Here is a 201729-nt window from a genome sequence, read left to right on the forward strand (position 1 = left end):
CAGCACAGGACGAAAGTCCGCACCCACTGCGATCAGCCCTTGGCCTGCGCTGCGCGCTGCGCGTTGTAGCGCTCGCCGACGATGGCGATCTCCTGCAGCGTCTGCGCGATGCGTTCCAGTTCGGCGGGCGACAGCTGCAGGTCGGCGGCAGCCAGGTTCTCTTCCAGGCGATGGATCTTGGTCGTACCCGGAATCGGCACGATCCACGGTGCCTGCGCCAGCAGCCAGGCCAGCGCGACCTGTGCCGGGGTGGCGCCCCGCGCCGCCGCGATCGTGGTGATGCGGTCAACCAGCGCTTGATTGGCGCGACGCGCTTCCACTTCGAAGCGTGGCACGGTGTTGCGGAAATCGTTGTCGGCGAAGGTTGTGTCGGCGTTGATCGCGCCAGTCAGGAAGCCGCGACCGAGCGGGCTGAACGGCACGAAGCCGATGCCGAGTTCCTGCAGCGCCGGCAGCAGTTCGCGTTCCGGTTCGCGCCACCACAGCGAGTACTCGCTCTGCACTGCGGCCACCGGTTGCACGGCATGCGCGCGACGCACCGTGGCGGCACTGGCTTCGGACAAGCCGAAGTGGCGCACCTTGCCCTCGGCGATCAGGTCACGCACGGTGCCGGCCACATCCTCGATCGGCACGTTCGGATCCACGCGGTGCTGGTAGAATAGGTCGATGTAGTCGGTGCGCAGGCGCTTGAGGCTGGCTTCGGCCACCGCACGGATGTTCTGCGGACGACTGTCCAGGCCGGTGTCGACCTGTGCGTCCTTGAAGCCGAACTTGGTGGCGATCACCAGTTGGTCGCGGTGCGGTGCCAGCGCCCTGCCGAGCAGGTCTTCGTTGGTATACGGTCCGTAGACTTCGGCGGTGTCGAAGAAGGTCACGCCGCGTTCGACCGCGGCGTGCAGCAGGGCGATGCCCTGGCTCTGCTCGACGGCGGGACCGTAGCCGTGGCTCAGGCCCATGCAGCCCAGGCCCAGGGCGGAGACTTTCAGGCCGCTGCGGCCGAGTTCACGTGTCTGCATCGTCGTGCTCCAGTAGGGGAGCGATGACGATACGCCTGCAGGGGCAGCGGATTGAACGACCTGGATGGCAGTCGGTCATGACTGGATTTCATGAATGCCCTCCTGCCATCCATCGCACTGCCGCCGGCAGCGGCACCTTCGTTACCGTACCTCTGAAATCTCCACGCCATCCAGCCCCTGCGACAGGGTGCGGGCATCGCCGCCCTGGCTGAGCTTGATGCGCAGGCGCACTTCGTTCTGCGAATCGGCGTAGCGCAGTGCGTCCTCGTAGCTGATCTCACCGGCCTGGTACAGCTCGAACAGGCTCTGGTCGAAGGTCTTCATGCCCAGCTGGACCGATTCCTTCATCAGCTCCTTCAGCTTGTGGATCTCACCGTCGCGGATGTAGTCCTGCACCAGCGGCGTGCCCAGCAGGATCTCCATCGCCACCTTGCGCGAGCGGCCATCCGGCGAAGGAATCAACTGCTGCGCGACCACGCCCTTGAGGTTCAGCGACAGATCCATCAACAGCTGGTTGCGGCGATCTTCCGGGAAGAAGTTGACGATGCGGTCCATCGCCTGGTTGGCGTTGTTGGCGTGCAGCGTGCACAGCACCAGGTGACCGGTTTCAGCGAAGGCGATGGCGTGGTCCATGCCCTCGCGGGTACGCACCTCGCCGATCATGATCACATCCGGCGCCTGGCGCAGGGTGTTCTTCAGCGCGGCTTCCCAGCTGTCGGTATCGATGCCGACTTCGCGCTGGGTGATGATGCAGCCCTCGTGCTTGTGCACGAATTCGATCGGATCTTCGATGGTGATGATGTGCCCGGTCGAATTCTGGTTGCGGTAACCGATCATCGCTGCCAGCGAGGTTGATTTACCGGTACCGGTCGCGCCGACGAACAGGATGATGCCGCGCTTGGTCATCGCCAGCGTCTTGATGATCGGCGGCAGGCTCAGCTCTTCCACGGTCGGGATGCGCGTCTCGATGCGACGCAGCACCATACCGACCTGGTTGCGCTGGTAGAAGCAGCTCACGCGGAAGCGGCCGACGCCGGACAGGCCGATGGCGAAGTTGCATTCGTGGGTCTTCTCGAATTCCTCGCGCTGCGCCGGCGTCATCACGTTCAGCACCAGGTCGCGGCTCTGCTGCGGCGTCAGTGGCGTCTGGGTGATCGGCGAGATCTTGCCGTTGACCTTGATCGCCGGCGGCATGCCGGCGGTGATGAACAGGTCCGAGGCGCGCTGGTGCGCCATCAGCTTGAGGAACGAGGTGAAATCGATGGTGGTCGCGGTGGTGTTCACGGCGGGCTCCCAATGGGGCATGTACCAGGAATCGGTCGGTGGAGGAAACAGCACGGGGCCGGCGACGTATTCGCGCGCCCTGCCCCGCCATTGCCTCGCCTTACTCGAACAGACGCTTGTCCTTGGCGTATTCGCGGGCCTGGTTGCGGGTGATCAGGCTGCGCTTGACCAGGTCCTGCAGGTGCTGGTCCAGGGTCATCATGCCGTACTGCTGGCCGGTCTGGATGGCCGAATACATCTGCGCCACCTTGTCCTCGCGGATCAGGTTGCGGATGGCCGGGGTGCCCACCATGATTTCCCACGCAGCGGTACGACCGCCACCGACCTTCTTCAGCAGCGCCTGCGAAATGACCGCGCGCAGTGATTCGGACAGCATCGAGCGCACCATCGGCTTTTCGCCGGCCGGGAACACGTCGATGATGCGGTCGATGGTCTTGGCCGCCGAACTGGTGTGCAGGGTGCCGAACACCAGGTGGCCGGTTTCCGCGGCGGTCAGCGCCAGGCGGATGGTTTCCAGGTCACGCAGCTCGCCGACCAGGATGATGTCCGGGTCCTCACGCAGTGCCGAACGCAGCGCTTCATTGAAGCCATGCGTATCGCGGTGCACTTCGCGCTGGTTGATCAGGCACTTCTGCGAGGTGTGCACGAATTCGATCGGATCCTCGACGGTGAGGATGTGGCCGTACTCGTTCTTGTTGATGTAGTCGATCATCGCCGCCAGCGTGGTCGACTTGCCCGAACCGGTCGGGCCGGTCACCAGGATCAGGCCCTGCGGTTGCTGGATCACCTCGCGGAACAGCGGCGGGCAGGCCAGGTCTTCCAGGGTCAGCACTTCGGACGGAATGGTACGGAACACCGCACCGGCGCCACGGTTCTGGTTGAACGCATTGACACGGAAGCGCGCCAGCGACGGGATCTCGAAGGAGAAATCGACTTCGAGGAATTCCTCGTAATCGCGGCGCTGCTTGTCGGACATGATGTCGTACACCAGCGCGTGGACCTGCTTGTGGTCCAGGGCTGGAATGTTGATCCGGCGAACATCACCGTCCACGCGGATCATCGGCGGCAGGCCTGCGGACAGATGCAGGTCGGACGCTTTGTTCTTTACGGAAAACGCCAACAGCTCGGCGATATCCATGAGCGGCTACTCCCCAATAACGGCTTCGACTGGAAGGATCTTTCCCCGGGCGGCAGTATAGCCTCCTGATTGAACGGAACGCGTTACGTGGCCACTCCCCTGCCCCAGATCCTGAGCAACCTGCACAACGCCGCCGCTGCCGCCGGGCGGCCACCGCCGCGCCTGCTGGCGGTGTCCAAGACCCAGCCGGCCGAGGCCGTGGCTGCGCTTGCCGCGCAGGGCCAGACCGCGTTCGGCGAAAACTACGTGCAGGAAGCGCTGGCCAAGATGCAGGAACTGCAGCCGCTGGGCCTGGAATGGCACCTGATCGGCCACCTGCAGTCGAACAAGGCCGAACCGGTGGCCACGCACTTCGACTGGGTGCAGAGCATGGACCGGCCCAAGCTGGTCGCCGCGCTGGCCCGCTACCGCCCCGCTGAACGCGGCCCGCTGAACGTACTCATCCAGGTCAACATCGATGACGAGTCGAGCAAGCACGGCTGCGCGCCGGACGACGTGGACGCGCTGGCGGCAACCATCGCCGCCGAGCCGAACCTGCGCCTGCGCGGCCTGATGGCGATTCCTGCGCCGTGGCCCGACGCCGAGCGCCGGCGCGACGCGTTCGGGCGCATGCGCACACTTTTCGAGGCGCTGGCTGCCGCTCATGCCCAGGTGGACACCCTGTCGATGGGCATGAGCAGCGACTACGCTGAAGCGATCGCCGAAGGTGCCACCCTGGTGCGCATCGGTACCGCCCTGTTCGGCGCGCGTCCGCGCCCGGCCTGATTCCAAGGAGATTCCCATGGCAGCTGATTCCATCACCTTCATCGGCGGCGGCAACATGGCCCGCAGCCTGATTGCCGGCCTGATCCGGCAGGGCGTGCCGGCCGCGCACATCCACGTGGCCGAACCGGTGGCCGAACTGCGCGAAAAGCTGGCTGCCGATTTTGGCGTGCAGACCCACGACAACGCGGCCGCTGCGGCGGCGCAGGGCAACACGTGGCTGCTGGCGGTGAAACCGCAGGTGCTGCGCGAGGTCTGCCAGTCACTGCAGGTGTTGGCGCAGGCACAGGAGCCGTTGGTGATCTCGATCGCCGCCGGCATCACCAGCCCGCAGCTGCAGCGCTGGTTGGGTGGCACGCTGCCGGTGGTGCGCGCGATGCCCAACACCCCGGCCCTGCTCGGCGCCGGGGTCACCGGCCTGTATGCCACGCCAGCGGTGGATGCGCAGCAGCATGCGCAGGCCGAACGCGTGCTGGCCAGCGCGGGACGCACGGTGTGGATCGACGACGAAGCGCAGATGGATTCGGTCACCGCCGTATCCGGCAGTGGCCCGGCCTATGTGTTCCTGCTGGCCGAAGCAATGGAAGCGGCCGGCATCGCACAAGGCCTGCCTGCAGAAGCGGCGCGCACGCTGGTGGTGCAGACACTGCTGGGCGCCTCGCGCATGCTGGACGAAGCCGGTGAAAGCCCAGCCGAACTGCGGCGCCGGGTGACCTCCCCCAACGGCACCACGCAGGCGGCGATCGAGAACTTCCAGGCCGGCGGGTTTGAAGCGTTGGTGGAAAAGGCACTGCGTGCGGCGCAGGTGCGCGGGCAGGAATTGTCAGCGGCCAATGATTGAAACAGGTGTGCCGACCAACGGTCGGCACCCACCGTCATCCACGCGCGGCGTGGACCTACGTTCCCAGCTTCGCCATGACGAAATCGACGAAACACTGCAGCCGCGGTCGAGGGCGACGGTCGGGCAGATAGATCAGGTGCATCGGCCTTGGCTCGGGCAGAGAGTCGCGCAGCAGTGGCTTCAATCGTCCTGCCGCGATTTCACCGGCAAGCAGTGCAGTCGGCTGCAGCACCAGACCCGCACCCGCCACGGCCGCTTCGCGCAGCGCGTAACCGTCATTGCTGGTCAGCCGCGCTTCCCAGTCCACCTGTTCGCCGTTGGCCAACTGCCAACCGTGACCACCGCGCCAGGCCAGGTGGCTCAGGCAATCATGTCCTTCAAGATCGGCAGGCGTGCGCGGCGTACCGCGGCGGCGCAGGTACGACGGTGATGCGCACAGGCTCATCGCATACGGCGGCAGCGGCCGCGCCACCAGTTCCTGCGACGGCAGCGGACCAACGCGGATCGCTGCATCAAAGCCATCCTCGATCAGATCGATGCGGCGATTGCTCAGGTCCAGTTCGATGTTCAACAGCGGCTGTGCCCGCAGCAATTCGGCCAGCAATGGCGCCAGGACACAGCTGCCCCAGGTGGTCGGCGCACTGACCCGCAACAGTCCGCGTGGCTGCACCTGCAGCCCGGCCACGTCCGCCTCGGCCTGCTGCACCTGTTCCAGCACCTGCCGGCAACCGGCCAGATAGGCATTGCCGGCTTCGGTCAGGCGTTGGCGCCGGGTGTTCCGCTGCAGCAGCGCGGTGCCCAGATGCGCTTCCAGCTGCTGGATGTACTTGCCTACCATCACCGCCGACACCTGCAGGTGGCTGGCGACAGCGGAAAAACTACCGTGCTCGGCCACGGCGACGAAGGCCTGCATGCAGCGCAAGGTATCCATTGCAAATCCATGGTTAGGAATATGCGAATCATAAGCCACTTACCAAACCAACCGGTGACAGCGCAGACTGCATCCATCCCCTCTCGCAAGGAGCTGTCATGAAGATTCTTCTCGTCGGTGCCAGCGGCACCCTCGGCCAGGCGGTCGCCCGCCACCTGGGCCAGCAGCACGACATCCTCGCTGCCGGCCGCCACAGCGGCAGCCTGCGCGTGGACCTCACCGACGACGCAAGCGTGCGCGAACTGTTCGCGCAGACCGGCCCGGTCGATGCGGTGATATCCACCACCGGCAAGCTGCATTTCGGCCCGTTGCAGCAGATGACACCCGAACAGTTCAACGTCGGCCTGCAGGACAAGCTGCTCGGCCAGGTACGCCTTGCACTGGCCGCGCAGCACCATCTCAACGCTGGCGGCTCGATCACCCTGACCAGCGGCATCGTCAGCGCGCAGCCGATCCGCGATGGCGCCAATGCCACCGCCGTCAACCATGCACTGGAAGGTTTCGTGCGGGCGGCGGCGCTGGAACTGCTGCCGCGCGGGCTGCGCATCAACGTGGTCAGCCCGAACGTGCTGGTGGAATCGATGGAAGCCTACGGCCCCTACTTCCCCGGCTTTGAAGCGGTAACCGCACAACGCGCGGCGCTGGCCTTCCAGCGCGCGGTGGAAGGCATCCAGAGCGGCGAAACCATCACCGTCTGGTAACGAGCGTGCCGACCAGGGTCGGCACCCACCAGCACGGTCAGCCCCAGCGCATCGGGCCGTCGCCGCGCTCGCCGAGCACGTCATCCGGGTTGGCCAGGCGGCAGCGCTTCAGTGACAGGCAACCGCAGCCGATGCAGCCGGTCAGCTCGTCGCGCAGCAGTTGCAGCATGTGGATGCGTTCCTCCAGCTCCACCTGCCAGCGTGCCGACAGCTTGGCCCAGTCGGCCTTGGTCGGCGCCCTCCCCTGCGGCAGGCTCTCGAACGCACGTGCCACCGCTTCCAGCGGCATGCCCACGCGTTGCGCCACGCGGATCACCGCCAACCGCCGCAGCACGTCGCGGGCGTAGCGGCGCTGGTTGCCCGACGTGCGCAGGCTGCTGATCAGCCCCTTGCGCTCGTAGAAATGCAGCGCAGAGACCGCCACGCCACTGCGGCGGGCGACATCGCCGACGCTCATGTCCTGTGCCAGCATCGATTGACCTCAACTTTGGTTGAGGTGGCATGCTGCTACCATCGCCGCCAGATGACAAGCGCGGCCCGTCCGCCCCCGCAGGAGCCCGATGCCCTCCCCCGCTGCCACGGCCGATCCGGTCGATTCCTCCATCCTGTCCGCGCGCTACCGCGCCACCACCGTGGGCATGGTCGCCCTGGTCTCCCTGCATGCCTTCGAGGCGCTGGCGGTGGCCGCAGCAATGCCGACCGTGGCCGAGGCCCTGGATGGCCTGCGCCTGTATGCCCTGGCCTTCGGTGGCACGTTGGCCACCAGCGTGATCGGCATGACCCTGGCCGGCCGCTGGGCTGACCGCCACGGACCGGCACGCCCGCTGTGGTGGGGCCTGGCCTGCTTCGTGCTGGGCCTGCTGCTGGCGGGCTTCGCCCTGCGCATGGGCATGCTGGTGGCCGGCCGTCTGCTGCAGGGCCTGGGCGCTGGCGCGATCTCGGTCTCGCTGTACGTGATGGTCGGCCGTACCTATCCCGAGCATCTGCGGCCGAAGGTATTTGCCGCGTTCTCTGCCGGTTGGGTGGTGCCCTCGATGATCGGCCCGGCACTGAGCGGGGTGATCGTGCAGCATCTGGGCTGGCGCTGGGTGTTCCTGGCGGTGCCGCTGCTGGCGATACCGGCCGGCCTGCTGCTGCGGCCGGCGCTGGAACGCATGCAGGTTCCAGCGACCAGTGTTGCCGATCATGGACGCGGCAGCATCGTGCGCTGGGCCACCGGCGCATCCCTGGCTGCCCTGCTGCTGTATCTGGGTGGTCAGCAACAGGGCGTGCCGGCGCTGCTGTGCATCGGCGTGGCGATGGTGGCGCTGCTGTTCTGCGTGCATCGCCTGTTGCCCGCCGGCACCCTGCGCCTGCGCCGCGGCCTGCCCAGCGTGATCGCATTGCGTGGCGTGGCCGCTGGCGCGTTCTTCGCCTGCGAGGCCTACCTGCCCCTGCTGCTGCAGCGCGAGCGTGGGCTGTCACCCAGTTGGGCCGGTGCAGTGCTGAGCCTGGGTGCACTGGGCTGGTTCACCGGCTCGTGGTTGCAGGGTCACCAGCAGCGTGGCTGGTCGCGGCAGCAGCTGCTGCGCGTGGGCACGCCGCTGATGACCGTGGGCATCGCCGCGACGCTGGCGGTGCTGTTCACTGCGGTGCCACTGCCGGTCGCACTGGTCGGCTGGACGCTGACCGGCTTCGGCATGGGCATGATCTACGCCAGCCTGTCGGTGCTGACGTTGTCACTGTCACCACCGCACGAGCAAGGCGCGAACACCTCGGCCCTGCAGTTGAGCGAAGCACTGTCGGTGACCACCGCACTGGCGGTATCCGGCGCGCTGTTCGCACTGTTCGTGGAAAGCGCCCCGCATACCGGTTACATCCTGTGTTTGGCCATCACCCTGGGCCTGGCCGCGTTCGCCACCGTGATTGCACGTCGCGTGTAGACGGAGGCGCAGGTTCCGCCGGGGCGCGCCCGGCGGACGCCGCGATCAGGGCTTCGCCACCGTGCCCACTTCATCGATGTCCTGGTGCAGGATGCGGCGCACTTCCAGCACCGCCTGCGGGGTTTCCTGCACGCTGTGACCGGAGATGATCACCTTCTCCGACAACGCGCCCGGCAGGTGCGAGCTCCAGTACGGCACCAGCCCATCGTCGGATTTCTCCACCGGCAGTTCCGGTTTGCGCTGGGCGATGATGGAGTGGTACTTCGGGCCCGGCGTGATCGGCAGCTGCGCAGCGGCTTTCACGAACGGGTCGCTGGCCTTGAGGTTGTCGATGCTGTTGGGAATCTTCGGCTTGGCCGTGCCATCCGCCTGCTGCTCGGCTTGTGCCAGTGCCAGGAACACATCCTCGAACTTGCCGAGGATGGTCAGCGGCAGGCGCACCAGGCGGCCGATTAGGCGGCCGACCTTGTTGCCGGCGATGTCCGTGCCCTGGTGCGGGGCGGCGATGAAGATCGCACGCTCCACGTTCGGTTCGGCCTTGAAGTGCAGCAACGGACCCAGCTTGGACTGCACCCGCTTCAGGCGTTCGCCCTTCAGGTTGTAGTTGGCGAGCAGATCGTTCCACAGCACGTCGCCCGAGTCGCTGACCAGCAGGCGCGCCAGCACGCCGCCCATGCTGTGGCCGATGTAGACCATGTCCTTCGAGGCGCGCGTGCTGCCGTTGGGGTCGAAGTGCTGCAACGTGTCGTTGAATGCGTTGGCGATCTCGTAGCGGTTCAGCGCGATCGGCGCATTGGTCGGGTAGTACACCTGCCACACCTGGAACTGCTGGCGCAGTTCGGGGTCACCCATGATCTCGTTGGCCAGGTTCACCCACGCTTCCGGGCTGCTGCCCAGGCCATGCAGCATGAAGATGATGCGGCGGTTCGGATCCCACGGCTGCATCAGGTAGATGTGCGGCTCGCCGATGCCCTCGCTCATGCCGAACAGGGTACGCAGCGACTGCGTGGCGAACCCGCTCTGCGCCAGCCACAGACCGTAGGCGGCGGTGAAGTTGCCCGCCAGCGGCACCTCTTCGCCATGCAGGGTGATGCGCTCGGTGGCCTCGGGCGAATAGCCATCCAGCAGCACCTGGCGGGTGCGCATCACGTCTTCCAGCGTGTTGCCTTCAAAACGCAGCAATGCCGTGACGTTGATCGAGGACATCTCGCTGTACTCGGGCACCGAATCATCGTGCTGGTGGCGGCGTCCGCGGCGGACGCCCTCCTCCTGCTCCTCCTTGGTGGCCTGCGCCTGTGCCGTTTCGGCCTTGGCCCCTTCCGCGGCGACGGCAGGCACCACCAGCTTCGGCGGGTCCATCACCATCACCAGCTCGGCGCCGAAACCATCGCGGCGATAGGTGCTGCGCATGCCGACGAAGCTGACGGTACCGGCCGGCACCAGCTGCTTGGGGATGCTCTTCAATGAAAGGCGCTGGAAATCGGAAGCCAGCGTCCAGCTGCCCGCCGACACCGGCTTGGTGTAGTCCTCGCCGGCCAATGCTGCGGCACGGGCACGCGCGAACAACACCACGGCGGCCTTCTCGGCAGCATAGTTGTAGTAATCGCGTACCTGCGTCTGCCGATCCTCGAACGCGCGATCGGAGGGCGAGCGCCCGCTGTAGAACAGATAGGCATAGCCATAGCGCGCCGCCTCCAGCCACGCATCCAGCGCTGCATCGCTCATCGGCGGTTCGTTGGCCGCCTGCTTCTTCGGCGTCAATGCCAGAGCGGCCTTCACCCACAGCTCGGACAGCGTCGACAACCGCTGCTCGACGTTGAGGTCATCGGTCATCAACAGCGTGCTGCGGCAGACCAGGAAGTCCTTCTCGCACTGCGATTCGTCCAGCCCGGCCGCACTCAGCGTCTCGCGCGAGGCGGGGCTGAGCTTGCCGGTGTTGAGCACATCGGCGCGCTTGTTGACCAGGTAATCGCTGGATGCCACCTGCTTGACGGTGACCATCGCGCAGCCGCTGCCACCCAGCAGCAGGAAGACAGCCAACAACGCCGGCAGCGCGCGCTGCCAGCGGAACAGGATCATCGGGGTCATTGCTGCAGGTCCTGCTCGGTGCCAGGGATGCCCTGGCGGATCACGGTGGAGAAATCATCGTCGGGTGCCATCTTCAGCGCGCGCTCGGTGATGCGGCCCTTGGCATGCAGTTCGGCGTACGGCACGCCAGGCGTGAGCGCCCCCACCTCCTGCGCGTACTCGGCCAGGTAGCCCGAGGCCAGCAACCGGTAGTCCAGCGGCAGGCGCGGGGCGATATGCCGCGCCAGGTCGAAGACAATCGTGGTGCAGTTGCTGGTGAGCGTGTTGTAGAAGCCGGGCGTGGCATCAAGCTGGCGCGCCTGGTCGATGTAGGCAGCAAACAGGGTCTTGAGCTGGTTGCGGTCCATGCCGTGCAGGCGGTACAGGTAGACATCCTCGCCGCGCGCGTTGGTGCGGGTGCGGATGATGTCGGTTTCTTCGGACGCGACCAGCGTCATCTCGAACTTGCGGAAGAAGCCGCCCAGTGCCGAGAACGATTCACCACGCTCCTTGCGGATTTCCAGCGAGAACACCACGTGGCGCCCGTCCTCGAATCCGAACGAGACCAGGGTGTGGGCGATCGCCGGGCCCATCCAGTACGACAGCACCAGATCGGCCGAACGCAGCTGGTCCAGGTCGTAGCTGCGGCGCACCCAGCGCGCGTCGTAGTCGGTCTCGGTGCGCCAGGTGAAATCGCGCACGTTGTCCAGCACCACGTGGCGGCCATCGAAGGATTCCACGTGCAGGCGCTGCGCCACGTCATCGGCCCAGTCGCGGTCCTGGCGTGGGGTCAGCAGCAGCCACCACAGCCCCGCCAGCGCCAGAGCGCCGGCAAAAGCCACCCACAGCCGGCGCGTGCCACGGCCGCGCGCCACCTGCCAGGCCGCCCAGGCGGCGGCCAGCAGCCACAGCATCGCCGCGGTCACGCCCAGCCAGCCTGGCCCGGGCATCTGGTAGGTCAGCAGACCGGCCACCCACAGCGCCAGCAGCACCATCACACATCCTGTCATCCATCGTCCTGCGGCTTTCACTGGCATCCTGTCGGGGTCCCGGGGCGGCATAGTTAGCCACAAGCCGCCTCACGGCGACATCTACGACGGTTCAGGCTGGCGCCGGCGGGCGCATACTGGCGTCCACCAAGGGTATACAGGGAGCGAGGATGGGCATTACCACCGTGGCCGGCGTCGCCGTGCAGGCGCAGCATCGGGCCAGCTGTCATTGCGGCACCGTCGAGCTGCTGCTGGACCTGCCCGAGGGCATCGTCGACCCGCGCCGCTGCGACTGTTCGATGTGCCGGCGCCGCGGCGCCATCGCCGCCAGCGTGGCCGAAGACGGGCTGCATATCGTGCGTGGCCAGGCCCATCTGCGCCTGTACCAGTTCAACACGCACGTGGCCGAACACTACTTCTGCGACGTCTGTGGCATCTACACGCACCATCGCCGCCGCTCCAACCCGGACCAGTACGGCTACAACGTGGCCTGCCTGGAAGGCATCGATCCGTTCGCGCTGGGAACCGTTCCGGTCAGCGACGGGGTGAACCACCCGTCTGATCGCACCGGTTATCGCACCGGTTAGTGGCGGCTGCGCCGGGGCGGCGGCGCGATCTTCTGCCAGGGTGCCATGCTGGCCCGGCCGACGCGCAACGGACGCTTCAACGGCGTTCGACGCGCGGGCAGGTCTGCTGCAGGCGGCAGCGTCGCGGCGGGCAGCGCAGGGCGTGAGGGCCAGAGTCGGTCAAGCAACCACATGGCAGGTCTCCGTGGGGGACGGGGACGATCAACCCTACCGACGCCCGGGCCAAGACCGGGTGATGGCCCTGCGGCAGGAAGGTGACAGCCGACGCCCCTGCCCTCAGTGCACCGGCCGCGCCCTGCCCACCCGCCGTACCAGCACGAAGAACAGCGGCACCAGCACCACCGCCAGCACCGTTCCGGAGAGCATGCCGCCGATCACGCTCATGCCGATTTCACGCCGGCTGACCGCGCCGGCGCCGGTGGCCAACGCCAGCGGGATGACGCCTGCCACGAAGGCCAGCGAGGTCATCACGATCGGCCGCAGGCGCAGGCGCGCGCCCTGTAGTGCCGCTTCCACCGCTGAACTGCCGGCGCGGTAGCGTGCTTCGGCGAACTCCACGATCAGGATCGCGTTCTTTGCCGACAATCCAATCGTGGTCAGCAATCCGACTTGGAAGTAGATGTCATTGACGAAGCCCGCAGCCGTGGTCGCCAGCACCGTACCGATCACGCCCAGCGGAATCACCAGCACCACCGCCACCGGCACCGTCCAGCTCTCGTAGAGCGCGGCCAGGCACAGGAAGATGAAGGCAATCGAAGCGGCGTACAGGTAGAGCGTCTGGTTGCTGGCCAGTTGTTCCTGATAGGACAGCCCGCTCCATTGCAGATCGAACCCGGGTTGATCGGCCACCAGCGCCTGCATGCGCTGCATCGCTTCACCCGAGCTGCGCCCCTCGGCCGCGCTGCCCTGGATCTGCATCGCCGGCAGGCCGTTGAAACGCTGCTGCAGCTGCGGCCCACGCGCCCAGTGGCTGCTGGCAAAGCTGGCGAACGAGGCCATCTGGCCGTTGCCGCCACGCACGTACCACTGGCCGATGTCGTCGGGCACGCTGCGGTAAGGCTGGTCGCCCTGCATGTACACACGCTTGACCCGGCCGCGATCCAGGAAATCATTGATGTAGCTGCCACCCCAGGCGGCAGACAGCGTGGAATTGATGTCGGCCTGTGCCAGGCCCAGCGCGCTGGCCTGGGCGTGGTCGATGTCCAGCCGCAGCTCGGCCTTGTCGCCCAGCCCGTTCAATCGCACGGAGGTCAGTCCGTCGTCTTCGCCGGCCGCGCGTACCACCTGCTCCTGCGCGGCCTGCAACGCTACGCGTCCGGCCGCGCTGGTGTCCTGCAGCCACAGTTCGAAACCGCTGGACTGCCCGAGGCCGCGCACTGCCGGCGGCGCCAGCACGTTGACCTTGGCATCGGGCAGTTTGCGGAAATAGGCATTGGCGCGCGCGATGATCGCCGCTGCGGTGTTGTCGCCCTTGCGCTCGTCCCAGGGCTTGAGTGCCAGGAAGCCCTGCCCCGCATTCTGGCCGGTACCGGCGTTGTTGCGACCGACCACCACGAACACCACGTCCAGGTTCTGCTTCTCGTGCTCCATGAAGTAACGGCTGATCTGCTCGCCCAGCGCCTCGGTGCGCGCCATCGGCGTGCCTTCCGGCGTGGAGAACTGGAAGGTCACCTGGCCCTGGTCCTCCACCGGCAGGAAGCCGGTGGGCATGCGTGCGTACAAGGCAATCATGGCGATCACCAGCAGCAGGTAGAACGCCATCCAGCGCCGCGGACGGGACACCACGCCACCGAGCTTGCCCTGGTAGGCCGACTGGCTGCGGTCGACGCCACGGTTGAACGCGGCGAAGAAGCGCCCCGGTGGCTTCTGCGCCGACGAGGGCTTGAGCAGGGTCGCGCACAGTGCTGGTGTCAGGGTCAGCGCGACCAGCGCCGACAACGTCATGGCCGATGCAATCGTGATCGAGAACTGCCGGTAGATGATGCCGGTGGAACCGCCGAACAGCGCCATCGGCAGGAACACCGCACCGAGCACCACGGTGATGCCGATCAGCGCACCGGTGATCTCGCCCATCGACTTCTCGGTTGCCTCGCGTGGCGGCAGATGCTCTTCGTGGATGATGCGTTCCACGTTCTCCACCACCACGATCGCGTCATCGACCAGCAGGCCGATGGCCAGCACCATCGCAAACAGCGTCAGGGTGTTGATGGTGAAACCGGCCACCGCGAGGACGCCGAAGGTACCCAGCAGCACCACCGGCACCGTGATCGCAGGAATCAGGGTGGCGCGCAGGTTCTGCAGGAACAGGAACATCACCACCACGACCAGTACGATCGCCTCGATGAGGGTGTGGATGACCCCTTCGATGGAGACCCGTACGAACGGCGTGCTGTCGCGTGGATAGGCCACCTGCAGCCCGGGCGGGAACGTAGGCCGCAGCCGTTCAAGCTCAGCGCGTACCGCATCGGCAGTGGCCAGCGCGTTGGCGCCGGAGGCCAGGGTCACCGAGAAACCCGCAGCCGGATAGCCGTTGAGGAAGCTGCTGGTCTGGTAATTCTCCGCGCCGATCTCGACTCGCGCAACGTCGCCCAAGTGCACCGCCGCGCCGCTGGGCAGCGTGCGCAGGATGATCGCGCGGAACTGTTCCGGAGTCTGCAGGCGCGACTGCGCGGTGACGGTGGCGTTGAGGCTCTGCGTCGCACTGGACGGCAACGCCCCCAGCTCGCCGGCAGTGACCTGGGTGTTCTGTGCCTGGATCGCGCTGCGTACATCCGACGGCATCAGGTCGTAGGCACGCAGCTTGTGCGGATCCAGCCACACCCGCATCGCATAGGCCGAACCGAACACATTGATCTCGCCGACGCCGGCAATGCGGCTGATCGGGTCCTGCACGTTGCTGACCAGGAAATCGGAAACGTCCACCCGCTCCATGCGCCGGCTGGTGTCGTACAGCGAAACCACCATCAGCGAGTCGCCCTGCGACTTGGCCACGGTCACACCCTGCTGCTGCACTTCCTGCGGCAGGCGGTTGATGGCCTGGTTGACGCTGTTCTGCACCTGTACCTGGGCGATATCGGGGTTGGCGCTCTGGTCGAAGGTGACCGTGATCCGCGCCTGCCCCGAAGACGAACTGGTGGAGGAAAAATAGAGCAGGTGGTCGATGCCCTTGATCTGCTGTTCGATCACCTGGGTGACGCTGTCTTCCACCGTCTGTGCAGACGCGCCGGTGTAGTTGGCGGTGATGTTGACCTGCGGCGGTGCGATGTCCGGGTACTGCTCGACCGGCAGCTGGGTCACCGCAATCGTGCCGAACGCCATGATGCAGATCGCCAGTACCCAGGCGAATACGGGGCGGTGGATGAAGAAGCGCGGCAGCATGCGCTCAGTCCTTTCCGGCCGGCGCAGTCACGGGCGCCGTCTTCATCCGCACCGGCATGCCGTCGGCAAGGCCCTGCGCCCCCGCCACCACCACCTGCTCGCCAGCGCTGATGCCATCAAGCACCAGCCACTGGTTGCCGACCGCGCGGGCGGTGCGGAAGGTACGCAGCCGCGCCTTGCCCTCCTTGTCGACCAGCCACGCCTGCGCCTCGCCCTTGGCACTGCGGTCCACCGCCGACTGCGGTACCAGCAGCGCCTGCTGCTGCGTGCCCTGGCCTACCTGCGCACGCACGTACATGCCCGGCAGCAGTTGCCCATCAGGATTGGGGAACTGCGCGCGCAGGGTGATGCTGCCGGTCTCCTGCTGCACATCGATGTCGGCAAATTCCAGCGTGCCCGGCAGCGGGTAGTCGGTGCCATCGGACAGGCGCAGCCGCACCGGCGCGCTGTTGGCCTGCACGCCCCCCTCGGCAATGGCGCGACGCAGCGCCAGGTACTCGTTGCTGGACTGGGTGATGTCCACGTTCATCGGGTCGACCTGCTGGATCCGCGCCAGCGGATCGGCCTGGGCGGATGTCACCAGCGCCCCCGGGGTGAACAGCGCACGCCCGATGCGACCGGCAATCGGTGCGGTGACCGTGGCAAAACCCAGCCGCGTACTGGCGGTTTCGCGCGCTGCCTGCGCAGCCTGCACGGCCGCAGCCGCCTGCTGGCCACTGGCGATGGCATCGTCCACGTCCTGGCGCGCGGCCAGCTGGTCCTTGCCCAGCGCCTGCATCCGCTGCGCCCGCAGGCGAGCGGTCACGGCGGCCGCTTCGGCGGTCCTGAGGTTGGCCTGCGCCTCGTTCAGGGCGGCCTGGTACAGCGCCGGCTCGATCTGGAACAGGGGCTGCCCGGCCTTCACCAGCTGCCCCTGCTCGAACAGGCGCTTCACCAGCACCCCGTCCACCTGCGGGCGTACATCCGATTCCTGCGAGGCAATGGTGCGTCCCGGCAGTTCCTGCTGCAGCGCCAGCGTCTGGTTCTGCAGCGTCAGCACGGTCACTTCCGGCGTCGCCTTGCCTGGTTTGGGCGCGTCCTTGCCGCAGCCGGCCAGCAGGGTAGCCAGGGCAAGCACCAGCAGCGGCCGGCGCCAGCCCGCGGCAGGCAGGGAGAAGTACGGAAGGGTCATCGGCAGCAGGTTCCACGCGCGGGGGGAGCGTTCGGCGCCGAATATAGAAGACAGCGCGCTGCGATCCAGCGAAAAACGCATGAAACATTTTTCATTTGCAGTGCACGCCTACGGTTGCGAGGATGCGCAGGTCCCAATCTGCAAAGTGGCCCATGCCGCGCGTACTCACCATCGAGGACGACCTTGTCACCGCGGAGGAAATCGCCACCGAGCTGCGCAGCCACGGCTTCGAGGTGGATCTGGCCAGCGACGGCAGCAGTGGCCTGGCGCTGGCACGTTCAGGCGACTACGCGGTGATCACCCTGGACCGCATGCTGCCCGGCATTGACGGGCTGGCCCTGGTCACCACGCTGCGCCATGAAGGCATCGCCACGCCGGTGTTGATGATCAGTGCGCTGTCGGACGTGGATGAACGCGTGCGTGGCCTGCGTGCTGGTGGCGACGACTACCTGACCAAGCCGTTCGCCTCCGATGAAATGGCCGCGCGCGTGGAAGTGCTGATCCGGCGCCAGGGCCAGGCCGCTGCCAGCGACAAGGTGCTGCGCGCCGGCGACCTGGAACTGGACCTGATGAGCCGCTCGGTACGCCGTGGCGGCCAGGAGATCAACCTGCTGCCGACCGAGTTCAAACTGCTGGAATTCCTGGTCCGCAATGCCGGCCAGGTGGTCACCCGCACCATGTTGTTCCAGGAAGTCTGGGGCTACCACTTCGACCCGGGCACCAACCTGATCGACGTGCATATCGGCCGGGTGCGCAAACGCATCGAACAACCCGGCCGGCCGCAGCCGATCTTGACCGTACGTGGAACCGGTTATGTCTTCGACGCGCAATCCTGACCATTGGCGCTCATCCAGCAGCCGCCTGCTGGGCCTGTACTGCATCCTGTTCGTGGCCTGGTCCAGCCTGCTGCTGGGCGTGATGTACTGGCGCATCTCGGACTACCTGAACGACCTGACCGAATCCGGCCTGCAGCAGCGCGCCCATCTGTTCATGAGTTTCGACGGCCCGGCGCTGGATGACGCGCTGCGCGACAGCCAGCGCTTCGACCTGCACCAGGTGTATACGTACGGGCTGTTCGACAAGGCCGGCGTGGCGATGGCGGGCCCGCTGACGGCCATCCCCGAAGGACTGCCGCTGGATGGCAACTCGCATCAGGTAGCGGGTTGGACGCTGGTCGATGGCCGCCACGAGAGCGGTGGCAGCGCGCTCGGCGTGGTGACCCGGGATGGCCGGACACTGGTGTTCGTGCGCCAGAACGGCAAGCTGATGGCGGTCAACAGCATCATCCTCGATGCACTGCTGTGGGGCGTGTCACTGACTGTCATCCCCGGGCTGGTGGGCTGGCATCTGCTGCGCCGGCGCCCATTGAAGCGGATCCAGCAGATCGAAGCGGCCACCAACCGCATCATTGCCGGCGACCTCGGGCAACGCCTGCCGGTATCCAACCGACGCGATGAGATCGATCGGCTGTCGAGCATCGTCAATGCCATGCTGGAACGCATCGAGCAGCTGATGACCGAGGTCAAAGGCGTGTGCGACAGCATCGCGCACGACCTGCGTACACCGCTCACGCGCCTGCGTGCACACCTCTATCGCATGCGCGTGGGCCTGGACGAACACGGCCCGCATGCGGACCCGCTGGACAAGGCGCTGGCGGAGACCGACATGCTGATGGCGCGCTTCGCCGCCCTGCTGCGCGTGTCCGAGCTGGAAAGCCACCAGCGCCGTTCGGCCTTCGACGAGGTCGACATCGCCGACCTGCTGCAGGAGCTGCACCAGTTCTACCTGCCATTGGCCGAAGAGAAACAACAGGATCTGCAACTGCAGGTGGCGCCGCAGATCGGCATGCTGCGCGGCGACCGCGAACTGCTGTTCGAAGCACTGGCCAATCTGCTGTCCAACGCCCTGCAGTTCACGCCTGCGCACGGGCGCATCCTGCTGCGCGCGGTGGACGACCACGGCGCGCCCCGGATCGATGTGATCGACAACGGGCCGGGCATCCCGCCGCAGGACCGCACCTTGATCTACCAGCGCTTCTTCCGCGGCAGCAGCAGTGCCGGGCAAGGGCCCGGCTTTGGCCTGGGGCTGTCGATCGTGGCCGCCATCGCCGGGCTGCACGGCTTCCGTGTCCGCGCCGGCAGCGCCCCCGACGGCGGCACCTGGATGAGCATCCGCGGCGCCGCAGACGGCCTGCCCTGAAGCCAGGCTCATCACCGGCAAGTGCATTTGGGAATCATTTGTATTTGGGGGCGGGCATCCGGATAATCCGCCGTCACCGCCCTTCCCGGATTCCCCACGATGCCCGCCCTGCCGTCGCGCCGCCCGCTGCTGTACACGCTGTTCCTGCCCACCCTGCTGGCGTCGGCCATCGCCCAGGCCCAGGACGGCACTGCGGCCCGGACCCTGGACAAGGTGACCGTGGTGGCCGAGCGCGCCAGCACCGCGACCAAGACCGACACCGCCCTGACCGAGACGCCGCAGGCGATCAACGTGGTCACCCAACAGCTGTTCACCGATCGCGGCGCACACAACCTGCAGGAAGTGCTGCGCTACAGCGCCGGTGTCACCGCCGACGCCTGGGGCCTGGACACCCGCAATGACGCCAGTTCGGTACGCGGCCTGGACCCGGTGCAGTACCAGGATGGCCTGCGCCGCAGCTACGGCTTCAGCCCGCTGGCACGCCCGGAGGTATACGGCCTGGAACGGGTGGAAGTGCTGCGCGGCCCGTCATCGGTGCTGTACGGAGCGGGCGCCACCGGCGGCATCATCAACGCCATGAGCAAGCGCCCGAGCTTCGGCGCCGCCAGCGGTGAGGTCGGCCTGCAGCTGGGCAGCTTCGATCGTCGGCAGCTGCAGGGCGACATCGGTGGTGCGCTGAATGACGACGGCACGGTTGCCGGGCGTTTCGTCGGTCTGGTCCGCGAATCGAACATGCAGACCGATGTCCTCAAGGACGACCGCGTGTATCTGGCACCCTCGATCAGCTGGCGCGGCGAACGCAGTACGTTGACCCTGCTGGCCAGCTACCAGCACGACAAGACTGGCTCCAGCCAGCAGTTCCTGCCGCTGGCCGCGACCCTGCACGCAGCGCCCGGTCGCCGTCTGGATCCGACCACCTTCATCGGCGAGGCCGGTTTCGACCGCATCGATTCGCGCGTGTACAGCCTGACCGCCCTGTTCGATCATCGCTTCAACGATGCGGTCAGCCTGCGCTCGGCGGTGCGCTACATCGACGGCAAGACCACCCTGCAGCAGTTGTATGTGGACAGCTACAGCAACCCGGAAAACCCCTTCATCGATGCCGACCGGCGCATGGTCAACCGCACCGCCTACGGCACGCAGCCCGACATCCAGGTGATCAGCGCCGACAACGCCGTGCAGTTCGACTTCGCCACGGGCGCCTTCCAGCACCTGCTGCTGGCCGGCGTGGACTACAGCCAGTACAAGGAGCAGCTGCAGCGGCTGGATGCCACCGGCACCCCCATCGATGTCTACACGCCGGTATCGATCGCCCCGACCGTTCGTGGCTGGGAGCGCCAGCCGGACCAGGAGTCTTCCCAGCTGGGCATGTATGTGCAGGACCAGATCCGCTGGGCTGATCGCGTGTCGCTGGTGCTGGGTGCGCGTCGCGACCATGCTCGTTCGAAGACCGAAGGCCAGCCCAGCCAGACCGACGATGCCACCACCTACCGCGCCGGCCTGATCGGCGACGTCGGCGGCGGCGTATCGCCGTACCTGAGCTACAGCGAATCGTTCCTGCCGGTGTCCGGCCAGGATCTGTTCGGCAATGCATTCAAGCCGATGCGCGGGCGCCAGGCCGAAGGCGGCATCAAATGGCAGCCGGCCCGCAACATGCTGTTGACCCTGGCCGCCTACCGCATCACCGAGACCAACCGCCAGACCAACGACCCGGACAACGTGCTGAACGTGGTGCAGACCGGCCAGATCCGTTCCAAGGGCGTGGAGCTGGAAGGCCAGTTCCAGTTCGCCAACGAGCTCACCGTCACGGCAGCCTTGGCGCGCAACGAAGCCGAGGTCAGCCGCAGCAACTTCGCACTGGAAGTGGGCGAACGCCTGAACGACACCCCGCAGGACCTGGCCTCGGCCTGGGTGTCCAAGGGCTTCCAGCTGGACGACGACGCACGGATGAAACTCGGCCTGGGTGTTCGCCATGTCGGCAACACGGTGTCGCTGGGCAATGGCGGCCGCGTCATCACCCCCAGCTACACCCTGGCCGATGCGCTGGTGGAAGTGCAGGTGACCAACTGGACCTGGGCCTTGAACATCACCAACCTCACCGACAAGCGTTACTACGCGCCGTGCCGCACCTTCGGCGATTGTTTCGCTGGCTACCCGCGCGTGGTCACCGGCACCATCAGCTATCGGTTCTGAGCACGGCAACGGCCGGCGACCGCCGCAGCAGCACATGCAGCAGCAGGGAGCTGCCGGCGGTCAGCGCCGACAACACGTGCAGCAGCTGCGCCAGCGCTTCGCCGCTGGCGCGCTGCAACTGCAGCGACGTTGACCCAGGCAGCAGCGGCTGGGCCGAATGCAGTGCACCGGTAGCCAGATAAACCGCGGCCTTGCCCACTGCCGGAGCGGATGCGCCCGGCAGGCGTTGACCGATGAGCGTCGCCAGCAGTGCAGTCACCGCAGCAAGTGCGATGCCCTCGCCCGCTACCCGCACCGTGCCGAAGATTCCCGCCGCCATGCCCGCGCGTTGCACCGGCACTACGCTGACCGACAACCCGTCCATCAAGCCCCATGGCAATGCGGTGCCTGTACCGATCAGCACCAGCAGCGGGATCCATTGCGCCGGCAATGGATGTGCCGCCTGCCGCGACAGCAGATACAGCCCCAGCGCGCAGAGCAGCAACCCAGCCACACACAGGCGCGTGCTTCCCAGCCGGACGGCCCAGCGCGCAGCCAGCAGTGGCAGCACCAGCATCGGCGCGGACAGCGCCAGCATCTGCACGCCAACGGTGGCGACGCTCTGGCCATGCACACCCAGCAACTGCAACGGCAGGACCACCAGCAGCACCACGTAGCCGAAGCAGGTTGCCACCGGCAGCAGCTGCACACCGACGAATGCCCGCTGTGCGAACAGCGAAAGATCGAGCAACGGCGCCGGCTGCCTGCGCTCGATCAGCACGAACGATGCCGCCAGCAACACGGTCGCCAGCAATGCCCATCGCACCCGCGCTGCGTACAGGCCGAATTCGCCCAGCCACAACAGCGCCAATGTCAGCATGCTCAGTGTCAGGCTGAAAGCCAGCATGCCCGATACGTCCAGCTGCGCAGCCTGCCCGCGGCTCTCCGGCAGCACGCGGGCTGCCAGCGTGCACGCCAGCAGAGCCAGTACACCTCCGGCGGCAAACACGCTTCGCCAGCCCAGCGCCTCAAGCAGTACGCCTGCAAGTAGTGGCCCCAGCGCCAGGCCGGCACCGAAGGTCGTGCCCAGCAGGGCAAACACGCGCGTGCGGGCCTGGCCGTGCCACGCCTGCGCCAACGCGGCGCTGCCCGACGCCAATGCCGCCGCAGCGCCCACGCCTTGCAACCCGCGCGCCAGGTCCAGCCAGAACAGATCCGGCGCAAGGCAGACGAACATCGTCGCCAACGCGAAGCCGCCGCTGCCGAGCAGGAACAGGCGACGCCGCCCATAGCGGTCCGCCAGCCCACCTGCCGCCAACAGCAGGCTGCCGAATCCGAGCATGAAGGCGTTGGTCACCCAAGCCAGCGAAGCGGGCGAACTGGCCAACTGGATGGCCAACACCGGCACCGCGACAGCGCCGGCCGAGAACGACAATGGCAACGCGAGCGCGGCCAGACACACCGACAACAGGGCCCAGCGCCGTTGCGCGGAGTGGGAATCGGTCAGAAAACGGGCCATCGCGGCCTCCTGCAGAAGGGGCCATTGATGATGAACAGGCCGCGATCCGGGAAAAACAGGCCCGCAGGCGTTTGATTGCAGCCAGATGTTCCGGAATCATTCCGCCATGGACTCCATTTCCGCACTGCTGGCCTTCGTCCGCACCGCCGAGGCCGGCAGCATTGTCGGTGCCGCCCGGGTGCTGGGCCTGTCCGCCTCCGCAGTGGGCAAGCGGATCGCCCGCCTGGAGCAGGACCTGGGTACGCGACTGTTCCACCGCACCACGCGCCGCATGCACCTCACCGACGAAGGCGACCTGCTGCTGCAGCGCTGCCGCCGGGCATTGGATGAACTATCCGAGGCCCAGGCTGATCTTGCGCAACGCCAATTCGCTCCGCGCGGCCTGCTGCGGATTGGCCTGCCCACCATCGGCTACCGCTTTCTGCTGCCGGTGCTGCCCGGCTTCCAGCAGCGCTACCCGCAGGTGCAGTTGGAACTGGATTTCAATGACCGCCTCGTGGATGTAGTCAGCGAAGGGCTGGATGCGGTGATACGCAGCGGTGAACTGGCCGATTCCAGCCTGATGTCGCGTCGCCTCGGCAGCTTCCACTTCGTGCTGTGCGCAGCGCCGGTGTACCTGCGAACACACGGCTGGCCACAGTCGCTGCCGGAACTGCGTTCACTGCAGGCGGTGCGTTTCCGCTTCCCGACCACCGGCACGCTGCAGCCCTGGAGCCTGCCCGGCGTGAATGGCGATGCCGGCGCTGCTCTGGCTACGGCAATGACCTGCAACAACATGGAAGCGCTGCTGGCCGCGGCGATCGGTGCCATGGGCGTGGCCTGGATGCCTGATTTCCTGGCGGCCGAAGCACTGGCCGATGGCCGGCTGCAGCAGGTGCTGCCGATGCTGGAACGGCAGCACGGACAATTCTCACTGCTGTGGCCGGGCAATCGCCACCCCAGCGCGCGCCTGCGGGTGTTCATCGATTACACGGCCGAACATCTGTTCGCCCGTCCCCGCTGAGCAGACAGATGCACCGCCCGCCGCCGCCCGCGCACGACGTGCATTGCCACCCCCGAGGCAAGCGCCATCAGCGCATTCGTGGCTGACCACGAACTGGCGGCGGGCGATGCGGGTTGGCGTACCGGACAACTCTGGGACTGACCGGCGGATCATTGTGATCCCCACACATCGCCCACCACGGACAGCGGGGCACGAGATCCGCAGGCGCCATCCGTGCGCCTGCCGATCACGTGCCAGAGTTGATTGTAGGACGCCAATCCCAGCCGGCCGATGATGGCCGACGGGGACATGCTGGTCGTCGTAGCCGAGGCGGTATGTAGGGATTGCCCGCACCGGTGCATCAGGCTTGCCGCAGGCATGATTCCCGAAGACAGAACTGCAGGCCGAATCACATTCCGGAGGCATGCACGACGCGGATCACCGCCGCACCCGCGCATGCAATACGGATGCCCTGCCGGCAATCACGACACTACCGGTTGTGCTGCCATCGCCAGGAAATTCTGCAGCACCGGCGTGGGTGATTCCGGGCGCATGCAGAACTGCAGTTCGAACGCAGCGTTGCCGCCGTCCAAGGGCCGATAGACGATTTCCTCGGGACGGAACCCGGCCATGCTTGCCGGCACGATCGCCACGCCCGCTTCCACGGCGACCAGCGACAGCACTGCGTGCATGCCCTGTGCTTCCTGCACGACCCGCGGCGTGAAGCCGGCAGCAGTACACAGGCCCAGCACCTGCGCGTGGAAGCCGATGCCTTCGGCCGATGGCCATGAAACGAACGGCTCGTCCACCAGGGCTGGGACATCCAGCCGTTGCCGTGCGGCCAGCCGATGCGCGCGCGGCAGGGCAATGGCCAGTCGATCAAGGTCGAACGCCTGCAGATGCAGCTCTGCGGAAATGATCGGCGGAATCAGGATGCCCAGGTCGATGCGCCCTTCGCGCAGCCACTGTTGCTGCTGCCGCGAGGTGGCTTCGTGCAGATGCAGCTGCACCTGCGCAAACGCATGACGGAACTGGCGGATCAGCGCCGGCAGGCGCCCATAGAGTGCGCTGCCGACATAGCCTACGCGCAGGCTGCCGGTCTGCCCTGCCGCCGCTTCCCGCGTGCGCTGCAGCGCCTGTTCGGCATGCTGCAGGGTTGCACGCGCCTCCACCAGCAGCGTCTGCCCCGCCGCGGTCAGGCCCAGCGTGCGGTTGCCGCGTACGATCAGCCCGGTACCCACCTCGTCTTCCAGGCGCCGCATCGCCGCCGTCAATGGCGGCTGCGACATGTGCAGGCGCGCAGCAGCGCGATGGAAGTGCAGTTCTTCGGCCACCGCCACGAACTGGCGGAGCAGGCGCAGATCGATCATTTCATCGCAGGCAGGTGGAGACCTGCCTAGGGTACGCGTTCAACCGCGCGCATCGACACTCGGCCGCGCAATGACCGGCCACTGCAGGGCCACCGATTCGATGCTGTCCGCTGCGACCGCACGCAGGTCGCGCGGATAGGCCACGTGTTCGGCTTCCTGCAATCGCAATGCATGGAACTGGCCGTTGCTGGCCCGCAGGGTCCAGCCACCCTGCCGGCAACGCGTGGAGGCAAGGAAGGCAACCCCGGGCGCCACCGCCTCTGGATGCAGTTCATCCGGCTCCCCGTCGATGCCCCACATGCGGGTCTTGGCCACCGGCGACACCGCGTTGACGACGATGCCGTGTTCGGCGCCTTCCAAGGCCAGCACATTGACCAGCCCCTGCGCAGCCAGCTTGGCCATTGCATAGCCGCACAGGCCGCGCTGCGCATACTGCGGGTACAGCGCGCGATCGGAGGTGGTCAGCACGATGCGGCCGCCGCCGGCAGCACGCATCGCAGGCCATGCCGCCTGTGCCAGCCACAGCGGTGTCTTCGCCGCCAGGCACAGCATCTGCTCCAGCGCATCGTCTTCCACCACTTCGATACCGGCGTAGGCCACCCAGCCGGCGTTGTGGATGATGAAGTCCAGGCGACCATGCCGCTGCAGGATGTCCTGCACGAGCGCGTGGCAGCCACTGCGCTGGTTGATGGGGCCGCTGGCAGCTTCGACCGGCAGGCCCTGGGCATGCAGTGCTGCCACCGCCTGGACGATGCGCTGCGGATCGGTACCCGTGCCGTCCGTCGCGGCGCCCACGTCATGCATCACCACGTGCGCGCCACGCTGGGCCAGCAGGCGGCTGTAGGCCAGGCCGAGGCCACCGGCGGCACCGGTCACCAGGCCCACCTGGCCTTCGAACGAGATACTGGAATTGGGTTTCATCGGCACAGCTTCAACCAGGCGCGCCGGCCCCGGCCAATACTGTTGGCGGCACGCCACGATACGCCGACGCTATCGCGCGTCATCGGCTGAAGCGGCGGGCGCCGGCCACGCAGATCACCGCTGCCACGGTCACCAGCAACATGCCGGCGCTGACGGTCTCGTGCAGCAGCAGCGCCGCCAGCGCCAGGCCGAAGAACGGCTGCAGCAGCTGCAGCTGGCCGACCGCCGCGATACCGCCCTGGGCCAGGCCGCGATACCAGAACAGGAAACCGACCAGCATGCTGAACACCGCCACGTACCCCAGCGCCCACCAGGCCGACGCGGCGACCGCCGTGAACGAGGACGGGCGCATCGCCACCATCAGCGGCAGCATCACCGGCAATGCCAGCAGCAGTGCCCAACTGATCACCTGCCAGCCACCCAGATGCCGGGCCAGGCGGCCGCCCTCGGCATAGCCGAGTCCGCACACCACGATCGCCGCCAGCATCAGCAGGTCGGCCTGCAGTGAGGCTTCGATGCCGTTGCGCGCGGCGTAGCCGACCACACAGGCGCTGCCCAGCAGCGAGAACACCCAGAACGCCGGGCGCGGCCGGTCGCCGCCGCGCAGGACGCCGAATACCGCCGTGCTCAGCGGCAACAGCCCCAGGAACACGATGGTGTGTGCCGAGGAGGCGTGGCGCAGGGCAAGCGCGGTCAGCAACGGGAAGCCCACCACCACGCCCAGGCTGACCAGCACCAGACCGGGCAGATCGCTTCTGACCGGGCGCGGCTGGCGCAATGCCAGCAGCAGCACCAGCCCCAGCAACGCGGCGATGCTGGCGCGCGCGGCGGTGACGAAGCTGGCGTCCAGCTCCATCACTGCCAGACGGGTGGCCGGCAACGAGCCGGCAAAGATCACCACACCGATGAAGCCATTGATCCACCCGCTTGCCGACCGTTCCACACCCTGCTCCAGAAATGCCGGGCAATGGCCGGCCGTGCCCGTCATTGGGCCACCGGGCACGGGCGATACACAGCTACAATCCAGTACAGTCACAAGTAACTGTACTGCCCACAATCCCCTTACAGTCCCGCGCATGTCCCGACCGCCCAGCCGCATCGACAGCGTCATCCACGCCGTCCGCTCCCGCATCAGCTCGCGCCTGGATGGCCCGGGCAGCCGCCTGCCCTCGGTGCGCGCGCAGGCCACGGCGATGGGCGTTTCCGTGTCCACCGTGGTCGAGGCCTACGAACGTTTGGCCGCTGAAGGCGTGATCGCCGCGCGCGCCGGCTCCGGCTTCTACGTTGCTGGTCCGGCAGCACCACTGGCGCTGGCCGAAATGGAACCGCGGCTGGATCGCGCGGTGGACCCACTGTGGGTATCACGGCAATCGCTGGAAACCCCGCCGGGACACCTCAAGCCCGGCTGCGGCTGGATGCCCAGCGACTGGCTGTACCACGATGGCCTGCGCCGTGGCCTGCGCCGCATGGCCCGCGCCGACTCCGCGCAGCTGGTGGACTATGCAGGACCGCTGGGCCTGCCGGCATTGCGGCAGACGCTGCAGCGACGCGCGGCCACGCTGGGCATCGACGCGTCGATGGAGCAGTTGCTGCTGGCCGAATCGGGGACGCACGCGGTCGACCTGATCTGCCGCTTCCTGCTGAAGCCCGGTGACTGCGTGCTGGTCGACGACCCGAGCTATTTCAATTACCACGCGATGTTGAAGGCCCATCAGGTGCAGGCCATCGGCATACCGTACACACACACCGGGCCGGATCTGCAGGTGTTTGCCAGCGCGCTGCAGGAACACGCGCCACGCCTGTACATCACCAATGCCGGGCTGCACAACCCGACCGGCGCGGTGCTGTCGGCGACCACGGCACACCGCCTGCTGGGCCTGGCCGAACACAGCGAACTGATCATCATCGAAGATGACATCTTCGCCGACTTCGAGCTGCGCCCGGCGCCGCGGCTGGCGGCCCTGGATGGATTGTCGCGGGTGATCCATGTCGGCAGTTTCTCCAAGACCATTTCCGCGGCATCGCGCTGCGGCTACATCGCCGCGCGCCCCGACTGGATCGAAGCACTGACCGATCTGAAGCTGGCCACCAGCTTCGGCGGTGGGCACCTGGCCGCGCACCTGATGCAGATCGCACTGACCGACAGTGGCTACCGCCGCCACATGCAGGCGGTGCGCACGCGCCTGGCCGATGCGCGCAAGCACACGCTGCGGCAGGTGCAGAAGCTGGGCATCACGCCATGGCTGCAACCCGATGCAGGGCTGTTCCTGTGGTGCCAGCTGCCCGATGGCCGCGATGCATCGGCGGTGGCCAGGCAGTGCCTGCGCGAAGGCGTGGTGGTGGCGCCGGGCAATGCCTTCAGCCAGTCGCAACGGGCTGCCGACTACGTGCGCTTCAATGTGTCGCAGTGCCAGGACCCGAAGATCTGGCAGGTGCTTGGGAAGGCGTTGCAGATGCGTACACGATGACTGGCGATTGGCCGGCCTGTATCGCCTGGAAGCAGACGGGATGAAGCCCGCGCTCTGAAAAGCCCCGGCTCAATGGGCGAGGTAGGTCTCTGCCGGGATGTCCAGAAGCTCCGGACCCGAAAGCGCCGCGCCCTGCAGATCGGCGCCGGTATTCAAGGCGTTGTCGATCGCATTGAGCGACGAACTGCGCTGGCAGATCGCCCGGAACGCGGCGCGTGGACCTTCGTGGTACATGACCAGGGCGCGCTGGAGACCGGCGGCGAATACAGGCTCACGGTCGAGCGGCAGTTCATGCAGCTCGCCTTGTGCGTCGGAGGCGGTGAATGTACCGGGCAGCTGCACGCCCAGTTCCATATGACCGATCAGGGCCATGGCGAAGGCTTCAGGCAACCACACCAGCAGGCGGCGCATCTGCCAGTGTTCGCTGCCGAGCGCGAGCAGCGCCCGCTCGGCCTGCTCCTCATCCACGCCCTCCCGTCCCAGCATTGTCAGCGCCAGTTCGAAGGCTTCCGCCGATGGCATCGCGGGGCTGCGAGGGTCCATTCCCGATCTCTTGAATGCATGCAGGCGCAGACCTTAAGCAAAGGCGGGCCACTGTGCAATCGACACTTGCCGAGCACGGTAAAGTGGATGTTCGCCATTGCCGCAGGAATCCTTCCGATGTCCTTCTCCGATCCCAACGCCGTCGCCCGCTACGCCGACGGCCCACTGCGGCAGGTACCGGGTTTCCTCGGACTACAGCAGATGAGCCACCTGCTGCTGGCCGAACACGTACCCGATGATGGCCAGGTGCTGGTGCTCGGCGCAGGCGGCGGCCTGGAGCTCAAGGCCTTCGCGGAAGCGCACCCGCAATGGCGGATGCTCGGCGTCGATCCTGCCGCGCCAATGCTCGCGCTGGCCGAGCAGACCCTGGGGCCGTTGATGACGCGGGTGACGCTGCTGGAAGGCTACATCGACGATGCCCCGCAGACCGTCTTCGACGGCGCCACCTGCCTGCTGACCCTGCACTTCCTCACCATTGAACAGCGCCTGCACACCCTGCGCGAACTGCGGCAACGGCTGCGACCGGGTTCTCCGCTGGTGGTGGCCCACCACAGCGTGCCGCAGGACGCAGACGGCAAGCATCGCTGGCTGCAGCGCTACGCCGCGTTCGCCGAGGCTTCCGGCATTCCACGTGCCGATACACAGCGCGCGGTCGAGGCGATCGCCGAGCGCCTACCGCTGCTCTCACCCGAACAGGAAGTGGCGCTGCTGCAGGAGGCCGGCTTCGAGAACGTGGAACTGTTCTACGCCGGCTTCAGCTTCAAGGGCTGGGTGGCACATGCGCCGGCCACACCGGTATAGCGCCGCGACGCACGCTCATGGCACCACGGTGATGCCGATCCGCTGCATCAGCAGCGCGACCTGCTGCACATCGAGCGTGGCGCCACGCAGGTTGGTGCTGCGCAGGTCCAGTTCGCCCAGTTCGGAGTTGGTCAGGTCGCAATCGGTGAAGTTGGCGGAATTCCAGTCGACGCCATCGAACTGGCCGCCGGACAGGTCCGACCCCGCAAAACTGGCGCCGCTCACGTTGGCGCCGTCCCAGCGGTTTTCCCACAGCTCGCACTTCTCCAGCGTCACCCGCGAGAAGTTGGCATAGCGCAGGTTGCTCTTCTTGATGAAGGCACTGCAGAACCAGCTGCGCGTGGTGATCTGGTTCATGAAACTGGCGTTGCTGAAATCGGCACCCTGTGCGCGGCATTCGCTGATTTCCAGCCCCAGCGCCTTGATGAAGTTGAAGTTGCACATGCTGATGTCGCACTGGCGGAAGCTGGCTTCCTTCAACGTGGCACCACTGAAACGGCACCCGGTGCGCGTGTCGGCATCGTAGAAGCCGCAGTTCACGAACTCGGTGGCGGTGAGGTCCACGCCGGAGAAATCGCATTCGAGGAACTGCTGGTCGACCACCTTCTGGCCGGTGAACTGATCGGCGCCGATGCGCAGCTTGTGGTGAACAGTGGAGGACATGCAGGGTTCCGTGCCGGGTGCCTTGCCATGATGCCGCGCTGGAAAGGCGATGGACAGCACCAACTCGCGCGCGATTCACCAGCGCTGCAGCCGCAGTGTGTACAGGCGTCCCTACGCGCCGCCACCAACGCCAGATACTGCACATTAACGCACAGACAACCTGGTAGAGCGCATCGGCCGGCAGAGGGCGATCGTGACTGGTGCGCTGCTGGCCTGCGCCGGCGTGCTGGTGCTCACCCTGGTCACGCCATGGCAGGTGTCGTTGGTCGGCTATGTGCTGGCCGGCCTGGGCTGCGCCACCATCGCACCGGCGCTGTTCTCGCTGGCTGGCAGCCAGAACAGGATGCCGCGGGCGATCGCCATCACCGCCGTGTCCACCCTCGGCTTTGCCGGCATTCTTGCCGGCCCGGCGCTGATCGGTTTCGCCGCCAATCACTTCGGCCTCATCGCCGCCTTTGTCGGTGTGGCGATGGCGCTGTTGCTGGTGGCGGTGTCGACGCGCTGGCTGCGGGCATGAGGCGCATGGCGGCGCTTGTGCCGGAATGTCATGCGCAACCGCCGGTAGCCAATGACGGTTGCCGTTGCACATAACGCGGTGCCTGCCAGGCTGAGCAGCAGCAGCATGACCAGCCGCGCACTGTGCTGCCGCAGCATTGCCGGCAAGTCCCAGCTGTGCAGGAAGGAGAACAGCCAGCGACCTGCGCGCTCGCGCTTGCCCAGCGCCAACAGCAGATCGCCGGTGGCCAGGTCAACATAGACGCGGGTTGCCTCAGCGTCATCGAAATCAGCCATCGCCACCGGAAAGCGACGTACCGCGGCGCCGTTCATCGCCTCTGCAGCGCGTGGGTAGAAGTAGGCATCGGGCGCCTGCAGAATGGTGAATCCGCGCAGCCCCGCGTCGGACATCGCCGCGACCCTGCCCCGCAACCATTCTGCACCGAACGCAGTGGACACCTGCAGTGCGCCGCCACGCTCACTGACCACGCGCGAATCGGCATTGCCATCCAGCGCCACCGCGAACAGTTCACCGCCGATGCGCCGCCACTGGATCTCGACCGGCACGAACTGCGGTGTATGCACCGCAGCCAGTACTGCAGCCGGTTGCGCGAGGACGCCAGTATCCGCCGGCACCCCACCCTGATAGCGCGCAACGTCAAGCGAAGCGCGTGAGCTGCTGAACACCCCAAGCGGGTTCATCGACATCAACCCACTAAAGATCCAGGTGAACACGAATGCGCTCGCCATCAATCCGATCAGGTGATGCCAGCGCATCCATGGCTCCTGGTACGGCGTCTTCGACCCGGACCGGTACTGCCCGCGAAACCGCCAGCGCCAGATGCCGACCACGATCCCGCTGATTGCGGCCACCGTGCACAGCGCCGACAGCACGATCACCGTCCAGGTCCACACCGGGTCCACCGACTGCATGCGCAGGAAGTACAGCCAGTGCAACCACGCACCCACATAGTTCCAGCGCTGCTGCAGGCGCGGTGCATCCAGCACGACTTCGCCGGTATGCGAGGACACGTAGACATCACCGGGCTGTGCGCCGCCGACGCCGACGCGATACAGCGGTCGATGCGGATCCAGCGCGCGCGAATGCGCCCAGCGGTCTTCGTCCAGCGGCATGGCGCCAACGAAAGAAGGGCCGCCGGCGAACTGCGCGGCGGAAACCTCGGCCAACTGCGCCGATACCGGCGGCAATGCGTGTCCGGCAAGAACCGACCACGCACCCACGTTCGCGCCGGAGCGCACCATGTAGGCGGGCTCGCCACGCAGCGTCGTCAACACGACGCGCTCAGGCTCCTGTCGCACCACTTCCGGCAGCACGGAAAGTGCCTGCCAGCCCCGCGCGTCGACCAATGCGGGCAGCGCGGCCAACCGCTCCGCTGGCGTCAGCTTCGGGTAGCCGACGAACAGCATCACCATGCCGCTGACGAACCACAGCAGCATCAGCAGGCACCCGCCGATGCCCAGCCAGCGATGCGTCAGGTAGGTCCAGCGCCTGGCGGTGGATCGCAACGACATGGCGTGCGTCCTCAGAAGCGATGGTCGAGGCTGAACTCGACGCGCCGGTCCGCGCCCAGCAGCCACTGCGTGCTGGTGTAGTACGCCGTGCCGTAGTACGCCTTGTCGAACACGTTGAACACGCGCGCGGTCAGCCGTGTGCGCGGCGCGGCCTGCCAGGTCAGGGCCAGATCGGTGGTGGCGTAACCCGGAAGCTGCAGCGTGTTGGCGTTGTCGGCATAGCGCTTGCCCACGTAGCGCAAGCCACTGGCCACGCTCCAATCAGGCAGGAACTGCCAGCTCAACCAGACGTTGGCCAAACGTTCGGCCACGTTCGGCGGCACGTTGCCATCACGCGACACGATCGCCGCCGGCGTGCCGGTGGCTTCCAGGAAATCCTCGAACCCGGCCTTGAGCACGGTCGCGTTGGCATCCAGCGACCACTGCGGCGCGAAGCTCCAGTTCAACGAAGCTTCGATTCCCTTTGAGGTCTGTGCCCCCACCTGCACGCGACGGTCGGGCTGCAACGGATCACGGCTGAGCAGGCCAGTCTTGCGGATGCGATAGGCCGCCAGCGTCCACTCGCCTCCGTCGAAGGCCTGCTTCATGCCGATCTCGATCTGCTTGCCCTTGGCCAGATCGAACTCGCCGTTGGCCGGGCTGATCATCAGCAGACCACTGACCGGGTCGGCCGCCTGCGAGTACTGCGCGTAGAGGGTCAACGAAGGCTGCACCGCGAAGACCGTGCCCGCGCGCCAGCCGGTGCTGTTGTAGGTCCTGGAGAACGCACGCTCGCCACTGATCAGGTCGTTGCGGTCGATCGTGGCACGGTCGTGGCGCAAGCCAGCGAGCACCGACCAGCGCTCGCTCAGTTCCAGCCGGTCTTCCACGAACAACGCGACCTGTTCGGCGCTGTTGCGGTAGCGCGGCAGGTTGGGGGCATCGCTGCTGAACCCACCGGGCACCGGGTTGAAAGGATCCACCGGCCCCGAGCTGCCCGCATAGGTGTTGTTGGTGTGCTTGAAATGCGCACGGTTGGCATCGAAGCCGACGGCGAAACTGTTCGGCTGACCACCTGCATTGCCCAGCAGGCGCAGCGTGGACGTCAGTCCGGTCTGGTCCTGGTTGTGGGTGATCTGGGTGTTGCCAGAGCGGTCGATCAGGCCCGTGCGCCCGTTGTAGACATAGGCCTCGGCATTGCGCCAGTCGCGCTGGCTGTCGATCTGGTAGACGCGTGTGCGCCACTCCACGTTCCCGTTCGGCGTCCAGGCCGCATCGAGCTGGGTCCAGCGGTCGCGGAAACGGATTACGCTGTCGGCCACGTTGTAGTTCTCGTGGCGCAGCGCATCCAGCTGCCGCCCATCGATCAACGGCGTACCGAAGTAGCGCATCGGCTGCTGGTAGCCCTGCGCATGGGTCAGCGTGAACTGCATGTCCGACCTTGGCTGCCACAACAGGGCGCCGGAGAACGTCGCATCGTTGTTGCGGCCGCGGTCGACCCACCCGCTGCTGTAGTTGCCGCTCACATCCAGCCGGTAGGCCAACTCGGGCGTAAGTGCGCCACCGCTGCCGAAGCCCAGGCGCGCAGTGTCCTCACTGCCCAGGGTCACGCCGACCTCATTCTCGATGGCACCGCGCGAAGGCTTCTTCGGCACGATGTTGACCACGCCGCCGATGGCGCCATCGCCGTGGATGACCGAGGCCGGCCCGCGCAGCACCTCGATGCGCTCGATAGACCAGGTATCGAACGGAAAGGTGATGCCCACACCACCATACTGGCGCATGCCGTCGTACAGGCGCATCACCGAAGCGCCATCGGTGAAGCCACGGCTGGACAGCGCACTCAGGCCGTTGCCCGGATGGGGCATGGCACTGATCGCGCCAGCGCGGGTGATCGCGTCGTTGAGATTGGAATCACCGCGCTGTTCCAGCTGTTCGCGTGAAATCACCGTGAGGCTGGCCGGCGTCTGCAGCACGCTCAGCCCGAGCGCCGAACCGGTATTGGCGGTGGAGGACAGCGAACCGCTGCGGGTATCGACCACGCGGACGGTATCCAGGGTTGTCGGAGGTACCGCATCGTCGGCAATGGCGGGCACGGTGTGCAGCAGGGACACACACAGCGCAGGCAGCGCGGTCCTGCGCAGGCGCGCGGAGTTGGGGTTTGTTTTCATTTGTTCACGGCATGCAAGGCCACCCCGCAATGCAGGGCAGCTCAAGGAGTTCGGGAAACGCGCACGCGGTAGTGCCAGGCCAGACCTGGCAGCTCGGGATAATCAATCCAAGGGCGTGCGGGCAGGGCTTAGACGGCCATCAAGGCCGGTGGCCCCCGCGCTCCCAATGTACCGCTGATCCGCTGCGGCAATGCCCGCACCGAACCGCGCAGCGCACGGCAGACCGGTGCCATCAGCGCCAACAGCAGCAGCGCCGCCACCAACAGCGTGATCAGCCTGGCGGCGATCAGGCAGTAATCGCAGTCCACACCCATTTCATGGTCGGCATGTGGATCAGCGGGCGGCTTCTGTGCGGCCTCGCCGTGCTCCATCGCCATCGCGTGATGGTCGTGGTGCCCTTCCATCGCGTGCTGGGTATGTGTGGCGTGGTCCATGGCCGCCACCGGTGCGGCAGTCGCAACGACGTGCCCATGCACCAGCCAGCGGCTCACAAGCGGGGCGAACAGCACCAACAGCATGGCAAGCCATGCCAGGGTCTGGAACCGGTGGTGGAGAACAGAGCGGCGCACCCGGCCATTCTACGAGCCCGGGGCCAACTTGGACCATGTTCAGGGTTGCCACCCCGGTCCTGCGACATCGTGTCGCAGGCAGTTCCATGCCGATCCTTGTCAGGTGCCGATATCGCCGGAAAGGGACGGAAGGGCGCCTGGTGTGACCGGCCCCTTCCGTCCCCTGGCGGCAACGCTAGAACCGTGCCGGTTGCTGCACAGCGCGTTCCAGGAACATGACGCCCGCCTGCAGGCTGTTGCGGGCGTTCTCCAACCAGCGCTCCGGATCGGCTACCGCGAATCGCTCCTGTGCATCCACATCCCCGGAGTCAGCCAGGTCGGCCAACTGCAGATGGATGTGGTGCTCCACCAGGCTCATCAATACGGCGAGCTCGGCCGATACCCCGGCGATGCGTTCGGTGAAGCCAGCGTCGTTGCTGTTCAGAGACATGTCCCCTGTTCCTATGCGTTGCGGTGTTGATGGATGGCTTCGAAACGCTCGGCGCAGGCAGGCCCACAGAACAGTCTGGCCGGATCGTTTTCGAAGTCTTCGCTGCAGTCCGGGTTGTGGCACTCCCCAGTAGGTTTGAGAGAGGCAACGTTGCCGGCCCGCACTGCGTGCTGGGCCAAGGCGCGTTGCAGGTGGCGCGCTTCCAGTTCCTGCGCTTCGTCGATGGTGTCCGTCATGCCAGTCGTATTTTATCGGTGGGTGGTCGCACCGATTGAGAACGTCGCGACCGTCGTGCGCGGTATCGGCACGGCATCGGACGTGCGTACTTCATCGGGTTCGTTTTCAAACATGCGGACTCCTTGTGCATGGCGCCCGGGTCGGGCGTTGAGAGAGGGCGAAGGGCCGTATCGAACGGCACCGGCATCATCGGAAAATGCGTTCTCGCCGGCTGCGACGCATCGTCGCGATGAGGACAATCTGCGACCGTCATCGCAGATCCCTCGCTGACAAGGACGCCATGCGAGACCGGGGATGCAAGGTGTCAAAAGGTGTTGCAAAAACAAGCCCGCTCCGACACCATGATGACGTCACCACCTTCCATCACCCACTGACCACGTTGCGTCGCGCAGCCGCCGCATGTCCCGCGAACAGCGGGCAGCACACAGCACGTTGGCCGCAACCGGCCGCTGTGAACCGAACCACGCTTCAAGGGGACCCCTCCGAATGCAGACACCGCACCCAGTGCAGGACATCGTTCCCGCGTTCCTGCAGGCCATGCACACGCACGGCATCGTGCCTGATGCGCGTGGCCGAGATGCACTCAATGCGGACGGCACGCTGGTGCGTTTCCACGTCGAGGGGGATCGCCGCGGCACGCGCAATGGCTGGGCCGTGCTGTTCGGCGACAACGTGCCCGCCGGCGAGTTCGGCAGCTGGCGTACCGGCCTGCGCCAAGGGTGGTGCGCGAAGTCGCCGACCTCCCTGACCGCCGCCGAACAACGCGCGATCCGGCAGCGCCAGGATGCCGCCCGCGCGGAGCGGGAAAGACAGCAGCGCGAACGCGAGGACGCGGCAGCCAAGGCGGCCAATGTCCTGTGGAACCGTGCAGTGCCTGCCGATGCCAGCCACCCGTATCTTGTGCGCAAGGGCATCCAGGCGCACGGGCTGCGCGTAGCGGCGCGGCCGGTGCGCAACAGCGATGGTCTGGTGTTCCGACACATCGACAAAGCACTGCTGGTCCCGGTGACCAATACCGCGGGCCGAATCGTCTCGCTGCAGGCGATCTTTCCACGCATGGACCTGGCGCTCGGTCGCGACAAGGACTTTCTGGCGGGCGGCCGCAAACAAGGCTGCTTCCATGTCATCGGCAAGCCACTGTCCGGCCAGCCCATCGCCATCGCCGAGGGCTACGCCACGGCGGAATCCATCCATCAGGCGACCGGTTGGTGCGTGGTGGTGGCCTGGGACGCAGGCAACCTCGCCTCGGTCGCACGCGCATGGCGCACCGCCATGCCAGACGCAAGCCTGGTGATCTGCGCCGACAACGACCAATGGACCCGGCAACCGCTGGACAACCCCGGCGTCACCCAGGCAACGCATGCCGCTGCGGACATCGACGCACGCGTGGTATGGCCGGAGTTCGCCGTTCTGCATGACGAGGATGACCGCCCCACCGACTTCAACGACCTGCATCTGCGCGAAGGCCTGGAGGCATTGCGTGCGCAGCTGATGCCCGCCCCTGCCGCCACCGCCGATGAAGCGGCCACGGAAGATGAGGCGCCAGCAGTGGCGGCCGCGCGCTATCTGGTGCCCGGCAATCTCTCCGCCTTCGATACCTTCACCCCGTTCCCCGACTGCAGTGCACGTGGCAGGCCGTTGCCGACCGCACGCAATCTGGCCGAACTGTGCCGACGCACCGGTGTGATCGTGCGCTACAACGTCATTCGCAAGGATCTGGAAATCCTCGTCCCCGGCTTGCAGACGACGGTGGACAACGCCAAGGAGGTCGCCGCCGGCGAAGTGATGGACTGCATGCACCGCGCCGGCATGGCCATTGCCAGCTTCGAAACCAACCTGTGCCAGGTGGCCGAAGCCAATCCATACAACCCGGTCGCCAGCTGGATCACCTCGCAGCCGTGGGATGGACAGTCACGCCTGCAGGCGTTCTTCGATACGGTGCAGGAAGCCCAGCCCACACGCCTGGCCGACGGCCGCGTCCTGAAGGAGATCCTGATGCGGCGCTGGTTGATCTCCGGCGTTGCTGCCGCTTTCGAGCCCGATGGTGTGGTCGCCCGCGGTGTACTGACCTTCGTGTCCAAGCAGAACCTGGGCAAGACGCGCTGGGCGCGGCAGCTGGCGCCGGCCGAGCTGCAGCTGATCGCCGATGGCGTGGTGCTCGACCCCGCCAACAAGGACAGCGTCAAGCAGGTCATCTCCAAGTGGATCGTCGAGCTGGGCGAGGTCGATGCTACGTTCCGCCGCACCGATATCGCCGCGTTGAAGTCCTTCATCTCCCGCAGCCATGATGAGATCCGTCGTCCGTATGCGCGCACCGAATCACGCTACGCACGGCGCACGATCCTGTTTGCCAGTGTCAACGACGAGCGCTTCCTGCGCGATGCCACCGGCAATACGCGCTGGTGGACCGTGCACGCGGTGGCGCTGGGCGAACCGGCACGGATCGACATGCAGCAGGTCTGGGCTGAAGCCCATGCGCTCTATTGCAACGGCGAAACCTGGCATCTGGCCAGCGATGAGCTGGACGGACTGAACGCTACCAACAGCGAGCACGAACCGATCTCGCCGATCGCCGAACTGATCGACCGCCACTTCGACTGGTCGTTGCCCGCCGAGCACCGGAGCGCGCCCTATCGCGCCACCGAGATCGCCCTTGCAGTGGGTATCGACAAGCCCAACCGCCGCGACGTGAACGAGGCGGCGGCCTACGTGGTCAAGCGCCATGATGTGCGCACCAAGCTGATCGGCAAGGAACGGGCGAAAGTCTGGCTGATGCCACCGCGCAAGCGCAGCGCCGCCGAGCACGCAGCCGGGCCGTTCTGATGCCGCGAACCCACGACGGACGCGATATCGGCAGCGGCGGCATTGACTGGCGCCTGGAGTGCGAGGCACGGCACTTGCTGGGCCTGGACGGCTACCACTGCATTGATGCGCGCGGGCGCAGGATCAAGATCGGTCCGCGCCGGCACCGCCAGCAGTACCTCCAGCGCGTGCTGGCAGCACGCGGCCCTGCCGAGCGTGATCGACTTGCAGCGGCCGCGCTGCGGATATGGAACACAACAGCCTCGCCCCGAAGTTGAGACGTAAGTAGATGAAAGGTGTTGACTAAAGACATCTACAAAGGCAAGATGCGGGTAACGGCCACGCCACCTTCCAGGAGCCCAGCCATGCCTCGCGCCCGCCTGCACGCCTTTGAAGGCGAACAGTTGACCGTGCAGCAGATCCATCAGCGCGTACCGGTTCTGTCCCAACGGACCATCCGCGACCACCTCGCCGCCGGCCGCCGCACGTCCACGGCCATGCTGTGCTTCGACCCCATCGCCGCCGCCGCACGCGGTGGCCGCATCACCCAGCGCATCCTGCGCGCCCGCAGCAGCACCGGCAGCGATTGCTGACTGCCGCCGCGCCTGCGCATTCCCCCAGGAGTAGATACCGCATGATCCCCGCTTCGCTCGACAGCAGCCAGCGCATGATTGCCGACACACTGGCCGCATTCCGCTGCGGTTCCGCCTTTGGCAGCGCGCCGCTGCGATCCGCCCCGTTGACACGGCAACCGCTGTACATCGGCATCGCCGGCGGCAAGGGCGTGGGCAAGGACACCCTCGCCAATGGGCTGGCCTCTGCACTGGCGCTGCCCTGCGACAGCTTCGCTGCCCGGCTGCGGCAAGGCGCCAGGACCGAAAGCTGCCGCGAGTATGTCCATCCGGAGCTGTGGGTACGCTCGCTGTTCTCGCGCCTGCCCGAAGGCGGTCTGGTTCCCGATGTCCATTCCGCTGACGAGGCCCGCGCCATCCGCCGCCAGGGCGGCGTTGTGATCCGCATCACCCGCCCCGGCCACGACAGCGTGGACCTGCATGCCAGCGGCCAGCCGCTGACCGCCGCGCTGATCGATTTCGAGCTGCACAACGACCGCAGCGCGGCCGATCTGGTGCGCACGGCACTGGACCAGTTGATGTGCCGTGGCGTGATCTGAACGGCCTGCCGGAACCGCCGCCGTGCGACGGGCCAGTCCGTTGCCTTCTTCATCCATAAAGCAGGTTCCGGCCCATCATCGGCGAAAATGATGTAAGGTCGTCCCCCATCAATGACGGCACCTGCCGTCACCCTGCATCCCCAACCGCTTTCGCAAAGAGGAAATGTCATGGAGGTCGAACAGTTCACGTCGACACGCCAGAAGGCCATCGCGTTGTTCAAGTCGCAGCCCAAGGGTGGCAAGGACATCGTGAGTCTGGATGCGATCTTCATTTCGCTGTGCTCGCTGGCCAGCGCCCAGCCCGAGGCTACTGCCGCCAAGCAGGCACGTACCACCGCCCGCCCCGGCAACCAGCAGCCCCCCGCTCCGTGGTTCATCGAGACGCTGGCCGCGCTCAAGGGCAAGGGCGAGTCGATCACCGTGGCGCGCTTCCTGATGTTCGCCAACCGTTTCCCGGTCAAGCGCATGGACCAGGTCAATGCAGCCCGCTGGCTGCGTGATGCCGGCTACATTCCGCGCAAGACCGGCGGCAACCTGGTGTTCGACCTTTGACCCAGCACCACCTGCAGTCCTGAAGCCCCGGCATCGTCCGGGGCTTTTTCGTTTCAGGCACCCAAGCGCCCGGCAAGAGCATCAACACCGTGGCCGTCCTCACCTTGTACCTGCCGTCCCCTATTGCCCTGTCTCCGTTTCCAGCAGGCGAGGACAAGGAGTACGGGAGAACCAGCGAAACCACAGGCAAGGCCGGATGGCATGACAGGGCCGCATCGCAAACCTGCGCATGCAGGTACTCGCCGGTCCTCGCGCACGCATCTGAATGCCTTCAGTCGCAAGAGCCGAAAGTAGACGAAAGGTGTTGACGTGATCGACGGGATGGCAATAGTGGATACCAATCCCACTGACCAACCTTGCCATGAACGCCCTGCCCGACAGCATCCAGACCCTTGCCGAGGTCATCGGCGAATCCGCAGCCCTAACGCTGGTGCGTGCATGGCCGCCGACCACCTCCAGCACCACCGGACGCCACCGCGTCATCGTCTACGTACCCTCCACCCTGCCCGATCAGCATCGACTGATCGACATTCTTGGCCTGGAGATGGCCCAGCGCCTGGTCGCGCACTTCGGCGGTGAGTTGCTGTTCCTGGCGTCCTGCTTCGCCGCCAGTGCACATGAGCGCCGCGAGCAGATCGCCCGGGCGGTAGCCAGCGGCATGCCCCGCGAGCACGTCGCGCAGGAGTTCGGTGTATCGCAGACCACCATCAAGCGCGCCGTGCGCGGTGCCCGCTCCACCCTGGTCCCGACCGTCCATCCTGCACTGCTGAAGGGATACGCACGCGCATGAACGAGAGCGAGCTGCTGGCCGGCGTGCCGGACTGGGCTAAGTACCTGGGCGGCACGTCCGGGGTATTGATTGCAGTCTCATTGTGGCTGCGGCAATGGTTGTCGTCGGCCAAGGTCGACCGTACCGCCGATGAAGCCACCAGCAACACCCTGCGCACCCTGCAGGAACAGCTGGCCGCGGAACGCACGCGCGCAGATGGGCTGATGCACGAGCGCGAAGCCATGGCCCAGGAGATCGGCCAGCTGCGTGGTGAAGTCAGCGCCCTGCGCGCACAGATCGCCCAGCAGAGCGTGCAGATCGATGCGCTGCTGGACCTGGTGCGTAAACGGTCGGGAGCAGCCGCATGACCGCCGCCGCAGCGAGCGCCCTCGGCGGCGCCAACGTGGCCGCGTTCCTGGACATGCTGGCCGTATCCGAAGGCACCGACATTCCCGGCCAGCGCTCCCGCAATCGTGGCTACGACGTGATCGTCGGCGGCCAGCTGTTCAACGACCATCGCGACCATCCACGCGTACTGGTGTCGCTGCCGCGCTACGGCATCAAGTCCAGCGCCGCCGGCCGCTACCAGTTCCTGCGCAGCACCTGGGACGACCTGCGTGCACGCCTGGACCTGCCGGACTTCGGCCCGGTATCGCAGGACCGCGCCGCGGTAGCGCTGCTCAAGCAGTGCGGTGCCTACGATCTGATCCGCCTGGGCCGATTCGATGCTGCTGTCGCCGCCGCCCGGCGCATCTGGGCGTCGCTGCCGGGCGCCGGCTACGGGCAGAAGGAGCATGCGCTGGAAACGCTGCGCGCCTCCTATCGCGCCGCTGGCGGGCTCCTGCAGTGATGCCGATACCGCTGAGGCTGCGCATCGTGCTGTTGGGCCTGGTTGCCAGCCACGCGTGCTGCGCCTGGCTGGGCTGGGAGATCCGCGACCGCAACGCGGATCTCGCCGCCATGCGCTTACAGGCCGCGCAGGAGACCGGTCGTGCCGACACCGCGCTCGTCGCGCGCCAGCAGGACCACACCAACGCACAGGCCGGTGCACAGGCTGAATCACAGCGCCTGGCCATGCAGTCCGGGCGGACCCAGCAGTTCATCACCCTGCAACAGGACATCGAGACCCATGCCAAGACTCCTGGCCGCGACCGCGGCGATGCTGATGCTGAGTTCGTGCGCATCTGGCGCGAAGCCAATGCCGGCCGCCCTCTTCATCCCTGACCTCAGCATTGCACCGGCACAACTGCGCGCGCCGCAGGAACTGCCCGATCTGCAGGCTGCCGACGACGACGCGCTGCTGCGCAACCACGTTGCCGTGGCGCGCCAGTACCACGAACTGGCCGACCAGATGCGCGCCCTGCTGTGCAGCCTCGGCAGCCAGCACGGCTTCACCATCAATGGTGCAGCACCGCTGACGCCTGCCGGTTGCATCCCCGCGGGCAACACCAGACATCGCGGCCCACACGAGCACTGAGCGGGCCAGTCACGGCCACGCGTGCAATGACCCGCGCCTCGGGCAATGGCAACACTGCTTGCAGAACCCGCGTGCCGCGGCCAGCCGCGTATTCCCCTCCATTCATCGCATGAGCTGACATGGCAACCGATACCCCTTCCTCAACCCTCGACGTGTTGCACGCCGCCATCGAAGCGGCGATCCGAGCACGCTTTGCGGACTTCGCCACCGTCGAGTTCTATCGCGACGCCAACAGTGGTGCGCCGCCCACGCCCGCCTGCCTGCTGGCGATGACCCGCTGTGATCGCGGCAAGGACAGCGATGATGGCAGCGGCCAACTGCAGGCCGTGCTGCGCTTTGAAGCACGCATCTCCGTGCAGTCCGCGGCAGCCGATTCTGCCCTGCAGCTGCGCCGGATCGCTGTAAACCTCGCCACCTGGCTGCATCAGCTCGGCCGATTTCCCGGTGCGCCCAGTGGCGCGATCGAGGTGATCGCAGCGCTGCCCGAGGATGCCGCAGCGGCGCAGCCCGACCTGCGCACGTGGATCGTGGAATGGTCAGTGCCCCTCGCGCTGGGCGGCAATGCCTGGGAGGACGGCGATGGCGTGGTACCGCACGCGTCGTACAGCTTCGCACCGGAGATCGGCCGGGCCCATGAGCGGCGCTACCAGCCGCTCGCGGAGGACACGCCATGAGCGCCGAACACGCCCGGCTGATCGGCAACCTGTTGATGATCGGCGTCGTGCGCGAACTTGATGAAGCCGGCGGCCGCGTGCGCGTCGATGCTGACGGCATGCTCACCGATTGGATTCCCTGGCTGGAACGCCGTGCAGGACCAGGCGTGCGCAGCTGGTGCGCACCGGAGCCCGGCGAACAGGTGGTGCTGGCATGCCCGTATGGCGACCCCGGCCAGGCCCTGGTGCTCGGCAGCCTGTACCAGGATCGCTTTCCCGCACCGGCCGACACACGCCAGCTGCAGCGCACGCAGTACGCCGACGGCAGCCTCGTCGAGTACGACCGCGAAACCACCACGCTGACCATCACCGTTGGCAGCGGCAAGGTCATCGTCAACTGCGCAAACGCAGAAGTGCATGCCAGCGAATCGGTGTTGCTCGACACGCCGGCGCTCAAGGCCACCGGCGATCTGGACGTCACCGGTGCGATCACAGCGGGCAAGGACATCAGCACATCGGCCGACGTCAAAGCCGGCGCCATCAGCCTGAAGTCGCACAAACACACCGCCCAGGGCCCGACCGCACCCACCACGCCTGCACAGCCGTGATGGGCCATCGCTGCAATGCCCTGAAAACCCGTACTCCACGACGATAGAGACCATGCGAGGAATCGACGCCAACACCGGCAAATCCCTGGATGGGCTGGCCCATCTGCACCAGTCCGTGCGTGACGTTCTCACCACACCCCTTGGCTCCCGCGTCCTGCGTCGCGAGTACGGCTCGCGCATCTTCGAACTGATCGATGCGCCGACCAACCGCTCCCTGCGCATGGACCTGATCGCGGCCACCGTCGACGCACTCGCGCGATGGGAACCGCGTCTCCACGTCGAGAACGTCGACGTCTCCCTCCCCGCCCCCGGCGTGATGATCCTGGCAGTGACCGGGATTCACCTGCCGGATGGCGAGGCCATCACCATCGAAGGAATCGAGGTTCGCTAACCGTGGCATCCGGCTCGTTCACCAGTGTCAATCTCTCCCAGCTGCCAGCCCCGGCGGTCATCGAAGTGCTCGATTTCGAAGCCATGTTCGATGAGTCGCTGACGGCATTGCAGGCCCTGGACCCCACGTTCGACGCGCTGCTGCCGTCGGACCCCGCCTTCAAGATCCTCGAAGTCTGCACCTACCTGCGCCTGCTCGACCGCCAGCGCGTCAACGATGCCGCGCGCGGTGTCATGCTCGCCTATGCGGTGGGCAGCGATCTGGATCAGCTGGCGGCAATCTTCGGCATCACACGCCTGGTGCTCGATCCGGGCAAGCCACAGGAAGGCATCCTTCCCCGCTACGAGAACGACGAGGACTTCCGTCGCCGCATCCAGCTCGGACCGGAAGGCTTCAGCGTGGCAGGACCGGAAGGTGCCTATGTGTTCCATGCGCTGAGCGCGGATCCGCGCGTGCTGGACGCCAGCGCTACCAGCAGCACGCCTGGTGAAGTAGTGGTATCGGTGCTGTCGCGTGAAGCCGACGGCACCGCCACCCAGGGCTTGCTCGACGTGGTGGAGGCGAAGCTGAGCGCGGATGACGTGCGCCCGTTGACCGATCACGTGCTGGTAAAACCGGCGACAGTCATCAAGTACGCTGTCGCCGCTACGCTGTACACCTTCGCTGGACCCGACTCGCAGGTCGTGCTGGCCGAAGCGCGCACGCGCCTGGACCGCTACGTCGTCGAATCGCATCGGCTCGGCCGGGACGTGACCCGCTCCGGGCTGTTCGCCGCGCTCCACGCTGAGGGCGTGCAACGCGTGGTGATCGACAGCCCCCCCGCGGACGTGGTGGTGGACCGTACCCAGGCCACGTACTGCACCGCCGTCACGCTGGCGCATGGTGGCAACGATGAGTGAGGTCACCACGCGCCTGGTCAATGCGCGTCTGCGTGGCGCGGTTGATGGGAATAACCAGGTATTCCGCCATCCCGGCGGCATGCTGGCAACGGTGCAGGCGGTATATCGCACCGACTGGCAGGGACGCCAACCTCTCTCCAGTCGACCACGCCGTAACCTGCAGCGCAACTCGCAGAACTTCGCCGCCTCCACTTGGTTGGGCTTCTACACCAAACCGGCACATCTGAGCGGCGGCGAGCTTGCGCCTGATGGAAGCCACACAGCGTTCTCGTTCCCGGTGTCTGACGCCAATGGCGGCCCGAACCAGAACTTCACTGGCTTGGCAGACGCCGATGGCGCCGCGTATACGAATGGCGTTACATCGACGATCAGTATCTGGATACGCGCCAGTGAACCCTGTGTGATCGACCTGGGCATGCGCACCATCACAGCGGGTCGTACGCGCGTCACCGTGGGTACCGAATGGAAGCGCTACGCCTTCAGCTACGCCCCCGCGCCCAGCGATCCCGACCGCGGCCTGGGCATCGTGTTCGATCGACTTGCGAACGAAAACACGGGACTCGCGCCGGAAAGCCGCATCCATGTGTGGGGGGCGCAGGCGGAATCCGGCGGGCGTGCAACCAGCTACATCGCCACGGCCGCCGGCACTGCATCGATCACCGATTACGTGTCGTCCGGAGCAATAGCCACACTCGCGGTGGTCCCGACGCCTGGCACCGTGATCGATGGCGACGCACTAGTAAGGGTGCCGACGGCCGCCAACCTGCTTCCCCCCAATGCCACCCAGGCCGAGCGCGCACTGTCGCGGGCGATCGTTGCCCGCCCTCTGCCGGTGGACATCACCGCCCTGTGGGACGCCGATCGCTGCCCGGCCGCGCTGCTGCCTTGGCTGGCATGGGCGCTCTCGGTGGACGAATGGAAGGCGTACTGGCCCGAACCGATCAAACGCGCCCGCGTGCGTGCGGCCATCGCCATCCAGCGCCGCAAGGGTACGGCGGGCAGCGTCCGCGATGTGGTTGCTGCGTTCGGTGGTTCTGTACTGATCCGCGAGTGGTGGCAGCTGCAACCGAAGGGACCACCGCACACCTTCGAAGCGGTGATGACCATCGCCAACCAGGGCGGCACGTCGGCCACCGCCATCTTCGTCGACGACGTCATCGGCGAGATCACCCGCACCAAGCCGGTGCGATCGCACTTCACCTTCACCCAGGGCATGCAGGCCGACGCAGCAATCGGCGCGCTTGCAGCCGCACACGCCACGGCCTTCCGCCGCATCCAACTGATCGGAGAGTAAACCCCGCATGCGATTGAAAATCACCGACGCCGGCTTCGCCAAGCTGGTCAATCCGCCGAACACCGGCACCAATGCCGTTCTGATCACCCAGATCGGCCTGACGTCCACGGCATTCGCACCTTCGGGCGACCTGACCGCGCTGCCAGGCGAGATCAAACGGGTCGCGACCTTCGGCGGCCAGGCCGTGGGCGATGACACGCTGCACGTAACCATCCGCGACGACAGTGCCACCGCCTATTCGCTGCGCGGATTCGGCCTGTACCTGGCTGACGGCACGCTGTTCGCCACTTACGGCCAGACCGATCCGATCATGGAAAAATCGGCTGCGTCGATGCTGCTGCTGGCCACTGATGCGCGTTTCACCGACGTGGACATCACGCAGATCCAGTTCGGCAACGCCGAGTTCATCTACCCGCCGGCCACCACCGAGGTGCTGGGTGTGGTCGAGCTGGCCACCAACACCGAAGCGGAAGACGCGGCTGACACCCAGCGCGCGGTGACTCCGCGCGGCCTGCGTGCATTCACCGACAAGCGCTTCGGCGCGGCCGCACCGACTGCACTGGCCAGGACCCTGCTGTCTGCCGCAACCACGGCCGCCGCACGCACCGCGTTGGAGCTGAAGGGTGCCGCACTGAAGGACACCGGCCATGGCAACGGCCTGGATGCCGATACCCTGGATGGCAAGCACGCATCCGCGTTCGCCCTGGCGGGTGACTTCGCTACCGTCGGCCACAAGCATGTCATCGCGGATGTGACCGGGCTGCAGGGAGTGTTGGATGCCAAGGCGGTCAAGGGAACCAATAGTTTCACCGATCAGCAGTTCGTGGGTGGTAGCGCGCCCCTGGTTGGCTTCGGCTCGGCCGGCGCGGAACAGTCGTTCATCGGTGGCTGGGCCAACACCGGCATCTGGCGCGTCTACAACACCGACCGCACTGCGAACGGTGAGTTGACCATCAAGCACGGCGATACCCCACGCTGGAACGGCTCTGCGATGTGGCATGCCGGCAACTTTGCGCCGGACACCAAAATGGACAAGACCGGAGGCACGTTCACCGGCCACGTCGCAGTGAACGGAAACTCGCTGCGCTCGTATGGCTGGGGTGGTGTCGCCAATGATGGCGTGTTGGTCCTGGGCGACGCCAGTTCGTACCTTTTCAAGAACGGCCCGAACTTCACCTTCGCCAATTCGGCGGGTGGCTATACCTCCACGCTCAATGCCGGTGGTCAGATCTGGACTAGCGGCAACTTCGATCCCGGAAGCAAGGCAAACAAGGCTGGCGATACTTTCGAGGGGCCCACCATGATGCGAGCGGGTGGGCCAAGCCTCCCCGCTATTCGCTTCCACGTGCAGAATCTCAACGGCACCAACCGCACCACGTTGGAGTCCGTACTGGGTAATGGCTCGGCCTTCGCAGAACTGCACAGCGTTGCCAACGGCTATAAATGGTGGGGACCCAGCCTCTCCCTGCTGGCGGAGTTGAACACCGCTGGCAGCTTCCGGACCTACGGGGGATTGGGCAGCTTCAATGGAACCTACGGCACACAGACTGGTGTGCTGGCGCGGGGGTGGAACAACGGCGTCATTCGCTGGATGGACGTGATCGAGGGTGATGGTTCCATGGCGCTCTACGCCTATGACACCGGCGGCGGCACCCCTACGCAACTGCTGCAATACCGAGCAGCCCCCGCTGGCGGTGGCAACAGGTTCATAGTCAACGGTGAAATCAAGATTCTAGGCGGCACCGCTGCAGTATGGTTCGCTGATCGTAGCGGAGGCAATGATTGGGCGTGGTACTGCCAAGGCGGCGTCACGCGTCTCAATCGCTCCAGCGATGGCGACAAGGTTACTGTGAGCAGTGCTGGCGTCATGTGGACCCAAGGCGGGTACGACCTTGGTTCGTCACGCAAGCTCAAGGACATCGACGGCCCGGTGACGTACGGGCTTGCGGCCGTCGAAGGCATGGAACTGGCGGCCGGCCGATACAAGCCCGAGTACAACGACGACGGCCGCCGACGCCTGTTCTTCGTCGCTGAGCAGCTCGCCGAACTGGTACCCGAAGCTGTGGATCTGGAAGGCGTGGAATTCAACGGTGAACGCGTCGCCACGGTCAAGCTCGACCAGTTGCTGCCGGTCATGGCCAAGGCCATCCAGGAACTGGCCGCAGAAGTGCGCGCACTGAAGGCGGAGGGCTGACATGGCCAGCGGATATCGCTCGGCAGGCGTCGACTTCGACGATCTGTTCGATCCCTATGTGGAAGGCCCCGTTGCACAGGACTCCGGCCTGCGCGTGGGCGGCACCGACCTCAGCCGTCGCTATGCCCACATCCAGTACGGCAGCAAACGCGGTGACGTTGGTTACCGCATCGGCGGCATGGATGTATCGAACCTGTGGGCTGCGCGCGGCAGCGCCAGTTATCGCCTGCCGTTCCATGGCCAGGGCTATTCGGCAAGCAACGGCGCCAAGACCAACTCGACCGGATCGGCATCGGCATCGGTCTCGATCGACATGCTGTCCGATGGCAGCTACAGCATCCGCCGGGGCGTCGCCGGCGGTGGCAACAACAGCAACACGGTCGTTGCCTCCGGTCGTTGGCTTCCGGCAGGCGCCAGCGCCTCCGAGTACGACGTGCAGTTCAGCGTAAGCAACCAGGGAGCGGCGTACTTCAGCAACAGCGCACCGTCGTTCGCCTCGCTGGCATCGACGCAATCGGCAGGCGTATCCATCAGCGTGCCCGCCAGGTCCACCAGCTTTGAAAGTGCCTCCACCAGCATCAACGTCCACCTGCGTCGTGCCGGTGGCAATGCCCAGGTCTCCAGCTTCAGCGCCAGCGTCAGCGCCTCCGGCTGGGTCTGATCGATCACCGGGCCACCGCTGCAATTATCGCGGCGGCCGCATTTTCCGAACATATACCCGTCGCCTGCATCTGCAGGCACACCACCACACCGAGGAACCTCTCCGAATGACCGAATTTCTCCACGGCGTACAGGTCGTCAACATCGACACCGGTGCGCGCTCGATCGCTGTTGCATCCACCAGCGTCATCGGCATCGTCGGCACTGCGCCGCTGGCCGACGCCGACGCTTTCCCCATCAACACGCCTGTCCTGGTGACCTCGCCGTCGCAGGCCGCCAAACTGTCGGCCAAGACCGGCACCGAAGCCGGCACGCTGCCCGGCGCACTGGATGCGATCTTCGACCAGTCGTCGGCCGTCGTGGTCGTGATCCGCGTCGAGAACGGCGCCAACGAAAGCGCTACCCTGGCCAACGTGCTCGGCGGCGTGAACACACAGACCGGCGCGTACTCCGGCGTGCATGCACTGCTGGCCGCCAAGTCCATCGTCGGCGTGAAGCCGCGCATCCTGGTCGCCCCGGGCTTCACCCACCTGCACCCGGCCGATCCGGCCAGTCCGGACACTGTCCTGGCCAACCCGGTCGTGGCCGAGCTGCTCGGCATCGCCGACAAGCTGCGCGCCATCATCATCAAGGATGGCCCGAACAGCAACGACGATGCGGCCAAGACCACCACCGCACTGACTGGTTCCAAGCGTGTCTACGTGGTCGATCCGGCCGTGCTGGTGCAGCAGGGTGATGCGATCGTCAGCCGTTACGCCTCCGGTGCCGTGGCCGGTGCCATCGCCCGCAGCGACAACGAGCGCGGCTGGTGGGCATCGCCATCCAACCAGGAGCTGTACGGCATCGTCGGCACCGCTCGTGCGATCGACTTCGGCCTGTCCGATGCGACCAGCCGCGCCAACCTGCTGAACCAGGCCAACGTGGCGACCATCATCCGCGAAGGTGGCTTCCGCCTGTGGGGCAACCGCACCGCCAGCATCGATCCGAAGTGGCAGTTCCTGTGCGTGGTGCGCACCGCCGACATCATCGCCGACAGCCTGGAGGCTGCCCACCTGTGGGCCGTCGACCGCGGCATCAGCAAGACCTACGTCGATGACGTGCGCGAGGGCGTCAATGCCTTCCTGCGTGGCCTGAAGACGCAGGGCGCGATCCTCGGTGGCAACTGCTGGATCGACCCCGAACTGAACGCAGCGGACAGCGTGGCCGATGGCCGCTTCTACTGGGACTTCGACTTCACCCCGACCTACCCGGGTGAGCAGCTGACCTTCCGCATGCACATGAACAACAACTACGTCTCGGAGATCTTCTAAGCATGGCGCGCAAGATCCGCAAGAACTTCAACTTCTACGTCGACGGCAAGGGTTTTGCTGGCAGCGTAATGTCCTTCACCGCTCCCAAGCTGTCGCTGAAGACCGAGGACTTCCAGGCCGGCGGCATGCTCGCCCCGACGGAAATCGTGCTCGGCCACGACAAGCTGACCGCCGAGGTCACCTTCGCCTCCGATGACGCGGAAATCATGTCCAAGTTCCACGTCATCGAGAGCAAGGAGTATGGCTTCACCGCCCGCGAGGCGCTGGAAGCCGACGATGGCTCGGTCACTTCGGTCGTGCACAACATGCGCGGCAAGGTGAAGACCCTCGACCGCGGCGAAACCAAGGTCGGCGAAAAGGGCACGGTCAAGGTCTCCCTGGCACTGAGCTACTACAAGCTGACCCATGGCGTGCAGGTCGTGCAGGAGATCGACGTGACCAACATGATCGCCCGCCAGGGCGGCGTGGACGCACTGGCCGGCATCCGCGGCGCCCTGGGCATCTGATTCCCGGCACCACTTCGACGTACACGGGGGCGCACAGCGCCCCCGGATCCACCGCAACTCCATCGACATCCGGGAACACAGCCATGTCCAGCAAGACCAAGACCACCACCGACACCGTCATCGAACGCGACGGCTATGCCGAAATCACCCTCTCCCGCCCGCGCCAGGTCAATGGCGTGGACACCGCCGTGCTGCGCATGCGCGAACCGACCGTGGAAGACATGGAGCGCTACCAGGACGACAAGGGCACCGACGCCCAGCGCGAGGTGCGCATGATCGCCAACCTGTGCGAGATCGCACCGGATGACGTGCGCAAGATGCCGCTGCGCGACTACGCCCGCCTGCAGGCCGGCGTCGCGCTTTTTACCACCTGACCCTGCCGCAGATCAGGCAGGGAGCGCTCGCCCTGGCCGGCCATACCGGCTGGGGCCTGCGCGAGATCATGACGCTGCGGGTGTCGAAATTCATCTGGTGGATACAGGGATTGCCGGTACATGGCGAGTAACGTTCAAACGACAACGATCACGATTGGCGGCTCGGTTTCTCGATCGTTGCAGGACGCACTGTCCTTCAGCAACGATGGCCTGAAGCGCCTCGGCGATGAAGCCGACAAGCTCGAGCGCAAGCTCAATGTCATGGGCAGGTCGAGCAACCAGTTCGCCCGCATGCGTGCCGAGGCCGATGCGTTGCGCGCTTCCCAGGAAGCGTTGCAGCGGATCGAAGACAAGCGCACGGCGAATCTTGAGAAGCGCGAAAAGCTGGGCTCGGCGTTTGGCGATGCGCGCGGCATGCTCGGCAGCGCCATCACCACGCTGGCCAAACCAGTGGAGAACGCCGCCGGCTTCGCGCGCGAGAATCAGGCCATCGGCAACGCCGCCAACCTGACCCGCGCCCAGGTCGCTGCGCTGGGCCAGACCATCCTTGCCGAATCCAGCCGTACCCACCAAGGCGCGGGCGAACTGCAGCGCGCGGTCAGCCAGCTGGTCGCCGCAGGCCTGGATGCGCAGACCGCGCAATCCAGCCTGGGCGCGATCGGCCGCACCACCACCGCTACCGGCGAGAGCATCGACGACGTCACGTTGGCGGCGTCGGGCCTGCAGCAGGCGCTGAAGATCAATCCGGCCGGCCTGCAATCGGCGCTTGATGTGCTGGTGGTGGCAGGCAAGAACGGTGGCTTGGGCCTGAAGGACATGGCCGGTGCATTGCCGGTGCTCGGCAACGCATTCCAGTCGCTGCAGATGCACGGCAACGCCGCCGCCGCCACCATGGGCGCTGCGCTGGATGTCGCCCGGCAAGGCGCCGGTGGTGCCGACGAAGCGGCCGGCAACATGCAGCGCTTCATGGCCAGCATCCTCTCGCCCGACCTGCAGGCACGCGCCAAGAAGGGCTTCAAGCTGGACCTGCGCAGGATCATCAGCGAAGCACAGAGCAGCGGTGGCAATCCGTTCGACGCGGCGATGCAGGCGATCATCCAGGCCACCGCCGGTGACCAGACGAAGATCGGCAAGCTGTTCGGCGATGCACAGGCGCAGAACTTCGTGCGTCCGATGATCCAGAACTGGGATGAGTACATCCGCATCCGCGACAAGGCGCTCAACAGCTCGGCGGGCACCACCGACAGCGGCTTCGCGGCCAAGCTGCAGACCGACCCGGAAAGGATCGAAGGCGCGAAGATCGCCGTCGACAACCTGTCCAAGGCCTTCGGTGCCGCGCTGCTGCCGGCCGTGGGTGAGGCGGCGGTGAAGCTGACCGAACTGCTGAACGGCGTTGCGTCGTTCGTGCAGGAAAACCCGAAGCTGATCGCCAATACCACCCAGGTCGTAGTCGGCCTGATGGGCATGCGCACTGCGGTACTCGGCGTGCGCTATGCGTGGACGTTCCTGCAGGGCCCGATCCTGGCGGTGCAGAAGGCCTTCGAGCTGTTCCGCGGCGGCAGCCTGCTGGCGCAGATGGGGCAGTTCGGTCCGACGGCAATGCGCCTGGCATCCGGGTTCCGCGTGGTCGCCACCGCCGTCGGTGCCATCGGCGGTGGTCCGATCACCATCGCCATCGCCGCCATCACCGCCGGCGCACTGCTGGTGCGCAAGTACTGGGAGCCGATCAAGGCCTTCCTCGGTGGCGTCTGGGATGGCCTCAGCGGCGCAGGAACCGCCGCCATGGGCGAACTGATGCGCGCCGTCGAGCCGCTGCGCCCGGCATGGGAAGCGGTCGGCGGGCTGCTGGCCCAGGCATGGGACTGGCTCTCCAAAATGCTGGCTCCCGCGCAGTACACCGGCAACGAACTTTCGCGCGTAGCGGAGATCGGCTCGCTGGTGGGCACGGCCCTGCTGGCCAACTTCCGTCTGGTCATCCAGGTGATAGGTGGCGTGGTTCAGACCATCGCCTGGCTGGGTGACATGCTGGGTATCGCCGCCGGCTGGATCACCGTCACGTTGGGCGGTGCCTGGGACGCGATCATGGCATCGGCAGGTGCGGCCATCGACTGGATCATGGGCAAGCTGCAGCCGTTGCTCGATGGCATCAGTTGGGTGTCGGAGAAGGTGGGAGGTGGTCTGGGCTTTCTCAAGGACAAGGCCGTTGAAGGTGCCGGCATCGCCATGGACCGCGCAAACATGGGCAAGGCGGTCTATGGCTCCATGACAGCCAACGGGGGTGGTGGCATCGGTGACATGGCGCGTGTTGCATATGCGGTCGGCACCAATGACAACGACGGTCTCAAGCGCCGCATGGCAGACCTGGGAGGCGCGCAGCAGGGACGCCAGGCACCGCCGATGCCCTCCTCTGCCACCGCACGCACCCCCACCACCGTGCAGCAGCAACAGACCAACAACATCACCATCCACCAGCAACCGGGTGAATCCAGCGAGGCGCTGGCACGGCGTACCGCCAACGCGCTGCAGCACCAGCAGGCCGTGCAGGCCCGCGCCACCCTGGGAGACAGGAACTAAGCATGAAGCGCGAGTTCGTAACCGGCGCAGTAGACAAGCTGCTGTCGCAATTCAAGGGCAATGATTCCGGCAACGCGCCGGTGCTGCTGATGCTGGGCGGCTTCAAGTTCAGCCTCAACACGGCCGTATTCCAGCAGATCCAGCAGTCCAACGATTTCCGCTGGCAGGCCCAGGATCGCGTCGGGCAGATGCCTGCACTGCAGTACACCGGCCCGGGCTCGGCCACCATGACACTGCCAGGCGTTGTCTACCCGCTGTTTCGTGGCGCTGGCAACGAGATGTCGCAACTGCGCAAGCTGGCCAGCCAGGGAAAGCCGCAGCGTCTGCTGACCGGCAAGGGCGGCAATCTGGGTCTGTGGGTCATCGAGAAAATCGACGTCACCTCCAGCGAATTCACAGTCGACAGCCAGATCCAGAAGCAGGACTTCACACTCACTCTCCGGAAGCACAGCGATGGCACGAACGTATAACACCCGCGATGGCGATGTCGTCGACCGCGTTGCCTACGCGCACTATGGCGAGCAATCGCCGGCGATCCTGCGCGCGGTGTTCGATGCCAACCGCGGCCTGGCCGCGCGCGGCCCGGTGCTCACTGCTGGCGTGGCGATTGTCCTGCCGGACGTGCAGCGCCCCGCCAAGGAACGCAAGGGGGTATCGCTATGGGATTGAACATCGCACCTGCGTTCCGCGTGGTGGCCAATAGCCAGGACATCACCGACAAGATCATGTCGCGCTTCAAGTCACTGCGCATCACCGACGAGACCGGCAACAGCTCGGACACGTTGGAGCTGCAACTGGCCGACCACGATCCGAACGATCCGATCCAGCTGCCGCCGGTTGGCGCGGAGCTGGAGGCCTTCATCGGCTACGACGGCGAGGTGCGGCGCATGGGCCTGTACGTCTGCGACGAGGTGGAGATTTCAGGCTATCCCGGCAGCATGACCCTGCGCGCGCGCGCCGCACCGTTCGAAACCAGCAAAGGCGGAAAGAACGATCTGCAGACGCAGAAAACGCGCACGTGGAAAAAGGGCACGACGATCGGCGACATGGTCAAGCGGATGGCCGCCGAACACGGCCTGACCGCTGCGGTAAGTGCGTCGCTGGCATCCATCGTGCTGCCGCTGACGATGCAATCGCAGGAGTCGGACATGAACCTGCTGCTGCGCTTGGCCAAACAGCACGACGCCATCGCCAAACCGGGCGGCGGCCGGCTGATAGTGGTCAAACGTGGCGAATCGACCACCGCCAGTGGCGAACGCATTCCGGAGGTGACCCTTACGCCGGCCGATGGCAGCAGCTACCGCGTCACCATCGCCGCCCGCGACGATGCCGGCACCACCATCGCCTACTACCGCGATGTGCGTGGCGCGCAGCGCCAGGAAGTGAAGGTGGGCAGCGGCGAACCGATCGTGCGCCTGCGCATGGCCTATGCCGACCGCGAAACCGCCGAAGCCGCAGCGCGCGCCAAGCACCGCGAGCAAGCGCGGCAGACGCGTACGCTGAGCTACAGCCTTCCAGGCCGCGAGACGCTGATGGCCGAGGCTACGGTGGTCATGCAGGGCTTTCGCGATGGCGTGGATGGCGAGTGGCTGGTCAAGCGCGCCGAGCACAGCATCGGCAGCGACGGCTATCGCACCAGCATCGAGTGCGAGCAACCCAACAGCGCCGAAGCCGTGAAGGCGGCCAGCACCGCAGCGGTCAAGCAGGCCCCGCAGGTGGGCAGCGAAGTGTAGATCCGCGCCAGGCGTGATTGGCCTCCTAGCCCCTGCCCTGCCCGCAGTAGATCCACGCCATGCGTGGATGCTCTTCGCGCATCAGCTCACGTACTGCGCTTGGCCATTACCGAACGACCAGTTCTCCTTCTTCACTTCCACCAGATTGATGAACACATCCTCGCGGCGGATCCCCACCGCCGCGTGCAGGCCATCGGCAATACCGGCATACAGCGCCTTCTTCTGCTCCAGCGTGCGCCCTTCGTTCCAGGTGATCTGGATGCAGATGAAGTCATCGGTGCGGGCGATGCCCAGGTAGCCCGGGTCGTACACGAGCGTGCCGGCGTCGTGCTCCTGGAAGATCTGGAAGCGATCGTTTTCCGGCACGCCGACGGCACGCATGGCCTGGTAGATCGCTTCGCCGACACGCTGGCGATACTCGACGGATTTACCTTTGCGAAGATCGATACGGGCGAGCGGCATGGTGGCACTCCAGGGATGGGAAGGGGCGCGGCAATGGGCCGAGATTACGCCCGCCGAGGGCGGCGGGACAGCGCACGGATGGAACCCTCTGCTTCCATCCATGGCATGCGCCGCGCGGGGCTGCACGGCGTTCGGGTGTCGCAACACACAGAATGGGGAACACTTGATGTGTCTGGGTATTGTTGCGAACGTTCCCTCGTCCTCGAGCTTCAGCACGCGGCACAGCATGTATGCGTTGACGGGTATACCGATCAGCAGATCGGCGACTTCCATCGAAACGCTCTGCTGCTGGCCGCACGCCAGATCGCGCACGCCGCGCATGCAGACCTCGGCGATGCGATCACCGCCGTGGTAAACAAGCCCGGGTAAATCGCAGGCAACAAAAAAGCCCCCATCGCTGGAGGCTTTTTTCGTTCTGCAACATGGTGGGCGGTACAGGGATCGAACCTGTGACCCTTGCCGTGTGAAGGATGGCATAGGCCCTTGCGGCGCAACGCACTCGCCTTGAAACCCTTGATTTACAGTGTCATTGCGTCCCGATGAATTTGGCCGCACACTGCTTTTTGCAGGAGATTTGCAGGAGCAAGGTGATGCCGAAGGTAACGAGAGAGGCGCTGACACGGAGAACCGTAGACGCAGCGAAGGCCACAGGCAGGGCCTACCGCCTGCGTGACGCGACGGTTCCCGGCCTGGTGCTGCGCGTGTCCGCCACAGGTGCCAAGTCGTGGGCGATGGTTTGGGGCCGAGGCCAGGAGAAGGCCTTCGCCAACTACCCCGCCACCACGCTGGAGGGCGCCCGTGAGGCCGCCCGCCGCCTATCCGCTGAGATCGACAAGCACGGCGCCCCGATGGCCGTTGTGACTCCCAAGAGCGAACTGACCGTGGCCGATGCCTGCCGCGCCTACGTGACCGCCCTGGAGAAGGACGGACGCAAAACTGCGTCGGATGACGCCAGGCGCCGGTTTGAGCGCTGCCTCTACGGCGACAAGCTGGGCAAGGTGCGCCTCAAGGATCTCCACCAGGATCACATTGAGGCGTGGCGCGACCGGGTGGAGAAAGGCGACCTACCGCCGCTGCCGGTGAAGCGCGGGCGCCCACCGGTGCCGAAGCCCTTGGCGCGGTCCAGCATCAACCGAATTCGGACGACACTGGTGGCCGCCCTGAACCTCGCCGTGGCCCGCCGCAAGGTCTCCCCTGACCTCGCATTCGAATGGAACGCCGTGAAGCCGCTCAAGGACGCCAGCCAGCGCCGTGGGCTCTACCTGGAGCGGACGCAGCGCCGCGCGCTGCTGGAGGCCGCTGAAGGCCCCGTGCGTGACGTAATCGAGTGCGTGGCGCTGACGGGCTGCAGGCCGGGTGATCCGTCGCTGTGCCTGCGCTCGGACTATGACGGCCGCACGGCCAGCGTGCGCTTCCGCAGCAAGGACCACGACCGTAAGATTCCGCTCTCCCCCGCTGCCACTGCGCTGTTCGACCGCTTGGCCAAAGGGAAGCTGCCCAAGGCGCACCTGTTCACCCAGGACGGGAAGAAGGTGTGGACGCCCAGCGACTGGAGCGAGCTTGTTCGGGATGCCGCAGCGCGCGCTGGGCTACCTGCCGGCGTGACGCTCTACACGCTTCGCCATTGCTGGATCACGGATGCCATCGTGGGCGGCATGGACTTGCTGACCGTGGCCAAGCTGGCCGGCACGTCGCTGGCGATGATCGAGAAGCACTACGGTCACCTGGTGCAGGGCGCAGCGCGCGACAAGCTGGCGCAGGTGCAGTTCCTCTAAGCGTTACGAGCGTTGCGGCCAGCCAAAGCTCTGAAGGCCCACAAGAGAATGGCCGCGCGGCGATTCGCCGGCACTGATGATGCTCGCGGCAACAGCCAGGATGGAGTTCCAGTTCTGCTCAACCAACTGGTCAAACTCAGCTGCCTCAATCCCGCAAGGTTGGCCGTGCTCTATGGCCTGCCCTTCGACGCTGTATTTGATCAATTCCGCCGCAATCCGGTCCTCATAGGTGAGCAACTCCGGCGCGTGCAGCAGCAAGGTGACGGCGCGCTGCGGTGGAGTGAAATCCCAGAGATCATCCAATAGAGCGGCAAGCGACGAATAGTAGCCGTCGCTTGCCAACTCGAATTTGCTCAACCCTGCATTTAGAGCCCACTCGACCGCCTGGCTTAGGGAACGGTGCTGAGCCCGGGCGAGCAACTCCAGACCCAACTTCAATTTGGGCGGGAGCCGGATACTGAATTGTTCCAGCTTCTCCTCGGGTGCCTTACGGGGGCGGCCGGGCTTCTTCTTCGCGGATGCATTCTTGTCTGCCATGGCGCCGAGTTTCGCAGGTTGAAAAACCTGTTGCAACGACCAATTGAGCATGATAGCGTCTCCACAGGTTTCGCAGTGTGCGAAACCTGCACAAACTGGAGATGAAATGAAGCCTCAAGCCGAACGCCTCAGCTACACCACCGAAGAGGCATGCGCCGTCACCGGCCTGAACCGCAATGCTCTCTATCGGGCGATGGCCGCTGGGCAGCTCAACACTTTCAAGGTAGGGAAGCGCCGCATGGTCTCGGCGCGCGCGCTGCGCGAGTACATCGAGGACCGCGAGAAAGAAGCTGCCGCCTAAGGGGGCAAGCCATGACTGAGTGCCGCGAAAGAGAAACGGCCCAGCTGGGTGCGAACCAGCTGAGCCGTAGAAGCCATCGAACCCTTGCAAGGAACGAGACCATGACGCCCATCGTACACCAACCGATGCCGGCCGCAATCGGGCATACCCCCGTGCCCCTGCCGGACTTTTCTGACACCGCGCGCTGGGGCCAGGTGCTGGTACAGGACAACCTCAACGCCCCCCGCTTCCAGCAAGGAGATGTGCTGCACGTCGACTTGGGCAGGAACCGATTCATGGGCGACAGCCATTACGTGGTCGAGATCGGCGGACAGCAGATGGTCCGTATCGTGCAGGCCCGCCCTGGCGGGCTGTGGATCTACCCCGTGGGCCACCCGGGCACCGCGTACCCCATTGCCCGAGAGCTGCTGACCGTCCTTGGCGAAGTGATGTACGCCACCACCACGCGGAGGGTCGGATGAAGCGCCGCGCCTTCTACGAGCGCCAGGCAGGCGCTGCCAGCCCAACCGAGTTCGCCTTCCAGTTTGTTGCATGGATGCAGTCGCGGCGCACGCCGGCCACACCCAGTGACCTGCTCGACCGCTACGGGATGTGCCGCGCAACCGCATATCGCTACCTGCGGAAGTATCACGACGCTTTCAGGGAGGCTGCACGATGAGTTCCAACATCATCCCCTTCCCCACCGCCACACGCGCGCCAGCCTGGCCCGATGGACAACTAGGTATTGAGCTGGAAAGGCTGGCCGTCTTGCTGCAGCGGGCTGGCAACCGACAACCGGGCAACTACGTATCGCTCGCCAAAGCGCGCGCTGCGGCCTTGGCCGCCTATCGCCTGCATCAGGAAGTCCGCCAACAGAGGGCGCAGCCATGAGCCGACAGAAGCGAAAGACCACAGCGCCGCGGCTGCGCGTCAGCCCGAATGCAGAGACGCTGCTGCGCACGATGCTGGCTACCTGCAACACCGCCAAGCTGCGTGCAATGGCCGCAGACCCTGCCGGCCGGTCGGAGTTGTTCCGCCTGCAGCGGATCGCAGCGGCACGCGTGGAGGAGTTTCAGGGATACCTTCAGCAAGCTAGGGATGCCGAAACCATGTTCTCCACCGCGCTGAACTCCTCTCTGGAGGCCTGAGGGTGGGCGCGCGGATACCCGAACGGAACCGGCCCAAGCACAAGGGCCGGCGAACCGGTGACACGTTCGTTCGGCTGCCGCATCCCATGATCCAGTCGCCGGGCTTCTTCGCCCTCAGCGGTGCGGCGATGAAGATGCTGCTGTTCCTGGCTGCCCAGTACAACGGGCGCAACAACGGCGACCTGAGCGCCACCAAGTCGATGGTGGAGGCGGCCGGTGTATGCGCAGCGAGCAAGAGCAAGGAACTGCTCACACAGCTGGAAGAGGCCGGTTTCATCGTGCAGACGCGGCACGGCATCAAGAAGCAATGCCACCTGTACGCGATCACTTGGGAGGGCATCGATCGATGCGCAGGCAAGAACCTGGAGATAGCCGCAGGCCCACCACGCAACGATTGGCGGAAAACGCATCTTCAACACCCCTCAGGGGTGCAAACCGAAACGCAATCTCAACACCCCTCAGGGGACCACCTAACACCCCTGAGGGGTGCAAAAGCAGCATGAGCCAGACCATAAACACCCGTGAGGGGTGTAAATACTGGCAAATCGCCGGTTTTTTACACCCCTCAGGGGCCCCCCTTATAGATATCTACCAAGCGGGAGCGCAGCGGACGCTTGGCGCTGTTGCTTCACCGCTCCTGCTGCTAACGCTCTGTGCGTTGCCGGCACTGCGCAGATTGCACCCTTCGCACGCACCGCTGGTTGCACCCTTTGCCATGTCGCCGATTGCACCCTTCAACCTGGCCGGCCGCGCGCTGCACACGGGTGACACCACGTCACGGATGACAACTGAGGCACGGGGCGCAGGACTGCACCGGGCGCACCCGATGCACCACGTTCACCACCAGGAGGAACCTTGAAACCGAGTAGCACGCTCGCGCACAGCCTGGACGCATTGCGCGCAACAATGGACGGCCGCGCTGACGCAACCGCTGCACTGCTACGCCAGCAGGCAGAGCATCACGGAATGTGGCTCAGTGCAGATGGGCGCATTGGCGAGGCAGACTTGGCCAAGCTGATCGGCATCGCACCTGGCACGCTGGCGAACAAGCGTAGGGAAGGCACTGCACCGGAAAGCTACGCACTCGGCGGCGGCAAGCACAAGATCACCTATCGCCTGCTCGATGCCGCGCGCTGGCTTGAGGCACACAGGCAGTAGATTGGGCAACGCAACTCCATGCAACCCCACGATAGCTGATGGTTGGGGCTGCGCCTGATACGGACACTGGACTCCTACACAGGAGCCCAGTATGACCAAGCCAACCAAGATCGCACGCGGCATCCAGGCCGTACGCGCAGAGGGCGAGCCGACCGACGTGGCCGGCATCGTCGCCAAGCTCAACGAGGCCTTTGACCAGTTCAAGGCCAAGCACACCGCAGACGTGGACGCTGTGCGTCAGCAGGTGGACGAGAACAGCACCGCACTGGCCGCGTGGCAGATGAACGGCGGCGGATCAACCGATGCGCCCGCTGCGGACCTGGACGGCGGCGGCATCAAGGTGCTGCGCACTCCGGCCGATTTCCGTGCGCACTACGCCAGCCGCCGCGACGGCGATGACAAGCCGCGCGCTGGCGAAACCACGCTTACCGACTTCATGCGTGGCGTAGCCGGCATGAGCAGCACCGAGGCCGTGATGGCTTCGCTCGCAGTCGGCACCGACAGTGCAGGCGGCTACGCAGTGCCGGACGTGGTGATGCCGGGCATCCTGTCCGCACTGGTCCCGGCGTCCTCGCTGCTGCAGGCGGGCGCGGGCATCGTGCCGATGGGCAGCGGCGCCAAGTCGGTATCCACCGCAGCAATCGACACTCTGCCTACCGCCACCTGGCGCAATGAGCTGGGCAACATCAGCGAGAGCGAGCCCACTCTGCGCTCAGTGCAGTCCACCCCGCGCAGCTTGGCCTGCATCGTGCGCGTGTCCCGTGAGCTGCTGGCCGATGGTGCTGACGTGGACCGCGCGCTGCGCCAGGTGATTGGACAGGCGTTCGCAAAGGAGCTGGATCGTGTGGGCCTGCTCGGCTCTGGCACCGCGCCTGAGCCGCGTGGCCTGCGCAATACGGCTGGCATCAACACTGTATCGATGGGCGCCAATGGCGCAGCGCTGGCAAGCTTCCGCCCGCTGCTCAATGCCTACGGTTCGATCATCGACGTGAACGCACCGGCTCCGACTGCCGCGATCATGGCCACCCGCACGCTGATGGACTTCGAAGGCCTGACCGACACCACCGGCCAGCCGCTCCAGCGCCCGCGCCTGATTGATGACATGTCGTTCGTCCCGACCAGCCAGCTGCCTACCGATGTGGACGCTGGTACGTCCGATGACGCCAGCGAGATCTTCGTTGGCAACTTCAACGGCCTGTACTTCCTGATGCGCGAAGCGCTGTCCGTCCAGCTGCTGCGCGAGGCGTACGCCAAGACCGGCGAGATTGGCTTCCTGTGCCACATGCGCGCGGATGTGGTCATCAACTACCCGCAGCAGTTCACCGTCATCACTGGCGTGCGGCCCGCTGCGGAATGAGTAAGGGTGGGCCTGCAGGTTCACAGGCCAGGACCAGCCGGCGGTGTCCGCAACAACACCGGCAGGACGCGGTGCACTCTTAGGCCACTGAGCGTCCCGAGCAGGCCCGGCAACGGGCCTTTCTCGTTCTTCGGCCGCAACCATACGAATGAATGCATGGACCGTATGGGGAGGCGAAAAGTTTTGGTCGATCCGCTGGCGATACGTGCGCCCCCCTTTCTTCGCGCATCCGCAATTGGAAATACGACCCTCACGGGCGAAGGAGACCCTATGGCAAAGCCACGAACCCCTACCAAGAAGGCCCGCGTATCGGGTGCCACCATCAAGGACCCAGGCCGGTACAAGAACCGCTCGGAGCCAGCCAATCCCGAACCCATCGGCACCCCCTACAAGGGCATGACCGCCGCACAGGCACGGGTCTGGAAGGAGTGCGCCACCAACATGCCTTGGCTCAATGCCGCTCACCGCCTACTGTTGCGCCAGGTGTGCATCCTGGCCGCTCGCATGGAGATAGGCCAGGATCTCAGCGTGTCATCCACGCACGCGCTAAGCGCGATGCTCTCCAAGCTCGGGGCCACGCCGACGGATGAGTCAAAGGTCAGCCACCCGCAAGATGAACATGACCACGACGAGCGCTTCTTTCACTGAGCCAGCAATGACAGCTCAGAAAGGAGGGGCGCGGTGCTTGATGCCCACGCCCCCACTCTGGAACAAGTTGAGAATATTTACTCGTTGAGGAGCGACCGACAAAAATAGAAGAATCTCAAGGCCTTCCAAGACAACACTTCTTGTACTTATCTCCGCTACCGCATGGGCAAAGGTCATTGCGTCCAATTTTGCCTGAGCCTCTCGCTTGGCCGACTCTTCGAGCTACGAAGTGCGCCGCCAATTCCGCCGTATCTTGATCGCTTTCCAGTTCTTCAGGCGATTCATCAACAAAGCTCCACCGAGCTTCAAGAAGAGCAGACTCCGCCGAGTAACGCAGGCACAAGCACAACCTGCCACGGCTTCTCCCAATTAGGGAATTGGCACGTGCAACCAAAAGGGCCTGGTGTAGATCCGCTTCGGTCCAGTCGTGCTTCCACACGCTGAGGGTAATGCACCCATCGCCGCCTATCGAGAACGGTCGGGCTCGCGACCAATCCTCTAGCGCCGTATCAACGTATTCGAGCAATTGCTGCCTAGCCTCTCCGGATAGGTCTAGCAATGCAGCCACCATGCGAGCCACTCCTGGCAACTCATTCGGCGAAACATGATCTATCAGCTCACGCAGTCGATCCGGCATCTTCTGGCGAAGCGGATTCGGGGCGTCAGGGTCCCAAAGCAGCGCGTTGAAGTACTTATCGACGTTGTGCCTGTAACCGCTGAACGTGAGGCTAGCCCCGCCCGCTGCCATTCGGCTGGCGTAGGTCGAATAGTGATTGAACTCCAGGTAGAGCCCCAAGTGATCCAACTCATCGTTGAGCTCAAGAGAAGGACACTGAGAGGCAAGAGTTCGCTGCTCAACGAAGTGCAGGAACTCGACCGGCGCGCTAAAAACATCGGCGTATACTCGCAAATCGTCGATCGAGAGCGCCCAAAGCGGATCTGACCCAAGATTTACACCAAGGGACGTTGCACGCCTCGCCTGGGCAGCAATTTCGGTGAACGAGTCCAGACTAACGGCGAGGATGGACACATGACGGTAGTCACTCAGTCTGAGCGCTCCGATCTGCTGGCGCGAACTATCGAACAGTGGGGATTCACCGTTCTTCTGAAGGTAGCTTAGAAATCGGCGCCCCTGTTCAGCCGGCTTTCCGACAAGAGTTTTCAGTGATTCAGTGAATGCGACCGGGTCAAGGTACGGCGACGTCGGCGTAAAGGACCCCGACTTGACCTCCACTAAGAATAGATGGTCGCCCCATGCGAGCAGGCCATCTAGCTCTGCAAGGCTCCTTTCGCCCTGTCCGGTCGGGTAGTAAACCGACCTATACACGTTCGCAGTGGGTAACAATTGAAGCAAGTATCGAAAAGGCAACTCCTCCGTAACCCTCGCTCGGACGTCGATCCAATCCTGCTTATTCTTTGACCCTGACGCGAAGACAATTTTCTCAAGGACTCTATATATGCGATCAAAAAGCGATGTTGAGTCAAAGCAATAGTAGCGTCCATCTACTCCTATGAAAGGTCTTTTGAAGATCGGCCAACTGCGAAATGGCCATCCAGCGAATTTCCCATCGGCAAAAAACTCCTGATCTTCTCCGGGCAACCAAGACAGCTGTCGAAGGAGCTCCGTAGGAAGCTGGGCCAGACACTGGACGTCGAAAAGTCTGTAACCTTCAAACAGTTCCTTTAGAGCCTTTACATACGCGTAAAACTCTGGTTCGTGCTCCTCGTCCACTGTCACTCCGTTTGCAACTCGCGCCCCATACTTTTCCCTGTACCCGTTGAGCCGGGCGAGCTCGTCGCCTAGCCCCGTAGTCAGGGACGCCCATATGTTGCCAAGGCCGTCACAGAGCTGATTAGCAGAGACCCCCCAAACTGCCGTGATCTGAGCCTCGTGAGGCTCAATCAAGTCTCGAATGGCCCTAACTTGATGATAGGGGTATTGTCGGCCTCTGATGTTGCACCAGGTCAGCTGGGCGATATGCTTGATCACCTCGGCCTCGTGATCAATTTGCTCCCCGGCAAGCGTGCGCGAAGCCTGTTCGCTGATCACGTAAGTGGAATTCACTGCGGTGAAAATGAATGTAACAGCCGTCCGCAGCTCCTCCCATATCTCATCAGTCAGCGCCAGTGAGCCAGAGTAGTTCGGAACCCCGGCAATGAGGCTTTGCACGTAATCCATCATGCGAGTAGCCATGACTTGCTCGCGGCCGATTTCGTCTTCCGCGTTCACACCGATATGTGCCGCCGAATATTCCCACCAAGCGCGATGGAGCAGCGCCAGGGGCTCAATCGTTCGCGCAATCTCTGCGGCGCGCCGAACCGCGCCGTCAATTTCCTCCACTACCCTTGGTAGAGCTGCCGCCTGGTCTGCAAGAAACCGTTCGTGTTCGCCTTCCCGCCATGACGTAGTTGTGTACACGTCACGTCCAAACCTCGCGAGTCGGATCGGTCCAAACTCGGCCACTTCATCGGGCACGGCCCGTTGCTTCCGAGCCGGCTTCCGGCCCTTTCCTTTTCGACTGCCCATCACCTTGGCCCTTAAGCAGGAAAGCTGTACCTGAAAGCTAATTCGTGTCGACCCAACTTGCCAGAGCTTTAGTTCATCCTGTGGATGATCGCTCGCGCCTCGTTTGACCTGGTGGTGGACAACAAGGCGCAGGCTGCGACCACGGCGGCGGTGCAGCAGAGCAATGCTCTGCTCGCGCAGGTGGTGGATCGGTTGGACCGGATCGAGGCGGCCAGCAGCAAGACGGCGGCGACCACCAGTAGCAGCGCCCTAAGGGCTGCGCTCAATGCTCGATGAAATCAGTTCGTAGCGTCCCCGCCGCGGCCTGCCGGGCGGGGACAATCGCCTTTTTACGAGTCGGCGTGCACAAGAAGAGCCAATGCAAAGCTCCGAGCCTGAGGCTCATACTTCGTATCGAACCACTCGCACCGTGCCTCACCGCTATTGATCCACGCAATGGTCATGGGGAGGCCGCCACTCTTCAGCTTTACAACGTCACCAGCTTTGAAATCCATGTCTATTCCCTGTTCTGGTTGATGCCCAAGCGGGCTGTAGGAACTTGGAGCCAGACAGATGCAAAAACAAGATGGCGAGCGCAGTACACAGCGCAATCTTGCGCTTTGTAGGAGCGGTGCAGGAGAACAAAAAACCGGCTTTCGCCGGTTTTCTTGTAACACACTGATTTTAAATGGTGGGCGGTACAGGGATCGAACCTGTGACCCTTGCCGTGTGAAGGCAATGCTCTACCGCTGAGCTAACCGCCCGGTGTGTTGCTGAGCCGCTCATTATAGGGCGGTTTTTCAGGGCGTCAACACCTTTTCACATCCTGTTTCCCGGCCCATTTCCCCGATCAGCCGGGCATCGCCCGGCCCCACCGGGCAGGCCAATCCGCAACCTCACATCGTATGCGTCGGCTTGTCCGAACCGGTCAGACCGGCCAGGATCGTTTCGATCTTGTGGCGCACCGTCTCGCCTTCCTGGCCATCGGCCAGCTGCACGCCGATGCCGGCGGTGCGGTTGCCCTGCGCACCGGCCGGAGTCACCCAGATCACCTTGCCGGCCACCGGCAGGCGCTCGCTGGAATCGGGCAGGGTCAGCAGCAGGAACACCTCATCGCCCAGGAAATAACGCTTGGGCGTGGGCACGAAGATGCCGCCATTCTTCACGAACGGCATGTACGCGCTGTACAGCGCGGCTTTGTCCTTCACTGCCAGGGACAGGATGCCCTGGCGGGCGTTGCTGGCACTCATCGATTTCCCCTCGCGGCAGGCCGCTCGTTCACCTTGTTCCAGGCCAGCAGCAACTCGACCACCGCAAGGTCTGCGCGCACGGTGGTGCGCAGCAGGTCGCGGGTGCGGTTGGCCGCATCGAACCAGGCTGCAAGCTTGTGCAATCGCTCCGGCGTGGTCAAGGCATCGGTGCTGGCCTGGGCCAGCGCCAGGTCGGCAGCGAAGCGCAGGCGCAGCGCCGCGTTGTCATCGGCGCACCACTTCTGCGCCAGCTCCACCGCGCCGGTCTTGCCAGCGGCCAGCTGTTCCAGCTCGCGGCCGACGTCGCGACGCAGGCTCAGGCCATCTTCGCGCAGCCAGTTGTCGGCCTGCCCGGGATGGCCGCGTGCTGCATCCAGCGCCTCACGCGCGGCGGCCTCGCTGTGGCCCTGCTGCTGCAGCCAGGCCAGCGCCTCTTCGCGCGGCGGCAGCTTGAATTCCAGGCGCTGGCAGCGGCTGCGCACGGTCTGCGGCAAACGCGCGGGGTCGCTGCTGATCAACCACAGGTAGCGCCCGGGCTGCGGTTCTTCCAGGGTCTTCAGCAGCGCATTGGCGGCCGAACGATTGATGGCATCGGCCGGGTCGACGATCACCACCTGCGCCACGCCGTATTGCGGGGTCAACGCCAGCTTGTTGGTGATCTCGCGCACCTGCTCGATCACGATCTCGGTGCGCAGCTTGTCGCCGCTCTTGTTCGGAATGAAGCCGATCAGCTGCAGGTCGGGATGCGTGCCGGCGGCAATCAGCTGCCGGGTGCGGGTGGCATGCGCTGCATCCCCGCGTGCCAGCACGTGGTCGGCCAGCGCCAGGGCCACCTCCCGCTTGCCCAGCCCGGCCGGGCCACAGATCAGCAGGCCATGGCCCAGCCGATCTGCATCCAGTGCAGCCACGGTCTGGTCGAACGCGCGCTGCTGCCAGGGCGAGAACGTACTCATGCGCCCTCCCCTTGCTGCAGCCAGCGCTCGACACGCGCAACCACATCAGCAGCCACGCGCTCCTGCACCTGTCCTGCATCAACCAGCGCGAAACGCTGCGGGTCCTGCTGCGCACGGCTGCGGAACACTTCGCGCACGCGCTGGAAGAAATCGTCCTGTTCGCTTTCGATGCGGTCCGGCCACAGATCGCGGCCGTTGGCACGCGCGCGGCCGACAGCCACGTCCACGTCCAACAACAGGGTCAAACCGGGCAGCAGGCCAACGGCGCGGCGCTCCAGGTCAGCGATCCACTGCGGGTCCAGGCCACGGCCACCGCCCTGGTAGGCGTAGCTGGAATCGGTGAAGCGATCGCTGAGCACGTAGGCGCCGCGCTGCAGCGCCGGCTGGATCACCTGGCGCACATGCTGCGCGCGTGCGGCGAACACCAGCAGCAGCTCAGCCTCGGCACTGAGCGGCTCGGCGGCAATCTCGGCATCGGGCTTCAGCACCAGGCCGCGGATGCGCTCGGCCAGCGGCGTGCCACCGGGCTCGCGGGTCAACACGACCTCATGGCCGTGGCGGCGCAGGCACTCGCGGATGGCGTTGATGGCGGTGGTCTTGCCCGCGCCCTCGCCGCCTTCCAGGCTGACGAAACGGGGATGGCGAAGCAGCGCGGAACTCATTGCGCCGGAGTCTCCTGGGTGCGTTGCTGGCGCAGCTGCTGCAGGTAGCGGGCTACGGCGGCGTTGTGTTTGTCCAGGCTGGGCGAGAACACGTGCGCGCCACTGCCATCGCCCACCGCGACGAAGTACAGCGCATCGCCCGGTGCCGGTTGTGCAGCGGCCATCAGCGCATCGCGGCTGGGCATGGCGATCGGGGTCGGGGTCAGGCCAGAGCGGGTGTAGGTGTTGTAGGGCGTATCGGTGGTCAGGTCGCGGCGGCGGATATTGCCGTCGTACGCCGCGCCGATGCCATAGATCACGGTCGGATCGGTCTGCAGGCGCATGCCGATCTTCAGGCGGCGCATGAACACGCCGGCAATCTGCGGTCGCTCGCTGGCCAGCGCGGTTTCCTTTTCGATGATCGACGCCAGCGTCAGCAGCTCGTAGGGCGTGTTGATCGGCAGATCCGGGGCGCGGCTTTCCCAGGCTTCGTCCAGCGCCTTCTCCATCGCGCCGTGGGCACGCTTGAGTATGTCCAGGTCACTGTCGCCGCGCTGGTAGACGTAGGTCTCCGGCAGGAAGCGGCCTTCCGGATGCTGGCCGGCGAAACCGAGGCGGTCCATCAGTGCTGCGTCATCGAGGGTGTCGGTGGTGTGCAGCAGCGGATCAGCGCGTTTGAGCGCGGCGCGCAGCTGGCGGATGTTCCAGCCTTCGATGATGGTGACGCGGTGCTGCAGCACCTTGCCCGCGCGCATGCGCAGCAGCAGCTCGCGCGGGGTCAGGTCCTTGCTCAGTGCGTACTCGCCCACCTTCAGCTTGCCGGCGGCGTCCAGCTGGCGCGCCAGCAGCTGCCACTGGGTGTCCTGGCCCTCGTCCACGCCGGCCTCGCGCAGCTTGCGCAGCACGCTGTTCATGCCATCGCCGCTGGCGATGACCACGCTGTCCGCACTGGGGGTCAACGGCACGTCGGCAAACTGGCTCTGCTTGTAGAAGAACCACGCGCCCGCGCCGGCCACGATGGCGGCCAGCACCAGCAGCAGCGTTACCACCAACAGACACCCGCGCTTGGCTCCCGCCATGGACTACCTCTGAACTCGATTCCGTCGTGCAGGATACCGTGCCGGTGGTGTGGGGTCATGATCGGAGCCACGCATCCGTGCCGACCAACGGTCGGCACCCACCCACCATCTCCAGTAGATCCACGCCATGCGTGGATGAACCGCCATGGGAGCATCCGTGCCGACCAACGGTCGGCACCCACCCCGCCGGGCCATACCGGCGGGGCCGCCCCCTCAGCCCTGCTGCCCCAGCGCCCGCAGCAGGCCGCGCGCCTTGGCCCGGGTTTCGTCCAGTTCCTTGTCCGGGTCCGAATCGACCACGATGCCGGCTCCGGTGCGGAAGCTGACCTCGTTGCCGTCCACTTCGGCGGTGCGGATCAGGATGTTCAGGTCCAGGTCGCCATCGCAGTTCAGCCAGCCGAACGCACCGGTGTACGCGCCGCGCGGCACCTGCTCCAGCTCGCTGATGATCTGCATGCAGCGCACCTTCGGGCAGCCGGTGATGGTGCCGCCAGGGAAAGTGGCGGCGATCACTTCGCCTGGGGTCACGTCCGCGCGCAGGTGGCCGCTGACGTTGCTGACGATGTGGTGCACGTGGGCGTAGCTTTCCACGGTCATCAGCTCATCCACGACGACCGTGCCGGGCAAGCAGATGCGCCCGAGATCGTTGCGCTCCAGGTCGATCAGCATCACGTGCTCGGCGCGCTCCTTGGGATGGCCGACCAGCTCCTGGATGCGCGCGGCATCGTCGTCGCCCTCGAAGCGCGGACGGGTGCCGGCGATCGGGCGGGTCTGCGCGTGGCCGCCATGCACCGACACCAGCCGTTCCGGCGACGAGCTGACCACATGCCGGCCGTGCGCACTGAACAGGCCGGCAAACGGCGCCGGATTGGCCCGCCGCAGCTGCGCGTACAGCGCCTGCGGGCTGACCGGCGCGGCGAAGTGCGCGCTCCAGCGTCGCGACAGGTTCACCTGGAACACATCGCCAGCGCGCAGGTACTCGATCACCCGGCGCACGCCATCGGTGAAGCGCTGCGGCTCGTCTTCGCTGAGCGACTGCGGCGGTTGCCAGCCCTGCCCGGCCGGCGGCAGTTCGCCCGCCGCCAAGGCGACCAGCGTGTCCAGCAGCGCCGCCTCACCCGCCTCGGCAACGAGGAAGCTGGTGTCAGCCTGGTGGTCATGCAGCACGGCGGCCGGGCAGCGCAGGGCAAGTGCGGTCGGCCGGCCGTCATCGCGCGCGCGCGCTGGCAGTACCGGTTCTACCTGACTGGCCACTTCGTAATCGAGCATCAGCGCCCAGCCACCGCGGAACGGCAACGCGTGGCCGCCGTCGTGCGGCAACCGCTGTGCCTGCCATGCGCGGTCCAGCGCCTGCAGGAAGCTGCTGGGCTGCACCGCGCCGTGCTGGTCGCGCACCTGGCCATCGGCGTCCAGCTGCAGGGTGTCGCCCTGCGCGGCCAGCAGCAGGCTCCAGCGGCCCTGCGCAGTGCCCGAGGCGGTGGACTCCATCAGCAGCGGGAAACGCGCCGGGTCGCGCTGCTGCAGGGCCAGCAGGTCGATCGGGTGCGGCAGCGGGTGGATCAGCGGGGCGTGGGTCATGGCAGCCAGTTCGGGAGACGGATACACGGAAGCCGCCTTGCGGCGGCCTCGTGGTTGGCGGAGCCGAGCATGGCTCGACCCTACCGGTGCGATCAGACGCGCTTGAAGATCAGCGTGCCGTTGGTGCCGCCGAAGCCGAAGCCATTGGACATCACCACGTCGACCTTGGCCTGGCGTGCTTCGTTGGGCACGTAGTCCAGGTCGCAGCCTTCGCCCGGCTGCTGCAGGTTGATGGTCGGCGGAATCACGTTGTCGCGCATTGCCAGCACCGAGAAGATCGCTTCCACGCCGCCGGCAGCGCCGAGCAGGTGGCCGGTCATCGACTTGGTGGAGCTGACCATCATCTTGTAGGCGTGGTCGCCGAAGGCGGTCTTCATCGCCATGGTCTCGCCGAGGTCGCCCAGCGGGGTCGAGGTGCCATGTGCGTTGAGGTAACCGACCTGATCCGGGGTGACACCCGCGTCCTTCATGGCCATGGTCATGCAGCGCGCAGCGCCTTCGCCGTTCTCGCTCGGCGCGGTCATGTGGTACGCGTCGGAGCTGGCACCGAAACCGGCCAGTTCGCAGTAGATCTTCGCGCCACGTGCCTTGGCGTGCTCGTACTCCTCCAGGATGAGGATGCCGGCGCCGTCGCCGAGCACGAAGCCGTCACGGTCCTTGTCCCACGGGCGCGAGGCCTGTTCCGGAGCGTCGTTGCGGGTGCTCATCGCCTTCATCGCGCAGAAGCCGCCCAGCGCCGTCGGCGAGGAGCCGCGCTCTGCACCGCCGGCCACCATCACGTCCGCGTCGCCGTACTGGATCATGCGCATGGCGGTGCCGATGGAATGGTTGGAGGTGGCGCACGCCGAGACCGCCGAGAACGACGGGCCCTTCAGGCCACTGATGATGCTCAGCTGGCCCGGCAGCATGTTGATGATGGTCTTGGGCACGTAGAAGGGAGAGATCTTCTTCCCCTCGTGGAACTCGATGGTCTGCTCTTCGATGCCGAGCAGGCCGCCGATGCCAGCGCCAACGATGGCGCCGATGCGGTCGGCATTGGCGTCGGTGATCTCCAGGCCCGAATCATGCAGGGCCATGAAGGCGGCACCGAGGCCGTAATGGATGAACGGGTCCATCTTCTTGGCATCCTTGCCGCTGACCCGGTACTTGCCGAACAGTTCATTGTCGGCGGTGATGTCAAAGCCTTTGACCTCACCTGCGATCTTGGTGGTGAACCGTTCCAGGTAGGCATCAGAAACGTTGGTCAGCGGACCGATGCCCGAACGACCGTGGGTGATGCCTTCCCAGCTGCTGGCCAGATCATTGCCCAACGGCGAGACCATACCCAGGCCGGTTACGACGACGCGACGCTTCATTGCTGATTCTCCTGACCCGAACGTTCTTTGCGGGTAACGCGGTTTACTTCGGTGTGGTACGCAAACACACGGGGCCGCAAACAGCGGCCCCATGGGGTGTCGTGCGCGGCGAGCTCAACGCCCGCACGCGCACTGACGTCCTGCATCAGGCCTTGACGTGGGCCGTGATGTAGGTGATCGCAGCCTGCACGGTGCTGATCTTCTCGGCTTCTTCGTCCGGGATCTCGCACTCGAATTCTTCTTCCAGCGCCATCACCAGCTCGACGGTGTCCAGCGAGTCAGCGCCCAGGTCATCGACGAACGATGCGCTGTTGGTGACTTCTTCTTCCTTGACGCCAAGCTGTTCGATGACGATTTTCTTGACGCGTTCTTCGATGGTGCTCATGGGATATCGCTCCAGATGGAGTAGTGGTTCAAAAGTGGTCGCCATCAAAGGCGATGGCCGTGGGATAGTGTAGTGGAAACCGGCGCGACCTTGCATTGCAGCAAAAATCCTCGCAGATCAACCACTTGCGGCGCGATCCCTGCGCCCCTTGCTTACGGCATGTACATGCCGCCGTTCACATGGAGAGTTTCGCCGGTGATGTAGCCGGCAGCCGGGCTGGCCAGGAAGGCCACCGCATGGGCGATGTCCTCCGGCGAACCCAGGCGTTCGAGGGCGATGTCGCCGATCAGCGCGGTACGCGCTTCTTCCGGCAGCGCCTTGGTCATGTCGGTGTCGATGAACCCCGGCGCGACCACATTGACGGTGACGCCGCGCGAGCCGATTTCCTTGGCCAGCGACTTGGAGAAACCGATGATGCCGGCCTTGGCGGCGGCATAGTTGGCCTGGCCGGCATTGCCGGTCACGCCCACCACCGAGGCGATGTTGATGATGCGGCCCTTGCGCGCCTTCATCATGCCGCGCATGACGGCCTTGCTGGTGCGGAACACGCTGGTCAGGTTGGTGTCGATGATCGACGCCCAATCGTCTTCCTTCATGCGCATCAGCAGGTTGTCGCGGGTGATGCCGGCGTTGTTGACCAGGATCGAGATCGGGCCGAATTCCTTGGCGATACCGTCAAGCACGGCATCGAGCGCGGCAGCGTCGGTGACGTTCAGCGCGCGGCCATGACCACCGTGGGCGGCCAAGCGTTCGCCGATCGCAGCGGCGCCGGAATCGGTGGTCGCGGTGCCGATGACGGTGGCGCCCTGGGCGGCCAGCAGATCGGCGATGGCGGCACCAATGCCGCGGCTGGCACCGGTGACCAGTGCGATTTCACCCTGCAGGGGCTTGCTCATGATGTTTTCCTCAGGCTGGGGCGGCCGCCGCACCCGTGCCGCTTGCAGCGGCCACCGGCACGGTCGGCAGGAACAGGGGCAATCAGGCCGACCACGTCTCGCGGGCGGTTTCGAAGTCGCCCGGGGTGGCCAGGGAACGACCATCGATGGCCTTGTCGATGCGCTTGACCAGACCGGTCAGCACCTTGCCCGGGCCGCATTCGGCGATCCGGGTGACGCCACGGGCGGCCAGCGCCTGCACGCAGCCGGTCCACTGCACGGGCTGGTACAACTGCTGCACCAGCGCGGCGCGGATCGCGTCCACACCGTCGTGCACCTTGGCGTCGACGTTCTGCACCACCGGCAGCTGCGGCAGCTGCCAGGACAGGCCAGCCATCACTTCGGCCAGACGGTTGGCGGCTTCGCGCATCAGCGGGGTATGCGAGGGCACGCTGACGGCCAGCTTGACCGCCTTGCGCACGCCCTTCTCGGCCAGCAGCGCCAGCGCGCGGTCGACCGCGGCAGCGTCGCCGCCGATCACGATCTGGCCCGGCGAGTTGAAGTTGGCCGGAACGACCACCTGGCTGCCGGCAGCTTCTGCGCAGACGTCCAGCACCAGCTGGTCTTCAGCGCCGAGCACGGCGGCCATCGCGCCGACACCTGCGGGAGCGGCGTCCTGCATCAGCTGGCCGCGCAGGCGCACCAGGTGCGCACCGTCGTGCAGGCTGAGGGCGCCAGCGGCGACCAGGGCGGTGTACTCACCCAGGCTGTGGCCCGCCAGAACCGACGGACGCGGACCGCCCACGGCATTCCAGGCGCGCCACGCGCCGATGCTGGCGGCCAGCAGCGCCGGCTGGGTGTATTCGGTACGGTTGAGCATTTCCTCCGGGCCGCCCTGGGACAACGCCCACAGGTCGACGCCGGCACCATCGGATGCCTCGGTGAAGGCCTCACGCACCTGCGGGTGCAGTTCGGCCAGCTCGGCCAGCATGCCCACAGACTGCGAGCCCTGACCGGGGAAGACAAAAGCGAGGGTGGATACGGTCACGCGGTCATCCGCTTGTTGCAATCGAAGCGGGCCATGATAAGGGGGAACATGCCGTGTCGTCTGTACGTGCGCGTATGCACGCGTATGGAGGCGGCCTGCCGGATCGGCCAGCGGGTGATGCCGGCCAGCGGCCGGCACTACCCGACGCTGCGGGCTGCCCCGCTGTCAGCAGAGCAGCTGCAGGATGTCCAGCTCGCCGTCGGCAAACCAGTCCATGCACAGGCCGACCACCATCAGCAGGCCCAGCGTGGTGGCACCGTGGGTGATGAAGATGGAGTGGGCCAGCGCGCGCGCCGACCGCCCCAGCTTCATGCACACCCGCGCCAGGCGCTGCAGACGGCCACTGACGGCGTGCACGTGCGCACGCACCGGTGCCTGCACGCCGTTCATCGCCTCGGCCATCATCGCCTGCAGGGTTTCAGGGCGGTCGGCGTAGTACTTGGCCACGCCGTAGCCGAACATCAGCCAGTCACGCGCCTGCGCCTCGGCCAGGTCCATGACTTCCAGCGGATCTTCTTCAAAGTCGATGAAACCGACGTTCTGGCCATCCCAGGTGAGGTTGCGCGGCAGCGGCTGGCCAAAATAGGCGCCACGACCGTGCGCTTCGGCAATGGCCTGCATCGCCGCAGCCACAAGGCGATCGCGGCCGGCGTCATCGGCTTCACGCAGGCAGGTATTGAACGAGCTGCCGTTGTCGCCGATCACCAGCGCGGCATGGCCACTGCCGATCACCGGGGGCACGTTCACTCCCTGCGCCTGCAATTCAGACAGACGGCGGGCCTCGGTTTCGCGCGCGGCGTCGCCACCGCGGTGCGGCGGCGGGCGCAGGGCATCGAGATGGAACCGGCGGGCAACAAAATTGAGCAGGCCCAGAGCCACTGCTCGGCTTCCTTCGCCGTACTGCTTCAGCCAGGCGCGCTGCCCTTCGATGACGATGGGCTCAACCATGACAGTCTCCTTTAACGCATTACGGCCCCAGAGGGGCCGTAACGACGGTTTCACGTTGTCGTAACTGGCACTATCAATAGCGCAGCAGTGCCGAACCCCACGTGAAGCCACCGCCGAACGCTTCCAGCAGCAACAGCTGGCCGCGCTCGACCCTGCCGGAACGAACGGCAGCATCCAGCGCCAGCGGCACCGAGGCGGACGAGGTATTGCCATGCTTGTCGACGGTGACCACGACCTGGTCCATCGACATGTCCAGCCGCTTGGCGGTGGCTTCGATGATGCGCAGGTTGGCCTGGTGCGGGATCAGCCAGTCCAGGTCGGACTTGGTCAGCCCATTGGCATCCAGGGTTTCGTCCACGACCGAGTCCAGCGCCTTGACGGCGTACTTGAACACGTCGTTGCCCTTCATGTTGATGGTGCCGCCACCATTGTTGCCTTCACCGAAACCGACCGAGACGCCGACCGGATTCCACAGCAGCTCTTTCTTGCTGCCATCCGAATGCAGGTGGGTACTGAGGATCCCGGTTTCTTCGTCGGCCTTGAGCACGACGGCGCCCGCGCCATCACCGAACAGTACGCAGGTGGTGCGGTCTTCCCAGTCGACGATGCGGGTCAGGGTTTCCGCACCGATCACCAGCACATGGCGGGCATCACCGGAGCGTATGAATTTGTCAGCCACGCTGAGCGCGAACACGAAGCCCGAACAGGCTGCGTTGACGTCGAAAGCAGGGCAGCCGCTCACACCGAGCTTGGCCTGGATCAGGCACGCGGTGGAGGGAAAGATCAGATCAGGAGTGGTCGTGCCGACCACGATCATGTCGAGCTGCGAAGCGTCGATACCCGCTGCTTCGATCGCACGCAGCGCGGCCTGGTAGCCGAGATCGCTGGTGGTTTCGCCTTCGGCAGCGATGTGCCGTTCACGGATACCGGTGCGCGTCTGGATCCACTCGTCCGAGGTCTCGACCATTTTTTCCAGGTCGGCGTTGGTCAGGACTTTTTCCGGCAAATAGCTACCGGTGCCCGCGATCCTCGAGTAGATCCGCTTGCTCATCATGTTTCCTGTTGCACGAGCCGCCGTTCACCGGCGTGCCCGGGAAAGAAGGCGAAGGCCGCTGCCCAACGGGCAGCGACCTTCCGGCACATCAGTCTTCCTGGACAGCCGAAGACTTGGTCTGGATGACCTTCTTGCCGCGGTAGAAACCGTCAGCAGTGATGTGGTGACGCAGATGCACTTCGCCGGTGGTCGGGTCGGTCGACAGCTGCTTGGCGCTCAGGGCGTCATGCGAACGACGCTGGCCACGACGGGACGGGGTAACACGGGATTTCTGGACAGCCATGGGATTGCTCCAAACTCGGTTCGTTTTGCTTCGTCGTTTCGTCGCACAGGACGCCAGCGTCCAGCACACTTTTCGCTTTCGCCGCAGCCGCCGACGACAACCGGCTGCTATTGTTTCTTCAATGCCGCCAACGCCGCGAACGGGTTGGCCTTTTCAATTTCTTCTTCGGTCGGTGCCCAGTCCTTGTCGACTGCCTCACCGTACGGCGACAGGGGTACCACCGGCACCGCCAGCACCAGTTCGTCCTCGACCAGGTCCAACGGACGCAGCTGGCCGTCTTCCGGCACCAGCAACGGCTCGTATTCCTCCGGCAAAGACGATTCCTCGTCTTCCTCGCGGATCAGGCCAAGCCTCTGGGTCATCTTCACCGGCAGCAGGAAACGCTGCATGCTGCGCTGACAGGTCAGCGGCAACGCGGTATCGATGCTGAGTTCCACATAGGATACCCGCAAGATCTCGTCGCGACCGAATTCGAGCGAGTAATTACACTCGCCTTCGGTATCTGCGACAAGCCCCTGCAGGCGAGTCAATTCAGCCAGGGAGACCTGACCGTCGAAGCGCCTTCGCGCTACGACCATCCGCCAGGCATCCAGCGTTTCGGGTACGTTCGCGGACATAAGCCGCCGAATATTAAGGATCGGCAGGTCGCGTGTCAAATGGCTGCCATGGAAGGCTTGCTGTGGCTGGCTGTGCCGAGCCAGACTGCCGCGCCCTGCTCCTGGAAATTCCCGCATGCCCGCCCTGGTCCTGGCCTCCACCTCCCGCTACCGCCGCGACCTGCTGGAACGGCTGGGCCTGCCCTTCGACTGCGCGCGCCCGGAGGTGGATGAGACCCCGCAAGCCAACGAGGCCCCGCTGGCGCTGGCGGCGCGCCTGGCCAGCGCCAAGGCGGCCGCAGTGGCCGCCCGCCATCCCGGCTGCTGGGTGATCGGCTCGGACCAGGTGGTGGACCTGAACGGTCAGCCGCTGGGCAAACCGCGCACAGTCGAGGTGGCCTGCGCGCAGCTGGCGGCGATGTCCGGGCAGACGGTGAGATTTCATACCGCCATCAGTCTCACCCGAGACGGAGAATACTTTTCGGCGATCGATTTGACCCAGGTGCGCTTCCGCGCGCTGCAGGCGCCGGAGATCGCCCGCTACGTGGCCATCGAACAGCCGCTGGACTGCGCCGGCAGCTTCAAGTGCGAAGGTCTGGGCATCAGCCTGTTCGAGGCCATCGACAATCGCGACCCCACTGCCCTGATCGGGCTGCCGCTGATCGCGCTGTGCGGATTGCTGCGCAAGGCCGGATTCTGCGTGCCGTAACCCTGCCCGCCCGCAGGTGGAGCCAGACCCGCATCGAGCCCAATGCAGGCCCGTCACGGGAGGCACGACGCCTCAGCGCTTTTCCACCACGAACGGCTGCTCCTGCCACTGCTCCACGCTGCCATCGCGACCATGCAGGCGCAGCCCAAGCCAGTGTTTTCCCGGTGACAACGTACCCGTATCGAACGTTGCGTCGAAGCCGACAGCCGGATGCTGCGGATCGGTGCTGTCCGGCCATGTGTGGCGGATATCGAACACGCGTCCATAGGTGGCATCGCCGATCGAACGACCATCCACCAACACTTCAACCCGTGACAGGCCGACACCTTCCTTGAACGCCCAGCCCTTGATCGCCAGCGTGCCGCTCACCACGTCGCCATTGGAAGGGGCGTCCAGCCAGGCCAGTGCGGGTGCCACGCATGTTCCCTGCGCGCGCTGCACCGGCAGGCGGAACAGCAGGAAGCGCTGGAATCCGTGGTCGTTGCTGACCACACGCGGTGGCGGCAGCGGCCCGACCTGTTCGCAGATGGCGTGATAGCGGGTGAGCAGATCGCGGAAACGCTGATCGCTGGGCGACAGCACCAGCAGCATCGGCACGTCGCGCTCGCCCTCATGTACCAGGTTCCATTGCGCCAACTGCGCGGTACGGCCGTGCTTGTCGTTGAGCGGATGCGGCAGCACTTCGATGTCGCCGCGGCCCAGCTGGAAGCCCAGTTCGGCGCCCACCTTGAAGTTGCCAGCGAGCACGCGGCTGCCTTCCGGCATCTGCTGCAGCTCTTCGCTTACCGCAGCGGCCAGCGGCTGCCAGCCGGCGAAGTTGCGCGGGTAGTACTTGTCGCCGGCCAACTGCTCGCGCAGCGATGACGAGGACGCCATCAGGTAATAGCCGAAGGCCAGTACCATGCCCAGCCCGGCCAGCCACCAGCCTGTACGCCGCAACCAGCGCGGCCAGCCGTTGAGTATCACCGGCACTGCCACCAGCAGGGCCAGATAGCCCGGCAGCGGCCAATGGAAGCTGATGCGCTCGACGTCGGTGAAAAAACCCAGTGCGAAGATGCCCAGCGTCGATACGCCGCCGACCAGGCCGAAATACCGCCACTGCACGCGCGCACCGCCGCCGCTGCGGGTGCCAGCCAGCGCCACTTTCCACATCGCGATGCACAGGATGGGCGTCACCAGCATCGGCTGGATCACCAGGAACCACAGGCCGCGCCACTCGAACGCCCACGGATGGCGCTCGACCACTTGGAACTTCAGACCGGCATCGTGATTGTCGGCATTCCAGGCCAGCAGCGGCAGCCATGCCAGTACGCCGATGGCCAGGGCCACCCACACGCGTGGATCGGTCAGCATGCGCCGGCCCTGCGGCAGCGCCAACAGGGCAACGAAGCCGACGCCGATCACGCCGATGAAACGATAGTGGCTGAGCGCGCCGATCAGCAGGCCCAGCGCCAGCTTTACCGCCGAGGAGGCGTCGACGTTGCGCAGCAGGCGTGCGCCGGCGTCCAGGCACAGCACCGCCGCCAGCGCCATCGGCACATCGGGTACGGCCAGCAGGCCCAGCGTGGCCGACAACGGCATCAGCAGCGTCAAGCTGCCGGCCTGCCAACCTGCAACATTGCCGAACCAGCGCGCCGCAATGCGCGATACCAGCAGCGGCAGCACTGCGCCGATGGCCAGGAACGGCAGGCGCAGCGCAAGCACGTGCTGGCCCCCAAGTTCCACACCCAGGCGGGTCAACCAGGCCGTCAGCCCCGGCAGATCCGAATAGGCCGCAGCCAGATGCTGGCCTTCCTGCCAGTAGAACGCCTCATCGACGAACAACGGCAGGCGTGCGGCCACGACCAGCTTGGCCGCTGTGACGAGCGTCCATAACCAGAGAAAAATCGTACGTGCGCGTTGTTCGCCCTGCATTGCTCTATGGATAGAATCGACCGGTTACCGAACTTGAGACGACCATGACAGCTTCGTCCCCCATTCCCAGCATGCTAACCGATCAACTGCGTCAGTCCCTGCGCAATGCGCAGGACCAGGTCAATGCGCTGGTGCTGGGCAAGGTGCACGAGGTGCGGTTGGCCTTCGTGGCCCTGCTCTCTGGCGGCCATCTGCTGATCGAAGACCTGCCCGGCCTCGGCAAGACCACGCTGGCCCATGCCTTGGCCAGCAGCCTGGGCCTGAGCTTCCAGCGCGTGCAGTTCACCTCCGACCTGCTGCCGGCCGACGTACTCGGCGTATCGGTGTACGACGCCGGCAGCCGCCAGTTCCAGTTCCATCCCGGGCCGGTGTTCACCCACGTGCTGCTGGCCGACGAGATCAACCGGGCGCCGCCGCGCACGCAGAGCGCCCTGCTGGAAGCAATGGCCGAGCAGCAGGTCACCCTCGACGGTCAGACGCATGCCCTGCCCGATCCGTTCTTCGTGATCGCCACGCAGAACCCGGTGGATCTGTCAGGCACCTTCCCGCTGCCCGATTCGCAACTGGACCGTTTCCTGCTGCGGCTGGCGATGGGCTACCCCAGCCCACAAGCGGAACGTGAGCTGCTGCGCGGCAGTGATCGTCGCGACCTGATCGCCCGCGCGCTCCCCCAGCTGGACGACAACCAGGTACGCGCACTGCGCGAGGCCGTCGGCCAGGTGCATGTCAGCGACGCGCTGGTGGACTACGTGCAGGCATTGTTGACCCGCAGCCGCCAGCACGCCGGCGTGCGCGTGGGACTATCGCCGCGCGCCGGTCTGGCCCTGCTGCGCGCAGCCAAGGCACATGCGCTGCTGCTCGGCCGTGGCCACGTAGTGCCCGAAGACGTGCAGACGCTGTTCGTAGCGGTGGCCGGCCATCGCCTGGTGGGCGAAGCCGAGTCGAGCTCGGGGCCGGCGCTGGCACGCGCGATCCTGCAGACTGTCGCGGTCGATTGAAGATGGCATCGCATGCCCGGCGACTGTTGCAGCTGGCACGCCCGCGCACGCCGGAGTCGTTGCCGCAACGGCTCGACCGCCGGCGCATCTACGTGCTGCCCACCCGCTTCGGCCTGTTTGTGGCCTGCCTGCTGGTCGCGATGTTGCTGGGTGCGCTGAACTACAACAACAACCCTGCGCTGTTGCTGGCGCTGCTGCTGGCCGCGGCAGCAATTGCCAGCGCCATCGCCGCGCACCTGCAGTTGTCGGGTGTGCAGATCGACGCGATTTCCGCCGAACCGGTGCCAGCCGGGCAACCGCTGCGCCTGCGCGTGGACCTGTCGCTGCGCGACCCACGAGCGCGCCACGGCCTGCACCTGCAACTGGGCGACAGCGAAGCCTGGCTCGACCTGCCCGCACACGGTCGTGGTGAAGCCGAGCTGGAAGTGCCCAGCCAACGCCGCGGCTGGCTGGACCTGCCGCGTATCCGCCTGTCCACCACACAACCGCTGGGCCTGGTGAGGGCGTGGTCATGGGTATGGCCGGAAGAACCCCTGCTGGTCTACCCGCTGGCAGAAGCGAAGGCGCCACCGTTGCCGCAGCAGGGCAGCGATCCACTGCACACCCGCGCCCACGCCAACGGCGAGGAACTGCATCAGCTGCGCCCGTATCGCGCTGGAGATCCACCGCGCAGCATTGCCTGGAAACACTCCGCACGCCGCGACGCGCTGCTGGTACGCGAATACGAGAAGCCGATAGGCATCGAAGTGGTTCTGGACTGGCGCGCGCTGGCACCCTTGGGCCAGGAGGCCCGCATCGCGCGGCTGGCACGCTGGGTGGATAGCGCCGAACGCGAAGGCCGTCGCTACACACTGCTGCTGCCGATGCACCCGCCGATCGGCCCTGGCCAGGGCGCCAGCCACCACCACCTGTGCCTGCGTGCGCTGGCGTTGCTTCCCCATGACTGAATCTGCCCTGCTGCTGGACCGCAACACCCGCACGTGGACGCTGGCCAGCGCCGCACTGGCCCTGTTGCCGCTGCTGCTGCAGCTGCCCACCACGCTGGCCGCGTTGATCGCCGTGGCAGCAGTGTTCACTGCAGCACTGTCGCAGCGCGGCATGCTGCCGATGCCGGTGCGCGTACTGCTGGTGCTCGGCATGCTGGCCGCCATCGCCTGGCAGATGGGGGCGGTACGCCCAGGCCGGGATACCGGCTGTGCACTGCTGGCGGCGATGCTGGCGATCAAGTCCAGCGAGCTGCGCACCCTGCGCGATGCGCGCAGCCTGCTCGGCTTTGCCCTGTTCTCACCGTTCGCGGCCTTCCTGCTCGACCAGGGGCCGCTGACCACCGTGCTGGCCATGCTGGCCGGTACCAGTGCCCTGATTGCCCTGCAGCGGCTGGCGCAGGGTGAAGGCCGCAGTGCGCCACCGCCGCTGTCTGCGCAACTTCGCGGCGTCGGTCGCCTGCTGCTGATCGGCCTGCCGCTGGCGCTGGCCTGCTTCTGGCTGTTCCCACGATTGGCCACGCCGCTGTGGGGCATTCCCGAACGCGCCGTCGGCACGCCCGGGCTGTCGGACACGATGGAGCCGGACAAGTGGCTGGACCTGATGGCCGACGACACCCCGGCCCTGCGGGCGCAGTTCTTCGGCGCTGCTCCAGAGCCGGCGCAGCGCTACTGGCGCGGGCCGGTACTGACCCAGTTCGACGGGCATGTCTGGCGACGCGACCGCCGTACCGAACGTTTGCCACCTGCCGTCGTCGAACACGGCACGGAGGGCTGGGACTACCAGATCGATTACGAACCCACCGACCGCCGCCAGCTGGTCGCGCTGGACCTGCCCACCACCGCACCGGAAGGCAGCCGCCTTGATGCAGCGCTGAGCCTGAGCAGCGACCGCCCGTTGTCCGCGCTGAGCAGGTGGCGTCTGCATTCGGCCCCGCCGCAACGCTTTGATGCCACGCTGTTGCCGTATCAGCGCAGCGCAGCGCTGCAGTTGCCGGAAGGCTTCAACCCCCGCACGGCAACCCTCGCCCGACAGTGGCGACAGGACGCCGGAAGCGATGATGCCGCCGTGGTCCGTCGCGCCCTGGCATGGATCACCGCGGATTTTTCGTACACGCTGGAAACACCGGCCGCCGGGCGCGATCCGGTCGATGCGTTCCTGTTCGACTACAAGGCCGGCTACTGCCAGCATTTCAGCTCGGCCTTCGTTGTGCTGATGCGCAATGCAGGAATTCCGGCGCGGGTGGTCACCGGTTTCGCCGGCGGCACCCACAACCGGATCGGCGACTACTGGGTACTGCGGCGGATGGACGCCCATGCCTGGGCTGAGGTGTGGCTGCCCCAACGCGGCTGGGTGCGCGTCGACCCGACAGCGGCAGTAGCACCCGAGCGCATCCTGGACACGCTCGACGACCGTCTGCAGGCCGGTGCCGATACCGGACTGCAGCAGCGCTGGGTGCAGCTGGGCCAGGTCGGCGACTGGATGCGAAGGGGCTGGAACGAACTGGTGCTGTCCTTTGACGCGCGCCGCCAGCAGCAGTTGCTGCAACCGTTCGGGCTGGACGACCTCGGCCCCGGACAGCTGCTGGCCGGCTTCGTGATGGCCGCGTTGCTGGCACTGGCGTGGATGGCGTGGCTGCTGGCTCGTGGCGAACGCGAGCGTGACCCGCTGCTGCGCGCCTGGCATCGGCTGGGGCAGCGCTATGCGCGGCTGGGGCTGGGCCGCGAACCGCACGAACCCGCCCTGCACTGGGCCCGCCGGGTCCACGCACAGCGCCCCGACCCGGCCCTCATCACACTCAGCCAGCGTTTCGCTGATGCACGCTACGCTGGCACTTGTACCGAGCTCGCCCCATTATTGCGGGACCTGCGCAGGCATCGCCCGACTTCCGGAGCCTCCCCATGAATACCAAGTTCCTCCTCACCGCCGTGGCCGCCCTGGCCCTGTCGGCCTGCGCCACGGCCCCCAAGCCGCTGCAGGGACAGTTCAGCCTGGTTTCCCCGCGCGACTCGGTTGCCACCCAGCAGGTCGGCACGCCGGTGCGCTGGGGTGGCCGGATCATCGAAACCAAGCCCGGACAGGGTGAGACCTGTTTCCAGATCATCTCGCGCCCGCTCAACGGTAGCGGCCGTCCGAACACGACCTCTTCCGATGCCAGCGACGGCCGCTTCATCGCCTGTCGTTCCGGCTTCTACGATCCGGCCGTGTTCGAAGCCGGCCGCGACGTGACCTTCATCGGCAAGATCGATGGCTACGCCAATACCCGTATCGGCGATTACGACTATCGCCTGCCGAAGCTGTCTGCCGACGTGATCTACCTGTGGCCGGAGCAGCGCCAGGTCGATGTGGTGCCCTACCCCTACGGACCGTGGGGCCCGGGCCCGTATGGCCCGTACTGGGGCGGTTACCGCGGCTGGGGCTGGTGGTAGTCCAGGCCCGGTACGCATGATGCACAAGGCCGCCCATCGGGCGGCCTTTTTTCATCCACGCCATGCGTGGATGGCTGCCTCAACGCCCTGGCGTACCGAAGTGACCCAGCGGCGCGCCAGCCAGCAGATGCATGTGGATATGGAACACGGTCTGCCCGGCGTCTTCGCGGCAGTTCATCACGATGCGGTAGCCGTCCTGCGCGAAGCCTTCCCGACGCGCGTACTCGGCGGCGGCCAGGGCCAGCTTGCCGATCAGGTGCGCCTGCGATGGCTGCAGGTCATCCAGGGTCGGGATGATCTCGTTCTTCGGAATGAACAGCACGTGCACCGGCGCCTGTGGTGCGATGTCCTTGAAGGCCAGCACGTCTTCGTCTTCATAGACGATGGTGGCCGGGATCTCGCGACGGATGATCTTGCTGAAGAGGGTTTCGCTGCTCATGGTCGGCCTCGGCGGGGTGTTTTCCGCATTGTAGGCCGGTAACGCCGGGGCATGCCCGGCATCGACTCAATCGCGCACTTCGCTGCGGGTGCCGAACGCATGCGACAGCGTGCCGCGATCGACGTACTCCAGCTCACCGCCGAGGGGCAGGCCCTGCGCCAGTCGACTCGGCCGCACCTGGCGGGCACGCGCCAGCTGCGCGAGATAGTGCGCGGTAGCTTCGCCTTCGACGGTGGCGCTGGTGGCAATGATCAGTTCCTGCACTTCCGCTTCGGCCAGGCGCTGTTCCAGCTGTTCCAGACCCAGCTCGCGCGGGCCGATGCCATCCAGCGGCGACAGGCGCCCCTGCAGCACGAAGTAAACGCCGCGATAGCCGGTGGCGTTCTCGATCGCCAGGCGGTCAGCCGGCGATTCCACCACGCACAGCTGGCTGCGCTCACGGCTGCCATTGGCGCAGGTCGGGCACAGCTCGGTTTCGCTGAAGTCTCGGCACTGCGCACAGTGACCGATGCGTTCAACCGCCTGCGCCAGCGTCTCGGCAAGGCGTTTGCCACCTTCGCGCTCGCGTTCGAGCAGGTGGTAGGCCATGCGCTGTGCCGTCTTCTGGCCTACGCCAGGCAACACCCGCAATGCATCGATCAGTTGTTCAAGCAGGGGTGCGGACACGGCGGCGTGTTCTGTAGAGCCGAGCGTGCTCGACTGGAAATTGCGGGCAATCGAGCACGCTCGACGCTACACAGTGCATGGCACCCGGCAGTGCGGGTGCCACGCAGGGCATCAGAACGGCATCTTCATGCCCGGCGGCAGCTGCATGCCGGCGGTGGCCGAACCCATCTTCGACTTCGACTCGGCGTCGATCTTGTTGGACGCATCGTTGAAGGCGGCGGCGATCAGGTCTTCCAGCATTTCCGGATCGCTGGCCAGCGACGGATCGATGCGTACCTTGCGGCACTCCTTGGCGCCGGTCAGGGTGACGCTGACCATGCCGCCACCGGCGCTGCCGGTCACTTCGATCTTGGCGATTTCTTCCTGGGCCTTCTGCAGGTTTTCCTGCATCTTCTGGGCCTGCTGCATCAGTTGGGCGATATTGCCGCGCATGTCGTCTTACTCGTCAAAAGAACGGATGGAATCGGAAACAACCCGGGCGCCGTGCTGCTGGATCAGCAGCTGGACTTCCGGATCGTCCATGAAAATGGCCTCGGCAGCCTGCTGCCGCTCGCCACGCTGGCGGTCTGCGCGCTGGTGCAGGGTCTCGGCCGGGACCTGCTCGGTTTCCACGGTTTCGACCACGATCTTCAGCGCGTGGCCAAGGGACTTTTCCAGCACCTCGCCCAGCGCTGCCAGCGCGCGTTCGGAGCGCAGGTATTCAAATCCGGGCGAAAGGCCCAGTTTCAAGACCCCATGCTGGCAGCTGATGAAGGCCGCATTGGCAGCCAGCTGTCGCGAGGGACCGCTCAGGCCACTGTTGGCGATCAGGTCGAGCCAGTCTTCGGCACAGGCCAGGTCACTGACGCTGCCTGCCGGCGGGGCTTTTTCCTTTGCCGCAACCGGTGCCGGGGCGATGTCGATACCCTCGGCACGGAATGGACGCTCCGGCGCGGCAACAGCCTCTGCAACCGGCTGTGAAGCCGGCGGCGGCGGCTCGTGCCACGGCGCGACCATGGCCGCGTCGGGCGTTGCCATCTCGGCCGCTAGCACTTCATCGCGCGCGCCAGCCGCGTCGGTTGCCCACGGCGGCAGGTCGTCTGCCTCAGCAGGTGCCTTGGCCGTGGCCGCCTCGGGAGCCAACTGTGCCTTCATCGGCAGCGGTGACCCGGGTTCCTCGATCGGAGCCGGTTCAGGTTCAGGGGTCGGATCTGGTTCCGGGGTCGGCTCGGGCTGCGGCTCGGGTTCGCGCTGTGGCGCCGGGTTCGGCGTCTGCGCGGTTGCCTCCGCCAGCACGGGTACCGTAATTGCCTGCGTGACCGCTGCGGCTTCTGGCGCCGCAGCAGCGGCCGGTGCAGCTCCTTCGTGGCTGCCAGCAAGGCCGCCCCCGGTCTGGCCCGTACCGGTCGGTGCGCTGCCACCCGAGGATTCCGGTGTACGCGGCACCGACGGCACGGCAGCCGCAGGGCGGAACGCCAACATGCGCAGCACGGCCATTTCAAAGCCGGCGCGCGGGCTGGGCGCCAATGGCAGATCGCGACGACCATTCAGGGCCATCTGATACCAGAGCTGGACCACCTCCGGGCGCAGGCGTTCAGCAAACACGCTGGCATCCAGTCCCTCGGCAGCGGCGGACGCGCCCGGCACCAGTTGCTGCACCTGGATGCGGTGCAGGCCCTCGGCCAGCGCATCGAGCACCCCGCTCCAGTCCGGCGAGAACTCGGCCAGCGCCGCCACCACCTGCAGCAGGCGCGGGCCATCGCCCTCGGCCAGGGCATCGAGCATGGCCGCCACTTGGGTGCGGTCGACCGTGCCCAGCATGGTGCGCACCACGTCCTCACGCAGCGCACCGCCGGCATAGGCAATGGCCTGGTCGAGCAGCGACAGGCCGTCACGCAGGCTGCCGTCGGCGGCCTTGGCCAACTGCACGATGGCGGTCGGGTCCGACTCGATCTCCTCGGCGGTGAGGATGCGGGTCATCTGCCCCTGGATCTGGTCTTCATCCAGGCGCTTGAGGTTGAACTGCAGGCAGCGGCTGAGCACGGTGACCGGCAGCTTCTGCGGGTCGGTGGTGGCCAGCAGGAACTTCACATGCTCCGGCGGCTCTTCCAGCGTCTTCAGCAGCGCATTGAACGCAGCCTTGGACAGCATGTGCACTTCGTCGATCAGGTACACCTTGTACTTGCCACGCGAGGGCATGTACTGGGCGTTCTCGATCACCTCGCGCACATCGTCCACGCCGGTGTTGGACGCGGCATCGATTTCCAGCAGGTCGATATAGCGACCGGCGTCGATGTCCAGGCAGGCCGCACACTGGCCGCAGGGATCGGCACTGGTGCCCTGTTCGCAGTTCAGCGACTTGGCGAAGATGCGCGCGATCGTGGTCTTGCCCACGCCGCGGGTACCGGTGAACAGGAACGCGTGGTGGACCCGGCCGCTGTCCAGCGCATTGCTGAGCGCACGGACCACGTGTTCCTGGCCCACCAGCTCGGCAAAACGCTTCGGACGCCACTTGCGGGCAAGGACGAGATAGGACATCAGGCCACCGTCTTCCATCGGATGTTCCATTGTGCCACGCCTGTCCAGCCCTCTCGCCCTGCAAACCAGTGCTTGTGTCCTGCCGCTGCGCCCGCTAGAATTTGCGCCCCTGCTGAGGCGTTTGCCGATGGCAGGGATCCGGAGAGGTGTCCGAGTGGTTGAAGGAGCACGCCTGGAAAGTGTGTAAGCGTCTAAACCGCGCTTCGGGGGTTCGAATCCCCCTCTCTCCGCCAGATAAATAAAAAAGGCTGCCCTTCGGGTGGCCTTTTTTATTTATCTGGCTGGGGACGCGACGCGCGTTCCGCACGTCGCCCCAAACGTTGCTGCGCAACGTTCGGGCCCCTCCCTTTGCCTGCCTCTCCCCGCCCCTGCCGGGGCAGCCCCTCAACAGAGGGGCTTGTTCCTCCAGATATGGCAGTAGATCCACGCCATGCGTGGATGCCTCGGCCCGGTCGCATCAACTACCCGCCCGTGGTCGAGCCTGTCGGCGCGCACCGCCTTGGCGCCCTCACCTGTCGCTGAACAGCTGGTTCAAGGCCGCATAGCCTGGTGCGCCCTCGGGCATCGCCATCACACCGCCGAGAAAATCCGTGGTCGCCGCAGCCATCGCCGCCCACGCATGCATGAACAAGGCCGGGCCCGCGCTCAGCCGCCGCACGCCGGCCTGCGACAGCGCAGCGAACGGCGCCATCCCTGGCAGCCACATCAGGTTGAGAGGCAGCGACACGCCGCTGGCAACTGCAGCAGCCTCGTCCAGCGCGCGAAGTCCGGGCACGAAGCCGCCGTCGGCACCGGCACGTGCATAGGCCTGCAGCCGATCGATGCTCATCCTGACCGCCTCATCCTCTTCAGCCAGGCCGCGCAGATACACATCGGTGCGCGCATTGATGAACAGCGATCGTCCGCCCAGCGCCGAGCGGATGGCGCTGATCTTGTCCACCAGCGCCGCAGGGCTGCCGGCACCGTCTTCGATGTTGATCCCTACCGCACCCGCCTCCACCAGGCGCAGCACCCGCTCAGCGACTGCATCGGGGACATCGCTGTAACCGTCCTCGATATCGACCGTGACCGGCAGCGAGGTCACACCAACAATTTCGGAAACCCGCTGCAGCAGCGCCGTATCAGGCAGCGCACCGCCATCGGCATAGCCGCAGGACCACGCCATGGCAGCACTCGATGTTCCCACCGCGACAGCTCCCAGCTGCTGGACCAGGCGGGCGCCACCGGCATCCCATACGTTGGGCAGCACGTAAAGATCCGCACCTTGGTGCAGTTGTACAAAACTGGCCTGAACGTTGGACATGGAACCTCCTGATGACGGGAACCTGCAGTCTGCGCCCGGACCGGTTTCCGGGCTCGCCATGTTCGGACATCAATGGTGCGGACCTCGCGCACAATGAGTGCGCCACCACGATGACAGTCATTCATGACACCCCGCCCCTACCGCTGCACCGACATCACCGCCTGCCTGTCGATCTTCGACAGCAACGTGCCCACCTACTTCGCACCCGCAGAGCGGGGTGACTTCGAGCGCTTCCTGCACGAACACGCCGTGCCACGCGCCTTCCAGGTGATCGAGGTCGAGGGCCAGGTGGTGGCCTGCGGCGGCCTCTGGCACTGCGGCGATGGCAGCGCCAGCTTGTGCTGGGGCATGGTCGAACGAAGTCGCCACAGACAGGGGCTGGGACGCGCGCTGGCAGTGGCCCGCTTGCATCAGGCTGAAGCAGACCCATCGGTCCAGCGCATCACGCTCAGCACCAGCCAGCACACGCAGGGCTTCTATGCCGGTCTCGGCTTCCAGGTGGTACGCGTGGTGGCCGACGGCCACGGCGCCGGGATCGACGCCGTGGAGATGGAGCGGGTGCTGTAACCCGGCTCTCGACGGATCCACGCATGGCGTGGATCCGTCGAAGTCACGCGCTGGCTCAGAACCCGACGCGCAGGTTCAACTGGCCGCCGATATCGTTGCGACCGTCGCCATGCTGGCCCTGCACGAACAGCGACAGCTGGCTGCTGCGCCCCAGGCCGACGGCCACACCGACCTGGCTGACCAGTGCGTTGCGCGCCATCACGGCACTGTAGGCATCGAACGCAGTGCCACCGACGGCGAAGCTCTGCCGACTGGCTACGTCGGTGTCACCGGACGCGTGCTGCCAGCCCAGCCCGACCGTCAGCTGTGCCGGATAGCGCTCGCCGCTGCCCACATCCCAGCGGCCGCGTACGCCGACGGTGCTGACATTGAGCGTGTCCTTGCCGCCCTCCAGTACCAGCGCCGCGCTGCCGCCCTGCTCCACCGCGCGATCGCTGTCCACCCAGTGCTTGGTGAACTGCACATACGGCTGCAGTTGCGTCCTGCCATGGGTCCAGGTCCAGCTGCCTTCGATCTGGGCGATGGTGACATCCGAATCCTGGCGGCTGTGCAGCGTCTGTGCCAGCAGCGGCACTTCACGCGTGGTGCGCGTGCGGTAATCGCCGCGCGACACACTGCCACCGACCGCAAATCCGTTGTTCCACTCGCCCTGCGCATACAGTCCATAGGTGTTGCCACGCAGGCGTGCACGCGACTGGCGATCGTACAGCCGCGTATCCAGCCGCTCGCTGCCCGCCGCGGCACCCAGCACCACATGCTCGCCGAGCTTCCAATCGACGCCGGCCATCAGTGCATTGCGGTTGGCATGGATCTCGTCACCGTTGCCATCGCCGTCCTGCTTGAACACCTTGCCGCTACCCGCCAGCCATGCCGAAGCACGCTCGCCACGCACCGTCGGCAACTCGCTGCCAAGACGCTGGCGGATGCCCTCTTCCAGGTAGTTGTCGTACAGCAGCACTGCACGGCTGGCTGCATGCACTTCACCGGAGAGCTGGTTGAACGCGTTGCGCGCGGTGGCGGTGTCGTAGGCCAGCAGCGTGTTGTACAGGCCCAGCGCCGCGCCGGTCTGCGGCAGGCTGTCCAGCGCCGATGCCACGCCCAGCTGGTTGCGGGTCTGCGCAGCCGTGACGAAGGCCGCTGTCTGCTTCACATCGATCTTCAGCTGCGCGGCATTCGCTGTGTAGACCGGGGTCAGTGAGAGGAACGCCGAGGTGGTGGTGGGCGGCACGAACTGCCCGCTGACGCCGCCGCCTGCGTTGATGATCGTGTACTGCTGGCCCTGCTGGTAGCTGGTGTTCGGGTCGATGGCATTGACCACCACCGATGCACCACCGATGTTCGCGCTGCCGCCCACCTGCACCACGTCACTGCCGGTAGCGCCCAGGTCGACCGACAGCGTGCTGCCCGGTACCAGGGTCAGGTTGCCACCCACGGTGATCGTGCCCGTACCATTGCCGCCACTGCTGCCATTGCCCGGGCCGTTGCCCGGCGACAGCACACCGCCGCTGCTCACGGTGACGCCGCCAGCGCTGCCGCCGATGGTGCCGGTACCCGACAACGTGGTGCCGCTGCCGATGGTCCATTGGCCACCGACGGTGCCGGTGACATTCAGACCACCACCGGTGACCTGACCGGTACCGGTGAATCCGCCACTGTTGCCGCCCAGGTTGAGCAGGCCAGGGCCGGCCTGCACGATGCTGCCCGCGCCACTGATGCTGCCACCCAGCGTGGTGGTGCTGCCGGTGTTGACCACCAGGCCACCGTTGTTGGTGATGTTGCCGGTGACCGCGCCGCTGGCGCCGCCGTTGCCGATCTGCACGGTACCGCCGGTGTTGATCGTGGTGCCACCGGTATAGGTGTTGTTGCCGGTAAGGACCAGCGTGCCGCTGCCGGCTTGGGTCAACCCGCCGCTGCCACTGACCACGCCACCAAGCGTGGTATTGCCGCCGACGTTGAACACCAGGCTGCCGTTGTTGCTGACGTTGCCGGCGATCGCACCAGTGGCCCCGCCATTGCCGACCTGCAGCGTACCGCCGGTGTTGATGGTGGTACCGCCGGTATAGGTGTTGTTGCCGGTCAAGGTCAGCGTGCCGGCACCGGCCTGGATCAACCCGCCGCTGCCACTGACCACGCCACCAAGCGTGGTATTGCCGCCGACGTTGAACACCAGGCTGCCGTTGTTGCCGACGTCGCCGATGATCGCCCCCGTTGCACCACCATTGCCCACCTGCAGGGTGCCACCGGTATTGATGGTGGTGCCGCCGGTGTAGGTGTTGTTGCCGGTCAGGGTCAGCGTGCCGCTGCCGGCCTGGGTCAGGCCACCGCTGCCGCTGACGGTGCCACCGAGTGTCGTGTTGCCCGACAGGTTGACCACCAGTGCGCCGTTATTGGTCACGTCGCCGACGATCGCACCGGTCACGCCGCCATTGCCGATCTGCAACGTGCTGCCACCGTTGACGGTGGTGCCACCGGTGTAGGTGTTGTTGCCGGTCAGCGTCAACGTGCCGGTGCCGGTCTGCACCAGGCCACCGCTGCCACCGATGGTGCCGCCGAAGGTGGTGCTGGCATTGCTGCCGCCGGTGGTCAGGGTGGAACCACCGAGCACCACGTTGCCGCTGGCAACACCGGCCACGCCACCAATGGCCTGGTTGCCGGCCGCACTGATGTCCAGCGTTCCGGCGCCGGCCAGGTTCACCGTGCTGGCCGAGGACAGGCTGCCACCGGCGGCGACTGCCAGGGTGCCGCTGTTGATCGTCGTGGTGCCGGTGTAGCTGCTGGCACCACCCAGGGTCACCGTCGCCGCACCATCCTTGAGCAGGCTGCCACTGCCGGCGATATCGCCGTCCAGCGTGAGCGGCGTGCCACCCAGCAGGGTCAACGTGCCGCTTGCCAGTTGCACGTTGTTGGCCAAGGTCAGCGGCACACTGCCGTCCAGCGTGGCGTCACCGCCTACGGTCAGCGTGCCGGTGCCCAGAGCGCCATTGCTGCCCAGCGACAGACCACCGGCATTGAGCGCCACTCCGCCACCGAAGGTGTTGCTGCCGGTCAGGCCGAGCACGCCGGCACCGTTCTTGACCAGGCCACCGGCGCCACTGATGTCACCGGCAAAGGTGCTGTTGCCCGCTGCGTTGGTGGTCAGTGTGTTGCCGCCAAGGCTGATCGTGCTGCCGGCAACGCCGGACAATGTACCGATGGCCTGGTTGCCACCGCTGGAGATGTCAAAACCGGTACCGGCGTTGGCCAGGTTCACTGCGCCGGTTGCGGCCAGGCTGCCACCGGCGCCGATCGCCAGCGTGCCGGCGTTGATGGTGGTGCCGCCAGTGAAGGTGTTGGTGCCGGTCAATGTCTCGGTACCCGTGCCCTCCTTGATCAGTCCACCGGTGCCGCCGATCGAACCACTGAACACACCATTGGTGGCATCGCCGATGGTCAACGTGTTCGCGCCGAGGTTGACCGTGCCATTGCCGATCAGCGTGCCGAATACCTGCGTGCCGCTGCCGGCCGAAAGATCGAAGGTGGCACCCGTGGCCAGATTGACGATGCCGCTGGCGGCCAGGCTTGCACCTGCTCCCAGGGCCAGCGTGCCCGCATTGATGTTGGTCCCGCCGGTATAGGTGTTGATGCCGTTCAACGTGAGGGTAGCAACGCCCTCCTTGGTCAGGCTGCCGGTGCCCGCCAGATTGCCGTTGAGGGTGAGATCGTTGCTGCCAAGTACGGTCAGGCCCGCGTTGAGCACCATGTTGTTGGCCAAGGTCACCGCGCTGCTGGAATCGAGCGTGGAAGCGCCCCCCACCGTCAGCGTGCCGGTTCCCAGCGCAGCGTTGTTGCCCGCCACCAGGCCGCCGGCATTGAGGGTGACGCCGCCACCGAACGTGCTGGCACCGTTGAGGGTCTGCACGCCGCTGCCATTCTTGACCAACCCACCGCTGCCGGTCAGGGCGCCGTTGAAGGTCGCGTCGGTGGTACCTCCCAGCGTCAGGCTGTTGCCACCCAACGACACCGTGCTGCCGGCCACGCCCGCCAGCGAACCGATGCCCTGGTTGCCACCGGCGGAGATGTCGAAGGTGCCGGTACCGGCCAGGTTCACCGCGCCGGTCGGCGACAGGCTTCCGCCCGCCCCGATCGCCAGCGTGCCGCTGTTGATGACCGTGCCGCCGGTGAAGGTGTTGCTGCCGGTCAGGGTGACCGTCGCCGCGCCGTTCTTGATCAGGCCACCATCGCCGGTGACCGCCCCGCCCAGCGTCAATGCATTGCTGCCAAGCAGGTTGAGCGTGGCACCGGCCAGCAGGCCGATGTCGTTGCCGAGGTTCGCAGCGACGCTGCTGTCCAGCGATGCGTTGGCGCCCACGGTCAGCGCGCCGGTACCCAGCGCGGCATTGTTGCCCACCACCAGGCCGCCACCGTTGAGTGCCACCCCGCCACTGAAGACGTTGGCGCCGCCCAACGTCTGGATGCCCGTACCGTTCTTGACCAGCCCGCCGGTCCCACCGATCACGCCATCGAAGGTCCCGTTGCCAACGCCGCCGAAGGTCAGCGTATTTCCGCCCAGCGCCACGGTGCTGCCAGCGACGCCGTTGAGCGCGCCCATGGTCTGGTTGCCAGCAGCAGAGATGTCGAAGCCGGTGCCCGGCGCGGAAAGCGTGACTGCACCGGTTGCCGCCAGGCTGCCACCGGCACCGATCGCCAGCGTTCCCGCATTGATCAGGGTGCCACCGGTGAAGGTGTTGGTACCGGTCAGCGTTTCAGTACCGGTCCCCTCCTTGATCAGGCCGCCGGTGCCGGCGATGGATCCGCTGAAGACACCGTTGGTCGGTCCGCCGACAGTGATCGAGTTTGCGCCCAGGTTGACCGTGCCACTACCGGTCAGGGTGCCGAATGTCTGGGCACCGTTACCCGCGGAGAGATCCAGCGTAGCGCCGGTTGCCAGGTTGACGATGCCGCTGGCGGCCAGGCTTGCACCTGCTCCCAGGGCCAGCGTGCCGGCGTTGACGTTGGTACCGCCGGTATAGGTGTTCACGCCGTTCAAGGTAAGCGTGGCAGCACCATTCTTGGTCAGGCTGCCGGTGCCGGAGATCACCCCGTTGAGCGTCAGCGCGTTGCTGCCCAGCACGGTCAGGCCGGCGTTGAGGGCGATGTTGTTGACCAGTGTTGCCGCCAGGCTGGTGTCGAGGGTGGCCGCGCCACCCACGGTCAGCGCACCACTGCCCAATGCCGCATCATTGCCGAGCAGCAGGCCACCGGCATTGAGGCTGACGCCGCCGCCGAAGGTGTTGGCAGCGGACAGCGTCTGCACGCCCGCCCCCACCTTGACCAGGCCGCCGCCTCCGCTGATCACGCCATCGAACACCGCATCGGCTGCCGTACCAAAGGTCAGCGAGTTCCCTCCCAGCGCGACCGTCGAACCGGCCACGCCATTCAGCGCGCCGATGGTCTGGTTGCCGGTTGCCGCCGATATGTCAAAGCCCGCGCCGGCGCCGCCGAGGGTGACGTCACCCCCGACAGCCAGGCTGCCGCCTGCGCCAAGCGCCAGGGTTCCTGCATTGATCGTGGTGCTGCCGGCGTAGGTGTTCGCATTGGTCAGAGTCAGTGTGGCTGCACCGTTCTTGACCAGTGCACCATTGCCGGACACCACACCGCCGAGCGTCAGCGCATTGCTGCCCTGCAGGGCAAGCGTCGTGCCCGAGGCCAGGTTGATCGCGTTGCCCACGGTGTAGGCGGCGGCAGTATCCAGCGTTGCATTGCCGCCGACGTTGAGCGCACCCGTTCCCAGAGCGCCGGCGTTGCCCAACTGCAGGTTGCCGCCATTCAACGCCAGGCCGCCACTGAAGCCGTTGGCGTTGCCGAGGGTCAACGTACCAGCGCCGTTCTTGACCAGACTGCCGGTGCCGGAAATCACGCCATCGAGCGTGAGTGCGTTGCTGCCGATCAGCGTCAGTGCCGAGCCGGCGCCAAGGTTGACCGCATTGGTCAGGTCAAGCGCAATGCTGTTATCCAGGCTGGCGTTCGCAGCAACGTTCAGCGCACCGGTTCCCAGCGCTCCACTGTTGCCCAGCAACAGGCCGCCGCCCGCCAGGTTCAGGCCGCCACCGAAGGTATTGGCACCGTTAAGCGTCAACACCGTGGCGCCGTTCTTCGCCAGGCCACCGTCGCCGGACACCACGCCGCCCAGCGTGATGTTCTGGCTGCCTGGGAGCGTAAGAATCGCACCGGTACCCAAGGCCACGTTGTTGCTCAGGTTCAGCGCAACCGCCGCGTCCAGCGACACGTTGCCGCCGATGTTCAGCGCTCCGGTACCGGCCGCCGCACTGCTGCCCAGCAGCACGCTGCCGGCATTGAGGTTGAGGCCACCGCTGAAGCCATTGGTGCCGTTCAAGGTCAACAGCGAGGCGCCGTTCTTGGTCAGGCTGCCGACGCCGGAGATGTCGCCGGTCAGGGTGATGTTGTTGCTGCCGCCCAGGGTCAGTGCGGCGCCAAGGTTGACGGCGTTGCCCAGAGTCAGCGCAGTGCTGCCGTCCAACGTCGCGGCACCGTTGACGCTCAGCGCGCCGGTTCCCAGTGCACCGCTGTTGCCCAGCAGCAGACCGCCAGCATTGAGCGCGACGCCGCCGGTAAAGGTGTTTGCGCCGGTCAACGTCTGTACGCCACTTCCACTCTTTACCAGGCCCCCGCCGACGCCACTGATCACACCGGCGAAGGTCTGGTTGGTCGCACTACCAAAGGCGAGCGTATTGCCGCCCAATGCCACGGTGGAACCTGCCACGCCGGACAGTGCACCGATGGTCTGGTTGCCACCCAGGGAAAGATCCAGCGTCGCCCCAGCCCCCGACAGGCTGACCGCGCCGGTCGCGGCCAGGCTGCCGCCACTGCCCAGCGCCACCGTGCCGGCAGCAACGTTCAAACCGCCGATGAAGGTATTGGCGCCGTTGAGCGTCAGTGTCGAAGCCCCGCTCTTTATCAGGCCGCCACCACCGGAAATCGCACCGCCCAGTGTCAGCGCGTTGCCACCCAGCACGTTCAACGAACCTGCCGCGCCGATGATCACGTCATTGCCCAGGGTCAGGGCTGCCGAGGTATCCAGCGTCGCGGCATTGTTGATGTCCAGCAGGCCGGTACCAAGTGCCGTGTTGTTTCCGAGCAGCAGGTTGCCGCCATTGACGACGACTCCGCCGCCGAATGTGTTGGCGCCGTTCAACGTGAGCAGCGATGCGCCGTTCTTGCCAATGTTGCCGACGCCGGAGATCACCCCGTTCAACACCACGGGCTGGCCGCCCTGCAGCGCGAGCGAGCCCCCGGCGCCGAGCACGATGTCGTTGGCCAGGGTGAGCGCTGCGGTGGTGCCATCCAGCGTGACCTCGCCGCCCACGCTCAGCACACCCGTTCCCAATGCACCGTTGTTGCCGAGCAGCAGGCCGCCGCCGTTGAGGGCAAAACCACCGGTCAAGCTGTTGCTGCCGGACAGTGTCTGCACTCCGGTACCGACCTTGACCAGGCCACCGGTAGTGCCAGTGAAGTTGCCGGCGAAGGAGGTATTGCCGAGACCGCCTAGAGTAAGTGTGCGAGTGCCAAGGCTGACCGTTCCACCAAGCCCGGACAGCGAGCCGACGGTCTGGTTGGCTGCGGCAGTGAGGTCCAGCGACGTGCCTGCCGTGAGCGAGATCGCAGCGGTCGGTGACAGGCTGCCGCCTGCACCGAGCGCCAACGCGCCGCCCGCGATCGAGACACTGCCGGTAAGCGTGTTTGTACCACCCAGAGTGAGCGTGCTGGCGCCGTTCTTCACCAGATTACCGGCACCAGACAGCGCACCGTTCAACGTCAACGCATTGGTGCCGACCAGGTTCAGACTGCCGCCACCGTTGACGACGATGTTGTTGGCGAGATTGAAGGCCCCGCTGGTATCCAGCGACGCGGCACCACCTACCGTCAGGTTGCCGCTGCCCAGCGCACCTGCGTTGCCCAGCAGCAAGCCGCCAGCATTGAGGTTGACGCCACCACCGAACAGATTCGCGCCGCCCAGCGTGACCACACCGGTGTTGGTCACGGTCAGGCCGCCAGCACCGGACAACACACCACTCAAGCTGAAGGGGTTGGTGCCGCCCAACGTCAGTCTGCCAGTGTTGAGCGCAAAGGAATTTGCAAGCGTGAGCCCGGCCGTCGATGCTGCAATGGCACCGCCATTGACGTTGAAGGTACCGGTACCGAACGAAGCTGCGTTATTGAAATTGACCAGGCCATCGTTGATCGTGGCGCCGGTTCCGTTCCAGGCACCTTGCAGATTCCAGGTACCACTGTTGACGGTCAGGTTCTCGAATCCGGTGTAGCCGGACCAGTTGATCGTGGTCACCGCACCGCCAGTGCCACTGCCCGGGCCGGTTGCGCTGTTCTGCAGGAGCAGGCGGTCGCCGGTACCGGTACCGCCATCGACGATGCCCGCCGCTGCGAGGTTCACGCCTGCAGCGCCGAATACGCCCGCAATACCGGTCGCCAGCGGCCCCAGCGCCACGCTGGAGCCGGACACTGCAGTGAAGCTGTTGCCGGTCGTGGTGGAGTTGCCCAGATGCACGCTGCCAGTGATGGTGCCGGCGTTGATCACGGTGTTGCCAGCAGCTGAGCTACCCAACCCGATGCGCCCGGTGATGGTGCTGGTATTGACGAGGTTCGCCCGGGCACCGCCGTAGGTGACGATCGCCGCAGCATCGGCGGTGGTCAGCAGGCCCGCTCCGAGAATGGACATGCCCACGGTGCCGTTGTTGGTGATGTTGGTTACCCCGCCAGCAGCGTTCTCGGTGATCAGCGCCTGCCCGCCCAGGCCCAGGATCGAGCCGATGTTGACCAGGCCCTTGATGCTGCCGCCCGCCTGGTTGGTGACGTTGATCGTGTTGCCACCGGCGGTGTTGTTGCCCAGCACCATGCCAGAGGCAGCCAGACTGATACCTCCGTTGAGGGTGGGATCAATCGAGCCTGCGTTGTTCACAGTGATACCGTTGCCGGTCAGCGCCACCGCGTTGCCGCCGACGACGGGCAGTACGCTCAACACCGCGCCGCTGGCGATGTTCAGGGTGACGGCGTTGACGGCACTGGAAAAACTGTTCTGGTCTGTCGCGCTGTCGCAGGTAATCACCGTGCCGGCCGTTGTGCACGCCGCAAACGCCGAACCACTGGCCAGCGTCGCCGCCAGTGCTACGGCCAGTCGCTGCAGTTTCACCCCACGCCGTGTTGCCGTAATACCGCCTCCCGTCGGATTCTGGGTGATTTCCGAAGCCACCTGCATCACGCCAAGGGCACGGTTGAAGACCAGACGGTAAATGCGGTTCATCGGTAAATCTCCATGAAATGACCGGTGGCACAGCAGGCAGGTTTTTTGAGGTGATGCCGTCCCGCCCTGCTCCACCCGGGAACAAGACCTGCGGTATCAACCTTGAAAAACAGTCACACTTTCACGTGCAAGCGCTGCAGGAACTGCGCGCCCCTGCATGTCCGTCAGCGCGAAAATTCCCCGGTTTCGCTCGACGAATGGGCGCACTGTGCGGCCGTCACCGCCAGCACCACGTGAATCCGGCACGTTATTTTCATGATGGCCGTCAAATAATCACGGCAGTCGTCACGACTTTGCCGAAAATGCATATTCTCTTGTTTCTGCAGAACGGGAATATCCATATTCCCGTCGCACTCGCAACCGGACTCAGCTACTGGAGAGTTTCATCAGCACCAGGCCGGCGACGATCAGTACCGCCGCGCCAATCCGCATCGGGCTGACCTGCTCCCCCAGGAACACGATGCCGACCACGAAGGCACCGACCGCGCCGATACCGGTCCAGATCGTATAGGCGGTGCCCAGCGGCAGACTGCGCATGGCGACGGCCAACAGCCAGAAGCTGGCGATCATGCCGACGATGGTGATGACGGTGGGGGTGAGTTTGGTGAAGCCTTCAGACTGCTTCATCGACACCGCCCAGACGATTTCCAGCAAGCCGGCAAACAACAGATAGATCCAGGCCATGACAGCCCTCCTTTGGTAGGGCCAGGCCGTCCTGGTCATTGAATCCCGATGTGGGGGAGGTCGTTCCTCCTGCGGCCGGATTCTAGCAACGGCAACCGCCCCGGGCAGATGACGTGGCCAACGGGTTACATCGGATTCAGCGCGTGAAGCTGGCGTCAGCACCCATGCCTGCGCTAGAATGCGCGTCTGCCATCGGTCAGCTGATGCGCAGTCCGGCTGTGGTCTCCGGCGCACGACGCGCTGCTTCCCCTGATCCGTGAATCGGCCGCCTCCGGGCGGCCAACGTCTCTATGGTGGCCCCGTCGGCCCCTCGCGACGCTAGGTCGAAAACTCCGCCAGGGCCGGAAGGCAGCAACGGTATCGATCGACGCGGGCGCCGAGGTCAGCCGGCGGGGCCACCGCCTTTTCAGGCGATACCCCGCCCCTGATGGATGCCAACCTTGGTTGGCGTCCTTCGCCGGGCATGGCCGGGCGCTACCGTGCCTCGGGCGTCCCCTGATGGAACACCAGACGCCACCCGTGCGCATGCAGACGCCACAGCGAGCTGCGCAGCACCCAGCGCTGCGGTTGGCCATCGACGTGATAGCGACTGCGGTAACGCACCTGGGCCAGCCCCTCTGCCAGCATCCACACGGCGTACTGGTCCGACTCGATCACCACCTGCGCACGCTCCAGCGGGATCTCTTCCAGCGCGGCCTCACGGCCGTAGCACTGGCCGGAGCTGCCGATCTCGCTGAAATCCTCATCCAGCAATGCCGCCAAGCGCTCATGATCTGCACGCACCTGGGGGGAGTGCAGCGCGCGTTCCAGCCCCTCCAGTTCGGCGGCCAGCGCCGGCGTTGCGGCGTGGCCAGCGTTGTTCACGGCGGATCCTGCGCCAGTACGTGCGGGGCAGTCGGCGTGGCCAGCACTACGCACTGGCCGGGCTGTGCCACCCGGTGCCCGCGCGCGGCCAGAGCCTGGCCATCGGCCACGCTGGCGTAGTGGTACAGCATCATCCGTGCCTGCAGCTCGGCGCTGTACTCGCGCTCCAGGTCATCCACCCCGGTATGCGAAGGATTGCCGTGCAACCCGCAGTCGTGGGCGATCAGTTCGTTGTCACTGGCGTAGCGCGCCAGCATTTCCGGAATCGGCCGGGTGTCGCCGCTCCAGGTCAGCGCGCCCTGCAGGCGCAGGCCATAGGCCGTCTCCGGCCAGTGGTGCCGCACCGGGAACGCCTCCAGACGCACGCCCTCGTGCCAGAACGCATCGCCCACCACGATCAGCTGGAAGGCATCCCAGAAGTTGGCGCCGCCCTCGGCCAGCACGTTCGGGTAATCGCCGATGCGCTTGTGCAGCAGCGGCACCACCGTGGCCGGCACGTACAGGCGCACCTTGCCGTGCCGCTGCGCGCTGAAGAAGGTATCCACGAACAGCCGTTCGAAACCGGCCACATGGTCCAGGTGTACATGGGTAACAAACAGCGCCTGCGGCATGTGCCCGTAATGGGCCTTGAAGGCAGTCAGGCCTTCGCCGCCGCAGTCGATGGTCAGCCACGGCCGGCCATCGCGCTCGATCACCGACATCGGCGAACCCAGCTCGACCGCCGACGCATTGCCGACGCCGAGGAAACGCAACGACCAGTCCATCAGGTGCCCCGGTTCCAGGCCATGTCATAGGCGCGACGCAGGCGCGCGTAGTCTTTTTCCACGTCTTCCACGCTGCGCTCACCGCGCAGCTTGATCAGCGAGCGCAGCAGGCGCTTGAGATTGCGCTCGCGCCAGGCGGTGGCCGGGATGCGGATCACCCCGCGATCGAAGTCGATCAGCCAGCCATGGCCGTTGCCATCGAACAGGATGTTGTGCGCATTGAGATCGGCATGGTCCAGCCCGGCACGGTGGAAGCGCGCGATCATCCGCCCGGTTTCCTCCCACGGCGCCCCGCGCCCGGCCACCAGTGCGCGGTCGGCCAGCGAGCGCACCCCTTCGATCCGTTCCATCAGGATCGCGGCGCGGTAGCGCAGGCCTTCACGCATGTAGAAGGCGGCAATCGGCCTGGGCACCGGCAGCTTCTTCTCGCGCAGCGCGCGCATCAGCCGGAATTCGGCAAAGCTGCGGGTCCGGTCCGCCCCCCGCCAGATGTACTGGTCGTGGCTGATCCGGGCCGCCAGCCCCCCGCGCAGGTAGTGCCGCAGCACGCTGGCGCCGAACGGCGCATCCACGAACCAGGCGCTGCCACGGCCGCCTTCACCCACCGGCCGGGCCTTGCCGGCCCAGTGCTGTGGCGAGAACAGACCGATGTCGGCTTGCCGCAGCCGCTCGCGGTCGAACAGAATGGCCCCGATGCCGCGACCCTCGCGGCATGGCGTCAGCGCTTCATTGGCGTCGAATGCGACCATTCCTTTGAGTCTAACAACACATGGCATCAGCGTCCTCCTCCTTGTGTCTTCTGCGCCTGTCCGCTCTTGGCGATGTGACCCACGTAGTGCCGCTGGTGCGCACCCTGCAGGCCGCGCGCCCGGATAGGCCGATCCACTGGATCATCGACAAGGTCGGGCAGAAGCTGCTCGATGGCCTGCCGGGCGTCACCTTCCACGCCTACGACAAGAAGACCGGCATGGCCGGAGTGAAGGAGCTGCGCAAGCAGTTGCCGCCCGGGCGTTTCGAGGCCCTGCTGCAGATGCAGGTGGCGTTCCGCGCCAACGTGCTGTCCGCCTTCATTCCTGCCGAGCGCCGCATCGGTTACGACCGCAGCCGCTCCAAGGACCTGCACGGCCTCTTCATCAACGAACGCATCCCCGATCGCCCGGGCATCCATGTGCTTGATGCCATCGGCAGCTTCTGCGAGCCGCTGGGCCTGCGCCAGACCGATGTCAGCTGGGACCTGGCCGTGCCGCAGGCAGCCTATGACTGGGCCGCCGCGCAGTGGCAGGACGATGGCCGGCCGGTGCTGATGATCTCGCCCTGCTCCAGCCACGTGCGCCGCAACTGGTACGCCGACCGCTATGCCGAGGTCGCCAACCATGCCGTCACGCGCGGTTGGCGGATCGTACTGTGCGGCGGCCGCAGCGAACTGGAGCGCAGCATGGCCGACGCCATCCAGGCCCAGCTGGATGTTCCGGCGCTGGACCTGGTCGGCAAGGACACGCTCAAGCAGTTGCCGGCCTTGCTGGCCCGCGCCAACCTGGTAATGACCCCGGACTCTGGCCCGATGCACATTGCCAACGCAATGGGTACCAAGGTGCTGGGCCTGCATGCGGCCAGCAACCCGAACCGCAGCGGCCCGTATTCGGACCGCCGCTACTGCGCGGACCGCTACGACGACGCGGCGCGCAAGTATCTGGGCAAGCAGGCAGCCGACCTCAAGTGGGGCACCAAGATCGAATTCGACGATGTGATGGAGTTGATCACCGTCGAAGACGGCATCGCCGCGTTCGAGCGTTACGTGGCCGACCATCTGGGGTGAGTGGCGGGCGGGGTGGCTGAGCGCCGCCTGCTGCGTGCGGACCTGGTCCGCACCGTCCCACAACCCGGGAGATCCATCCACGCATGGCGTGGGTCTCCTGCGTCGGGCCGCCGGGGATTACGCGCGCTGCGCGTAATCCTGGTACGACTTCTCTTCCACGTACGCCGAACCCAGCGCCAGGTTGATCGCCTTCTTGATCCGTGCGCGTTCGTCGTTGCGCAGGTACACGCTGCGCGCCAGGTCGATGAACCCCTGATCGAACGCCTGCGCCTTGTCCTTCAGGCGGATGTCGTCCTCGATCTCCCACAGCTGCTCGTTGACCGACTTCAGCTCGGCGCGCAGCTTGGCGATGTCCTTCACGGCCGCAGGGTGCGCCATCCACGTGGTTTCCAGCGCGGACAGCTCCTTGCGTACGTTGGCCAGCTTGCCTTCGTCACTGATGCGCTCGGACTTGATCTGCAGGATCGAGATCTTGTCCAGCAGCTCGCCGAATGAAACGGGGACGAGGATTTCAGCGGTCATCGTGGCGGCTCCAGCAGGTGATGACGTACATGGTAACCCGCCGCACGCGAACAGCATCCACGCATGGCGTGGATCTACTGAAGCATCCGGGGGAAGGACGGCAAAGGGAGGGGCCCGAGCGTTGCACGGCAACGTTTGGGGCGACGCGCCAAGCGTCGTCGCATCCCCGCGCCAGATAAAAAAGCCACCGATCCGTGCAAGTTGACGCGAAGCCATCTGGAGCAGCAAGCCCCTCTGTTGAGGGGCTGCCCCGACAGGGGCGGGGAGAGGTCGGCAAAGGGAGGGGCCCGAACGTTGCAGTGCAACGTTTGGGGCGACGCGCGAAGCGTCGTCGCATCCCCGCGCCAGATTAAAAAAGAAGGGCTGCCTTTCGGCAGCCCTTCTTTTTTAATCTGGCGGAGAGGGGGGGATTCGAACCCCCGAGGCGCTATAAACGCCTGCCTGATTTCGAGTCAGGTACATTCAACCGCTCTGCCACCTCTCCAGATGTTCCCCGGCGAACCGGGGACGCGCATCATACGAGGAAGCGCGGCTGACGACAAGTCATTGCGCCCAATGAAGTGAAATTTTCCTGACTGCATGGCTTGCCGGATGTCCGCTTGGCCGTGATGATGCCGTTCTCCCCGGCATTACCCCCTCGCCCAGCACCCACCATGATCGAATTCGGACATCTCACCCACCCCGGCCTGCGCCGCGAGCTCAACGAGGACACCTATTACGGTGACGGCGAGCTGGCCCTGTGGCTGGTAGCCGACGGCATGGGCGGGCACGCCTGCGGCGAAGTGGCCAGCGCGCTGGCGCGCGAGACCATCGTCCGCGAGATCCGCCGTGGCGCGCCGTTGGCGCTGGCGATCCGCACCGCCGACGAAGAGATCATCCGCGCCTCGCGCCGGCGCAACGACAGCCTGCCGATGGGCACCACCGTGGTCGCTGCACGGGTGCAGGGCAACCGTTACGAAGTGGCCTGGGTCGGCGACAGCCGCGCCTATCTGTGGCGCGATGGCCAGCTTGCCCAGCTCAGCCAGGACCACAGCGTGGTGCAGGAACTGGTTGCGCAGGGCAACCTGACGGCCGAGCAGGCGCGCGCCCATCCCCACCGCAACGTGGTCACCCAGGCACTGGGCGTCACCGACCCGGCCCACCTGAACGTGGCGACCACCAGCGGCGAGCTGCGCCCGGGCATGCAGTTGCTGCTGTGCAGTGATGGCCTGACCGAGGAAGTGGATGACCGCGGCATCGCCCGCACCCTCGCCTTCGACGATGCCAGCGCCCAGGAATGCGTGGACAGCCTGGTCGCCACCGCCCTCGACGGCGGCGGCTCGGACAACATCACCGTGATCCTGGTGCGCTGCCACTGATGCCGGCTGGAGGCAAGCCCCCTGAGTCAGGGGGCGGCCGCGAAGCGGCGGGGGTCTGGGTGCTGGTGAGACGGGGCCCACGATTTGCAGCGCAAATTGTGGGGCGCCAGCGCGATTGCGCTGGCGCGTCATCGGACAACATCACCGTGATCCTGGTGCGCTGCCACTGATCCTCGCCATCCACGCATGGCGTGGATCTACAGTAGAGCCACGCCATGCGTGGCTGCATTTCGCACCCCATTGCGGCGCCTACGCGCTCGCGGCCTCTTCCACCTTCGGGCCGTCCCACAACGCGTGGCCGGCCTTTTTGCGCAGCCGTTCCAGACGCGCCGCATGCGCTTCCTGCTCCGACGGCGTGGCCACCACGCGCGGCCGCGGCAGCAGCTTGGACGCATCGAACGCCTGCAACGCCGCAGCACCGCCGGCATCGTCATCGCCCAGCCCGAAGCCGATCTCCTCCTGACCCGAGGTCAGTGCGATGTACACATCCCCCAGGATCTGCGCATCCAGCAGACCGCCATGCAGTGCGCGGTGCGAGTTGTCCACACCCAGCCGCTTGCACAGGGCATCGAGCGAGTTGCGTTGGCCCGGGAAACGTTCGCGTGCCAGCGCCAGGGTATCGATCACCGTGCAGCGATCGGTGATCTTGCCGTACTGCTCGCCGAGCAGGGACAGCTCGTTGTCGAGGAAGCCCAGATCGAACGCCGCGTTGTGGATGATCAGCTCGGCGCCATCGATGAAGGCCAGGAACTCCTCCACGACCTGCGCGAACTCCGGCTTGTCGGCGAGGAATTCCAGGGTCAGGCCGGTGACTTCCTGCGCGCCCTGTTCGAACTCGCAGTCCGGCTTCAGGTACTGGTGATAGGTATTGCCGGTCGGGCGGCGCTTGAACAGCTCGACGCAGCCGATTTCGACGACGCGGTTGCCCTTCTTCCACTCCAGGCCGGTGGTTTCGGTATCAAGGATGATCTGACGCATGGGCTCAGTTTACCGGGCTGCCGTCGCGGATCTGGATCGCGGCGTTGCGGGCCAGGGTATCCACACGTTCATTGTCCGGGTCGCCGGAATGGCCTTTCACCCAGCGCCAGTCGATCTGGTGCCGCAGCGTGGCGGCCTGCAGGCGCTCCCACAGTTCACGGTTCTTCACCGGGTCACCGCCAGCGGTCTTCCAGTTCTTGCGGATCCAGCCCGGCAGCCACTGGGTCAGACCCTGCCGTACGTACTGCGAATCGGTGTAGAGGACGATCTCGCAGGGTTCGGTCAGCGACTCCAGGCCGGAAATGGCCGCCATCAGCTCCATCCGATTGTTGGTGGTATGGGCTTCACCACCGCTCAGTTCGCGCTCATGCCCCTTGTAGCGCAGCAGCGCGGCCCAGCCACCGGGGCCGGGATTGCCGAGGCAGGAACCGTCGGTGTGGATTTCGATGGTTTTCAATACAACTCCAGATCAGGTAGCAACGGTGCCGTGCCAGCGCACGGGCAACGGGGTCGGCCCGGGCAGGGCCAGCGTGCGTTTTTCGGCGTGGAACAGGCAGGCCGCGCGCAGGGGGGCCCAGCCGCCGCGACGGCGGCTGCCGGCACCCTGCCACATCGGCCCCAGGTAACGCATGTCCTCGCATTCCAGCCCATGGCGCCCAAGCAGCTGGCGGATCCGCTGCGGCGTGCGCACCACCAGCCCGTGCTGGCGCCAGCGGGTGCGGAACGGGCTGAACGGATTGAGGCTGGTCAGCCATAGATGGCCACCGGGCATCAACACGCGCTCGCATTCGTCCAGCAGATGGTCGGCATCACCGACGGTCACATGCTGCAGCACGATGGCGTTGACGCTCTCGTTGGGCAGCGGCAACGGCAGTGCACAGCGGGTATCGCCAGCGTACCCAGTCCCCTCGCGATGCAGGCGCAGGCCCCGACCGCCCAGCTGCGAATCAGCCAGCCAAGCGGCACTGGGCGCGATCCACAACCAGGGCCGGGTCGGCAGCAGCGACAGCTGCGGCAACAGCAGTTGTCGTTCGAGCACGCGCAAGGCCTCCGCCGGTTCGCTGTCGAACCACGGGGCCTGGCTCGCTTGACGGGTGCTCTGCAGCGCGGGCATGGTCCAATTCTATGCGACTGACTGCCCTGCCCGCATTTGCGGACAATTACATTTGGATGCTGATCGCCGACGACGGAGCTGCCGTGGTCGTCGATCCCGGCGACGCTGCGCCGGTACTGGCGCTGGCTGCCCAAGGCGTGCGCGTGGACACCATCCTGCTCACCCATCACCACGACGATCACATCGGCGGTGTACCGGCGCTGCAGGCGCGTTTCCCCGGCGTGCGCGTGGTCGCACCGGTCGACGAGCGCATCCCGATGGCCACCGAGCGGGTCGGTGAAGGTGAACGTGTTCAGGCACTGGGCCGGATGTTCCACGTACTATCCGTCCCCGGGCACACCCGCAGCCACATCGCGTTTCACACCGCTGAACAGCTTTTCAGCGGAGATTCGTTGTTCAGCCTGGGCTGTGGACGCCTGTTCGAAGGTACGCCGTCCCAGCTGCTGGCATCGATGCGCAAGCTGGGTGCCCTGCCCGCGCAACTGCTGCTGTGTTGCGCTCACGAGTACACCGTGTCAAATGCCGTCTTCGCGCGGCATGTCGACCCCGCCAACGCTGCCTTGTTGCAGCGCCAAGAGGAGGCTTTGGCCATGCGCCGCGATGACCGTTCCACCCTGCCAGTGTCCCTGGCCGATGAAATTGCCTGTAATCCGTTCCTGCGTACCCACACGGCGCCCATCCGCGCGGCCGTGTCGGCGCACCTGGGGCGCGAGGTCGTGGACGACGTAGACGTCATGGCCGGTCTCCGGCACTGGAAAGACGGCTTCCGCGCATGAGTCGCCGAAGTCTGCCGCTGGCCCTGGGTCTCGTCCTGGGGTTGGCCGGAACTGCCGGCGCACAATCGCTGGGCGCCGGCATCAGCCAGAACCTGACCGCCGCCTCGGCTCTGCCGCTGGATCCGTCGACGCTGCCGGCCGCATCGGTACGCAACGGCCAGGAGATCTTCTCCAGCTTCCGCGACGGACTGGCAGAACCTACCTGTGACGCCGAGGCCACCAGCCCGCGCTGGCAGAAGCAGTTCGCCCATGCGCCTTCGCGGTTGGCCAACCAGGATGACGACGCGCTGGTGCTGTTCGGCTATGTGGTCGAAGAGCTGCGCAAAGCCAACCTGCCCACCGAATTCGCCCTGATTCCCTTCGTCGAAAGCGGCTACCGGCCCAATGCCCGCAACGGCAGCGGACCGACCGGCCTGTGGCAGTTCATCGCCACTACCGCGCGCAACCATCGCGTGCCGATGAGCAACAACTACGACGGCCGGCTGTCGGCAGTGGAGTCCACCCAGGCCGCCGTGCGCTACCTGAAGACCCTGCATGGCATGTTCGGCGGCGACTGGCGCCTTGCCACCATGGCCTACAACGCCGGCGAGTACCGCGTGCTGCAGTCCATGCGCAAGGCCGGCATGAATGCGCAGAACGCAAAACCGGCCGGCCTGCCCGGGCTGTCGCCGGTCACTCATGCCTATGTAGAGAAGCTGCATGCCCTGGCCTGCGTGCTGGAAGACGTGGAAGACCAGCCCGGCGTGATGGCCTCGCTGGACCGCACCGTACCGGTGCTGAAGGACCACACCCTGCCGGCGGGCACCAGCGTCCAGCAGTGGGCCGCCCAGCGCGCCCTGGACCCGGCGAAGATCGCCCGCTTGAATCCGGCACTGGCCGCCGGCAACCGCCCGTCGGGCACCGCACGTGTACTGGCGCCGGTCTCAGCGTCCAACGCGGACGTTGCTGATATCGCCAGCACTGCCGTTGCCACCGCACTGGCCAGCACCGTCAGCGCCGCGCCGAGCCCGCAGGTGGCAAAGGTGGTCGCATCGGCTGCTGATCGCCCGCGCAACCGTCGCCACACCGTGCGCAACGGCGAATCGGCGTGGACCATCGCCCGTCGCTACGGCATGCCGGTAAAGGCACTGCTGTCGCTGAACGGCTTGAGCGGCAGCAGCGTGCTGAAGCCAGGCGCGGTACTGCGCGTCGAGGATTGAGGTCGGCGCGGCGCTGCCGCGCGGTTTCCGGCCAACGGCGAAGCCCCTCGCGGGTGGCCCTGATCGCTCGTGTGCGGCCGGGCAGATAGGCTGCGCAGGGGCCGCTGCAAGTACGTCCCTGTAAGCTCGGTCGCCGCATCCATGCGGCTCACGCCCCTGCACAGCCCATCTGCCCGGCCGCGGACAAATTCCGGTGGCACCCACGGATTGGAAGATGAAGAGCAGGAGCAGGTCGCTTCGCTTCTGGTAGCGGCCCGACCTTGGTCGGCGCTCATCGCGCAGGTCACGGATCGATCAGGGTTGCGACAACAAAAAAGGCCCGGCAATGCCGGGCCTTTTCGTTCCTGCTCGCCAGAAGGCTTACAGGTTCGCTTCGGTGGTCTGCACCAGGAAGCGCTTGCGCATCGCGTCGATGTAAGCCTTGGCAGCAGCCATGCCGTCGATCTGGCTCAGCTGGTCCTTCAGCTGCTTCTGCTGCTCGGCGGTCACTTCCTTGATGTCGCCCGGGTTGACCTTGTTCACCGCGAAGACCAGCGCATGGCCGTTGACGTCGACCTTGCCGTAGCTCGGCTTGCCTTCGGCAGGCAGCGGGGCGCTGAAGATCGCACGGTTGATCTCCGGGGTCGGCACCGGCTGGCTGCGCGGCAGGCCCGGCATCGGGCTCAGCTGCAGCTTCTCGCTGGCAGCCAGCGACTGCAGGGTGGCGCCCGCCTTCAGCTTGGCCAACAGGGCATCAGCGGCCTTGTCACCGGCCTGGCGCTGACGGTCGGCACGGATCGCGGCGATCACCTGCTCACGCGCCTTGTCCAGCGGCAGCGCCTGCTCCGGGGTATGCGCGGCAACGCGGATCACCACGCTGTGGTTGCTGCTGCCGCCCAGGGCGATCGGATCGCTGGCGGTACCGTCCTGCACCAGGACGTCGGAGAAGGCGGCACGCAGCACGGCCGGATCAGCGGCAATGCCGGTAGCGGTCGTGCGCGTGATCGGGCCCAGCGTCTGCATCGACAGACCGACATCCTTGGCGGCTGCAGCCAGGTCGCTCGGGCTCTTGTTGATGGCATCGACCAGGCGGCCTGCCAGATCGTTGAAGCCGCGCTCGCCGTCGGCCTTCAGCTGCTCGGCAGCCAAGGTGTCGCGTACTTCTTCAAACGACTTGCCCTCGCCGCCACGAACCGCAGCGACCTTGATGATGTGGTAGCCGAAGTCGGTCTTGACCGGGCCGATCACCTCACCCGCCTTGGCGCCAAACAGCGCGTCTTCAAACGGCTTGACCATCGCGCCACGTTCCACCCAGCCCAGGTCACCGCCCTGCGCCTTGGAACCGGGATCTTCCGAGTTCGCCTTGGCCAGCGCGGCAAAATCAGCACCTGCCGCCTTTGCTTCGACAGCCAGCTTGGCGGCCTTGGCTTCAGCACCATCGCCAGTGATCAGGATGTGCGCCGCCTGACGCTGTTCCGGCGTGGTGAACTTGGCCTTCTCGTCGTCGTAGCGCTTGCGCAGGGTTGCCTCGTCGGCCGCGGTCGGTGCCGGCAGGTTGGCACCGTTGAGCTCGACATATTCCAGCGATACCGACTCGGCCTGGCGGAAATCCTTGCCATGGCTGTCGTACCACTGCTTGATCTGCGCATCGGTCACCGGCGCGGTATCAGCCGGGACTTCCGGCAGCGCGGCCAGTTCCACATCGCGGGTCTCGCCCAGCAGCTTCAACAGACGCTCGGTCTCAGCCTGGGTGACAAAGCCGGAATTCTGCAGGCCCGACGGGATCACCGACTGCTGCAGGCTCTCACGCACCAGTTCCTGGAACTGGGTCGGCGTGCGCGGCGGATTGCCACCGGCCAGGGCCAGACGGTAATTGCTTTCGCTGAACTTGCCATCGGCGCCCAGGAAGCCCGGAATGGTGGTGATGTATTCGCGCACAGCGCCGTCGCCAATCACGACACCGGCCTGCTCACCGACCAGGCGCACGACCTGCTCGTCGATCAACTGGTCGAGCACGGCCAGCTTGTTCTCGGTGCTCTCGAACGCGCGCGGGTCGAAGTTCTCGCCCTGCTGCTGGCGTTCGCGCATGCGTTCCTGCTCGAAACGGGTGCGGAAGTCCTGTGCACTGATCTCATGGTGCTGCCACATCATGCGCACCGGCCACCAGGACGGAGCCGAGCGCCACCAGGTCGGCGGTGCCGAAACCTTGGCGACGTTCTGTGCGCCGACGCCACCGAGGTAGCTGTTGTCGATCACGAACAGGAACGGAATCATCAGCAGCCCCAGGATCACAGTGACGATCCAGCCTGAGGTCTTGTCGCGGAGTTTCTGCAGCATGGTGAGGAATCACAAGGCTTGATTGGCGAGCCCGGCAGTGTAACCCGCTTCGCGGCGTGGACCAAAAGCAGTGCCGGTGGGGCCTGGCGCCACCCTGCCCCGGCGATCAACACGATCGCGCGCATCAAAAGATGAAAACGACACAAAGAAAAAGCCCCCGACTTGCGTCGAGGGCTCTTAGAGTTGGCGGAGCGGACGGGACTCGAACCCGCGACCTCCGGCGTGACAGGCCAGCATTCTAACCAGCTGAACTACCGCTCCGCGCTTGAAACTTTGCAGGCGCTCAGTATATCCGAAGACTTCCTGAAAACCTACCCCGCTGAACACTTTTTTCAAAGTTTTTTCACGAGGATTTAAGAGTTTTGCAATGGCGGAGCGGACGGGACTCGAACCCGCGACCTCCGGCGTGACAGGCCAGCATTCTAACCAGCTGAACTACCGCTCCGTATTGCAGACCTCTTTGTTTTCTCTGCAACCGGGTGGTTGGAGAGAAAACAAGGCCCCCAGCTTTTCGGCCGGGGGCCTCGTTGAAAATGGCGGAGCGGACGGGACTCGAACCCGCGACCTCCGGCGTGACAGGCCAGCATTCTAACCAGCTGAACTACCGCTCCACATTTCAAACTTACCGCGGTGCTGTGGTGGGTGCTGAGGGTTTCGAACCCCCGACCCTCTCCGTGTAAAGGAGACGCTCTACCGCTGAGCTAAGCACCCCAGCGAGCCGCTTAGTTTACAGCATCCTTCAGGGCCTTACCAGCCTTGAACGACGGATTCTTCGAAGCAGCGATCTTGATGGTGTCGCCGGTCTTCGGGTTGCGGCCGGTGCGGGCGGCACGGTCGCGGACCTGGAAGGTACCGAAGCCAACCAGGGTGACCGCATCGCCGTCCTTCAGCGCCTTGGTGACGGCAGCAACGACGGCATCGACAGCGCGGCTGGACTCGGCCTTGGTCAGGTCGGCGGCTTCAGCAACGGCATCGATCAATTCGGTCTTGTTCATTCTTTACAACTCCTTTGGCGGTGGGTTCCGCGTATTCGACAGGGAAGCAACCGCACGACGTCTGCATGCGGTTGCCATGTGGAAACGGTTCGCCGAATTCAGTGAGCGCTGACTGCGATCACTCATTCGCGAGTGCTGCTTTTATACCAGCGGCCCTACCCCCACGCAAGCTGGAAAGCCAGCAACGACGCGGGTTTCAAGCATTTCGACAGGACGCATCAATGCTTGACGCGCGCGTTTCCACTCGGTTTGGCCTTGCTGCGCACCGTGACGCGCTGCGCACTCTTGCGCGTCTTCTTCGGTGCCAGCGGACGTTCCAGCGCCAGATCGAGCACTTCCTCGATGTACTTCACCGGCACGATCTCCAGATCGCGGGTGACGTTGACCGGAATGTCGGCAAGATCCTTGCGGTTCTCATCGGGGATGATCACCGTGCGGATTCCGCCGCGCAGGGCCGCCAGCAGCTTCTCCTTCAGGCCGCCGATCGCGGTGACGCGACCACGCAGGGTGATTTCGCCGGTCATCGCCACATCGGCGCGCACGGCCACCTTGGTCAGCATCGACACCAGCGAGGTCACCATTGCCGCACCGGCACTGGGGCCATCCTTCGGTGTCGCACCATCGGGCACATGGAGATGCACGTCGTGCTTCTGCAGGAAGTCCGCATCGATGCCGAAGCGCTCGGCGCGCGAACGCACCACCGACAACGCCGCCGACGCCGATTCCTTCATCACGTTGCCGAGCTGGCCGGTCAGGATCAGCTGGCCCTTGCCCGGTACCAGCGTCGATTCGATCTGCAGCAGATCGCCACCGACTTCGGTCCAGGCCAGGCCTGTGACCAGGCCGATCTCGTTCTCTTCTTCGGCACGGCCGAAGTCAAAGCGACGCACGCCCAGGTACTTGTCCAGGTTCTTGCTCGACACGCTCACCAGCGCCTTGGACTTGCGCGCTCCCTTCTTCGCCTTCGCCACCGGCTGCGGCCCACCCAGCGCGATTTCCTTCACCACCTTGCGGCAGATCTTGGCGATCTCGCGTTCCAGGTTGCGCACGCCGGATTCGCGCGTGTAGTAGCGCACGATGTCCTGGATCGCATCGCTGCCGATCTCCAGCTCCTCCGGCTTCAGGCCGTTGGCCTTGATCTGCTTGGGCGACAGGTAACGGGTAGCGATGTTGAGCTTCTCATCCTCGGTGTAACCAGGGATGCGGATCACTTCCATGCGGTCCAGCAGCGGGCCCGGGATGTTGAGCGAGTTGGAGGTCGCCACGAACATCACTTCGGACAGGTCCAGGTCCACTTCCAGGTAGTGGTCGTTGAATGCGTTGTTCTGCTCGGGATCGAGCACTTCCAGCAGCGCCGAGGACGGATCGCCACGGAAGTCCATCGACATCTTGTCGATCTCGTCCAGCACGAACAGCGGGTTCTTGCTGCCCACCTTGTTGAGGTTCTGCACGATGCGGCCCGGCATCGAACCGACATAGGTACGACGGTGGCCACGGATCTCAGCTTCGTCGCGCACGCCGCCGAGCGACATGCGCACGAACTTGCGGTTGGTGGCCTTGGCGATGGACTGGCCCAGCGAGGTCTTGCCCACGCCCGGCGGCCCGACCAGGCACAGGATCGGACCCTTCATCTGCTTCACCCGCGACTGCACCGCCAGGTATTCAAGGATGCGTTCCTTGACCTTCTCCAGGCCGTAGTGATCGGCATCGAGGGTGTCCTGCGCGGCCTTCAGGTCCTTGCGCACCTTGCTGCGCTTCTTCCACGGCACGCCCAGCAGCCACTCCAGGTAGTTGCGCACGACCGCCGCTTCGGCAGACATCGGCGACATCTGCTTGAGCTTGTTGAGCTCGTTGCGCGCCTTGGTTTCCACCGGCTTGGGCATGCCCGCTTCGGCGATCTTGCGCGCCAGCTCTTCCAGCTCGCCCGGCGCGTCGTCCAGGTCACCCAGTTCCTTCTGGATGGCCTTCATCTGTTCGTTGAGGTAGTACTCGCGCTGGCTCTTTTCCATCTGCGACTTCACGCGGCCGCGGATGCGTTTTTCCATCTGCTGCACGTCGATCTCGCCGTCGACCAGGCCGACCAGCATCTCCAGGCGTTCGCCCACGGCCAGCGTTTCCAGCAGGCGCTGCTTGTCCGACAACCGCACGCTGATATGCGCGGCGATGGTGTCGGCCAGGCGCGTCGGCTCATCAATGCCGGCCAGGGTCTGCAGCAGCTCCGGCGGCAGCTTGCGGTTGGTCTTGACGTACTGCTCGAACAGCGACATCAGCGAGCGGGCGATCGCCTCGATCTCGCGCGGCTCGCGTGCATCGGTGGCATCGATTTCCACGGCCTGGCCGTGCAGCGATCCATCGCGTTCGCTGACGCTGGTCACCTGCACGCGCGACAGGCCTTCGACCAGCACCTTGATGGTGCCGTCGGGCAGCTTCAGCAGCTGCAGCACCTGCGCCAGGGTGCCGACCTGATAGAGGTCGGCGGCCTGCGGGTCATCGGTCTCGGCCGACTTCTGCGCAAGCAGCAGGATGCGCTTGTCCGCTTCCATCGCCTGTTCCAGCGCGTGCATGGACTTGTCGCGGCCGACGAACAGCGGGATGACCATGTGCGGGAATACCACTACGTCGCGCAGCGGCAGGACCGGCAGGTCGAGGGTCTCACTTGGGGAACGGGCCATGGGGGCTCCAGGGAAGGGGAAAACCGTCTCCGGGAGGGCATCTTCCGGAGACAAAAAAAGCCGATGGCCCCGTTATGGGGCCATCGGCTTTCAGATGCAAGACGTTCCGAGAAAATTCTTTCTATTCAACAAGTTGAAAGAATCATTCGGCGCCAGCGGCCTTCTGTTCAGGAGCCGGCGGGGTCTGGTAGATCAGGTACGGCTCGGACTTGTGCTCGATCACCGATTCATCCACGACAACCTTGCTGACGTTTTCCTGCGACGGCAGGTCGTACATGGTGTCCAGCAGGACCGATTCGACGATGGTACGCAGGCCACGGGCACCGGTCTTGCGCTTGAGCGCCTTCTTGGCGATGGCCGACAAGGCGTCCGGCCGGAACTCCAGCTCGACGTTCTCCATCTCGAACAGCTTCTTGAACTGCTTGGTGATGGCGTTCTTCGGCTCGGTCAGGATGCGGATCAGGGCCGGCTCGTCCAGCTCCTCCAGGGTCGCGACCACCGGCAGGCGGCCCACGAACTCGGGAATCAGGCCGAACTTGATCAGGTCTTCCGGCTCGACTTCAGCCAGCACCTTGCCCACTTCCTGCTTGCGCTCGCTGCTCTTCACCTTGGCGCCGAAGCCAATGCCGCCGGCGTCGTTGGAACGCTGCTGGATCACCTTGTCCAGCCCGGCAAACGCGCCGCCGCAGATGAACAGGATGTTCTTGGTGTCCACCTGCAGGAATTCCTGCTGCGGATGCTTGCGGCCACCCTGCGGCGGAACGCTGGCCACGGTGCCTTCGATCAGCTTCAACAGGGCCTGCTGCACGCCTTCGCCGGACACATCGCGGGTGATCGACGGGTTCTCGCTCTTGCGCGAGATCTTGTCGATTTCATCGATGTAGACGATGCCCTGCTGTGCCTTCTCGACGTCGTAGTCGCACTTCTGCAGCAGCTTCTGGATGATGTTCTCCACGTCCTCGCCCACGTAACCGGCTTCGGTCAGCGTGGTGGCGTCGGCCATGGTGAACGGCACGTTGAGCAGGCGGGCCAGGGTCTCGGCCAGCAGGGTCTTGCCCGAACCGGTCGGACCGACCAGCAGGATGTTCGACTTCGCCAGTTCGACTTCGTCGTTCTTCTGGCGGCTCTCGATGCGCTTGTAATGGTTGTACACGGCCACGGCCAGGGTCCGCTTGGCGCGGTTCTGTCCGATCACGTACTGGTCGAGCACCTCGAGGATCTCGCGCGGCTTGGGCAGCGAACTGCGCGCCGACTGCGCCTTTTCCTCAAGCTCCTCTCGGATGATGTCGTTGCACAGCTCCACGCACTCATCGCAGATGAACACGCTCGGACCGGCAATCAGCTTGCGCACTTCATGCTGGCTCTTGCCGCAGAAAGAGCAGTAGAGGATCTTGCCGGTGTCCGTGGAACGACCTTGGCGGTCTTCGCTCATGCTTCGCTTACCCAGTTACCCCACCCGCTGAACGGGGGTTCGATTCGAGAATAACACAGGGCCGGAGGGACATCAGTCCACCCGACCCTGCAGGAACGGGGCCTGCCATGGCCCCGTGAGTGCCGGTCAGCCGGCCTGGATCGACTCTTCCGGACGACGCTCCAGGACCTGGTCGACCAGGCCGTAGGCGACCGCATCGACCGCGCTCTTGAAGTTGTCGCGCTCGGTATCACGCGCGATGGTCTCCAGCGACTGGCCGGTGTGCTTGGCCAGCACTTCGTTCAGGCGCGCACGCAGGGTCAGGATCTCGCGCGCGTGGATGTCGATGTCGGTGGCCTGGCCCTGGAAGCCGCCCAGCGGCTGGTGGATCATCACCCGCGAGTTCGGCAGCGCATAGCGCTTGCCCGCCGCACCGGACGCCAGCAGCAGCGCGCCCATCGAGGCGGCCTGGCCAACGCAGATGGTGCTCACGTCCGGCTTGATGTACTGCATGGTGTCGTAGATCGCCATGCCGGCGGTGACCACGCCACCCGGCGAGTTGATGTAGATGCTGATGTCCTTTTCCGGGTTTTCCGCTTCCAGGAACAGCAGCTGCGCCACCACCACGTTGGCCATGTGATCGTCGATCGGGCCAACCAGGAAGATCAGGCGCTCCTTCAACAGGCGCGAATAGATGTCGTAGGCACGCTCGCCGCGGCTGGTCTGCTCGACCACCATGGGAACCATGTTCAGGGCTTTGGTTCGGTTGTCCATTTCGTGAGGCACCTATCTTGGGGGGAAACAACCCCGCGCCAGGGCTGGCGCGGGGTATCCGGGGATCCGCCCGGGATTACTGGCGGATCGCGTCCTGGAACGACAGCTTTTCTTCAGTGTGCTGGGCGCGCTCGGCGATCCAGTCGATCACCTGCTCTTCCATCACGCGGTTCTGCAGGCCAGACATCAGCTGGGGGTCGTTGCGGTACATCTCAATGACCTGTTCCGGCTCTTCGTAGGTCGAGGCGATCAGACGCATCGTTTCATTCAGACGCTTCGGCTCCAGGCGCAGGTCGTTGCTGCGGGCCACTTCGCCGACCACCAGGCCGACCAGCACGCGCTTGGCAGCAGCGTCCTTGAAGCCTTCGTGGGCGTCGGCCGGGATCTCGCCCGGGTTGCGGCCACTGCGGCGGATCTGCTCGACCTGCTGGGCCAGCATGGCACGGGCTTCGTTCTCGACCAGGCGCGGCGGCATTTCCACCGATGCGTAGGCCGCGATCAGCTGCTCGCCGACTTCACGACGCAGGCGGTTCATCAGTGCGCCCTTCAGCTCGCGCTCGAGGTTGGCGCGGATGTCGCTGCGGAACTGCTCGACGTCGCCGCCCTTCACGCCGAAGCTCTTGATGAAGGCTTCATCGACGGCCGGCACGACCGGCTCAGACACGTCGCTGACCTTCACGGTGACCTGCACGGTCTTGCCCGCCAGCGCCGGCACGCGCCAGTCAGCCGGGAACTCGACGTCCAGGGTCTTCTCTTCGTCCTTGGACATGCCGACCAGGCCCTGCTCGATGGTCTCGAACATCATGCCCTGGCCGAGCACGATGCTGCCCTTCTCGGTGCCCTCGGCCGGCAGGCGCTCGTCACCGGCCTGCGACCAGGTTTCCAGCGCGACCAGGTCGCCGTCCTGCGCGGCACGGGTGACCGGCGACCAGCTGCGACGCTGCGTCTGCAGGTTCTCGATCATCTGGTCGATGTCGGCATCGGTGATCTCGGCGGTGTGGCGCACCACGGTCAGCTTGCTGACGTCGATGTCACCGAAGTCCGGCACCACTTCGACGGTGGCCACGAAGGAGAACTCACCCTCGTCACCCTTGTCGATGCGCGGGCTGCCGACGATGCGCAGGTCGTGCTCGCGCACGGCGGCGTCGAAGGTTTCGCGCAGCAGGCCGTCCAGCGCCTCGCCACGGACCTGCGCGCCGAAGCGCTGCTCGATCACCTTGGCCGGCACTTTGCCCGGACGGAAACCCTTGATGCGGGTGGTGCGGGCGATTTCGCCCAGGCGGCCGTTGATGTGGCTCTGCAGACGGTCTTCCGGCAGCGAGAAGCTCAGGCGGCGTTCCAGGTTGCCGATGGTTTCGATCGAAGCTTGCATGTTGACTCCTGCCACCGGTGGCGCCCTGGCCCCCGGCTCGATGATGGATGAAACGGTTGTAAGGACACGACGTCGATGACGCGCCTGCTTGCCGCAGCCCTTTAGTTTCGCCCAATTCGGGCGGCGCCGCCAGCACGGCCGGGCGCAGGGGTTGACGCGGAATGCCCGACTGGGCGGGGGACGGGCCGGCCTGGTGCGAAAGGGGGGACTCGAACCCCCACGCCTTGCGGCACTGGAACCTAAATCCAGGGCGTCTACCAATTCCGCCACTTTCGCGTGGCCGGCTCAGGTGTTCATTGTTGCAGGCGGGGGCGGAAAGCGGAAGGCTTCCACAAAACTGAACAGGCAAATTGCCCTTTGGAGTCGGCCTGGGCGCATCCCGCCCCAGGCCGATCCGGGTCAGTGGGCGGTCGGCGCGGGCCCGGGTGTTTCGCCCGCAGTGCCGCCAGCCGCATCGTCGCTGGGCGTTTCCAGCGTCGCACCATCGACGGAGCGCGTCATTTCAACCGCGCCAGCAGGCAGCGCCTCCTCTGTCGCCCCGATCGACTGCGTGGCGTCGCGACCCTCCACCGGCTGTGCAGCGACGTGGTCGACATCCGCAGATCGCTCGACCGTCCGCGCGTAATCCGGCGCAGCGGCGGTGGCCGCCTCGTCCGCCCTGCAGCCCGACAGGGCGACAACCACCACGGCGGCCAGCATCACGCCCATGCTCTTGTTGAACGTCATCGAAGCACTCCTCATGCATGCGCCTTCGGCGCGGAACACCTATTGGGAGCGATGCCGGCAGCAACCGGTGAGAAGCAGCTCACAGCATTGAACATGCTGATGACGCATGTGACGCTGATTTCAGCCACGCTTCAGTAGAGCCAGGCGATGCGTGGACTGCGCGCTTCGTGCGGCCTTCATCCGCGCATGGCGTGGATCTACCGAAGCTGTTGCAGGAAAGAAAAAAGCCACTTGGCGGACCAAGTGGCTTTCGTCTGGTGGGCTGTCAAGGATTCGAACCTTGGACCTATTGATTAAGAGTCAACTGCTCTACCAACTGAGCTAACAGCCCGAAATCGGGGGGCGAATTATGACCCGATCCGCGAGGGCGTTGCAAGCACTTTCTTCAACTTCGTTGAAACAAGCACTGCAACCGGCGATCCATCGCGAAGGGTTACATCTTGAAGAAAAAAGCCACCGGGCGGACCCGATGGCTTCTATCTTGGTGGGCTGTCAAGGATTCGAACCTTGGACCTATTGATTAAGAGTCAACTGCTCTACCAACTGAGCTAACAGCCCTTGAAACTCAGGCGCACATTATAGCCGGCGACCTGTTTATTGCAATACCGTTTCGGCGATGCCGATGCGGTTGAATCAGTGGGGTGGCTGAGGGGATTCGAACCCCCGACCACCGGAATCACAATCCGGTACTCTAACCAACTGAGCTACAGCCACCACTGAAACTTTCGCTTCACCGCCAATTCTGCCGACGCTGACGCTTGATACGTTGCCCGAGGACTGTCACCGAAGTTCAGGTCCGCCGAAGCGAGTCCGACATTCTGGTGGAGTCGCCAGGGTTTTGCAAGCACTTCTTCACATCCGCCGGCTGCGTTCCGGTGTCGCACCAATGGCGCGCCCGACAGGAATCGAACCTGTAACCGCCGGCTTAGAAGGCCGGTGCTCTATCCAGTTGAGCTACGGGCGCCCGAACCGGAACGGCGTCCAATCCGACGTGATGTGGATTGGTCGGGGTAGAGGGATTCGAACCCCCGACATCCTGCTCCCAAAGCAGGCGCGCTACCAGACTGCGCTATACCCCGGTGTTGCAATCCCCTCGGGTGTGAACCCGGGGAGCTGACCATTGTGGCCAAGCGCCGTGCGAACTGTCAACGCGCAATGCCTGCCCTGCCCCGCCATGACCACGGCTTACGCAGTCATCGGCTATGCTCGCAGCCAGCGGCCGGATGGCCGAATCGCCCCCTTTTCGCACGGAGACCTCGCATGCGCAGCGGCAACCCGGCTCTTTCCGAGTCGACCTTCCTCGATCTGGCCAGTGGCTCGGTGGTAACCAGCCCCGGCCAGGTAATGACCCTCAACGGCACCGTCAACAAGACCGGCTTCCTGCTGCTGCTGACAGTGCTGACTGCAGCGTTTGCCTGGAACCAGACCGTAGACGACTATGGCCAGGTGATGGCCGGCGCCAAGCTGTACGCCATGGGCGGGGCTATCGGTGGCCTGGTGCTGGCACTGATCACCGTGTTCAAGAAGGAATGGTCGCCGGTCACCGCACCGATGTATGCGCTGGTGGAGGGCCTGTTCCTGGGCGCCATCTCGGCGGTGTTCAACATGAAGTTCCCGGGCATCGTGTTCCAGGCGGTGCTGCTGACCTTCGGCACCTTGTTCGCGCTGCTGTTCGCTTACCGCAGCGGCCTGATCAAGGCTACCGAGAACTTCAAGCTCGGCGTGGTCGCCGCCACCGGCGGCATCGCCCTGCTGTACCTGGCCTCGTTCGTGCTGGGCTTCTTCAACATCAACGTGCCGGTGATCCATGACGCCAGCTGGCTGGGCATCGCCTTCAGCCTGTTCGTGGTGGTTGTGGCCGCGCTGAACCTGGTGCTGGATTTCGACTTCATCGAAACCGGCGTGGCCCAGCGCGCGCCGAAGTACATGGAATGGTATGGCGCATTCGGCCTGATGGTGACCCTGGTCTGGCTGTATGTGGAGTTCCTGCGCCTGCTGTCGAAGATCCAGCAGCGCTGATCCAGTCCATGCCGTAAACGACAAGGCCGCGGTCCGTCGGGATCGCGGCCTTTTTTGTAGCGTCGAGCACGCTCGACTCCCGCGGAAACACGCCCATGGCAGCCCCCATCCCTCCCCGCTTCCACAGCTATCTCCCGGCCGATGGCCATCGCCTGCCACACGATCCGTTCAACGCCATCATCGGCCCCCGCCCCATCGGCTGGATCTGCAGTCGTGATGCCGACAGCAATGTGAACCTGGCGCCCTACAGCTTCTTCAACGCGTTCAACTACACGCCGCCGATCATTGGTTTCAGCAGCCAGGGCCGCAAGGACTCGCTGCGCAGCATCGAAGCCACCGGCGAGTTCGTCTGGAACCTCGCCACATTCGACCTGGCCCAGGCAATGAACGAGAGCTGCCGCGCAGTCGCGCCAGACGTGGACGAGTTCGTCCTGGCCGGGCTGACACCACTGGCCTCGGAGCAGGTTGCTCCGCCGCGCGTGGCGCAGAGCCCGGTGAGCATGGAGTGCCGCTGCACGCAGATCGTGCGTCTGCGTGATGCGGCTGGCAATGACACCAATGGCTGGCTGGTACTGGGAGAAGTGGTCGCCGTGCATATCGATACGCGGTTGCTCGTCGACGGCATCTACGACACTGCAGCGAGCGACACCATCCTGCGCGGCGGCGGACCGGCCGACTATTTCCGGATCACCGCCGACCAACGCTTCCGCATGCTGCGGCCCGCCTGAGCCCTCATCCCGCCACCCCGCGGGACAGCAGCAACGGCAGCGACGAGGCCAACATGACAACGCCGGAGGCCGTCAACAGCCCCAGCACGATCTGCCGGAAACGCACTTCACTGATACCGACATACAGCTTCGCTCCCAGCAGCGTTGGCACCAGCATCGCCGGCGCGACGATGGCGAAGTACGGCAGCATCTGCAGGGTGACCATGCCGGTACCGACATAGGTGGCCATGGTCACCGCCAGCATCGCCAGGTTGAAGTTCTGGATGACCGCGCGCTGCTCGTCCTTGCCGAAGCCACGCAGCGTGCTCCACAGCGTCGGTACCGGTCCGGCGAAGCCACCGATGCCACTGAGCACACCGCCGGCCATACCGGCCAGCGCGTCGCCGAACCGGCCGCCAACGGTGACCCGTGGCAACGAACGCGCCATCAGCATCACCGGGCACCACAGCGCAAGGAATCCTCCCAGCAGCGCCTTGAACCAGACCATGTCCAGCTGCGGCAGCACCAGCACGCCAAGCGGAATGCCCGCCAACCCACCAAGCACGAACGGCAGCAGCAGGCGCAGGTTGAAGCCACGGCGCACGGTGAACACCGCCAGCAACTGGCCGACCAGCGCGCCGAACACCGAAAGCGTCGCCGCAAGCCGGGGATCCAGCCCCCACGCCCAGAACGACATCGCGACCATGCCGAACGCGAAACCCGACAGGCCCTGCACGAACCCCGCGACGATCGCACCCAGGGCGACCAGCAGATACACAGACTCCATCCCCACTCCTTGCCGCTGCCGTGCGACTACCCTGCCGCACCCGACGCTGCAGCGTAATGCGCAGCCAGATGATCGACCAGCGCGCGCACCTTCGGCGCCAGCGCACGTGCATGGGGATACAGCGCGAAATAGCAGCGCGTGCCACCGTGCCAGCTGGGCAGCACGCGGATCAAGCGGCCGGCGCGTAGGTCTTCCTGCACCGTAAGCGCGGTGAACAGACTGATGCCCATGCCGGCCAGCACGGCCGCATACAGTGCCGGCGTGGCGTCCACGCGCAGTCGTTGGCCTGCTTCCACGCTGACGATGGCAGCGCGCGGCCCGTGCAGTTGCCACGGGGACATCGCCGCAACCGGGTTGAATGCCAACAGCGTGTGGTTCTGCAGATCGGCCACCTGTCGAGGCAGTCCATACCGGGCGAGGTAGGCCGGGGCCGCAACAAGGATGCGCGGGCATCGCGCCAGTTCACGGGCGACCAGTTGGCTGTCAGGCAAGGACGGCGCGATGCGCAGGGCGAGGTCGAAGCCACCGCCGACCACATCGACGAGCTGATCGTCGGCCGACAGTTCCAGCGCAACCTGCGGATAGCGCGCCAGGAAGCCAGGCAGCCAATGCGGCAACTCCTGGCTGGCGACCACCTGTGGCACGCTGACCCGCACGCGCCCGCTGGGCTGGGCCTGGCCGGCCCGCGCACGGTCATCGGCGGCCTCCAGCCGGTCAAGCAGCGCCACCGCCTCGCGGTAGTAGTCGCGCCCGGCCTCGGTCAGCGACAGCCGCCGGCTGTTGCGATCCAGCAGCCGCACCTGCAGGTGCTCTTCAAGTTGACGCAGCTGCCGCGACATCGCCGAATGGGTGGTACCCAGCCGCTCGGCGGCGGCAGTGAAACTGCCGGCGTCGACGATCGCGCGCAGGGCTCGCAGGGCGGCGAAATGGTCCATCGGCAGCGCGCTCCAGTCGGCGGGGCCCGCAGGCTGCGGACCCCGCCAGCTTATCAAGTGCCGTTGCCTGCCTTGCGCACCGGAAGGGCCAGAATCGCCGAGGTGGTCATCACATCGCCAAAGGCATCCTCGATCTGCGCCAGCGATGCCTCATGCAATGCGCGATGGCCGATGGTCCCGCCATTGGCCAGATCCAGATCACGGCTGGCAGAGGCATCGGAAGCCACGATCACCCGGTAGCCGCGCGGCGCCGCCGCAGCATCGCGTGCAGCACCGGCAACGCAGGCATGGGTCTGCAGCCCGGTGACGATGAGGGTGTCGATACCGGCATCCTTCAGCACCTTGTCCAGTGCCGCTGCCGAGGCACCGGCGAACACGCTGACGTTGTCCTTCGGCACCACGGTCTCGCCCTTGCGCGGTTGCATGTCACGGTGGAATGCCGCGTTGACACTGCCCTCTGCAAACAGCGGCGCGCCTGCCGGCAGTACGTGCTGCACATGGATCACGCGGATGCCGTTGGCATCAGCGAAGTCGATCACGCGACGCGTCTGCCTCAGGGCCGACACACCATCGGGAATGACCATGCGACCACCGGCGAAACCGGGCGCGGCGCTGGCGTCGAAGTACTCGTTCTGGAAGTCGATCACCAGCACGGCGGTCTTCGCTGCGTCGAGCGAGGTGACGGCCGGAGCGCCGGCCATATGCCGGATGGTGGGGTGGACCGGCTCGGCGGCGACAACCGGGACGGTGGCAGCCATGCCGATCAGGCCGGCCAGGCCGAAAGCAGTGAGGTTCATGGTCAAACTCCTGTGCGGTGGAAAGTGGGCACAGGATGAGGAGCATTGAATGCACGAACCAGCCATCGGCCGGCACACGATCTGTGCACGAATCGCACAGATCATTTCGTGCCGTCGAGCTTGGGCGATGTTACGAGGTCAGCTTTGCACCATTGAGCCGTACGATCATCGCGTACTCGCGCCCGAGCACGACTTCGGCGGTATTTCTACCAGCGCGCAGGGCATGCTCCAGGCTCGCCGGATACTTCACCGGCACGCCAGCCAGAGTGTGGACATGGCGGGGAGGCGCATTGGCGCTCCTGATGACGAATTCCGCGCAGGCCCCTTCCAGCAGGAGAACCGGCGCCCCTTCCGGAAACTCGATCAACTGCAGTACGCGCTCCTCGGACCGCCGCATGCTGCGAACGGGTGTCCCCTCCCTGCGCAGGCGGCGCAGCGCGCGCTGCGAACGGGACCATGGCCAGTAGAAGACGAAGTAGATGGCTACACCCAGAAGGTAAACGGCAGCAGCCACCAGGATCCACACAGCCGTCTCAGACATCCATAAAACCCTGTCGGTGAAGAACGCGCAGCGCAAAACGCAGACGGGCCGTACAAGGACGGCCCGCCTGCAACTACCCAAGCCCTGCGGGAATCTGCGTTTGACGATCCCCAGCAGGACAGCCGTCGCTTACAGGCGGCTGGCGATCGCCTTGGCGAAGCCCATCGTGTTGCCGGTGCCGCCGAGGTCGCCGGTCAGCGAATCCTTGGCTTCCATCGTGGCGACGATGGCCTTGCGCAGGCGCTCGGCGTTTTCCGGCTGGCCGACGTGGTCGAGCATCTGTGCCGCTGCCAGCAGCAGGGCGCACGGATTGGCCTTGCCCTGGCCGGCGATGTCCGGCGCGGTGCCGTGCACGGCTTCGAAGATTGCCGCGTCCTTGCCGATGTTGGCGCCCGGGGCCAGGCCCAGGCCACCGACCAGACCAGCGCACAGGTCGGAAATGATGTCACCGAACAGGTTGGTGGTGACGATCACATCGAACTGTTCCGGACGCATCACCAGCTGCATGCAGCAGTTGTCGACGATCATTTCCTGGAACTCGATGTCCGGGTACTGCGCGGCGACTTCGCGCGCCACGGCCAGGAACAGGCCCGAGGTCGACTTGATGATGTTGGCCTTGTGCACGGCGGTGACCTTCTTGCGGCCGACACTGCGGGCCAGCTCGAAGGCGTAACGCACGATGCGCTCGGAGCCCTTGCGGGTGATGCGCGTGCCGGAGAACGCGGTCTCGCCGTCGGCCGACACTTCCTGGCCTTCGGCCAGGTACGCACCTTCGGTGTTCTCACGAACGGTGATCAGGTCGACGTTGTCGAAACGCGACTTGGTGTTCGGGAAGGTGTGGGCCGGACGCACGTTGGCGTACAGGTCGAAGTGGCGGCGCAGGCTGACGTTGATCGAGGTGAAGCCACCACCGACCGGCGTGGTCAGCGGGCTCTTCAGCGCGACCTTGTTGCGCGCGATCGATTCCAGGGTCACCGCCGGCATCAGATCGCCGTGCTTCTCCAGGGCCACCAGGCCGGCGTCGGCGTCTTCGTACTCCAGGCCAGTGTTGAGCTGGTCGAGCACGAACAGGGTGGCGTCCATGATTTCCGGGCCAATGCCGTCGCCGCGGATGACCGTAATTTTCTGCGTCATTGATCGATGTTCCGAACAGGGGGAAAAACGCCGTCCGGACGTGCCCGGAAACGCCGGCGCAAAGGAAGTTTCACCCGCAATTATGCCTGAGCTGGGGCCGAGGCCCCAAATAGACCATGGTCCCAGTCCCCGGCTCAGGCAGAATTGCCCGCGCGCCCTTGAACAACAAGGGGGCTCCTGGGCTGCTGGATCGCGGGGAAGGCCCGGCGCATGCGCGGTAGTGCCGGCCGCTGGCCGGCAACCTCTGCCGATTTGGGTCCACCAGATGCCGGCCAGCGGCCGGCACTACCAGAGAGCCCGGTTCGCGGTAGCGCCCGGGCTCAGTGCTCGTGCGCTGCCGGGGCGGCGGCGCCACCTTCGAGCTGGTCGAGGAAGTCCACCGCGCGGCGCAGATGCGGGATCACGATCGAGCCGCCGACCACCAGGCCCACCGAGAAGGTCTCGAAGAACTCTTCACGAGTGACGCCGGCGTCCTTGCACTGGGCCACGTGGTAGCTGATGCAGTCGTCGCAGCGCAGCACCATCGAGGCCACCAGGCCCAGCAGCTCCTTGGTCTTCACGTCCAGCGCGCCGGCCTGGTAGGTCTGCGTATCCAGCGCGAAGAAGCGGCGCACCACCTGGTTCGGCTCGCCCAGGATGCGTTCATTCATGCGCTTGCGGAAGTCGGTGAACTCGGCGATCCGGTCCTTGCTGCCGTCGTCGGCCGCGCTCATGCCTGGCCCTGCCCGGCCAGCAGCGGCTCGAGCTTGCCTTCACGATGCAGGGCCATCATGTCGTCGTAGCCGCCAACGTGGACGTCGCCCACGAAGATCTGCGGGACGCTGGTGCGGCGGGTCTTGGCCATCATCTTCTCGCGCTCGACCGGGTCCAGGTCGATGCGGACCTCGGTCCATTGCTGGCCCTTGCTCTTGAGGAAGTTCTTGGCGGCCACGCAGTACGGGCAGACGGCGGTGGAATAGATGGTGATGGCGGGGGTAGCGCCGGCGGACTGGGCTGTCACGGGAAACTCCACGATGGATCGACGGTCCATATATGGTACCGGTGCGCTGGAATTTCCACGCCACGCCCGCAACACTGTGGATTGATTAACGAATGGTTGCCCCCTGCCCTGCCACGCTGGGCCGACCCTGCCCGAGGACCGACCGCTTGCGATCCCTGCTGCTCACCGCTGCCCTGACCCTGGCCCTGGCCGCCCCGCTGGCGCAGGCCCAGGAGAAGCTGCCGGACATCGGCTCCTCGGCGGGGGAACTGCTGACCCCGGCCCGGCAGGCCGAGTACGGCGCGATGATGCTGCGCGAACTGCGCAACTATGGCTACCTGCTGGACGATCCCCTGGTCAACGACTGGCTGCAGACCATGGGCACCCGCCTTGGCTCCAACAGTGACCAGCCACGCCAGCCCTACACGTTCTTCGTGATGAAAGACCGCCAGATCAATGCCTTCGCCACCCTCGGCGGCTATATCGGCGTCAATGCCGGCCTGGTGCTGACGGCCGAGCGCGAGGACGAGGTGGCGGCGGTGCTGTCCCACGAAATCGCCCACGTCACCCAGCAGCACGTGCTGCGCGGGGTTGAGCGCGCCCAGCGCGATCAGATCCCGATCCTGCTGGGCATGCTGGCGGCAGTGGTTGCCGCCCAGGCCAGCAACAGTTCGTCCTCGGGCAACGCGACCATGGCCGCGATCAGCTCGGGCATGGGCCTGATGCAGCAACGGCAGATCGACTACACCCGCTCAAACGAATCGGAGGCCGACCGGCTGGGCATCCGCACGCTGTCGCGCAGCGGCTACGACGTGGATGCGATGGCCGGCTTCTTCGAGCGCATGTCCTCGGCGATGCGCGGCAACGATGGCGGCTACAGCGTTCCGGACTTCCTGCGCACACACCCGGTCAACACCACCCGCATCAGCGAGGCCAAGGCCCGCGCCGAACAGATGAAGAAGGACACGGTGCTGCTGACCACGCGTACGCCCAGCGGCGAGCGCAAGGAGCGGGTGGATCCCGCCGACCCGACCCTGGGCGATCCGCTGCTGCGTGGCATCAACCCGCTGCTGCCCGGCAGCGTGCTGCGGGTTCCGATCGGCCAGCTCAGCCGCGGCGCCAGTGGCGACTTCAACTGGGCCCGTGAGCGCCTGCGCGTGCTCAGCGCCGACAGCCCGGCCGACCTGCAACGCGAGTACGCCGATCTTGCGCGGAGGCAGAAGGACGGCCTGGATGACGCCCAGCGCTATGGCCAAGCGCTGGCCACGATGCGCGGTGGCCGCAGCGGTGCCAGCCAGGCCCGGCAGACCCTCACCGACCTGCTGAAGACCCACCCGGACAGCCTGTGGGTCGCCCTGGCCCTGGCCGAAGCGGAATCGCGCACCGGACAATCCACCCAGGCCAATGCGCGCTTCGAGCAGCTGCTGCACGAACACCCCAACAGCCGGCCGGTGGCCCTGACCTACGCCGAGATCCTGAACGAGCAAGGAGGCCAGGCCGCGGGCCAGCGCGCGCAGGCGATGCTGCGCCCCCTGCTGTCGCAAAGCGGTAACGATCCGGTCTTCCAGCAGCGCTACGCCCGCGCCAGTGAACTGGCCGGCGACAGTGTCCGCGCCAGCGAGGCCTATGCCGAGGCGGCGTTCCTCGGCGGGCGCCCGGAACAGGCCCTGATGCAGCTGCAGGCACTCAAGCGCAACCCCGCGCTGGACTATGTAGGTCGGGCCCGGGTGGATGCGCGGATCGAGTCGATCACGCCCACCGTGCTCGAGCTGCGCCGGCAGGGCGTGCAGGACCCGGATCTGGACCGCCGCTGAGTGCGGCATGACCGGCAGATGGCAGCAATGCCAGATGCCGGCCAGGCAGTCACAAACATGTCATCAAACCGTAGTCTACTGGCACCACTCCAGTAACTGAGCCCTACGGTGCCCTCGTGCAGAAACGCATCCTGATCGTCGATGACGAGCCCGCGATCCGCGAAATGGTCGCCTTCGCCCTTCGCAAGGGCGATTACGAACCTGTCCACGCCGGTGACGCCCGCGAGGCCCAGACCGCCATCGCCGACCGCGTCCCCGACCTGATCCTGCTGGACTGGATGCTGCCCGGCACCAGCGGCCTGGACCTGGCCCGGCGCTGGCGCAAGGAAACCCTCACCCGCGAAGTGCCGATCATCATGCTGACCGCGCGCGGCGAAGAGAACGACCGCGTCGGCGGCCTCGAAGCCGGTGTGGACGACTACGTGGTCAAGCCGTTCTCGGCGCGCGAACTGCTGGCGCGTATCCGCGCGGTCATGCGCCGCGCCCGCGACGATGACGAGGACGGCAGCGTGGCGGTGGGTGCGATCCGCATCGACGGTGCCGCCCATCGCGTGTTCGCCAACGACCAGCCGGTGCCGATCGGCCCGACCGAGTACCGCCTGCTGCACTTCTTCATGACCCACCCCGAGCGCGTGTATACGCGCGCACAGTTGCTGGACCACGTGTGGGGCGGCAGCGTGTATGTGGAAGAACGCACCATCGACGTGCATATCCGCCGCCTGCGCAAGACGCTGGAACCGTTCAACGCCGAGAACATGGTGCAGACCGTGCGCGGCGCCGGTTACCGCTTCTCCACCGCAACCTGAGCCTCGTCGTGCCGGCGCCGTGCACCCCACGGTGCCGGCGTCGGCAACTCTGCTATAACTTCCGGTTCACCTGCGTGAACCGCCGCAACCCACGACGAGACCGCAATGCCCCGCCACATCCGCTCTGCCTGGTTGAAGACACTGGCCACCGTGGCCACCGTGTTGCTGTTGGCCGGTCTGGTCGGTTGGTTCACTGGCCACCTGTGGCTGTGCATCGCGCTGGCGGCACTGGCGACGCTGGTCTGGCACTACTGGCGGCTGCGCCGCGTGCTGCGCCGGCTGACCGCGCGCCAGCGCTGGGATACCGCCGCCGAAGGCACCGGCGTCTGGAACGAACTGGACCGCCTGCTGTACCGCAACCAGGTCGAGATGCGCGTGCGCAAGCGGCGACTGCTGGACATGCTGCGCAGCTATCGCGCCGCAGCGGCCGCGCTGCCCGACGCCGTGGTGGTGCTGGACCGCAACAGCCAGCGCGTGCAGTGGTTCAACGAAGCGGCCACGGCCCTGCTCGGCCTGCATCATCCGGGCGATCTGGGTGAAGCCCTGGTCGAACGCCTGCAGCCGATGCCGCTGGCGCACTGGCTGGCCGGTGGCCGCAATGCCGAACCGATCCTGGACGTGCCCTCGCCGGTCGATCCTGCGATCCGCCTGAACCTGCGCCTGATTCCCTATTCGTCCGACTACTGGCTGTTGATCGCCCGTGACGTCAGCAAGCTGCTGCGCCTGGAACAGGTGCGCCGCGACTTCGTGGCCAACGTTTCACATGAGCTGCGCACCCCGCTCACCGTGGTCCACGGCTACCTGGACATGATGGACCCGGAGGATTTCCCGGGAACCGGACCGATGCTGGAAGAAATGCGCAAGCAGAGCCAGCGCATGGCCCAGCTGGTGGAGGACCTGCTGACCCTGTCGCGGCTCGAATCGCAGGAACACAGCGAGGCCGAGACGGTGGCCATGCAGCCCATGCTGGCCACCCTGCGCCGCGAAGCCGAAGCGCACAGCCAGGGCCGCCACCAGATCAGCATCGACGACCTGGCCGGCGTGGACCTGCAGGGCTCGACCAAGGAACTGCACAGCGCGTTCTCCAACCTGGTCACCAACGCGGTGCGCTACACCCCGGCCGGTGGCCGCATCGCGGTGGAGTTCCGACGCGAGGGCGACGGCGTGGTGCTGGCGGTGCGTGACACCGGCTACGGTATTCCCGCCACGCACCTGCCGCGCCTGACCGAACGCTTCTACCGCGTCTCGAGCAGCCGCTCGCGCGAAAGCGGCGGCACCGGCCTGGGCCTGTCGATCGTCAAGCACATCCTCGGTCTGCACCACGCACGCCTGGAAATCGACAGCGAGGTCGGCAAGGGCTCGGTGTTCGCCTGCCATTTCGATGCCGACCACGTGCGACCGCGTGAGTCCGCCCCCCTGACCTCCTTCGAAGAATGACGCCATGAGCAGCCTCGGATCCCTCCCCCTCCCCGTGAGCACGGACAGCGATCCGTTGCGCGACCCGGCGCTGTACATCAACCGCGAACTGTCGCAGCTTGATTTCAACTTCCGCGTGCTGGCGCAGGCGATGGACCCGCAGGTGCCTCTGCTGGAGCGCCTGCGCTTCATGTGCATCTCCTGCACCAACCTGGATGAATTCTTCGAGATCCGTGCCGCCGCGGTCCGCCATGCACAGGAGTTCGGCCTGCCGCCGGCACCGGACGGCATGAGTCCGCAGGCCATCCTCAATGCCATCCACGAGCGCGCCGCCGAGCTGGTGGACCAGCAGTACCGCTGCTGGAACCAGACGCTGCGCCCGGCGCTGATGGAGGCCGGCATCGGGGTGCTCGGCCGCAACTCCTGGACCCACCGCCAGAAGCGCTGGCTGCGCGCCTACTTCCGCAACGAGATCATGCCGGTGCTGTCGCCGCTGGGCCTGGATCCGGTGCATCCGTTCCCGAAGATCCTCAACAAGTCGCTGAACATCGTGGTGGTGCTGAAGGGCACCGATGCGTTCGGCCGCAGCGGCCACCTGGCCATCGTGCGTGCGCCGCGTTCGCTGCCGCGGATCATCCAACTGCCGGAAAAACTCGGCGGCCCGCAGAATTTCGTGTTCCTGTCCTCGGTGCTGTCCACCTTCGTGGACGAGTTGTTCCCGGGGCTGGAAGTGCTGGGCGCCTATCAGTTCCGCGTCACCCGCAACTCCGAGCTGGTGGTGGATGAAGAGGAAGTGGAAAACCTGGCGCTGGCCCTGCGCGATGAGCTGGTCGACCGTGGCTACCGGCCTGCAGTGCGGCTGGAGATCGCCCACGACATGCCGCGCGACATCGTCCGCACCCTGCTGCAGAACTTCGGCCTGACCGAGAACGCGGTGTACCGCATCGACGGACCGGTCAACCTCAACCGCATCATCCAGCTGTACGACCTGATCGCCCAGCCGGACCTGAAGTATCCGCCGATGACCCCGCGCACCCTGCGCGACAGCGACGGCATCTTCGAGACCGTGGCCCGCCAGGACCTGCTGCTGCACCACCCCTTCGACGCGTTCGCGGCGGTGCTGGACCTGATCCGTCAGGCCGCGCTCGATCCGAACGTGCTGGCGATCAAGCAGACCCTGTACCGCACCGGCAAGGATTCATTGATCGTCGATGCACTGATCCAGGCGGCGCGCGCCGGCAAGGATGTGACCGTGGTGGTCGAGCTGCGCGCGCGCTTCGATGAAGAGGCCAACCTGGGCTTGGCCGATCGGCTGCAGGAAGCCGGCGTGCAGGTGGTGTACGGCGTGGTCGGCTACAAGACCCACGCCAAGATGCTGCTGATCGTGCGCCGCGAAGGCCGCAAACTGCGCCGCTACGTGCACCTGGGCACCGGCAACTATCACAGCGGTACCGCGCGCGCGTACACCGACCTGAGCCTGATCACCGCCGATGCCGACATCGGCAACGATGTGCACCTGCTGTTCCAGCAGCTGTCCGGGCTGGCATCGAAGATGAAGCTCAAGCGCCTGCTGCAGTCGCCCTTCACGTTGCACACCGGGATCCTGGCGAGGATCGAGCGCGAGACGCGCATCGCCGCCGCCGGGCGACCGGCGCGGATCATCGCCAAGATGAATGCCCTCAACGAAGCGCAGGTGATCCGTGCGCTGTACGCCGCCTCGCAGGCGGGGGTGCAGATCGACCTGATCATCCGTGGCGCCTGCACCCTGCGGCCGGGCGTACCGGGCGTGTCGGACAACATCCGCGTGCGCTCGATCGTCGGCCGCTTCCTGGAACACAGCCGGGTCTACTGGTTCGGCAACGACGGCGCACCGGAGCTGTACTGCGCCAGCGCCGACTGGCTGGAACGCAACCTGCTGCGCCGGGTGGAAACCTGCTTCCCGATCCTCGACCCGGCGCTGGCCAAGCGGGTGTACCGCGAGGTGCTGCAGAACTACCTGGACGACAACCTCAACGCCTGGGAGCTGGATGCCGAAGGCATCTACCACAAGCGCGCACCGGCCCACGACGAAGCCCCGCATTCGGCGCAGATGGCGTTGATGCAGGGACTCTGACCCGGTAGGTGTCGACCAAGGTCGACACCTACCAAGAGTAGGCCATGCCATTCCGACAGATCGCGGAGATCTGCCGAAGGCGGGGTGGGTCCGGTTGTGGGGGTGTCCGCGGCATGGATGCCGCGGCCAAGCCCCCAGGGGTGAGGGCGCTTTGCTTGCGAAGCACTGCTTCGCAAGCGCCCGAACGCACAGCCGCCAGCGGCTGGGCCGGACCGCGGAGCGGGGTTCACGGCGTCCCCCGCAACCGGCCCCACCCCGCCCTCCCACGGATACCCCGCTTTTGACGTTGACGTTGACGTTGATTCAGCGGGTGCAGGGCGCAGCCCTGCCGCACTCCCCCTCCAAAATGTGAAGGCCACGCGGTGACGAGTTCACCGCCCCTTCGGCTAACATTCGCCCATGCCGCATACCACCACGACTCCGCCCGCATTGCAGGATGGCGACCTGCTGGCCGCCATCGACCTTGGCTCCAATAGTTTCCACATGGTCATCGCGCGTTACACGCTTGGCCAGCTGCGGGTGATCGACCGCCTGCGCGAAACCGTGCGCATGGCCGACGGCCTGGACGGCAAGGGTGGACTCTCCGCCGCAGCGCGACAGCGCGCGCTGGAGTGCCTGGCCCGCTTCGGCCAGCGCATCCGCAACGTTCCGCCGCATCGCGTGCGTGCACTGGCCACCAACACGGTCCGCCAGCTGCGTTCGCCGCAGGCCTTCCTGATGCCGGCCGAAACCGCGCTCGGGCATGCCATCGAAGTGGTCAGTGGCCGCGAAGAGGCGCGCCTGATCTACCTGGGCGTAGCCCATGCACAACCGCCCAAGCCCGATCAGCATCGCCTGGTCATCGACATCGGTGGCGGCTCGACCGAGTTCATCATCGGCAAGGGCATGCAGACCCTGGAGCGCGAGAGCCTGCAGGCCGGCTGCATCGCCAGCACCCGTCGCTTTTTCCCGGGCGGCAAACTCAGCAAGAAGCGCTGGAAGGACGCACTGGCCGAGATTGGCCGGGAGTTCCAGCCCTTCGCCAGCAAATACCGCGCGCTGGGCTGGCAGGAAGCACTGGGGTCGTCTGGTACCCACAAGGCCATCAGCGAAATCTGCGCGACGATGAAGCTGAGCAAGGGTGCGATCACCGCCGAGGCGTTGCCGCAGCTCCGCGATGAGCTGCTGAAGGCCAAGAAGATCGACGACATCGTGCTGCCTGGCCTGTCCAGCGATCGCCGCCCGATCATCGCCGGCGGCATCCTGGTGCTGGAGGCCGCCTTCCAGGCGCTGGGCCTGCAGAAGCTGCTGGTCAGCAAGGCCGCGATGCGCGAGGGCATCCTCTATGACATCCTCGGCCGTGCCGGCGACAACGACCCGCGCGATGAATCGGTGGCCGCCCTCACCCATCGCTATGGCATCGATACGGTGCAGGCCGGCCGCGTGCAGGACACCGCGCTGTCGTTGCTGGAGCAGGTGCAGGAGCGCTGGAAGCTGGATGCCGATGACGCACGCATGCTTGGCTGGGCCGCACGCCTGCATGAGCTGGGGCTGATGATCGCCCACAGCGGTTACCACGTGCATGGCAGCTACGTGCTGGAAAACTCGGATATCGCCGGCTTCTCGCGGCAGGAACAGCAGATGCTGGCGACGCTGGTGCGCAATCACCGCCGCGGCATCAGCAAGACCGCCTTCGATGCCATTCCCGAACGCCTGCTGCTGACCGCACGGCGCCTGGCTGCCCTGCTGCGCCTGGCGGTCCTGCTCAACCGCGCGCATGAGGACGCACCGCTGCCGGTGCTGGAACTGACTGCCGACGACAGCCGCCTGTCGCTGATCGTGCCGCAGGACTTCATCGATGCGCGCCCGCTGCTGCGCGCCGACCTGATCGGCGAGACCGAAGGCATCGCCGGGCTGGGCATCCAGTTCCGTCCGTTCGTGGTCTGATCAGGACGCCGAGGGCGCCCACGCATCACCCGTCGGCGCCCGATTACATTTCGTTACAGTTCGCGCAATCGACCGCCGATTCCTGCTGCACCGCAGCAGCTGGCGGGGACGGTGTGCGCCTCGTCCTGACGTAAACCCCTGCTTTTGTTCACGTTTGGTGAAAACGCGCGATGCGTAACGACACAAAGCGACACGCGCTCTTTACAGAGCATTAACCAACGAGACTACTATCGGGTCATCGGCTCGGTCCTGGACCTGCCGATTCCTTCGACGCCCGTTTTGGCGTCCTTTGCACGACCCGAGAGAGAGAGCTCGTCATGACTTCACGCACCACCGCACTGGGGCAGGCCATCCGCTACGCCCTGGCAACCACCGCGACGCTGGCTGCGCTGCCGGCGTTCGCCCAGAGCAGCAGCACCGCCTCGCCGACCAACCTGGACCGCATCGAGATCACCGGTTCCCGTATCCGCCAGGTGGACGTTGAAACGTCGCAGCCGGTACTGGCACTGACCCGCGCCGACATCGAGCGCCAGGGATTCAGCTCGGTGTCGGACATCCTGCAGAACGTGACCGCGATGGGCAGCCCGACCATCAGCCGCGCCAACGTGCTGTCGGCCGGTGAGGATGCTGGTGGTACCTACGTGAACATGCGCAACCTGGGCACCCAGCGCACGCTGGTGCTGGTCAACGGCAAGCGCATGGGCATCAGCACCTCGGGCTACCAGGACGTGTCGACCCTGCCGGTGTCTGCGGTCGAACGTATTGAAGTGCTGAAGGACGGCGCCTCGGCGATCTACGGTTCCGACGCGATGGCCGGCGTGATCAACATCATCACCCGCACCAACGTCAACGGCGTCACCGCCAACGTCTACCACGGCCAGTACAGCGAGGGCGACGGCGCCCGTGATCGCGTCGACGTGGTTGCCGGCTGGTCCAATGACCGCTTCTCGGCCACCTTCGCCGCCGAACACTCGGAAGAAAAAGCCGTGTGGGCACGTGACCGCGGCTTCAGCCGTTACGGCAACACCGACCGCCACCCGACCGATGGCTGGACCACCAACAGCCAGTGGGGCCAGTTCTACGGCGTGAAGGGCGGCCCGGGCTGCACCAAGGCAGCCGGTTGCGACTACGCGCTCAACCGCGGCAGTGACCCGACGAACCCGGCGAACTACCACTTCACCGATCCGACCGCGTTCACCGGTGACGTCAGCAACACCAATGAACAGATGCACCTGAGCTACCCGATCAAGCGTGATTCGCTGTACTTCTCGGGCACGGCCAACATCACCGACAACATCCGCTTCAAGGCCGAGCTGGGCTACAACAAGCGCTCCTCGACCCGCGTCACTGCCGGCTATCCGTTCGACACCGCCACCGCCAAGATCAAGGGCATGTCGGTTGACAGCTACTTCAACCCGTTCGGCAACCAGCATGGCTATGCCAAGCCTACCGATGTGAGCTGGAACCGCCGCCTGTGGGAGGTGCCGCGCACCAGCACCAGCGAGCTGAAGACCTACCGCGCCGTGGCCGCGTTCGACGGTTCGTTCGACATCGGTGAGCGCTACTTCGATTGGGAAGTGGGCTACCAGTACAACAAGAACGAGCTGCGCCAGAGCACCTTCGGCAACCTGCACAAGGGTCGCGTCGAACAGGCTACCGGCAAGTCCTACCTGAACCCGGCAACGGGCAAGGTCGAGTGCGGTGCACCGGGTGCGCCGATCGCCAACTGCATGCCTTGGAATCCGCTGGTTCCTTATGGCGTGGAAAGCCCGTATGGCATGACCAACAACCAAGCCCTGCAGGACTGGCTGTTCCCGCCGGAGAACGCGACCGGCCGCACGACCTCGAAGAACGCCTTCGCCACCATCAGCGGCAGCCTGTTCACCCTGCCGGCCGGCGACCTGGGCTTCGCCTTCGGCGTCGAGAACCGCGAGGAAACCGGCAAGTTCGTACCGGACCCGCTGGCGCAGACCGGTGCCACCACCAACCTGGCCGCTGGCCCGACCGGTGGCTCGTACAAGGTGAAGGAAGCCTACCTGGAGTTGAACGTGCCGGTGCTGGCCGACCTGCCGGGTGCGCGTGAGCTGAGCTTGAACGCGGCGACCCGCTTCTCGGACTACAACACCTTCGGCAATACGCTCAACAGCAAGTTCGGCTTCAAGTGGAAGCCGATCGACCAGCTGCTGGTGCGTGGTACCTGGGCCCAGGGCTTCCGCGCTCCGACCATTTCCGATCTGTACGGCGGTGGTTCGGAAACCTTCGCCAACTTCTCCGACCCGTGTGACAGCAAGTACGGCTCGGCCCGCAGCAGCGCCGAAGTGCGTGCCCGCTGTGCACGCGACATCGCCGACGTTGCCAACTTCCGCCAGCTGGACAACCGCAACCAGCCGACCGAAGGCTCCGTCGCCGCCACGCCGACGCCGTTCACCTCCGGCTCGAACCCGGACCTGAAGCCGGAAACCTCGACCAGCCGTACCCTGGGCGTGGTCTGGAGCCCGACCTTCATCAGCAACTTCAACGTTTCGCTGGACTGGTGGAAGATCCGCATCGACGACACCATCGTCGACGACAGCCCGAACCAGATCCTGATCGACTGCTATGAGCAGGGCCTGGCCGACCGTTGCGCGCGCTTCACCCGCAACGCGACCACCGGCATCGTCACCGGCCTGAAGTTCGGCAACCGCAATGCCGGCTTCATGGAAACGGAAGGTTACGACATGGACCTGACGTACCGCCTGGATACCGACTACGGCAAGCTGAGCACCTCTTGGTCGACCACCTACGTGGCCAAGGACGTCTTCCGCTCGTCCAACGACAGCTCGATCGTGCCGACCGTCAACAACGGCATCGCCACCAACACCGGCATCGGCTTCCGCGTGCGTTCGAACCTGACCGTGGGCTGGGACCTGGAGAACTTCGGCGTCAGCTGGACCGCGCGCTACTATTCCAGCGTCAAGGAACAGTGCGTCAACCCGGGCAAGTACGCCGATGAGTGCTCGGACCTGAACGTTGGCGCCCCCTGGTACAAGGGCACGCGCAATTACAACGAACGTGGTTCGGTCACTTTCCACGACGTCCAGTTCCGCTACAACCTGCCGTGGGATGCCACCGTTTCAGTCGGCGCCAACAACGTGTTCGACAAGCAGGGCCCGGTCATGTACACCAAGCCGCGCTCGGTCTTCTCGTATTACGGCGGCTATGACATCGGTCGTTTCATCTACATGAAGTACACCCAGCGCTTCTGATCCACGCGCTGGCGTAACACCATGACCACGGCCCTTCGGGGCGGTGGTTTTTTTGTGCCCGCGCAGGTTGTCGCCATCTACATCGCTGTTGACGCTTCCAATCCAGCACGCCATCCCGGGCATACCTTCAGCCGGAACACAAAATGACCTGGCAATCGATTGATTCGATTCCGCTTTGTACAAAAGCGTCATCACCGATCCGGGCGCTTTCGTCGCTTTCCTCTACTTCTCCCTGCGGGCCTTCACTAGGTTTGAACGTCCACCGCCCGCGGTGGAACTGGCGCCGCCCTGCTTGGCCGCGCACCGATGAATTGGAAGAGAGAGAGACCCATGACCATCCGTATTCCCGAACTTGGGTTGGCGATCCGCCGAGTGCTTGCGATGACCGCCACCACTGCGTTGGCCGTCCCCGCATTCGCCCAGCATTCCGTTGAAGCCACCACCCTGGACCGCATCGAGATCACTGGCTCGCGCATCCGCCAGGTCGATCTGGAAACCGCACAGCCCGTGCTGACCATCAGCCGCGCTGACATCGAGCGGCAAGGCTTCAATTCCGTCGCCGACATCCTGCAGAACCTGACCGCAACCGGCAGCCCGGCACTGAGCCGTGCCAGCCCCCTAAGTGCTGGCGAAACCGCCGGTGGCAGTTACGTGGACATGCGCGGCCTGGGTGCACAGCGCACGCTGGTGCTGATCAATGGCAAACGCCTGGGCATGACGACCAGTGGTTACCAGGACATCTCCAGCATTCCTGCCGCTGCCGTGGAGCGCATGGAAGTTCTGAAGGATGGCGCATCGGCCATCTACGGTTCCGACGCCATGGCCGGCGTGGTCAACATCATCACCCGCCGCAACGTCGAGGGCGTGACCGCCAGCGTCTACCATGGCCAGTTCAGCGAAGGCGATGGCGCCCGCACCCAGTACGACGTGGTTGCAGGCTGGTCGAATGAACGCGCCTCGATCAGCCTCGCCGCCGAGCATGTCGAAGAAAAGGGCGTGTGGGCGAAGGACCGGGGCTTCAGTGCCTACACCTATACCGATCGTCATCCGGACGATGGTTGGACCACGGTCGGCCAGTGGGGCCGCATTACCGGCTTCAACGGTCCGGGCTGCAGCAACAGCCGCGGCTGCAGCTATTCGCTCGACCGTGGCAGCCAGCCGGGAGGTCCGGACAGCTTCCATCTCAGCGACAACACGCCGTTCACCGGTGATGTCAGCAACAGCAACGAACAGATGCACCTGCAGACACCGATCAAGCGCGACTCGATCTTCGTTGACGCCCGCGTGGATCTGAACGACCAGGTCCGCTTCAACACCCAACTGGCCTACAACCAACGCACCACGAAGCGTCAGGTGGCCGGCTACCCGTTCCAGTCCGGCGCAGCCGGCATCACGCCGATGTCCGTCGACAGCTGGTTCAACCCGTTCGGCAGCCATCACGGCTACGAAACGCCCAGCGACGTGGACTGGAACCGCCGTACCTGGGAGATTCCGCGGGTCAGTACCAGCGAACTGACCTCCTGGCAGGGCGTGGCGGCGTTCGAGGGCAGCTTCGCCTTCGGCGGTCGCGATTTCGACTGGGAAGCCGGCTACCAGTACAACCGCAGCGAACTGATCCAACGCGCCACCGGCAACCTGCACAAGCAACGCGTCGCCGATGCCACCGGGCCGTCCTTCTACAATCCGGCAACCGGCAAGGTCGAGTGCGGTACACCGGAGGCGCCGATCAGCGGGTGCAGGCCCTGGAACCCGCTGGTGCCCTATGGCCAGGATGATCCCTATGGCCTGACCGGCAACCCGGAACTGCAGGACTGGTTGTTCCCCGAGGAACTCAGCCGCGGCCGCACCACAACCCGCAACCTGTTCGCCAGCCTCAGCGGCAGTCTCGCCACGCTGCCGGCCGGCGAACTGGGCTTCGCGGTGGGTGCGGAGAGCCGCCGCGAGGATGGCCGCTTCATCCCCGATGCGCTGGCACAGACCGGTGCCACCACCAACCTGGCTGCAGGCCCCACCGGCGGTGGCTACCGTGTAGACGAGGCCTACCTGGAGCTGAGCGTGCCGGTGCTTCGCGACCTGGCCGGTGCGCGTGAGCTGAGCCTGAGCGCCGCTACCCGATACTCGGACTACACCACCTTCGGCGGCACCCTCAACAGCAAGTTCGGCTTCACCTGGAAGCCGATCGACCAGCTGCTGGTCCGCGGCACCTGGGCCCAAGGGTTCCGCGCGCCGACCATCTCCAATCTGTATGGCGGTGGTTCTGAGACCTTCACCACCGGCTTCCGTGATCCCTGCGACACCGTCTACGGTGCTGCGGCCAGCAGCCCGGAGGTGCGTGCACGCTGCGCCGCCGACATCGCCAACGCTGACAGCTACCGCCAGCTCGGCCAGGGCAACGAGCCGATCACCGGCAGCAGCGGGCAGACGCCGCGGGCCTTCACCAACGGCTCCAACCCCGACCTGGAGCCGGAGACCTCGACCAGCCGCACACTGGGCCTGGTCTGGAGCCCGATGTTCGCCGAAGGGCTGAACATCGCGCTGGACTGGTGGAAGATCCGCATCGACAACACCATCGTCGCAGACCACCCCAACAACATCCTTCGCGACTGCTACGAGTTGGGCATCGCCGAACGTTGCGACGGTTTCACCCGTGACCCGGAACTGGGCATCGTCGACAAGCTCAACTATGGCAACCGCAACAGCGGCTTCCGCCAGGCCGAAGGCTATGACCTGGAAATCGGCCATCGGATCGAAACCCGCTGGGGCACGCTGCGCGCCGATTGGAAGACCACCTATGTGGTTGCCGCCGAGGAACGGACCACCAACGAGGCGGATGTGCCGCCGATTCCCAGCAATGGCATCGCCACCAACGGAGGCATTGGTTTCCGGGTCCGCTCCAACGCGTCATTGGGGTGGGAACAGGGCAACGTCGGCCTCAGCTGGAGCCTGCGCTACTTCTCCGCAGTCAAGGAACGCTGCCTGGACGCAAGGGACCATCCGGATGAATGTTCCCACCCGGACCAGCGCGCGCCCTGGTACAGCGGCAGCCGCGACTACAACCGACGCGGTTCGGTCACGTTCCATGACGTACAGGCGCGTTACAACCTGCCGTGGAGTGCCACCGTTTCGATCGGCGCCAACAATGTGTTCGCCCGCCAGGGCCCGATCCTGTACAGCCAGCCCAGTTCCAACTTCTCCTACTACGGTGGCTTCGACATCGGTCGCTTCGTCTACATGAAGTACCAGCAGCGCTTCTGATCCACGCGCTGGCGCAACACCACGACCACGGCCCTTCGGGGCCGTGGTTTTTTTGTGCCGCTGAACTGCGCAGGCACCGCCTTGCCCGGTCGTCATCGCGTTGTCGCAAAGCGGTCATGTCGGCTACATCGCCAGGCCCGAGCATGCGTAAAACCGGAGGCCCGCCATGCGCTATGCCATCGTCACCGAAACCTACCCGCCGGAGATCAACGGCGTCGCACTGACCGTGCAGGGCCTGGAGCAGGGATTGCGCGCCGCTGGCCACGAGGTCGACCTGATCCGTCCGCGCCAGGTCAGCGAAGCACTGGATGCGGCGCCGGGCACCCTGCTGGTACCGGGCGCGGCCTTGCCGCGCTACCCTGGCCTGCGCTTCGGCCTGCCGGCACCGATCCGGCTGGGCCGGCACTGGCGACAGCAGCGCCCCGATGCGGTCTACGTGGCGACCGAAGGTCCGCTGGGCTGGTCGGCACTACGCACCGCGCGCCGCCTCGGCATTCCGGTGGCTACCGGATTCCACACCCGCTTCGACGAATACCTGCCCGACTATGGCGTGGCGTGGCTGCAGTCGGCGGCAATGCGCTGGATGCGCCGTTTCCACAACCAGGCCGACGCGACCCTGGTGCCCACCCGCGAACTGCAGGAATTCCTGACCGACCAGGGCTTCGAGCGCGTGCGCCTGCTCGCCCGTGCGGTCGACAGCCAGCAGTTCGACCCGTCACGCCGCGACCCGGCGCTGCGCGAGGAATGGGGTATCGATGGCACGGGCCTGGCGGCGATCTACGTTGGCCGCATCGCCGCCGAAAAGAACCTCGGCCTGGCGGTGAAGGCCTTCCGCAAGCTGCAGCAGGTGCGCCCGAAAGCGCGTTTCATCTGGGTCGGCGATGGCCCGGCGCGCGAGAAACTGGCGCATGAGAATCCCGATTTCATCTTCTGCGGCATCCAGCGCGGCGATGCCCTGGCCCGACACTTCGCCAGTGGCGATCTGTTCCTGTTCCCCAGCCGCAGCGAGACCTTCGGCAACGTGACCCTGGAAAGCATGGCAAGCGGCCTGGCCACGGTCGCTTTCGACTACGGCGCGGCCCGCGAGTACCTGCGCAACGGCGAGAACGGTGCCGCAGTGGATGACGACGAGCAGTTCGTGCAGGCAGCGGTGCAACTGGCTGCCGATGATGTCCAGCGCCGCGGGTTGGGTGGCAACGCGGCACGGGCGATGAAGCGGCTGCACCCGCAGCAGGTGGTGGCGGAGTTCGAAAGCCTGCTGGCGGAACTGGCCAGCGCGCGGAGGAGCGGACATGCGCACCACGCCGCTTGAGCTGCTGGCCGGTCGCGAAGCCCGGTTGTGCCGCCGCGCCAACCACTACTGCCGACGTCGCCGCGTGCGGCGCGTCTTTTCGATCATCAGCCGGCTCGGCGATGGCGTGTTCTGGTATGTGCTGATGGGCGCGCTGGTGCTCATCGATGGCTTCGACGGCCTGCGCGCATCAGTGCACATGGCCGCCACCGGCCTGGCCGCGCTGCTGCTGTACAAGGGCCTGAAACGCTGGACCCGGCGGCCACGGCCGTACGCGGCCGACCTGCGTATCCGTGCCTGGGTGGCGCCGCTGGATGAGTTCAGTTTCCCGTCCGGCCATACCCTGCACGCGGTGTCGTTCACCATCGTCGCGCTGGCCTACTATCCTTGGCTGGCGCCGCTGCTGGTGCCGTTCACCTTCGGCGTGGGCCTGTCGCGCGTAGTGCTGGGCCTGCACTACCCAAGCGACGTTCTGGCTGCCACCGGCATCGCTGCACTGCTGGCCTCGGCCAGCCTGGCCTGGCTGCCGTTGCCGGTGTGATGCCCTAGAATGTCCGCATGACCACGCTGTTCATCTCCGATCTGCATCTGGACCCCAGCCGTCCGGCCATCACCGACCTGTTCCTGCGCTTCCTGCGCGAGGAAGCGCCTGGCGCCGATGCGCTGTACATCCTCGGCGATCTGTTCGAAGCCTGGATCGGCGATGACACGCCCTCGGCCGCAGCCGATGCGGTGGCCGATGCACTGAAGGTACTGTCCGACAGCGGCGTGCCGGTCTTCTTCATCCGCGGCAACCGTGACTTCCTGCTGGGCGAAGACTATGCCCGCCGCGCTGGCCTGCGCATCCTGCCGGACCCGTGCATGATCGAGCTGTACGGCCGCCCGGTGCTGCTGCAGCACGGTGACCTGCTGTGCACCGATGACATCCCCTACCAGCAGTTCCGTGCCCAGACCCGCGACCCGGTCTTCCAGGCGCAGTTCCTGTCGCAGCCGCTGGAAGCGCGTGTCGCCTTCGCGCAGAAGGCGCGCGATGCCAGCCAGGCGCGCCAGTCGGAAATGAAGCAGGGCGACCGTGCACAGTTCGAAACAGTCACCGACGTGGCCCCGGCCGAAGTGGAAGCCACTTACGTGCGCCACGGCGTGGACACGATGATCCATGGCCACACCCATCGCCCGGCGATCCACACCCTGCAGGCCGGCGGACGCAGCTGCACCCGCATCGTGCTGGGTGATTGGTACGAACAGGGTTCGGTGCTGCGCGTGGATGCCAACGGCTGGACCCTGGATACGCTCAGCCGCGAATGATGGATCGCAGGGTGCCAACCAAGGGTGGCATCTACCAGAGCAGGTGCACGCGCCCTGGTAGACGCCGACCCTGGTCGGCGCTTGGACTCAGCGGAAGGCCGCGATGGTGGCCTTGGTATTGACCAGCACGCGCTGGTTGTCGGCACTGCTGGCGATGCCCATCGGCACGCCGTTGTAGCTGATGTTCGGATTGGACCAGTAGTTCAGCCGCGGGCAGCCGGCCGAGCAGTCATAGGCCATGATCGTGCGCCAGCGCGATCCGCTGGCCGGCTCATAGCGATAGCCATGGCCATAGGCATACGGTGACGTGCTCGGATCACTGGCGATATCGTGCCGTGCGCTCTGCAGGTGGCCGATTTCATGGGCGAACGAGTAGTAGCCGGTGGCGCAATCCCAGTAAACCGCAGCGAACGCGGTCGATGCGGTGGAACCGATGCCCGAGGCCAGCCCGCAATAGCTGGTGTTGTTGATCAGCAGTACGCCGACGTCAGCGGCGGTGTTGTTGCGGCTGGTGTGGATGCTGTCCATGTAGCCGTCGCTGGTGCCACGGAAGCGCGACAGGTCGGTGGTGAAATTGCCGGACTCGGTGTAGTTGGTGGTTTCATAACCGGCCAGCTGCAGGGTGAGGCCTACGTTGCTGTTGGTGTAACCCTGGTTGGATTCGGCAACCGCCAACTGCACCAGCGACTGCATGTTGCCACCGTAGGCGGTCACTGCAGCGTTGGTTGCCACCACCAGCACGCGGATGGTCGCCGGGCTGCCTGAGGAGGCCTGCGCAGTGCCGAGGCGATCATTGGCCGGCATGGCGATCTTCGGCAACTGGTTGTAGTCGGCCGGATGATCGGCCGGCATCCGCGATTCATCCACCTCGACCAGCACGTGGCGATTGCCCAGCGGACGCAGACGATAGAGTTTGCCGTCCTTGCGGATCGAGCCGGTGAGGGTATTGCCCGAGCGCACCAGGATCAGCGAATTGCCCGGATCGTCCTGGCCATTGGACGTGGCCGCCCGCAGGCGATCGGACGGCGCGCGCAACTGGCCGTACCAGATGCTGCCACCGTCAGGCAGTGCCTCGATCTTGCTGCGAACGGCCTGCACCTTCTGCCCGAGCAGCTCGAATTCCAGCTGCGGCTGCGCTGTGGCGGCGGCATCGACCCGCACTTCCTGTACGGCGGCGGTGGACGGGGTGGCCAGCAATCGCCCCAGTGCCGGCTCGCTGGTGGCCGATGCACGGCTGAGCACGGTGACCGGCTCGAACAACGGCGCCGCATGGGCGGCCGCCGCTACCGACAATCCCAACAACAGACCACCTGTCGCTTTACCTATCGATCTGGACATCATCTTGTCGCTCCTTGGAGTGAAGTGGACAGCGTTGATGCAGCACGACCCGGGGTGCCGGGTTTGGCCATCAGGCCTGCGCAGGGCGTGTGAATTCAATAGACGAGAGGAATGGAAATCGCGATCTGTGATCGACCGCATCTGCGTTCAGTCAGGTCAAAGGCGTCAGTACACTTCGCCAACACACGGCTTTCGCGCTACCGTGACGCGGCCACGACAGGGGATGCACATGGCGCCAGCGCAGCACAGCGGTGACACGACGGCTGATCCGGGCCTGCTGCGGATCGGCCTGTTCTTCGATGGCACCCGCAACAACGCACACAACCTGGCGCAGGGCCACCGGCAGGTGCCGCGACCGCGCCCCGCCCTGCTCCGCGCCGATGATGATTCGACCTACCAGAGTCGTTTGACCAGCAGCTACGACAACGGCGCCACCAACATCGCGCGCCTGCATCAGTTGTATCCGGACAGCCGGCGCACGCCCGGCAGTACACCTTCGCTGGCGATCTACGTGGAAGGCGTCGGCACCCGCGATGGTGCCGAGGACGACCTGATCGGCTTGGCCTTCGGTATCGGCGCCAGTGGCGTGCAGGCGAAGGTGCAGCGTGCGTTGCAGGTGCTGCTGCCGGCGGCACTGTCAGCACTTGCGTCGCAGTGGCGCGCGCCCCTGCACGGCGTGCAGCTGGATCTGTTCGGCTACTCGCGCGGCGCGGCCTCCGCGCGCGATGTGGCCAACCATCTGCGCGGATGGGACGGCGCGCGCTGGCTCCAGCTGCTGCAGCAGGCGGGGCTTTCATGCAGCGCCGATTTCGCCCTGCCACGGCCGATATTGCGCTTCATCGGCCTGTTCGACACGGTGGTCGCCGTCAACGGCGGCCGCGCCGACGAACACCCCCGTATCGCCCTGCCCGCGGGCATCGCCGAGGCCGTGCTGCAGCTCAGTGCGCGCGATGAGCATCGCCAGCACTATGCGCTGACCACGGTGGCACCAGCCCATCGCGAAATCGCACTACCCGGCGTGCACGCGAACATCGGTGGTGGCTACGACCAGGTGGAAGAAGGGCCCAAGCTGCTCAGCCGGCCGCGGCGGCAGCAGCTGCGCCGGCCCGGCGTGGAGGACTACCAGACACCGCCACTGGCGCTGCTGCAGGCGACCACCGCGTACGCTGAAGCACAGGCCGACGCCGAACGCTGGCGGCAGCAGCTGGGGTTGAACCCGAAGGAAGTGTGGGTCGATGTCTGGCACCAGTGGCAGCAGCAGCGACGCGCGGGCAGCCGCAGCGTGCTGATGTCGCCGGTGATGTACGTCACCGCTGCGGTGGTGCTGCACCGGCGCATCGATTGGCGCTACCAGCTGGTTGCGCTGCAGGTGATGCAGAAGCACGCCAACGATGCCGGCGTGACCTGGACCGCAGACGCCGCCGAGGTGGCGGGTTGGGAACTGCCCAGCGCGCTGCAGCCGATCGCGCGCCGCCTGATTGCCGGCCAGCCGTTGACCCCGACGCAGGAAGCGTTGCTGCGCCGCCGTTACCTGATGCAGTCCGCCCACTGGAATTTCGATGCGCTGGGCGATACCGCCCTGACCTACACCGCCGACGCCGGTGTCAGCGAGCTGCCGTATCGCCCCGGGCCGGGGTTGTTCTACATCAACCGGCCGACGGTGGATGGCAGACGCGTGGTGTTGCCGAACGGGTGAACGGGTGAACGTCATCCACGCATGGCGTGGATCTACTGCAAGCGCGTATGGCGTGGATGTGGACCGGCCGACGCCGGTCAACCCGCCTGTTCGACCAGGTTGGCGAGCTCATCCGCATCGAACCCGGCCAGCAGGCGGGCCTCGATATTGAACGGCCCGTGCAGGTAGCCACCGGCATACTCGACCAGCAGTTCCTTGAAACGCGCTCGTGGCTCGACGCCGGCGCGCTCGCAGTACCAGCGGAACCAGCGCGAACCGGCAGCAACATGTGCAACCTCCTCGCGCAGGATCACGTCCAGCACGTCGGCGGTTTCGCCATCGCCGACGTTGCGCAGCTTGTCGATCATGCCCGGCGTCACGTCCAGCCCGCGCGCTTCCAGCACGCGCGGCACCAGCGCCATGCGCGCCAGGCCGTCGTGCGCGGTCTTCTCGCACATTTCCCACAGGCCGTTGTGCGCCGGGAAATCGGCGTACTCATGGCCATGTGCCAGCAGGCGCTCGCGCAGCAGCATGAAGTGGCGCGATTCGTCGTCGGCGCAGCTCACCCAGTCGGCATGGAACGCCGCCGGCAGACCGCGGAAGCGGTACACCGCGTCCCAGGCCAGGTCGATCGCATTGAGCTCGATATGGGCGATAGCATGGATGAACGCCGCACGCCCTTCCACCCCGCCCAGGCCGCGCCGGGGCACTTCACGCGGATGCACCATCACCAGCTGCGGCGGCCGGCCCGGCATGCGGATCGGATCGGCCGGCGGAGCATCGGCCGGTACGTTCAAGCGGCCGGCGCGGAACGCGGCAGCGTAGGCCTGGGTCAGTGCAACCTTGCGCAGAGGATCGGCTTCGGCCAGGCACTGCTGCGCGGCGCGCAGCAGATTGCCGCCGACGTCAGGCACGTCGATCACCCCTGGACCTCAGGCGCGGCGCTTGTGCTTGGCGTCGTCCGAACGCAGCTGCTGGATGCGCTCGAAGTAGCCCGGCTCGATGCCCGTCGGGTAATGGCCGTTGAAGCACGAGGAATCGAAGTTGCGCAGCGCCGGATTGCCTTCGCTCACCGCCGCTTCCATGTCTTCGATGTCCTGGTAGATCAGCCAGTCGCAGCCCAGGTGCGCTTCGATTTCCTCGATGCTGCGGTTGTGCGCGACCAGCTCTTCAGCGGCCGGCATGTCGATGCCGTAGATGTTCGGGTATCGCACCGGCGGCGCGGCGCTGGCCAGGTAGACCTTGCGTGCGCCGGCGTCACGCGCCATCTGCACGATCTGCTGGCTGGTGGTGCCGCGCACGATCGAGTCGTCCACCAGCAGCACCACGCGGTTGCGGAATTCCAGGTGGATCGGGTTGAGCTTGCGGCGCACCGACTTCACCCGTTCGCCCTGGCCCGGCATGATGAACGTGCGGCCGATGTAACGGTTCTTGATGAAGCCTTCGCGGTACTTCACCCCGAGCACGTTGGAGATCTCCAGCGCGGCGTCGCGCGAGGTGTCCGGGATCGGGATGATGGTGTCGATGTCGTGGTCCGGGCGCAGGCGCAGGATCTTCTCGCCCAGCTTGATGCCCATGCGCATGCGCGCCTTGTGCACCGACACGTTGTCGATCATCGAATCGGGGCGTGCGAAATATACGTACTCGAAGATGCACGGAGTGTGTTCGGCCGGCTCGGCGCAGATTTCCGAGAACAGCTCGCCGCGCGCGGTGATCACCAGCGCTTCGCCCGGCTGCACGTCACGCACGCGCTGGAAGCCCAGCACGTCCAGCGCGGCCGACTCGGAGGCAACGATGTATTCGTCACCCTCGGCATGGCTGCGCTTGCCCAGCACCAGCGGGCGGATGCCATGCGGATCGCGGAAAGCGACCAGGCCCAGGCCCAGCACCACGCTGACCACCGCATAGCCGCCCTTGCAGCGGCGGTGCACGCCGGCAACCGCGCGGATGGCGGCTTCCGGGCTGAGCTGGCGCTGCTGTTCCAGTTCGTAGGCGAACACGTTCAACAGCACTTCGCTGTCCGAATCGGTATTGACGTTGCGGCGGTCCTGCTCGAACACCTGCTGGCGCAGGTCCTCGGTGTTGATCAGGTTGCCGTTGTGGGCCAGCGCGATGCCGTACGGCGAGTTGACGTAGAACGGCTGCGCCTCGTCCATGCCTTCCGAACCGGCGGTCGGATAACGCACGTGGGCGATGCCGACGCTGCCTTCCAGAGTGGACATGGTGCGTGCATCGAACACATCGCGGACCAGGCCGGTGGCCTTCTGCACCCGCAGGCGGCTGCCGTTGACGGTGGCGATGCCCGCCGCGTCCTGGCCGCGATGCTGGAGGACGGTCAAGCCGTCATACAACTGCCCGGCGACGTTCTGGTTGCCGACGATTCCGACGATGCCACACATGATGCGAGGTCTCCGCTGGGCTGTGCCCAGTTACAAGGAAGGTGGCCGTACCTGGCCAGAGTTGTCGCCGCGTCTGCGGTCGACATTGGCCGGGTCGTCCGGCTCGATGCTGCCCGGTAGTGCTGGGGCGTCCGGGCGCACTTCGGCCGGATCGTATGCCTCGCCCTGTTCCGCCTTCGCAGGCCGCAGCCATCCGCTGCCCGCCACTATCTGACCGAGTACGCCATTATCGCCTGTCGCCCCCGGCTTGCCCACTCCGGCGCCGGCGCTCTTGCCCAGCTCCATCAACGCAGATGGGGACAGCGCGTCCATCGGCAAGGCCTTGGGCAGCAGGTCGGTGCCCGGCACCTGCCACTGCGGCAGCTTGCTGTTCATCCAGGCCACGGCCGGGTTCAGCACCGGGCGCAGCGCCGAGCCGCGCCAAGAGGGTTCGGCGGTAAGCGGGGTGAAGCCGGCCAGTAACAGCAGCACGGCCGCGATAAGGCCCCCACGCACGGCGCCGAGGACCCCGCCCAGCAGGCGGTCCAGACTGCCCAGCATGTTGCGGTGGACGATGGCCTTGATGACCATGCCGATCACGGCGACCACGACCATCACGCCGATGCCGACGCTGAGGTAGCCGCCGATGAAATGCTCGCCGCCGGGCGCAGCCGGTGCGGCCCACCAGCGTGCGGCGTCATTGCCGAAGGCGAAGGCCGCCCAGGCGGCAACCAGCCACGAAACGGTGCCGATGACGATGCCCACGAAGCCGCGCAGCAACCCAAGCAGGGTGGAGGCGGCGATCACGATCAGCAGCACCACGTCGATCATGGCGCCCCGCTCCTTCGGCGGCGCTGGCAACGGGGCTGCGTACAGGTCATGGGTGCGGTCGCACCATGCCGGCCACGCCGACCTTGGCGGCGACCTGCGCCTTCAACTGTTCAGCATCGGCGCGGTTGGCGACCGGCCCGACACGGACACGGTGCAGGCTGCCCTTTTCGGTACGCACCTGCTCGACGAAGGCGCTGAAGCCTGCCGCGCGGACCTTGTCGCGCAGGGCGTTGGCATCGTTGGCCTGGCCGAATGCGCCGAGCTGTACGGCAAAACCCACTCCGCTGGCGGCCGGTGCGGCCGGCGTGCTCGGCGGCGTGGCCGGCTTGCTGGCGGTCGCTTCCGGCTTGGGCTCGGGCTTCGGTTCCGGCTTGGCCACCGGCTTGGCCGGCTCCGGCTTGGCGGCTGGCGGCGCTGCTGCGGTCGGCGTACTCGGCGGCAGGCTTTCACTGCGCACCGGGTTGCCGGTGGCCGACGGCGTGGCCGCCGCGACGGGAGTACTGGCGCTCGGCGCGGGCGTCGGTGTGCTTGCCACCGGTGCGCTGGTCGAGGGCTTCGCATCGAGCGTGATGACTTCTGCCTTCACGTCGGCACGTACCTTCACCGCCTGCAGCCGGGCCGCTTCGGCCTGGGCACGGTCGGCATACGGCCCAACGCGCACGCGCCAGGCCGGGCGACCGTTGATCGATGCGGTCTCGATGAAGCCCGGAAGCTGCGAACGCTTGAGGTAGGCGATCACCGCATCGGCGTCGGCCTGGCTGCCGTAGGCGCCGAAGGTCACCGCGTAATTACCGGCGGCGACGGCTGGCGAGGTGTCCACGGTCGGCGGTGTCGCCGGGGCGGCGGCCTCCTCGACGGGACGGGCCTGGCCACTCTGCAACCCGGTGGCGCCACCGGCCGGTGCGACCAGCGGCAGTTCACGGGTTTCAAACTGGCCATCGGCCGGCGCATCGGGCGCGGCGATCGGCACAGAAGCGACACCGCTGTCCGGGGCCGGGCCCTTGACGAGCATCGGCAGGAAAATGACGGCCAAGGCCACCAGGACGATGGCACCAATCAGACGCTGTTTCAGGGGCGTATCCACGTAGGGCAGGCGGCAGGCTGGACGTTGCGGTCGATTATACGGGTGCGCGACCGCACGGCGTCGGTAATGGCTGAACGGCGGTCAGGCGTGGGCCTGCAGCCATTGCAGCGCAGCGGCGGCGGTATGGAAGGAACCGAATACCAGCACCCGGTCGCCGCGCTCGGCGCGGGCCAGCACCTGCGCCATCGCCTGTTCGACCGTGCCGGCCAGCGCCGCAGTGGCTGCCGCGGTATCTGCCAGCCGTGCCTGCAGTTCCGCCGCACTCTGCCCACGCGCGCCATCCAGCCCGGCCAGGGTCCAGTCGCTCACCACCTCCTGCAGGGCCTGCACCACGCCCACGGCGTCCTTGTCCTGCAGCGCGGCGTATACCGCCAGGGTGCGCCCGGGGGATGCCTCGGCCTTCAGCGCGCGCGCCAGCTGGCCGGCTGCCTGCGGGTTGTGGCCGACATCGACGCGAACCTGCACGCCATCGCGCTCGAACGCCTGCAGGCGCCCGGCGATGCGCGCCGCTGCCACGCCTGCGGCCCATGCCGCGCGCGGCACCGGCCTGTCCAGCGCGCGCAGCGCCGCGATCGCCGCACCGGCGTTGGCCAGCTGGATCGGCCCGGCCAGCGTCGGCGTCGGCAGCTCCAGGCGGGTGCCGACATCGCGCCAGCGCCAACGCTGCGCGTCGATCGGTTCGTAGAAATAGTCGCTGCCGCCGCGGATCGCATTGGCACCCACCAGGTAGGCGCGCGCCAGCACGCTCGACGGCGGATCGGTCTCGCCCAGGATCACCGGCTTCCAGCCGCGGATGATGCCCGCCTTCTCGGCACCGATGGCCTCGCGGTCCTCGCCCAGCCATTCGGCGTGATCGATGTCCACGGTGGTGATCACCGCCACGTCGGCGTCGACGATGTTGACCGCATCCAGGCGGCCGCCGAGGCCCACTTCCAGCACGGCCAGATCAAGATCGGCATCGGCGAACAGCTGCAGCGCGGCCAGCGTGCCGTACTCGAAGTAGGTCAGCGTCACATCACCGCGCGCTGCCTCGACCGTGTTGAACGCGGCCACCAGTGCGGCGTCATCGACATCCTGGCCATCGATGCGCACGCGCTCGTTGTAGCGCAGCAGGTGCGGCGAGGTGTACGCGCCGACCTTCCAGCCCGCAGCACGCGCGATGGCCTCGATGAAGGCGACGGTGGAACCCTTGCCGTTGGTACCACCGACCACGATGGTGTGCCTGGCCGGCGTGCCCAGGCCCATCGCGGTGGCCACGGTGCGCACGCGCTCCAGCCCCATGTCGATGCTGGCCGGGTGCTGGCGTTCAATGTAGTCCAGCCATTCGGCCAGAGTGGTCGGGGTGTTCTTCACGGTAAGGCTTCCAACAGGTACAGGTGGTTCAGGACAGGAAATTCAGAGTGCGCGGTGCTTGGCTTCGCCGAAGAACGGCGTGTGGTGGGCGCAGTCGTTCAGGCGCACCACTTCCAGGCTGTCCAGGTCGGCGCCTTCAAGCAGGTTGAGCGTGGTCGGCGCCTGGCGGAAGGTCCACAGCCGCGACAACGGCAGGCCCAGCACCTTGCACAGGATCACCCGGTTGACTGCGTCGTGGGCAACCACCAGCAGGGTGTCGTGTTCGCCAAGGCCTTCGGCGGCACGGGCCAGGCCGCGCCAGCTGCGCTCCAGCACCAGGCGCAGCGATTCGCCGCCCGGCATCAGCACGGTGTCCGGTTCATTGCGCCACGCCTGCAGGCGCGACGGGTCTTTTTCGTTGATTTCGCTGGCCAGCAGACCTTCCCACTCACCGTGGGCGATCTCCTGCAGTTCCGGCTCGGTCAGCAGCATGTCGGCACGCGCGGCGCCAAGGGCCAGTTGGGCGGTGCGCTGAGCGCGCGACAGCGGCGAGGCCACCGCACGGGTGATGTCCACCGAAACCAAGCGGGCGCCAAGCGCCTGGGCCTGGGCCTCACCGATGGGCGAAAGCGGGATGTCGATCTGGCCTTGGTAGCGGCCTTCGGCGTTCCACGGCGTTTCGCCGTGACGGGCAAGCAGGATGCGCATGCGAACAAGGGGTCCTTGGGGGAGGAGTTCCGGCGCATGTTCACATCCTGTGAAGTACGCGGAACAGGGATGATACCTGTTCGGCGGACCGGGCCGGACGGGGCATGAAAAAACCCCGCGACAGACGTCGCGGGGTTTCAGGATGGCAGTAGATCCACGCCATGCGTGGATGCACCGCCCGGCAGTGCTTGCCGGGTTGCCGGCCAGCGGCCGGCACTACCTTATTTGGCCAGGTTCAGTTCCTTCAGCAACTGCGGCGCCGGCGCCACTTCCTGCATGATCCACTGCATGTAGCGGCTGTCGACGGCGATCATGCGGGTCATCACCGGGTCGAACACCCAGTTGGAGCTGACCGATTCCCAGTTGCCGTCGAAGGCCAGGCCGACCAGCTTGCCGTTGGCATCGAGCACCGGCGAACCGGAGTTGCCGCCGGTGATGTCCAGATTGGACAGGAAGTTCACCGGTACCGAACCGATCCGCTTGTCTTCCAGACCGCCGTAACGCTTGGCCTTGACCGCATCGAGCAGTGCCTTCGGCGAGTCGAACGGATCCTCACCGGTTTCCTTCGCCGCAACACCTTCCAGGGTGGTGAACGGGGTGTACTTCACGCCGTCCTTGCCATAGCCCATCACGTTGCCGAAGGTGATGCGCAGCGACAGGTTGGCATCGGGATAGACGAACTCGCCCTGGCTCTTCTTGTAGTCGGCCACGGCCTGCAGGTACAGCGGACGAGCGGTCAGCGATTCGCCCTCGCGGATCTTCTTCTGCTCTTCCTGCTTCAGCAGCGCCGGCATGACGGCCACCGCGTACTGGATGGCCGGGTCATTGCTGGCTTCAAACGCAGCGCGATCGGCCTTGAACCACGTCAGGCGGTTGTCCAGGCTGCCCAGTCCGGTTCCGCCCAGCTTGGTCACCAGCGACTTCACCGCAGTGGCATCGCTGCCGGCCAACCACGTGTTCAGCACCTCGTTGTCGCGCTGGGCGGCCGGCAGGGCCACGTACTGGTCCAGCCAGTAGGTCTGCAGCTGCTGGTCCATCTTCGCCACGTAGCGGCGATCCATCTGCTTCAGGCTGCCCTCGATGGTGGTCAGGTCGCGGTCCTGGTAACCCGCTTCGCGCTCGGCGTCGGGCTTGCTGCGCTCGATCGACAGGCGGTACAGGGTGATGGCCGCGCCCACCGCGGAGGTGTTGTTGAACTGGCCGACGAACAGGTCGCGCTCGCGCGTCGACTTGCTGGTATCCAGGTGCTGCAGCAGCTGCGCGTGCGCAGCCAGTGCCGGCTTGCCGGCAGCGCCCTGCTTCTTCAGCCAGGCCAGCACCGCCGCTTCTTCGGCCTGCTTCTGGCCGGCGGCATCGATGCGCTTGAAGCCTTCCAGCTGGCCCAGGTAGTTCTTGGCCACGTTGTTCATGCTGGCGGCGGTGGCGGCGTACTTCACCTTGACGTCGGCGTCGGCCTTGCCGGCGTCGGCGATCATCTTCAGCACCGCGTTGTAGTGGCGGGCGATGGTCGGGTAGGTGAAGCTGGCGGTCTCGTTGAACTCGCCGGCCAGCGCGTAGCGGTTGGTGCGGCCCGGGTAGCCGGCCACCATCACGAAGTCGTCGGCGCCCAGCGGCGTATCGGCGAACTTCAGGAAGTGCTTGGGCTGGTAGGGCACGTTGTCGACCGAGAACGCGGCCGGCTTGCCATCCTTGCCGACGTAGGCACGGTAGAACGAGAAATCACCGGTGTGGCGCGGCCACATCCAGTTGTCGACGTCACCGCCGAACTTGCCGACGCTGCCCGGAGGTGCATAGACCAGGCGCACGTCCTTGATTTCCAGGTTGCGGAACAGGCGGTAGGTGTTGCCGCCGGAGAACGAATACAGGCGGCAGCGGAAGCCGGCATCGGCTTCACACGCGGCGACCTGGGCCTTGTCGAAAGCGTCCAGCGCGCGGCTGCGGGCCAGCGGATCCTTGCCGGCGCCGGCGATGGCCGCCTTGGCCTGGGCGGTGACGTCGGTGATCTGGTCGAGCACGAACACGCGGGCATTCGGGCCAGCACTCAGTTCATCACTGAGCTTGGGCGCGTTGAAGCCGTCCTTGATCAGGTTCTTCTGTGCGGTCGAGTTCAACTGGATCGCACCGTAGGCACAGTGGTGGTTGGTGACCACCAGGCCCTGCGGGGAGACGAAGCTGGCGGTGCAGCCGCCCAGCGCGACCACCGCGCCCATCGGGTCACCGGTCAGGTTGGCCAGCTGTTCCGGGGACAGCTTGAGGCCGGACTTCTGCAGCGGGCCGGCGATTTCCGGCAGCTGCTGCGGCACCCACATGCCTTCAGCGGCATGGGCGACCTGGACCAGCCCAAGGCTGGCGACGACGGAGAATGCAAGCAGGTTCGAGCGCATGGAGCGGCCCCTGATAGTGGAACCCTCGATTGTAGCCCGCCGCCCTGCCCCGGCCCGAACCCCGGAAGTCATGGACCCACCTCGCTCCACCGCGCGCAGGTCGGCCGCGCGCACGGGAACCGTCCAGAGAGGGCGTGGTCACCCTAACCGGGACCATTGGCGCCAAGGATGGCGCCATCGAGCACCATGGAGGGGCTTTTGCGTGTCCCGGCCAGGATGACCACGCCCCTCCCTCCGAATCAGGAAGGCGCTGCTATTTGCAGTACGTTCGAAACGCCCGCCTGCGCACTGCTTTCGTTCCACCACTGCACCCGCAGCGCAACATGGGAAATCCGCGTGGCGCCCTATAATCCGCGCTTTCCCCCTGATGAGTTCCACCCCGATGGCGCAGCAAACGATGAAGGCCCTGGTCAAGCGCGAAGCGGCCAAGGGCATCTGGATGGAAGAGGTTCCGGTGCCGACCCCGGGCCCCAACCAGGTCCTGATCAAGCTGGAAAAGACCGCGATCTGCGGCACCGACCTGCATATCTACCTGTGGGACGAGTGGAGCCAGCGCACGATCAAGCCGGGCCTGACCATCGGCCATGAGTTCGTCGGCCGCATCGCAGAGATCGGCCCGGGCGTGACCGGCTACGAGATCGGCCAGCGCGTGTCGGCCGAAGGCCACATCGTCTGCGGCCACTGCCGCAACTGCCGCGGCGGTCGTCCGCACCTGTGCCCGAACACCGTCGGCATCGGCGTCAACGTCAACGGTGCGTTCGCCGAATACATGGTGATGCCGGCCAGCAACCTGTGGCCGATCCCCGACCAGATCCCCTCCGAGCTGGCTGCCTTCTTCGACCCGTACGGCAATGCCGCGCACTGCGCCTTGGAATTCAACGTCATCGGCGAGGACGTGCTGATCACCGGCGCGGGTCCGATCGGCATCATCGCCGCGGGCATCTGCAAGCACATCGGTGCACGCAACGTGGTGGTGACCGACGTCAACGACTTCCGCCTGAAGCTGGCCGCCGACATGGGCGCCACCCGCGTGGTCAACGTCGCCAACACGTCGCTGAAGGACGTGATGAAGGAACTGCACATGGAGGGCTTCGACGTGGGCCTGGAAATGAGCGGTAATCCGCGCGCGTTCAACGACATGCTCGACTGCATGTACCACGGCGGCAAGATCGCCATGCTCGGCATCATGCCCAAGGGCGCCGGCTGCGACTGGGACAAGATCATCTTCAAGGGCCTGACCGTGCAGGGCATCTACGGCCGCAAGATGTACGAGACCTGGTACAAGATGACCCAGCTGGTGCTGTCCGGCTTCCCGCTTGGCAAGGTGATGACCCACCAGCTGCCGATCGACGACTTCCAGAAGGGCTTCGACCTGATGGAAGAAGGCAAGGCCGGCAAGGTGGTCCTCAGCTGGAATTGACTCTTCGGGTCAATTCCCCCGCAGGTTTCCTTATCCCCGCGCCGTCGGCGCGCCCCCTTGAACAACAAGGGGGCTCTCCCCCAGATGGGATCAAGAACGCTGCGGAATCGAAAAAGGCGCCCGACGGGCGCCTTTTTCTTTGGTGTAGCCGGCCAGCGGCCGGCACTACCGGTAACGCCTGCGGCGTTACTTGCCTACGGCCACGCTCAGCATCACCCGGCTGTGGGCCAGCTTGCCGGAGTTGTCGCGGCCGTTGCCATCGGTGCCGTAGTACCCCAGGCCGACATTGAACAGGCCGAACTGGCGGGCGACGCCGACGTTCCAGTCGGTGTAGTCCTTGGCGATACCGTCCTCGAAGGTGCTGCGACCGACGTTGGCGTTGAGCGTGAAGTCCTTCGGCAGGCCCCAGCTGCCACCCAGGCCGAAGTACCAGCCGTCGGTGCTGCTGTTCCACACATCGTTGCTGTAGGCCACCGTCAGCTTGTAGGTGTCGTCCAGCGTGGTGGTGGTGATCAGCTCGTTGTAGTTCTGGTGGCTGGCCTTGAGGTAGGTGTAGCGGTTCAGCAGCACGTCGAAGTTGACGCGCTCGGTGACGTCCACGCCGTAGCCGATCAGGTAGTCGACCTCGGTCTTCGGATCGCCCGGACCGAAGTCCACGCCCGAGCCCCAGACACCGGCATACAGGCCCACCGGGCTGGTGTAGGTGAAGCCGGCCTGCAGGGTCGGATCCTCATCGGTCTGCGACACACCACGGAACAGGTAGTCCGAGACGGCGGTGACGTTCCAGCTGTACGGAGATTCGTTGTCCTGGGCGCTGGCGGCGAACGGCGCGAGGGTCAGGGCGGCGGCAATGGCGAGGCAGGCACGGGCGTGCTTCATGAGCGTCTCCGGTGGGGGCGGTGGCGTGGAAGGCGGGATCTGCAGCGGGCGCAGCAACCGGAGCCAGACAGGCCCGGTTCACGAATTTTTAACCCGTTTGCTATTGCGATGCAACATGTGCCGGCCATGGCTGCGCCCCGGATGGCCCGGTCCGCAGCCTCCGATGCCCGGTAGAATCAGCGGTTTCCCGTGCTGAGCCGTGCCCACGCCATGACCGACTCCTCCGCCCTGACCCGCCACTATGCTGAGGAACTGGACGCCATCCGCGCCCAGGGCCTGTTCAAGTCCGAGCGGATCATCACCAGCCCGCAGTCCGCCGAGATCACCCTGGAAGACGGCCGCAAGGTGCTGAATTTCTGCGCCAACAACTACCTCGGCCTGGCCGACCATCCGGATCTGATCCAGGCCGCGAAGGACGCGCTGGACAGCCATGGTTTCGGGATGGCCTCGGTACGCTTCATCTGCGGCACCCAGGACCTGCACAAGCAGCTGGAAGCACAGATCGCGAGCTTCTTCGGCAAGCAGGACACCATCCTGTACGCGGCCTGCTTCGATGCCAACGGCGGCCTGTTCGAACCGCTGCTGGGCGAGAACGACGCGATCATTTCCGATGCGCTGAACCATGCCTCGATCATCGACGGCGTGCGCCTGTGCAAGGCCAAGCGCTTCCGCTTCGCCAACTGCGACATGGCCGACCTGGAAGCGCAGCTGCAGGCTGCCGATGCGGCCGGCTGCAAGACCAAGCTGATCACCACCGACGGCGTGTTCTCGATGGACGGCTTCATCGCCCCGCTGGACGAGATCACCGCGCTGGCGAAGAAGTACAACGCGCTGGTGCACATCGACGAATGCCATGCCACCGGCTTCCTCGGCGCGACCGGCCGCGGCTCGGCCGAGGTGAAGGGCGTGCTGGAGAAGATCGACATCATCACCGGTACCCTGGGCAAGGCCATGGGCGGCGCACTGGGTGGCTTCACCTGCGCCAGCGCCGAAGTGATCGAGCTGCTGCGCCAGCGCTCGCGCCCGTACCTGTTCTCCAACTCGCTGCCGCCGCACGTGGTCGCTGCCGGCATCAAGGCGTTCGAGATGCTGGCCGCGGCTGATGACCTGCGCAGCACCCTGGCCGCCAACACCACCTACTTCCGCGAGAAGATGACCGCTGCCGGCTTTGACGTGAAGCCCGGCGTGCATCCGATCAGCCCGGTGATGCTGTACGACGCACCGCTGGCGCAGAAATTCGCCGAGCGGCTGCTGGAAGAAGGCATCTATGCGATCGGCTTCTTCTTCCCGGTGGTGCCCAAGGGCCAGGCGCGCATCCGCACCCAGATCAGCGCCGCGCACAGCCGCGAGCATCTGGACCGGGCAATCGATGCGTTCACCCGCATCGGTGTCGAGCTGGGCGTGATCAAGGGCTGATCACCCACGGAAAACGCCGGGCCATGCCCGGCGGTTTCCCGATAGCCGCGCCATGCGCTCGCCGGGCACGGCCCGGCGCTACCCATCAGAACGTGCCGACCAAGGTCGGCACCTGCCAGGCCTTATTTCTTCTTTTTCTTCTTGTCCTTGGGTTCGTCCTTGCTGGCGACCACCACCGGCTTGGCGGCAGCATCCTGCCCGTTGCCCTTGGCAACGCGGATGCCATTGGCTTTCATCCAGGCATCGAACTGGTCGGCGGTCATCTTCTGGTCGCCGTTGCTCATCATGAAGCGGTAACTGCCGCGGCCGTCCAGTTCCGGGGTCTTCACTTCAACCACCGGGGTTTCGGCCGGGCGATCAGCCTTGGCCGCCTTCTTGTGGCCACCGCAGGCCGTCAACAGCACGATCGGCAACAACAGGCTGGCGCAGCGCAGGGTTTGCTTGAGGGTCGGGTGATACATGGCAGGCTCCGTTCTGGACATTCGACAACCAGGCGCCCCCTACGCCTGGAACGGTGGCCGGCAAGCGCCGGCCGTGGGCATCACTCAGCCCGGTGCAGCGGCCCCCAGCCGCTGCTGATCGCTGACCTCCAGCGCCCGCCACTGGCCCTTGCCGAGATCGCCGAGCGTGAGCTCTCCGATCGCAACCCGGACCAGGCGCAGCACCTGCAGGTCGAAGGCCGCCAGCAGGCGACGGATATGGCGGTTGCGGCCCTCGTCGAGGACCACCTCCAGCCAGGCGGTCTTGTCGCCGCTACGCAGCACGCGCACGGCCAGGGCAAGCAGGAACTCGCCCTCGTCTTCGACACCGGCGCGCAGCGCGGCCAGGGTGTCCTCGTCGGGCAGGCGATCCACCTGCACGTGGTAGGTCTTCTGCGGGCCGGTCTCCGGATCAGTCAGGCGCGCAGCCCACTGCGGATCGTTGCTGAACAGCAACAGGCCTTCACTGGCCTTGTCCAGGCGACCGACCGGCGCGATCCACGGCAGGCCGGCGCCATCGAAGCAGCGGTACACGGTGTCGCGGCCGCGCTCGTCCTGCACGGTAGTGACCACCCCGCGCGGCTTGTTGAGCATCACGTACAGGCGTTGCGGTGCGCCCATCGGCTGGCCGTCGACCTCGATCGGCGGCGCCGGGCTGGCAATCGGGAATTCCGGATCACGGACGATGCGCCCGGCGACACGAACGCGGCCATCGGCGATCCAGCGCGCGGCCTCGCTGCGCGAGCACACACCCGCCTTGGACAACACGCGCGCCAGGCCATGGCGCACGCCAGCGGAAACCGCAGGGGGATTCGCACGCCCACGCGCAACGTGGGAGCGGGCAGCGGGGGCAGCAGGTGGGCGGCGCGTGCGCAAGCCTCTGCTCCCCGCCGCGCTTACTTCTTGTCGACCGGCTTGGTCTCAGCCGGCACTTCGGCTGCGGCCGGGGTGGCTGCCGGAACTGGACGCGCCTTGACCACGCGCACGCCGCGCGCCTTCATCCAGGCGTCGAACTCTTCGGCGGTCATGCGCTTGCCGTTCTGGCTCATGTCGAAGCGCCACGGCGTGTTGTCGAATTCGGTCTGCGGCTTGTACGCGGCCGGATCATTCGGCTTCACCGCCGGCGCGCTCGGAATCGCCTTGGCGATGTTCTGGCAGCCATCGATGCGCAACCGCTGCAGCACCTGGTCCAGCGACTGCGACGGATCGTAGCTGCTGCCCAGCACGCCACTGGACATGCCCAGCTGGCTGCTGCGGATATACAGCTCATCAGCCACCGGGGCGATGGCGGTGGCCGGCAACGGCAGCGGCGAAGCGCTGGTGTTGACCGAGCAATCGACCGCAGCGTGAGCGGCGGGAACCAGGGCCAGCGCCAGAACGGCAGCCGATGCAGAGCGCAGCATGAGGGGCATCCACGGAAGGAAGTGACGCGGCGAGTTTAGCAATGCCACGTCATCTTTCAAGCGCCACTTTCAATGAATACGGCAACTCATTGGTTTCATAAGCAAATTACCGACGAACGGTCACCTCTGGCGACGCCGATTCATCATTCCGGACCGCACAAACAACAAGACCCGGCCGAAGCCGGGTCCTGCTGTGTCTTACTGGCAGAGCGTCAGAACTTAGTTCTGGACGTTCAGCTCGGTACGACGGTTCTTGGCGCGACCTTCCGGATTGTCCGAACCATCCGGGTTGGTGTTCGGCGCAATCGGACGGCTCTCGCCGTAGCCGATCGGACCGGCCAGACGGCCAGCGTCGACGCCGTTCTTGGTCAGGTAGTTGTACACCGCGGTAGCACGACGCTCCGACAGCTTCTGGTTGTAAGCGTCGGTACCCTTCGAGTCGGTGTGACCGGCAACTTCAACGCGCAGATCCGGGTAACGCTTCAGGATCTCGGTGGCTTCGCTCAGGATGGCCACAGCGTCCGGACGCAGGTTCGACTTGTCGAAGTCGAAGTTCACGCCCTTCAGGTCGATCGAGACCGGCACCGGGCAACCGTCCGGACCGATGGTCTGACCCGGCTGCGAGTTCGGGCACTTGTCGTCGCAGTTGTTGACGCCGTCACCGTCGTCATCCAGGTCGGCGCAGCTCGGGGCAACCGGAGCCGGAGCCGGAGCAGCAGCCACCGGGGCCGGGCCCAGCGGGATCACGACGCCGACCGAAGCCAGCACGTCGCCGAACCAGCTTTCGTCGCGCGCGGCGATGCTCTGGTCGTCGAAGTCAGCGCGGTAGGCCACTTCGGCGCGGACAGCAACGCGCTTGTCGAAGGTAGTCTGCAGGCCGACGCCGAGCTTGGCAGCCAGGTTGCCGTCCTTGCGCTCACGCGGACCGTTGGTGTCCAGAGCCGGGTACTCTTCTTCCGACTTCTGGTAGCCCAGGCCGCCCACGATGTAGGGGTTCCAGCCGCGGCCTTCCTTGATGAAGTGGCGACGCAGATCGAACGACACGCCGTACTGCGACCAGTTCTGATCCTGGTTGGCGTCGAAGTTCGGGTTCTGGTAGTTCAGCTCACCATCCAGCGACCAGTTCGGGCTGATGAACTTGCCCAGACCCAGGGTCACGAACGGAGCGTCGTTGGTCAGGCGGTCGTTGTCCTGGAAGTTGAAGCCGGCCGAACCGGTCAGGTACCAGCGGTCATCGAACTCCTGCGCCGACGCAGCCTGGGCGAAAGCCAGACCGCCCAGCAGCGCGGCAGTAAGGATCTTCTTGTTCATTGAGTACAGCTCCTATTTCGGGGGTATGAAACCGGTAGAGGCATGGGCCAGCACTACTGCGTCGATGTTCAGACAGCCGATTCAGCACGCCACCGCCGCGAACATTATGCTCAGGCGGGTGAAGGTCATGTTAACAGTCCCGTAACATGTGAAGCGCCGCGCACGACCGGCCACCGGTCCGACGTTGAAACCCTATACAGGATGATGAAAATCCGCAAGACCCACGCACCACAAGGGTTTGGAAGGGTTTAACGGCCAGATGCGTCAGATTTGGCGCGGGTTATCCCAAAGCGGTTCAGCGCGCGCCCATCGAGGTGAGGAACCTTATGATGCAGACAGGAACCGAGCTGGAGCTGCAATGAAAGCCGTCGCCCTGTGCCGTGAATCCGCCCCTGCCCTGCGCGATCTGGTGTTGCCGCCGCCGTCGCCGCCGCGTGGCCGTGACCTGCTGATCCGTGTCGAAGCACTTTCCGTCAATCCCGTGGATGGGAAGCTGCGTGCAGGTACGTCAGCCGCGTCGCTGGAAACCCCGCGCATTCTCGGCTGGGACGCGGCAGGGGTGGTCGAAGCGATGGGCGAGGAGGCCAGCCTGTTCGCCTCCGGTGACGAGGTCTACTACGCAGGAGATGTCACCCGCCCTGGCTGCAATGCGCAGTATCAGCTGGTGGATGAGCGACTGGTGGCACGCAAACCGACTACCCTCGATTTCGCCGAAGCAGCCGCGCTGCCGCTGACCACCCTCACTGCCTGGGAACTGCTGTTCCAGCGCATGCCCCTGCAGCTTGACGATCGCCGCCACGCCGGCCAGCGCCTGCTGGTGATCGGCGGTGCAGGCGGCGTCGGCTCGATGGCAATCCAGCTGGCCCACCACGCGGGATTTGAGGTCATTGCCACGGCCTCGCGTGAAGCCTCGATCGACTGGTGCCGGCGGATGGGCGCCCAGCATGTCATCGACCATCGCCAGCCCCTGTTGCCGCAGCTGCAGGCGCTTGGCATCGACGAAGTGCAGGTGGCACTCAACCTGGCCGACACCGATCACTACTGGGACGAACTGGGCCAGCTGCTGGCACCACAGGGACATGTAGGCCTGATCGTGGAACCCCGCGGCCCGCTGCGCATCGGCGATCCCTACAAGGCCAAGTGCATCGGCATCCATTGGGAATTCATGTTCGCCCGCGCGCGCTTTGCCACCGCCGACCGCATTGAGCAGCACCGCATCCTCAACCGCGCCGCCAGCATGATCGACGCGGGCCAGTTGCGCGGCACGTTGAGCGAAGTGCTGGGCCCGATCACTGCGGCCAACCTGGATGCCGCGCATCAACGTCTGGCCGACGGCCGCACCATCGGCAAGCTGGCGCTGGCCGGCTGGGACGACTGATTCACCACCCACAGCCTGTCGCAGTGGATTGGCCGGCATCTGTATCTATTGAACGGCCTGTTTCGGGGATAGGGTGGAAACAGCCCCCCCCCCCCCGAGCCCGTCATGCCCACCGCCCTGCCCCTGCGCCTGCTGCAACTGATCATCGGCCTGTTCCTTTATGGCTTCGGCGCCTCGCTGATGATCCGCGCCGCCATCGGTGTCGCGCCGTGGGATGTGCTGTCGCAGGGCATTGCTGCACAGACCCCGTTGTCGTTCGGCCTGGCCACCAACGTGATCGGCGCGCTGGTACTGCTGCTGTGGTGGCCGCTGCGGCAGAAGCCAGGTGTCGGTACCGTCCTCAACGTGATGCTGATCGGCCCCTCGGCCCAGTTCGGACTGTGGCTGCTGCCCCCGGCGGTCGGCCTCGGCTGGCAGGTGGCGATGTTCTGCGTCGGCATGCTGCTGGTGGCGCTGGCCACCGGCCTGTACATCGGCGCCAAGCTCGGCCCTGGCCCGCGCGATGGCCTGATGACCGGACTGCACGCGCGCACCGGCTGGCCGATCTGGAAGGTGCGCAGCCTGATCGAAGGCAGCGTACTGCTGCTGGGTTGGTGGCTGGGCGGCAATGTCGGCGTCGGCACGCTCGCCTTCGCGTTGCTGATCGGGCCGTTGTGCGGGGTCACGCTTGGCTGGTTCGGGATCGGCCGAAGCCCGGCGGGTAGCGCCGGGCCACGCCCGGCGAGCGCGCAGCGCGGCCAGGGGTGATCGCGTCGCCGGGCATGGCCCGGCGCTACCGAGCGAGGCAGCCCTTGCCCCGGGAGCCGTTTCGCGTCACCCTTCGCGCTTCCGTACGCAAGCGTATCGACATGTCGCCAGCCAACGAAAGCGCCTACCCCCACCTGTTCGCCCCGCTGGACCTGGGCTTCACCCAGCTGCGCAACCGGGTGCTGATGGGCTCGATGCACACCGGCCTGGAAGACCGCGCACGCGACTTCCCGCGCCTGGCCGCTTACTTCGCTGAGCGCGCCGAAGGTGGCGTCGGCCTGATCGTCACCGGCGGGTTCGCGCCGAACGTGGTGGGCTGGCTCAAGCCGTTCGGCGGCAAGCTGTCCTGGCCATGGGAAGTGCGCCCGCATCGGCAGTTGACCGCCGCCGCGCACCAGCACGGCGCGAAGATCTGCCTGCAGCTGCTGCACGCCGGGCGCTACGCCTATCACCCGCTGTCGGTAGCGCCGTCGAAGCTGAAGGCGCCGATCAATCCGTTCACCCCGCGCGCCTTGTCGGCGAGCGGCGTCGAGCGGCACATCGCCGACTACGCGCGCAGCGCGAAGCTGGCCCGCGAGGCGGGCTACGACGGCGTGGAAGTGATGGGCTCGGAGGGCTACCTCATCAACGAGTTCATCGCCCCGCGCACCAACAAGCGCGATGACCGCTGGGGCGGTGATGCCGCACAACGCATGCGTTTCGCGGTGGAGATCGTGCGTCGCATCCGCGAAGCCTGCGGCCCGGATTTCATCATCATCTACCGCCTGTCGCTGGTCGACCTGGTCGAAGACGGCAGCAACTGGGAAGAGATCGTGCAGCAGGCCCAGGCCATCGAGGCCGCAGGTGCGACGATCCTCAATTCCGGCATCGGCTGGCATGAAGCGCGCATTCCGACCATTGCCACGTCGGTACCGCGTGGCGCGTTCGCCGCGGTCACCGCCAAGCTCAAGCCACACGTGACGTTGCCACTGGTGGCGACCAACCGCATCAACATGCCCGAAGTGGCCGAACGCATCCTCGCCGATGGCGGGGCCGACATGGTGTCGCTGGCACGCCCGCTGCTGGCCGATCCGCAGTGGCCGAACAAGGCCCGCGCCGGCCGTGCCGAGGCCATCAATACCTGCATCGCGTGCAACCAGGCCTGCCTGGACCACGTGTTCGAGAACAAGCTGGCCAGTTGCCTGGTCAATCCACGCGCTGCCCACGAAACCGAGCTGGTCTATACCCCGACCACCGCACCGAAGCGGGTGGCCGTGGTCGGCGCCGGTCCGGCCGGTCTGGCCTGCGCTACGGTCGCTGCCGAACGCGGCCACCAGGTCACCCTGTTCGACGCCAGCGAGGAGATCGGTGGCCAGTTCAACGTGGCCAAGCGCATTCCCGGCAAGGAAGAGTTCCACGAGACCCTGCGCTACTTCCGCCACAAGCTGGCCGAGACCGGCGTGCAGCTGCGCCTGGGCACCCGTGCCGACGCTGCCAGCCTGGCCGGTTTCGACGAGGTCGTACTGGCCACCGGCATCCTGCCGCGCAAGGTCGACTTCCCCGGTGCCGACCACGCCAAGGTGGTCAACTACCTGGACGTGCTGCTGAGCCGGGTCGAGGTCGGTGGCAGCGCCGCCATCATCGGCGCCGGTGGCATCGGCTTCGATGTCGGCGAGTTCCTTGCCCATGACGGCCCGTCGCCATCGCTGGACCCGCAACGCTGGATGGCCGAATGGGGCGTGGATGCCACCTTCGAGGCCCGCGGTGCACTGGCCCGCCCGGCCGTGGAGGCGTCGCCGCGCAGGCTGTGGCTGCTGCAGCGCAGTGCCGGCAAGCCCGGTGCCCGCCTGGGCAAGACCACCGGCTGGATCCACCGCGCCACGCTGAAGGCCAAGGGCGTGCGCATGCTGGGCGGTGTCGAGTACCTGGGCGTGGACGATGCGGGCTTGCGCATCCGCGTGGACGGCACCGAACAGCTGCTGCCGGTTGACCACGTGGTGATCTGTGCCGGGCAGGAACCGCAGCGCGCGCTGCAGGCCGAACTGCAGGCCGCGGGCATCACCGCACACCTGATCGGTGGTGCAGACGTGGCCGCCGAACTCGATGCAAAACGTGCGATCGATCAGGGCAGCCGGCTCGCCGCCGCGCTCTGATGAACACCTGAATGGGGGCCGGAATGTGATTTCCGTCACCGGCCCCCAAGCTGAATGTCAAGCCGGACGATTCAGGATGCGTTCGGCAATGCCCCCCTACCTTGCGCCAACTTTCTGCTCACCAGCCAGTTTCCGGTGAGCCGGTGCGGACCCCGCCGATCGATCCACGATCGTGTTCTTGGGGCCGCCCACGGGGCAGCCCCGATGGCCGCCTCCCCATGACGCCAAGTCGTACCCCGCCTCCAGCAGCCTGCGCTGCCGGAACCGCCAGGTGCGTCCCACACGGAGCAAGGAGTTATATGAAACTGGCCTGGATTCTCTGGCTGTCGCAGTTGCTGCCGCAGCCGGCCGCTGATTCATTGTGTTTGAGCACCACCGTTTACCTGGAAGCCCGCGACCAGACCCTGCGTGGCCAGCAGGCCGTGGCCGAGGTCGCCCTGCGTCGCCTCGACAGTGGCCTGTGGGGCGACTCGATGTGCCAGGTGGTGACCGCGCGCAAGCAGTTCGCCCCCACCATCGTCTCCCCCGGCACCCAGCTGGGCAACGATGCGGCGTGGAGTGAGGCGATGGACGTGGCCTTCGACGCCGAGCGCAACTGGGCGCTGCCAGCCGGCGAGCGCCGCGAGATCGTGCCTGGCGCCAGCCACTTCGCTGCGCTGGCCATCGCCAGCCCGAACTGGCGCAACGCCTATCAGGTGGCCACCATCGGCGATCACACCTTCTACAAAGTGCAGAACCTCAAGCCCCGGCAGTCGTAACGATCCGTTGCCGGTGGCAGCGTTGCCGCGTGCGGCTGGGCTCTGGGATAGTGGTGGTTTCCCGCCACACCCCGCCTGGAGTTCCCATGAAGCTGTACAGCAAGCCCGGTGCCTGTTCCACCGCCGACCACATCGCCCTGCAGTGGACCGGCCAGCCGTTCGAGGTCGAACTGCTGAACAAGGACACCCTGAAGGGTCCGGAATTCCTCAAGATCAATCCGGCCGGCGCGGTACCGGCGATCGTCGATGGCGACTTCGTGCTGGTGCAGAACGCGGCGATCATGGGCTACATCGCCGACAGCTACCCGCAGGCCGGTCTCGGTGGCGATGGCAGCCCGCGCCAGCGCGCTGAAGCCACCCGCTGGCTGGCCTTCGTCAACTCCGACGTGCACCCGGCGTTCTCGCCGCTGTTCGCGCCGGGCAAGTTCATCGCCGATGAAGGCCAGTACGACGCGATCCGCGCCGCCGCGCACAAGCGCCTGCGCGCCCTGTTCGAGACCGCCGACAGGCAGCTGGCCGACAAGCCGTGGCTGGCCGGCTTCCGCAGCTTCGCCGATCCCTACTTCTACATCACCCTGCGCTGGGCGGCCGGCACCAAGGTCGACCTGTCGGGCCTGGACAACCTGGCCGCCTACAAGGCGCGCATGGACGCCGATCCGGGCGTGCAGGCCGTGCTGAAGGCCGAAGGCTTGGCCTGATGGAACCGGGGTCGGATACGTCTGCGCAGCAGGCGGCTCCGACCCCATCGGTGCCATCGGCGCGGTCAGCCGATTTCGCGGATCACTTCGCCCTTCGCATCTCGCAGGAACGTCGGCACCACTTCAACCTGCAACGTACTCGACACCGGGTAGGTCCCGCGTTGCGGCCGCACGTCATGCCAGGCCTGCAACGCCGCGTCGTCCAGTACCCAGCGCACGTTGTCGTCCTCGACCGCGACCGCGCCATCGGTGGCCGGCATGAACTCCCATTGCCGTTCGCGGCTGACCAGCGTCAGTGCCTTGCCGTGGCGCAGGCGCAGTGGCAGCAGCTCACCCACACTGCCGACCTGCCCGGCCCCCAGTACCAGCGTGGTGATACCCGCCGTCTGCCGCCAGTCCAGCGTCTCGATGAACAACATGCCGGTACTGGACCCCTCACGCTCGCTGCCGGCCTGCACCCGCGCGGCCAACACCGGATCGTCCAGCAGATTGCCGCGATGCAGATCGGTGATCCACAGCGGCATCGCTTCCTCAAGCACCTGCAGGACACCGCGCGTGGACCAGCGCTTGATCGCGTCCATTTCCTCGTCGGTCAGTCCCACCACCTGCAGGAACTGCAAATGCCCATTGGCGGTGTCGCGCGGTGGCAACTGCGGATCGGCAACGAACGCCAGATGGCAAAGACGGGTGTCGGTCTCCAGCGCGATCGGGCCATTGGCGTTGAGGTGGTGGCCATCCTCGAACACATTGCCGCTGCTGAACACATAGCGCGCCAGATTCTGCAGCAGGTTCATCGGCCACGCAGGTGGCGTGCTGCCTGCATCCTCCCCCTTGTCCGCAGCCAGGCGGAACGTCAGCTCGAAACCATAGCCACTGGTGGCCGCATCACTGCTCTCTTTTGCATACAGTTCTGACAGGCCGTAGGTGACGTAGTGCCAATGCGGAACCGGTGATTCCGCCCAGTACACGCTGATGCCGTCGAGCGGATCCTGGCCACCCAGCGTGTAGGGCAGCGCGGTACCGAAGTGACGCGGCTCCTGGCCGGCGTACAGCGGTGCCAGCGCGGCATTGATCGCATCCCAACCGGGGGTATCGGTGTCGTCCTGCATGCGGGGGCTCCTGGGCGGAAAAAGAGCGGACCACTTTACCCCGCGCGTCAGCCTGGCACGACCTCGGCAGTGACCGGCGCCAGCGACACCTGGATCTCCTGCCACCAGCGCTGGGCCAGCGCCGGGCTGCGTGCCTTGCCGATCGCGGCGATCATTTCCGGGCACAGCTTTTCCAGGGTGACCGCGTCGGTACAGCGCTCGATCTTCAACTGCATGAAGTAGCCTTTCAGGCCGAGATGGCGGCGCACGGCATCGCTCATCGCGTCGTACAACTGCTGGTACAGCGCCGGATCGTGCTCGCGGCCGCTGCACAGCCCGCGCTGTGCCGCAGGTTCGGCCCTGCCGCCGACCACTTCGATCAGGCCGAGTGCGGCCAATTGCTCCAACGCATCCTGCGGTGCGCGCAGTCCTTCGAACAAGCCGCGCAGTTCGCTTTCATCGCGCTGGCCGTCAACCATCAACAGGATCGAACGCAGCGCCGCCGGCAGGCGCCGGGCACGATCTTCGATCTCCTGGCGGCCAGCGGCCGTCTTGGCATGCAGCAGTGCCATAGCTCCCCCTTCCCACGATGCGATACGCATGCGCGCCCTTGCGGGCACGCTCCCCTGTTCGCCATCCCCGGATGGCACGCGCGTTCCCCGGCGCGTACCGCGTGTTGCAGGTCGATGACAGCCGGAGCTTAGCGCATGTCCTTCGCCCGAGGGGTAGTGCCGGCCGCTGGCCGGCAGCCCGCCAATCCCGAGGTTGCCGGCCAGCGGCCGGTACCACCTCTGGTCAGCGTCCCAGCGCGCGGCGGATCTCTTCCAGCGCCCCCGGGTCGTCCAGCGTCGACAGGTCGCCGGGGTCGCGCTGCTCGGCCAATGCCTGCAGCGAGCGACGCAGCAGCTTGCCCGAACGGGTCTTGGGCAGCGCGTTGACCACATGGATGTGCGCCGGTCGCGCCACCGCACCCAGCGAGGCGGTCACCGTGGCCATCATCTCGGCCACCACTGCGGCCGGGTCTTCGCCATCGAGCCCCTGCTTGAGGGTGACGAACACCAGCGGCACCTGCCCCTTCAATTCGTCCTTCACCCCGATCACCGCTGCCTCGGCCACGCGCGGGTGACTGGAGATGGCCTCTTCGATCTCACGCGTGCCCAGGCGGTGCCCGGCCACGTTGATCACATCGTCGGTGCGGCCGAGGATGAAGGTATAGCCATCGTCATCGCGGATGGCCCAGTCCAGCGAGCTGTACAGCAGTTCCTTGAAGTGGCTGAAGTAGCTCTGCAGGAAGCGGCTGTCGTCATTCCAGACCGTGCTCATGCAGCCCGGCGGCAACGGCGGCGTCATCACCAGCACGCCCTTCTGCCCCGCAGCCACTTCTTCCCCGGTGTTCTCGTCGATCACCTTCATCCGGTAGCCGAGATTGGGGAACCCAGGTGAGCCGAACCGCACCGGCTTCATGTCCAGCCCAGGCAGCAGGGTCAATGCCGGCCAACCGGTTTCGGTCTGCCAGTAGTTGTCGATGATCGGCTTGCCCAGCGCGTCGCTGATCCAGTGTGCGGTCGGTTCGTCCAGCGGCTCGCCGGCCAGGAACAGATACTTCAGCGCATCCAGGTCGTGGCGGTGGATGAAATCGGCGTCGTGCTTTTTCAGCACGCGGATCGCCGTCGGCGAAGAGAACATCGTGCGCACGTTGTACTGCTCGCACAGCGCCCACCAGATGCCCGGATCGGGGTTGGTCGGCAGCCCTTCGTACAGCAGCGAGGTGCAGCCGCCGATCAACGGGCCATACACGTTGTAGGAATGGCCCACGGCCCAGCCGACATCGGAGGTGGAGAACATCACCTGTCCCGGCTTGCAGTCGAACACGGTCTGCATCGACTGCGCCATCGCCACCGCATAGCCACCGACATCACGCTGCACGCCCTTCGGCTTGCCGGTGGTGCCGGAGGTATACAGCAGGTAGCTGGGCTCGCTCGATTCCAGCCATTGCACCGGCACATCGGTCTGCCCGATCTGCGCACGCAGGGTGGCGTACTCGACGTCGCGCCCTTCGATGCGTGGCTCGGCCGGGTCCAGCCCGCGCGAAACGATCAGCACGTGCGGCGGCGGACTGCTGGCTTCGGTGCAGGCGGCATCGACCATCGCCTTGTACGGAATGAGCTTGCCGCCACGCATGCCGGCATCGGCAGCGATCAGCAGCTTCGGCCTGGCATCGTCGATGCGCAGCGCGAGGTTGTGCGCAGCGAAGCCACCGAACACCACCGAGTGCACCGCACCGATACGTGCACAGGCAAGCATGGCGAACACGGCCTCGGCCATGTTCGGCATGTAGATCACCACGCGGTCGCCGTGGCCGACGCCAAGGTGCTTCAGCACGGCGGCGAAGTCGTTCACTTCGCGATACAGCTGGCGATAGGTGATTTCGCGGGTGCTGTTGGTTTCGGTGGAGATGGCGACCAGTGCGAGCTGGTCCGCGCGGTCGGCCAGATGCCGGTCGACGGCGTTGTAGCAGAGGTTGGTTTCACCACCCACGAACCAGCGCCGGAACGGCGGGTTGCTGTAGTCGAGCACCTGTTGCGGCGGCGTGTGCCAATGGATGCGCTTGGCTTCCTCGCCCCAGAATGCCTCCGGCTCGTCGATCGAGCGGCGGTAGGTTTCCTCGTAGTTCATGACGCAGCCCTCCCAGACAAAGTCATGGTTCGAGCATAGTCCGGCACTGGCGCGTGGGCCGCCCTACCTTGGTAGGGGGTGTGTTGCCGGCAGGGCTGCGCCCTGCACCCGCAGAGGCGGAAGCAACGGCAACAGCAACAGCCGAAGCAACAGCAATGGCAGATTCCGGGGTTGGCGGGGAAGGGACAGATGGCGGGGGACGCTGCAAGTACGTCCCTGTAAGCTCGGTCGCGCCATCCCTGGCGCTCACGCCCCCGCCATCTGCCCCCTCCCCGCCTCCGACAATTTCCCTCCGCTGTTGGTGGGTGTCGACTCCCGCTGCTGTTGGTGGGTGTCGACCTTGGTCGACACGTAGATCCACGCCATGCGTGGATGCTCTTCGTTCACTTGTCGAAATATTCGATTCCGATGGATTTGATCCACGCAAAGCGCGGACAGACCTCCGTCACCGGAGATCTGTCGAAGGCGGGGTGGGTCCGGTTGCGGGGGTGTCCGCGGCATGGATGCCGCGGCCAAGCCCCCAGGGATGGGTTTACGGCGTCCCCCGCAACCGGACCCGCCCCGCCATCCCACGGAACCCCGCTGTTGCCGTTGCTGTTGCTGCTGAGGTTGCCGGCCAGCGGCCGGCACTACCGCGGGTGCAGGGTGCAGGGCGCAGCCCTGCCGAACACCCTGCCCTTCTAGAACGGAGTCGCAGACTCGAACGCGAGCGCCTCGCCTGTCACCGGATGAGTGAACTGCAGCTTCCGCGCATGCAGGCACACGCGCTGCGCTGCCTCTGCGCCATACAGCACGTCGCCGACAATCGGATGACCGAGGCTGGCCATGTGCAGGCGCAACTGATGGCTGCGGCCGGTGATCGGTTCCAGTTCAACGCGCGTGCGGTGCGCCTCGATGTCACGCGACAGCACGCGCCACCGGGTCAGTGCCGGCTTGCCGCGTTCGTGGTCGACCATCTGCTTGGGCCGGTTCGGCCAGTCGACGATCAGCGGCAGGTCCACTTCACCGGCACCATCTTCCAGCAACCCCTGCACGATGGCCTCATAACGCTTGCCCACCTGGCGCTTCTCGAACTGCATCGACAGCGCCACCTGCATGTCCTTGCCGCGCGCGTGCAGCAGCAGGCCAGAGGTGACCTGGTCCAGGCGATGCACGGTCAGCGCATCGGCATACACCGCCTGCAACCGTGCGACCACGCAGTCCTGGTTATCCGCCGAGCGGCCGGGCACGGACAGCAGGCCGGCCGGCTTCTCGGCCACCAGCAGCGCGTCGTCGATGTAATGCAGAGGGATCATGTCGTTGCCAGGTGCTCCATACGAAAACGGGGAAGCCGAAGCCTCCCCGTTTCATTTCAGGCAGTGCCGGCAAGCTGCCGGCACAGACCGCATCAACCCAGCAGGTGGGCGACGCCGGCGCGCTCTTCTTCCAGCTCGGCCAGGGTCTTGTCGATGTACTTCTGGCTGAAGTCGTCGACCGGCAGATCCTTGACCAGGGTGTACTCGCCGTTCTCGGTGGTGACCGCGAAGCCGAAGATCACGCCTTCCGGAATGCCGTAGGAACCGTCGGACGGCACGCCCATGGTGACCCACTTGCCGTTGCTGCCCAACACCCAGTCACGCACGTGGTCGATCGCTGCGTTGGCCGCCGAAGCTGCCGAGGACGAGCCGCGGGCTTCGATGATCGCCGCACCGCGCTTGCCGACGGTCGGGATGAAGGTGTTGGCGTTCCACTCCTGGTCGTTGATCGCATCGGCGATCGACGCACCGTCGGCGGTGGCGAAACGGTAATCCGGGTACATGGTCGGGCTGTGGTTGCCCCACACCACCAGCTTCTCCATGCCGGCGACCGGCTTGCCGAGCTTGGTCGACAGCTGGCTCAGCGCACGGTTGTGGTCCAGGCGCAGCATGGCGGTGAAGTTGCGCGGGTTCAGGTCCGGCGCCGACTTCATGGCGATGTAGGCGTTGGTGTTGGCCGGGTTGCCGACCACCAGCACCTTCACGTCACGCTTGGCGACCTTGTTCAGTGCGGCGCCCTGGGCGGTGAAGATCTTCGCGTTTTCCAGCAGCAGATCCTTGCGCTCCATGCCCGGGCCGCGCGGACGCGCGCCGACCAGCAGGGCGATGTCGGCGTCCTTGAAGGCGACTTCAGCGTCGTCGGTACCGACCATGCCGGCCAGCAGCGGGAACGCGCAGTCTTCCAGTTCCATCATCACGCCCTTCAGGGCGGCCTGGGCCTTGTCGACCGGCAGCTCCAGCAGCTGCAGGATGACCGGCTGGTCCTTGCCCAGCATTTCACCGGAGGCGATACGGAACAGCAGGGCGTAGCCGATCTGGCCGGCGGCGCCGGTCACGGCAACACGAACAGGTGCTTTCATGGGGATTTCCTCTGCTAAGAAGCTAAGTAGCGATGTGGGAGATGGCCGCACGGGCGGGGATGGGCCTGGCGGGGCGGCCGGAACGCAGAAACGGCCCCCTTCGCAGGGGGCCGTCCGGGTATTGGATCAGGCGGGAATGAGCTTGTTCCACTCACCCACGCGCTCAGCCTGGGCGGCGAGCAGAGCGTCGGTGTCGCCTTCCAGGGTGATCGAATGGATCACGTCGCCCTGCTTGACCGAATCGACGATCGCCTGGCCTTCCAGCACCTGGCCGAACACGGTGTGCTTGCCGTCCAGCCAATCGGTCTTGATGTGGGTGATGAAGAACTGGCTGCCATTGGTGTTCGGGCCGGCGTTGGCCATCGACAGCGAGCCGATCTGGTGCTTCACACCGTTCTTCTCGTCTTCGAACTTGTAGCCCGGGCCACCGGTGCCACGACCCTGCGGGCAACCGCCCTGGATCATGAAATCGGGGATCACGCGGTGGAAGATCAGGCCATCATAGAAGCCGCGCTTGACCAGGTTCACGAAGTTGGCGACCGTCAGCGGCGCCTTGTCGGCGAACAGCTCGACCTTGATCGGGCCCTGGGTGGTGTCGAAAGTGGCGATGAGGGACATGCAGATCCTTGGGATGCGGGGTGTGTAATCAGCCCCATAAGGATACACCTCCCCCGTGGCCCGGGCAGCTTCGACCATGGGCGCAGGCAGGCTCTTCAGCCCGCGGACGGGCAGCGCCGGGAGTCAGGCTGAATGGGGACTTCAGCAGTCCTGAAATCCAGGTTTTCGCCAATCGTCAAGTTCGACGTATAATGTTGGACTTCTTTTTCCAAATCCGGCGCCGACTGGCCCCCTTTCGTATGTCCATCGAAAATCTTCGCAACATCGCCATCGTCGCCCACGTCGACCATGGCAAGACCACCCTGGTCGACCAGCTGCTGAAGCAGTCCGGCACCCTGTCCGAGCGTACCGTCCTCGCCGAGCGCGTGATGGACAGCAACGACCAGGAAAAGGAACGCGGCATCACCATCCTGGCCAAGAACACCGCCATCACCTGGGAAGACAAGAAGACCGGTATCAAGAACCGGATCAACATCGTCGACACCCCCGGACACGCCGACTTCGGCGGCGAGGTCGAGCGCGTGCTGTCGATGGTCGACACCGTGCTGATCCTGGTCGACGCAATGGACGGCCCGATGCCGCAGACCCGCTTCGTCACCCAGAAGGCCTTCGCGATGGGCTTCAAGCCGATCGTCGTGGTCAACAAGGTCGACCGTCCGGGCTCGCGTCCGGAGTGGGTGATCGACCAGGTCTTCGACCTGTTCGACAAGCTCGGCGCCACCAATGAGCAGCTGGACTTCCCGATCGTCTACGCCTCGGCCCTGAACGGCTACGCCGGCCTGGAAGACAGCGTGCGCGACGGCGACATGACCCCGCTGTACGAAGCGATCATGCAGCACGCGCCGAGGCCGGAAGTGGACCCGGAAGGTCCGTTCCAGATGCGTATCAGCCAGCTGGACTACAACAACTTCGTGGGCGTGATCGGCATCGGCCGCATCCAGCGCGGCACCCTGAAGAAGGGCATGCAGGTCGCGGTGATCGACCGTGAAGGCAAGAAGCGCAACGGCAAGGTCGCGCAGGTGCTGGGCTTCCTGGGCCTGGAGCGCATCGAGCAGGACACCGCCGAGGCCGGCGACATCGTCGCCATCTCCGGCATTGCCGAGCTGACCATTTCCGACACTCTGTGCCACCCGGACACCCCGGAAGCACTGCCGGCGCTGACCGTCGATGAACCGACGATCTCGATGACCTTCCAGGTCAACAACTCGCCGTTCGCCGGCAACAAGGACCTGTCCGGTGGCAAGTTCCTGACCAGCCGCCAGATCAAGGACCGTCTGGACCGCGAGCAGGTCCACAACGTGGCCCTGAAGGTCGAACAGCTGGAAGACGCCGACAAGTTCCTGGTCTCCGGCCGTGGCGAACTGCACCTGTCGGTGCTGATCGAGAACATGCGTCGTGAAGGCTACGAGCTGGCCGTGTCGCGCCCGGAAGTGATCATCAAGCAGATCGACGGCCAGGCCATGGAGCCGATCGAGCAGCTGGTGGTGGACATTGAAGAAGTGCACCAGGGCGGCGTGATGGAAAAGCTGGGCACCCGCAAGGGCCAGCTGAAGAACATGGAATCGGACGGCAAGGGCCGTGTGCGTCTGGAATACCAGATCCCCGCCCGTGGCCTGATCGGCTTCCAGAACGAGTTCAAGACCCTCACCCAGGGTTCGGGCCTGCTGTTCCACGTGTTCGACCATTACGGCCCGAAGGAACAGGGCGCCATCGCCAAGCGCCAGAACGGCGTGATGATCGCCAATGCCCCGGGTACCACCCCCGCGTACTCGCTCGGCCCGCTGCAGGAACGCGGCAAGCTGTTCGCTGCTGAAGGCGACAACGTGTATGAAGGTCAGCTGGTCGGCATCCACTCCAAGGACAACGACCTGACCGTCAACGCGATCAAGACCAAGCCGCTGACCAACATGCGCGCTTCGGGCAAGGACGATGCGATCCAGCTGACCCCGGCGATCAAGTACTCGCTGGAGCAGGCCCTGGACTTCATCGAAGACGACGAGCTGGTCGAGATCACCCCGAAGGAGATCCGTCTGCGCAAGAAGTTCCTGACCGAAAGCGACCGCAAGAAGAACTCGCGCGGCGGCTGATCCAGCGAATCGTGAGCCAGAACGGCTACAACCCGGATCCGCATCGGCATCCGGGCCTCCATGTCATCGCCTTGCTCGAAGCGAGCAAGGCGATGCTGGCGTTGCTGGCGGCCACCGGGCTGGAAATCCTCGGCCCGCAACCGCTTCGCGACGGCGTCAATGCCCTGATCCGGCGTTTCAGTCTGGACCCGGATCACGGCACCCTGCCCTCGCTGTTGAATGCGATCAATCCCGACGCAGTGCACCTGGCCGCCGCAGCGATGATCGGCTACGGCCTGCTGCACCTGGTCGAAGCCTGGGGGTTGTGGAAAGCCAAGGCATGGGCCTCCTGGCTGGGCTGCCTGACCGCCTCCATCTACCTGCCCTTCGATATCTACGCGATCGTCCGCCATCCCGGCTGGGCCTCGTGGACGGTGCTGGCGATCAACCTGATCGTCGTCTACGTGCTGGCGCGCGACCTGCGCAAGCGCCGCCGCTGAGCAGCCGCTACACTGGGGATCGGAGCCGTCGAAGCTGCCCCATGCGCCTGTCCTTGCCGCCCCTCCTGACCTGTCTGATCGCCGCGCTGCCTGCGGTGTTTGCTGTTGGCTGCAGCCCGGCCACGCCCAGCGCCCACGCTGCCGAACCGGGTAGCAGCAACGTGCCCTTCGCCTACGCCGAGACCGAAGTCTCCGACCTGCAGGCACGCATGGTCGCCGGCGAACTGGACAGCACCACCCTCACCCACGCCTACCTCAAGCGCATCGCCACGCTGGACCGCGCCGGTCCGCGCCTGCGCGCAGTGATCGAGCTCAACCCCGATGCCCTGAAGGAAGCCGCCGAGCGTGATCGCGAGCGCCGTGCCGGGCGCCTGCGCGGACCGCTGCATGGCATCCCGATCCTGCTGAAGGACAACATCAACGCCGCGCCCATGGCTACCAGTGCCGGTTCGCTCGCCCTGCAGGGCTTCCGCCCCGGCGATGCCTACCTGGTCCGCCGCCTGCGCGAAGCGGGCGCAGTGGTGCTGGGCAAGACCAACCTCAGCGAGTGGGCCAACTTCCGCGGCAACGACTCGATCTCCGGCTGGAGCGCGCGCGGCGGCCAGACCCGCAATCCCTACCGCCTCAGTCATTCACCCTGCGGCTCCAGCAGCGGCAGCGCGGTGGCCGTGGCCGCCAACCTGGCCAGCGTGGCCATCGGCACTGAAACCGATGGCAGCATCGTCTGCCCCGCGGCGATCAACGGTGTGGTCGGCCTGAAACCGACCGTCGGCCTGGTCAGCCGCGAAGGCATCATCCCGATCTCCTTCAGCCAGGACACCGCGGGCCCGATGACCCGCAGCGTCGCCGACGCCGCCGCCGTGCTGACCGCCATCGCTGGCCGCGATGATGCCGACCCCGCCACCGCGACCATGCCCGGCCGGGCGGTCTACGACTACACCGCACGACTGGATCCGCAGGGCCTGCGCGGCAAGCGCATCGGCCTGCTGCAGACACCATTGCTGAAGTATCGAGGGATGCCACCGCTGGTTGAGCAGGCGGTCGCTGAGCTGCGCCGCGCCGGCGCCGTGGTGGTGCCGGTGGAACTGCCCAACCAGGGCGCCTGGGCCGATGCCGAACGCATCGTCCTGCTGTACGAATTCAAGGCGGGTCTGGAGCGTTATCTCAACACGTACCAGGCGCCACTGCGCAGTCTGGCCGGGCTGATCGCCTTCAACGAGGCACACAAGGGCCAGGAACTGGGCCTGTTCGGCCAGGAGCTGCTGCTGGAAGCCCAGGCGACCCCCGGCCTGGCCGATCCCGTCTACATCCGCGCGCGCAGCGATGCGCGGCGACTGGCGGGCCCGGAAGGCATCGACGCAGTGCTGGCATCGCAGAAGCTGGATGCGCTGGTCGCACCGACAACCGGTCTGGCCTGGCCCCTTCGCAGCACCGGCGATGACTTCCCCGGCGAGAGCTACAGTGTCGCCGCCGTCGCCGGCTACCCCAGCCTGAGCGTGCCGATGGGCCAGATCGATGGCCTGCCTGCGGGGCTGTTGTTCATGGGCACGGCCTGGAGCGAACCGAAGCTGATCGAGATGGCCTACGCGTACGAGCAGCGCACGCGCGCCCGACGCCCACCGCACTTCGATACCGATGCCTTGATCGAATCCGGCGACCCCTGACATCCGGAACTGCCGGCCAGCGGCCGGCACTACCGATCCGACGGCTCCACTGGCGCGATGGCCGCCTCACCATCCTCCGCACCCGGCGATCGCACATCGGCGCTGCCTGCACGCCGCATCCGCGGCATATCCAGCTCATCGTCGCGCTGCAGGCGCGCGCGTACCTGCGGCAGCGATTGCGGATGCTCGCGCGCGAGGAAATCCAGCATGCGTTCGCGCACCAGGCAGCGCAGGTCGAACGCATCACCGGAACTGCGCGCACTGACCAGCAACCGCACCTGGATCGCGCGCTCGCTGGTCTCGGTCACCTGGGTCACGCACACCCGTCCATCCCACAGCGGCTGGCCCTGGCAGATGCGTTCCAGCTCGGCACGTATCGCCGCGATCGGTGCACGGTAGTCCAACCAAAGGAACGCCGTGCCGAGCAGATCGGCACTGCGCCGCGTCCAGTTCTGGAACGGGTGCTCGATGAACCAGGTCAGCGGCACCACCATCCGCCGCTCATCCCAGATACGCACCACCACGTAGCTGCTGCCGATCTCTTCGATGCGTCCCCATTCGCCCTCGACGATCACCACGTCATCGAGCCGGATCGGCTGGGTCACCGCAATCTGCAGGCCCGCGATCAGATTGCCGAACACCGGTTTGGCGGCGATACCCGCCACCAGGCCGATCAAACCCGCCGACGCCAGCAGCGCGGTGCCGATCTTCTGCACCATCGGGAAGGTCAGCAGCACCAGCGAAGCACCGAGCACGATGATGCCGCCCATCAGCACGCGGCTGAGCACTCGCGTCTGGGTCTGGATGCGGCGCGCTTCGAGGTTGTCGGAGACATCGATAGGATGGCTGCGCAGGATCGCCCGCTCCCCCGCCGCCACCGCACGCACCAGCAACCAGATGAAGCAGGCGGTCAGGGCGATGTGCAGCACGCGCAGCAGTTGATCGAGCGTGTGTTCCGGCAATGGCGTGGCCTGCAGCGCCGGCACCAGCAACAGCAGGGGCAGTGCAAGAGCCAGCGGCGGTCCGATCACCCGGCCAATGCGCGCACGGCGCCGGTCACGCCCGCGCAGGCGACGGTACAGTGCCAGTACGACCCAAGCGCCCAGGCCACCGACCACCAAAGCGGTTCCGATCGGCCACAGATACTGCTGCAGGTGTTGCCATATCACTGCGCATTCTCGCTGTCTGCATCAAGGAGCCAGCGTGGCGCATGCACCATGAGCGCGATGTCAGCCGTTCGTAAGCAGAATGTAGGCGGGGGTGTTCGGCAGGGCTGCGCCCTGCACCCGCGGTAGTGCCGGCCGCTGGCCGGCAACCTCAACAACAACAGCAACGGTAACAGCAAAAGCCTGCACTCCTTGGGATGGCGGGGAGGGGACAGATGGAGGGGGACGCTGCAAGTACGTCCATGTAAGCTCGGTCGCGCCATCCATGGCGCTCACGCCCCCGCCATCTGTCCCCTCCCCGCCTCCGACAATTTCCCGCGATCTGTCGGAATGTCATGGCCCGCTCTTGGTGGGTGTCGACCTTGGTCGACACGTAGATCCACGCCATGCGTGGATGCTCTTCAAATTCAATTCGAAATATTCGATTCCGATGGAGATTCATCCACGCATGGCGTGAATCCAACAGACACCGGAAAACTGTCGAAGGCGGGGCGGTGTCGGAGTGCGGGGTGTCAGCCGCATGGGCCCGAGGCATGCCTCGGGCGGGTTGGGCAGGACGCCCAACCCCGGCCTTGCCGTGTGCGCAGGACAGCGCACACGAGCAAGCGGCTGCCAAGCCTACAGGGACGTACTTGCGGCGTCCCCGCAATCCGACACCGCCCCGCCAGACCACGGATAGCCCGCTTTTGACGTTGACGTTGCTCTGGCCTCGGCAGGTGCAGGGCGCAGCCCTGCCGAAACACCCTTACCGCACCTGCTCCTGCTTGCGCACGATCGCCATAGCAATCTCAAGCGACTGCTCGTAGTTCAATCGCGGATCGACGGTCGAACGATAGGCACGTTCCAGATCACGCTCGGTCAGCTCGCGCGCACCGCCGGTGCATTCGGTCACATCCTCACCGGTCAGTTCCAGGTGCACGCCCCCCAGGCGGGTGCCTGCGGCCGCGTGCAGGTCGAACGACATCTCGACCTCACCACGTACATTGTCGAAGCGCCGCGTCTTGAAGCCGTTGGCAGTGCTCTCGGTATTGCCATGCATCGCATCGCACACCCACAGCACGCGGCGACCATCGCGCTTGACCGCATCCAGCAGCGGCGGCAGCTTCTGCGCGATCTGCGCCGCGCCCATGCGATGGATGAAGCTCAGGCGGCCCGGTTCGTCATCTGGATTGAGCACGTCGATCAGGCGCAGCAACTGGTCGGGCGTTACCGACGGTCCGACCTTGATCGCGATCGGATTGCGCACGCCACGCAGGTACTCCACGTGTGCGCCATCCAGCGCGGCGGTACGCATGCCGATCCACGGATAGTGCGTGCTCAGGTTCAACCAGCCCTGCTGGCGCGGCACCTGCCGGGTCAGCGCCTGCTCGTAGGGCAGCAGCAGCGCTTCATGCGAGGTGTAGAAATCGATGCGGTTGAGGTTGTGCACGCGGGCCCCGGCCAGGGTCTCCATGAAGTGCACGGCATCGCCGATCGAGGCGACCATCTTCTGGTACTCAGCGGCCAACGGCGAGTGGCTTACCCATTCCAGATTCCAGTATTCGGGATGGTGCAGGTCGGCGAAGCCGCCATCGATCAGCGCACGCACGAAGTTCATCGTCATCGCCGAATGCGCGTGGGCCTGCAGCATCCGCTTCGGATCGGGCAGCCGCGCCGCCTCGGTGAAGGCCGGCGCATTGATGACATCGCCGCGGTAGCTGGGCAGGGTCACGCCGTCGCGGGTCTCGGTATCGGCCGAGCGCGGCTTGGCGTACTGGCCGGCGAAACGGCCGACGCGGATCACCGGCTGGCGCAGGCCGTGCACGAGCACCAGGCTCATCTGCAGCAGCACCTTCAACCGGTTGGAGATCGTGCCCGATTCGCAGTCGCTGAAATTCTCCGCGCAGTCGCCGCCCTGCAACAGGAAACGCTTGCCTTCCTGGGCGTCGGCCAGCTGCTGCTTCAGCGCCAGGATCTCCCACGAGGTCACCAGCGGCGGCAGCCGCTTCAGCTCGTGCAACGCGGCATCCAGTGCCACCGGATCGGGATAGGTCGGCATCTGCAGCGCGGTCTTGCCCCGCCAGCTCTCCGGTGACCAGGCGGCGCCAGCAGCGATGGCGGCAGGATCGGGGGCGGGCGGAACGGCGGACAGGCTCATTACGGACATCCGGGGTGGGGGGCGGTCATGGTCGCAGAGCCAGCCGCTGGCGCAAAGGGCCGGGCCCGGTCATGACTGCCTGAACGGTGTGGAAAGGGGCCGTGTGATCGGCCAGAAACGGCATGGTCGCCATCGCCGGACAGGCGCATGATCGGCACGCAGTTGTTACGGAGTAACACTCCCTCATGGACCGGCCCCCTCCCCTTCCCTGCCCATTTCCCATGAAGCCCTCCCTGCTCACCACCGCCATCACATTCGCCCTGATCCTCACCAGCCAACCCGTGCTTGCCGCCGACACTGATGCCAGCGCGGCTGCGGTCAAGGACCTCGACGTAGTCACCGTCAGTGCTCAGCTCGACCAGGCCCGCAACGCCCTGTCACCGGACATCGGCAGCAGCCAGTACCAGATCACCGCCGAGGACATCCAGAAGCAGCCGCTGGGCGCCTCCGCCCCGCTCAGCCAGGTGCTGCTGCAGGCCCCGGGCGTGGTCCAGGACTCCTACGGCGGCGTGCACGTGCGCGGCGACCACGCCAACCTGCAGTACCGCATCAACGGCGTACTGCTGCCCGAATCGATCTCCGGCTTCGGCCAGACCCTGGATGCGCGCACCATCAAGAGCATCCGCCTGATGGATGGTGCGCTGCCGGCGCAGTTCGGTGAACGCACCGCCGCGGTGGTCGATATCACCACCCGCAGTGGCGCCGAGCTGGGCAACGGCGGCAGCGCTGGCATCACCGCCGGTTCGTTCGGCAAGGTCAACCCGAACGCCTCCTGGTGGGGCAATCAGGGCCGCTGGAGCTGGTTCCTGACCGGCAACTACGACCAGAACGAGGTCGGGCTGGAGAACCCCACCAGCGCACGCAGGCCGCTGCATGACGACACCCACCAGGGGAAGGCCTTTGCCGACCTGACCTATCTGGTCAACGACAGCACCCGCCTGAGCGTGTTCGCCGGCTTTGCCAACAACCGCTTCCAGATCCCGGTCAACCCGGGGCAGACCCCGCAGTTCGGCTACCTGGACACCACCACCTTCGATTCCAGCCAGCTGGACGAAACCCAGCGCGAGACCACCCGCTTCGGCATGCTGGTGCTGCAGGGCACGCTCGGCCAGACCGCGTACCAGCTCTCGGCCGGCCAGCGCTACAGCGATGTGGCCTTCAATCCGGACGTCGTGGGCGACCTGGTGTTCAGCGGCGTCGCCTCGCAGGTCCGGCGCAGCAACCGCGCCAACACCCTGCAGGCCGATTTCTCCACCCCCCTGGGCGATAACCACACCCTGCGTTATGGCCTGTATGGCAACTACGAACACGCCACCGCCAACAACAGCAGCTGGGTGTTCCCGGTCGACGCCGACGGCCAGCAGACGAGCACCACGCCACGGCTGATCCCGGACCGCAATGCCTTCCACGCCAGCACCGCAGCCCTGTACGTGCAGGACGAGTGGCGGATCGGTGATGACTGGACCGTCAACTACGGCCTGCGCGGCGACCGCTTCAAGGCATTCGGTCACACCGAGGGCCAGCTCAGCCCACGCCTGGGCGTGGTCTGGAACGCCAGCGACAGCACCACCGTGCACGCCGGCTATTCGCGCTACTTCACCCCGCCTGCCAGTGAGTTGGTTGCCGGCAGCGATCTGGCCCTGTTCGATGGCACCAGCAACCAGCAACCGGCCGGTGGCAGCACCACGCCGTTGTCCGAGCGCAGCGACTATTACGACATCGGCGTGTCACAGCAGGTCGGCGACCACCTCACCCTCGGCCTGGATGCCTACGACCGACGCGTGCACCGCCTGCAGGACGAAGGCCAGTTCGGCGCCGCCTACATCTATTCCACCTTCAATTATCGTCGCGGGCACATCCACGGCCTGGAGTTCAGCGCCGACTACAGCAACGGGCCGATCAGCGCGTACTTCAACGCGGCCTACAACAAGGCCATGGGCACCCAGGTCATCACCAGCCAGTACAACCTCGATCCGGATGCACTGGCCTACGTACAGCAGAACTGGATCCATCTGGACCACGACCAGAAGCTGACGTCTTCCGGCGGCGTCAGCTATGCATTCGCTGGCCACAATCGGGTCGGTGCGAACTACGTGTACGGCAGCGGCCTGCGTTCGGACATGGAGGGTGTGCCCAATGGCGGCGAACTACCGTCGTACCTGCAGGTCAATCTCAGCGCCGCGCATGACTTCAACGCCGACAGCGGTCATCCGCTGCATGTGCAACTGGCGGTGATCAACGCGCTGGATCGCAGCTACCAGCTGCGCGATGGCGGCGGCATCGGCGTGTTCGCACCGCAGTGGGGGCCGCGTCGCGGCGCCTATCTGAGCCTGCAGCAGGACTTCTGAGGTAGTGCCGGCCGCTGGCCGGCATTGCACGGGACTGCATCGCCCCCAGGGGGTTGCCGGCCAGCGGCCGGCACTACCGGAACTCAACCGCCCCTGGGGTTGCCGGCCMGCGGCCGGCACTACCGGAACTCAACCGCCCCTGGGATTGCTGGCCAGCGGCCGGCACTACCGGAACTCAACCGCCCCTGGGATTGCCGGCCAGCGGCCGGCACTACCGGAACGCAGTAGAGCCACGCCATGCGTGGCTCCGGACTGGCTCAGTGCTTGACCTTGCGCAGCGACACCACCAGCGCCCACAGGGCCAGCAGCACGAACCACACGCCCGACCACATCGGCATGGTCAGGCCAAGGAACGTCCAGTCGATGTTGCCGCAGTTGCCGGTGCCGGTCAGCACGGTGCGGAACACTTCCAGCGGCCCCATGGTCTCGCGCAGGAAGGCCAGCGGCGGGCCACAGGTCGCCCCCATTTCCGGCGGCAGCATCTGCACGTAGACATGGCGTGCGGCGATGCCCACGCCCACGGCTGCAGCGATGAAAGCGAGGATGCCGTAGGTCGCCCGCCCCGGACGGTTGGACGGCCCATGCAGGGCGCCGATCAGGAACAGCAGGCCCAGGGCCGCGAACGCCAGGCGCTGGAAGATGCACAGCGGACACGGCTCCAGCCCCATCTTCAGCTGCAGGAAAATGGCGTAACCCAGCAGGCCCGCGCAGATCAGGAAGCCCAACAGGAACTGGGCACGGAAAGGCCAGCGCAGAGGATTCATCGGCAACGCTCGTGTAGTACGGACCGCAAGCGTAACCGAGAGTGCGCGCCGTTCGAACCGCCACAACGTCGCGCCCGTCGGAACACGCCGGCGCGCGCGCCGCAACATGCGGGATCAACCACGCCCGGCGTGGATCTCCATCCGTCGCCCAGAAACGGAAAAACCCGGCACGAGGCCGGGTTCTTCACCGAATGACGGGTGTCGCGCGTCGATTACTCTTCGACGGCTTCAGCCACGACCGGACGGTCAACCAGTTCGACGTAGGCCATCGGCGCGTTGTCGCCGGCGCGGAAGCCGCACTTCAGCAGGCGCAGGTAGCCGCCCGGACGGTTCGCGTAGCGCGGGCCCAGGATGGTGAACAGGTTGCCGACGGCTTCGTTGTCGCGCAGGCGGGCGAAGGCCAGACGACGGTTGGCGACGGAGTCGACCTTGGCCAGGGTGATCAGCGGCTCGGCGACGCGGCGCAGTTCCTTGGCCTTCGGCAGGGTGGTCTTGATCAGCTCGTGCTTGAACAGCGAGGCGGCCATGTTCTTGAACATCGCTTCGCGGTGGGCGCTGGTACGGCTGAACTTACGGCCGGATTTCTGGTGACGCATGGTGATATTCCTTGGTTAATGATGTGGCTTTGCGGATCGTTGTCGCCTTCCTGGCGCTGCTGCTCGGACTGCGGTTGGTCCTGGCCATCCGTCCTGGACGACCTGCCCGCGAACCTTCGTTCGTCGTGGCGGTATTGCCTTGATGCAATGACCCCGTCGTTGCCGACGGGGCCATGCAGTCTTGCAGAAAGGCTATATCAGCCCAGCATGCCGTGGCTGGCGACGCCGGCCGGCGGCCAGTTCTCCAGCTTCATGCCGAGCGACAGGCCACGCTGGGCCAGCACTTCCTTGATCTCGGTGAGCGACTTCTTACCCAGGTTCGGGGTCTTCAGCAGCTCGACTTCGGTCTTCTGGATCAGATCGCCGATGTAGTAGATGCTCTCGGCCTTGAGGCAGTTGGCCGAACGCACGGTCAGCTCCAGATCGTCGATCGGGCGCAGCAGCACCGGATCCACGCCGTTGTTGGCCGGCTTCGCCGCACCGCGGTCGCGGTGGGTGAAGTCACCGAACACCGACAGCTGATCGCTGAGGATGTCGGCAGCGGTACGCACTGCTTCTTCGGCGTCGATGGTGCCGTTGGTCTCGATATCGATGACCAGCTTGTCCAGGTCGGTGCGCTGTTCGACACGAGCCGCTTCCACGGCATAGGCGACACGGCGGACCGGCGAGAACGAGGCATCCAGGACCAGACGGCCGATGGCACGGGTTTCTTCGTCCGGACGACGACGCGCAGCTGCCGGCTGATAGCCGAAACCACGCTCGATCTTCAGACGCATGTTCACTGCCGTGTCCTTGGTCAGGTGGCAGATCACGTGGTCGCCGTTCAAGATCTCCACATTGTGGTCGACCTTGATGTCGGCAGCAGTGACAACGCCCGGACCCTGCTTGGACAGGGACAGAGTCGCGTTGTCGCCAGAGTGCATACGGATGGCCACGTCCTTCAGGTTCAGCAGGACTTCCAGCACGTCCTCCTGCAGACCTTCGACCGTGGTGTACTCGTGCAACACGCCGTCGATCTCGACTTCCGTGATGGCGAAGCCCGGGATGGACGACAGCAGCACGCGACGCAGGGCATTACCCAGCGTATGCCCGTAACCCCGCTCCAAAGGTTCGATAACGACCTTTGCACGGGTGTCGGTAATGCGTTCGATCTGCGGACCGCGAGGACGCAGAACCTGGTTGGCGGTAACCGTCATGTTGCGGGTTCTCCTAGTGAACCCCCGGCCGTCGCCGGGGGCTCTCCAATGTGAATTACTTCGAATACAGCTCGACGATCAGCGCTTCGTTGATGTCCGCAGGCAGATCCGAACGATCCGGAACAGCCTTGAAGATGCCGGAGAACTTGCCGGAATCCACTTCAACCCACGACGGGCTCAGGTCATGCTGGGCGGCGACGGTCAGGGCTTCCTGGACGCGCAGCTGCTTGGCAGCCTTTTCAGACAGGGCGATGGCGTCGCCAGCCTTGACCTGGTACGAGGCCAGGTTGACCGACTTGCCATTCACGGTGACGCCGCGGTGCGACACCAGCTGACGGGCAGCCGGACGGGTCACGGCGAAGCCCATGCGGTAGACAACGTTGTCCAGGCGGGTTTCCAGCAGCTGCAGGAGGTTCTCGCCGGTGTTGCCCTTCTTGGTCGAGGCCTTCTTGTAGTAGTTGCGGAACTGACGCTCCAGCAGACCGTAGATACGCTTGACCTTCTGCTTTTCACGCAGCTGGGTAGCGTAGTCGGACAGCTTGCCCTTGCGGGCAGTGGCGCCATGCTGGCCGGGCTTCTGCTCCAACTTGCACTTGGAGTCCAGCGCACGCGCTGGGCTCTTCAGGGACAGGTCGGCGCCTTCGCGACGGGCGAGCTTACAGGTAGGACCGATATAACGAGCCATTTCTTATCGCTCCCTTTAGACGCGACGCTTCTTCGGCGGACGGCACCCGTTGTGCGGGATAGGCGTCACGTCGATGATGTTGGTGATCTTGTAGCCGACGTTGTTCAACGAACGCACGGCCGACTCACGGCCCGGACCCGGACCCTTGATGCGGACTTCCAGCGACTTCACGCCGTAGTCCAGCGCAGCACGACCGGCCTTTTCGGCAGCCACCTGGGCTGCGAACGGGGTCGACTTGCGCGAACCGCGGAAGCCAGCGCCACCGGAGGTCGCCCACGACAGAGCATTGCCCTGACGGTCGGTGATGGTCACGATGGTGTTGTTGAACGAAGCGTGGACGTGGGCAACGCCGTCGGTGACGACGCGCTTGATCTTCTTCTTGGTCTTAGCAGCAGGCTTAGCCATTTATATGTCCCTTACTTCCTGATCGCCTTGCGCGGGCCCTTGCGGGTGCGGGCGTTGGTACGGGTGCGCTGGCCACGCAGCGGCAGACCGCGACGGTGACGCAGGCCGCGGTAGCAGCCCAGGTCCATCAGGCGCTTGATCGCGATACCGATTTCACGGCGCAGATCGCCTTCCACGATGTACTTGCCGACTTCGGCGCGCAGGCGCTCGATTTCCGGCTCCGACAGATCGCGGATCTTGGTGGTCGAAGTGACGCCTGCGACTTCGCAGACCTTCTTCGAACGGGTACGGCCGATGCCGTAAATGCTTTGCAACCCGACCCAGACATGCTTCTGGGCTGGCAGGTTGACGCCTGCAATACGCGCCATGACGCGGTTCTCCAGCTGAGTGATGGCCGACAGCGCGCTCAAGGCACGCCGATCCGGCAGGATGGATCAAAAAAGTGAACCAGTGATACTAACAAGGTTCCGGTTTACTTGGAAGCCCGTGAAACCAGAGGTTTCATGAACCCGGCCCGGGGAGTGTGCCCAGGCTCCGGCGCCGGATGGGGTTGGACCTGGAGTTGCCTCCCGGGCCGCCCGCGCTACTCCAGCGCGGGACCACCTCATCACACCCCCACCCGGAACCGCTGCGGGGGCCGCCCTTCGTTTGTGTGGCCAGAGTCCGCGAAGCGGAGGACCATCACGTCAGGAAGACGAAAGTATAACAGGCTAATCAGCCGCGAGCAAAACCACCGCGGTTGCCGCCCTTCAGGTTGGCCTTCTTCAGCAGGCTCTCGTACTGGTGGGACATCAGGTGCGCCTGCACCTGGGCGATGAAGTCCATCACCACCACCACCACGATCAACAGCGAAGTACCGCCGAAATAGAACGAGGCGTTCAGCTGCGTGCGCATCAGTTCCGGCAGCAGGCAGACGATCACCAGGTAAGCCGAACCGGCAGCAGTCAGTCGGGTCAACACGCCGTCGATGTAGTCGGCGGTGGCCTTGCCCGGACGGATACCCGGAATCAGCGCGCCCGACTTCTTCAGGTTGTCGGCGGTTTCCTGCGAGTTGAACACCAGCGCGGTGTAGAAGAACGCGAAACCGGTGATCAGCGCGGCGAAGACGATCATGTGCAGCGGCTCGCCCGGACCCAGGGCATTGGCGACCTTCTGCAGGGTCTGGCCAAAGGTGCTCTGGTTGGCAGCCTGACCCGACCACATGGCCAGGGTGGCCGGGAAGGCCAGCAGGCTCGAGGCGAAGATCGCCGGGATGACGCCGGCCATGTTCAGCTTCAGCGGCAGGAACGAGGTCTGGTTCATGTACGCGTTGCGACCGCCCTGGCGGCGCGCGTAGTTCACCGTGATCCGGCGCTGGCCGCGTTCGACGAACACCACGAAGAAGGTGAAGGCGAGCACGACGATGGCGATCAGCAGCAGCTGGATGAACTGGATGTTGCCGTCGCGGTAGGCGTCGAAGGTGTGGATGACCGCACCCGGCAGGCCCGCCACGATACCGGCGAAGATGATCAGCGAAACGCCGTTGCCGATGCCGCGCTCGGTCACCTGCTCACCAACCCACATCAGGAACATGGTGCCGGCGGTCAGTGCGACCACGGCAGTGAGCACGAAGCCCATGCCCGGCATGTACACGACCGGTGCGCCGGTCGGCGACACCTGGCCCTGCAGCGCCAGCGCGATCGAACCACCCTGCACCACTGCGAGCAGCACAGCGCCGATGCGCGAATACTGGGTGATCTTGCGGCGGCCGGACTCACCTTCCTTCTGCATCGCCTTCAAGGCGGGGAAGATGTGCACAGCCAGCTGCATCACGATCGATGCCGAGATGTACGGCATCACGTTCAGCGCGAAAATGCTGAAACGGTGCAGGGCGCCGCCCGAGAACATGTTGAACATGTCCACGATGCCGCCGCCCTGCTGTTGCATCATGGCAAGCATGGCATCGGGATTGACGCCCGGCACCGGCACGTAGCAGCCAATGCGATAGACGATCAAAGCCCCGACGACGAACAGCAAACGTTGGCGAAGTTCAGTGAACTTGCCCATTCCGCCCGCGAGGTTACCGATGCCAGCTTGCGCCATGATTCTCTTACTCCGTTACGCTGCCGCCGGCAGCTTCGATCGCAGCCTTGGCACCGGCCGTGGCAGCAACACCCTTCAGGGTGAACGCCTTGGTCACTTCGCCCTTGACGACGACCTTGGCCTTCTTGGCAGTGCTCGGGACCAGCTTGGCAGCACGCAGGACAGCGAAGTCGATCTCGCCGGCCGGCAGCTTGTCCAGCTGGTACAGCAGCACTTCAGCGGTGTCCTTGGCGATCGGCGAACGGAAGCCGATCTTCGGCAGACGACGCTGCATGGGGGTCTGGCCGCCTTCGAAGCCAGCCTTGATCTTGCCGCCACCCTTACGGGCGAACGAACCCTTGTGGCCGCGGCCGCAGGTCTTGCCCAGGCCGGAGCCGATACCGCGACCGACGCGGGTACGCTCTTTACGAGCGCCCGGTGCCGGGCTCAATTCATTCAGATGCATGGTCATTGGATTATTCCTCAACCTTGACGAGGTAGTGGACCTTGTTGATCAGACCGCGAACCTGCGGGCTGTCCTTCAGTTCACGCACATCGTTGAGCTTGCCCAGACCCAGCGCACGCACCGACAGGCGATGACGCGCCTGGGCACCACGCAGGCCGCGAACCAGACGGACCTTGACGGTCTTGTTGGTTTCATTAGCCATGGTTGAGATCCTCCACCTTCTTGCCGCGCTTGGCCGCGATGCGAGCCGGCGACTGCGCTGCAGTCAGGCCCTTCACGGTGGCACGCACCAGGTTGATCGGGTTGCGCGAACCGGTGGCCTTGGCCAGCACGTTCTTCACGCCCACTGCTTCCAGCACGGCGCGCATGGCACCACCGGCAATGACGCCGGTACCTTCGGAAGCCGGCTGCATGAACACGCGCGCTGCGCCGTGACCATCCTTGATGGTGTGCCACAGGGTGCCGTTGTTCAGATCGACGGTGACCTGGTTCTTGCGAGCCTGCTCCATCGACTTCTGGATGGCGACCGGCACTTCGCGCGCCTTGCCATAACCGAAACCGACCTTGCCTTCGCCGTCGCCGACAACAGTCAGGGCGGTGAAGGTGAACTGACGGCCACCCTTGACGGTCTTGCTGACGCGATTGACCGCGACCAGCTTTTCGATCATGCCGTCGTCGACTTTCTCTTCGCGGTTACGGTCGCGATCGCGACCCCGCTGCTGACGTTCTTCTGCCATGTTTATTCCTTGGTTGTTGGGTTATGTACGGCTCGAGGCCGCTTATGGTTGTGGAGTGGTGCGTTGTTGCGGTGGGCCGCTACAGAAGAGCGGCGCCGCCCAGCCTCACTCAGGCTGGCGAGCAGGCGGGCATGAGGGCCGGAGCCCCTTGCCCTGATCCCTTAGAACTGCAGGCCGGCTTCGCGGGCTGCGTCAGCCAGGGCCTTGATGCGGCCGTGGTAACGGTAACCCGAACGATCGAAGGCAACCTTCTCGACGCCGGCGGCCTTGGCGCGCTCAGCGACGATGCGGCCAACCTTGGCGGCGGCATCAGCGTTCTTGCCGTTCTTCAGGCCTTCCTTGATGTCGGCCTGGGTGGTGTTGGCAGCAGCCAGCACCTTCGAGCCGTCAGCGGTGAAGACCTGCGCGTACAGGTGCTGGCCGGTGCGCAGCACCGACAGGCGGGCAACACCGAGCACACGGATGTGGGCACGGGTCGACTTGGCGCGACGCAGGCGGGCGATGTTCTTGTTCATGATCTTTTTCCCTGGAAAGCGGAAGGTCCTAATTAGGCCTTCTTGGCTTCCTTGCGAATGATGACTTCGTCGGAGTACTTCACGCCCTTGCCCTTGTACGGCTCCGGCTTGCGGAACGCACGGATCTTGGCGGCAGCTTCACCGACGGCCTGCTTGTCAGCGCCCTGCACCAGGATTTCAGTCTGGGTCGGGGTGGTGATGGTGATGCCTTCCGGCGCCACGAACACGATCGGGTGCGAGTAGCCCAGCGACAGGCTGAGGTCCTTGCCCTGCATCGCAGCACGGTAACCCACGCCGACCAGCTCAAGCTTGCGCTCGAAGCCTTCGGAAACACCCTTGACCATGTTGGACAGGATGGCGCGGACGGTACCGGTCAGCGGGATCAGTTCCACGTTGTCGGTGCTCAGGGTGGCAACGCCGTTTTCGACATTGATGTTGATACCAGCCGGCTTGGCCAGCGACAGGGTGCCCTTCGGGCCCTTGGCGATGACGTTGTCGTTCTGGACGTTCAGTTCAACCTTACCCAGGTCGATCGGCTTCTTGGCTACACGGGACATGGTCTACTCCTTTCGCCTTAGGCCACGAAGCACAGGACTTCGCCGCCGACGCCCAACTGGCGCGCCTGCGCATCAGTCATGATGCCCTTGGAAGTGGAAATGATGGAAATGCCCAGGCCGTTCATGACCTTCGGCAGTTCGCTCTTGCCGCGGTACTGGCGCAGGCCCGAACGCGAGAAGCGCTTCAGGGTCGCGATGACCGGCTTGCCTTCGAAATACTTCAGCACGATTTCCAGCTCGGACTTGTTGTTCTCGAGCGCGGTCACGCGCAGGTCGGCGATGTAACCCTCGTCCTTCAGGACCTGGGCGATCGCAACCTTGATCTTGGACGACGGGGCTTTCACCGTCTGCTTGCCAACCGCTGCCGCATTCTTGATGCGGACCAGCAGGTCGGCGATGGGATCAGTCATGCTCATATGAGTACCTTTGAGTGCACCGATATCCGCTTTCGCGAAAATCTGTTGTCTCCTGGAAACGGGCCAGGCCCCTCCCCCTACGCGTTGCGCAGAGCAAGACGCGGGAGTATACGCCAAAAGAGCCCGACTTGCGTCGGGCTCTTCGGTTTTTTGCAGAGGGAAAACTGAACGCCTCCCCTCCCCGGCTGCGAAGCTCCCCGGGGGGAGCCCTCGCTGGCAGGACCGGCTGGGGTTACCAGCTGGCCTTGCGCAGGCCCGGAACGTCGCCACGCATGGTGGCTTCACGCAGCTTGTTGCGACCCAGGCCGAACTTGCTGTACACGCCACGCGGGCGGCCAGACAGTTCGCAACGGTTGCGGTGGCGGCTCGGCGACGAATCGCGCGGCAGCTTCGACAACTTGGTGGCGGCCTCGATCTTCTCTTCGTAGCTCGCGTCCGGGGAGGACACGATCTTCTTCAGAGCAGCACGCTTGACAGCGAACTTTTCAGCCAGCTTCTTCCGCTTGATGTCGCGGTTGACCATGGAGGTCTTTGCCATTTCGGTTTCCTCGACGAATCAGTTACGGAACGGGAACTTGAACGCTGCCAGCAGCGCCTTCGCTTCCGCGTCGGTCTTCGCAGTGGTGGTGATGGCGATATCCATACCGCGGATCGCGTCGACAGCGTCGAAGTCGATTTCCGGGAAGATGATCTGTTCCTTCACACCCATGTTGAAGTTGCCGCGACCGTCGAAGGAACGACCGGAAACACCACGGAAGTCGCGCACGCGCGGCAGCGAGATGTTGATCAGGCGGTCCAGGAACTCGTACATCTTGTGGCGACGCAGCGTGGTCTTGCAGCCGATCGGCCAACCATCACGGATCTTGAACGATGCCACCGAGATACGCGACTTGGTGACGATCGGCTTCTGGCCCGAGATCTTGGTCATGTCGCCAACGGCGTTTTCCAGGATCTTCTTGTTGGTGGCCGCTTCGCCGACACCCATGTTCAGGGTGACTTTGACCAGCTTCGGCACCTGCATGGAATTGGTGTAACCGAACTGCTTCATCAGCGCCGGCACCACTTCTTCCTTGTAAAACTTTTCGAGACGGGAAGTCATCTTCTCATTCCTCAGGCGTCGAGCGCCTCACCGCTGGAGCGGAACACACGCAGTTTGCGTCCATCCTCCAGCACCTTGAAGCCAACGCGCTCGCCCTTGCCCGAAGCCGGGTTCAGCACATTCACGTTGGAGATATGGATCGACGCTTCACGCTCGACCACGCCGCCGGCAACACCTGCCTGCGGGTTCGGCTTGGTGTGGCGCTTGACGATGTTCACGTTGGCGACGACCAGACGGTCGCCATCGACGCGGACGACTTCGCCCTGCTTACCCTTGTCCTTGCCAGCGTTGACGACAACCTGGTCGCCCTTCTTGATACGGTTAGCCATGATTATCTCCTGTCGCTCACAGCACTTCGGGAGCGAGCGAGACGATCTTCATGAACTTCTCCGAACGAAGTTCACGAGTCACCGGCCCGAAGATACGGGTCCCGATCGGCTCCTGCTTGTTGTTAAGCAGAACGGCAGCGTTGCCGTCGAAGCGGATCAGCGAGCCGTCGGCGCGACGCACACCCTTGCGGGTACGCACCACGACGGCGTCATACACTTCACCCTTCTTGACCTTGCCGCGCGGAATCGCATCCTTCACGGTGACCTTGATGATGTCGCCGATACCGGCGTAACGGCGCTTGGAACCACCCAGCACCTTGAAGCACATCACTCGCTTGGCACCAGAATTGTCGGCGACGTCAAGGTAGCTCTGCATCTGGATCATGATTCAGACTCCTTATTCAGCCGCACGCGTGATGACTTCCACCACGCGCCAGTTCTTGGTCTTGGACATCGGAGCAATCTCGGTCACGCGGACGACATCGCCTTCCTTGCAGGCGTTGTCGGCATCGTGGGCGTGCAGCTTCGTCGAGCGCTTGATGTACTTGCCGTACAGTGCGTGCTTGACCTGACGCTCGACCAGGACGGTAACCGTCTTGTCCATCTTGTTGCTGACGACACGGCCTTCGACCGTGCGCAGCGCTTTGTTTTCAGTATTGTCGCTCATAGCGGCCATCCTTACTTCGTGCTGCCGAGCAGGGTCTTGACGCGAGCAATTTCGCGACGCACCCGGCGGATGTCGTGTGTCTTCGGCAGCTGGCCGGTGACCTGCTGCATACGGACAGAGAACTGTTCCTTACGCAGGTCGATCAGGTGGGCCTTGAGGTCGTCAGCCGACTTTTCACGGAGAGTTTTGATATCCATCAGCGCACCGTCCGGGTCACGAAAGTGGTGGTGACCGAGAGCTTGGCAGCGGCCAGGCGGAACGCCTCGCGTGCCACTTCCTCGGTAACACCCTCGATTTCATAGATCATGCGGCCGGGCTGGATCTGGGCCACCCAGTATTCCACGTTGCCCTTACCCGAACCCATTCGAACTTCGATGGGCTTCTTGGTGATGGGCTTGTCGGGGAACACTCGGATCCACATCTTGCCGCCGCGCTTCACGTAGCGGCTGATCGAACGGCGAGCCGCTTCGATCTGACGCGCGGTCAGCTGACCGTGGGCGGTTGCCTTCAGGCCGTACTCGCCAAAGCTGACAGCGTTTGCGCTCCAGCTGAGGCCTTCGTTACGGCCCTTGTGCACCTTGCGGTACTTGGTTCGCTTGGGTTGCAACATTGTCGTTACCTCGCTTCACGAGCCGGGCGCTGACGGTCACCGCGGTCGCCGCGATCATGACGATCGTTGCGCGACGGGGTGTCGTCCTGCTTTTCCTGGCCAACCTGGGAGAAATCGAAGACCTCGCCCTTGTAGATCCAGACCTTGATGCCGATGATGCCGTAGGTCGTCTTGGCCTCAGCGAAGCCATAGTCGATGTCGGCACGCAGCGTGTGCAGCGGCACGCGGCCTTCGCGGTACCACTCCGAACGGGCGATTTCTGCACCGTTGAGGCGGCCACCGACGTTGACCTTGATGCCCAGGGCACCCAGGCGCATCGCGTTGCCGACCGAGCGCTTCATTGCACGGCGGAACATGATGCGACGCTCCAGCTGCTGCGCGATCGATTCGGCAACCAGCTGTGCGTCCAGCTCGGGCTTGCGCACTTCGGTGACGTTGATGTGCGCCGGGACGCCCATCATCTCGCTCACTTCCTTGCGCAGCTTCTCGATGTCCTCACCGCGCTTGCCGATCACCACGCCCGGACGGGCGGTGTGGATCGTCACGCGAGCGGTCTTTGCCGGACGCTCGATCAGGATCTTGCTGATGCCGGCCTGAGCCAGCTTCTTGCGCAGCATTTCGCGCACTTTCAGGTCGGCTGCCAGGTAACCAGCGAACTCGGCCTTGTTGGCGTACCACTTGGAGTTCCAGTCCTTGGAAATGCCGAGGCGGATACCAATCGGATGAACTTTATGACCCATGGTCTTTTCCTTATCCGCTTACTTGGCGGCGCCAACAACCACAGTGATGTGGCTGGTGCGCTTGAGGATGCGGGTACCGCGGCCTTTCGCCCGCGCCATGAAACGCTTCAGGGTCGGACCTTCATCTACCATGATGGTCTGAACCTTCAGCTCGTCGACGTCGGCGCCCTGGTTGTTCTCGGCATTTGCAATAGCCGACTCCACCACCTTCTTGATCAGGTGGGCAGCCTTCTTGTCCGAGAACTTCAGCAGGTTGACGGCACGCTCGGCCGGCAGACCGCGCACCTGGTCAGCGACCAGACGTGCCTTCTGCGGGGAGATGCGCGCGGTGCGCAGGATGGCTTTCGCTTCCATTGTCATCTCTCCTTACTTGCCCGACTTCTTGTCACCACCGTGACCCTTGAAGGTCCGGGTGATGGCAAATTCGCCGAGCTTGTGGCCGACCATGTTCTCGTTGACGAGAACCGGGATGTGGTTCTTGCCGTTATGCACGGCAATGGTGACGCCTACCATGTCAGGCAGGATCATCGAACGACGCGACCAGGTCTTGATCGGACGCTTGCTACCCGCAGCGGCAGCCACCTTAGCAACCAGGTGGTGATCGACAAACGGGCCCTTCTTGAGTGAACGTGCCATGGTCGATTAGCCCCTACGATCGCGGACGATGAACTGCTGAGTGCGCTTGTTATGGCGCGTCTTGTAACCCTTGGTCGGAACACCCCACGGGGTGACCGGATGCGGGTTACCCTGGCCGGCCTTCGCCTCACCACCACCGTGCGGGTGGTCAACCGGGTTCATGGCAGCACCACGAACGGTCGGGCGGACGCCGCGCCAGCGCTTGGCACCGGCCTTGCCCAGCTTTTCCAAGCTGTGCTCGTCGTTGCCGACTTCGCCGATGGTCGCGCAGCACTCAACCGGAACCTTGCGCATTTCACCCGAGCGCAGGCGCAGGGTGGCGTAGATGCCTTCACGAGCGACCAGCTGCACGGCAGCACCCGCAGCGCGGGCGATCTGAGCGCCCTTGCCCGGCTTCAGCTCGATGCAGTGGATGGTGGTACCGACCGGGATGTTGCGCAGCGGCAGGGTGTTGCCCGCCTTGATCGGAGCATCCGAACCAGCGATCACCTGATCACCAGCCTTCAGACCCTTCGGGGCGATGATGTAGCGACGCTCGCCGTCGACGTAGCACAGCAGGGCGATGTGCGCGGTGCGGTTCGGATCGTATTCGATGCGTTCCACGCGCGCCGGGATGCCCAGCTTGTTGCGCTTGAAGTCAATCAGGCGGTAGTGCTGCTTGTGGCCACCACCGACGTGACGCACGGTGATGCGGCCGTGGTGGTTGCGACCACCCGAACGGCTCTGCGACTCGACCAGCGGAGCGTGCGGAGCGCCCTTGTGCAGGTCGGGAGTAACCACGCGCACGGCCGAACGGCGACCGGGAGAAGTGGGCTTGAATTTCATCAATGGCATGGGATGTACCTCAGGCCTTGGCCGTTACATCGATCGACTGGCCGTCGGCCAGGCGAACGTACGCCTTGCGCCAATCGCCGCGGCGGCCAGCACGGTTACGGAAGGACTTGTTCTTGCCCTTGACGTTGACCACGTTGACTGCTTCGACCTTGACGTCGAACAGCTGCTCAACCGCGGCCTTTACATCGGCCTTGGTGGCTTCGTTCGAAATTTCGAAGACGTACTGATTGGAGAGTTCCTGCAGGCGCGCGGTCTTTTCGGAGACACGCGGGGCGAGCAGCACGCTGAAGATTTTTTCGTTGCTGTTCATGCCAGCCACTCCTCGACCTTCTTGACCGCGTCAGCGGTGATGACGACCGTGTCGGCACCGACCAGCGACACCGGATCCAGGCCCTGGACGTCACGCACTTCCACGTAGGGAATGTTGCGCGCCGACAGGTACAGGTGCTCGGAGGCTTCTTCAGTGACGATCAGCGGGCGCTTGCCCACTTCCAGGCCGGCCAGCTTGGCGATCAGAGCCTTCGTGTTGGTCGCTTCGACATCGAAGGACTCCACGATGGTCAGACGGCCCTGACGGTTCAGCTCGGACAGGATCGCGCACATGGCGGCACGGTACTGCTTACGATTGACCTTCTGCTCGAAGCTGCGCGGCTTTGCCGCGAAGGTGACACCGCCGCCGACGAAGATCGGAGCCGTCAGTGCGCCATGACGCGCGCCGCCGCCCTTCTGCTTCTTCGACTTCTTGGTGGTACCTGCCACTTCGGAGCGAGTCTTCTGCGCCTTGGTGCCGGCGCGACCGGCGTTGCGGTAAGCAACGACAACCTGGTGAACCAGATCTTCGCTGAAATCGCGACCGAACACGGCGTCGGAGACCGAGACCTTGTTATTGCTACCCGTGATAACGAGTTCCATCGTCATCTCTCCTTATGCCTTGCTCGCCGGACGGACGATCACGTCGCCACCCGCCGCGCCCGGAACGGCGCCGCGAACTGCGATCAGACCGCGCTCGACGTCGACCTTGACAACTTCCAGGTTCTGGGTGCTCTGCTGCACGGCGCCCATGTGACCGGACATCTTCTTACCCGGGAACACGCGGCCGGGCGTCTGGCGCTGACCCAGCGAACCCGGCGCGCGATGCGACAGCGAGTTGCCGTGGGTAGCGTCACCCATACGGAAGTTGTAGCGCTTGATGGTGCCCTGGAAGCCCTTACCCTTGGTGACACCCTGGACGTCGACGATCTGGCCGACTTCAAAGATGTCCGCCTTGACTTCGCCACCCACGGCGAAATCGCCGAGCTGGGCGTCTTCAACGCGGAATTCCCACAGGCCACGGCCCGCTTCCACTTTCGCCTTGGCGAAGTGGCCGGCTTCCGGCTTGTTGACCAGGGCAGCGCGACGCGCACCGACGGTCACCTGCACGGCGCTGTAGCCGTCAGTTTCGACGGTCTTGATCTGCGCGATGCGGTTGGGGGTTGCTTCGATCAGGGTCACCGGGATGGAACGGCCATCTTCGGTGAACACGCGGCTCATGCCAGCCTTGCGGCCCACGAAGCCCAACGAATACTTCTTCGTCATGGTCGTAGTCCTCAGGTCAGCTTGATCTGAACGTCGACGCCGGCAGCCAGTTCGAGCTTCATCAGCGCGTCCACGGTCTTGTCATTCGGGTCAACGATATCGAGCACGCGCTTGTGCGTGCGGGTCTCGTACTGGTCACGCGCGTCCTTGTCGACGTGCGGGGAGACGAGGATGGTGTAACGCTCGATCTTGGTCGGCAGCGGGATCGGGCCACGCACTTGCGCGCCGGTCCGCTTCGCCGTCTCAACGATCTCGCTGGCCGAACGGTCGATCAGACGATGATCGAACGCTTTCAGCCGGATCCGGATCTTTTGGTCCGCCATGGCGGTAGGTTCCTTCGATAAAAGAGCGACAGACAAAGCCTCTGGGTTGCTTTGCCCCATGAAATCCCTGAATACAGACGGCCCGCATTCCCGCAGGCCGACAAGGTCAATCCGTAGACCCCAAATGCATAGGCAGACCCGTGAAACCGGCCTGCCCAGACGGAGAAGCATAATGGCACGCAAGGCAGCTGTCAACAGTCTCCTGTTGACGCCGCCTGAATGGCATTGACCCTTCCTGGTCTGGGGAACACAAAGCACATCCTGTGCCTACTTTCCCGTTTGATACGCCCCGATGCCCTACCCAGGCAACATCGGGGCGCAGATTCTAACAGATTACTCGAGGATGGTGGCAACCACGCCAGCACCGACGGTACGGCCACCTTCGCGGATTGCGAAGCGCAGGCCGGCATCCATGGCGACCGGGTTGATCAGGGTGACAACCATCTTGATGTTGTCGCCCGGCATCACCATCTCGACGCCTTCCGGCAGCTCGACCGCACCGGTGATGTCGGTGGTACGGAAGTAGAACTGCGGACGGTAGCCCTTGAAGAACGGGGT

Annotated in this window: 197 protein-coding genes, 13 tRNA genes, 1 other RNA gene and 1 pseudogene; 85 read left to right on the forward strand and 127 right to left on the reverse strand. The window is 65.6% G+C overall.

Annotated features, from left to right (window positions below; all coding sequences use genetic code 11):
• Positions 1-32 precede the first annotated feature (32 nt).
• The 3 genes from AC1DKR_RS05205 to AC1DKR_RS05215 all read right to left on the reverse strand — a co-directional run bounded on the left by AC1DKR_RS05205 (position 33) and on the right by AC1DKR_RS05215 (position 3438).
• Positions 33-1016, reverse strand: coding sequence for an aldo/keto reductase (locus AC1DKR_RS05205; RefSeq protein WP_478031543.1), 984 nt, complete (start codon positions 1014-1016; stop codon positions 33-35).
• Between the two features lie 141 nt (positions 1017-1157).
• Positions 1158-2300: a PilT/PilU family type 4a pilus ATPase gene (locus AC1DKR_RS05210; protein ID WP_025874039.1), complete on the reverse strand. Its 1143-nt coding sequence runs from the start codon at positions 2298-2300 to the stop codon at positions 1158-1160.
• A 100-nt stretch (positions 2301-2400) separates the two neighbouring features.
• Positions 2401-3438 carry a type IV pilus twitching motility protein PilT gene (locus AC1DKR_RS05215; RefSeq protein ID WP_004147099.1) on the reverse strand — a complete coding sequence of 346 codons (1038 nt, stop codon included), beginning with the start codon at positions 3436-3438 and terminating at the stop codon, positions 2401-2403.
• A gap of 87 nt (positions 3439-3525) precedes the next feature.
• On the opposite strand from AC1DKR_RS05215, the gene AC1DKR_RS05220 reads away from it, so the two are divergent.
• Both AC1DKR_RS05220 and proC read left to right on the forward strand, forming a co-directional pair.
• Positions 3526-4203, forward strand: coding sequence for a YggS family pyridoxal phosphate-dependent enzyme (locus AC1DKR_RS05220; protein ID WP_478031546.1), 678 nt, complete (start codon positions 3526-3528; stop codon positions 4201-4203).
• A gap of 16 nt (positions 4204-4219) precedes the next feature.
• On the forward strand, positions 4220-5041 hold the full coding sequence (proC, locus tag AC1DKR_RS05225) for a pyrroline-5-carboxylate reductase (protein ID WP_478031550.1): 822 nt from the start codon (positions 4220-4222) through the stop codon (positions 5039-5041).
• Between the two features lie 55 nt (positions 5042-5096).
• Here proC and AC1DKR_RS05230 read toward each other — a convergent pair whose 3' ends face one another.
• Positions 5097-5972, reverse strand: a complete 876-nt coding sequence (locus tag AC1DKR_RS05230) for a LysR family transcriptional regulator (RefSeq protein ID WP_478031552.1) — start codon at positions 5970-5972, stop codon at positions 5097-5099.
• 98 nt (positions 5973-6070) lie between these two features.
• Between AC1DKR_RS05230 and AC1DKR_RS05235 the strand changes: the two genes are divergently transcribed.
• Entirely contained in the window at positions 6071-6673 is a 603-nt protein-coding gene (locus AC1DKR_RS05235; protein ID WP_025874043.1) for a short chain dehydrogenase, read from the forward strand.
• 37 nt (positions 6674-6710) lie between these two features.
• Here AC1DKR_RS05235 and soxR read toward each other — a convergent pair whose 3' ends face one another.
• On the reverse strand, positions 6711-7145 hold the full coding sequence (soxR, locus tag AC1DKR_RS05240) for a redox-sensitive transcriptional activator SoxR (protein ID WP_032951587.1): 435 nt from the start codon (positions 7143-7145) through the stop codon (positions 6711-6713).
• Between the two features lie 88 nt (positions 7146-7233).
• On the opposite strand from soxR, the gene AC1DKR_RS05245 reads away from it, so the two are divergent.
• On the forward strand, positions 7234-8595 hold the full coding sequence (locus AC1DKR_RS05245; protein WP_478031554.1) for an MFS transporter: 1362 nt from the start codon (positions 7234-7236) through the stop codon (positions 8593-8595).
• Positions 8596-8640: 45 nt separating this feature from the next.
• Here the strand turns inward: AC1DKR_RS05245 and AC1DKR_RS05250 are convergent, their stop codons facing one another.
• Both AC1DKR_RS05250 and AC1DKR_RS05255 read right to left on the reverse strand, forming a co-directional pair.
• Positions 8641-10683, reverse strand: coding sequence for an esterase/lipase family protein (locus AC1DKR_RS05250; protein ID WP_478031556.1), 2043 nt, complete (start codon positions 10681-10683; stop codon positions 8641-8643).
• Positions 10680-11657 (reverse strand): Lnb N-terminal periplasmic domain-containing protein, encoded by a 978-nt coding sequence (locus AC1DKR_RS05255; protein WP_478031804.1) that lies wholly within the window; start codon positions 11655-11657, stop codon positions 10680-10682. The genes AC1DKR_RS05250 and AC1DKR_RS05255 overlap by 4 nt, the downstream gene beginning before the upstream one ends.
• A 164-nt stretch (positions 11658-11821) precedes the next feature.
• On the opposite strand from AC1DKR_RS05255, the gene AC1DKR_RS05260 reads away from it, so the two are divergent.
• Entirely contained in the window at positions 11822-12238 is a 417-nt protein-coding gene (locus AC1DKR_RS05260) for a GFA family protein (RefSeq protein WP_478031560.1), read from the forward strand.
• 276 nt (positions 12239-12514) lie between these two features.
• On the opposite strand, the gene AC1DKR_RS05265 is transcribed toward AC1DKR_RS05260, so the two are convergent.
• On the reverse strand, positions 12515-15616 hold the full coding sequence (locus AC1DKR_RS05265; RefSeq protein ID WP_394196028.1) for an efflux RND transporter permease subunit: 3102 nt from the start codon (positions 15614-15616) through the stop codon (positions 12515-12517).
• 4 nt (positions 15617-15620) lie between these two features.
• Positions 15621-16787, reverse strand: coding sequence for an efflux RND transporter periplasmic adaptor subunit (locus tag AC1DKR_RS05270; RefSeq protein ID WP_394196053.1), 1167 nt, complete (start codon positions 16785-16787; stop codon positions 15621-15623).
• A gap of 152 nt (positions 16788-16939) precedes the next feature.
• Between AC1DKR_RS05270 and AC1DKR_RS05275 the strand changes: the two genes are divergently transcribed.
• The 3 genes from AC1DKR_RS05275 to AC1DKR_RS05285 all read left to right on the forward strand — a co-directional run bounded on the left by AC1DKR_RS05275 (position 16940) and on the right by AC1DKR_RS05285 (position 21179).
• Positions 16940-17623, forward strand: a complete 684-nt coding sequence (locus tag AC1DKR_RS05275; RefSeq protein WP_025874050.1) for a response regulator transcription factor — start codon at positions 16940-16942, stop codon at positions 17621-17623.
• A complete protein-coding gene (locus AC1DKR_RS05280; RefSeq protein ID WP_478031566.1) occupies positions 17601-18986 on the forward strand; it encodes a sensor histidine kinase in 1386 nt (461 codons plus the stop codon). The genes AC1DKR_RS05275 and AC1DKR_RS05280 overlap by 23 nt, the downstream gene beginning before the upstream one ends.
• A 99-nt stretch (positions 18987-19085) precedes the next feature.
• A complete protein-coding gene (locus AC1DKR_RS05285) occupies positions 19086-21179 on the forward strand; it encodes a TonB-dependent siderophore receptor (RefSeq protein ID WP_478031568.1) in 2094 nt (697 codons plus the stop codon).
• Here AC1DKR_RS05285 and AC1DKR_RS05290 read toward each other — a convergent pair.
• The gene (locus AC1DKR_RS05290; RefSeq protein WP_154879517.1) at positions 21163-22677 is read right to left on the reverse strand and encodes an MFS transporter; all 1515 of its coding nucleotides are present in this window, start codon (positions 22675-22677) and stop codon (positions 21163-21165) included. The genes AC1DKR_RS05285 and AC1DKR_RS05290 overlap by 17 nt on opposite strands.
• A gap of 106 nt (positions 22678-22783) precedes the next feature.
• Here AC1DKR_RS05290 and AC1DKR_RS05295 point away from each other — a divergent pair, with 106 nt between their 5' ends.
• Positions 22784-23680 (forward strand): LysR substrate-binding domain-containing protein, encoded by an 897-nt coding sequence (locus AC1DKR_RS05295; RefSeq protein ID WP_059063312.1) that lies wholly within the window; start codon positions 22784-22786, stop codon positions 23678-23680.
• Positions 23681-24141: 461 nt separating this feature from the next.
• Here AC1DKR_RS05295 and AC1DKR_RS05300 read toward each other — a convergent pair whose 3' ends face one another.
• The 3 genes from AC1DKR_RS05300 to AC1DKR_RS05310 all read right to left on the reverse strand — a co-directional run bounded on the left by AC1DKR_RS05300 (position 24142) and on the right by AC1DKR_RS05310 (position 26893).
• A complete protein-coding gene (locus AC1DKR_RS05300) occupies positions 24142-25029 on the reverse strand; it encodes a LysR family transcriptional regulator (protein WP_478031572.1) in 888 nt (295 codons plus the stop codon).
• Positions 25030-25068: 39 nt separating this feature from the next.
• Positions 25069-25950: an SDR family NAD(P)-dependent oxidoreductase gene (locus tag AC1DKR_RS05305; protein WP_478031574.1), complete on the reverse strand. Its 882-nt coding sequence runs from the start codon at positions 25948-25950 to the stop codon at positions 25069-25071.
• Positions 25951-26029: 79 nt separating this feature from the next.
• Positions 26030-26893 carry a DMT family transporter gene (locus AC1DKR_RS05310; protein ID WP_025874055.1) on the reverse strand — a complete coding sequence of 288 codons (864 nt, stop codon included), beginning with the start codon at positions 26891-26893 and terminating at the stop codon, positions 26030-26032.
• Positions 26894-27026: 133 nt separating this feature from the next.
• Between AC1DKR_RS05310 and AC1DKR_RS05315 the strand changes: the two genes are divergently transcribed.
• Positions 27027-28418, forward strand: a complete 1392-nt coding sequence (locus AC1DKR_RS05315) for an aminotransferase-like domain-containing protein (protein ID WP_478031576.1) — start codon at positions 27027-27029, stop codon at positions 28416-28418.
• A gap of 69 nt (positions 28419-28487) precedes the next feature.
• Here the strand turns inward: AC1DKR_RS05315 and AC1DKR_RS05320 are convergent, their stop codons facing one another.
• Positions 28488-28961, reverse strand: coding sequence for a hypothetical protein (locus AC1DKR_RS05320; protein ID WP_132825776.1), 474 nt, complete (start codon positions 28959-28961; stop codon positions 28488-28490).
• 117 nt (positions 28962-29078) lie between these two features.
• Between AC1DKR_RS05320 and AC1DKR_RS05325 the strand changes: the two genes are divergently transcribed.
• Positions 29079-29762, forward strand: a complete 684-nt coding sequence (locus tag AC1DKR_RS05325) for a class I SAM-dependent methyltransferase (RefSeq protein WP_312108925.1) — start codon at positions 29079-29081, stop codon at positions 29760-29762.
• 15 nt (positions 29763-29777) lie between these two features.
• Here AC1DKR_RS05325 and smqnr read toward each other — a convergent pair whose 3' ends face one another.
• On the reverse strand, positions 29778-30425 hold the full coding sequence (gene smqnr, locus AC1DKR_RS05330; protein ID WP_312108923.1) for a SmQnr family pentapeptide repeat protein: 648 nt from the start codon (positions 30423-30425) through the stop codon (positions 29778-29780).
• A gap of 154 nt (positions 30426-30579) precedes the next feature.
• Here smqnr and AC1DKR_RS05335 point away from each other — a divergent pair.
• Positions 30580-30942 (forward strand): annotated as a pseudogene (locus AC1DKR_RS05335) (MFS transporter); the annotation flags it as partial.
• Here AC1DKR_RS05335 and AC1DKR_RS05340 read toward each other — a convergent pair.
• From AC1DKR_RS05340 to AC1DKR_RS05355, 4 genes are all read right to left on the reverse strand, one after another.
• Positions 30858-32453, reverse strand: coding sequence for a PepSY domain-containing protein (locus AC1DKR_RS05340; RefSeq protein WP_478031582.1), 1596 nt, complete (start codon positions 32451-32453; stop codon positions 30858-30860). The pseudogene AC1DKR_RS05335 and the gene AC1DKR_RS05340 overlap by 85 nt on opposite strands.
• An 11-nt stretch (positions 32454-32464) precedes the next feature.
• Complete coding sequence (locus AC1DKR_RS05345) at positions 32465-34603, reverse strand: TonB-dependent receptor (protein WP_478031584.1); 2139 nt, start codon at positions 34601-34603, stop codon at positions 32465-32467.
• 128 nt (positions 34604-34731) lie between these two features.
• Positions 34732-35121, reverse strand: coding sequence for a DUF2946 family protein (locus AC1DKR_RS05350; RefSeq protein ID WP_478031586.1), 390 nt, complete (start codon positions 35119-35121; stop codon positions 34732-34734).
• 226 nt (positions 35122-35347) lie between these two features.
• Entirely contained in the window at positions 35348-35602 is a 255-nt protein-coding gene (locus tag AC1DKR_RS05355) for a hypothetical protein (protein ID WP_089239227.1), read from the reverse strand.
• Between the two features lie 29 nt (positions 35603-35631).
• On the opposite strand from AC1DKR_RS05355, the gene AC1DKR_RS05360 reads away from it, so the two are divergent.
• The 25 genes from AC1DKR_RS05360 (at position 35632) to AC1DKR_RS05480 (ending at position 55806) form a co-directional block, all read left to right on the forward strand.
• Complete coding sequence (locus AC1DKR_RS05360) at positions 35632-35877, forward strand: hypothetical protein (RefSeq protein WP_478031590.1); 246 nt, start codon at positions 35632-35634, stop codon at positions 35875-35877.
• 448 nt (positions 35878-36325) lie between these two features.
• A complete protein-coding gene (locus tag AC1DKR_RS05365) occupies positions 36326-38662 on the forward strand; it encodes a VapE domain-containing protein (protein WP_478031593.1) in 2337 nt (778 codons plus the stop codon).
• Positions 38662-38919 carry a DUF7696 family protein gene (locus AC1DKR_RS05370; RefSeq protein WP_447944719.1) on the forward strand — a complete coding sequence of 86 codons (258 nt, stop codon included), beginning with the start codon at positions 38662-38664 and terminating at the stop codon, positions 38917-38919. Before AC1DKR_RS05365 ends, AC1DKR_RS05370 begins: the two co-directional genes overlap by 1 nt.
• A gap of 87 nt (positions 38920-39006) precedes the next feature.
• On the forward strand, positions 39007-39234 hold the full coding sequence (locus AC1DKR_RS05375; protein WP_099819227.1) for a hypothetical protein: 228 nt from the start codon (positions 39007-39009) through the stop codon (positions 39232-39234).
• A 41-nt stretch (positions 39235-39275) separates the two neighbouring features.
• On the forward strand, positions 39276-39812 hold the full coding sequence (locus AC1DKR_RS05380) for a hypothetical protein (protein ID WP_363730187.1): 537 nt from the start codon (positions 39276-39278) through the stop codon (positions 39810-39812).
• Between the two features lie 168 nt (positions 39813-39980).
• Positions 39981-40364: a hypothetical protein gene (locus AC1DKR_RS05385; RefSeq protein WP_223484784.1), complete on the forward strand. Its 384-nt coding sequence runs from the start codon at positions 39981-39983 to the stop codon at positions 40362-40364.
• Between the two features lie 361 nt (positions 40365-40725).
• The gene (locus AC1DKR_RS05390) at positions 40726-41154 is read left to right on the forward strand and encodes a Mor transcription activator family protein (protein WP_478031603.1); all 429 of its coding nucleotides are present in this window, start codon (positions 40726-40728) and stop codon (positions 41152-41154) included.
• Positions 41151-41501, forward strand: coding sequence for a hypothetical protein (locus AC1DKR_RS05395; RefSeq protein WP_223494379.1), 351 nt, complete (start codon positions 41151-41153; stop codon positions 41499-41501). Before AC1DKR_RS05390 ends, AC1DKR_RS05395 begins: the two co-directional genes overlap by 4 nt.
• Entirely contained in the window at positions 41498-41983 is a 486-nt protein-coding gene (locus AC1DKR_RS05400) for a glycoside hydrolase family 24 protein (protein ID WP_223494378.1), read from the forward strand. Before AC1DKR_RS05395 ends, AC1DKR_RS05400 begins: the two co-directional genes overlap by 4 nt.
• Positions 41983-42357 carry a hypothetical protein gene (locus tag AC1DKR_RS05405; protein ID WP_363730181.1) on the forward strand — a complete coding sequence of 125 codons (375 nt, stop codon included), beginning with the start codon at positions 41983-41985 and terminating at the stop codon, positions 42355-42357. Before AC1DKR_RS05400 ends, AC1DKR_RS05405 begins: the two co-directional genes overlap by 1 nt.
• Positions 42332-42610 (forward strand): hypothetical protein, encoded by a 279-nt coding sequence (locus AC1DKR_RS05410; protein WP_157804327.1) that lies wholly within the window; start codon positions 42332-42334, stop codon positions 42608-42610. The genes AC1DKR_RS05405 and AC1DKR_RS05410 overlap by 26 nt, the downstream gene beginning before the upstream one ends.
• Positions 42611-42729: 119 nt before the next feature.
• Positions 42730-43284 carry a hypothetical protein gene (locus AC1DKR_RS05415; protein WP_363730178.1) on the forward strand — a complete coding sequence of 185 codons (555 nt, stop codon included), beginning with the start codon at positions 42730-42732 and terminating at the stop codon, positions 43282-43284.
• The gene (locus AC1DKR_RS05420; RefSeq protein ID WP_478031612.1) at positions 43281-43871 is read left to right on the forward strand and encodes a phage baseplate assembly protein V; all 591 of its coding nucleotides are present in this window, start codon (positions 43281-43283) and stop codon (positions 43869-43871) included. The genes AC1DKR_RS05415 and AC1DKR_RS05420 overlap by 4 nt, the downstream gene beginning before the upstream one ends.
• A 52-nt stretch (positions 43872-43923) precedes the next feature.
• Positions 43924-44262, forward strand: a complete 339-nt coding sequence (locus AC1DKR_RS05425) for a GPW/gp25 family protein (RefSeq protein WP_089239202.1) — start codon at positions 43924-43926, stop codon at positions 44260-44262.
• 2 nt (positions 44263-44264) lie between these two features.
• Entirely contained in the window at positions 44265-45161 is an 897-nt protein-coding gene (locus AC1DKR_RS05430) for a baseplate assembly protein (protein WP_478031614.1), read from the forward strand.
• Positions 45154-46455, forward strand: a complete 1302-nt coding sequence (locus tag AC1DKR_RS05435; RefSeq protein WP_478031616.1) for a phage tail protein I — start codon at positions 45154-45156, stop codon at positions 46453-46455. Before AC1DKR_RS05430 ends, AC1DKR_RS05435 begins: the two co-directional genes overlap by 8 nt.
• 7 nt (positions 46456-46462) lie before the next feature.
• Positions 46463-48649, forward strand: coding sequence for a tail fiber domain-containing protein (locus AC1DKR_RS05440; RefSeq protein WP_478031618.1), 2187 nt, complete (start codon positions 46463-46465; stop codon positions 48647-48649).
• A gap of 1 nt (position 48650) precedes the next feature.
• Positions 48651-49310 carry a hypothetical protein gene (locus AC1DKR_RS05445; RefSeq protein ID WP_312786205.1) on the forward strand — a complete coding sequence of 220 codons (660 nt, stop codon included), beginning with the start codon at positions 48651-48653 and terminating at the stop codon, positions 49308-49310.
• 106 nt (positions 49311-49416) lie between these two features.
• Positions 49417-50619, forward strand: a complete 1203-nt coding sequence (locus AC1DKR_RS05450) for a phage tail sheath C-terminal domain-containing protein (RefSeq protein WP_312786206.1) — start codon at positions 49417-49419, stop codon at positions 50617-50619.
• 2 nt (positions 50620-50621) lie between these two features.
• The gene (locus AC1DKR_RS05455; RefSeq protein WP_093817501.1) at positions 50622-51125 is read left to right on the forward strand and encodes a phage major tail tube protein; all 504 of its coding nucleotides are present in this window, start codon (positions 50622-50624) and stop codon (positions 51123-51125) included.
• Positions 51126-51208: 83 nt separating this feature from the next.
• Complete coding sequence (locus AC1DKR_RS05460; RefSeq protein ID WP_394195987.1) at positions 51209-51499, forward strand: phage tail assembly protein; 291 nt, start codon at positions 51209-51211, stop codon at positions 51497-51499.
• Between the two features lie 177 nt (positions 51500-51676).
• Complete coding sequence (locus AC1DKR_RS05465; protein WP_478031623.1) at positions 51677-54073, forward strand: phage tail tape measure protein; 2397 nt, start codon at positions 51677-51679, stop codon at positions 54071-54073.
• A gap of 2 nt (positions 54074-54075) precedes the next feature.
• The gene (locus AC1DKR_RS05470) at positions 54076-54543 is read left to right on the forward strand and encodes a phage tail protein (RefSeq protein WP_105163537.1); all 468 of its coding nucleotides are present in this window, start codon (positions 54076-54078) and stop codon (positions 54541-54543) included.
• Complete coding sequence (locus AC1DKR_RS05475; protein WP_478031626.1) at positions 54527-54742, forward strand: tail protein X; 216 nt, start codon at positions 54527-54529, stop codon at positions 54740-54742. Before AC1DKR_RS05470 ends, AC1DKR_RS05475 begins: the two co-directional genes overlap by 17 nt.
• Positions 54733-55806 carry a phage late control D family protein gene (locus AC1DKR_RS05480; RefSeq protein ID WP_478031628.1) on the forward strand — a complete coding sequence of 358 codons (1074 nt, stop codon included), beginning with the start codon at positions 54733-54735 and terminating at the stop codon, positions 55804-55806. Before AC1DKR_RS05475 ends, AC1DKR_RS05480 begins: the two co-directional genes overlap by 10 nt.
• 81 nt (positions 55807-55887) lie before the next feature.
• Here AC1DKR_RS05480 and AC1DKR_RS05485 read toward each other — a convergent pair whose 3' ends face one another.
• The gene (locus AC1DKR_RS05485) at positions 55888-56268 is read right to left on the reverse strand and encodes a tautomerase family protein (protein ID WP_025874066.1); all 381 of its coding nucleotides are present in this window, start codon (positions 56266-56268) and stop codon (positions 55888-55890) included.
• Between the two features lie 78 nt (positions 56269-56346).
• On the opposite strand from AC1DKR_RS05485, the gene AC1DKR_RS05490 reads away from it, so the two are divergent.
• Entirely contained in the window at positions 56347-56637 is a 291-nt protein-coding gene (locus tag AC1DKR_RS05490) for a hypothetical protein (protein ID WP_478031632.1), read from the forward strand.
• A gap of 221 nt (positions 56638-56858) precedes the next feature.
• Positions 56859-58043, forward strand: coding sequence for an integrase arm-type DNA-binding domain-containing protein (locus AC1DKR_RS05495; RefSeq protein ID WP_478031634.1), 1185 nt, complete (start codon positions 56859-56861; stop codon positions 58041-58043).
• Positions 58044-58046: 3 nt separating this feature from the next.
• On the opposite strand, the gene AC1DKR_RS05500 is transcribed toward AC1DKR_RS05495, so the two are convergent.
• Positions 58047-58631, reverse strand: coding sequence for a hypothetical protein (locus tag AC1DKR_RS05500; RefSeq protein WP_478031636.1), 585 nt, complete (start codon positions 58629-58631; stop codon positions 58047-58049).
• A gap of 55 nt (positions 58632-58686) precedes the next feature.
• On the opposite strand from AC1DKR_RS05500, the gene AC1DKR_RS05505 reads away from it, so the two are divergent.
• The 9 genes from AC1DKR_RS05505 to AC1DKR_RS05545 all read left to right on the forward strand — a co-directional run bounded on the left by AC1DKR_RS05505 (position 58687) and on the right by AC1DKR_RS05545 (position 63171).
• Entirely contained in the window at positions 58687-58881 is a 195-nt protein-coding gene (locus AC1DKR_RS05505; RefSeq protein ID WP_478031638.1) for a helix-turn-helix domain-containing protein, read from the forward strand.
• Positions 58882-58982: 101 nt separating this feature from the next.
• A complete protein-coding gene (locus tag AC1DKR_RS05510) occupies positions 58983-59342 on the forward strand; it encodes a hypothetical protein (RefSeq protein WP_478031641.1) in 360 nt (119 codons plus the stop codon).
• The gene (locus AC1DKR_RS05515; protein ID WP_478031643.1) at positions 59339-59539 is read left to right on the forward strand and encodes a hypothetical protein; all 201 of its coding nucleotides are present in this window, start codon (positions 59339-59341) and stop codon (positions 59537-59539) included. Before AC1DKR_RS05510 ends, AC1DKR_RS05515 begins: the two co-directional genes overlap by 4 nt.
• Positions 59536-59751, forward strand: a complete 216-nt coding sequence (locus AC1DKR_RS05520; RefSeq protein WP_478031645.1) for a hypothetical protein — start codon at positions 59536-59538, stop codon at positions 59749-59751. The genes AC1DKR_RS05515 and AC1DKR_RS05520 overlap by 4 nt, the downstream gene beginning before the upstream one ends.
• Positions 59748-60008 carry a hypothetical protein gene (locus tag AC1DKR_RS05525; RefSeq protein ID WP_478031647.1) on the forward strand — a complete coding sequence of 87 codons (261 nt, stop codon included), beginning with the start codon at positions 59748-59750 and terminating at the stop codon, positions 60006-60008. Before AC1DKR_RS05520 ends, AC1DKR_RS05525 begins: the two co-directional genes overlap by 4 nt.
• Positions 60009-60094: 86 nt before the next feature.
• Positions 60095-60511 (forward strand): hypothetical protein, encoded by a 417-nt coding sequence (locus AC1DKR_RS05530; RefSeq protein ID WP_478031649.1) that lies wholly within the window; start codon positions 60095-60097, stop codon positions 60509-60511.
• Positions 60512-60863: 352 nt separating this feature from the next.
• The gene (locus AC1DKR_RS05535) at positions 60864-61166 is read left to right on the forward strand and encodes a hypothetical protein (protein ID WP_478031651.1); all 303 of its coding nucleotides are present in this window, start codon (positions 60864-60866) and stop codon (positions 61164-61166) included.
• 91 nt (positions 61167-61257) lie between these two features.
• Positions 61258-62523: a phage major capsid protein gene (locus AC1DKR_RS05540; protein ID WP_478031653.1), complete on the forward strand. Its 1266-nt coding sequence runs from the start codon at positions 61258-61260 to the stop codon at positions 62521-62523.
• Positions 62524-62793: 270 nt separating this feature from the next.
• Positions 62794-63171, forward strand: coding sequence for a hypothetical protein (locus AC1DKR_RS05545; RefSeq protein ID WP_478031655.1), 378 nt, complete (start codon positions 62794-62796; stop codon positions 63169-63171).
• Between the two features lie 115 nt (positions 63172-63286).
• On the opposite strand, the gene AC1DKR_RS05550 is transcribed toward AC1DKR_RS05545, so the two are convergent.
• Positions 63287-65647, reverse strand: coding sequence for a YecA family protein (locus tag AC1DKR_RS05550; RefSeq protein ID WP_478031657.1), 2361 nt, complete (start codon positions 65645-65647; stop codon positions 63287-63289).
• Between the two features lie 135 nt (positions 65648-65782).
• Between AC1DKR_RS05550 and AC1DKR_RS05555 the strand changes: the two genes are divergently transcribed.
• Complete coding sequence (locus tag AC1DKR_RS05555) at positions 65783-65974, forward strand: hypothetical protein (RefSeq protein WP_478031659.1); 192 nt, start codon at positions 65783-65785, stop codon at positions 65972-65974.
• Positions 65975-66027: 53 nt separating this feature from the next.
• On the opposite strand, the gene AC1DKR_RS05560 is transcribed toward AC1DKR_RS05555, so the two are convergent.
• The 15 genes from AC1DKR_RS05560 to AC1DKR_RS05630 all read right to left on the reverse strand — a co-directional run bounded on the left by AC1DKR_RS05560 (position 66028) and on the right by AC1DKR_RS05630 (position 77743).
• Positions 66028-66192: a YodC family protein gene (locus AC1DKR_RS05560; RefSeq protein ID WP_478031664.1), complete on the reverse strand. Its 165-nt coding sequence runs from the start codon at positions 66190-66192 to the stop codon at positions 66028-66030.
• A gap of 174 nt (positions 66193-66366) precedes the next feature.
• Positions 66367-66441: transfer RNA gene (locus AC1DKR_RS05565), tRNA-Val, on the reverse strand.
• Between the two features lie 132 nt (positions 66442-66573).
• Positions 66574-66927, reverse strand: coding sequence for a PilZ domain-containing protein (locus AC1DKR_RS05570; protein ID WP_025874071.1), 354 nt, complete (start codon positions 66925-66927; stop codon positions 66574-66576).
• A complete protein-coding gene (locus tag AC1DKR_RS05575) occupies positions 66924-67880 on the reverse strand; it encodes a DNA polymerase III subunit delta' (RefSeq protein WP_363730153.1) in 957 nt (318 codons plus the stop codon). The genes AC1DKR_RS05570 and AC1DKR_RS05575 overlap by 4 nt, the downstream gene beginning before the upstream one ends.
• Positions 67877-68542 carry a dTMP kinase gene (gene tmk, locus AC1DKR_RS05580; protein ID WP_049467276.1) on the reverse strand — a complete coding sequence of 222 codons (666 nt, stop codon included), beginning with the start codon at positions 68540-68542 and terminating at the stop codon, positions 67877-67879. Before tmk ends, AC1DKR_RS05575 begins: the two co-directional genes overlap by 4 nt.
• Positions 68539-69600 (reverse strand): endolytic transglycosylase MltG, encoded by a 1062-nt coding sequence (gene mltG, locus AC1DKR_RS05585; RefSeq protein ID WP_312788098.1) that lies wholly within the window; start codon positions 69598-69600, stop codon positions 68539-68541. The genes tmk and mltG overlap by 4 nt, the downstream gene beginning before the upstream one ends.
• 213 nt (positions 69601-69813) lie before the next feature.
• Positions 69814-71178, reverse strand: coding sequence for an aminodeoxychorismate synthase component I (locus AC1DKR_RS05590; RefSeq protein ID WP_478031673.1), 1365 nt, complete (start codon positions 71176-71178; stop codon positions 69814-69816).
• A gap of 92 nt (positions 71179-71270) precedes the next feature.
• Entirely contained in the window at positions 71271-72533 is a 1263-nt protein-coding gene (gene fabF / locus AC1DKR_RS05595) for a beta-ketoacyl-ACP synthase II (protein WP_164281031.1), read from the reverse strand.
• 145 nt (positions 72534-72678) lie between these two features.
• Complete coding sequence (gene acpP, locus AC1DKR_RS05600; RefSeq protein ID WP_025874077.1) at positions 72679-72918, reverse strand: acyl carrier protein; 240 nt, start codon at positions 72916-72918, stop codon at positions 72679-72681.
• Between the two features lie 152 nt (positions 72919-73070).
• Entirely contained in the window at positions 73071-73814 is a 744-nt protein-coding gene (gene fabG / locus AC1DKR_RS05605) for a 3-oxoacyl-ACP reductase FabG (RefSeq protein WP_025874078.1), read from the reverse strand.
• Between the two features lie 82 nt (positions 73815-73896).
• A complete protein-coding gene (gene fabD, locus AC1DKR_RS05610; protein ID WP_025874079.1) occupies positions 73897-74841 on the reverse strand; it encodes an ACP S-malonyltransferase in 945 nt (314 codons plus the stop codon).
• A 165-nt stretch (positions 74842-75006) separates the two neighbouring features.
• A complete protein-coding gene (locus AC1DKR_RS05615) occupies positions 75007-75789 on the reverse strand; it encodes a BUD32 family EKC/KEOPS complex subunit (RefSeq protein ID WP_312787665.1) in 783 nt (260 codons plus the stop codon).
• Positions 75790-75862: 73 nt separating this feature from the next.
• Positions 75863-76840 carry a beta-ketoacyl-ACP synthase III gene (locus tag AC1DKR_RS05620; protein WP_100463418.1) on the reverse strand — a complete coding sequence of 326 codons (978 nt, stop codon included), beginning with the start codon at positions 76838-76840 and terminating at the stop codon, positions 75863-75865.
• 91 nt (positions 76841-76931) lie between these two features.
• On the reverse strand, positions 76932-77126 hold the full coding sequence (gene rpmF / locus AC1DKR_RS05625) for a 50S ribosomal protein L32 (RefSeq protein ID WP_025879386.1): 195 nt from the start codon (positions 77124-77126) through the stop codon (positions 76932-76934).
• A 107-nt stretch (positions 77127-77233) separates the two neighbouring features.
• Complete coding sequence (locus AC1DKR_RS05630) at positions 77234-77743, reverse strand: YceD family protein (protein ID WP_312787669.1); 510 nt, start codon at positions 77741-77743, stop codon at positions 77234-77236.
• A gap of 115 nt (positions 77744-77858) precedes the next feature.
• On the opposite strand from AC1DKR_RS05630, the gene AC1DKR_RS05635 reads away from it, so the two are divergent.
• Positions 77859-78431, forward strand: a complete 573-nt coding sequence (locus AC1DKR_RS05635) for a Maf family protein (RefSeq protein WP_478031681.1) — start codon at positions 77859-77861, stop codon at positions 78429-78431.
• Between the two features lie 72 nt (positions 78432-78503).
• Here AC1DKR_RS05635 and AC1DKR_RS05640 read toward each other — a convergent pair whose 3' ends face one another.
• A complete protein-coding gene (locus tag AC1DKR_RS05640; RefSeq protein WP_363730139.1) occupies positions 78504-80345 on the reverse strand; it encodes a glycosyltransferase family 39 protein in 1842 nt (613 codons plus the stop codon).
• 44 nt (positions 80346-80389) lie between these two features.
• On the opposite strand from AC1DKR_RS05640, the gene AC1DKR_RS05645 reads away from it, so the two are divergent.
• From AC1DKR_RS05645 to AC1DKR_RS05660, 4 genes are read left to right on the forward strand one after another with little or no spacing between them, the layout of a single operon-like run.
• On the forward strand, positions 80390-81343 hold the full coding sequence (locus AC1DKR_RS05645) for an AAA family ATPase (protein WP_312110733.1): 954 nt from the start codon (positions 80390-80392) through the stop codon (positions 81341-81343).
• A 2-nt stretch (positions 81344-81345) separates the two neighbouring features.
• Complete coding sequence (locus AC1DKR_RS05650; protein WP_312110732.1) at positions 81346-82290, forward strand: DUF58 domain-containing protein; 945 nt, start codon at positions 81346-81348, stop codon at positions 82288-82290.
• Entirely contained in the window at positions 82283-84232 is a 1950-nt protein-coding gene (locus tag AC1DKR_RS05655) for a transglutaminase TgpA family protein (protein WP_363730136.1), read from the forward strand. Before AC1DKR_RS05650 ends, AC1DKR_RS05655 begins: the two co-directional genes overlap by 8 nt.
• Entirely contained in the window at positions 84229-84756 is a 528-nt protein-coding gene (locus tag AC1DKR_RS05660; protein WP_223494354.1) for a Slp family lipoprotein, read from the forward strand. The genes AC1DKR_RS05655 and AC1DKR_RS05660 overlap by 4 nt, the downstream gene beginning before the upstream one ends.
• Before the next feature lie 79 nt (positions 84757-84835).
• Here AC1DKR_RS05660 and AC1DKR_RS05665 read toward each other — a convergent pair whose 3' ends face one another.
• The 4 genes from AC1DKR_RS05665 to dnaX all read right to left on the reverse strand — a co-directional run bounded on the left by AC1DKR_RS05665 (position 84836) and on the right by dnaX (position 88396).
• Positions 84836-85195 carry a histidine triad nucleotide-binding protein gene (locus AC1DKR_RS05665; RefSeq protein WP_176021598.1) on the reverse strand — a complete coding sequence of 120 codons (360 nt, stop codon included), beginning with the start codon at positions 85193-85195 and terminating at the stop codon, positions 84836-84838.
• A 66-nt stretch (positions 85196-85261) separates the two neighbouring features.
• Complete coding sequence (recR, locus tag AC1DKR_RS05670) at positions 85262-85861, reverse strand: recombination mediator RecR (RefSeq protein ID WP_025879377.1); 600 nt, start codon at positions 85859-85861, stop codon at positions 85262-85264.
• A 111-nt stretch (positions 85862-85972) separates the two neighbouring features.
• Positions 85973-86293 (reverse strand): YbaB/EbfC family nucleoid-associated protein, encoded by a 321-nt coding sequence (locus AC1DKR_RS05675; protein WP_025879376.1) that lies wholly within the window; start codon positions 86291-86293, stop codon positions 85973-85975.
• 6 nt (positions 86294-86299) lie between these two features.
• Positions 86300-88396, reverse strand: a complete 2097-nt coding sequence (gene dnaX, locus AC1DKR_RS05680) for a DNA polymerase III subunit gamma/tau (protein ID WP_478031811.1) — start codon at positions 88394-88396, stop codon at positions 86300-86302.
• A 122-nt stretch (positions 88397-88518) separates the two neighbouring features.
• Here dnaX and AC1DKR_RS05685 point away from each other — a divergent pair.
• A tRNA-Ser gene (locus tag AC1DKR_RS05685) sits at positions 88519-88611 on the forward strand.
• A gap of 275 nt (positions 88612-88886) precedes the next feature.
• On the opposite strand, the gene AC1DKR_RS05690 is transcribed toward AC1DKR_RS05685, so the two are convergent.
• Entirely contained in the window at positions 88887-89681 is a 795-nt protein-coding gene (locus tag AC1DKR_RS05690; RefSeq protein ID WP_478031689.1) for an isocitrate lyase/PEP mutase family protein, read from the reverse strand.
• 123 nt (positions 89682-89804) lie between these two features.
• Between AC1DKR_RS05690 and AC1DKR_RS05695 the strand changes: the two genes are divergently transcribed.
• Positions 89805-90248 carry a GNAT family N-acetyltransferase gene (locus tag AC1DKR_RS05695; protein ID WP_478031691.1) on the forward strand — a complete coding sequence of 148 codons (444 nt, stop codon included), beginning with the start codon at positions 89805-89807 and terminating at the stop codon, positions 90246-90248.
• Between the two features lie 55 nt (positions 90249-90303).
• Here the strand turns inward: AC1DKR_RS05695 and AC1DKR_RS05700 are convergent, their stop codons facing one another.
• Positions 90304-99561, reverse strand: coding sequence for an autotransporter-associated beta strand repeat-containing protein (locus AC1DKR_RS05700; RefSeq protein ID WP_478031695.1), 9258 nt, complete (start codon positions 99559-99561; stop codon positions 90304-90306).
• Positions 99562-99927: 366 nt separating this feature from the next.
• A complete protein-coding gene (locus tag AC1DKR_RS05705) occupies positions 99928-100245 on the reverse strand; it encodes a DMT family transporter (protein WP_032977375.1) in 318 nt (105 codons plus the stop codon).
• Between the two features lie 299 nt (positions 100246-100544).
• Here AC1DKR_RS05705 and ffs point away from each other — a divergent pair.
• Positions 100545-100641, forward strand: an RNA gene (gene ffs / locus AC1DKR_RS05710) — signal recognition particle sRNA small type.
• Between the two features lie 78 nt (positions 100642-100719).
• On the opposite strand, the gene AC1DKR_RS05715 is transcribed toward ffs, so the two are convergent.
• From AC1DKR_RS05715 to AC1DKR_RS05725, 3 genes are read right to left on the reverse strand one after another with little or no spacing between them, the layout of a single operon-like run.
• Positions 100720-101109 (reverse strand): nuclear transport factor 2 family protein, encoded by a 390-nt coding sequence (locus AC1DKR_RS05715; protein WP_478031698.1) that lies wholly within the window; start codon positions 101107-101109, stop codon positions 100720-100722.
• Positions 101106-101873 (reverse strand): MBL fold metallo-hydrolase, encoded by a 768-nt coding sequence (locus tag AC1DKR_RS05720; RefSeq protein WP_478031701.1) that lies wholly within the window; start codon positions 101871-101873, stop codon positions 101106-101108. Before AC1DKR_RS05720 ends, AC1DKR_RS05715 begins: the two co-directional genes overlap by 4 nt.
• Complete coding sequence (locus AC1DKR_RS05725) at positions 101873-102622, reverse strand: 3-deoxy-D-manno-octulosonic acid kinase (protein WP_025878162.1); 750 nt, start codon at positions 102620-102622, stop codon at positions 101873-101875. Before AC1DKR_RS05725 ends, AC1DKR_RS05720 begins: the two co-directional genes overlap by 1 nt.
• A gap of 20 nt (positions 102623-102642) precedes the next feature.
• Here AC1DKR_RS05725 and AC1DKR_RS05730 point away from each other — a divergent pair, with 20 nt between their 5' ends.
• Entirely contained in the window at positions 102643-103689 is a 1047-nt protein-coding gene (locus AC1DKR_RS05730; protein ID WP_478031703.1) for a glycosyltransferase family 9 protein, read from the forward strand.
• Positions 103690-103806: 117 nt separating this feature from the next.
• Here AC1DKR_RS05730 and AC1DKR_RS05735 read toward each other — a convergent pair whose 3' ends face one another.
• A complete protein-coding gene (locus AC1DKR_RS05735) occupies positions 103807-104211 on the reverse strand; it encodes a DUF6165 family protein (RefSeq protein WP_478031705.1) in 405 nt (134 codons plus the stop codon).
• Positions 104212-104604: 393 nt separating this feature from the next.
• Positions 104605-104695 (reverse strand) — tRNA-Ser (locus AC1DKR_RS05740).
• Positions 104696-104864: 169 nt separating this feature from the next.
• On the opposite strand from AC1DKR_RS05740, the gene AC1DKR_RS05745 reads away from it, so the two are divergent.
• Entirely contained in the window at positions 104865-105569 is a 705-nt protein-coding gene (locus AC1DKR_RS05745) for a PP2C family protein-serine/threonine phosphatase (RefSeq protein WP_428703472.1), read from the forward strand.
• A gap of 249 nt (positions 105570-105818) precedes the next feature.
• Here the strand turns inward: AC1DKR_RS05745 and dnaQ are convergent, their stop codons facing one another.
• From dnaQ to AC1DKR_RS05760, 3 genes are read right to left on the reverse strand one after another with little or no spacing between them, the layout of a single operon-like run.
• Entirely contained in the window at positions 105819-106547 is a 729-nt protein-coding gene (gene dnaQ, locus AC1DKR_RS05750) for a DNA polymerase III subunit epsilon (RefSeq protein ID WP_025878156.1), read from the reverse strand.
• A 4-nt stretch (positions 106548-106551) separates the two neighbouring features.
• Positions 106552-107004 carry a ribonuclease HI gene (gene rnhA / locus AC1DKR_RS05755; RefSeq protein WP_025878155.1) on the reverse strand — a complete coding sequence of 151 codons (453 nt, stop codon included), beginning with the start codon at positions 107002-107004 and terminating at the stop codon, positions 106552-106554.
• 12 nt (positions 107005-107016) lie between these two features.
• Positions 107017-107661, reverse strand: a complete 645-nt coding sequence (locus tag AC1DKR_RS05760; RefSeq protein ID WP_478031710.1) for a hypothetical protein — start codon at positions 107659-107661, stop codon at positions 107017-107019.
• 11 nt (positions 107662-107672) lie between these two features.
• Between AC1DKR_RS05760 and gloB the strand changes: the two genes are divergently transcribed.
• Together gloB and AC1DKR_RS05770 are read left to right on the forward strand one after the other, a co-directional pair.
• Entirely contained in the window at positions 107673-108437 is a 765-nt protein-coding gene (gene gloB / locus AC1DKR_RS05765; RefSeq protein ID WP_033830463.1) for a hydroxyacylglutathione hydrolase, read from the forward strand.
• Entirely contained in the window at positions 108434-109636 is a 1203-nt protein-coding gene (locus AC1DKR_RS05770) for a lytic transglycosylase domain-containing protein (protein WP_312109352.1), read from the forward strand. The genes gloB and AC1DKR_RS05770 overlap by 4 nt, the downstream gene beginning before the upstream one ends.
• Positions 109637-109996: 360 nt before the next feature.
• Here AC1DKR_RS05770 and AC1DKR_RS05775 read toward each other — a convergent pair whose 3' ends face one another.
• From AC1DKR_RS05775 to AC1DKR_RS05855, 17 genes are all read right to left on the reverse strand, one after another.
• Positions 109997-111952: a peptidyl-prolyl cis-trans isomerase gene (locus AC1DKR_RS05775; RefSeq protein ID WP_312786368.1), complete on the reverse strand. Its 1956-nt coding sequence runs from the start codon at positions 111950-111952 to the stop codon at positions 109997-109999.
• 184 nt (positions 111953-112136) lie between these two features.
• A tRNA-Asp gene (locus AC1DKR_RS05780) sits at positions 112137-112213 on the reverse strand.
• A gap of 107 nt (positions 112214-112320) precedes the next feature.
• Positions 112321-112397 (reverse strand) — tRNA-Asp (locus AC1DKR_RS05785).
• An 89-nt stretch (positions 112398-112486) separates the two neighbouring features.
• Positions 112487-112563 (reverse strand) — tRNA-Asp (locus tag AC1DKR_RS05790).
• 25 nt (positions 112564-112588) lie between these two features.
• Positions 112589-112663 (reverse strand) — tRNA-Val (locus AC1DKR_RS05795).
• 11 nt (positions 112664-112674) lie between these two features.
• Positions 112675-112947, reverse strand: coding sequence for an HU family DNA-binding protein (locus AC1DKR_RS05800; RefSeq protein ID WP_004146343.1), 273 nt, complete (start codon positions 112945-112947; stop codon positions 112675-112677).
• Positions 112948-113165: 218 nt separating this feature from the next.
• Positions 113166-115619, reverse strand: a complete 2454-nt coding sequence (gene lon, locus AC1DKR_RS05805) for an endopeptidase La (RefSeq protein WP_312786367.1) — start codon at positions 115617-115619, stop codon at positions 113166-113168.
• Positions 115620-115761: 142 nt separating this feature from the next.
• Positions 115762-117051, reverse strand: a complete 1290-nt coding sequence (clpX, locus tag AC1DKR_RS05810) for an ATP-dependent Clp protease ATP-binding subunit ClpX (protein WP_099819177.1) — start codon at positions 117049-117051, stop codon at positions 115762-115764.
• Positions 117052-117177: 126 nt separating this feature from the next.
• Positions 117178-117804: an ATP-dependent Clp endopeptidase proteolytic subunit ClpP gene (clpP, locus tag AC1DKR_RS05815; RefSeq protein ID WP_025878142.1), complete on the reverse strand. Its 627-nt coding sequence runs from the start codon at positions 117802-117804 to the stop codon at positions 117178-117180.
• A 76-nt stretch (positions 117805-117880) separates the two neighbouring features.
• Positions 117881-119176, reverse strand: a complete 1296-nt coding sequence (gene tig, locus AC1DKR_RS05820; protein ID WP_223494343.1) for a trigger factor — start codon at positions 119174-119176, stop codon at positions 117881-117883.
• A 191-nt stretch (positions 119177-119367) separates the two neighbouring features.
• Positions 119368-119452: transfer RNA gene (locus AC1DKR_RS05825), tRNA-Leu, on the reverse strand.
• Positions 119453-119575: 123 nt separating this feature from the next.
• Positions 119576-119902 (reverse strand): hypothetical protein, encoded by a 327-nt coding sequence (locus AC1DKR_RS05830; RefSeq protein ID WP_312107118.1) that lies wholly within the window; start codon positions 119900-119902, stop codon positions 119576-119578.
• A 255-nt stretch (positions 119903-120157) separates the two neighbouring features.
• Positions 120158-120233: transfer RNA gene (locus AC1DKR_RS05835), tRNA-Lys, on the reverse strand.
• A gap of 151 nt (positions 120234-120384) precedes the next feature.
• Positions 120385-120460: transfer RNA gene (locus AC1DKR_RS05840), tRNA-Lys, on the reverse strand.
• 79 nt (positions 120461-120539) lie between these two features.
• Positions 120540-120616, reverse strand: a tRNA-His gene (locus AC1DKR_RS05845).
• 173 nt (positions 120617-120789) lie between these two features.
• Positions 120790-120866 (reverse strand) — tRNA-Arg (locus tag AC1DKR_RS05850).
• A 38-nt stretch (positions 120867-120904) separates the two neighbouring features.
• Positions 120905-120981 (reverse strand) — tRNA-Pro (locus AC1DKR_RS05855).
• A 181-nt stretch (positions 120982-121162) separates the two neighbouring features.
• Between AC1DKR_RS05855 and AC1DKR_RS05860 the strand changes: the two genes are divergently transcribed.
• The gene (locus AC1DKR_RS05860) at positions 121163-121921 is read left to right on the forward strand and encodes a Bax inhibitor-1/YccA family protein (protein WP_099819174.1); all 759 of its coding nucleotides are present in this window, start codon (positions 121163-121165) and stop codon (positions 121919-121921) included.
• A gap of 95 nt (positions 121922-122016) precedes the next feature.
• Positions 122017-122649 (forward strand): flavin reductase family protein, encoded by a 633-nt coding sequence (locus tag AC1DKR_RS05865; RefSeq protein WP_478031723.1) that lies wholly within the window; start codon positions 122017-122019, stop codon positions 122647-122649.
• A 4-nt stretch (positions 122650-122653) separates the two neighbouring features.
• Here AC1DKR_RS05865 and AC1DKR_RS05870 read toward each other — a convergent pair whose 3' ends face one another.
• The 7 genes from AC1DKR_RS05870 to grxC all read right to left on the reverse strand — a co-directional run bounded on the left by AC1DKR_RS05870 (position 122654) and on the right by grxC (position 127822).
• On the reverse strand, positions 122654-123415 hold the full coding sequence (locus tag AC1DKR_RS05870; protein WP_312786365.1) for a sulfite exporter TauE/SafE family protein: 762 nt from the start codon (positions 123413-123415) through the stop codon (positions 122654-122656).
• 26 nt (positions 123416-123441) lie between these two features.
• Positions 123442-124350: a LysR family transcriptional regulator gene (locus tag AC1DKR_RS05875; RefSeq protein WP_428703526.1), complete on the reverse strand. Its 909-nt coding sequence runs from the start codon at positions 124348-124350 to the stop codon at positions 123442-123444.
• A gap of 53 nt (positions 124351-124403) precedes the next feature.
• Positions 124404-125147, reverse strand: a complete 744-nt coding sequence (locus AC1DKR_RS05880; RefSeq protein ID WP_312107108.1) for a cysteine hydrolase family protein — start codon at positions 125145-125147, stop codon at positions 124404-124406.
• Positions 125148-125277: 130 nt separating this feature from the next.
• A complete protein-coding gene (locus AC1DKR_RS05885; RefSeq protein ID WP_478031728.1) occupies positions 125278-125688 on the reverse strand; it encodes a hypothetical protein in 411 nt (136 codons plus the stop codon).
• 129 nt (positions 125689-125817) lie between these two features.
• Positions 125818-126822 carry an isocitrate dehydrogenase gene (locus tag AC1DKR_RS05890; protein ID WP_033830456.1) on the reverse strand — a complete coding sequence of 335 codons (1005 nt, stop codon included), beginning with the start codon at positions 126820-126822 and terminating at the stop codon, positions 125818-125820.
• Between the two features lie 320 nt (positions 126823-127142).
• On the reverse strand, positions 127143-127535 hold the full coding sequence (locus AC1DKR_RS05895; protein ID WP_005408260.1) for a carboxymuconolactone decarboxylase family protein: 393 nt from the start codon (positions 127533-127535) through the stop codon (positions 127143-127145).
• Positions 127532-127822 (reverse strand): glutaredoxin 3, encoded by a 291-nt coding sequence (gene grxC, locus AC1DKR_RS05900; RefSeq protein ID WP_025878124.1) that lies wholly within the window; start codon positions 127820-127822, stop codon positions 127532-127534. The genes AC1DKR_RS05895 and grxC overlap by 4 nt, the downstream gene beginning before the upstream one ends.
• A 146-nt stretch (positions 127823-127968) precedes the next feature.
• Between grxC and AC1DKR_RS05905 the strand changes: the two genes are divergently transcribed.
• The 10 genes from AC1DKR_RS05905 (at position 127969) to lpxH (ending at position 144972) form a co-directional block, all read left to right on the forward strand.
• Complete coding sequence (locus AC1DKR_RS05905) at positions 127969-129615, forward strand: M48 family metalloprotease (protein WP_478031733.1); 1647 nt, start codon at positions 127969-127971, stop codon at positions 129613-129615.
• A 116-nt stretch (positions 129616-129731) separates the two neighbouring features.
• The gene (gene phoB / locus AC1DKR_RS05910) at positions 129732-130421 is read left to right on the forward strand and encodes a phosphate regulon transcriptional regulator PhoB (RefSeq protein WP_025878121.1); all 690 of its coding nucleotides are present in this window, start codon (positions 129732-129734) and stop codon (positions 130419-130421) included.
• A 105-nt stretch (positions 130422-130526) separates the two neighbouring features.
• Positions 130527-131858: a phosphate regulon sensor histidine kinase PhoR gene (phoR, locus tag AC1DKR_RS05915; RefSeq protein ID WP_025878120.1), complete on the forward strand. Its 1332-nt coding sequence runs from the start codon at positions 130527-130529 to the stop codon at positions 131856-131858.
• Positions 131859-131862: 4 nt separating this feature from the next.
• The gene (ppk1, locus tag AC1DKR_RS05920) at positions 131863-133950 is read left to right on the forward strand and encodes a polyphosphate kinase 1 (protein WP_025878118.1); all 2088 of its coding nucleotides are present in this window, start codon (positions 131863-131865) and stop codon (positions 133948-133950) included.
• Between the two features lie 399 nt (positions 133951-134349).
• Positions 134350-135876 carry an exopolyphosphatase gene (ppx, locus tag AC1DKR_RS05925; RefSeq protein WP_025878116.1) on the forward strand — a complete coding sequence of 509 codons (1527 nt, stop codon included), beginning with the start codon at positions 134350-134352 and terminating at the stop codon, positions 135874-135876.
• Between the two features lie 317 nt (positions 135877-136193).
• Complete coding sequence (locus tag AC1DKR_RS05930) at positions 136194-139121, forward strand: TonB-dependent receptor domain-containing protein (RefSeq protein ID WP_312785685.1); 2928 nt, start codon at positions 136194-136196, stop codon at positions 139119-139121.
• 330 nt (positions 139122-139451) lie between these two features.
• Positions 139452-142376 (forward strand): TonB-dependent receptor domain-containing protein, encoded by a 2925-nt coding sequence (locus tag AC1DKR_RS05935; protein ID WP_312785684.1) that lies wholly within the window; start codon positions 139452-139454, stop codon positions 142374-142376.
• Between the two features lie 166 nt (positions 142377-142542).
• Positions 142543-143688 (forward strand): glycosyltransferase family 4 protein, encoded by a 1146-nt coding sequence (locus tag AC1DKR_RS05940; RefSeq protein ID WP_025878112.1) that lies wholly within the window; start codon positions 142543-142545, stop codon positions 143686-143688.
• Positions 143669-144208 carry a phosphatase PAP2 family protein gene (locus tag AC1DKR_RS05945; RefSeq protein WP_025878111.1) on the forward strand — a complete coding sequence of 180 codons (540 nt, stop codon included), beginning with the start codon at positions 143669-143671 and terminating at the stop codon, positions 144206-144208. The genes AC1DKR_RS05940 and AC1DKR_RS05945 overlap by 20 nt, the downstream gene beginning before the upstream one ends.
• Before the next feature lie 17 nt (positions 144209-144225).
• Entirely contained in the window at positions 144226-144972 is a 747-nt protein-coding gene (gene lpxH / locus AC1DKR_RS05950; protein WP_447944698.1) for a UDP-2,3-diacylglucosamine diphosphatase, read from the forward strand.
• Between the two features lie 87 nt (positions 144973-145059).
• On the opposite strand, the gene AC1DKR_RS05955 is transcribed toward lpxH, so the two are convergent.
• Positions 145060-146313: a zinc-dependent metalloprotease gene (locus AC1DKR_RS05955; protein ID WP_312785682.1), complete on the reverse strand. Its 1254-nt coding sequence runs from the start codon at positions 146311-146313 to the stop codon at positions 145060-145062.
• Positions 146314-146539: 226 nt separating this feature from the next.
• On the opposite strand from AC1DKR_RS05955, the gene AC1DKR_RS05960 reads away from it, so the two are divergent.
• Positions 146540-148006: a DUF2235 domain-containing protein gene (locus tag AC1DKR_RS05960; protein ID WP_394195932.1), complete on the forward strand. Its 1467-nt coding sequence runs from the start codon at positions 146540-146542 to the stop codon at positions 148004-148006.
• A 77-nt stretch (positions 148007-148083) separates the two neighbouring features.
• Here the strand turns inward: AC1DKR_RS05960 and AC1DKR_RS05965 are convergent, their stop codons facing one another.
• From AC1DKR_RS05965 to AC1DKR_RS05995, 7 genes are all read right to left on the reverse strand, one after another.
• Complete coding sequence (locus tag AC1DKR_RS05965) at positions 148084-148908, reverse strand: ferritin-like domain-containing protein (protein WP_394195930.1); 825 nt, start codon at positions 148906-148908, stop codon at positions 148084-148086.
• Positions 148909-148917: 9 nt separating this feature from the next.
• Positions 148918-150384 (reverse strand): amidophosphoribosyltransferase, encoded by a 1467-nt coding sequence (purF, locus tag AC1DKR_RS05970; protein ID WP_025878104.1) that lies wholly within the window; start codon positions 150382-150384, stop codon positions 148918-148920.
• A 30-nt stretch (positions 150385-150414) separates the two neighbouring features.
• Positions 150415-151194: a CvpA family protein gene (locus AC1DKR_RS05975; RefSeq protein ID WP_033830450.1), complete on the reverse strand. Its 780-nt coding sequence runs from the start codon at positions 151192-151194 to the stop codon at positions 150415-150417.
• A 46-nt stretch (positions 151195-151240) separates the two neighbouring features.
• Positions 151241-152278 (reverse strand): SPOR domain-containing protein, encoded by a 1038-nt coding sequence (locus AC1DKR_RS05980; RefSeq protein WP_127564804.1) that lies wholly within the window; start codon positions 152276-152278, stop codon positions 151241-151243.
• Positions 152279-152359: 81 nt separating this feature from the next.
• Positions 152360-153631 (reverse strand): bifunctional tetrahydrofolate synthase/dihydrofolate synthase, encoded by a 1272-nt coding sequence (folC, locus tag AC1DKR_RS05985; RefSeq protein WP_033830448.1) that lies wholly within the window; start codon positions 153629-153631, stop codon positions 152360-152362.
• Between the two features lie 42 nt (positions 153632-153673).
• Positions 153674-154318: a histidine phosphatase family protein gene (locus AC1DKR_RS05990; protein WP_223494328.1), complete on the reverse strand. Its 645-nt coding sequence runs from the start codon at positions 154316-154318 to the stop codon at positions 153674-153676.
• Positions 154319-154539: 221 nt separating this feature from the next.
• Positions 154540-156702 carry a S46 family peptidase gene (locus AC1DKR_RS05995; RefSeq protein WP_478031753.1) on the reverse strand — a complete coding sequence of 721 codons (2163 nt, stop codon included), beginning with the start codon at positions 156700-156702 and terminating at the stop codon, positions 154540-154542.
• 397 nt (positions 156703-157099) lie between these two features.
• Between AC1DKR_RS05995 and tdh the strand changes: the two genes are divergently transcribed.
• Positions 157100-158122, forward strand: a complete 1023-nt coding sequence (tdh, locus tag AC1DKR_RS06000; RefSeq protein ID WP_032952044.1) for an L-threonine 3-dehydrogenase — start codon at positions 157100-157102, stop codon at positions 158120-158122.
• 186 nt (positions 158123-158308) lie between these two features.
• Here tdh and AC1DKR_RS06005 read toward each other — a convergent pair whose 3' ends face one another.
• Complete coding sequence (locus AC1DKR_RS06005) at positions 158309-159001, reverse strand: TorF family putative porin (RefSeq protein ID WP_032977413.1); 693 nt, start codon at positions 158999-159001, stop codon at positions 158309-158311.
• Positions 159002-159211: 210 nt separating this feature from the next.
• Between AC1DKR_RS06005 and kbl the strand changes: the two genes are divergently transcribed.
• Positions 159212-160417, forward strand: a complete 1206-nt coding sequence (gene kbl, locus AC1DKR_RS06010) for a glycine C-acetyltransferase (protein ID WP_428703535.1) — start codon at positions 159212-159214, stop codon at positions 160415-160417.
• 122 nt (positions 160418-160539) lie between these two features.
• Here kbl and AC1DKR_RS06015 read toward each other — a convergent pair whose 3' ends face one another.
• The 4 genes from AC1DKR_RS06015 to AC1DKR_RS06030 form a co-directional block, all read right to left on the reverse strand.
• Entirely contained in the window at positions 160540-160878 is a 339-nt protein-coding gene (locus AC1DKR_RS06015; protein ID WP_088101157.1) for a hypothetical protein, read from the reverse strand.
• Positions 160879-160962: 84 nt separating this feature from the next.
• Entirely contained in the window at positions 160963-161772 is an 810-nt protein-coding gene (locus AC1DKR_RS06020) for a pseudouridine synthase (RefSeq protein WP_478031760.1), read from the reverse strand.
• 20 nt (positions 161773-161792) lie between these two features.
• Positions 161793-162299, reverse strand: coding sequence for a hypothetical protein (locus tag AC1DKR_RS06025; RefSeq protein ID WP_100551657.1), 507 nt, complete (start codon positions 162297-162299; stop codon positions 161793-161795).
• Positions 162300-162518: 219 nt separating this feature from the next.
• A complete protein-coding gene (locus tag AC1DKR_RS06030; RefSeq protein WP_025878092.1) occupies positions 162519-163610 on the reverse strand; it encodes an OmpA family protein in 1092 nt (363 codons plus the stop codon).
• Positions 163611-163968: 358 nt separating this feature from the next.
• Between AC1DKR_RS06030 and AC1DKR_RS06035 the strand changes: the two genes are divergently transcribed.
• From AC1DKR_RS06035 to AC1DKR_RS06055, 5 genes are all read left to right on the forward strand, one after another.
• Complete coding sequence (locus AC1DKR_RS06035) at positions 163969-164988, forward strand: zinc-binding alcohol dehydrogenase family protein (RefSeq protein WP_312787553.1); 1020 nt, start codon at positions 163969-163971, stop codon at positions 164986-164988.
• A gap of 105 nt (positions 164989-165093) precedes the next feature.
• On the forward strand, positions 165094-165735 hold the full coding sequence (gene yczE / locus AC1DKR_RS06040; protein ID WP_478031767.1) for a membrane protein YczE: 642 nt from the start codon (positions 165094-165096) through the stop codon (positions 165733-165735).
• A gap of 101 nt (positions 165736-165836) precedes the next feature.
• The gene (locus AC1DKR_RS06045) at positions 165837-167867 is read left to right on the forward strand and encodes an FAD-dependent oxidoreductase (protein WP_478031771.1); all 2031 of its coding nucleotides are present in this window, start codon (positions 165837-165839) and stop codon (positions 167865-167867) included.
• 299 nt (positions 167868-168166) lie between these two features.
• Positions 168167-168625 carry a cell wall hydrolase gene (locus AC1DKR_RS06050; RefSeq protein WP_025878087.1) on the forward strand — a complete coding sequence of 153 codons (459 nt, stop codon included), beginning with the start codon at positions 168167-168169 and terminating at the stop codon, positions 168623-168625.
• Positions 168626-168711: 86 nt separating this feature from the next.
• Complete coding sequence (locus tag AC1DKR_RS06055) at positions 168712-169323, forward strand: glutathione S-transferase N-terminal domain-containing protein (RefSeq protein WP_099841973.1); 612 nt, start codon at positions 168712-168714, stop codon at positions 169321-169323.
• A gap of 65 nt (positions 169324-169388) precedes the next feature.
• On the opposite strand, the gene AC1DKR_RS06060 is transcribed toward AC1DKR_RS06055, so the two are convergent.
• From AC1DKR_RS06060 to AC1DKR_RS06085, 6 genes are all read right to left on the reverse strand, one after another.
• Positions 169389-170432: a suppressor of fused domain protein gene (locus AC1DKR_RS06060; RefSeq protein ID WP_394195914.1), complete on the reverse strand. Its 1044-nt coding sequence runs from the start codon at positions 170430-170432 to the stop codon at positions 169389-169391.
• Between the two features lie 47 nt (positions 170433-170479).
• A complete protein-coding gene (locus AC1DKR_RS06065) occupies positions 170480-170983 on the reverse strand; it encodes a hypothetical protein (RefSeq protein WP_312787218.1) in 504 nt (167 codons plus the stop codon).
• Between the two features lie 223 nt (positions 170984-171206).
• Positions 171207-173087 carry a propionate--CoA ligase gene (gene prpE, locus AC1DKR_RS06070; protein ID WP_478031775.1) on the reverse strand — a complete coding sequence of 627 codons (1881 nt, stop codon included), beginning with the start codon at positions 173085-173087 and terminating at the stop codon, positions 171207-171209.
• Positions 173088-173767: 680 nt separating this feature from the next.
• Positions 173768-174382, reverse strand: coding sequence for an RluA family pseudouridine synthase (locus AC1DKR_RS06075; RefSeq protein WP_478031778.1), 615 nt, complete (start codon positions 174380-174382; stop codon positions 173768-173770).
• Between the two features lie 92 nt (positions 174383-174474).
• Complete coding sequence (locus tag AC1DKR_RS06080; RefSeq protein WP_025879435.1) at positions 174475-175461, reverse strand: malate dehydrogenase; 987 nt, start codon at positions 175459-175461, stop codon at positions 174475-174477.
• Positions 175462-175587: 126 nt separating this feature from the next.
• Entirely contained in the window at positions 175588-176079 is a 492-nt protein-coding gene (locus AC1DKR_RS06085) for a peptidylprolyl isomerase (protein ID WP_089239021.1), read from the reverse strand.
• Between the two features lie 239 nt (positions 176080-176318).
• Between AC1DKR_RS06085 and typA the strand changes: the two genes are divergently transcribed.
• Genes typA through AC1DKR_RS06100 form a run of 3 tightly spaced genes read left to right on the forward strand, consistent with a single transcriptional unit; the run spans position 176319 to position 180309 of the window.
• Positions 176319-178166, forward strand: a complete 1848-nt coding sequence (gene typA, locus AC1DKR_RS06090) for a translational GTPase TypA (RefSeq protein WP_312106273.1) — start codon at positions 176319-176321, stop codon at positions 178164-178166.
• 11 nt (positions 178167-178177) lie between these two features.
• Complete coding sequence (locus AC1DKR_RS06095; RefSeq protein WP_312106276.1) at positions 178178-178645, forward strand: DUF2127 domain-containing protein; 468 nt, start codon at positions 178178-178180, stop codon at positions 178643-178645.
• Between the two features lie 41 nt (positions 178646-178686).
• Complete coding sequence (locus AC1DKR_RS06100) at positions 178687-180309, forward strand: amidase (protein WP_312106278.1); 1623 nt, start codon at positions 178687-178689, stop codon at positions 180307-180309.
• 29 nt (positions 180310-180338) lie between these two features.
• Here the strand turns inward: AC1DKR_RS06100 and AC1DKR_RS06105 are convergent, their stop codons facing one another.
• Both AC1DKR_RS06105 and AC1DKR_RS06110 read right to left on the reverse strand, forming a co-directional pair.
• Positions 180339-181478 (reverse strand): mechanosensitive ion channel family protein, encoded by a 1140-nt coding sequence (locus AC1DKR_RS06105; RefSeq protein ID WP_478031786.1) that lies wholly within the window; start codon positions 181476-181478, stop codon positions 180339-180341.
• A gap of 742 nt (positions 181479-182220) precedes the next feature.
• Positions 182221-183612 (reverse strand): class II 3-deoxy-7-phosphoheptulonate synthase, encoded by a 1392-nt coding sequence (locus AC1DKR_RS06110; protein ID WP_025879324.1) that lies wholly within the window; start codon positions 183610-183612, stop codon positions 182221-182223.
• 221 nt (positions 183613-183833) lie between these two features.
• On the opposite strand from AC1DKR_RS06110, the gene AC1DKR_RS06115 reads away from it, so the two are divergent.
• On the forward strand, positions 183834-185960 hold the full coding sequence (locus tag AC1DKR_RS06115; protein WP_312106286.1) for a TonB-dependent receptor: 2127 nt from the start codon (positions 183834-183836) through the stop codon (positions 185958-185960).
• Between the two features lie 257 nt (positions 185961-186217).
• Here AC1DKR_RS06115 and AC1DKR_RS06120 read toward each other — a convergent pair whose 3' ends face one another.
• The 29 genes from AC1DKR_RS06120 to AC1DKR_RS06260 all read right to left on the reverse strand — a co-directional run.
• Positions 186218-186724 carry a disulfide bond formation protein B gene (locus AC1DKR_RS06120; RefSeq protein ID WP_025879322.1) on the reverse strand — a complete coding sequence of 169 codons (507 nt, stop codon included), beginning with the start codon at positions 186722-186724 and terminating at the stop codon, positions 186218-186220.
• 212 nt (positions 186725-186936) lie between these two features.
• Positions 186937-187320, reverse strand: a complete 384-nt coding sequence (rplQ, locus tag AC1DKR_RS06125) for a 50S ribosomal protein L17 (RefSeq protein WP_025879321.1) — start codon at positions 187318-187320, stop codon at positions 186937-186939.
• A gap of 197 nt (positions 187321-187517) precedes the next feature.
• Positions 187518-188516: a DNA-directed RNA polymerase subunit alpha gene (locus AC1DKR_RS06130; protein ID WP_025879320.1), complete on the reverse strand. Its 999-nt coding sequence runs from the start codon at positions 188514-188516 to the stop codon at positions 187518-187520.
• 55 nt (positions 188517-188571) lie between these two features.
• Entirely contained in the window at positions 188572-189201 is a 630-nt protein-coding gene (gene rpsD / locus AC1DKR_RS06135) for a 30S ribosomal protein S4 (protein ID WP_025879319.1), read from the reverse strand.
• A 15-nt stretch (positions 189202-189216) separates the two neighbouring features.
• On the reverse strand, positions 189217-189606 hold the full coding sequence (gene rpsK / locus AC1DKR_RS06140; RefSeq protein WP_004145443.1) for a 30S ribosomal protein S11: 390 nt from the start codon (positions 189604-189606) through the stop codon (positions 189217-189219).
• A gap of 11 nt (positions 189607-189617) precedes the next feature.
• Positions 189618-189974, reverse strand: a complete 357-nt coding sequence (gene rpsM / locus AC1DKR_RS06145) for a 30S ribosomal protein S13 (protein ID WP_025879318.1) — start codon at positions 189972-189974, stop codon at positions 189618-189620.
• A gap of 346 nt (positions 189975-190320) precedes the next feature.
• Positions 190321-191688: a preprotein translocase subunit SecY gene (gene secY, locus AC1DKR_RS06150; protein ID WP_025879317.1), complete on the reverse strand. Its 1368-nt coding sequence runs from the start codon at positions 191686-191688 to the stop codon at positions 190321-190323.
• Between the two features lie 7 nt (positions 191689-191695).
• Positions 191696-192139, reverse strand: a complete 444-nt coding sequence (gene rplO / locus AC1DKR_RS06155; RefSeq protein ID WP_025879316.1) for a 50S ribosomal protein L15 — start codon at positions 192137-192139, stop codon at positions 191696-191698.
• A gap of 4 nt (positions 192140-192143) precedes the next feature.
• Entirely contained in the window at positions 192144-192335 is a 192-nt protein-coding gene (rpmD, locus tag AC1DKR_RS06160; RefSeq protein ID WP_025879315.1) for a 50S ribosomal protein L30, read from the reverse strand.
• On the reverse strand, positions 192328-192870 hold the full coding sequence (gene rpsE, locus AC1DKR_RS06165; RefSeq protein ID WP_025879314.1) for a 30S ribosomal protein S5: 543 nt from the start codon (positions 192868-192870) through the stop codon (positions 192328-192330). The genes rpmD and rpsE overlap by 8 nt, the downstream gene beginning before the upstream one ends.
• A 161-nt stretch (positions 192871-193031) precedes the next feature.
• Entirely contained in the window at positions 193032-193385 is a 354-nt protein-coding gene (rplR, locus tag AC1DKR_RS06170; protein WP_025879313.1) for a 50S ribosomal protein L18, read from the reverse strand.
• Between the two features lie 32 nt (positions 193386-193417).
• Entirely contained in the window at positions 193418-193942 is a 525-nt protein-coding gene (gene rplF, locus AC1DKR_RS06175; RefSeq protein WP_099782946.1) for a 50S ribosomal protein L6, read from the reverse strand.
• Positions 193943-193959: 17 nt separating this feature from the next.
• Entirely contained in the window at positions 193960-194358 is a 399-nt protein-coding gene (gene rpsH, locus AC1DKR_RS06180; protein WP_025879311.1) for a 30S ribosomal protein S8, read from the reverse strand.
• A 232-nt stretch (positions 194359-194590) separates the two neighbouring features.
• A complete protein-coding gene (gene rpsN, locus AC1DKR_RS06185) occupies positions 194591-194896 on the reverse strand; it encodes a 30S ribosomal protein S14 (RefSeq protein WP_032977438.1) in 306 nt (101 codons plus the stop codon).
• Positions 194897-194914: 18 nt separating this feature from the next.
• The gene (rplE, locus tag AC1DKR_RS06190) at positions 194915-195457 is read right to left on the reverse strand and encodes a 50S ribosomal protein L5 (RefSeq protein ID WP_025879309.1); all 543 of its coding nucleotides are present in this window, start codon (positions 195455-195457) and stop codon (positions 194915-194917) included.
• An 11-nt stretch (positions 195458-195468) separates the two neighbouring features.
• Positions 195469-195786 carry a 50S ribosomal protein L24 gene (gene rplX / locus AC1DKR_RS06195; protein WP_025879308.1) on the reverse strand — a complete coding sequence of 106 codons (318 nt, stop codon included), beginning with the start codon at positions 195784-195786 and terminating at the stop codon, positions 195469-195471.
• 16 nt (positions 195787-195802) lie between these two features.
• Positions 195803-196171 carry a 50S ribosomal protein L14 gene (gene rplN, locus AC1DKR_RS06200; protein WP_025879307.1) on the reverse strand — a complete coding sequence of 123 codons (369 nt, stop codon included), beginning with the start codon at positions 196169-196171 and terminating at the stop codon, positions 195803-195805.
• A 12-nt stretch (positions 196172-196183) separates the two neighbouring features.
• Positions 196184-196453 (reverse strand): 30S ribosomal protein S17, encoded by a 270-nt coding sequence (rpsQ, locus tag AC1DKR_RS06205; RefSeq protein WP_004145355.1) that lies wholly within the window; start codon positions 196451-196453, stop codon positions 196184-196186.
• Between the two features lie 11 nt (positions 196454-196464).
• Positions 196465-196650 carry a 50S ribosomal protein L29 gene (gene rpmC / locus AC1DKR_RS06210; RefSeq protein WP_025879306.1) on the reverse strand — a complete coding sequence of 62 codons (186 nt, stop codon included), beginning with the start codon at positions 196648-196650 and terminating at the stop codon, positions 196465-196467.
• On the reverse strand, positions 196650-197063 hold the full coding sequence (gene rplP, locus AC1DKR_RS06215) for a 50S ribosomal protein L16 (RefSeq protein ID WP_025879305.1): 414 nt from the start codon (positions 197061-197063) through the stop codon (positions 196650-196652). Before rplP ends, rpmC begins: the two co-directional genes overlap by 1 nt.
• A gap of 5 nt (positions 197064-197068) precedes the next feature.
• Entirely contained in the window at positions 197069-197803 is a 735-nt protein-coding gene (gene rpsC / locus AC1DKR_RS06220) for a 30S ribosomal protein S3 (RefSeq protein ID WP_004145350.1), read from the reverse strand.
• A gap of 18 nt (positions 197804-197821) precedes the next feature.
• Positions 197822-198157 carry a 50S ribosomal protein L22 gene (gene rplV, locus AC1DKR_RS06225; RefSeq protein ID WP_004145348.1) on the reverse strand — a complete coding sequence of 112 codons (336 nt, stop codon included), beginning with the start codon at positions 198155-198157 and terminating at the stop codon, positions 197822-197824.
• A 12-nt stretch (positions 198158-198169) separates the two neighbouring features.
• Positions 198170-198439, reverse strand: a complete 270-nt coding sequence (gene rpsS, locus AC1DKR_RS06230; RefSeq protein WP_004145340.1) for a 30S ribosomal protein S19 — start codon at positions 198437-198439, stop codon at positions 198170-198172.
• A gap of 6 nt (positions 198440-198445) precedes the next feature.
• A complete protein-coding gene (gene rplB, locus AC1DKR_RS06235; RefSeq protein WP_025879304.1) occupies positions 198446-199273 on the reverse strand; it encodes a 50S ribosomal protein L2 in 828 nt (275 codons plus the stop codon).
• 10 nt (positions 199274-199283) lie between these two features.
• On the reverse strand, positions 199284-199583 hold the full coding sequence (gene rplW, locus AC1DKR_RS06240; RefSeq protein ID WP_025879303.1) for a 50S ribosomal protein L23: 300 nt from the start codon (positions 199581-199583) through the stop codon (positions 199284-199286).
• A complete protein-coding gene (rplD, locus tag AC1DKR_RS06245) occupies positions 199580-200185 on the reverse strand; it encodes a 50S ribosomal protein L4 (protein WP_025879302.1) in 606 nt (201 codons plus the stop codon). Before rplD ends, rplW begins: the two co-directional genes overlap by 4 nt.
• A gap of 12 nt (positions 200186-200197) precedes the next feature.
• Positions 200198-200848: a 50S ribosomal protein L3 gene (gene rplC / locus AC1DKR_RS06250; RefSeq protein WP_025879301.1), complete on the reverse strand. Its 651-nt coding sequence runs from the start codon at positions 200846-200848 to the stop codon at positions 200198-200200.
• A gap of 11 nt (positions 200849-200859) precedes the next feature.
• Positions 200860-201171: a 30S ribosomal protein S10 gene (gene rpsJ / locus AC1DKR_RS06255; protein ID WP_010341589.1), complete on the reverse strand. Its 312-nt coding sequence runs from the start codon at positions 201169-201171 to the stop codon at positions 200860-200862.
• Positions 201172-201504: 333 nt separating this feature from the next.
• Positions 201505-201729 (reverse strand): EF-Tu C-terminal domain-related protein (locus tag AC1DKR_RS06260; RefSeq protein WP_478031789.1); only part of this gene is annotated, 225 nt, incomplete at its 5' end.

It is taken from the genome of Stenotrophomonas sp. 01N47 (genome assembly GCF_056399165.1).

Coding starts and splice junctions, on each gene's coding strand:
- AC1DKR_RS05690 (WP_478031689.1), bottom strand. CDS start 89,681: ATGTCCAACGTTCAGGCCAGTTTTGTACAACTGCACCAAGGTGCGGAT.
- AC1DKR_RS05255 (WP_478031804.1), bottom strand. CDS start 11,657: ATGGTGCTGCTGGCGCTGTGGGTGGCCGGTCTGCTGACCTACCAGATG.
- AC1DKR_RS05215 (WP_004147099.1), bottom strand. CDS start 3,438: ATGGATATCGCCGAGCTGTTGGCGTTTTCCGTAAAGAACAAAGCGTCC.
- AC1DKR_RS06085 (WP_089239021.1), bottom strand. CDS start 176,079: ATGTCCCTCATCGCCACTTTCGACACCACCCAGGGCCCGATCAAGGTC.
- AC1DKR_RS05360 (WP_478031590.1), top strand. CDS start 35,632: ATGGATGGCTTCGAAACGCTCGGCGCAGGCAGGCCCACAGAACAGTCT.
- yczE (WP_478031767.1), top strand. CDS start 165,094: ATGCCCACCGCCCTGCCCCTGCGCCTGCTGCAACTGATCATCGGCCTG.
- AC1DKR_RS05775 (WP_312786368.1), bottom strand. CDS start 111,952: ATGCTGCAGAAACTCCGCGACAAGACCTCAGGCTGGATCGTCACTGTG.
- lon (WP_312786367.1), bottom strand. CDS start 115,619: ATGGCCCGTTCCCCAAGTGAGACCCTCGACCTGCCGGTCCTGCCGCTG.
- AC1DKR_RS05485 (WP_025874066.1), bottom strand. CDS start 56,268: ATGCCGCTCGCCCGTATCGATCTTCGCAAAGGTAAATCCGTCGAGTAT.
- tmk (WP_049467276.1), bottom strand. CDS start 68,542: ATGAGTTCCGCGCTGCTTCGCCATCCCCGTTTCGTCAGCCTGGAAGGC.
- AC1DKR_RS05745 (WP_428703472.1), top strand. CDS start 104,865: ATGATCGAATTCGGACATCTCACCCACCCCGGCCTGCGCCGCGAGCTC.
- AC1DKR_RS05410 (WP_157804327.1), top strand. CDS start 42,332: ATGCCGGCCGCCCTCTTCATCCCTGACCTCAGCATTGCACCGGCACAA.
- rplP (WP_025879305.1), bottom strand. CDS start 197,063: ATGTTGCAACCCAAGCGAACCAAGTACCGCAAGGTGCACAAGGGCCGT.
- AC1DKR_RS05500 (WP_478031636.1), bottom strand. CDS start 58,631: ATGCTCAATTGGTCGTTGCAACAGGTTTTTCAACCTGCGAAACTCGGC.
- AC1DKR_RS05865 (WP_478031723.1), top strand. CDS start 122,017: ATGGCAGCCCCCATCCCTCCCCGCTTCCACAGCTATCTCCCGGCCGAT.
- rpmF (WP_025879386.1), bottom strand. CDS start 77,126: ATGGCTGTCCAGAAATCCCGTGTTACCCCGTCCCGTCGTGGCCAGCGT.
- AC1DKR_RS05375 (WP_099819227.1), top strand. CDS start 39,007: ATGCCTCGCGCCCGCCTGCACGCCTTTGAAGGCGAACAGTTGACCGTG.
- AC1DKR_RS05880 (WP_312107108.1), bottom strand. CDS start 125,147: ATGAACCTCACTGCTTTCGGCCTGGCCGGCCTGATCGGCATGGCTGCC.
- AC1DKR_RS05695 (WP_478031691.1), top strand. CDS start 89,805: ATGACACCCCGCCCCTACCGCTGCACCGACATCACCGCCTGCCTGTCG.
- AC1DKR_RS05450 (WP_312786206.1), top strand. CDS start 49,417: ATGACCGAATTTCTCCACGGCGTACAGGTCGTCAACATCGACACCGGT.
- AC1DKR_RS05940 (WP_025878112.1), top strand. CDS start 142,543: ATGCGCTATGCCATCGTCACCGAAACCTACCCGCCGGAGATCAACGGC.
- AC1DKR_RS06065 (WP_312787218.1), bottom strand. CDS start 170,983: ATGGCACTGCTGCATGCCAAGACGGCCGCTGGCCGCCAGGAGATCGAA.
- AC1DKR_RS05295 (WP_059063312.1), top strand. CDS start 22,784: ATGGACTCCATTTCCGCACTGCTGGCCTTCGTCCGCACCGCCGAGGCC.
- secY (WP_025879317.1), bottom strand. CDS start 191,688: ATGGCGCAAGCTGGCATCGGTAACCTCGCGGGCGGAATGGGCAAGTTC.
- gloB (WP_033830463.1), top strand. CDS start 107,673: ATGCGACTGACTGCCCTGCCCGCATTTGCGGACAATTACATTTGGATG.
- AC1DKR_RS05860 (WP_099819174.1), top strand. CDS start 121,163: ATGCGCAGCGGCAACCCGGCTCTTTCCGAGTCGACCTTCCTCGATCTG.
- AC1DKR_RS05700 (WP_478031695.1), bottom strand. CDS start 99,561: ATGAACCGCATTTACCGTCTGGTCTTCAACCGTGCCCTTGGCGTGATG.
- AC1DKR_RS05720 (WP_478031701.1), bottom strand. CDS start 101,873: ATGGACTGGTCGTTGCGTTTCCTCGGCGTCGGCAATGCGTCGGCGGTC.
- AC1DKR_RS05325 (WP_312108925.1), top strand. CDS start 29,079: ATGTCCTTCTCCGATCCCAACGCCGTCGCCCGCTACGCCGACGGCCCA.
- AC1DKR_RS05995 (WP_478031753.1), bottom strand. CDS start 156,702: ATGCGCTCGAACCTGCTTGCATTCTCCGTCGTCGCCAGCCTTGGGCTG.
- rpsD (WP_025879319.1), bottom strand. CDS start 189,201: ATGGCTCGTTATATCGGTCCTACCTGTAAGCTCGCCCGTCGCGAAGGC.
- AC1DKR_RS05475 (WP_478031626.1), top strand. CDS start 54,527: ATGGCACGAACGTATAACACCCGCGATGGCGATGTCGTCGACCGCGTT.
- AC1DKR_RS05245 (WP_478031554.1), top strand. CDS start 7,234: ATGCCCTCCCCCGCTGCCACGGCCGATCCGGTCGATTCCTCCATCCTG.
- prpE (WP_478031775.1), bottom strand. CDS start 173,087: ATGAACTACGAGGAAACCTACCGCCGCTCGATCGACGAGCCGGAGGCA.
- AC1DKR_RS05645 (WP_312110733.1), top strand. CDS start 80,390: ATGACAGCTTCGTCCCCCATTCCCAGCATGCTAACCGATCAACTGCGT.
- lpxH (WP_447944698.1), top strand. CDS start 144,226: ATGACCACGCTGTTCATCTCCGATCTGCATCTGGACCCCAGCCGTCCG.
- typA (WP_312106273.1), top strand. CDS start 176,319: ATGTCCATCGAAAATCTTCGCAACATCGCCATCGTCGCCCACGTCGAC.
- AC1DKR_RS05305 (WP_478031574.1), bottom strand. CDS start 25,950: ATGAAACCCAATTCCAGTATCTCGTTCGAAGGCCAGGTGGGCCTGGTG.
- kbl (WP_428703535.1), top strand. CDS start 159,212: ATGACCGACTCCTCCGCCCTGACCCGCCACTATGCTGAGGAACTGGAC.
- AC1DKR_RS05415 (WP_363730178.1), top strand. CDS start 42,730: ATGGCAACCGATACCCCTTCCTCAACCCTCGACGTGTTGCACGCCGCC.
- AC1DKR_RS05350 (WP_478031586.1), bottom strand. CDS start 35,121: ATGCTGTTGGTGCTGTTCGCCCCGCTTGTGAGCCGCTGGCTGGTGCAT.
- AC1DKR_RS05265 (WP_394196028.1), bottom strand. CDS start 15,616: ATGCTGCCGCGCTTCTTCATCCACCGCCCCGTATTCGCCTGGGTACTG.
- AC1DKR_RS05960 (WP_394195932.1), top strand. CDS start 146,540: ATGGCGCCAGCGCAGCACAGCGGTGACACGACGGCTGATCCGGGCCTG.
- AC1DKR_RS05675 (WP_025879376.1), bottom strand. CDS start 86,293: ATGCGCGGCAATATCGCCCAACTGATGCAGCAGGCCCAGAAGATGCAG.
- rplW (WP_025879303.1), bottom strand. CDS start 199,583: ATGAACAGCAACGAAAAAATCTTCAGCGTGCTGCTCGCCCCGCGTGTC.
- AC1DKR_RS05495 (WP_478031634.1), top strand. CDS start 56,859: ATGCCGAAGGTAACGAGAGAGGCGCTGACACGGAGAACCGTAGACGCA.
- AC1DKR_RS05355 (WP_089239227.1), bottom strand. CDS start 35,602: ATGTCTCTGAACAGCAACGACGCTGGCTTCACCGAACGCATCGCCGGG.
- AC1DKR_RS05365 (WP_478031593.1), top strand. CDS start 36,326: ATGCAGACACCGCACCCAGTGCAGGACATCGTTCCCGCGTTCCTGCAG.
- clpX (WP_099819177.1), bottom strand. CDS start 117,051: ATGAGCGAAGACCGCCAAGGTCGTTCCACGGACACCGGCAAGATCCTC.
- AC1DKR_RS05390 (WP_478031603.1), top strand. CDS start 40,726: ATGAACGCCCTGCCCGACAGCATCCAGACCCTTGCCGAGGTCATCGGC.
- ppx (WP_025878116.1), top strand. CDS start 134,350: ATGCCGCATACCACCACGACTCCGCCCGCATTGCAGGATGGCGACCTG.
- rplD (WP_025879302.1), bottom strand. CDS start 200,185: ATGGAACTCGTTATCACGGGTAGCAATAACAAGGTCTCGGTCTCCGAC.
- AC1DKR_RS05875 (WP_428703526.1), bottom strand. CDS start 124,350: ATGGACCATTTCGCCGCCCTGCGAGCCCTGCGCGCGATCGTCGACGCC.
- rpsC (WP_004145350.1), bottom strand. CDS start 197,803: ATGGGTCATAAAGTTCATCCGATTGGTATCCGCCTCGGCATTTCCAAG.
- smqnr (WP_312108923.1), bottom strand. CDS start 30,425: ATGTCCTCCACTGTTCACCACAAGCTGCGCATCGGCGCCGATCAGTTC.
- rpsQ (WP_004145355.1), bottom strand. CDS start 196,453: ATGAGCGACAATACTGAAAACAAAGCGCTGCGCACGGTCGAAGGCCGT.
- AC1DKR_RS05320 (WP_132825776.1), bottom strand. CDS start 28,961: ATGGACCCTCGCAGCCCCGCGATGCCATCGGCGGAAGCCTTCGAACTG.
- AC1DKR_RS05425 (WP_089239202.1), top strand. CDS start 43,924: ATGCGAGGAATCGACGCCAACACCGGCAAATCCCTGGATGGGCTGGCC.
- AC1DKR_RS05420 (WP_478031612.1), top strand. CDS start 43,281: ATGAGCGCCGAACACGCCCGGCTGATCGGCAACCTGTTGATGATCGGC.
- AC1DKR_RS05575 (WP_363730153.1), bottom strand. CDS start 67,880: ATGAGTACGTTCTCGCCCTGGCAGCAGCGCGCGTTCGACCAGACCGTG.
- dnaX (WP_478031811.1), bottom strand. CDS start 88,396: ATGGAAGACGGTGGCCTGATGTCCTATCTCGTCCTTGCCCGCAAGTGG.
- AC1DKR_RS06050 (WP_025878087.1), top strand. CDS start 168,167: ATGAAACTGGCCTGGATTCTCTGGCTGTCGCAGTTGCTGCCGCAGCCG.
- AC1DKR_RS06130 (WP_025879320.1), bottom strand. CDS start 188,516: ATGACGGTTACCGCCAACCAGGTTCTGCGTCCTCGCGGTCCGCAGATC.
- AC1DKR_RS05665 (WP_176021598.1), bottom strand. CDS start 85,195: ATGAGCAGCGAAACCCTCTTCAGCAAGATCATCCGTCGCGAGATCCCG.
- rpmC (WP_025879306.1), bottom strand. CDS start 196,650: ATGGATATCAAAACTCTCCGTGAAAAGTCGGCTGACGACCTCAAGGCC.
- rplX (WP_025879308.1), bottom strand. CDS start 195,786: ATGGCTAACCGTATCAAGAAGGGCGACCAGGTTGTCGTCAACGCTGGC.
- rplC (WP_025879301.1), bottom strand. CDS start 200,848: ATGACGAAGAAGTATTCGTTGGGCTTCGTGGGCCGCAAGGCTGGCATG.
- AC1DKR_RS05340 (WP_478031582.1), bottom strand. CDS start 32,453: ATGTCGTTGCGATCCACCGCCAGGCGCTGGACCTACCTGACGCATCGC.
- acpP (WP_025874077.1), bottom strand. CDS start 72,918: ATGAGCACCATCGAAGAACGCGTCAAGAAAATCGTCATCGAACAGCTT.
- AC1DKR_RS05490 (WP_478031632.1), top strand. CDS start 56,347: ATGGAACCCTCTGCTTCCATCCATGGCATGCGCCGCGCGGGGCTGCAC.
- rplV (WP_004145348.1), bottom strand. CDS start 198,157: ATGGAAGCGAAAGCCATCCTGCGCACCGCGCGCATCTCCCCGCAGAAG.
- AC1DKR_RS05400 (WP_223494378.1), top strand. CDS start 41,498: ATGACCGCCGCCGCAGCGAGCGCCCTCGGCGGCGCCAACGTGGCCGCG.
- AC1DKR_RS05380 (WP_363730187.1), top strand. CDS start 39,276: ATGATCCCCGCTTCGCTCGACAGCAGCCAGCGCATGATTGCCGACACA.
- AC1DKR_RS06005 (WP_032977413.1), bottom strand. CDS start 159,001: ATGAAGCACGCCCGTGCCTGCCTCGCCATTGCCGCCGCCCTGACCCTC.
- AC1DKR_RS05290 (WP_154879517.1), bottom strand. CDS start 22,677: ATGGCCCGTTTTCTGACCGATTCCCACTCCGCGCAACGGCGCTGGGCC.
- AC1DKR_RS05990 (WP_223494328.1), bottom strand. CDS start 154,318: ATGCGCATCCTGCTTGCCCGTCACGGCGAAACGCCGTGGAACGCCGAA.
- AC1DKR_RS06060 (WP_394195914.1), bottom strand. CDS start 170,432: ATGCAGGACGACACCGATACCCCCGGTTGGGATGCGATCAATGCCGCG.
- AC1DKR_RS05935 (WP_312785684.1), top strand. CDS start 139,452: ATGACCATCCGTATTCCCGAACTTGGGTTGGCGATCCGCCGAGTGCTT.
- AC1DKR_RS05885 (WP_478031728.1), bottom strand. CDS start 125,688: ATGTCTGAGACGGCTGTGTGGATCCTGGTGGCTGCTGCCGTTTACCTT.
- AC1DKR_RS06080 (WP_025879435.1), bottom strand. CDS start 175,461: ATGAAAGCACCTGTTCGTGTTGCCGTGACCGGCGCCGCCGGCCAGATC.
- AC1DKR_RS05650 (WP_312110732.1), top strand. CDS start 81,346: ATGGCATCGCATGCCCGGCGACTGTTGCAGCTGGCACGCCCGCGCACG.
- AC1DKR_RS05635 (WP_478031681.1), top strand. CDS start 77,859: ATGCCCGCCCTGGTCCTGGCCTCCACCTCCCGCTACCGCCGCGACCTG.
- AC1DKR_RS05930 (WP_312785685.1), top strand. CDS start 136,194: ATGACTTCACGCACCACCGCACTGGGGCAGGCCATCCGCTACGCCCTG.
- fabG (WP_025874078.1), bottom strand. CDS start 73,814: ATGAGCAAGCCCCTGCAGGGTGAAATCGCACTGGTCACCGGTGCCAGC.
- AC1DKR_RS05975 (WP_033830450.1), bottom strand. CDS start 151,194: ATGATCGACGTGGTGCTGCTGATCGTGATCGCCGCCTCCACCCTGCTT.
- rpsM (WP_025879318.1), bottom strand. CDS start 189,974: ATGGCGCGTATTGCAGGCGTCAACCTGCCAGCCCAGAAGCATGTCTGG.
- AC1DKR_RS06110 (WP_025879324.1), bottom strand. CDS start 183,612: ATGAGCCTGTCCGCCGTTCCGCCCGCCCCCGATCCTGCCGCCATCGCT.
- AC1DKR_RS05525 (WP_478031647.1), top strand. CDS start 59,748: ATGAGCCGACAGAAGCGAAAGACCACAGCGCCGCGGCTGCGCGTCAGC.
- AC1DKR_RS05730 (WP_478031703.1), top strand. CDS start 102,643: ATGGCATCAGCGTCCTCCTCCTTGTGTCTTCTGCGCCTGTCCGCTCTT.
- phoR (WP_025878120.1), top strand. CDS start 130,527: ATGCCCCGCCACATCCGCTCTGCCTGGTTGAAGACACTGGCCACCGTG.
- AC1DKR_RS05890 (WP_033830456.1), bottom strand. CDS start 126,822: ATGACGCAGAAAATTACGGTCATCCGCGGCGACGGCATTGGCCCGGAA.
- rpsJ (WP_010341589.1), bottom strand. CDS start 201,171: ATGGCGGACCAAAAGATCCGGATCCGGCTGAAAGCGTTCGATCATCGT.
- rplE (WP_025879309.1), bottom strand. CDS start 195,457: ATGACTTCCCGTCTCGAAAAGTTTTACAAGGAAGAAGTGGTGCCGGCG.
- AC1DKR_RS05955 (WP_312785682.1), bottom strand. CDS start 146,313: ATGATGTCCAGATCGATAGGTAAAGCGACAGGTGGTCTGTTGTTGGGA.
- AC1DKR_RS05435 (WP_478031616.1), top strand. CDS start 45,154: ATGAGTGAGGTCACCACGCGCCTGGTCAATGCGCGTCTGCGTGGCGCG.
- AC1DKR_RS05735 (WP_478031705.1), bottom strand. CDS start 104,211: ATGACCGCTGAAATCCTCGTCCCCGTTTCATTCGGCGAGCTGCTGGAC.
- AC1DKR_RS05270 (WP_394196053.1), bottom strand. CDS start 16,787: ATGACCCTTCCGTACTTCTCCCTGCCTGCCGCGGGCTGGCGCCGGCCG.
- AC1DKR_RS05285 (WP_478031568.1), top strand. CDS start 19,086: ATGCCCGCCCTGCCGTCGCGCCGCCCGCTGCTGTACACGCTGTTCCTG.
- AC1DKR_RS05205 (WP_478031543.1), bottom strand. CDS start 1,016: ATGCAGACACGTGAACTCGGCCGCAGCGGCCTGAAAGTCTCCGCCCTG.
- rplF (WP_099782946.1), bottom strand. CDS start 193,942: ATGTCCCGTGTAGCCAAGAAGCCGATCGACCTGGGTAAGGTTGAACTG.
- AC1DKR_RS05570 (WP_025874071.1), bottom strand. CDS start 66,927: ATGAGTGCCAGCAACGCCCGCCAGGGCATCCTGTCCCTGGCAGTGAAG.
- AC1DKR_RS06030 (WP_025878092.1), bottom strand. CDS start 163,610: ATGAACAAGAAGATCCTTACTGCCGCGCTGCTGGGCGGTCTGGCTTTC.
- AC1DKR_RS05590 (WP_478031673.1), bottom strand. CDS start 71,178: ATGACCCACGCCCCGCTGATCCACCCGCTGCCGCACCCGATCGACCTG.
- AC1DKR_RS06115 (WP_312106286.1), top strand. CDS start 183,834: ATGAAGCCCTCCCTGCTCACCACCGCCATCACATTCGCCCTGATCCTC.
- rpsN (WP_032977438.1), bottom strand. CDS start 194,896: ATGGCAAAGACCTCCATGGTCAACCGCGACATCAAGCGGAAGAAGCTG.
- fabF (WP_164281031.1), bottom strand. CDS start 72,533: ATGAAGCGTCGCGTCGTCGTAACCGGCCTGGGTATGGTCTCGCCGTTG.
- AC1DKR_RS05530 (WP_478031649.1), top strand. CDS start 60,095: ATGATCCAGTCGCCGGGCTTCTTCGCCCTCAGCGGTGCGGCGATGAAG.
- tdh (WP_032952044.1), top strand. CDS start 157,100: ATGAAGGCCCTGGTCAAGCGCGAAGCGGCCAAGGGCATCTGGATGGAA.
- proC (WP_478031550.1), top strand. CDS start 4,220: ATGGCAGCTGATTCCATCACCTTCATCGGCGGCGGCAACATGGCCCGC.
- AC1DKR_RS05345 (WP_478031584.1), bottom strand. CDS start 34,603: ATGAAAACAAACCCCAACTCCGCGCGCCTGCGCAGGACCGCGCTGCCT.
- AC1DKR_RS05235 (WP_025874043.1), top strand. CDS start 6,071: ATGAAGATTCTTCTCGTCGGTGCCAGCGGCACCCTCGGCCAGGCGGTC.
- AC1DKR_RS05555 (WP_478031659.1), top strand. CDS start 65,783: ATGATCGCTCGCGCCTCGTTTGACCTGGTGGTGGACAACAAGGCGCAG.
- AC1DKR_RS05540 (WP_478031653.1), top strand. CDS start 61,258: ATGACCAAGCCAACCAAGATCGCACGCGGCATCCAGGCCGTACGCGCA.
- AC1DKR_RS06120 (WP_025879322.1), bottom strand. CDS start 186,724: ATGAATCCTCTGCGCTGGCCTTTCCGTGCCCAGTTCCTGTTGGGCTTC.
- tig (WP_223494343.1), bottom strand. CDS start 119,176: ATGCAAGCTTCGATCGAAACCATCGGCAACCTGGAACGCCGCCTGAGC.
- AC1DKR_RS05445 (WP_312786205.1), top strand. CDS start 48,651: ATGGCCAGCGGATATCGCTCGGCAGGCGTCGACTTCGACGATCTGTTC.
- ppk1 (WP_025878118.1), top strand. CDS start 131,863: ATGAGCAGCCTCGGATCCCTCCCCCTCCCCGTGAGCACGGACAGCGAT.
- AC1DKR_RS05515 (WP_478031643.1), top strand. CDS start 59,339: ATGAAGCGCCGCGCCTTCTACGAGCGCCAGGCAGGCGCTGCCAGCCCA.
- rplO (WP_025879316.1), bottom strand. CDS start 192,139: ATGACCATGCATCTGAATGAATTGAGCCCGGCACCGGGCGCTCGTAAA.
- AC1DKR_RS05370 (WP_447944719.1), top strand. CDS start 38,662: ATGCCGCGAACCCACGACGGACGCGATATCGGCAGCGGCGGCATTGAC.
- rpsK (WP_004145443.1), bottom strand. CDS start 189,606: ATGGCTAAGCCTGCTGCTAAGACCAAGAAGAAGATCAAGCGCGTCGTC.
- rpsS (WP_004145340.1), bottom strand. CDS start 198,439: ATGGCACGTTCACTCAAGAAGGGCCCGTTTGTCGATCACCACCTGGTT.
- AC1DKR_RS05655 (WP_363730136.1), top strand. CDS start 82,283: ATGACTGAATCTGCCCTGCTGCTGGACCGCAACACCCGCACGTGGACG.
- AC1DKR_RS05440 (WP_478031618.1), top strand. CDS start 46,463: ATGCGATTGAAAATCACCGACGCCGGCTTCGCCAAGCTGGTCAATCCG.
- AC1DKR_RS05520 (WP_478031645.1), top strand. CDS start 59,536: ATGAGTTCCAACATCATCCCCTTCCCCACCGCCACACGCGCGCCAGCC.
- AC1DKR_RS05630 (WP_312787669.1), bottom strand. CDS start 77,743: ATGTCCGCGAACGTACCCGAAACGCTGGATGCCTGGCGGATGGTCGTA.
- rplN (WP_025879307.1), bottom strand. CDS start 196,171: ATGATCCAGATGCAGAGCTACCTTGACGTCGCCGACAATTCTGGTGCC.
- rplR (WP_025879313.1), bottom strand. CDS start 193,385: ATGAACAAGAACATCGCCCGCCTGCGTCGCGCCAAGTCGACCCGTGCC.
- AC1DKR_RS05660 (WP_223494354.1), top strand. CDS start 84,229: ATGAATACCAAGTTCCTCCTCACCGCCGTGGCCGCCCTGGCCCTGTCG.
- AC1DKR_RS05455 (WP_093817501.1), top strand. CDS start 50,622: ATGGCGCGCAAGATCCGCAAGAACTTCAACTTCTACGTCGACGGCAAG.
- AC1DKR_RS05260 (WP_478031560.1), top strand. CDS start 11,822: ATGGGCATTACCACCGTGGCCGGCGTCGCCGTGCAGGCGCAGCATCGG.
- AC1DKR_RS05895 (WP_005408260.1), bottom strand. CDS start 127,535: ATGAGCGCGGCCGACGACGGCAGCAAGGACCGGATCGCCGAGTTCACC.
- rpsH (WP_025879311.1), bottom strand. CDS start 194,358: ATGAGCATGACTGATCCCATCGCCGACCTGCTGGTCCGCATCAAGAAT.
- AC1DKR_RS05620 (WP_100463418.1), bottom strand. CDS start 76,840: ATGAGCAAGCGGATCTACTCGAGGATCGCGGGCACCGGTAGCTATTTG.
- AC1DKR_RS05560 (WP_478031664.1), bottom strand. CDS start 66,192: ATGGATTTCAAAGCTGGTGACGTTGTAAAGCTGAAGAGTGGCGGCCTC.
- clpP (WP_025878142.1), bottom strand. CDS start 117,804: ATGGACAACCGAACCAAAGCCCTGAACATGGTTCCCATGGTGGTCGAG.
- AC1DKR_RS05760 (WP_478031710.1), bottom strand. CDS start 107,661: ATGCCCGCGCTGCAGAGCACCCGTCAAGCGAGCCAGGCCCCGTGGTTC.
- AC1DKR_RS05725 (WP_025878162.1), bottom strand. CDS start 102,622: ATGGTCGCATTCGACGCCAATGAAGCGCTGACGCCATGCCGCGAGGGT.
- AC1DKR_RS05870 (WP_312786365.1), bottom strand. CDS start 123,415: ATGGAGTCTGTGTATCTGCTGGTCGCCCTGGGTGCGATCGTCGCGGGG.
- AC1DKR_RS06075 (WP_478031778.1), bottom strand. CDS start 174,382: ATGATCCCTCTGCATTACATCGACGACGCGCTGCTGGTGGCCGAGAAG.
- AC1DKR_RS05395 (WP_223494379.1), top strand. CDS start 41,151: ATGAACGAGAGCGAGCTGCTGGCCGGCGTGCCGGACTGGGCTAAGTAC.
- AC1DKR_RS05510 (WP_478031641.1), top strand. CDS start 58,983: ATGACGCCCATCGTACACCAACCGATGCCGGCCGCAATCGGGCATACC.
- AC1DKR_RS05470 (WP_105163537.1), top strand. CDS start 54,076: ATGAAGCGCGAGTTCGTAACCGGCGCAGTAGACAAGCTGCTGTCGCAA.
- AC1DKR_RS05545 (WP_478031655.1), top strand. CDS start 62,794: ATGGCAAAGCCACGAACCCCTACCAAGAAGGCCCGCGTATCGGGTGCC.
- dnaQ (WP_025878156.1), bottom strand. CDS start 106,547: ATGCGTCAGATCATCCTTGATACCGAAACCACCGGCCTGGAGTGGAAG.
- AC1DKR_RS06100 (WP_312106278.1), top strand. CDS start 178,687: ATGCGCCTGTCCTTGCCGCCCCTCCTGACCTGTCTGATCGCCGCGCTG.
- AC1DKR_RS05505 (WP_478031638.1), top strand. CDS start 58,687: ATGAAGCCTCAAGCCGAACGCCTCAGCTACACCACCGAAGAGGCATGC.
- AC1DKR_RS05405 (WP_363730181.1), top strand. CDS start 41,983: ATGCCGATACCGCTGAGGCTGCGCATCGTGCTGTTGGGCCTGGTTGCC.
- AC1DKR_RS05385 (WP_223484784.1), top strand. CDS start 39,981: ATGGAGGTCGAACAGTTCACGTCGACACGCCAGAAGGCCATCGCGTTG.
- rplB (WP_025879304.1), bottom strand. CDS start 199,273: ATGCCATTGATGAAATTCAAGCCCACTTCTCCCGGTCGCCGTTCGGCC.
- AC1DKR_RS05280 (WP_478031566.1), top strand. CDS start 17,601: ATGTCTTCGACGCGCAATCCTGACCATTGGCGCTCATCCAGCAGCCGC.
- AC1DKR_RS06035 (WP_312787553.1), top strand. CDS start 163,969: ATGAAAGCCGTCGCCCTGTGCCGTGAATCCGCCCCTGCCCTGCGCGAT.
- AC1DKR_RS05315 (WP_478031576.1), top strand. CDS start 27,027: ATGTCCCGACCGCCCAGCCGCATCGACAGCGTCATCCACGCCGTCCGC.
- AC1DKR_RS05250 (WP_478031556.1), bottom strand. CDS start 10,683: ATGACCCCGATGATCCTGTTCCGCTGGCAGCGCGCGCTGCCGGCGTTG.
- soxR (WP_032951587.1), bottom strand. CDS start 7,145: ATGCTGGCACAGGACATGAGCGTCGGCGATGTCGCCCGCCGCAGTGGC.
- AC1DKR_RS05275 (WP_025874050.1), top strand. CDS start 16,940: ATGCCGCGCGTACTCACCATCGAGGACGACCTTGTCACCGCGGAGGAA.
- AC1DKR_RS05615 (WP_312787665.1), bottom strand. CDS start 75,789: ATGGTTGAGCCCATCGTCATCGAAGGGCAGCGCGCCTGGCTGAAGCAG.
- purF (WP_025878104.1), bottom strand. CDS start 150,384: ATGTGTGGCATCGTCGGAATCGTCGGCAACCAGAACGTCGCCGGGCAG.
- AC1DKR_RS06055 (WP_099841973.1), top strand. CDS start 168,712: ATGAAGCTGTACAGCAAGCCCGGTGCCTGTTCCACCGCCGACCACATC.
- AC1DKR_RS05300 (WP_478031572.1), bottom strand. CDS start 25,029: ATGATCGATCTGCGCCTGCTCCGCCAGTTCGTGGCGGTGGCCGAAGAA.
- AC1DKR_RS06025 (WP_100551657.1), bottom strand. CDS start 162,299: ATGCTGCGCTCTGCATCGGCTGCCGTTCTGGCGCTGGCCCTGGTTCCC.
- AC1DKR_RS06045 (WP_478031771.1), top strand. CDS start 165,837: ATGTCGCCAGCCAACGAAAGCGCCTACCCCCACCTGTTCGCCCCGCTG.
- AC1DKR_RS05460 (WP_394195987.1), top strand. CDS start 51,209: ATGTCCAGCAAGACCAAGACCACCACCGACACCGTCATCGAACGCGAC.
- AC1DKR_RS05945 (WP_025878111.1), top strand. CDS start 143,669: ATGCGCACCACGCCGCTTGAGCTGCTGGCCGGTCGCGAAGCCCGGTTG.
- mltG (WP_312788098.1), bottom strand. CDS start 69,600: ATGGCGGGAGCCAAGCGCGGGTGTCTGTTGGTGGTAACGCTGCTGCTG.
- AC1DKR_RS05480 (WP_478031628.1), top strand. CDS start 54,733: ATGGGATTGAACATCGCACCTGCGTTCCGCGTGGTGGCCAATAGCCAG.
- AC1DKR_RS05770 (WP_312109352.1), top strand. CDS start 108,434: ATGAGTCGCCGAAGTCTGCCGCTGGCCCTGGGTCTCGTCCTGGGGTTG.
- rpmD (WP_025879315.1), bottom strand. CDS start 192,335: ATGGCTAATGAAACCAACAAGACCGTCAAGGTCCGTCTGGTTCGCGGC.
- rplQ (WP_025879321.1), bottom strand. CDS start 187,320: ATGCGTCACCAGAAATCCGGCCGTAAGTTCAGCCGTACCAGCGCCCAC.
- AC1DKR_RS05830 (WP_312107118.1), bottom strand. CDS start 119,902: ATGACGTTCAACAAGAGCATGGGCGTGATGCTGGCCGCCGTGGTGGTT.
- rpsE (WP_025879314.1), bottom strand. CDS start 192,870: ATGGCAGAAGAACGTCAGCAGCGGGGTCGCGATCGCGACCGTAACCGC.
- AC1DKR_RS06015 (WP_088101157.1), bottom strand. CDS start 160,878: ATGTATCACCCGACCCTCAAGCAAACCCTGCGCTGCGCCAGCCTGTTG.
- AC1DKR_RS05705 (WP_032977375.1), bottom strand. CDS start 100,245: ATGGCCTGGATCTATCTGTTGTTTGCCGGCTTGCTGGAAATCGTCTGG.
- AC1DKR_RS05800 (WP_004146343.1), bottom strand. CDS start 112,947: ATGAACAAGACCGAATTGATCGATGCCGTTGCTGAAGCCGCCGACCTG.
- AC1DKR_RS05640 (WP_363730139.1), bottom strand. CDS start 80,345: ATGCAGGGCGAACAACGCGCACGTACGATTTTTCTCTGGTTATGGACG.
- AC1DKR_RS05230 (WP_478031552.1), bottom strand. CDS start 5,972: ATGGATACCTTGCGCTGCATGCAGGCCTTCGTCGCCGTGGCCGAGCAC.